This is a genomic window from Streptomyces sp. NPDC048441 (genome assembly GCF_043200235.1).
Classification (GTDB): domain Bacteria; phylum Actinomycetota; class Actinomycetes; order Streptomycetales; family Streptomycetaceae; genus Streptomyces.
This window is the reverse complement of sequence record NZ_JBICXM010000002.1, coordinates 293132-519656: the sequence shown is the minus strand read 5'-3', so window position 1 is coordinate 519656 and position 226525 is coordinate 293132. Positions and strand designations below refer to the sequence as shown.

The 226525-nt window shown below is 70.2% G+C and carries 205 protein-coding genes and 3 pseudogenes (2 of these 208 cut by a window edge); 114 read left to right on the top strand and 94 right to left on the bottom strand.

Annotated elements, in window-relative coordinates; genetic code table 11:
* The 5 genes in view from ACGFSB_RS06640 to ACGFSB_RS06620 are tightly spaced (at most 26 nt apart) and all read left to right on the top strand, a layout consistent with a single transcriptional unit that may run on beyond the window.
* A protein-coding gene (locus ACGFSB_RS06640; protein ID WP_393395039.1) for an acyl carrier protein crosses the window boundary here: on the top strand, positions 1-32 show its 3' portion. 271 nt of this gene lie to the left of the window's left edge; only the last 32 of its 303 coding nucleotides appear in the window; its start codon lies beyond the left edge, outside the window; the stop codon is at positions 30-32.
* A 4-nt stretch (positions 33-36) separates the two neighbouring features.
* Positions 37-480, top strand: coding sequence for an SRPBCC family protein (locus ACGFSB_RS06635; RefSeq protein ID WP_393395036.1), 444 nt, complete (start codon positions 37-39; stop codon positions 478-480).
* 7 nt (positions 481-487) lie between these two features.
* Positions 488-1489 (top strand): PfkB family carbohydrate kinase, encoded by a 1002-nt coding sequence (locus tag ACGFSB_RS06630; protein ID WP_393395033.1) that lies wholly within the window; start codon positions 488-490, stop codon positions 1487-1489.
* On the top strand, positions 1486-1989 hold the full coding sequence (locus ACGFSB_RS06625) for a methyltransferase family protein (RefSeq protein WP_393395030.1): 504 nt from the start codon (positions 1486-1488) through the stop codon (positions 1987-1989). The genes ACGFSB_RS06630 and ACGFSB_RS06625 overlap by 4 nt, the downstream gene beginning before the upstream one ends.
* 26 nt (positions 1990-2015) lie before the next feature.
* Positions 2016-2825 carry a cyclase family protein gene (locus ACGFSB_RS06620; RefSeq protein ID WP_393395027.1) on the top strand — a complete coding sequence of 270 codons (810 nt, stop codon included), beginning with the start codon at positions 2016-2018 and terminating at the stop codon, positions 2823-2825.
* A 50-nt stretch (positions 2826-2875) separates the two neighbouring features.
* Here ACGFSB_RS06620 and ACGFSB_RS06615 read toward each other — a convergent pair.
* Positions 2876-3013: pseudogene (locus tag ACGFSB_RS06615) on the bottom strand (NADP oxidoreductase); the annotation flags it as partial.
* A 16-nt stretch (positions 3014-3029) separates the two neighbouring features.
* On the opposite strand from ACGFSB_RS06615, the gene ACGFSB_RS06610 reads away from it, so the two are divergent.
* Together ACGFSB_RS06610 and ACGFSB_RS06605 are read left to right on the top strand one after the other, a co-directional pair.
* Positions 3030-3236, top strand: a complete 207-nt coding sequence (locus ACGFSB_RS06610; RefSeq protein ID WP_393395024.1) for a hypothetical protein — start codon at positions 3030-3032, stop codon at positions 3234-3236.
* An 86-nt stretch (positions 3237-3322) separates the two neighbouring features.
* The gene (locus tag ACGFSB_RS06605; RefSeq protein ID WP_393395021.1) at positions 3323-3856 is read left to right on the top strand and encodes a TetR/AcrR family transcriptional regulator; all 534 of its coding nucleotides are present in this window, start codon (positions 3323-3325) and stop codon (positions 3854-3856) included.
* Between the two features lie 36 nt (positions 3857-3892).
* Here the strand turns inward: ACGFSB_RS06605 and ACGFSB_RS06600 are convergent, their stop codons facing one another.
* Both ACGFSB_RS06600 and ACGFSB_RS06595 read right to left on the bottom strand, forming a co-directional pair.
* The gene (locus ACGFSB_RS06600) at positions 3893-5446 is read right to left on the bottom strand and encodes an MFS transporter (RefSeq protein ID WP_393395018.1); all 1554 of its coding nucleotides are present in this window, start codon (positions 5444-5446) and stop codon (positions 3893-3895) included.
* A 117-nt stretch (positions 5447-5563) separates the two neighbouring features.
* Positions 5564-6229 (bottom strand): response regulator, encoded by a 666-nt coding sequence (locus ACGFSB_RS06595; protein ID WP_393395015.1) that lies wholly within the window; start codon positions 6227-6229, stop codon positions 5564-5566.
* Positions 6230-6749: 520 nt separating this feature from the next.
* Between ACGFSB_RS06595 and ACGFSB_RS06590 the strand changes: the two genes are divergently transcribed.
* A complete protein-coding gene (locus tag ACGFSB_RS06590) occupies positions 6750-8633 on the top strand; it encodes an alpha-L-fucosidase (RefSeq protein WP_393395012.1) in 1884 nt (627 codons plus the stop codon).
* A 1-nt stretch (position 8634) separates the two neighbouring features.
* On the opposite strand, the gene ACGFSB_RS06585 is transcribed toward ACGFSB_RS06590, so the two are convergent.
* On the bottom strand, positions 8635-8883 hold the full coding sequence (locus ACGFSB_RS06585; RefSeq protein WP_393395009.1) for a DUF397 domain-containing protein: 249 nt from the start codon (positions 8881-8883) through the stop codon (positions 8635-8637).
* Positions 8880-9713, bottom strand: coding sequence for a Scr1 family TA system antitoxin-like transcriptional regulator (locus tag ACGFSB_RS06580; RefSeq protein ID WP_393395006.1), 834 nt, complete (start codon positions 9711-9713; stop codon positions 8880-8882). Before ACGFSB_RS06580 ends, ACGFSB_RS06585 begins: the two co-directional genes overlap by 4 nt.
* 155 nt (positions 9714-9868) lie before the next feature.
* Here ACGFSB_RS06580 and ACGFSB_RS06575 point away from each other — a divergent pair, with 155 nt between their 5' ends.
* The gene (locus ACGFSB_RS06575; protein ID WP_393395003.1) at positions 9869-10303 is read left to right on the top strand and encodes an ATP-binding protein; all 435 of its coding nucleotides are present in this window, start codon (positions 9869-9871) and stop codon (positions 10301-10303) included.
* Here ACGFSB_RS06575 and ACGFSB_RS06570 read toward each other — a convergent pair.
* Positions 10284-10808, bottom strand: coding sequence for a PadR family transcriptional regulator (locus tag ACGFSB_RS06570; RefSeq protein WP_393395000.1), 525 nt, complete (start codon positions 10806-10808; stop codon positions 10284-10286). The two genes, ACGFSB_RS06575 and ACGFSB_RS06570, sit on opposite strands and share 20 nt — an antisense overlap.
* 106 nt (positions 10809-10914) lie before the next feature.
* Between ACGFSB_RS06570 and ACGFSB_RS06565 the strand changes: the two genes are divergently transcribed.
* The gene (locus ACGFSB_RS06565; protein ID WP_393394997.1) at positions 10915-12300 is read left to right on the top strand and encodes an MATE family efflux transporter; all 1386 of its coding nucleotides are present in this window, start codon (positions 10915-10917) and stop codon (positions 12298-12300) included.
* On the opposite strand, the gene ACGFSB_RS06560 is transcribed toward ACGFSB_RS06565, so the two are convergent.
* A complete protein-coding gene (locus ACGFSB_RS06560; RefSeq protein WP_393394994.1) occupies positions 12275-13237 on the bottom strand; it encodes a hypothetical protein in 963 nt (320 codons plus the stop codon). The genes ACGFSB_RS06565 and ACGFSB_RS06560 overlap by 26 nt on opposite strands.
* A 112-nt stretch (positions 13238-13349) precedes the next feature.
* Positions 13350-14837, bottom strand: coding sequence for a DHA2 family efflux MFS transporter permease subunit (locus ACGFSB_RS06555; RefSeq protein WP_393394991.1), 1488 nt, complete (start codon positions 14835-14837; stop codon positions 13350-13352).
* A gap of 75 nt (positions 14838-14912) precedes the next feature.
* Between ACGFSB_RS06555 and ACGFSB_RS06550 the strand changes: the two genes are divergently transcribed.
* The gene (locus ACGFSB_RS06550) at positions 14913-15308 is read left to right on the top strand and encodes a winged helix-turn-helix transcriptional regulator (protein WP_393394988.1); all 396 of its coding nucleotides are present in this window, start codon (positions 14913-14915) and stop codon (positions 15306-15308) included.
* A 76-nt stretch (positions 15309-15384) separates the two neighbouring features.
* On the opposite strand, the gene ACGFSB_RS06545 is transcribed toward ACGFSB_RS06550, so the two are convergent.
* The 11 genes from ACGFSB_RS06545 to ACGFSB_RS06495 all read right to left on the bottom strand — a co-directional run bounded on the left by ACGFSB_RS06545 (position 15385) and on the right by ACGFSB_RS06495 (position 25198).
* Entirely contained in the window at positions 15385-16197 is an 813-nt protein-coding gene (locus ACGFSB_RS06545) for an SAM-dependent methyltransferase (RefSeq protein ID WP_393394985.1), read from the bottom strand.
* A gap of 105 nt (positions 16198-16302) precedes the next feature.
* The gene (locus tag ACGFSB_RS06540; RefSeq protein ID WP_393394982.1) at positions 16303-16725 is read right to left on the bottom strand and encodes an acyl-CoA thioesterase; all 423 of its coding nucleotides are present in this window, start codon (positions 16723-16725) and stop codon (positions 16303-16305) included.
* Positions 16726-16785: 60 nt separating this feature from the next.
* Entirely contained in the window at positions 16786-17451 is a 666-nt protein-coding gene (locus ACGFSB_RS06535; protein ID WP_393394979.1) for a hypothetical protein, read from the bottom strand.
* Between the two features lie 98 nt (positions 17452-17549).
* Positions 17550-18455 carry a TIGR03619 family F420-dependent LLM class oxidoreductase gene (locus tag ACGFSB_RS06530; protein WP_393394977.1) on the bottom strand — a complete coding sequence of 302 codons (906 nt, stop codon included), beginning with the start codon at positions 18453-18455 and terminating at the stop codon, positions 17550-17552.
* Positions 18456-18608: 153 nt separating this feature from the next.
* Positions 18609-19193, bottom strand: a complete 585-nt coding sequence (locus ACGFSB_RS06525; RefSeq protein WP_393394975.1) for a TerD family protein — start codon at positions 19191-19193, stop codon at positions 18609-18611.
* Between the two features lie 64 nt (positions 19194-19257).
* A complete protein-coding gene (locus ACGFSB_RS06520; protein WP_393394972.1) occupies positions 19258-19851 on the bottom strand; it encodes a histidine phosphatase family protein in 594 nt (197 codons plus the stop codon).
* A 77-nt stretch (positions 19852-19928) separates the two neighbouring features.
* Positions 19929-20705: a hypothetical protein gene (locus ACGFSB_RS06515; protein WP_393394970.1), complete on the bottom strand. Its 777-nt coding sequence runs from the start codon at positions 20703-20705 to the stop codon at positions 19929-19931.
* Positions 20705-22000 (bottom strand): VWA domain-containing protein, encoded by a 1296-nt coding sequence (locus tag ACGFSB_RS06510; RefSeq protein WP_393394967.1) that lies wholly within the window; start codon positions 21998-22000, stop codon positions 20705-20707. Before ACGFSB_RS06510 ends, ACGFSB_RS06515 begins: the two co-directional genes overlap by 1 nt.
* Positions 22001-22083: 83 nt before the next feature.
* Positions 22084-23310, bottom strand: coding sequence for an FAD-dependent monooxygenase (locus tag ACGFSB_RS06505; RefSeq protein WP_393395804.1), 1227 nt, complete (start codon positions 23308-23310; stop codon positions 22084-22086).
* Positions 23311-23345: 35 nt separating this feature from the next.
* Positions 23346-23963, bottom strand: coding sequence for a C39 family peptidase (locus ACGFSB_RS06500; RefSeq protein ID WP_393394964.1), 618 nt, complete (start codon positions 23961-23963; stop codon positions 23346-23348).
* Positions 23964-23983: 20 nt separating this feature from the next.
* Entirely contained in the window at positions 23984-25198 is a 1215-nt protein-coding gene (locus ACGFSB_RS06495; protein ID WP_393394961.1) for a pyridoxal phosphate-dependent aminotransferase, read from the bottom strand.
* Positions 25199-25282: 84 nt separating this feature from the next.
* Between ACGFSB_RS06495 and ACGFSB_RS06490 the strand changes: the two genes are divergently transcribed.
* Positions 25283-25963 (top strand): winged helix-turn-helix transcriptional regulator, encoded by a 681-nt coding sequence (locus ACGFSB_RS06490; protein WP_393394959.1) that lies wholly within the window; start codon positions 25283-25285, stop codon positions 25961-25963.
* A gap of 107 nt (positions 25964-26070) precedes the next feature.
* Positions 26071-26937 (top strand): GNAT family N-acetyltransferase, encoded by an 867-nt coding sequence (locus ACGFSB_RS06485; protein ID WP_393394956.1) that lies wholly within the window; start codon positions 26071-26073, stop codon positions 26935-26937.
* 31 nt (positions 26938-26968) lie between these two features.
* On the opposite strand, the gene ACGFSB_RS06480 is transcribed toward ACGFSB_RS06485, so the two are convergent.
* Positions 26969-27409: a hypothetical protein gene (locus ACGFSB_RS06480; RefSeq protein ID WP_393394953.1), complete on the bottom strand. Its 441-nt coding sequence runs from the start codon at positions 27407-27409 to the stop codon at positions 26969-26971.
* An 83-nt stretch (positions 27410-27492) separates the two neighbouring features.
* Here ACGFSB_RS06480 and ACGFSB_RS06475 point away from each other — a divergent pair, with 83 nt between their 5' ends.
* On the top strand, positions 27493-28401 hold the full coding sequence (locus ACGFSB_RS06475) for a HipA family kinase (protein ID WP_393394950.1): 909 nt from the start codon (positions 27493-27495) through the stop codon (positions 28399-28401).
* Positions 28402-28477: 76 nt separating this feature from the next.
* Here the strand turns inward: ACGFSB_RS06475 and aceB are convergent, their stop codons facing one another.
* Positions 28478-30097 (bottom strand): malate synthase A, encoded by a 1620-nt coding sequence (aceB, locus tag ACGFSB_RS06470; RefSeq protein ID WP_393394947.1) that lies wholly within the window; start codon positions 30095-30097, stop codon positions 28478-28480.
* A 226-nt stretch (positions 30098-30323) separates the two neighbouring features.
* A complete protein-coding gene (locus tag ACGFSB_RS06465; RefSeq protein ID WP_393394944.1) occupies positions 30324-30917 on the bottom strand; it encodes an NTP transferase domain-containing protein in 594 nt (197 codons plus the stop codon).
* Positions 30918-31130: 213 nt separating this feature from the next.
* On the opposite strand from ACGFSB_RS06465, the gene ACGFSB_RS06460 reads away from it, so the two are divergent.
* Positions 31131-31418, top strand: a complete 288-nt coding sequence (locus ACGFSB_RS06460) for a DUF5955 family protein (protein ID WP_393394941.1) — start codon at positions 31131-31133, stop codon at positions 31416-31418.
* 589 nt (positions 31419-32007) lie between these two features.
* Here ACGFSB_RS06460 and ACGFSB_RS06455 read toward each other — a convergent pair.
* Together ACGFSB_RS06455 and ACGFSB_RS06450 are read right to left on the bottom strand one after the other, a co-directional pair.
* Positions 32008-32688, bottom strand: coding sequence for an ABC transporter ATP-binding protein (locus ACGFSB_RS06455; protein ID WP_393394938.1), 681 nt, complete (start codon positions 32686-32688; stop codon positions 32008-32010).
* A complete protein-coding gene (locus ACGFSB_RS06450; protein WP_393394935.1) occupies positions 32685-33770 on the bottom strand; it encodes an ABC transporter permease in 1086 nt (361 codons plus the stop codon). Before ACGFSB_RS06450 ends, ACGFSB_RS06455 begins: the two co-directional genes overlap by 4 nt.
* A gap of 186 nt (positions 33771-33956) precedes the next feature.
* Here ACGFSB_RS06450 and ACGFSB_RS06445 point away from each other — a divergent pair, with 186 nt between their 5' ends.
* Complete coding sequence (locus ACGFSB_RS06445) at positions 33957-35159, top strand: sensor histidine kinase (RefSeq protein WP_393395801.1); 1203 nt, start codon at positions 33957-33959, stop codon at positions 35157-35159.
* Complete coding sequence (locus ACGFSB_RS06440; RefSeq protein WP_393394932.1) at positions 35156-35809, top strand: response regulator; 654 nt, start codon at positions 35156-35158, stop codon at positions 35807-35809. The genes ACGFSB_RS06445 and ACGFSB_RS06440 overlap by 4 nt, the downstream gene beginning before the upstream one ends.
* 59 nt (positions 35810-35868) lie before the next feature.
* Here the strand turns inward: ACGFSB_RS06440 and ACGFSB_RS06435 are convergent, their stop codons facing one another.
* Positions 35869-36684, bottom strand: coding sequence for an IclR family transcriptional regulator (locus ACGFSB_RS06435; protein ID WP_393394929.1), 816 nt, complete (start codon positions 36682-36684; stop codon positions 35869-35871).
* A gap of 361 nt (positions 36685-37045) precedes the next feature.
* Between ACGFSB_RS06435 and allB the strand changes: the two genes are divergently transcribed.
* Both allB and alc read left to right on the top strand, forming a co-directional pair.
* Complete coding sequence (allB, locus tag ACGFSB_RS06430) at positions 37046-38392, top strand: allantoinase AllB (RefSeq protein WP_393394926.1); 1347 nt, start codon at positions 37046-37048, stop codon at positions 38390-38392.
* Between the two features lie 5 nt (positions 38393-38397).
* Complete coding sequence (gene alc / locus ACGFSB_RS06425) at positions 38398-39516, top strand: allantoicase (protein ID WP_393394923.1); 1119 nt, start codon at positions 38398-38400, stop codon at positions 39514-39516.
* A gap of 113 nt (positions 39517-39629) precedes the next feature.
* Here alc and ACGFSB_RS06420 read toward each other — a convergent pair whose 3' ends face one another.
* Positions 39630-40370 (bottom strand): SDR family NAD(P)-dependent oxidoreductase, encoded by a 741-nt coding sequence (locus ACGFSB_RS06420; RefSeq protein ID WP_393394920.1) that lies wholly within the window; start codon positions 40368-40370, stop codon positions 39630-39632.
* A 196-nt stretch (positions 40371-40566) separates the two neighbouring features.
* Here ACGFSB_RS06420 and ACGFSB_RS06415 point away from each other — a divergent pair.
* The 3 genes and pseudogenes from ACGFSB_RS06415 to ACGFSB_RS06405 all read left to right on the top strand — a co-directional run.
* A pseudogene (locus ACGFSB_RS06415) lies at positions 40567-41053 on the top strand (EamA family transporter); the annotation flags it as partial.
* A gap of 51 nt (positions 41054-41104) precedes the next feature.
* On the top strand, positions 41105-41542 hold the full coding sequence (locus tag ACGFSB_RS06410; RefSeq protein WP_393394917.1) for a hypothetical protein: 438 nt from the start codon (positions 41105-41107) through the stop codon (positions 41540-41542).
* A 131-nt stretch (positions 41543-41673) separates the two neighbouring features.
* Positions 41674-42090, top strand: a complete 417-nt coding sequence (locus ACGFSB_RS06405; protein WP_393394914.1) for a ribonuclease domain-containing protein — start codon at positions 41674-41676, stop codon at positions 42088-42090.
* Positions 42091-42108: 18 nt separating this feature from the next.
* Here ACGFSB_RS06405 and ACGFSB_RS06400 read toward each other — a convergent pair whose 3' ends face one another.
* Positions 42109-42351 carry a hypothetical protein gene (locus ACGFSB_RS06400; RefSeq protein WP_393394911.1) on the bottom strand — a complete coding sequence of 81 codons (243 nt, stop codon included), beginning with the start codon at positions 42349-42351 and terminating at the stop codon, positions 42109-42111.
* A gap of 159 nt (positions 42352-42510) precedes the next feature.
* Here ACGFSB_RS06400 and ACGFSB_RS06395 point away from each other — a divergent pair, with 159 nt between their 5' ends.
* The 4 genes from ACGFSB_RS06395 to ACGFSB_RS06380 all read left to right on the top strand — a co-directional run bounded on the left by ACGFSB_RS06395 (position 42511) and on the right by ACGFSB_RS06380 (position 46734).
* Entirely contained in the window at positions 42511-43671 is a 1161-nt protein-coding gene (locus ACGFSB_RS06395; RefSeq protein ID WP_393394908.1) for a sensor histidine kinase, read from the top strand.
* 135 nt (positions 43672-43806) lie between these two features.
* Positions 43807-44886, top strand: coding sequence for a hypothetical protein (locus tag ACGFSB_RS06390; RefSeq protein ID WP_393394905.1), 1080 nt, complete (start codon positions 43807-43809; stop codon positions 44884-44886).
* On the top strand, positions 44883-46022 hold the full coding sequence (locus ACGFSB_RS06385; RefSeq protein WP_393394902.1) for a hypothetical protein: 1140 nt from the start codon (positions 44883-44885) through the stop codon (positions 46020-46022). Before ACGFSB_RS06390 ends, ACGFSB_RS06385 begins: the two co-directional genes overlap by 4 nt.
* A gap of 40 nt (positions 46023-46062) precedes the next feature.
* Positions 46063-46734: a response regulator gene (locus ACGFSB_RS06380; RefSeq protein ID WP_393394899.1), complete on the top strand. Its 672-nt coding sequence runs from the start codon at positions 46063-46065 to the stop codon at positions 46732-46734.
* Between the two features lie 55 nt (positions 46735-46789).
* On the opposite strand, the gene ACGFSB_RS06375 is transcribed toward ACGFSB_RS06380, so the two are convergent.
* Complete coding sequence (locus ACGFSB_RS06375) at positions 46790-47809, bottom strand: Gfo/Idh/MocA family oxidoreductase (protein WP_393394896.1); 1020 nt, start codon at positions 47807-47809, stop codon at positions 46790-46792.
* A gap of 240 nt (positions 47810-48049) precedes the next feature.
* Here ACGFSB_RS06375 and ACGFSB_RS06370 point away from each other — a divergent pair, with 240 nt between their 5' ends.
* From ACGFSB_RS06370 to ACGFSB_RS06330, 9 genes are all read left to right on the top strand, one after another.
* The gene (locus tag ACGFSB_RS06370) at positions 48050-48847 is read left to right on the top strand and encodes an SAM-dependent methyltransferase (RefSeq protein ID WP_393394894.1); all 798 of its coding nucleotides are present in this window, start codon (positions 48050-48052) and stop codon (positions 48845-48847) included.
* A 149-nt stretch (positions 48848-48996) separates the two neighbouring features.
* Positions 48997-49746, top strand: coding sequence for a GntR family transcriptional regulator (locus tag ACGFSB_RS06365; protein ID WP_393395798.1), 750 nt, complete (start codon positions 48997-48999; stop codon positions 49744-49746).
* A 143-nt stretch (positions 49747-49889) separates the two neighbouring features.
* Complete coding sequence (locus tag ACGFSB_RS06360) at positions 49890-50891, top strand: sugar ABC transporter substrate-binding protein (RefSeq protein WP_393394891.1); 1002 nt, start codon at positions 49890-49892, stop codon at positions 50889-50891.
* Positions 50892-50986: 95 nt separating this feature from the next.
* Entirely contained in the window at positions 50987-52000 is a 1014-nt protein-coding gene (locus ACGFSB_RS06355) for a sugar ABC transporter substrate-binding protein (protein ID WP_393394888.1), read from the top strand.
* On the top strand, positions 51997-53058 hold the full coding sequence (locus ACGFSB_RS06350) for an ABC transporter permease (protein WP_393394885.1): 1062 nt from the start codon (positions 51997-51999) through the stop codon (positions 53056-53058). Before ACGFSB_RS06355 ends, ACGFSB_RS06350 begins: the two co-directional genes overlap by 4 nt.
* Positions 53055-53888, top strand: a complete 834-nt coding sequence (locus ACGFSB_RS06345) for an ATP-binding cassette domain-containing protein (RefSeq protein WP_393394883.1) — start codon at positions 53055-53057, stop codon at positions 53886-53888. The genes ACGFSB_RS06350 and ACGFSB_RS06345 overlap by 4 nt, the downstream gene beginning before the upstream one ends.
* Positions 53889-54012: 124 nt before the next feature.
* Complete coding sequence (locus ACGFSB_RS06340; RefSeq protein WP_393394879.1) at positions 54013-55170, top strand: ROK family glucokinase; 1158 nt, start codon at positions 54013-54015, stop codon at positions 55168-55170.
* Between the two features lie 4 nt (positions 55171-55174).
* A complete protein-coding gene (locus ACGFSB_RS06335) occupies positions 55175-55768 on the top strand; it encodes a sugar kinase (protein ID WP_393394876.1) in 594 nt (197 codons plus the stop codon).
* A 44-nt stretch (positions 55769-55812) separates the two neighbouring features.
* Positions 55813-57090: a sulfite oxidase gene (locus ACGFSB_RS06330; protein WP_393394873.1), complete on the top strand. Its 1278-nt coding sequence runs from the start codon at positions 55813-55815 to the stop codon at positions 57088-57090.
* 8 nt (positions 57091-57098) lie between these two features.
* On the opposite strand, the gene ACGFSB_RS06325 is transcribed toward ACGFSB_RS06330, so the two are convergent.
* Entirely contained in the window at positions 57099-58076 is a 978-nt protein-coding gene (locus ACGFSB_RS06325; RefSeq protein ID WP_393394871.1) for an ornithine cyclodeaminase family protein, read from the bottom strand.
* A gap of 53 nt (positions 58077-58129) precedes the next feature.
* Positions 58130-58783, bottom strand: a complete 654-nt coding sequence (locus tag ACGFSB_RS06320) for a serine hydrolase (RefSeq protein ID WP_393395795.1) — start codon at positions 58781-58783, stop codon at positions 58130-58132.
* 197 nt (positions 58784-58980) lie between these two features.
* Between ACGFSB_RS06320 and ACGFSB_RS06315 the strand changes: the two genes are divergently transcribed.
* Entirely contained in the window at positions 58981-59904 is a 924-nt protein-coding gene (locus tag ACGFSB_RS06315) for an endo-beta-N-acetylglucosaminidase H (RefSeq protein WP_393395794.1), read from the top strand.
* A gap of 161 nt (positions 59905-60065) precedes the next feature.
* On the opposite strand, the gene ACGFSB_RS06310 is transcribed toward ACGFSB_RS06315, so the two are convergent.
* Entirely contained in the window at positions 60066-61286 is a 1221-nt protein-coding gene (locus ACGFSB_RS06310; RefSeq protein ID WP_393394869.1) for a metallophosphoesterase, read from the bottom strand.
* 295 nt (positions 61287-61581) lie between these two features.
* On the opposite strand from ACGFSB_RS06310, the gene ACGFSB_RS06305 reads away from it, so the two are divergent.
* Positions 61582-61791 (top strand): DUF6243 family protein, encoded by a 210-nt coding sequence (locus tag ACGFSB_RS06305; RefSeq protein ID WP_393394866.1) that lies wholly within the window; start codon positions 61582-61584, stop codon positions 61789-61791.
* Between the two features lie 476 nt (positions 61792-62267).
* On the opposite strand, the gene ACGFSB_RS06300 is transcribed toward ACGFSB_RS06305, so the two are convergent.
* The 3 genes from ACGFSB_RS06300 to ACGFSB_RS06290 form a co-directional block, all read right to left on the bottom strand.
* On the bottom strand, positions 62268-65300 hold the full coding sequence (locus ACGFSB_RS06300; protein ID WP_393394864.1) for a helix-turn-helix transcriptional regulator: 3033 nt from the start codon (positions 65298-65300) through the stop codon (positions 62268-62270).
* Between the two features lie 429 nt (positions 65301-65729).
* Positions 65730-66848: a fatty acid desaturase family protein gene (locus tag ACGFSB_RS06295; RefSeq protein WP_393394861.1), complete on the bottom strand. Its 1119-nt coding sequence runs from the start codon at positions 66846-66848 to the stop codon at positions 65730-65732.
* Between the two features lie 7 nt (positions 66849-66855).
* The gene (locus tag ACGFSB_RS06290) at positions 66856-67911 is read right to left on the bottom strand and encodes a ferredoxin reductase (RefSeq protein WP_393394858.1); all 1056 of its coding nucleotides are present in this window, start codon (positions 67909-67911) and stop codon (positions 66856-66858) included.
* 87 nt (positions 67912-67998) lie between these two features.
* Between ACGFSB_RS06290 and ACGFSB_RS06285 the strand changes: the two genes are divergently transcribed.
* The 5 genes from ACGFSB_RS06285 (at position 67999) to ACGFSB_RS06265 (ending at position 72572) form a co-directional block, all read left to right on the top strand.
* Positions 67999-69138, top strand: a complete 1140-nt coding sequence (locus ACGFSB_RS06285; RefSeq protein WP_393394855.1) for a PucR family transcriptional regulator — start codon at positions 67999-68001, stop codon at positions 69136-69138.
* 141 nt (positions 69139-69279) lie between these two features.
* The gene (locus tag ACGFSB_RS06280; protein WP_393394853.1) at positions 69280-69618 is read left to right on the top strand and encodes a thioredoxin family protein; all 339 of its coding nucleotides are present in this window, start codon (positions 69280-69282) and stop codon (positions 69616-69618) included.
* 145 nt (positions 69619-69763) lie between these two features.
* Positions 69764-71059, top strand: coding sequence for a 4-carboxymuconolactone decarboxylase (pcaC, locus tag ACGFSB_RS06275; protein ID WP_393394850.1), 1296 nt, complete (start codon positions 69764-69766; stop codon positions 71057-71059).
* Positions 71060-71099: 40 nt separating this feature from the next.
* Complete coding sequence (locus ACGFSB_RS06270; RefSeq protein WP_393395791.1) at positions 71100-71732, top strand: MBL fold metallo-hydrolase; 633 nt, start codon at positions 71100-71102, stop codon at positions 71730-71732.
* 60 nt (positions 71733-71792) lie between these two features.
* Entirely contained in the window at positions 71793-72572 is a 780-nt protein-coding gene (locus tag ACGFSB_RS06265) for an exodeoxyribonuclease III (RefSeq protein ID WP_393394848.1), read from the top strand.
* A 66-nt stretch (positions 72573-72638) separates the two neighbouring features.
* Here the strand turns inward: ACGFSB_RS06265 and ACGFSB_RS06260 are convergent, their stop codons facing one another.
* A complete protein-coding gene (locus ACGFSB_RS06260; protein ID WP_393394845.1) occupies positions 72639-74447 on the bottom strand; it encodes an SGNH/GDSL hydrolase family protein in 1809 nt (602 codons plus the stop codon).
* A 257-nt stretch (positions 74448-74704) separates the two neighbouring features.
* On the opposite strand from ACGFSB_RS06260, the gene ACGFSB_RS06255 reads away from it, so the two are divergent.
* From ACGFSB_RS06255 to ACGFSB_RS06235, 5 genes are all read left to right on the top strand, one after another.
* A complete protein-coding gene (locus ACGFSB_RS06255) occupies positions 74705-75145 on the top strand; it encodes a DUF6278 family protein (protein WP_393394842.1) in 441 nt (146 codons plus the stop codon).
* 120 nt (positions 75146-75265) lie between these two features.
* A complete protein-coding gene (locus ACGFSB_RS06250) occupies positions 75266-76009 on the top strand; it encodes an amino acid ABC transporter ATP-binding protein (protein ID WP_393394839.1) in 744 nt (247 codons plus the stop codon).
* Positions 76010-76029: 20 nt separating this feature from the next.
* On the top strand, positions 76030-76935 hold the full coding sequence (locus ACGFSB_RS06245; RefSeq protein WP_393395788.1) for a glutamate ABC transporter substrate-binding protein: 906 nt from the start codon (positions 76030-76032) through the stop codon (positions 76933-76935).
* Positions 76936-76944: 9 nt separating this feature from the next.
* On the top strand, positions 76945-77589 hold the full coding sequence (locus ACGFSB_RS06240) for an amino acid ABC transporter permease (protein WP_393394836.1): 645 nt from the start codon (positions 76945-76947) through the stop codon (positions 77587-77589).
* Entirely contained in the window at positions 77586-78455 is an 870-nt protein-coding gene (locus ACGFSB_RS06235; RefSeq protein WP_393394833.1) for an amino acid ABC transporter permease, read from the top strand. Before ACGFSB_RS06240 ends, ACGFSB_RS06235 begins: the two co-directional genes overlap by 4 nt.
* Before the next feature lie 38 nt (positions 78456-78493).
* Here the strand turns inward: ACGFSB_RS06235 and ACGFSB_RS06230 are convergent, their stop codons facing one another.
* The 3 genes from ACGFSB_RS06230 to ACGFSB_RS06220 all read right to left on the bottom strand — a co-directional run bounded on the left by ACGFSB_RS06230 (position 78494) and on the right by ACGFSB_RS06220 (position 82332).
* Positions 78494-80089 (bottom strand): alpha/beta fold hydrolase, encoded by a 1596-nt coding sequence (locus ACGFSB_RS06230; protein ID WP_393394830.1) that lies wholly within the window; start codon positions 80087-80089, stop codon positions 78494-78496.
* A gap of 139 nt (positions 80090-80228) precedes the next feature.
* Complete coding sequence (locus ACGFSB_RS06225; protein WP_393394827.1) at positions 80229-81428, bottom strand: Ig-like domain-containing protein; 1200 nt, start codon at positions 81426-81428, stop codon at positions 80229-80231.
* Between the two features lie 145 nt (positions 81429-81573).
* Entirely contained in the window at positions 81574-82332 is a 759-nt protein-coding gene (locus ACGFSB_RS06220) for a hypothetical protein (protein WP_393394824.1), read from the bottom strand.
* A gap of 104 nt (positions 82333-82436) precedes the next feature.
* Between ACGFSB_RS06220 and ggt the strand changes: the two genes are divergently transcribed.
* Positions 82437-84248 (top strand): gamma-glutamyltransferase, encoded by a 1812-nt coding sequence (gene ggt, locus ACGFSB_RS06215; protein ID WP_393394822.1) that lies wholly within the window; start codon positions 82437-82439, stop codon positions 84246-84248.
* A 39-nt stretch (positions 84249-84287) separates the two neighbouring features.
* On the opposite strand, the gene ACGFSB_RS06210 is transcribed toward ggt, so the two are convergent.
* Together ACGFSB_RS06210 and map are read right to left on the bottom strand one after the other, a co-directional pair.
* Positions 84288-86153 carry a hypothetical protein gene (locus tag ACGFSB_RS06210; RefSeq protein ID WP_393394819.1) on the bottom strand — a complete coding sequence of 622 codons (1866 nt, stop codon included), beginning with the start codon at positions 86151-86153 and terminating at the stop codon, positions 84288-84290.
* Between the two features lie 19 nt (positions 86154-86172).
* Entirely contained in the window at positions 86173-86940 is a 768-nt protein-coding gene (gene map, locus ACGFSB_RS06205) for a type I methionyl aminopeptidase (protein WP_393394816.1), read from the bottom strand.
* 51 nt (positions 86941-86991) lie between these two features.
* Between map and ACGFSB_RS06200 the strand changes: the two genes are divergently transcribed.
* Positions 86992-87261, top strand: coding sequence for a helix-turn-helix domain-containing protein (locus tag ACGFSB_RS06200; RefSeq protein ID WP_393394813.1), 270 nt, complete (start codon positions 86992-86994; stop codon positions 87259-87261).
* A 37-nt stretch (positions 87262-87298) separates the two neighbouring features.
* On the opposite strand, the gene ACGFSB_RS06195 is transcribed toward ACGFSB_RS06200, so the two are convergent.
* Together ACGFSB_RS06195 and ACGFSB_RS06190 are read right to left on the bottom strand one after the other, a co-directional pair.
* Entirely contained in the window at positions 87299-88150 is an 852-nt protein-coding gene (locus ACGFSB_RS06195; protein ID WP_393394810.1) for an NmrA family NAD(P)-binding protein, read from the bottom strand.
* Entirely contained in the window at positions 88147-88617 is a 471-nt protein-coding gene (locus ACGFSB_RS06190) for a nuclear transport factor 2 family protein (RefSeq protein WP_393394808.1), read from the bottom strand. The genes ACGFSB_RS06195 and ACGFSB_RS06190 overlap by 4 nt, the downstream gene beginning before the upstream one ends.
* A gap of 132 nt (positions 88618-88749) precedes the next feature.
* Between ACGFSB_RS06190 and ACGFSB_RS06185 the strand changes: the two genes are divergently transcribed.
* From ACGFSB_RS06185 to ACGFSB_RS06160, 6 genes are all read left to right on the top strand, one after another.
* Positions 88750-89346, top strand: coding sequence for a TetR/AcrR family transcriptional regulator (locus ACGFSB_RS06185; RefSeq protein WP_393395786.1), 597 nt, complete (start codon positions 88750-88752; stop codon positions 89344-89346).
* Between the two features lie 106 nt (positions 89347-89452).
* Positions 89453-90994: a hypothetical protein gene (locus tag ACGFSB_RS06180; protein WP_393394805.1), complete on the top strand. Its 1542-nt coding sequence runs from the start codon at positions 89453-89455 to the stop codon at positions 90992-90994.
* Positions 90995-91199: 205 nt separating this feature from the next.
* Positions 91200-92042, top strand: coding sequence for a nitrilase-related carbon-nitrogen hydrolase (locus ACGFSB_RS06175; RefSeq protein ID WP_393394803.1), 843 nt, complete (start codon positions 91200-91202; stop codon positions 92040-92042).
* A complete protein-coding gene (locus ACGFSB_RS06170) occupies positions 92039-93322 on the top strand; it encodes an aspartate aminotransferase family protein (RefSeq protein ID WP_393394801.1) in 1284 nt (427 codons plus the stop codon). Before ACGFSB_RS06175 ends, ACGFSB_RS06170 begins: the two co-directional genes overlap by 4 nt.
* Before the next feature lie 70 nt (positions 93323-93392).
* On the top strand, positions 93393-94787 hold the full coding sequence (hydA, locus tag ACGFSB_RS06165) for a dihydropyrimidinase (protein WP_393394799.1): 1395 nt from the start codon (positions 93393-93395) through the stop codon (positions 94785-94787).
* A gap of 15 nt (positions 94788-94802) precedes the next feature.
* Positions 94803-95822, top strand: a complete 1020-nt coding sequence (locus ACGFSB_RS06160) for a TIGR03842 family LLM class F420-dependent oxidoreductase (RefSeq protein ID WP_393394796.1) — start codon at positions 94803-94805, stop codon at positions 95820-95822.
* Here ACGFSB_RS06160 and ACGFSB_RS06155 read toward each other — a convergent pair.
* A complete protein-coding gene (locus tag ACGFSB_RS06155; protein ID WP_393394793.1) occupies positions 95800-98193 on the bottom strand; it encodes a UvrD-helicase domain-containing protein in 2394 nt (797 codons plus the stop codon). The genes ACGFSB_RS06160 and ACGFSB_RS06155 overlap by 23 nt on opposite strands.
* Before the next feature lie 216 nt (positions 98194-98409).
* On the bottom strand, positions 98410-99084 hold the full coding sequence (locus ACGFSB_RS06150) for an O-methyltransferase (protein WP_393394790.1): 675 nt from the start codon (positions 99082-99084) through the stop codon (positions 98410-98412).
* Between the two features lie 70 nt (positions 99085-99154).
* Between ACGFSB_RS06150 and ACGFSB_RS06145 the strand changes: the two genes are divergently transcribed.
* From ACGFSB_RS06145 to ACGFSB_RS06135, 3 genes are all read left to right on the top strand, one after another.
* Positions 99155-99829, top strand: a complete 675-nt coding sequence (locus ACGFSB_RS06145) for a TetR/AcrR family transcriptional regulator (RefSeq protein ID WP_393394787.1) — start codon at positions 99155-99157, stop codon at positions 99827-99829.
* Positions 99826-100197 carry a hypothetical protein gene (locus ACGFSB_RS06140; protein ID WP_393394784.1) on the top strand — a complete coding sequence of 124 codons (372 nt, stop codon included), beginning with the start codon at positions 99826-99828 and terminating at the stop codon, positions 100195-100197. Before ACGFSB_RS06145 ends, ACGFSB_RS06140 begins: the two co-directional genes overlap by 4 nt.
* A gap of 157 nt (positions 100198-100354) precedes the next feature.
* Positions 100355-101041, top strand: a complete 687-nt coding sequence (locus ACGFSB_RS06135) for a DUF4232 domain-containing protein (RefSeq protein WP_393394781.1) — start codon at positions 100355-100357, stop codon at positions 101039-101041.
* On the opposite strand, the gene ACGFSB_RS06130 is transcribed toward ACGFSB_RS06135, so the two are convergent.
* Positions 101007-102098 (bottom strand): biotin/lipoate A/B protein ligase family protein, encoded by a 1092-nt coding sequence (locus tag ACGFSB_RS06130; protein WP_393394778.1) that lies wholly within the window; start codon positions 102096-102098, stop codon positions 101007-101009. The genes ACGFSB_RS06135 and ACGFSB_RS06130 overlap by 35 nt on opposite strands.
* Positions 102099-102251: 153 nt before the next feature.
* On the opposite strand from ACGFSB_RS06130, the gene ACGFSB_RS06125 reads away from it, so the two are divergent.
* Together ACGFSB_RS06125 and ACGFSB_RS06120 are read left to right on the top strand one after the other, a co-directional pair.
* Positions 102252-103715 (top strand): basic amino acid/polyamine antiporter, encoded by a 1464-nt coding sequence (locus ACGFSB_RS06125; RefSeq protein ID WP_393395783.1) that lies wholly within the window; start codon positions 102252-102254, stop codon positions 103713-103715.
* A gap of 88 nt (positions 103716-103803) precedes the next feature.
* Positions 103804-105063 (top strand): arginine deiminase, encoded by a 1260-nt coding sequence (locus ACGFSB_RS06120; RefSeq protein ID WP_393394775.1) that lies wholly within the window; start codon positions 103804-103806, stop codon positions 105061-105063.
* Between the two features lie 19 nt (positions 105064-105082).
* Here ACGFSB_RS06120 and ACGFSB_RS06115 read toward each other — a convergent pair whose 3' ends face one another.
* From ACGFSB_RS06115 to ACGFSB_RS06105, 3 genes are all read right to left on the bottom strand, one after another.
* Positions 105083-105748: a hypothetical protein gene (locus tag ACGFSB_RS06115; RefSeq protein ID WP_393394772.1), complete on the bottom strand. Its 666-nt coding sequence runs from the start codon at positions 105746-105748 to the stop codon at positions 105083-105085.
* A 53-nt stretch (positions 105749-105801) separates the two neighbouring features.
* Positions 105802-106896, bottom strand: a complete 1095-nt coding sequence (locus ACGFSB_RS06110; RefSeq protein WP_393394769.1) for a chemotaxis protein — start codon at positions 106894-106896, stop codon at positions 105802-105804.
* 145 nt (positions 106897-107041) lie between these two features.
* Positions 107042-107800 (bottom strand): CPBP family intramembrane glutamic endopeptidase, encoded by a 759-nt coding sequence (locus ACGFSB_RS06105; RefSeq protein ID WP_393394766.1) that lies wholly within the window; start codon positions 107798-107800, stop codon positions 107042-107044.
* Between the two features lie 173 nt (positions 107801-107973).
* Between ACGFSB_RS06105 and ACGFSB_RS06100 the strand changes: the two genes are divergently transcribed.
* Positions 107974-109818 (top strand): alpha/beta hydrolase, encoded by a 1845-nt coding sequence (locus ACGFSB_RS06100; RefSeq protein ID WP_393394764.1) that lies wholly within the window; start codon positions 107974-107976, stop codon positions 109816-109818.
* A gap of 105 nt (positions 109819-109923) precedes the next feature.
* Positions 109924-110754 (top strand): inositol monophosphatase family protein, encoded by an 831-nt coding sequence (locus ACGFSB_RS06095; protein WP_393394761.1) that lies wholly within the window; start codon positions 109924-109926, stop codon positions 110752-110754.
* On the opposite strand, the gene ACGFSB_RS06090 is transcribed toward ACGFSB_RS06095, so the two are convergent.
* Positions 110690-111289: a hypothetical protein gene (locus ACGFSB_RS06090; RefSeq protein WP_393394758.1), complete on the bottom strand. Its 600-nt coding sequence runs from the start codon at positions 111287-111289 to the stop codon at positions 110690-110692. The genes ACGFSB_RS06095 and ACGFSB_RS06090 overlap by 65 nt on opposite strands.
* A gap of 89 nt (positions 111290-111378) precedes the next feature.
* Between ACGFSB_RS06090 and ACGFSB_RS06085 the strand changes: the two genes are divergently transcribed.
* The 3 genes from ACGFSB_RS06085 (at position 111379) to ACGFSB_RS06075 (ending at position 115736) form a co-directional block, all read left to right on the top strand.
* Positions 111379-112797 carry a phytoene desaturase family protein gene (locus ACGFSB_RS06085; protein WP_393394755.1) on the top strand — a complete coding sequence of 473 codons (1419 nt, stop codon included), beginning with the start codon at positions 111379-111381 and terminating at the stop codon, positions 112795-112797.
* Positions 112798-113729: 932 nt separating this feature from the next.
* Complete coding sequence (locus tag ACGFSB_RS06080; protein WP_393395780.1) at positions 113730-115202, top strand: AlkA N-terminal domain-containing protein; 1473 nt, start codon at positions 113730-113732, stop codon at positions 115200-115202.
* 33 nt (positions 115203-115235) lie between these two features.
* On the top strand, positions 115236-115736 hold the full coding sequence (locus ACGFSB_RS06075) for a methylated-DNA--[protein]-cysteine S-methyltransferase (protein ID WP_393394752.1): 501 nt from the start codon (positions 115236-115238) through the stop codon (positions 115734-115736).
* A 42-nt stretch (positions 115737-115778) separates the two neighbouring features.
* Here ACGFSB_RS06075 and ACGFSB_RS06070 read toward each other — a convergent pair whose 3' ends face one another.
* Positions 115779-116270, bottom strand: coding sequence for an NUDIX domain-containing protein (locus tag ACGFSB_RS06070; protein ID WP_393394749.1), 492 nt, complete (start codon positions 116268-116270; stop codon positions 115779-115781).
* Positions 116267-117334 (bottom strand): ADP-ribosylglycohydrolase family protein, encoded by a 1068-nt coding sequence (locus ACGFSB_RS06065; RefSeq protein ID WP_393394747.1) that lies wholly within the window; start codon positions 117332-117334, stop codon positions 116267-116269. Before ACGFSB_RS06065 ends, ACGFSB_RS06070 begins: the two co-directional genes overlap by 4 nt.
* Before the next feature lie 174 nt (positions 117335-117508).
* On the opposite strand from ACGFSB_RS06065, the gene ACGFSB_RS06060 reads away from it, so the two are divergent.
* From ACGFSB_RS06060 to ACGFSB_RS06035, 6 genes are all read left to right on the top strand, one after another.
* Positions 117509-118783, top strand: a complete 1275-nt coding sequence (locus tag ACGFSB_RS06060) for a glycerate kinase (RefSeq protein ID WP_393394744.1) — start codon at positions 117509-117511, stop codon at positions 118781-118783.
* A 276-nt stretch (positions 118784-119059) separates the two neighbouring features.
* Positions 119060-119872 carry an ABC transporter ATP-binding protein gene (locus tag ACGFSB_RS06055; protein ID WP_393394741.1) on the top strand — a complete coding sequence of 271 codons (813 nt, stop codon included), beginning with the start codon at positions 119060-119062 and terminating at the stop codon, positions 119870-119872.
* Positions 119873-119961: 89 nt separating this feature from the next.
* Positions 119962-120708, top strand: coding sequence for an ABC transporter ATP-binding protein (locus ACGFSB_RS06050; protein WP_393394738.1), 747 nt, complete (start codon positions 119962-119964; stop codon positions 120706-120708).
* The gene (locus ACGFSB_RS06045) at positions 120705-121595 is read left to right on the top strand and encodes a branched-chain amino acid ABC transporter permease (protein WP_393394735.1); all 891 of its coding nucleotides are present in this window, start codon (positions 120705-120707) and stop codon (positions 121593-121595) included. The genes ACGFSB_RS06050 and ACGFSB_RS06045 overlap by 4 nt, the downstream gene beginning before the upstream one ends.
* A gap of 67 nt (positions 121596-121662) precedes the next feature.
* A complete protein-coding gene (locus ACGFSB_RS06040) occupies positions 121663-122778 on the top strand; it encodes a branched-chain amino acid ABC transporter permease (RefSeq protein WP_393395777.1) in 1116 nt (371 codons plus the stop codon).
* Positions 122775-124040 carry an ABC transporter substrate-binding protein gene (locus ACGFSB_RS06035; RefSeq protein ID WP_393394732.1) on the top strand — a complete coding sequence of 422 codons (1266 nt, stop codon included), beginning with the start codon at positions 122775-122777 and terminating at the stop codon, positions 124038-124040. Before ACGFSB_RS06040 ends, ACGFSB_RS06035 begins: the two co-directional genes overlap by 4 nt.
* Positions 124041-124188: 148 nt before the next feature.
* On the opposite strand, the gene ACGFSB_RS06030 is transcribed toward ACGFSB_RS06035, so the two are convergent.
* A complete protein-coding gene (locus ACGFSB_RS06030) occupies positions 124189-125037 on the bottom strand; it encodes a PaaX family transcriptional regulator C-terminal domain-containing protein (protein ID WP_393394729.1) in 849 nt (282 codons plus the stop codon).
* 108 nt (positions 125038-125145) lie between these two features.
* On the opposite strand from ACGFSB_RS06030, the gene ACGFSB_RS06025 reads away from it, so the two are divergent.
* Complete coding sequence (locus ACGFSB_RS06025; protein WP_393394726.1) at positions 125146-126366, top strand: LLM class flavin-dependent oxidoreductase; 1221 nt, start codon at positions 125146-125148, stop codon at positions 126364-126366.
* The gene (locus ACGFSB_RS06020; protein WP_393394723.1) at positions 126363-127385 is read left to right on the top strand and encodes a zinc-binding dehydrogenase; all 1023 of its coding nucleotides are present in this window, start codon (positions 126363-126365) and stop codon (positions 127383-127385) included. Before ACGFSB_RS06025 ends, ACGFSB_RS06020 begins: the two co-directional genes overlap by 4 nt.
* 60 nt (positions 127386-127445) lie before the next feature.
* On the opposite strand, the gene pssA is transcribed toward ACGFSB_RS06020, so the two are convergent.
* The 9 genes from pssA to ACGFSB_RS05975 all read right to left on the bottom strand — a co-directional run bounded on the left by pssA (position 127446) and on the right by ACGFSB_RS05975 (position 138368).
* Positions 127446-128297: a CDP-diacylglycerol--serine O-phosphatidyltransferase gene (gene pssA, locus ACGFSB_RS06015; RefSeq protein ID WP_393394721.1), complete on the bottom strand. Its 852-nt coding sequence runs from the start codon at positions 128295-128297 to the stop codon at positions 127446-127448.
* Positions 128284-128940, bottom strand: coding sequence for a phosphatidylserine decarboxylase (locus ACGFSB_RS06010; RefSeq protein ID WP_393394718.1), 657 nt, complete (start codon positions 128938-128940; stop codon positions 128284-128286). Before ACGFSB_RS06010 ends, pssA begins: the two co-directional genes overlap by 14 nt.
* Before the next feature lie 171 nt (positions 128941-129111).
* Positions 129112-130317 carry an acyl-CoA dehydrogenase family protein gene (locus ACGFSB_RS06005; RefSeq protein ID WP_344528704.1) on the bottom strand — a complete coding sequence of 402 codons (1206 nt, stop codon included), beginning with the start codon at positions 130315-130317 and terminating at the stop codon, positions 129112-129114.
* Between the two features lie 2 nt (positions 130318-130319).
* A complete protein-coding gene (locus ACGFSB_RS06000) occupies positions 130320-130847 on the bottom strand; it encodes a MaoC family dehydratase (RefSeq protein WP_393394715.1) in 528 nt (175 codons plus the stop codon).
* Between the two features lies 1 nt (position 130848).
* Positions 130849-131814: an HpcH/HpaI aldolase/citrate lyase family protein gene (locus tag ACGFSB_RS05995; RefSeq protein WP_393394712.1), complete on the bottom strand. Its 966-nt coding sequence runs from the start codon at positions 131812-131814 to the stop codon at positions 130849-130851.
* Entirely contained in the window at positions 131811-133838 is a 2028-nt protein-coding gene (locus tag ACGFSB_RS05990) for a methylmalonyl-CoA mutase family protein (RefSeq protein WP_393394709.1), read from the bottom strand. Before ACGFSB_RS05990 ends, ACGFSB_RS05995 begins: the two co-directional genes overlap by 4 nt.
* 16 nt (positions 133839-133854) lie before the next feature.
* Positions 133855-135198 (bottom strand): crotonyl-CoA carboxylase/reductase, encoded by a 1344-nt coding sequence (gene ccrA / locus ACGFSB_RS05985; protein ID WP_393395774.1) that lies wholly within the window; start codon positions 135196-135198, stop codon positions 133855-133857.
* A 460-nt stretch (positions 135199-135658) separates the two neighbouring features.
* Positions 135659-136480, bottom strand: coding sequence for a TetR family transcriptional regulator (locus tag ACGFSB_RS05980; RefSeq protein ID WP_393395772.1), 822 nt, complete (start codon positions 136478-136480; stop codon positions 135659-135661).
* 106 nt (positions 136481-136586) lie between these two features.
* Positions 136587-138368 (bottom strand): 3-hydroxyacyl-CoA dehydrogenase family protein, encoded by a 1782-nt coding sequence (locus tag ACGFSB_RS05975; RefSeq protein WP_393394706.1) that lies wholly within the window; start codon positions 138366-138368, stop codon positions 136587-136589.
* A gap of 355 nt (positions 138369-138723) precedes the next feature.
* Between ACGFSB_RS05975 and ACGFSB_RS05970 the strand changes: the two genes are divergently transcribed.
* Positions 138724-139293, top strand: a complete 570-nt coding sequence (locus ACGFSB_RS05970; protein WP_393394703.1) for an adenylosuccinate lyase — start codon at positions 138724-138726, stop codon at positions 139291-139293.
* Between the two features lie 21 nt (positions 139294-139314).
* Here the strand turns inward: ACGFSB_RS05970 and ACGFSB_RS05965 are convergent, their stop codons facing one another.
* Positions 139315-139707: a RidA family protein gene (locus tag ACGFSB_RS05965; RefSeq protein ID WP_393394701.1), complete on the bottom strand. Its 393-nt coding sequence runs from the start codon at positions 139705-139707 to the stop codon at positions 139315-139317.
* A 20-nt stretch (positions 139708-139727) separates the two neighbouring features.
* The gene (locus ACGFSB_RS05960) at positions 139728-140771 is read right to left on the bottom strand and encodes an Rv2578c family radical SAM protein (protein WP_393394698.1); all 1044 of its coding nucleotides are present in this window, start codon (positions 140769-140771) and stop codon (positions 139728-139730) included.
* Between the two features lie 163 nt (positions 140772-140934).
* Between ACGFSB_RS05960 and ACGFSB_RS05955 the strand changes: the two genes are divergently transcribed.
* The 5 genes from ACGFSB_RS05955 (at position 140935) to ACGFSB_RS05935 (ending at position 148160) form a co-directional block, all read left to right on the top strand.
* Complete coding sequence (locus tag ACGFSB_RS05955; protein ID WP_393394695.1) at positions 140935-141378, top strand: SRPBCC family protein; 444 nt, start codon at positions 140935-140937, stop codon at positions 141376-141378.
* 260 nt (positions 141379-141638) lie between these two features.
* Complete coding sequence (locus ACGFSB_RS05950; RefSeq protein WP_393394692.1) at positions 141639-144053, top strand: MFS transporter; 2415 nt, start codon at positions 141639-141641, stop codon at positions 144051-144053.
* Positions 144054-144214: 161 nt separating this feature from the next.
* Positions 144215-146683 (top strand): SpoIIE family protein phosphatase, encoded by a 2469-nt coding sequence (locus ACGFSB_RS05945; protein WP_393394690.1) that lies wholly within the window; start codon positions 144215-144217, stop codon positions 146681-146683.
* Positions 146684-146852: 169 nt separating this feature from the next.
* Positions 146853-147572 carry a class I SAM-dependent methyltransferase gene (locus ACGFSB_RS05940; protein WP_393394687.1) on the top strand — a complete coding sequence of 240 codons (720 nt, stop codon included), beginning with the start codon at positions 146853-146855 and terminating at the stop codon, positions 147570-147572.
* A gap of 75 nt (positions 147573-147647) precedes the next feature.
* Positions 147648-148160, top strand: coding sequence for a hypothetical protein (locus ACGFSB_RS05935; protein WP_393394684.1), 513 nt, complete (start codon positions 147648-147650; stop codon positions 148158-148160).
* A 144-nt stretch (positions 148161-148304) separates the two neighbouring features.
* On the opposite strand, the gene ACGFSB_RS05930 is transcribed toward ACGFSB_RS05935, so the two are convergent.
* Complete coding sequence (locus tag ACGFSB_RS05930; RefSeq protein WP_393394681.1) at positions 148305-149777, bottom strand: MFS transporter; 1473 nt, start codon at positions 149775-149777, stop codon at positions 148305-148307.
* Between the two features lie 64 nt (positions 149778-149841).
* On the opposite strand from ACGFSB_RS05930, the gene ACGFSB_RS05925 reads away from it, so the two are divergent.
* The 11 genes and pseudogenes from ACGFSB_RS05925 to ACGFSB_RS05875 all read left to right on the top strand — a co-directional run bounded on the left by ACGFSB_RS05925 (position 149842) and on the right by ACGFSB_RS05875 (position 163395).
* The gene (locus ACGFSB_RS05925; protein WP_393394678.1) at positions 149842-150483 is read left to right on the top strand and encodes a TetR/AcrR family transcriptional regulator; all 642 of its coding nucleotides are present in this window, start codon (positions 149842-149844) and stop codon (positions 150481-150483) included.
* Positions 150484-150502: 19 nt separating this feature from the next.
* Positions 150503-151533, top strand: a pseudogene (locus ACGFSB_RS05920) (MFS transporter); the annotation flags it as partial.
* A gap of 373 nt (positions 151534-151906) precedes the next feature.
* Positions 151907-153121, top strand: coding sequence for a cation:proton antiporter (locus ACGFSB_RS05915; RefSeq protein ID WP_393394675.1), 1215 nt, complete (start codon positions 151907-151909; stop codon positions 153119-153121).
* Between the two features lie 181 nt (positions 153122-153302).
* On the top strand, positions 153303-154136 hold the full coding sequence (locus ACGFSB_RS05910; RefSeq protein ID WP_393394672.1) for a M55 family metallopeptidase: 834 nt from the start codon (positions 153303-153305) through the stop codon (positions 154134-154136).
* Positions 154129-155484 (top strand): M20/M25/M40 family metallo-hydrolase, encoded by a 1356-nt coding sequence (locus ACGFSB_RS05905; protein WP_393394669.1) that lies wholly within the window; start codon positions 154129-154131, stop codon positions 155482-155484. The genes ACGFSB_RS05910 and ACGFSB_RS05905 overlap by 8 nt, the downstream gene beginning before the upstream one ends.
* Before the next feature lie 40 nt (positions 155485-155524).
* Positions 155525-157540 (top strand): LpqB family beta-propeller domain-containing protein, encoded by a 2016-nt coding sequence (locus tag ACGFSB_RS05900; RefSeq protein WP_393394666.1) that lies wholly within the window; start codon positions 155525-155527, stop codon positions 157538-157540.
* An 8-nt stretch (positions 157541-157548) separates the two neighbouring features.
* Positions 157549-158472: an LD-carboxypeptidase gene (locus tag ACGFSB_RS05895; RefSeq protein ID WP_393395769.1), complete on the top strand. Its 924-nt coding sequence runs from the start codon at positions 157549-157551 to the stop codon at positions 158470-158472.
* A gap of 105 nt (positions 158473-158577) precedes the next feature.
* Positions 158578-160386 (top strand): CocE/NonD family hydrolase, encoded by a 1809-nt coding sequence (locus ACGFSB_RS05890; protein WP_393394663.1) that lies wholly within the window; start codon positions 158578-158580, stop codon positions 160384-160386.
* Between the two features lie 140 nt (positions 160387-160526).
* Positions 160527-160772: a DUF1049 domain-containing protein gene (locus ACGFSB_RS05885; RefSeq protein WP_393394660.1), complete on the top strand. Its 246-nt coding sequence runs from the start codon at positions 160527-160529 to the stop codon at positions 160770-160772.
* A gap of 16 nt (positions 160773-160788) precedes the next feature.
* Positions 160789-161406: a GNAT family N-acetyltransferase gene (locus ACGFSB_RS05880; protein WP_393394657.1), complete on the top strand. Its 618-nt coding sequence runs from the start codon at positions 160789-160791 to the stop codon at positions 161404-161406.
* A 9-nt stretch (positions 161407-161415) separates the two neighbouring features.
* Positions 161416-163395: a DUF5107 domain-containing protein gene (locus ACGFSB_RS05875; protein ID WP_393394654.1), complete on the top strand. Its 1980-nt coding sequence runs from the start codon at positions 161416-161418 to the stop codon at positions 163393-163395.
* Between the two features lie 49 nt (positions 163396-163444).
* Here ACGFSB_RS05875 and ACGFSB_RS05870 read toward each other — a convergent pair whose 3' ends face one another.
* From ACGFSB_RS05870 to ACGFSB_RS05840, 7 genes are all read right to left on the bottom strand, one after another.
* Positions 163445-164743: an amidohydrolase family protein gene (locus ACGFSB_RS05870; RefSeq protein WP_393394651.1), complete on the bottom strand. Its 1299-nt coding sequence runs from the start codon at positions 164741-164743 to the stop codon at positions 163445-163447.
* An 86-nt stretch (positions 164744-164829) separates the two neighbouring features.
* The gene (locus ACGFSB_RS05865; RefSeq protein WP_393394649.1) at positions 164830-166116 is read right to left on the bottom strand and encodes an amidohydrolase family protein; all 1287 of its coding nucleotides are present in this window, start codon (positions 166114-166116) and stop codon (positions 164830-164832) included.
* Positions 166117-166344: 228 nt separating this feature from the next.
* Complete coding sequence (locus ACGFSB_RS05860) at positions 166345-167043, bottom strand: GntR family transcriptional regulator (RefSeq protein ID WP_393394646.1); 699 nt, start codon at positions 167041-167043, stop codon at positions 166345-166347.
* 57 nt (positions 167044-167100) lie between these two features.
* Positions 167101-167454: a VOC family protein gene (locus tag ACGFSB_RS05855; RefSeq protein WP_393394643.1), complete on the bottom strand. Its 354-nt coding sequence runs from the start codon at positions 167452-167454 to the stop codon at positions 167101-167103.
* A gap of 92 nt (positions 167455-167546) precedes the next feature.
* Complete coding sequence (locus ACGFSB_RS05850) at positions 167547-168647, bottom strand: enolase C-terminal domain-like protein (protein ID WP_393394640.1); 1101 nt, start codon at positions 168645-168647, stop codon at positions 167547-167549.
* 137 nt (positions 168648-168784) lie between these two features.
* Positions 168785-169324, bottom strand: a complete 540-nt coding sequence (locus tag ACGFSB_RS05845) for a hypothetical protein (protein WP_393394637.1) — start codon at positions 169322-169324, stop codon at positions 168785-168787.
* Between the two features lie 152 nt (positions 169325-169476).
* Positions 169477-170286, bottom strand: coding sequence for a class I SAM-dependent methyltransferase (locus tag ACGFSB_RS05840; protein ID WP_393394634.1), 810 nt, complete (start codon positions 170284-170286; stop codon positions 169477-169479).
* 178 nt (positions 170287-170464) lie between these two features.
* Between ACGFSB_RS05840 and ACGFSB_RS05835 the strand changes: the two genes are divergently transcribed.
* The 5 genes from ACGFSB_RS05835 (at position 170465) to ACGFSB_RS05815 (ending at position 176769) form a co-directional block, all read left to right on the top strand.
* Positions 170465-172084 carry an ABC-F family ATP-binding cassette domain-containing protein gene (locus ACGFSB_RS05835; protein ID WP_393394631.1) on the top strand — a complete coding sequence of 540 codons (1620 nt, stop codon included), beginning with the start codon at positions 170465-170467 and terminating at the stop codon, positions 172082-172084.
* A gap of 32 nt (positions 172085-172116) precedes the next feature.
* Entirely contained in the window at positions 172117-172710 is a 594-nt protein-coding gene (locus ACGFSB_RS05830; protein WP_393394628.1) for a TIGR03086 family metal-binding protein, read from the top strand.
* A gap of 53 nt (positions 172711-172763) precedes the next feature.
* Entirely contained in the window at positions 172764-173756 is a 993-nt protein-coding gene (locus ACGFSB_RS05825; RefSeq protein WP_393394625.1) for an AraC family transcriptional regulator, read from the top strand.
* An 867-nt stretch (positions 173757-174623) separates the two neighbouring features.
* On the top strand, positions 174624-175421 hold the full coding sequence (locus tag ACGFSB_RS05820) for a SigB/SigF/SigG family RNA polymerase sigma factor (RefSeq protein ID WP_393394622.1): 798 nt from the start codon (positions 174624-174626) through the stop codon (positions 175419-175421).
* 112 nt (positions 175422-175533) lie between these two features.
* Complete coding sequence (locus tag ACGFSB_RS05815; RefSeq protein WP_393394619.1) at positions 175534-176769, top strand: aminotransferase class I/II-fold pyridoxal phosphate-dependent enzyme; 1236 nt, start codon at positions 175534-175536, stop codon at positions 176767-176769.
* 7 nt (positions 176770-176776) lie between these two features.
* Here ACGFSB_RS05815 and ACGFSB_RS05810 read toward each other — a convergent pair whose 3' ends face one another.
* Complete coding sequence (locus ACGFSB_RS05810) at positions 176777-177394, bottom strand: DedA family protein (RefSeq protein ID WP_393394617.1); 618 nt, start codon at positions 177392-177394, stop codon at positions 176777-176779.
* Complete coding sequence (locus tag ACGFSB_RS05805) at positions 177391-178179, bottom strand: MBL fold metallo-hydrolase (protein ID WP_393394615.1); 789 nt, start codon at positions 178177-178179, stop codon at positions 177391-177393. Before ACGFSB_RS05805 ends, ACGFSB_RS05810 begins: the two co-directional genes overlap by 4 nt.
* 99 nt (positions 178180-178278) lie before the next feature.
* Between ACGFSB_RS05805 and ACGFSB_RS05800 the strand changes: the two genes are divergently transcribed.
* The 3 genes from ACGFSB_RS05800 (at position 178279) to ACGFSB_RS05790 (ending at position 182408) form a co-directional block, all read left to right on the top strand.
* Positions 178279-178701, top strand: coding sequence for a hypothetical protein (locus tag ACGFSB_RS05800; protein WP_393394612.1), 423 nt, complete (start codon positions 178279-178281; stop codon positions 178699-178701).
* A gap of 78 nt (positions 178702-178779) precedes the next feature.
* Positions 178780-180924, top strand: a complete 2145-nt coding sequence (locus tag ACGFSB_RS05795) for an alkaline phosphatase family protein (protein ID WP_393394610.1) — start codon at positions 178780-178782, stop codon at positions 180922-180924.
* 83 nt (positions 180925-181007) lie between these two features.
* Complete coding sequence (locus ACGFSB_RS05790) at positions 181008-182408, top strand: amino acid permease (protein WP_393394608.1); 1401 nt, start codon at positions 181008-181010, stop codon at positions 182406-182408.
* A 25-nt stretch (positions 182409-182433) separates the two neighbouring features.
* Here the strand turns inward: ACGFSB_RS05790 and ACGFSB_RS05785 are convergent, their stop codons facing one another.
* The gene (locus tag ACGFSB_RS05785; protein ID WP_393394605.1) at positions 182434-184071 is read right to left on the bottom strand and encodes a DUF6345 domain-containing protein; all 1638 of its coding nucleotides are present in this window, start codon (positions 184069-184071) and stop codon (positions 182434-182436) included.
* Positions 184072-184472: 401 nt separating this feature from the next.
* Between ACGFSB_RS05785 and ACGFSB_RS05780 the strand changes: the two genes are divergently transcribed.
* Complete coding sequence (locus ACGFSB_RS05780; protein ID WP_393394602.1) at positions 184473-184898, top strand: OsmC family peroxiredoxin; 426 nt, start codon at positions 184473-184475, stop codon at positions 184896-184898.
* A gap of 170 nt (positions 184899-185068) precedes the next feature.
* A complete protein-coding gene (gene dnaK / locus ACGFSB_RS05775; RefSeq protein ID WP_393394600.1) occupies positions 185069-186934 on the top strand; it encodes a molecular chaperone DnaK in 1866 nt (621 codons plus the stop codon).
* On the opposite strand, the gene narI is transcribed toward dnaK, so the two are convergent.
* Genes narI through ACGFSB_RS05755 form a run of 4 tightly spaced genes read right to left on the bottom strand, consistent with a single transcriptional unit; the run spans position 186931 to position 193513 of the window.
* Positions 186931-187653 (bottom strand): respiratory nitrate reductase subunit gamma, encoded by a 723-nt coding sequence (gene narI, locus ACGFSB_RS05770; RefSeq protein WP_393394597.1) that lies wholly within the window; start codon positions 187651-187653, stop codon positions 186931-186933. The genes dnaK and narI overlap by 4 nt on opposite strands.
* Entirely contained in the window at positions 187653-188225 is a 573-nt protein-coding gene (gene narJ / locus ACGFSB_RS05765) for a nitrate reductase molybdenum cofactor assembly chaperone (protein WP_393394594.1), read from the bottom strand. The genes narI and narJ overlap by 1 nt, the downstream gene beginning before the upstream one ends.
* Complete coding sequence (gene narH, locus ACGFSB_RS05760; protein WP_393394591.1) at positions 188222-189817, bottom strand: nitrate reductase subunit beta; 1596 nt, start codon at positions 189815-189817, stop codon at positions 188222-188224. The genes narJ and narH overlap by 4 nt, the downstream gene beginning before the upstream one ends.
* Positions 189818-189820: 3 nt before the next feature.
* A complete protein-coding gene (locus ACGFSB_RS05755; protein ID WP_393394588.1) occupies positions 189821-193513 on the bottom strand; it encodes a nitrate reductase subunit alpha in 3693 nt (1230 codons plus the stop codon).
* 312 nt (positions 193514-193825) lie between these two features.
* On the opposite strand from ACGFSB_RS05755, the gene ACGFSB_RS05750 reads away from it, so the two are divergent.
* Positions 193826-194251 (top strand): hypothetical protein, encoded by a 426-nt coding sequence (locus tag ACGFSB_RS05750; protein ID WP_393394585.1) that lies wholly within the window; start codon positions 193826-193828, stop codon positions 194249-194251.
* Positions 194252-194260: 9 nt separating this feature from the next.
* On the opposite strand, the gene ACGFSB_RS05745 is transcribed toward ACGFSB_RS05750, so the two are convergent.
* Entirely contained in the window at positions 194261-195082 is an 822-nt protein-coding gene (locus tag ACGFSB_RS05745) for a helix-turn-helix domain-containing protein (RefSeq protein ID WP_393394582.1), read from the bottom strand.
* 137 nt (positions 195083-195219) lie between these two features.
* Here ACGFSB_RS05745 and ACGFSB_RS05740 point away from each other — a divergent pair, with 137 nt between their 5' ends.
* The 3 genes from ACGFSB_RS05740 to ACGFSB_RS05730 all read left to right on the top strand — a co-directional run bounded on the left by ACGFSB_RS05740 (position 195220) and on the right by ACGFSB_RS05730 (position 197309).
* On the top strand, positions 195220-195525 hold the full coding sequence (locus ACGFSB_RS05740; protein ID WP_393394579.1) for a 4a-hydroxytetrahydrobiopterin dehydratase: 306 nt from the start codon (positions 195220-195222) through the stop codon (positions 195523-195525).
* Between the two features lie 6 nt (positions 195526-195531).
* Positions 195532-196287 carry a class I SAM-dependent methyltransferase gene (locus tag ACGFSB_RS05735; protein ID WP_393394576.1) on the top strand — a complete coding sequence of 252 codons (756 nt, stop codon included), beginning with the start codon at positions 195532-195534 and terminating at the stop codon, positions 196285-196287.
* 116 nt (positions 196288-196403) lie between these two features.
* Positions 196404-197309, top strand: a complete 906-nt coding sequence (locus tag ACGFSB_RS05730; protein ID WP_393394575.1) for a class I SAM-dependent methyltransferase — start codon at positions 196404-196406, stop codon at positions 197307-197309.
* Between the two features lie 87 nt (positions 197310-197396).
* On the opposite strand, the gene ACGFSB_RS05725 is transcribed toward ACGFSB_RS05730, so the two are convergent.
* Positions 197397-198188, bottom strand: coding sequence for an aldo/keto reductase (locus ACGFSB_RS05725; protein ID WP_393395766.1), 792 nt, complete (start codon positions 198186-198188; stop codon positions 197397-197399).
* Between the two features lie 294 nt (positions 198189-198482).
* Between ACGFSB_RS05725 and pqqA the strand changes: the two genes are divergently transcribed.
* From pqqA to ACGFSB_RS05690, 7 genes are all read left to right on the top strand, one after another.
* Complete coding sequence (pqqA, locus tag ACGFSB_RS05720) at positions 198483-198608, top strand: pyrroloquinoline quinone precursor peptide PqqA (protein WP_393394572.1); 126 nt, start codon at positions 198483-198485, stop codon at positions 198606-198608.
* Positions 198609-198618: 10 nt separating this feature from the next.
* Entirely contained in the window at positions 198619-199557 is a 939-nt protein-coding gene (pqqB, locus tag ACGFSB_RS05715) for a pyrroloquinoline quinone biosynthesis protein PqqB (protein WP_393394569.1), read from the top strand.
* Positions 199554-200291 (top strand): pyrroloquinoline-quinone synthase PqqC, encoded by a 738-nt coding sequence (gene pqqC / locus ACGFSB_RS05710; protein ID WP_393394567.1) that lies wholly within the window; start codon positions 199554-199556, stop codon positions 200289-200291. The genes pqqB and pqqC overlap by 4 nt, the downstream gene beginning before the upstream one ends.
* Entirely contained in the window at positions 200284-200556 is a 273-nt protein-coding gene (gene pqqD / locus ACGFSB_RS05705) for a pyrroloquinoline quinone biosynthesis peptide chaperone PqqD (RefSeq protein WP_393394564.1), read from the top strand. Before pqqC ends, pqqD begins: the two co-directional genes overlap by 8 nt.
* Positions 200556-201650, top strand: coding sequence for a pyrroloquinoline quinone biosynthesis protein PqqE (gene pqqE, locus ACGFSB_RS05700; protein ID WP_393394562.1), 1095 nt, complete (start codon positions 200556-200558; stop codon positions 201648-201650). The genes pqqD and pqqE overlap by 1 nt, the downstream gene beginning before the upstream one ends.
* A gap of 106 nt (positions 201651-201756) precedes the next feature.
* On the top strand, positions 201757-202788 hold the full coding sequence (locus ACGFSB_RS05695) for a chitinase (RefSeq protein WP_393394559.1): 1032 nt from the start codon (positions 201757-201759) through the stop codon (positions 202786-202788).
* A gap of 3 nt (positions 202789-202791) precedes the next feature.
* Positions 202792-203904 (top strand): PQQ-dependent sugar dehydrogenase, encoded by a 1113-nt coding sequence (locus tag ACGFSB_RS05690; protein WP_393394557.1) that lies wholly within the window; start codon positions 202792-202794, stop codon positions 203902-203904.
* Here ACGFSB_RS05690 and ACGFSB_RS05685 read toward each other — a convergent pair.
* The 5 genes from ACGFSB_RS05685 to ACGFSB_RS05665 all read right to left on the bottom strand — a co-directional run bounded on the left by ACGFSB_RS05685 (position 203901) and on the right by ACGFSB_RS05665 (position 212382).
* The gene (locus ACGFSB_RS05685) at positions 203901-204692 is read right to left on the bottom strand and encodes an ABC transporter ATP-binding protein (protein WP_393394555.1); all 792 of its coding nucleotides are present in this window, start codon (positions 204690-204692) and stop codon (positions 203901-203903) included. The two genes, ACGFSB_RS05690 and ACGFSB_RS05685, sit on opposite strands and share 4 nt — an antisense overlap.
* Positions 204689-207403, bottom strand: a complete 2715-nt coding sequence (locus ACGFSB_RS05680) for an ATP-binding cassette domain-containing protein (protein WP_393394552.1) — start codon at positions 207401-207403, stop codon at positions 204689-204691. The genes ACGFSB_RS05685 and ACGFSB_RS05680 overlap by 4 nt, the downstream gene beginning before the upstream one ends.
* A 16-nt stretch (positions 207404-207419) precedes the next feature.
* Positions 207420-208682 (bottom strand): ABC transporter substrate-binding protein, encoded by a 1263-nt coding sequence (locus ACGFSB_RS05675; protein ID WP_393394549.1) that lies wholly within the window; start codon positions 208680-208682, stop codon positions 207420-207422.
* Between the two features lie 168 nt (positions 208683-208850).
* Positions 208851-210674 (bottom strand): AMP-dependent synthetase/ligase, encoded by a 1824-nt coding sequence (locus tag ACGFSB_RS05670; protein WP_393394546.1) that lies wholly within the window; start codon positions 210672-210674, stop codon positions 208851-208853.
* Positions 210675-210888: 214 nt separating this feature from the next.
* Positions 210889-212382 carry an MFS transporter gene (locus ACGFSB_RS05665; protein WP_393394544.1) on the bottom strand — a complete coding sequence of 498 codons (1494 nt, stop codon included), beginning with the start codon at positions 212380-212382 and terminating at the stop codon, positions 210889-210891.
* Positions 212383-212510: 128 nt separating this feature from the next.
* Here ACGFSB_RS05665 and ACGFSB_RS05660 point away from each other — a divergent pair, with 128 nt between their 5' ends.
* Entirely contained in the window at positions 212511-213506 is a 996-nt protein-coding gene (locus ACGFSB_RS05660) for an Lrp/AsnC family transcriptional regulator (RefSeq protein ID WP_393394541.1), read from the top strand.
* On the opposite strand, the gene ACGFSB_RS05655 is transcribed toward ACGFSB_RS05660, so the two are convergent.
* Positions 213494-214369 (bottom strand): LysR substrate-binding domain-containing protein, encoded by an 876-nt coding sequence (locus tag ACGFSB_RS05655; RefSeq protein ID WP_393394538.1) that lies wholly within the window; start codon positions 214367-214369, stop codon positions 213494-213496. The two genes, ACGFSB_RS05660 and ACGFSB_RS05655, sit on opposite strands and share 13 nt — an antisense overlap.
* 143 nt (positions 214370-214512) lie before the next feature.
* Between ACGFSB_RS05655 and ACGFSB_RS05650 the strand changes: the two genes are divergently transcribed.
* On the top strand, positions 214513-215535 hold the full coding sequence (locus ACGFSB_RS05650) for a bile acid:sodium symporter family protein (RefSeq protein WP_393395764.1): 1023 nt from the start codon (positions 214513-214515) through the stop codon (positions 215533-215535).
* On the opposite strand, the gene ACGFSB_RS05645 is transcribed toward ACGFSB_RS05650, so the two are convergent.
* From ACGFSB_RS05645 to ACGFSB_RS05635, 3 genes are all read right to left on the bottom strand, one after another.
* Positions 215471-216727: a DUF4185 domain-containing protein gene (locus tag ACGFSB_RS05645; RefSeq protein ID WP_393394536.1), complete on the bottom strand. Its 1257-nt coding sequence runs from the start codon at positions 216725-216727 to the stop codon at positions 215471-215473. The two genes, ACGFSB_RS05650 and ACGFSB_RS05645, sit on opposite strands and share 65 nt — an antisense overlap.
* 10 nt (positions 216728-216737) lie before the next feature.
* On the bottom strand, positions 216738-218675 hold the full coding sequence (locus ACGFSB_RS05640) for an exo-alpha-sialidase (protein ID WP_393394533.1): 1938 nt from the start codon (positions 218673-218675) through the stop codon (positions 216738-216740).
* A gap of 172 nt (positions 218676-218847) precedes the next feature.
* Positions 218848-219795, bottom strand: coding sequence for a zinc-binding alcohol dehydrogenase family protein (locus ACGFSB_RS05635; RefSeq protein WP_393394530.1), 948 nt, complete (start codon positions 219793-219795; stop codon positions 218848-218850).
* Between the two features lie 103 nt (positions 219796-219898).
* On the opposite strand from ACGFSB_RS05635, the gene ACGFSB_RS05630 reads away from it, so the two are divergent.
* Positions 219899-220342 (top strand): MarR family winged helix-turn-helix transcriptional regulator, encoded by a 444-nt coding sequence (locus ACGFSB_RS05630; protein WP_393394527.1) that lies wholly within the window; start codon positions 219899-219901, stop codon positions 220340-220342.
* A gap of 80 nt (positions 220343-220422) precedes the next feature.
* Here the strand turns inward: ACGFSB_RS05630 and fdhD are convergent, their stop codons facing one another.
* The 5 genes in view from fdhD to ACGFSB_RS05605 are tightly spaced (at most 39 nt apart) and all read right to left on the bottom strand, a layout consistent with a single transcriptional unit that may run on beyond the window.
* Complete coding sequence (gene fdhD, locus ACGFSB_RS05625; protein WP_393394524.1) at positions 220423-221286, bottom strand: formate dehydrogenase accessory sulfurtransferase FdhD; 864 nt, start codon at positions 221284-221286, stop codon at positions 220423-220425.
* 5 nt (positions 221287-221291) lie between these two features.
* On the bottom strand, positions 221292-222152 hold the full coding sequence (locus ACGFSB_RS05620) for a 2Fe-2S iron-sulfur cluster-binding protein (protein ID WP_393394521.1): 861 nt from the start codon (positions 222150-222152) through the stop codon (positions 221292-221294).
* Positions 222149-224176 carry an NADH-ubiquinone oxidoreductase-F iron-sulfur binding region domain-containing protein gene (locus ACGFSB_RS05615; protein ID WP_393394519.1) on the bottom strand — a complete coding sequence of 676 codons (2028 nt, stop codon included), beginning with the start codon at positions 224174-224176 and terminating at the stop codon, positions 222149-222151. The genes ACGFSB_RS05620 and ACGFSB_RS05615 overlap by 4 nt, the downstream gene beginning before the upstream one ends.
* Before the next feature lie 39 nt (positions 224177-224215).
* A complete protein-coding gene (locus ACGFSB_RS05610) occupies positions 224216-226141 on the bottom strand; it encodes a molybdopterin oxidoreductase family protein (RefSeq protein ID WP_393394516.1) in 1926 nt (641 codons plus the stop codon).
* A 10-nt stretch (positions 226142-226151) separates the two neighbouring features.
* Positions 226152-226525, bottom strand: the final stretch of a protein-coding gene (locus ACGFSB_RS05605) for a 2-dehydropantoate 2-reductase (RefSeq protein WP_393394514.1). 604 nt of this gene lie beyond the right edge of the window; 374 of the gene's 978 nt are visible here — the last part of the coding sequence; the start codon falls outside the window, past its right edge; the stop codon is at positions 226152-226154.

Here is a 226525-nt window from a genome sequence, read left to right as displayed (position 1 = left end):
TGTCCGCGGGCGCCGTCGCGGCGAGGGGCTGAGATCATGCCGAGGATCGAGAACAGCATCGTCATCGCCGCCGGCACCCAGCATGTCTTCGACATCACCAACGACATCGGCCGCTGGCCCGACATCTTCGACGAGTACAGCAAGGCGAAAGTGGTGTCGGAGGAGCGGGAAGGGCGCTGGACCGAGATCGTCTTCGAGCTGACCAACCCCGAGGGTTCCAGCTGGACTTCCTGGCGGCTCCTGGACCACCGTGAACTCACGGCGGTCGCCGAGCGGCGCGACCCGCTCTTCCCGTTCCGCTACATGCACCTCAAGTGGAGCTACCAGGAAGTGCCCGAGGGGACCCTGATGACCTGGGTCCAGGACTTCGAGGTCGACGACGGGTTCGATGTCCCGCTGCCCACGGTCGTGGAGCGTATGCAGCTGCACACCCGGCAGAACCAGGCGGGCATCAAGCGGAAGATCGAGTCCGGGATCTGAGTGTCCCGTGCCCATCGCCGTCACGGGGGTCATCGCGATGGACCACCTCATGGCCTTTCCCGGCCGCTTTCCCGAGCGGCCCGTGGCGGGCAGGCCGCACGTCGCTTCGCTGGCCTTCCTCGCCGAACGGATCACGACACGCCGGGGCGGTGCTGCCGCCGACATCGCCTTCGGCCTCGGCAGGATCGGCCTCGCCCCGGTCCTGGTGGGCGCGGTCGGCGGGGACTTCGCCGACTACCAGGTGTGGCTCAAGCAGCATGGCGTCGACATCGAATCCGTCCTCGTCGTACCGGGCGAGCGCACCGCGCAGTACGTGTGCACGACCGACGCGGAGCTGAACCGGATCACCTCGTACCACCCGGGCGCGTCGCGGGCCGCGTACACCATCTCGCTGCGGTCGGTGGCGGCCCGCACGGGCGGGCTCGACCTGGTGATGATCTCGGCGAACGACCCCGCCGCGATGCACCGGCACACCGAGGAGTGCCGCGCGCTGGGGGTGCCGTTCGCCGCCGACCCTGCCCGGCAGCTCGCCGGGATGGCCAGGAAGGACGTCAAGTGTCTGATCGGAGGGGCCAGTTGGCTCTTCACCGACGAATACGAGTCCACGATGATCAAAGAGTCGACCGGCTGGACCACCGCCCACGTCCTCGACCAGGTCAGGACGTGGGTGACCACGCTGGGAGCGGCCGGGGTCCGGATCGAGCGGGCCGGGCACGAGCCGTGCCTCGTGCCCGCGGTCGAATCAGTGACCGAATCGGTGGCCCAATCAGTGACCGGATCAGTTGGGGCCAGGCATGCGCTGCGGGCCGGGCTGCTCGCGGGCATCGCACGTGGTGCGCCTCCGGAGGGGGCAGCCCAACTGGGCTGCGCCCTGGCCTCGTTCGCCCTGGAGTCGGCTGGCCCGCAGGAGTATCCGATGGACGTACGCGCGCTGCTCACCCGGATCCGCGTCGCGTACGGCCACCGGGCGGCGGCCGCGGTCCGCCCCGTACTCGCGGACGCCTCATGACGCGCCGCGGGCTTGCGGGCGGCGGGCGTCTGCTGCGGCCGGGCCCGCTGCTCATCCCGCTGGTGACGGCGGGACTCGCACCGACGGCTCTCGGCCTGTGGCTGCCGGGCCCCGACGTGCCGGGTCCGGCCTGGTCACGGATGGTGCCCGGTGTCGTACTCGCCCTGCTCGGCGTCTGGATGACCGCGGATGCCGTGGACCGGGTCTATCTGCGCCAGCGCACCCCACTGGGGGACCGGCCGCCGGACCACCTGGTGCGCGCGGGCTGGTACCGGGTGATCAGGAACCCGATGGCGGCCGGGATGGCGCTCCTCCTCGCGGGCGAGTCGCTGCTGTGGTCCGCCCCCTCCGTGCTCGCGTTCGCGGCGATCGTCCTGGCCGTGTCGTACGCGACCGCGCGGCGGGTCGAGGAGCCGAGCCTCCTGAAGGCCTTCGGCGAGGAGTACGCCGCGTACCGGCGGGATGTGCCGCCGTGGATTCCGTACGCGGCCAACGACTGAGCCGCCAACGACAAGGAGCCGGATTCATGTACGTCGACCTGAGCATCCCCATCAGCCGCCGGTCACCCGGCGTGGAGTTCGAGCAGTGGCTGCACCGCGACGGGATCCGTCATCTGTCGCGCAGGATAAGGGCGTTGCCCGGCGACACCAGAAGGGACCGGTTCGTCAACCACGTGCGGTGGCTGACCGGGCGGCGGCGCCTGCGCGAGCGCGATCTGCCGGGCGGCTGCTTCCTGTCGAACGAGTTCTACCGGATGTCCGTGCACCAGGGCACGCACGTGGACGCGCCCTTCCACTACGGACCCGAGTGCGAGGGCAAGCCCGCGAAGAAGGTCATGGACCTGCCGCTGGAGTGGTTCAGCGGGCCCGGCATCGTGCTCGACGTACGCGACTGCGGGAGCCGCGTGACGGCCACCGGGGTCAAGGAGGCGCTGTTGGCGGCAGGACCGGCTGTGGTCGGGCCGGGGACGGTGGTGCTGTTCCGTACCGACTCGGATCTCCGCCTGGGCACACCCGCGTACTACACGGAGTCGACGGCGATCTGCCCCGAGGCCGTGGACCATCTCCTCGACCTCGGCGTGAAGGTCCTCGGTACGGACTGCTGGAGCTTCGACGGCCCCGCGCGGCCCATGGTGGAGAGCTTCTACGAGAACCGCGACCCTGGCACTCTCTGGCCCACGCATCTGTACGGCAGGAAACGGGAGTTCATCCAGATCGAGGGCCTCGCCCGGCTGCGCACGCTTCCGGCGGGACCGTTCACCTTCCAGGCGTTCCCGATCGCGCTCGCCGACGCGGGGGCGGCCTGGTGCAGGGCGGTGGCGCTCCCGAGCCGATGAACGCGAGCCGGTCAACCGTTGACTCAGATGACTCAGACAACTCGGATGACTCAGACGGGAAGTTCGGTGATGCCGAGGGCGAAGTCCAAGTTCCCCACCCCGTGGTGGGCGAGGCCCACCGTGACCACGCCCGCTCCTTCCAGCCAGTGCGCCATTCTCAGGCCGCCGACGTCCAGCGGGCGCAGCCCTCTCCGTCTGTCCGGCGTGTTCGACCGCACCGACCTCACGCCCCGCGAACGGCTCCTCGCCGCCTTCGACATCCCCCCACCACCCCTCTGTGCCCCTACATCGCCGCCGCCGTCGAACTTCACGACCCCCAGCAACCGGCATCCCCGGCCGTACTCGAACGAGAAGGGCCGGCCGGTCGGCGAGGACGCCATCCGCGCGGCACTGGCCACCGCAACGCGGTAACCGTCAAGGCGGCTCGACATATACTCCCGGAAATGGCTCAGGAAGATATTGCCCGACCCGCACCGGGTCGCCCCCGCAGTGCGGAAGTGTCGAGGGAAATCGTCGCGGCCGCGCTTCAACTGCTGCGCGAGCGGGGCCCCAAGGGGGTCACGGTGGAGGCGGTGGCTCAGTATTCGGGCTCGGCGAAGACCACCATCTACCGCCGTTACAAGAACCGCTATGAATTGCTGCGGGCCTCCCTCTCCTTCGTAGAGGACATGCCGGAGCCTTCGGCCGAGCTTCCGGTGCGGCAGCGCGTGGCTCAATTGCTCGGGCAATTCCGCATCGGCCTGGAAGAAGTGGTGGGCCTGCGTGCGCTCGCCGCTCTCCTGCACGGCGACGAGGACCCCGAATTCACCCGGGCCTTCCGGGAAGGTGTGCTGCGTCCGCGTCTTGACGTCCTGCTCAGGACGTTGCAGGCGGGCGTGGACGACGGCGAGCTGCGTGCGGACGTCGACTACGAGACGGTGGTCAGCATGATGGCCGGCTCGTACATGGCCCGCACCGCCCTCCAGGGCAGCGCGCCCGCCGACTGGGCGGCGACCGTGCTCGACACGATCTGGCCCGCGATCCGCGCCTGAGGGCGACGGGCCACTGCCACTGACCTCGGCTGTCCATCACCCCGCCACGACCGGCATCCGCTCGCCCTCCGGCCCCGCGGCGGCGAGGTCGCGGTCGCGGATGAGGGGAAGCACCAGGACCGCTCCGACGAAGGCCGCCACCGCCGCGACGGTCAGGATGGAGTTCAGTCCTTCGATGAAGGCGGCTTGTGCCGTCTCCGAGAACAACCCCCGCTGCTGTGACGGCAGTTCGGCCAGCGCACCGCCCACCTGCCCCGACGACACGGCGTGGGCCAGCTCGGTGGCCCGGTCCTGGAGTGGTGTACCGGTCAGCGCGTCCCGCACCCCGTCCCGTACCCGGTCGGCGAAGACCGCGCCCAGGGAGGCGACGCCGACGGCGATGCCGAGCGAGCGGAACGTATTGCTCAGGCCGGACGCGACTCCGGCCCGCGCGGGTTCGACCGCGCCCATCGCGGCCGCGACCACGTTCGGGTTGACGAGGCCGACGCCGAAGCCGGTCACCAACTGCCCGGCGAGCAGGGTGCTCCAGTCGTCCTTGACGTCGATGCCGCCCATCAGGAGCAGCCCCACGCCGATGCAGGCGAGCCCGCCGGAGATGAGCCAGCGGAGCGGGAGCACGGCGCCCGCGCGGGCCGCGAGGGCGGAGGAGATGAAGACGGAGAGCGTGAGGGGGAGCAGCCGAAGGCCCGCCTCCAGCGGTTCGAGGCCGAGGACCGTCTGGAGATACAGCGTCAGGTAGAGCAGCAGCGCGAACGCCGTCGAGCTCATCACCAGGACCCCCACCGCGGCGCCCGTGGTGGTGACCTTGCCGAAGACGCCGCCCGGGAGCATGGGGTCGCGCCGGGAGCGTTCGACCAGGACGAAGGCCGTCATGGCGACCGCGGACAGCACGAAGCCGCCCAGGACCTGTGTGCTGTCCCAGCCCTCCTCGTTGGAGCGGAGGAGGGCGAAGGAGAGCGAGCCCAGAGCGGTGCCGAGCGTGACGAAGCCCGGCCAGTCGATGCGTGCCGCGTACGGCGCCTTCGACTCGGTGACCCGCAGTGCGGTGGTGATCAGGGCGAGCACGCCGACCGGCAGGTTGACCAGGAAGATCCACCGCCAGCCCGCGGCCTCCACCAGGGAGCCTCCCGCGAGCGGCCCCACGGCGAGCGCGGCCCCGCTGACCGCTCCCCAGACACCGAGGGCGCGTTGCCGGTCCTTGGTCTCCGGGTACGCCGCGGCGAGCAGCGCGAGGGAGGTGGCGAGCAGCGCGGCACCGCCGACGCCCTGGAGTACGCGCGCCAGGATGAGCACCATCGGGTCCTGGGCCACTCCGCACAGCAGCGAGGCGAGCGTGAACACGGCCATGCCCCAGGAGAAGACCGCGCACCGGCCGAACCGGTCGGCGAGGGAGCCCGCGGTCAGGAGGGCCGACGAGAGGGCGACGGCGTACGCGGCGACCACCCACTGGAGATCGGTGAGCGTGGCGTCGAGGGCCGCCTCGATCTCGGCGAGCGCGATGTTCACGATGGTCACATCGAGCAGGATCATGAAGCTGGCGACGCATACGACGCCCAGTGTCCACCAGCGGTTCGATGCCGTCGATGCCATGACGCGCCTCCTCATCTCCTCGTGCGGGATGTCTCCTCGTACGTGATTCAATTTAAATACGCTACTAAGAGCGTATCGAAATTAGACCTGGAGCGACAAGGCGTACCCACGGCGATGTCATGGGTGGGTCGCGAAGCTTCCCTGGCCGCCCAGGGAGCGCTTCGCGTAGAGCGCGGTCTGTACGCGACCCGGCGTGCCGAGCTTGGCGTAGATGCGGCTGAGGTAGTTGCGCACGGTCTTGGGGCGGATGCCGAGATGAGTGGCGATGCAGTCGGTCTCCTGGTCGTCGGCCACCAGGGACAGGATCTGCCGCTCGCGCTCGGTGAGCATCGCGAGGGGGGAGTCGTCGCCGCGGTAACTGCCGGACATGAGCTGGAGGATCGGCCCCGCGGTGGCCGCTGAGAACGCGGCTCCGTCGCGGTGCACGGCCAGGAGCGTCGCGCGCAGTTCGTCCGCGTCGATGCTGCGGGAGAGATACGCGTTGGCTCCGGCCACGAATGCCTCCCGCATATAGACCGGCTGTTGGTTGGAGGAGAGGATGACGATCCGTACGTGGCCGGACTCCCGGCGAATGGCCCGGGTCGCGTCCACACCACCCGTGCCCGGTACGCCGGGCCCCATCACGACGATCTGCGGGCGGTGCCTGCGTAAGTGCTCCACTGCCGATGCGGCGTCGTGGGCTATGGACACCACGGAGAATTCCGTAAAGCCGTCGAGCAGCTTACGGAATCCTTCGAGCACCAGTTTTTCGCTGTCGACGAGCAGGATCTTTATCGCTGACACTGACATCCCCCTGGGTTCCGCATTCACGACTGTGAAAGATCAGAACATGGGGACATCAACCCTTGTGCGCCTTGCCCCCGTTGGCTGATTTTCATCGTCGACGAATTATCTGCCGGAATCGATGCTACACCAGCCGCCCAATCCCTCTTCCGGTAAATAGTCAATATTCAGGGCGGCTTCACTCGGTGCTTTTTCGGAGGCGTGTGTTCCTTTCGTGTGTGATCGGGATTTGCTTGTACTCCGTAAGGGAGCGGGCGACGGAGGCGGCACGGCGGGTCCGACAGGCTGCACCGCGGGTCCGACAGGCTGCACCGCGGGTCCGACAGGCTGCTCCGTGATCGCCAGTCGTCGCTAGTCGCCGCCGTTCATCACCGGTCGTCGCCGTTCGTCGCCAGTCATCGGATCGATGTCCCATGAACCAGCCAACATCCGCCCCATCAGACTCCGTTGGGCGCATTGACATCGGATGTATTCAACCCTACGTTCCCCTGCGACCCCTCAACCTCAGGGAGCCGTCTCCATGCGCACACAGTCCAGCCGCACTCGGCGAAGAGTCGCCGGGATCGCCCTGCTCCTGGCCTCGGCCCTCGGCGCGACCGCCGTCCCCGCCGCGGTCGCGGCGCCCACGGAACCGCCGGCCGCCGCGGCCACCGCGCCCGCAGCCCCCGCTGCCGAGCCCCCCGCCGCCACAGGGCCGGGAACCGACCACGCCACCGACGACCCCTTCACCGCCGACCGCACCAACTGGTTCCGCCAGGACCGCTTCGGCATGTTCATCCACTTCGGCGCGTACTCCAACCTGGAGGGCGAGTACAAGAAAGCCGACGGCTCCGTGTGCCGTGACGCCGAGTGGATCCAGCGCGAGTGCGACATCCCGAAGGCCGAGTACGAGAAGCAGGCCGCGACATTCAACCCGGCCGACTTCGACGCCAAGGCCGTAGTGAAGGCGGCCAAGGACGCCGGAATGCGCTACATCGTCATCACCTCGAAGCACCATGAGGGGTACGCGATGTGGCCCACGAAGGTCAACGACTGGAACCTGCGCGACCACTCCTCCTTCGACAAGAAGCGCGACATCCTCGCCGAGTTGAAGAAGGCCTCCGACGACGCGGGCATCAAGCTCGGCTTCTACTACTCGATCTGGGACTGGCACGACCCGGACTTCCCGGACCCGGCCACCTTCCCCAAGTACGAGAAGCGGATGCGCGCCCAGCTCAAGGAGCTGGTCGACAACTACGACCCGGCGCTCCTCTGGTTCGACGGCGAGTGGGACACCGACAAGCCCCACAACCCCTGGACGTCGAAGGACGGCGAGAAGCTGGAGGCCTACCTCCGCGACCTCGACCCGGACCTGATCATCAACAACCGCGTCGGCAAACGCCGCGTGGTCGACGGCGACTACGGCACCCCCGAGCAGGAGATCCCCGGCGCCCCGGTCGACGGCCAGCTCTGGGAATCCTGCATGACCCTCAACGGCCACTGGGGCTTCGCCCGTTACGACACCAACTGGAAGTCGTCCGGCACCCTGGTCCGCAACCTCCTCTCCACGACGTCCCGCAGTGGCAACTACCTCCTGAACGTGGGCCCGGACGCCCGCGGACGCATCCCACAGCCCTCCGTCGACCGCCTGAAGCAGATGGGCGACTGGCTGCGTACGTCGGGCCAGGGCAACGCGGTCTTCGGCGCCCGCTACGGCGGCCTCGTCGAGGAGCCGTCCTGGGGTTCGGTCAGCCGCAAGGGCGACAAGCTCTACGCGGCGGTCACCCAGTGGCCCGCGTCCGGCGCCGCCCTGCACCTGAAGGCGCGTACGGACTTCAAGGTCACATCGGCGCGGGTCCTCGGCAGCGACCAGAAGGTGACGGTCACCAAGTCCGGTGACGGGTTCGACCTGAAGCCGTCCGGCGCCGCGACCAACGACACCGCCACGGTCATCGAGCTGAAGGTCGATCCGGGCCCGACCGCCCGCCCCGGCAAGGGCAAGGGCCTGAAGCAGGAGATCTTCGACAACGCGGACCTGAGCGGCACCCCGAAGATCACCCGCACCGACCCCACCCTCAACCACGCCTGGAAGTACGAGGGTTCACCGGCGGCGAGCATCCCCTCCGACAAGTTCAGCATCCGCTGGACGGGCACGCTTGAGCCGCGCCGCTCGGAGACGTACACGCTGACGACCATCTCGGACGACATGGCGCGGGTGTGGATCGACGGCAAGCTCGTCATCGACTCGTGGACGCCCCACGAGGCGAAGATCGACAAGGCCCAGGTGAATCTGACGGCGGGCACGCGGCACGCCGTCAGGATCGACTACGCCGAGAACACGGGCGAGGCGCACATGAAACTCCTGTGGTCGAGCCCCGGCCAGGAGCAGCAGATCATCCCTGCCTCGCAGTTGTACGCGCGCTAGGTCAGCTCCGCGCCTGGGCGTAGGACACGAACTCCGCCCAGGCGCGGGGCTCCAGGGCGAGTTGGGGGCCTGCCGGGTTCTTTGAGTCGCGTACGTGGATGGTGGTGGGGCAGGGGGCGAATTCTAGGCAGTCACCGCTGTCGTCGCCGCTGTAGCTGGACTTGCGCCAGTCGTGGGCGACTTCTACGCAGTCTCCGCTGGAGTCGCCGCTGTAACTGCTCTTGAACCAGGCCAGTTCCGTCGTGCTCATAGCGCTCCTCGCAGTCGCTCCAGCAGGCCCACGGACTCTGCGGGGCGGAGGGCCTGCGACAGCAGTTTCGCATACCGGGTCTGGAGGGTGCTGATCACTTTCGGGTCGGTCACGAACTGGCCGTTCTCCTGGCCCTCGCAGTAGCCGAACCACCTGTTCTCCAGCGTCTCCAGGAGGCGGATCGGCCCGTTCATCCCTGCATGGACGCTCTGCGTCAGAGGCATGATCTGCAGATCGATATTCCGGGGCGCGGTGGCCTCCAGTACGTGATCGATGAGCTCGCGCGTGACCTCTGCCCCGCCGGTGCGCCGCAGGAAGATGTGCTCGTCGATGATGAAGCTGTACGCGGTGTTCGGCCGGTCCCGCAGCAGTACCTGGCGTTGCATGCGGGCGGCCACCTGGTTCTCCAGGGCCTCGTCCGACAGTAGCGGGACCCTGGCGTCGAACAGCGTCCGCGCGTAGGCCTCCGTCTGCAACAGACCTGGCATCAGCCGGGATTCGTACGTGTGCAGGCAGGTCGCCTCCTGCTCCAGCTTGGCCCACAGCCTGAACCACGAGGCGATGCCCGGCTGACGCGTCAGCTGGTTCGCGGTCATCCGCAGCGTGCCGAAGGCGTCGAGTGCCGCCTCGCACTGGTCGACGAACCGAGGCGGCGGATACCGCCTGCCCTGTTCGACCGAGGCGAGGAAGTGTACGGAGTAGCCGATCTCGGGCGCGAGTTCCTCCTGTGTTCTCCCGGCCCGTTTGCGGAAGCTCTTGAGGACCGCCCCGAAAGCCTTGAGCCCATCGGACGGTTCGGGCTCGCTGCTGCCCGACGTACTTGACGACATCACGGTCACCTCTGACGCTTGATTGCTGATCCCCGCCAACGCGCCCATGGTTACGGACAGCTACTCGTACCGTCCACCCTCCGCGCTCGTACAATTACGGACCGTACGAGTTGCGCGCCTGGTGTACGAGTTGCCGCACGACCACCGTTGACCCCATGCCGACCCAGACCCAACCCGCCACCCCCCTACGGGAATTCACCCAGCGCCTCAGTTCGACGCCCCGAGGCGCCCGTCTCGCACGCAGGCTGACCAGGTATCACCTGGACGGCTGGGGCATCCCGTACGACAGTGAGCTCTCCGACTCCGTCGAGGCCATCGTCGCCGAGCTCGCGGCGAACGCCGTGACCCACGGTCGCGTACCCGGCCGTGACTTCGAGCTCCGCCTGACGTGCCACGCGCACACGCTCCGTGTCGAGGTGTCCGACACGCTGGCCGAGCGCAGACCTCCGCAGGAACCCGAACGCCCGGCGCCCGAGGGGGAGTCGGGCCGGGGCCTCGTGATCGTGGCGGCACTTGCCAAGGAGTGGGGCGTGGTCGGGCGGGACATCGGGAAGACCGTGTGGGCCGACGTCACTGCTCCAGGGCGCTGATCGCCTCGGTCAGCCACTTCTTCTCTTCGGTGCTGGTGGCGCGGGCGATCCGCAGCATGCCCTGGCGGAAGAGATCGGGAGCTTCCTCCGCCGTCACCGGCTTGCCGTCTCGGTAGAAGAAGCTCGCCGGGGTGTTGAGGAAGGCCTGGCGGCGGCGGAGTACGGCGGCCTGTTCGGAGGGGGCGCGGAGGTGTCGCAGGAAGGCGAGCAGGGTGAAGAAGCGCTGGCCATCGGTGATGTCGGCGTCTTTGGGTTCCCGTAGCCGGGCGAGCAGGTCGTAGCGCCCGGTCTCGGTGAGGGAGAGGATGCGGCGCGGCGCGGCACTCTTGCCCGGCTCGGTGCGCTGCTCGACGAGGTCCGCCTTCACCAGGCGCGTGATCGCCGGATAGAGCGCGCCGTCACTCACCGGGCGGATGTGGCCGCTGAGGCCCTGGATACGGGACTTGAGTTCGTAGCCGTGGAGGGGCTCCTCGCGGAGGAACCCCAGAATCGACAGCTCCAGCATGTGCCGAACCCCCTTCGTCCGCGTGCTCTTGTCCACCCTGTGCCGGTGATGCTATCTCTTTCCGTTGTACCTCGAAACGAGGTACAACGGATGAGGGGGACCATCGATGGACCACCGGCGCAGACTGGTCTCGCTCGCGTACCCGGTCTACTTCGAACTGCTCGCGGGGGTCGCGGCCGGGATCATCAACATGGTCTGGGTGGCCCGGCTCGGCGGTGAAGCGGTCGCCGCGGTGGCCGTCGCGACGAACGTCGAGAACCTGCTGCTCGGCGTCATCCTCATGGCCGGGTCCGGCGCGACGGTCCTCGTCGCGCGGGCCAGAGGGGCGGGCGACCGGGCGGCGGCACGGGCCGCCGTGCGTGGCGGCTGGACGCTGTGGGCGCTGATCACTCCGGTCGTGGCCGTCGGCGGATACCTGTGCCGGGAGCCGCTGGCCCGACTGGTGCTCGGGGGAGGGGGCGGCGACGCACTCGCCCTCGCGACCGGCTACTTCGCGATCGCGCTGCCCGGGATGGCCGTGTACTTCGCCACGAACGTCGTCGACGGAATCCTCAAGGGCGCGGGCGACACCCGTACGCCGATGCGGCTCGCCCTGCTGGCCAACGGCCTGATCCTCGTACTCGATCCACTTCTCATCATCGGCCTCGGACTCGGCGTGCGCGGGGCGGCGATCGCCACGGTCCTCGGCCGGACGGCGTCTCTGATCTGCGGCTTCGTGGCGCTGTACCGCCAGGGGCGCGGGGAACCGCGCGACCAGCCATCTGTGGCCCGCACCCGACCGGCCACACGCCGCGCGAGGCGCCTGGCCGCCGACGCGCGCAGAACGGCGGCGACGGGCCTGCCGATGTCCGCCGACTTCGTACTCCGCATGACGGGTGCGCTCGCGCTGGTCGCGGTCGTCGCCAGGATCGGCGTCGAGGAGGTCGCCGCGTACGGAATCGCGACCAAGGCCATGTATCTGGCGACGATGGCCTTCTACTCCGTACGCCAGGCCGCCGCCATTCACACCGCCCACCTGCTGGGCTCCGGGCGCGATGAGCGGCGGGCCGTCGGGCGGCAGGCGCTGCTCGTCGCCGGGGCCCTGGGTCTGGTGGCCGCGCTGCTGCTGCTCGCCGCCGGTCCATGGATCATGCGGGGCTTCGGCGCCGGGGGTGAGGTGGCCGGTGCGGGGGCGCTCTATCTGCGGTGCCTGGGCCCGTACTTGATGCTGCTCGCCTGCTTCATCGCGCTGGGCGGGGTGTTCGAGGGCACCGGCGGGAGTCCGGTCCTCGCCCGCATCACGGCGTGCGGAGTGGCAGCCCAACTAGGTCTGGCCTACGCCCTGTTGGGCCTGGGGCTGCCGGGTATCTGCCTGGCCATGGCGGCGTCCATGGCCCTTCAGTGCGGGGCGGTGGTCCGCCTCTACCGGCGTATGGGGCGCGAGGCCCCGGTACTACGCCGGAAGCGGCGAACGGCCGGTGCGGGGATCAGCCACAGAGGGGGCTGGTGGTGACGGAGCCGCCCGCGTTCTCGTCGTCCGTGCCGAGGGCTGCGCTGGGGGAGCCGGGGACGCAGTGCACGGCCTCGATCTTGTGGCCCTTGAACTTCTTGAGAAGCTCGGGCGACTTGGCGAGCGAAAGCCGCACCTTGCCCGTGCCACTGACGGACAGCTTGCCCGCATCGCTCACGGCGGAGTCGAACGGCCCGTCGTCACCCGAGTCGGAGGCGGAACTGACCAGCACGCGCCCGGACTTGGTCACGTCGATGTCCGAGATGTGCCGGACATCGCCCGATGGGTACGGTGCGCGGAACGTGGTCTTCTCCACCTTCCCGAACTCCGCCTCGCCGTAGGAGTTGAACGAGAACGGAGCCGCGTGCACCGTCGCCGGACGCTTCTTGCCCGCGCCACGGTCCGCCCAGAGGGCCGCCAGCTTTCCGTTCTGCGAGGTCAGCGAGAAGCTCTCGTAGTCGTCGCCTTCACCGATCGCGGGCAGGGGAGAGATGTCGAGGACCTTGACCGCCTTCTCCGTCGCGTCCGCCTTCAGGTGGTAGGCGAGCCCACGGCTCGCCACGGCCACGTACTCGTCCGATGTGCCCGGCACGCGGTCGAGGGCCTCCAGGTCGATCGGCTCGGCGGCACCCTGCCAGGCGATCGGCGCCACCTCGGCGTCGGCGCCTGGGCGGTAGGTGACTTCGGCGAGGCGGTTCTCGCCGGGGCGCTTGTTGTCGCGTACGACGAGGGCGCTGAAGCGGTCGCCGCCGGAATGCGAGGTGACGGCGAGGCCGCTGATCCCGGACTTGATGTCGTCCCCGACCTGCTGCCACGCGGCCGCCGGTGCGGCCGGTGCCGCCGGGGCCGCCTTCGGCTGAGCCGTGGACAGGCCGGCGCTGAGCGCCACGGCAGCTCCCGTGCCGAGAGCGGCGATTGCGGTCAGGACGGTCTTACGCATGGTCAGGGGCCTCTCACTCGATGTGCGACGCGCGTAGATTCACGCTGGCCGGACCGTAGTGGCCCGGCCGCCGTGAGGCAAGTGATGTCCCTGAACTGGCCCAAGGGGTGTTTCACACCATCGTCGGCTCGCGCTGCTCCCCCTTGGCGGAGGCGGCAGCCGTCCCGCGCTCCGGCCGGAGCAGCGTCGCCGCCAGGGCGAAGCCCGCCGCCGCGATTCCCGTGGCCACCCAGAAGGCGAAGCGGTAGCCGTCGGCGGTGGCCGCCAGGGTCCGCTCGCCGTCCGCGAGCAGCCCCTCCGTACGGCTCGCCGCCAGCGTGGTCAGCAGGGAGAGGCCCAATGCGCCGCCCACCATCTGCGTGGTGTTGAAGAGACCGGAGGCCAGACCCGCGTCCTCCGGGCGGGCCCCGGACATCGCGAGCCCCGTCACCGCGGGCATCGCGGCGGCGAAACCGGCGCCGAGCAGCAGCATCGGGGGCAGCACATCGACGGCGTACGAACCCTCGGTGGGCAGGCGGCCGAGCAGGGCGAGCCCGGCCGTGATGAGGACGAGGCCCGCGAGCAGCGCGCGGTACGGGCCGAAGCGGCCGATCACCTTGGCGGACAGGCCCAGCATCAGGACGCCGATGGCGATGGGTGCGGGCAGGAACGCGAAGCCGGTCTTCAACTCGCCGTAGCCGAGCACGCGTTGGAAGTAGAGGGCGCCGATGTACTGGAAGCCGTACATCCCGGCGATCATCATGATCTGCACCGCGTTGGCGCCGGTCAGCGTGCGGGAGCGAAAGACGCGCAGTCGGAGGAGCGGCCGGGCCGTGCGGGCCTGGCGTACGGCGAAGGCGGCGTACAGGACGAGGGAGAGGGCGGCGAGGACGAGGGTGGCGGGCGCTCCGTGTCCGGCGGAGCTGACGATCGTGTAGACGGTGAGCATCAGCGCGCCGGTGACGAGCGCCGCACCCGGATAGTCCGCGCCCTCGGCGAGGCCCGTGCCGCGGTCGTTCGCCAGGATGCGCAGCGCGGCGACGAGCGCGGCGGCTCCGATCGGCAGATTGATCAGGAAGATCCAGTGCCAGCTGAGGGTCTCGGTGAGCGCGCCGCCGAGGAACGTGCCGAGCGCGCCGCCCGCCGCGCCGACCGCGCTGAACACCGCGATGGCCTTGGCCTGTTCGCGCGGCTCGGGGAAGAGGGCGACGAGCATACTGAGTACGACGGCCGATGTCATCGCCCCGCCGACCCCCTGCACGGCGCGTGCCGCGATCAGCAGCCCCTGGTCCGTGGCCACTCCGCACAGCACGGACGCCGCCGTGAACACGGCGAGGCCCCAGACGAACATCCGCTTGCGGCCGATGAGATCGCCGAGCCGCCCCGCGAGGAGGAGCAGACCGCCGAAGGCGATGAGGTAGGCGTTCACCACCCAGGCGAGGCCCGGCGCTGAGAAGCCGAGATCGCTCTGGATGGCGGGCATCGCGACGGTCACGATATTGCCGTCGATGATCGTCATCAGGAGGCCCGAGGACAGCACGGCGAGGGACGCCCAGCGGGAGCGTGGTGTAGTGGATGCGGCGGCTTGAGCCCTGGCCTCGGACACGATGAAAACCTCCATGAACTGCATAGGTGCACGACTTGTAACGGGACTCATCGTGGGTGACCATGGAGGTCCGGAGAAGGAGGCACTTCAATGTCCCAAGGGAACACCGGTGTTACGGCGCAGGTGGTGAACGCGCAGGCGTGCCCGGTCAGGGAAGTTCTTGACAGGGTGGTGGGAAAATGGAGCGTCCCGATCCTGGTCGCGGCGGCCCATGGCCCCATCCGCTTCACGGAACTGGAGCGCAGCATCGACGGAATCAGCCGCCGTATGCTGACGCTGACCCTGCGGAACCTGGAGCGCGACGGCCTGCTCACGCGCACCGTGCATCCGACGGTGCCGCCGAAGGTCGAGTACGAACTGACGCCGGTCGCCCAGGAGCTGCACGGCACGCTGCTTTCCCTGACCGGCTGGGCCGAGCGGCACCGGGTGGCTATCGCACAGTCGCGGGCGGACTATGACGAGCGGCGGGGGCTGGTCGACGCTTAGGGCCCTAGCGCCCTAGCCCTCGCGGCTCGGCATGGGGTGGCGCGGTGGCTGGGGAGCCAGGAGCTACGGCTACGGGCTACGGCTTGCGGGCCACCGCTCCGTACGCGTCGACCGGCGTCGTGTCTTCGGACTCCGGGCGCCAGCGGGTGACCTGGGAGACTCCCGGCTCGACCAGTTCGAGGCCGTCGAAGAAGCCGCCGATCTCCTCGACACTGCGTACGTGATAGGGGATCGCGCCGCTCTTGTTGTACTCGTTCGACGCCGTGACCATGGCCTCGCTGGTGGCGGTGCCGTCGCTGATCACCAAGTAGCTGCCGGACGGGAGGCCCGCCATGAGCTGGGCCACCAGACCGCGTGCCTGCTCGTACTCGCCCACATGGCCGAGGGTGTTGAGGATCATCAAGGCGACCGGCCGCGAGAAGTCGAGGGTCGCTGCGGCGGCCTCCAGGATGAGCTCGGGCTTGTAGAGATCCGCGTCGATGTACGCGGTCTCGCCCTCGGGCGTGCTGGTCAGCAGGGCTCGGGCGTGGGCGAGGACGAGCGGGTCGTTGTCGACGTACACGATCCGTGAGTCCGGGGCCACGCGCTGGGCCGCCTCATGTGTGTTGTCGGCGGTCGGCAGGCCCGTGCCGATGTCGAGGAACTGGCGGATGCCCTGCTCCGTCGCCAGGTGGCGGACGACGCGGCCCAGGAAGTGCCTGCTCAGGCGCGCCACGTCGACGAGGCCGGGGTGGATTCCCTTGATGTAGTCGCCGAGTTCACGGTCCTTCTCGTAGTTGTCCTTCCCGCCCACGAAGTAGTTCCAGAAGCGCGCGGAGTGCGGCGTGCTGGTGTCGATGCGCGCGCGTATGTCCGCGGCGGCTTCGGCTTGGGGGTCGTGCTCCGACACAAGGGCCTCCGGAAAGTAAGTGAACTGGCTCTGCTGGTACTTGAAGGAACGATCAACTGACAAAGTAGTTCCCGCAGGTTCCCGCAGCCCAGTTCCTGTAGCCGGTCAGAGGCCGATCACGCTCGGATCGTCGGCCAGCGCCCTGAAATATTCGCGCGGGTCCGCCACCATCTGCCGTTCGTCGAGGTCCAGGAGGCCACCGATGGAGTGCAGCTCGGCGGCCTGCGTGCCGTCCGTCTTGCGGATCGACTGCTCGATGCGGAACGTCTTGCGCTCGCCCCACACGAACTGACAGGTCACCTCCACCTCGTCACCCGCGCGCAACTCGCTGAAGTAGCGGATGGTGTTCTCCAGAGCGACCGGGCCCACGCCCTTGGCGAGGAGGTCGGCCTGCTCGATGCCTGCCGCGCGCAGGACCGACCAGCGCGCGTGCTCCGCGTACTGGAGGTAGACGGCCTGGTTGAGGTGGCCCTGCGAGTCCGTCTCGTACCCACGGACACTGATGCTCACGGAAAAAGGCTCTGCCACGACATTCCCTTCAACGGTTCTGCACGGTCACTTCCGCACGGTCATTTCGAGGTCAACATTTCAAGATCTCCGGGGCGACGCGAGGAGATAACGCACGCCGTTCGGCCGCACGCCGTTCGTCCGCTCGGCGTGCTCGCTGACCTGCCAGCCCGCGGCCTCCAGCGCGGCCGCGCACGCCCGCAGCCCGTCCGGCACCCCGTCGTGCACGGCGACGGCCTCCGGCTGAGCGGTCTCACTCACCCGGTATCCGGCGGGACCCGGCCCCGGCAGGCAGCCCGCCGCCTCCAGGGCCAGCGCGGCGGCCTGCACCAGATGCGTGCGCTCCCAGGCACAGGGCCGCTCCCGCGCCGCGTCCCGGTTGGTCATGCGGCGCATCTCCAGGAGGCCTTCCCAGGCGCTTCGTACGTCGCGGGCGCGGGCGGGGCCTTCGGCTCCGGGCGGCCGTATGGACTCGGTGCCGGTGCGGGCGGCGAAGAGGCCGGAGGGAGCGGGGGCGGCCGGGGGAGGGCTCGGGGCCTCGGCCGCATCGGGACCGCTCTCGGCGCCTTCCCGGAGGCGATGCCCGGTGGGCGTCAGGAAGTAGGCGTGCGGCGGCCGGGGGTGCCGGAAGGCGAGGCGGTGGCGCACGAGCCCCGCCAGTTGTGCCTCGCTCCCGGCAAGACGTCCCGTCGCCGGGTCAGCGGCCTCGATGATCCGCCGCTGAGCGGCCGTCGGAGGCTTCGTCATGAGCCCACCTCTTCCCCAGGTTCTTTCCACCTGGTTCCGATAGTGCCTCCTGCCACTGACAACGGCCGCCTGGCCTCAGCTGTCCGCAGTGTGCCGTCTCAGCGAACTGTTCCCGTGGAGAGGTCGATCACGTTCTCGGCGATGAGCTCGAGGACGCGCCGGTCGTCGTCCGCGGTGCCGCGCTCGTCGGGCGTGCCGGGGTAGGTGTCCAGGAGGATGTCCGTGGCGCCGAGTTCGGCGAGCGCCTCCAGGTCGGCGCGGAGCTGGTCGACGCTGCCGTGCCCGAGGGGACGCTCCGCCGTGTCCGGCTGCTCGACGAGCTTGAGCTGGAGCCGGGGCACGAGGTCAGGCGTGGGCCGCCCGGCGGCCTCCGCCTCCGCCGCGATCCGGGGCAGCGCCGCCCGCAGGAGGTCGAGCGTCGGCATGAACGGGTGCCAGCCCTCGCCGAGGCGGGCCGCGCGGCGCTGGGCGGCGGGGGAGTTGCCGCCGACCCAGACGGGCAGGTGGGTCGCGGGGGCGGGGGCGTTGCGGATGGCCTCGTAGGCGACGTACCGGCCCTGGAACGAGGTCGTCTCCTCGGACCAGGAGGCGCGGATCGCCGTCAGATACTCGTCCGTGATGGCGCCGCGCTCCTCGAACGGGACGCCGAGCGCCTCGTACTCGGCGCGGGACCAGCCGACACCGGCGCCGAGGATGAAGCCCTTGTCGTTGAGCTGGTCGATGTTGGCGGCCAGGCGGGCGGTCTGGAGCGGGTGGCGGTAGGGGATCACCGTGATCGTCGTGCCGAGCCGCAGTCCGGGTACGCGGCCCGCGAGGTGCGCGGCGAGCACGAACTGGTCGTAGAACGGGGCCGGATAGACCGCGTGCACATCAGGGGTGACCGTTATGTGGTCGGAAATCATCGCAAAGCCGAACCCGATGTCGCGGGCGTCGGTCGCCTGCCGGACGAGGGAGTCGGGGGTGGTGCCGGAGCCGAAGTTGAGGAGGTTCACGCCGTATCGCATGGCGGCAAGTCTTGATGATCTTAAGGGTGTGTGTCGAACCGGGGCCTGACACCGGCTGGCTTGACATCGACCGGCCTGACATCGACCGGCCTGACATCGACTGGCCTGACATCGACCGGGCCGGCCGGAGAACCCGACCGGCCCGGACTCCCGCTACTTGCTCATGGCGAAACGCATCAGGGCCTGCTCGTCGCCCTGCTTGATCTTCCCGGTCTCGTTGATGACCTGGAGCTTCCAGACCCCGCCCTCACGCACCGCCTTGGCCACCGCGCAGCCGTTGTCGTTGGTGAGGAGGCTCGGCCAGATGTCGGCGACCTGCTGGCTGCTGCCGCCCGTCGCGTCGTACACCTTGAAACTGATGTTGCGCGCGTTCTGGAAGGCACTGCGCTTCTTGTACGCGGCGGCCACGAACACGATGGCCGTGATGTTGGACGGCACGCGCTCGAACTCGACGGTCACCGTCTCGTCGTCGCCGTCACCCTTGCCGGTCTGGTTGTCCCCGCTGTGCACCAGCGAGCCGTTGCCCAGCGGGTCGAGCGAGTCGAGACCGGCAAGACGCACCGGGTCGGCCCCCGCCATCGCGATGGCGATCAGGTCGAGGTCGGTACCCGCCTTCTGGCGGAGCTTCCCGAGCACGCCACCGCTGCTGCCGACCGTGGGGTCCCAGGACACCCCTATGGACAGACGGGTCACTCCGCCCAGATCCGCCGGTCCGTCTTCCTTCTTGAGCGTGATCATTCGTGATCCTTCTCGGTGATGAGAGTCCTATGAGAGCGCTATATGAGACAGAGTGTGCCTGGTTTCATGGCCGAATGTTCCAAGCGGCCACTACCGGGCGCCCATGCTCGGTGCTCAGCCGGCATACCGTCCCCGTCGCCAACTGGAACAACGCGCCGCCGGTCACCGGCAGTCCCAGACGCCGGGCCGTCAGCACCCGCAGGAAGTGGGAGTGGGCGAAGAGGACAACGCTGCCCTCGTTGTTGGCGAGCGCGGCGTCCACCTTGGCCAGCATCCGGTCGGCCCGTTCCCCGACCTGTTCCGGCGTCTCGCCGGGGTGCTCGTCGGGGCCCGGCGCCACTCCGTCCGTGAACAGGAACCAGTCGGGGCGGGTGCGGTGGATCTCCACCGTCGTGACACCTTCGTACGCCCCGTAGTCCCACTCGCTCAGATCGGCGTCGACCACAGCGCCCCCGAACCCCGCGAGCTCCGCCGTCTCCCGCGCCCGCTCCCGAGGGCTGGTGAACGCCACCCCGATCCGGAACCTCCCGACCAACGGCGCAAGCCCCCGCGCCTGCTCCCTGCCGTTGTCCGTGAGAGGGATCTCCGTCCAGCTGGTGTGCTGGCCGGTCAGGGCCCACTGGGTCTCGCCGTGCCGGACGAGGAGGAGGTCACCCATGGTGCGGAACTTCCCGTTCTGTCGGTGGTGGCCGGACCGGAAGGCCCGGTCCGGCCACCACCGAGACTAGATCCCCACTAGATCCCCGCAGGTACGCGCGCCGGGCGGCCGGAGCCGCGCGTCAGGCGGTAGCCCCCGACGCCCGCGAGCGCGGCGAGCACCCCGCCGCCCGCTGTCCACAGCCAGCGGGACGACCACAAGCCGCCTGCCCAGCCGTCCTCCGGCTCGCTGGACACCGCCGCCGTCTTCGTGCCGATGCCAGGCACCAACGGCTTCGCCAGTGCGCCGTCGACCGCCTGCGCACCGCCCGCGTCGTTCGACGTGACCTTCGTCGCGGCCCGCATCGGCAGACCCAGGTCGTCGGCGTCGAGGCCGGTGACCGTCAGGCGTGCGTAGTACGTGCCGGGCAACGGGTCGTTGGACCACGGCTCGGACCAGCCGCGCACCGTGCGCAGCGTGCAGGAGAGCTCGACCGTGGCGGCGTCCTGCGCCGCCGTCTTCGTCTGTGCGCCGAACCGGCACGCCTGGTGGCGCCGCAGCCCGTCGTACACGTCGATCTGCCAGGTGGAATCCCCGTGCCGAGTGGCGCTCTCGGGCAGCTTCACCGTGGCGTGCACGGTGGGGCGCTGCCCGGTGTCGGCCGGGAACGACCAGTACAGGTAGTCGCCGGTGGACGCCTCCGCCGTGGCCTCCTGGTCCTGCTGGATCGCGGTCGCCGTGCGGAAGGAGGTTCCTGCCTCCGTCGGCTCACCGTCGGAGCTTTCGGCGAAAGCCGCTCCCGCCGTTCCGGCGAGGGCCAGCAGAGCAGCTCCCGCCAGTACACCGGCTCGGCTCAACACACGTTTCGTACGCATCAGTTGGTCCTCCAGACCGCGAAGCGCCAGCGTGAGACCCAGCCCCAGACCAGACCGGCGACGAAGCCGGTGAGGATCAGTACGCCGAGCAGCCACCAGCCGTTGCCCAGGCCGAAGGACGCCACGTCCGACGCCTCGTCCGGCGCGTCCACCAGGTCGACGGCCAGCTCGACCGGCAGACCCGGAGTCGTCTTCACGGAGGCGGGCGCCGAGAAGGAGTTGCTGACCCGCAGACACACGGTCTCGGCGGCGGGCTCGCTCCCGTCCTCCTCCTCGTCCTCCTCCGGCTTCGGGTAGCGAAGTCCGGTCGAGATGACGTCCGTACGTCCGTCGCCCGCCTCCGCGCCCCGCACGATCTCGCGCCCGTGCGCGGTGGAGGCCTGGAGGAGCACTCCGTAGTCCTGATTCACCGCGCGGTCGGCGCCGACGCTGACGGAAGTACGCAGCTCCTGGCCGGGCTTGACGTCGACGCGGTACCAGCGGTGCTCGCCGAACTTCTCCCGGTCGGTGTAGACGCCGGCCTTCAGCTGCGGGGCGTCGGAGCACTGGGCGGCACCTTCGGCCGCGACCGGAGTGGCGACGGGGTCCGCCGCGCGGTCCACCAACTGCTTGACGCGGCCGGAGAGTTCATCGGTGTGGCGTACAGATGTGTACGTTCCGCCGGTGGCCTCCGCGATGCAGCTCAGCTGGTCGCGGGTCTTGGCGTCAGGCACCAGGCCGAGCGTGTCGACCGTGAGGTGGATGCCCTCGGCGGCGATCTTGCGGGCCACCTCGCAGGGGTCGAGCGGCTGACAGGTGTCCTCGCCGTCGGAGATGAGGACGATACGGCGGCTGCGCTCGGTGTTGTCGTCCTTGAGGTCGTCGGCGGCCTTCAGGAGCGTCGGGCCGATCGGCGTCCAGCCGGTGGGCGCGAGCGTGGCCACCGCGGACTTCGCGTCGGTGCGCTTCGCGCGGTCGAGCTCCGCGACCGGGTAGAGGAGCTCGGTGTCCTTGCAGCCTGTCTTGCGGTCGTCGCCGTGATAGTTGGCGCCCAACGTGCGTATGCCGAGCTGGACTTCGTCCGGCGTGGCGTCGAGCACCTCGTTGAACGCCTGCTTCGCCGCCGCCATCCGGGACTTGCCGTCGATGTCGCGGGCCCGCATCGATCCGGACACGTCGAGCACCAGCTCGACCTTGGGCGATGGCTGTGCCGGGGCTTCGTCGTCGGCGGAGGCGGTGCCTGCCGTGCCGAGCCCGGCGGTCAAGGCGGCGAGCAGGGTGAAGGCCCCGGCCGCCAGCCGTTTTCTTGTGATCATCGCCGGATCTTATTGATCTTCGCGTGCATACCCAAACCGGCAGATGGGTATCTGCCTTCGCCGCCGCGTCTCGCCGCCCCGCCTCACCGCTTCAGTTCACGCCCCCCGAACGCCCCGCCCCCGTCCGCCTGCTTCCACCACGTCTCGAGCGCCGTCTGGTCCATGGACCGCCACGGCGGTGTCTCCTCCACCAGGGCGCGGCCGAGGCGACGGCCCAGGTCGACCATCACGCCACCGGCGACCGTGCGGTCCGTGTCGTACGTGTCGAGCGCGTCGGGCCAGGTCGTCGCCGTGGCAAAGGCGGACTCGAGGACCGTCGCGTCCTGTAGCGCCTTGACCGCGCCCGCCCCGGTGTGCGGCCGGGCCACGGTGGCCGCGTCGCCCATGAGCAGCAGGCGGCCTGCTGTGTAGCGGGGGGCCGTGAAGTCGTACATCGGCTGGAGGAAGAGCTCATCCGGTGTCGTCGAGGCGACCAGGTCACCCCAGTAGGGCGGCAGCAACTCCGCGCAGACGTAAGCGAGATGACCGGAGAGGGCCTCCGTGAGGCCGCCCGGCGGCAGACTGGTGGGGGCGGTGATCCCCAGGTCGAGGCCGAGCCCGAGGTCCAGATCCGGCGGCGGTGCCGTGTAGAGGACCCAGTTGACCCGGTGGCCGCCGACCCCGTCGGGGATGCGGTAGATGATGACATGGCCGCCGGGGAAGACGACGTACGCGCAGTCCTCGTCGGCCCACAGCTCCGGGTCGGCGAGCCGGTCGGCGGGGAACGCGCCACGCCACGCGAGGTAACCGGCGTACGCGGGACGCACGGTGGCGAACGCCGCCGTACGGACCACGGAGCGGTAGCCGTCGGCGCCGATCACGAGGTCGACGCGCTCGGTGCCTTCGGCGGTGTCCAGCTCGGCGTCCTCGCGGCCAGGACGCACCTCCTCGACCGCCACGCCCGACCGGAAGACCACGGAATCGGGCACGCGGCCGCGCAACTCACGCCACAGAGGCCCCCAGTTGTACGTACGGAAGGGGAACGGCATCGCCCCGATCTCGTACCCGAGGGGCCCCGCGGCGGCCCCGTCGCGCACATACCAGCGGCGCCGCACCAGCTGCACCCACGGCATGTCTGCGTCCATGTATCCGGCGGAATCCAGCTCCACGTAACGGGAGTTGTGCACCGCGAGCCCGACGCCGCGGTCCGCGAGGTGCCCCGCGGCCCGTTCGTACACCGTGATCTCATCGGCGCCACCGCGGTGTGCGGCGAGTGCGGCGGCGCATCCGGCGATGCTTCCACCCACGACGGCGACCTTGCCTCCACGCATCATCGCGCCATCCTGGCAGGAAGGATGACCCTCTGTCAGTGCAGGGAGACCCCGCGTCCGGCGAAGAACGGCTCGAAGTCCGAAAGTGCCATGTCCGCCATCCGTGTCCCGGCGTCGATCCCGGAGGGGTTGTGCAGATGCAGCCCTCCGTCCGCCGAACGCCCGGTGACCAGCACCAGGTGGCCGCCCCGGCCGGGTGACGGCAGATGCGGGCGGCGGATCTCGAAGTGGACCGAGACCATCACCGAGCGGCCCTCGTCGAGCAGGCCGAGGATCTCCTCGACCGTGAGGTGCCGGTGCACCGTGGCGTTGACGCCATGCACGTCGCGTACGTACTCGGCGAACGGGGCGTAGATCAGCCCACGGATCGTGCCCGCCGCGCCGTCTGCGGACTCCGTGTACGCGCCGTACTTCAGCGCGCCGTCCCGCAGCTCGAAGAGCGAGGGCGCGGACGGGCCGAGCGCCATCTTCAGGCACGCCAGGCCGCACAGATGGCTGCACCAGCGCGCGTAGTCGTCGAGTGTGGTGGCACCCGACTCCGCCCAGGCCGGGTCGGCCGCGCAGTCGAGCTCGCCGTACACGATCCGCTCGACCAGGCCGGGCGAGGCGAACTGGGTGAGGGAAGGGACCTGGCAGGCGGAGCAGAGAGACACGCGACCCCCGTCGTGTTGCGTCATGACTGGCGGTATCCGCTGAGGAAGCGGCCGATGCGGCTGATCGCCGCGTCGAGATCGTCAGCGTAAGGGAGGGTCAGGATGCGGAAGTGGTCAGGGCGCGGCCAGTTGAAGCCCGTGCCCTGGACGACCTGGATCTTCTCCTGGAGGAGCAGGTCGAGGACGAACTTCTCGTCGTCGTGGATGGGATGGACCTTGGGGTCGAGGCGAGCGAAGGCGTACAGCGCGCCCTTCGGCTTCACGCACGAGACGCCGGGGATCTCGTTCAGCTTCCGCCACGCCATGTCGCGCTGCTCGTGCAGCCTGCCGCCCGGAGCGGTGAGCTCATGGATGGACTGCCGGCCGCCGAGCGCGGCCTGGATGGCGTACTGGGCGGGGGCGTTCGGGCACAGGCGCATGGAGGCGAGCATGGTCAGCCCCTCCAGGTAGCTCTTGGCGTGCTGCTGCGGGCCGGTGACGACCAGCCAGCCGGACCGGAAACCCGCCACCCGATAGGTCTTCGAGAGGCCGCAGAAGGTGAGGACGACGAGATCCGGGGCGAGGGCGGCGACGCTGTGGTGCACGGCGTCGTCGTACAGGATCTGGTCGTAGATCTCGTCGGCGAAGACCATCAGGCCGTGACGGCGGGCGAGGTCGAGGATGCCTTCGAGGACCTCCTTCGGATACACGGCGCCGGTCGGGTTGTTCGGGTTGATGATCACGACGGCCTTCGTGCGGTCGGTGATCTTCGACGCCATGTCGTCCAGGTCCGGGTACCAGTCCGCGGATTCGTCGCACACGTAGTGGACGGCCTTGCCTCCGGAGAGGGTCGTCACGGCCGTCCAGAGGGGGAAGTCCGGGGCGGGGATGAGGACTTCGTCGCCGTCCTCCAGGAGGGCCTGGACGGCCATGGTGACCAGCTCGGAGACACCGTTGCCGAGAAAGACGTCGTCTACGGAGACGTCGTCCAGGCCGAGCGCCTGGTAGCGCTGGGCGACGGCGCGCCGGGCCGAGAGGATGCCGCGCGAGTCCGTGTAGCCGTGCGCCTGGGGGAGCATCCGGATCATGTCCTGGACGATCTCCTCGGGCGCCTCGAAGCCGAAGAGCGCGGGGTTGCCGGTGTTGAGGCGCAGGACGCTGTGGCCCGCCTCCTCCAGGGCGTTGGCGTGCTCGATCACCGGCCCCCGGATCTCGTAACAGACCTCGCTGAGCTTGCTGGACTGCCGGAACTCCATGCGCTGTGCCTCCCGTGACGTGAGTTACTTGGTTTTACCAAGCTGGAGCTTGGAAAGTCCAACAACTTGCATAGACTGAGTCACATGCCACCTGCATCTGGACCAGCACCTGCACCTGCACCCAGGCCTCGCCGAAGCTATGACCAGTACTGCGCTGCCGCCCGTGCCCTCGACACCGTGGGTGACCGCTGGACTCTGCTGATCGTCCGGGAACTCCTGATCGGCCCGCGCCGCTACACCGACCTGCACGCCGATCTGCCGGGCGTCAGCACGGACGTCCTGGCCTCCCGGCTCAAGGACATGGAGCGCGAAGGCCTGACGACGCGCCGCCGCCTTCCCCCGCCGTCGGCCGCGTACGTCTACGAACTGACGGACCGGGGCCGCGAGTTGCTCCCCGTCCTGCAGGCCCTCGCCACCTGGGGCGCGCCCGCACTCCAGGAGCGCGGGCCCACGGACGCGGTCCGCGCGCACTGGTTCGCGCTGCCGCTGTCGCGTGTTCTGGCGGGGCTCGGGGTGGAAGGGGTGGTGCAGGTCCGCTTGGCGGAGGGGGAGTTCCACGTACGTGTGGGGGGTGATGCCGGGGTTGACGACGTGTCGTACGGCGACGGACCCGCGCCCGCGGAACCGGACGCCCGCCTCGTCATGGACGCGGAAACGTGCGTGGCGGTGAGCGGGGGCGTCCTGACGGTCACCGAAGGGGTGAAGGCGGGCCGGATCGAGGTGTCCGGCGAGGGAGTCCTCGCGAAGGCGCTGCGGGCGTCCTGACCGGGCTGAATCCGATCGTGGTCCGGCCGATCCTCGGCATACGGTTGCCGGTGTGCTGCGTGAAAACCAGGTGCGGCCGGTCGCCCCGTTGATGTGAGATGCGGGGCATGACGATCGTACTGAACGAGCCCGGTGTCGACGGTCTTACCGGGGCCGTGGATGCCCTCCGCGGATGGCAGGACGACCGCACGCCGCTGCAACTCCATCCGGGAGACCTCGGCTGGGCCTGGGCGCTGGGCGCGGAGAGGCTGGCCGCTGCCGTCCGCACCTGGAGCGTGGACGGACGGATCATCGCCGTCGGATACCTGGACGACCCTGATGTGCTGCGCCTGACGACCGCGCCGGACCTGCGACAGGACGGTGATCTGGCGCGCCGGCTGCTGGCGGACCTCAATGATCCGGAGCGCGGGGTCCTGCCGTCCGGGAAGGTCGGCCTCGAAATCCCCGACGGCGCCCTGCTCCGCGAGGTCCTCTTGGCGGCGGGCTGGAATCTGGACGAGCCATGGACGCCGCTGTGCCACGACCTCTCCGAGCCGGTGAAGGACTCCGGCCTGCGGATCGAGATAGCCGGTCCGGAGACGGCGGGGGTGCGGACCGCGGTGCACCGCTCGGCGTTCGGCAGCCCGAGTTTCACCGAGGAGATCTGGCACGTCCTCGCGGCCGGGCCGGTCTACGCCGACGCCCGCTGCCTGATCGGCTACGACGACCAGGACAACGCGGTGGCCGCGGCGACGGTCTGGTCGGCCGGGCCCGGCAAGCCCGGCCTGCTGGAGCCGGTGGGCGTGCACGCCGACCATCGCGGTCGCGGCCACGGGACGGCGATCAGCGTCGCCGCCGCGGCAGCGCTGCGCGAGATGGGTGCATCAAGCGCGCTCGTCTCCACCCCGAGTTCGAACGCCGCCGCCGTCGCCACCTACAGGGCGGCTGGATATGAGCCGTCGTCCGAACGGCTGGACGTCAGCAGGGCCGCCTGAAAATGATCAGACGGGGACGCGCTCCAGGCGGTCAGCGGCGGCCGGTGGACAGGATGACGAGGAACTGGCCGCCGCCCGGCTCGATGTCGGCGGTCACCGGCAGCCCCGGTACGAGTCGGGAGAACCGGTCCACCAGCCAGTCCGCCGCCTCCTGGGCGTCCCGCCTGGTCGGACAACGGCCCACCATCTCGCGGCCCCCCTTGCGCTCCAGCCTCCCGGCAACGGTGATCAGTGGCGCGGGTTCGACCACGTACAGGCGGTCCGGCCATGCGATGACTACCTTGACCGCGCCCTTGCGGGTGTTGCATCCGCGGTGCGCGAGCCGCTCGGCGACCTTGGCCTTCCGGTCGGCGGTCCGGCTGTCGACGCTGGGCCCTCGCAGGTCGTTCACCGACTCGTCGGGGTCGACCGCTTCGTCGCACACCCAGCACCGCCAGCCGTCGCGCTCGGCCACATCATCAAGGAGACTCATCCGAGCAAACTAGCCTGCCCGGCCGCTACCCAGCGCACCAGGGTTGTGGATCGCATGGTTGAAGAGATGAGTGGACTGGGGAAATGCTGACTGAAGTCACCGCGACCCGTTATATCGAGCCCTTGCGGACCGGGGGCTCCGTGCCCGGCGTCGTCGAGGCCGACGACCTGGGCACGTACGTCGTCAAGTTCACCGGGTCGGCCCAGGGCCGCAAGGCGCTGGTCGCCGAGATCATCGTGGGTGAACTGGCCCGCCGCCTCGGCCTGCGCTTCCCCGAGCTCGTTCTGGTCCACTTCGACCCGGCGGTCGCGGCGGACGAGCCGCACCAGGAGGTGCGGGACCTCCTCGACGCCAGCGCCGGGCTCAACCTGGGCATGGACCTCCTGCCGGGCGCCGTGGACTTCACTCCCGAGGCGCTGGACGTGGATCCGCTGGAGGCGGGCAAGGTGGTGTGGCTCGACGCCCTCACCGCGAATGTCGATCGCACGGTGCACAGCTCGAACTTGATGGTCTGGCCCACGTTCTTCGGCATCCATGAGCCTCGACTCTGGCTGATCGACCATGGTGCGGCGCTGGTCTTCCATCACCGCTGGGGCGTGACGCCGCCTGACAAGGTGTACGACTTCCGGCATCACGCCCTGGGCGTGTACGGGCCGGACACTCGGGCCGCCGATGCCGAGTTGGCGCCGCTCGTCACCGAGGTCATGCTCCGCGAGATCGTCGCGCTGGTGCCTGACGCGTGGCTGGCCGATGAGCCGGGGTTCTCGTCACCTGACGAGGTGCGGGAGGCGTACGTCGGCTTCTTGTCGGCCCGTGCGGGGGCCTCCGCGGCCTGGCTGCCGGTGGACTTTCCCAGTCGGGGGGATCTCGCGGCTGCCGACGCCAGGCGCGCTGCAGCCACTGAGAAGGGGCGGCCTGCCTGGCTGAAGCGGGTGCCTGATCTGCATGGGAAGCCCGCGGCCGAGCAGGATTGGTCGCGGCACATCGGCTAGTTGGTGCGGGGCGCCCATGACCAAGCCCCCGGCGCTGTGCGGTGCCGAGGGCTCAGTCATGAACTACGTACGAAAGTCAGCGCAGCTGCTCGTATGCGGGCAGCGTCAGGAAGTCCGCGTAGTCCGCGTCCAGGGAGACCTGGAGGAGGAGGTCGTGGGCCTGCTGCCACTTGCCGGCCGCGAAGGCCTCCTCGCCGATCTCGGCGCGGATGGCGGCCAGTTCGGCCGCGGCGACCTCGCGGGCCAGGTCGGCGGTCGCGGTCTTGTCGTTCTCGAAGACGACGCCCGCGTTGATCCACTGCCAGATCTGCGAGCGCGAGATCTCGGCGGTGGCCGCGTCCTCCATGAGGTTGAAGATGGCGACGGCGCCGAGGCCGCGCAGCCAGGCCTCGATGTAACGGATGCCGACCTGGACGGCGTTGACCAGGCCGTCGTACGTGGGCTTCGCGTCGAGGGAGTCGATGGCGATCAGGTCGCCGGGGGCGACGCTCACGTCCTCGCGCAGGCGGTCCTTCTGGTTGGGCTTCTCGCCGAGCACCGCGTCGAACGACTTCATCGCGATCGGCACCAGGTCCGGGTGTGCGACCCACGAACCGTCGAAGCCGTCGCCCGCCTCGCGGTCCTTGTCGTTCTTGACCTTCTCGAACGCGACCTTGTTCACCTCGGCGTCCTTGCGGGACGGGATGAACGCGGCCATGCCGCCGATCGCGTGCGCGCCGCGCTTGTGGCAGGTGCGGACGAGGAGTTCGGTGTATGCCCGCATGAAGGGGGCCGTCATCGTCACCAGGTTGCGGTCCGGCAGGACGAACTTCGAGCCGCCGTCACGGAAGTTCTTGACGATGGAGAAGAGGTAGTCCCAGCGGCCCGCGTTCAGGCCCGAAGCGTGGTCGCGGAGCTCGTAGAGGATCTCCTCCATCTCGTACGCGGCCGTGATCGTCTCGATGAGGACCGTGGCGCGGACGGTGCCCTGCGGGACGCCGACGTAGTCCTGCGCGAAGACGAAGATGTCGTTCCAGAGGCGGGCCTCCAGATACGACTCCGTCTTCGGGAGGTAGAAGTACGGGCCCTTGCCGAGCTCGATGAGGCGCTTGGCGTTGTGGAAGAAGTACAGGCCGAAGTCGACGAGCGCGCCGGGCACCGGGCGGCCCTCGAACTGCAGGTGACGCTCGTCCAGGTGCCAGCCGCGCGGGCGCATGACGACGGTGGCGAGCTCGTCGGCGTCCTTGAGGGCGTACGACTTGCCGGTGCGGTCGTCCGTGAAGTCGACGCGGCGCTCGTAGGCGTCGGTGAGGTTGAGCTGACCCAGGATCACGTTCTCCCAGGTGGGCGCCGAAGCGTCCTCGAAGTCCGCGAGCCAGACCTTGGCGCCCGAGTTCAGGGCGTTGATGGTCATCTTGCGGTCGGTCGGCCCGGTGATCTCGACGCGCCGGTCGTTCAGCGCGGCCGGGGCCGGTGCCACCTTCCAGGAGTCGTCCGCGCGGATCGCCGCGGTCTCCGGGAGGAAGTCGAGCGTGGAGGTGCTTGCGATCTCGGCGCGGCGCTCGGAGCGGCGGGTGAGGAGCTCGTCACGGCGGGGCGTGAAGAGCCTGTGCAGCTCGGCCACAAAGGCGAGGGCCGCGTCCGTGAGGACCTCCTCCTGCCGCGGCAGAGGCTCCGCGTCGACGATGGCCAGCGGGGACTGCGCTGGTGCGGACATGAGCTGTCACTTCCTTCAGCGAGCTTCACAGGTGGCGCCTTGGCGACCGCCGGGCATTCGCGGTGACACTCAGTGCCACCGCGGCCGAGATACGGCCGTGGGCCCCACTTGAGGGAACGGGTGCTTCTGAACAGTGGATACTAGTTTCCTCATAGTGGAAGTTCAATCGTCTGTTGATGTCGAGATTCTCTTCATCGACAGAACGTGTCGCTGAGTGCCACGCTGATTACTCAAGGTGGATCAGGTCGGCGGGTGTGTCGATGTCGTACGCGCGAGCCACGTCCCCGCACTCGACGAGAGTGATCTCACTCGCGTGTTCCTTCAGGTAGGCGCGCGCCCCCCGGTCACCGACCGCACTCGCCGCGATGCCCGCCCAGTGATCGGCGCCGAAGAGCACTGGGTGGCCGCGTTCCCCTTCGTACGAGGCGGCGGCGAGGGTGGCGGGCGAGCGGTGGGCGGCGTACACGCGGGCGACCGCAGTGGGGCCGATGCCGGGCTGATCCACGAGCGAGACGAGGGCGGCGCTCGCGTCGGAGCCGCTCAGTGAGCGCAGCCCCGCCCGCAGCGACGAACCCATCCCCTCCTCCCACTCCGGGTTGTCGATCAGTACGCAGCCGGGGAGCGAGGCCTTCTCGCGTACGACATCGGCGTCGGCGCCGAGCACCACGTGCACCCGCGTACAGCCGCCCTCGCGCAGGACGCGGACCGCGTGTTCCACGAGGGGCCGCCCCTGGTGGTCGAGGAGCGCCTTCGGTCTGCCGCCGAGGCGCCGCCCGCCGCCCGCCGCGAGAAGGAGCCCGGCGATCATCGGATTCGTCATGACTCCTGCATACCGCAACTGAGGCGGTGACTTCCGGCCAGAAAGTGGCGCGTCCTGCTTCCCGTGGCGTTTACTGGCCCGCGTCCCCCTGGTGTCTGACCAACGCCGCGCGGGGTCCGCGAGATCTGCAAGAACTGCAAGATGTGTACGAGAACATGCGCACGGCGTCGTGCGTGGGGGAGAGCTGTGTTGCGGAGTGTGGGGCAGAGGCTAGTGGCCGGCAGCGATGAGGATCCGCGTGTCGCGGAGTTGCGTACCGCGGTGTCGCGGCTGCGCCGTGAACTCGCGGCGCATCCGGCCGAGTTCCCCGACCGGGGAATCGCCGAGGACGAGCTGGCGGCGCTGGCCGCCATGGCGGTGAGCGGCGCGCCGGAGGTACCGCGGCTGCGACGGTCGCTACTGCTTGTGGCGTCGGCGATCGGCTCCGTCAGCGCCCTGGCCACGGGGCTTTCGGCGGTACGGGTCGCGGTGGAGCTTTTCGGGGAGCCGGGGGTCAGGTAGGTAAGTCGCCTCCGTTGTGGGCAGCGGGGCACCGATCAGCCAGGGGTCAGGCAACCCAGTTCCGAGGCCCTCCGGCAGCGGCGGAGTGCCCAAGGCCCCCGCCCAGCGCAGCGGCCAGCCGCCGCACCGCCTCCTCGCCGGAGGCGACCGGCAGCGTATAAGGAATACGCAACCGATGTTCATGCGTACCCGGATCCGCACCGAAGCGCGCCCCACCCTCGATCCGCACCCCGTGCGCAAGCACCGCACGGGCAAGGGCCGAGGCGATCGGCTGACCCAGATCCACCCAGAGGGAAAGCCCACCCGGCGGCAACGCCCAGCGCCACTCAGGGAGATGGCGGGCGAGGGTACGTGTCCGCGCGTGTGGGCTGTCCGGTGATGTGGGTGCCGGGGCCTGCTGTGCCGAGGGGGGTGGGGCGGGCGTTGCGGAGGATGCGGGCGGAGGATTTCTCCCCAACCCCGCCCCTTCCCGAAAACCGGCTGGCGCCGGGGCCTTGAATGCCGTTGATCGTTGGTCGCTGCGGGCCGGTGGGGGCTGGTCGCGCCCGTGCGGCGGAGCCGCATGTGTCTCAGCCCCGCGACGCCGGGGTCAGGGGGCCGCAACCCCCGCCCTCCCGTCCACCATCTCCACCACCCGGTCCGCGACGCCGAGCCGGGACCGATCATGCGTGACCAGCACCGTCGCCGTCCCCCACTCCCTCGTGAGCCGCCCCAGCAGCTCAAGCACCGCACCGCCCCGCTCGTGATCCAGCGCGCTGGTCGGCTCGTCCACCAGCAGTACCGCAGGTTCGTTCATCAACGCCCTTGCGATACCGACCCGTTGGCGCTGTCCGCCCGACAGCTGATGCGGGCGCCGGTGCGCGAGCCCCGTGAGGCCGACGGTGTCCAGCAACTTCCCTGCCCGCTCCCGTGCTTCGCCCGAACGCCCGCGGCCGTCCAGGCGTGCCATCAGTTCCACCTGCTCGAGCGCCGTCAGGGACGGCAGCAGGTTCGGCTGCTGGAAGACGATCCCCATCCGCCGGCGCCGAAGCTCCGCCCGCTCGGCGGCGGACAGCGCCCCCGTCTCCGTACCGCCTACGACGACCCGGCCCCGATCCGGCGTCACCAGCGTCGCCGCCACCGCCAGCAGGCTGGACTTGCCGGAGCCGGAAGGACCGACGACCGCCGTCAGCGTCCCGGCGGGGACGTCGAGCCCGACGTCGTCGAGTGCCGTGAGGCGTCCGTCGCCGTCCTCGTACGTCAGCGTGATGTCTTCGAGGAACAGGCTCATCGGGCACTCCCCAGCGCGGTCAGTGGATCGACGGCGGTGATCCGCCGGACGGACAGGCCCGCGCCCAGTGCCCCGAGGGCGATGAGCACGGCGGCGGGCCACAGGACGGTCGGTGGATCGAGGACGAAGGGGACGTCGCCGCCGCTGATCACGGCACCGGCCACCACGGCGATCCCCGTCCCCACGGCCGTCCCGGCGGCGAGCATCAGCACTGCCTGGCCGAGAGCATCCCTGAGGAGGTACGGGGTGGAAGCGCCCAGCGCCTTCAGCACCGCGATGTCACCGGCTCGCTGGATCGTCCACACCGTGAAGAACGCCCCTATGACGAGCGCGGAGATGACGAAGAGGAAGCCGCGCATGAGTTGCAGGGAGCCGTTCTCCGCCTGGTAGGAGCCGATGGCTGTGAGCGCGCCGTCCAGGGACTTCGTCTCGGTGCCCGCCGCCTTGTCCCCGGCCGCGAGATCGACCCCGCCGCCGGTCCGCAGCGCGATGACAGTGGCCTGGTCGTCCTTCGACGTACCCCGGTGGCCGAGCCCCTGCCAGTCGTCGAGCGCGGTCCATACGACGGGCGTATGGCTGTACGAGGCGTCCGACGCGACCCGCGCCACGCGCTCCTCGACTCCGCTTCCCCCGAGCCGCACCGTGTCCCCGGGACCGACGCCGAGCTCCTTCGCGGCCTTCTCGGAGAGCACGACCCGGCCCGGTGCGATGCCCTCCGGCGCGATCCCGGATTCCGGTTCCACCCCGAAGGCGGAGACGGCGGCCGCGCGATGGCCCGCGGTGGCGTTGAGGGTGCTGATCCCGATGGGCTCGGCGGACCGTACTCCGGGTCGTGCCGCCCAGGTCTCCCAGGCCCGCTGTTCCAGCTGGGAGGTGGTGAAGGACGCGGACTGGCCGGGCGGCGGGGCGGCGAAGGCCAGCTGGTCTGCCGGGAGGCCGGTGATGGCGGAGGTGTTCTCCTTGGCGAGCCCGGCGGTGAGCCCGGAAAGCAGCCCCACGAGCAGAGTGATGAGTACGACGACGGCTCCCATCAGGGCGAACCGCCCCTTGGCGAACCGTAGGTCTCTCCATGCGACGAACATGCCCCCACCCTGCGTCGGCGCACGTCCCCACGGCATCGCGCCACAGCACGCTTCACCCGAATCGAAGGAGGGAGCTCGCGATCAACCTTTCGGTTGAGGGGACACGGGGCGGTTCCGCATACGCTGGAAGGTCCCATGAACATCACCGCAACCGAGCCCTCGCCTCCACTCCCGTCCGAGGTTCCGATGCTCTCCGCCGGGTCCGACTCCGACTCCCGGACCACCCCCGTGGCCCTCGTCCTGCGCCTGTGTCTGCACGCGCTGCTCGCCGGGCTGCTCGCCCTCGCCGTGGTGCGGGCCGTGGCCGATGGCGGGCCGCGCGGCGGTGCTGTCGTGGCGGTCGCGGTCGCCATGGGCGGTGTCTACGCGGCCGGTGTCCTCAGCCCGGCTGTCGCCCGCTCGCAGCGCGCCGCCGCCGTGTGGCTCGCGGCGCTCGGCGTGTGCTGGGTGGCGTTGCTCGTCCTGTCGCCGGACGGGCTGTGGACGGCGTTCCCCCTGTACTTCCTGCAACTGCATCTCCTTCCGGTGCGCTGGGCCGTGCCCGCCGTGGTGCTCACCGCCGCTGCCGCCATCGCGGGCTTTCTGCTGCACGGCTCGCCCGTATCGCCCGGCAGCTTCATCGGGCCGCTGCTCGGCGCGGCCGTGGCGGTCGCCACCGTTCTCGGGTACGAGGCGCTGTACCGGGAGAGCGAGCGGCGCCGCGAGCTCATCGGCGAGCTCATGGCCACGCGGGCCGAGCTCGCCGCCGCCGAGCGGACCGCCGGGACCCTCGCCGAGCGCGAGCGCCTCGCCCGCGAGATCCACGACACGCTCGCGCAAGGGCTCTCCTCCATCCAGCTCCTGCTGCGCGCCGCGCAACGCTCCCTGCCTGTCGGCTCGCCCGCCGCGCCGCACATCGAGCAGGCCCGTGCCGCCGCGCAGGACAACCTCGCGGAGGCACGGCGCTTCGTGCGGGCCCTGAGCCCGCCCGATCTGGAGCGCGGGTCGCTGGCGGCGGCGCTCGAGCGGCTCTCGGCGTCGGCCGGGTCCGGAGTGCAGGTTCAGTTCACCGTCAGCGGTACGCCCACCGAGCTGCCCACCCCGTACGAAGTGGCCCTGCTCCGCACCGCCCAGTCCGCCCTGGCGAACACCGTCCAGCACGCGGGCGCCGGACGCGCCGAGATCACGCTCAGCTTCATGGACACCTCGGTGTCCCTGGACGTGGTCGACGACGGGCGTGGCTTCGATCCGGCGTCCGCGCCGCACGAGGGCGGAGACGGCGGATTCGGGCTGCCCGCCATGCGGGCGCGGGCCCGCTCGCTCGGCGGGACGCTCAGCGTGGAGTCGATGCCGGGGCACGGCACGGCCGTCGCGGTGACGCTGCCGCTTCCGACGAGAGCCGCGCTGTGAGCGCCCCGGCACCGGCGCCCATCCGGCTGCTCCTCGCCGACGATCATCCCGTCGTACGCGCCGGGCTGCGTGCCGTGCTCGACACCGAGCCGGACTTCTCCGTCGTGGCGGAGGCGGCTACGGCCGAGGCGGCGGTCTCGCTCGCCGCGACCGGCGAGTTCGATGTCGTCCTGATGGACCTTCAGTTCGGGGCGGGGATGCACGGGGCGCAGGCCACGGCCGCGATCGCCGCGGTGGCGGGGGCGCCGCGTGTCCTTGTCCTGACGACGTACGACACGGACGCCGACATCCTCGCCGCGGTCGAGGCGGGAGCCGCGGGCTATCTGCTGAAGGACGCGCCGCCGGAGGAGCTGGCAGCGGCGGTACGGACCGCTGCCGCGGGGCAGTCCGCGCTCGCTCCCGCCATCGCGCATCGGCTGATGGACCGGATGCGGACGCCCGGGGAGGCGTTGACCGGGCGGGAGCTGGAGGTGCTGCGGCTGGTGCGGGAAGGTCTTTCCAACCTGGAGATCAGCAAGCGGCTGTTCCTGAGCCAGGCGACGGTGAAGTCTCACCTGGTGCACATTTACGCGAAGCTGGGGGTTGATTCGCGTACAGGCGCGGTGGCCGTGGCGACGCGACGGGGGCTCATCAGGGGTGGCGCGGGCTAGGACCCTTCTGACAGATCTCAGCGGAGGGGCTCCCCGCCCCTCCGCTCAGCGCAATGGCCCTACGCCTGGGGCCCCGAACTGGCCAGCGCGGCAGACAGCTCCACCGCCACCTCCTGCAGCACCGGCACGATCTTCTCCACCGCCGCCTCCGTCACCCGGCCCGCCGGTCCTGAGATCGAAATGGCCGCGGCGGTAGGAGAGTTGGGGACCGAGACCGCGAGGCACCGCACCCCGATCTCCTGTTCGTTGTCGTCGACCGCGTAGCCCGCCCTGCGCACTTCCTCCAGCGCGTCGAGGAAGCCCTCCGCCGTGGTGATCGTCTTTTCCGTGGCGGCGGGCATCCCGGTGCGTCCGAGCAGGGCCCGGACCTCCTCGGGAGCGGTGTGGGCGAGCAGGGCCTTACCGACTCCTGTGGAGTGAGGGAGGACCCGGCGGCCCACTTCCGTGAACATCCGCATGGAGTGCTTGGAGGGCACCTGGGCGACGTAGACGATCTCGTCCCCGTCGAGCAGCGCCATGTTCGCCGTCTCGCCGGTCTCCTCGACCAGGCGGGCGAGGTAGGGGCGCGCCCAGGTGCCGAGCAGGCGCGATGCCGATTCGCCGAGGCGGATCAGGCGCGGGCCGAGGGAGTAGCGGCGGTTGGGCTGCTGGCGTACATAGCCGCAGGCGACCAACGTACGCATCAGGCGATGGATCGTGGGCAGCGGAAGGCCGCTGCTCGCGGAGAGCTCGCTGAGGCCGACCTCACCCCCGGCGTCCGCCATCCGTTCGAGGAGGTCGAAGGCGCGCTCGAGGGACTGGACACCACCGCTGGCAGCGGGCGGCTTGGGGGCGGCGACTTCGGTGGAGGCGTCGCTGGCGCTTGACGTCGGCACGGCGCAGTCCTTTCGGGGCTGACGGGCAAGGCAGCAGCCTATCGGGCGGTTCCCGCACGGTCTTTTGACCGTACTGGTGTCTTCGCCGGTCAGGGGGCCTTTGTCCGCTTCTCCGCGGTCACGCCCGGTGATCGCTTGACGGTCCGGTTGTGCGTAGCTACGTTCTGGCCTGCGGAATTCTAATTCCACTTTGTGGAAACGTCCAGGGTGCTCCAGGTGGCCTCTTGACGACTAGGGATCGGCCGTGAAGACTCTTTCAACAGAACGTTGAATTCCGTTTAGCGGAACCGAAAGGTCTGTGTAGCGGAAGAGAACGGACGACGGACAGGGCGAAGAACCGCGATGAGAGGGCGTTGAGGACGTGGCCGTTGAAGTGGACGTCGAACTGGTGCTGCGCTCCACGCGCGTCATCACCCCGGAGGGAACCCGCCCCGCGTCGGTCGCGGTTTCCGGCGGGAAGATCGTGGCTGTGCTGGCGTACGAAGCCGTGGTCCCGGCGGGAGCCAGGCTCGAGGACTTCGGTGACGACGTCCTGCTGCCTGGGATCGTCGATACGCACGTTCATGTGAACGACCCGGGCCGCACGGAGTGGGAGGGCTTCTGGACCGCCACCCGCGCCGCGGCCGCCGGTGGCATCACCACCCTCATCGACATGCCGCTCAACTCCCTGCCGCCGACCACGACGGTCGCCAATCTGCGTACGAAGCAGGACGTCGCCCGCACCAAGGCGCACATCGACGTCGGCTTCTGGGGCGGTGCCCTGCCCGACAACGTCGGCGACCTCAAGCCCCTCCACGACGCCGGTGTCTACGGCTTCAAGTGCTTCCTCTCGCCGTCGGGCGTGGACGAGTTCCCGCACCTGGACCAGGACCGCCTCGCCACCTCCATGGCGGAGATCGCCGGGTTTGGCGGACTGCTCATCGTGCACGCCGAGGACCCGCACGAGCTGGACGCGGCCCCGCACAAGAGCGGCCCCAAATACGCGGACTACCTGGACACCCGCCCGCGTGTCTCCGAGGACGTCGCTATCGAGGGGCTCATCTCGCTCGCCAAGCGGCTCGGCGCCCGTGTCCACGTACTGCACCTGTCGTCGTCGGACGCGCTGCCCCTGATCGCCGCCGCCAAACGCGAGGGCGTCAAGCTCACCGTCGAGACCTGCCCGCACTACCTCACGCTCACCGCGGAGGAAGTCCCGGACGGCGCGAGCGAGTTCAAGTGCTGCCCGCCCATCCGCGAGGCCGCCAACCAGGACCTGCTCTGGGACGCGCTCGCCGAGGGCACCATCGACTGCATCGTGACGGACCACTCGCCGTCCACCGCGGACCTCAAGACCGACGACTTCGCGACCGCGTGGGGCGGCATCTCCGGACTCCAGCTCAGCCTCCCCGCGATCTGGACCGAGGCCCGCAAGCGCGGCCACAGCCTCGACGACGTGGTGCGCTGGATGTCGACGCGCACCTCCGAACTGGCCGGACTCGACCAGAAGGGCGCCATCGAGGCCGGCCGCGACGCCGACTTCGCGGTCCTCGCGCCCGACGAGACCTTCACCGTGGACCCCGCGGAGCTCCAGCACAGGAACCGAGTCACGGCGTACGCGGGCAAGACCCTCAGCGGCGTCGTGAAGTCCACCTGGCTGCGCGGCGAACGCATTCTGCACGGCGGCGAGTTCAGCGAACCCGCAGGCCGACTTCTGGAAAGGAAGAACTGATCACTGTGACGACGGCGATACCGACCTTCACCGGCGACGCGAGCCCCTACGGCGGCGGCGACCCCTTCGCGGACTACCGCACCGCGGACTTCCCCTTCACGCAGTACGCCAACCTTGCCGACCGGCAGCTCGGCGCCGGTGTGATCGCCGCCAACGACGAGTTCTTCGCGATGCGCGAGAACCTGCTCCTGGCGCACGCCGCCGTGTTCGACCCGGAGCACTTCGGGCACAAGGGCAAGGTCATGGACGGCTGGGAGACCCGCCGCCGCCGCGGAGTCTCCGCCGAGCACCCGTGGCCCACCGCCGACGACCACGACTGGGCGCTCGTACGCCTCGGCGCCCCCGGCGTCGTACGCGGCATCGTCATCGACACCGCCCACTTCCGCGGCAACTACCCGCAGGCCGTGTCGGTCGAGGGCGCCAACGTCGAGGGTTCGCCCACCCCCGACGAGCTCCTCGCGGACGACGTGAAGTGGACGACTCTCGTACCCCGCACGGCAGTCGGCGGCCACGCGGCCAACGGCTTCGCCGTCGACGTCGAGCAGCGCTTCACGCACCTGCGCGTCAACCAGCACCCGGACGGCGGCATCGCGCGCCTTCGCGTGTACGGAGAGGTCGTCGCCGACCCCAAGTGGCTCGCCGCGCTCGGCACGTTCGACGTGCTCGCGCTGGAGAACGGCGGCCAGGTCGAGGACGCGTCCGACCGCTTCTACTCCCCGGCCACCAACACCATCCAGCCGGGCCGCTCCCGCAAGATGGACGACGGCTGGGAGACGCGCCGCCGCCGCGACACCGGCAACGACTGGATCCGCTACCAGCTGGTGGCCCAGTCCGAGATCCGCGCCGTCGAGATCGACACGGCGTACCTCAAGGGCAACTCGGCGGGCTGGGCGGCGCTTTCGGTCCGTGACGGGGAGAGCGGCGAGTGGGTCGAGGCACTGCCCCGCACCCGCCTGCAGCCCGACACCAACCACCGCTTCGTCCTGGACGCCCCGGTCGTCGGCACGCACGTGCGGATCGACATCTTCCCGGACGGTGGCATCTCCAGGCTGCACCTCTTCGGCTCGCTGACGGAGGCGGGGGCGGGTCGCCTGACGGCGCGGTACCAGGAGCTCGGCGGCTGATTCGGGCGGCGCCGTCCATCACCGGCTTCGCCGAGTTCGTCCTCAAGCGCCGGACGGGCTGAAAGATTCAGCCCGTCCGGCGCTTGTGAAGAGCGGGGAACGGGATGGAGCCTCTACGCCCCATACCCCCCATCCGCCACCAACTCCGCCCCCGTGATGAACGCCGCATCGTCCCCGGCAAGGTAGGCGACCAGCGAAGCCACCTCATCCGCCGAGCCGAAGCGAGCAAGCGCCGTAGCCGCCCGCTGCGGCTCGGCGAACGGCCCGTCGGCCGGGTTCATGTCCGTGTCGATCGCCCCGGGATGCACCACGTTCACCGTGATCCCGCGCCCCGCGAGCTCCCGCGCCAGGGGCTTGCTCATCCCCGCGAGCGCCGCCTTGCTCATCGCGTACAGCGTCCCGCCGGGACCGCCCGCGAACTTCGCGAGGCCCGACCCGGTGGAGATGATCCGGCCCCCGTCGGCCAGCCTCCCGGCCGCCGCCTGCGAGGCCAGGAAGACCGAACGTACGTTGATGTCGAGCACCCGGTCGACATCGGAGAGCGCCAGATCCCCGATGGGACCGAGGACGCCGATGCCCGCGTTGTTCACCAGGATGTCCAGGCGGCCCAGATCGTCCGCCGCACGCTCCACCGCGCCCGCGGCGTCCCCGGGGTTCGCCGCGTCGGCCTTGATGGCGAACCCGCGCTGCCCTGCGGCCTCTATCTTGGCGACGACGTCGAGAGCGGCGGCCTCCCCGTTGACGTACGTGATCGCCACATCGGCACCCTGCTGTGCGAGCCGCAGCGCGATCGCCGCGCCGATACCGCGGCTGCCGCCGGTGACCAGGGCCGTCTTGCCGGTCAGAGAAGACATGTTCCGAACCTCACTTGCGTAGTTATGTTCCGTGCTGCGCAATAAGTGCTTGCGGGTTCAATAAAAGCGGTCCGCACACGCCGGGGCTGGCGGGAAATGGACGCGGAGATCCGGCAGGGAGGCCGCAGGGGATGCGATGACTTCCGGGCGGGCGCACGGTCTGAGTAGGTGAGAGAACCGACAAGACCCAGGACCCGTTCTCGGCGTGGTCCTGCTGACCCAGGGCGGCGGCTTCACGCGGCCCTCGCTGGGGGACGGCCTCATCCTCCTGGCGGCGCTCGCGCGCACGGTGCATGTCCTCGCGATGTCGCGGATCAAGGCCGTCGACGGCGCGGACGCGCTCTCGCTCACCACGGTCCAACTGGGCGGCGCGGTGGCCGTGTTCGCGGTGCTCGCCGCCTCGGGCGCGGGGGACGCCCTGGTCCGTCGCGGCGGACTTCGGGGCGCGCGAGTGGGCGGGGCTGCTCTTCCTCTCCGTGTTCTGCACGCTCTTCGCCTTCTTCGTACAGATGTGGGCGGTGCGCAGGACGTCCCCTTCGCGGGTGAGCCTCCTTCTCGGTACGGAGCCGTTGTGGGCGGCGGCGGTGGGGATCGCCCTTGGCGGTGAACGGCTTGGTGTGGTGGGTCTGGTGGGGGGTGTGCTGGTTCTGGTGGGGACCGGCTGGGGGCGCGGGGCGCGGTGATACGTTCCGTGGTCGCCGCGTGGCCGCGTGGCCGGTCAAGGAGGCATGTCCATGGGGGACTTCGAGCAGAAATTCGGCAGGAACGCCGAGATACACCGCAATTGGGGCGGTGTGCTGCTCTTCGCGGCGGGCGTCATCTGGGTCGTGCTCGCGTGGCAGCTGATGGCGCCGTTCAGCGACGGGGACGACGAGTACAGCGACAGCCGCAAGTGCCAGTCGCTGCTCTTCTACGAGGGGTCCGCCCCGACCTGGCAGGACGCCACGTGGGACGACTGCCGCGCGCAGCGCAGGTGGCCCGAAATGCTGGCCTGGCTCGGGCTTTCGGTGCCGCTCTCGATCGGGGGCACGGTGCTCTACACGAGCGGTGCCACGAGTCTGCGGATGCGTGAGTACATGGCCGAGCACCGCATCGCGGCCAAGAAGGACGCTGCCGCCAAGGATGCCGCCGAGAAGGATGCCGCCGAGAGGGATGCCGCCGAGAAGGACTGATGGCACGGAAGAGCACCGGCGCCACCGAGCTGGACTCACGGCGTACCACCGGTGGCGCTCGGTTAACTCCCGGAAAATTCACCGCACTTGACGTTGACACGACAACCTCTACGCGCGTCACACTGGTTCCCATGCGAATCCCCCCACGAATCGTCAGCGTCACCGCCCTCGCCGCCGCCCTGCTCATCGGCGGCCCCGTAGCCGCCTCCGCGAGCGCGGTTCCGGCCCACGCCCCCGCCTCGACGGCGTACTCCATCACCGCCGTCGGCGACATCTGCTACTCCGCGCTGCCCGCCCAGGCGCACGACACCCTGGATCTGATCGAGGCGGGCGGCCCCTACCCGTATCCGCAGGACAACACCGTCTTCTCGAACAGGGAAGGCATCCTGCCGTCGCAGAGCTCCGGCTACTACCACGAGTACACCGTGGTCACGCCCGGCTCACCCGACCGCGGTGCGCGCCGCATCGTGACCGGTGAGAAGAACGAGGAGGACTACTACACGGCCGACCACTACGAGTCCTTCGACCTGGTCGACCGCGGCTGCTGAGCCCGCCGTGGCACGGCACTAGCGGGTCTTCCGGTGGGTCTCCCGGCGGGTCTTCCCGCCGGGCTTCCGGCTCTCCGCGACGGCGAACAGCGCGAGCGCGAGGACGATCAGCGTGACGCCCGTGTAGATCTCGTAGCCGTCGAGGAACCCGATCCGCCGCACGATGCCCCAGCCGCGCAGCCGGCCGGTCAGTTCGTGCGTCAGGGCGGCCACGCCCTGGATCAGGAGAAGGACGCCGAAGACCTCAAGTACCCGCTTCATACCGAAGAGCCTCGCTCCGTGAACTCCCCATGCACATCGGCCACGGGGTGAGGCTTCTTCCTCCTGGCCCCCGCCGAAAGTCTTCACCTCCGCGACTTTGGTAGACGATCACGTCCGAGCGGCGTGCGACGCCCCTGACAGTGCGTAGATTTGTCGACCATGAGTGGCAAAAGCAGGCCCCGGCGGACCCTGCGCGACTGGCTGGTCGACTTCGCCTGCTTCCTGGTGGCCGTCGCCGTCGGGATGGTGGCCGCCGAGACGGTCGGCGACAACCCGCACATCTCGCGCGGCTTCGCCGAATTCGACCAGGTGCTCGGGGCGCTCGCCTGCGCCGCCGTCTGGCTGCGCAGGCGCTGGCCGGTCGGCCTCGCCATCGCCATGGTGCCGGTCAGCGTGGTCTCGGACACCGCGGGCGGCGCCGCGGCCGTGGCCCTGTTCACCCTCGCGGTGCACCGCCCCTTCCGGTATGTCGGCTGGATCGGCGGGGTCTCGATCGGCGTGCTGCCGTTCGTCTACTGGCTGCGACCCGACCCCGATGTGCCGCTTCTGGTCGCCGTTCTCTTCGGCACCCTGCTCAGTGCCGGCGTCATCGGCTGGGGCATGTTCGTGCGCTCGCGGCGCCAGCTCCTGGTGAGCCTGCGCGACCGTGCCGTCCGCGCCGAGAAGGAGGCCGCGTTCCGTGCCGAACAGGCCCAGCGCCTGGCCCGTGAGTCCATCGCCCGCGAGATGCACGACGTCCTCGCCCACCGCCTCACCCTGCTCAGCGTGCACGCGGGCGCCCTGGAGTTCCGCCCGGACGCGCCCCGCGAGGAGATCGCCCGCGCGGCCGGTGTGATCAGGGAGAGCTCGCACGAAGCGCTTCAAGACCTGCGCGAGGTGATCGGTGTCCTGCGCGGCGGCGGTGAGGGCGAGGCCTCAGGACGCCCGCAGCCGACCCTCGCCGCCCTGGAGACCCTGGTCGCCGAGTCCCGCGAGGCGGGTATGAAGGTCGAGCTCGAACACCACGTCACGGACCCCGACACCGTGCCCGCCGCCGTCGGACGTACGGCCTACCGCATCGCCCAGGAGGGCCTCACCAACGCCCGCAAGCACGCCCCGGGCGCCGAGGTGACCGTCGCCGTGTCGGGCGCCCCGGGTGAGGGCCTCTCCCTCGTCGTACGCAACCCGGCGCCACCCGGTGATGTGCCGCTCGTGCCGGGCTCCGGACAGGGCCTGATCGGCCTCACCGAGCGTGCTTCGCTCGCGGGCGGGCGGCTGCGGCACGGCTCTTCGCGGGGCGGCGGCTTCGAGGTGAGCGCCTGGCTGCCGTGGGCTCCTTGACCGGGAGTTACGATCAGCGGCCACATAGGGCGAGGCGGAGAAGAGGCAGCAGCGGTGACGGGGGAGAGCGGGGCGGGGAGATTCGGCCGCGTACGCGCATATGGACGCGCGCTCATACGCACACGGCGCAGGGCTGTGGCCGCGGGTGCCGTGGTGGTCGTCCTGGCGGCGGGGCTCGGAGCCTGGGCGTTCCAGGGGCCGTTGGCAGCCAAGGACCGCTACTGCTGGGGCGGTTGGGAACAGGACAGCGGGCCCGGCATCCTGGGCGACGAGGCCTACTCGGGCGATGACGCACACAGTCGTACGTCCAAGGAGGTGTCGCCGACACCGGGGAAGCCCACGGGCTCGTGCACCCTGGCCGTGCACTCGAGCCTCGTCTTCTCCGACGGCGACAAGAGCGTCCAGGACACCACGGTCACGGTGAAGTACGGCAGGGCGCCGAAGGACGCGGAGACCCGTCTGTCGTGGCTCAACGGATATCTCGGCGACGGCGCGATGCCGCTGCCCGACGGGCTGCCCGGCGCCGTGGCCGGTGCTCGCGGCCTGCTGGTGCTGCCGAAGCGGTGCGACACCCGCGACGGCCGCCCGTCCACGGTCACCCTCGACGCGCGGGAGCGGTCGGAGCCCGCGGACGTGCTGCCGCAGAAGACCGATCTCGGCGGCTCGCGCGCGGTGACCGAGCTTCTGGTGACGGCCGCCAACAAGGGGATGGAGAAGGCGGGTTGTGCCCCGGCGGAGCCGCTGAGCGTCACCGCGCCCGTACTCACGCTGCCGGAGAAGAACGAGTCCTTCTACTCCGATCCCGCGTGCCGCATCAAGGGCCTCGACCTCGACCTGGACGAGGCGAGGGAGCGGGAGGCCAGCTACCAGGTCGGCGCCGTCACCAAGGACCTGCAGTCCTGCTCGGTCCGCATCGGCCGCACCGACGTGGAGTTCCTCGACGCCCTGATGGTCGCGCACCCCCGGATCGACGCGCTCCTCAAGGACGCGATGGGCGACAGGGCGCCCGCGCGGGGCTGGCGGGGCAAGGGGGTCCTCGCGTCCGACCATCAGGTCGTACGGGCCCGGTGCGCGGGACGTCCGACGACGTTCCTGATGCTGGGCGCACCGGCGTATCAAGCCCGGGGCCACTTCGCCGCGTTCACCGACGCGGTGACGCAGCGACTGGGGTGCGATGTTGTCGCGCCCGCCGGAACCGGGGGAGAGCGCGGATGAGTGAGACGACGGACGAGATGACGACGGCTGCTGCGACTCCGGAGGTGCCCCGCCCCTGGTGGCACTGGCGGCGGCTCACGCGCGGGCGGCTGCGGCCGGCCGTGGCCGCCGCTGTGGCCGGGGCGCTGCTCGGCGGGGCCGGGGTGGCCTGGCAGGCGGAGGCGGGGCCCTTCGAGGCGGGGTCGGCATGTTGGGGCGCGTTGAGCCAGGACGACGTGGCGGATCTGTTCGACGGCAAACGGGACATCGAGGCGTCGGACGTGCCCGTCACCTCGGACCACTTCTCCTCCGAAGGCCCGTCAGGCGTGTGCCGTCTGAAGTCGCCGCGCGGCCGGCGGGTCACGGCCCAGGTCCATCAGCTGGATACCCGGTTCGGCGGCTCGGGCGACAAGTGGGCCGACGAGTACCTGTCCGCGCGGATGACCTCGCTGGGCGGCGGCCTCCTGGGCATGGCGTCGGACACGCGCGCGTGGCTGGCGGTTCCGGAGGGCTGCGTCGGCAGGGCGCCGGAGCACGACGGCCCGCTGGTGATCGACGTGGAGACGGGCTGGACCACCTACGAGGACGAGGTCGACACCGGCGAACGCGCCCGGCTCACCACTGCCGTGGTCAGACTCGTCAACGGATACCTGGCCGAGCAGGGGTGCGAGGGCAGGGTGCGGGACCCCGCGGACCGGCTGCCCGCGCCCGCCCGCTTCAAGGACGAGAAGCCCGACGCGATCTGCGGTATCGAAGGGCTGCACATGCGGGACGGGCGGGAAGCCGACAAGTACGACCGGCCGCTGGTGACGGTGGGCGCAGGCCCCGTACGGACCTGCGACCGCGATGTGCTCTTCGGCCACCCGAGTCTGCGGCTCATGACGGTCGAGGACCCGCGCCTCGCCGCGCTCTACGGAGGCCTCAAGTTCGACGGCGGCCCCGAGGTCAAGGCGTCGGGCGGCGCGCAGGGCGTGGGCTTCCTGCGGGACGACTTCGGCCTCTTCCAGGCCGAGTGCCAGACCGGCGACATCACCTTCCTCATCCGGGCCGACGACACGGATCACGCCGCCGACATCCGCACGCTCCTGCCCCGCTATGTGGCCGCGGAGGCGGACCGCGTCGGCTGCGGCCCCCTTCACCTCAAGCTGCCCGCGTGACAACGATCCCCGGCTCCCCCACCTGGTTACGGTAGGTCCCATGAACCTCATCAAGCTGCTGCTTGTCGACGACGACCCGTTGGTGCGCGCGGGCCTGTCGTTCATGCTCGGCGGCGCGGACGACATCGAGATCGTGGGTGAGGCGAGCGACGGCGCCCAGGTCGCGGGACGCGTCGCCGAACTGCGCCCTGACGTCGTCCTGATGGACATCCGGATGCCCACGATGGACGGCCTCGCGGCGACGGAGGCCCTCCGCAAGCGCCCGGACGCCCCCGAGGTCATCGTCCTCACCACGTTCCACGCCGACGAACAGGTCCTGCGGGCCCTGCGGGCGGGGGCGGCAGGTTTCGTCCTCAAGGACACCCCGCCCGCCGAGATCGTCGCGGCGGTACGGGCGGTGGCGGCGGGCGAGCCGGTGCTCTCCCCTTCGGTGACGCAGCAGCTGATCACGCAGGTGACCGAGGTGGGTCCTCAACAGGGCCGCAGGGAACGGGCGTTGGAGCGCCTCGCGCCGCTGGGGGAGCGGGAACGAGAGGTGGCCGTAGCGGTGGGCCGAGGCGCGTCGAACGCGGACATCGCGGCGGAGCTGTACCTGAGCGTGGCCACGGTGAAGGCACATGTATCCCGGGTCCTGACGAAGCTGGACCTCAACAACCGGGTGCAGATCGCGCTGTTGGCGCATGACGCGGGGTTGCTGGACGGGGTGGAGTAGCCCCGAGCGGCCCCCGGGGCGAGCGATCAGCCCCCGGCCGGGAGGCCACCGAAGCTCAGCCCCCGGCGATCTCCGCCAGCCGTACCGCCCGCCCCTCCCGTCGTGAGAGTTCGCACGCCTCCGCGATCCGCAGCGCCTCCAGCGCCTCGCGCCCGTCGCAGGGGTTCGGCCGTTCGCCTCGTACGACATCCACGAACGCCGCGAGCTCCGCCTCGTACGCGGGAGCGAACCGCTCCAGGAAGCCGGGCCACGGCTTCTCCGGCGGGGGTGGGCCCGAGGGCTCTACGGAGGACAGGGGCGTGCGGTCGTCGAAACCGGCCACGATCTGGTCGTCCTCTCCGGCCAGTTCCATCCGTACGTCGTAGCCCGCGCCGTTGCACCGAGTCGCCGTCGCCGTGGCGAGCGTGCCGTCGTCGAGGGTGAGGACCGCCGCGGCGGTGTCGATGTCGTCCGCCTCGCGGAACATCGCGGGCCCGGCGTCCGAACCGGTCGCGTACACCTGCGTCACCTCGCGGCCCGTCACCCACCGCAGCATGTCGAAGTCGTGGACCAGACAGTCGCGGTAGAGCCCGCCGGAGAGCGGGAGATACGCGGCAGGCGGCGGCGCCGGGTCGGAAGTGATCGCCCGGACCGTGTGCAGCCGCCCGAGCCGCCCCGACCGCACGGCATCGCGCGCAGCCGCGTACCCCGCGTCGAAGCGCCGCTGGAACCCCAGCTGAAGCACCGTGCCCGCGGCCTCGACCTCCCGGAGTGCGGCGAGCGTGCCGGGCAGGTCGAGAGCGATGGGCTTCTCGCAGAAGACCGGAAGCCCCGCCCGCGCCGCCTTGCCGATCAGCTCGGCGTGCGCGGAGGTCGCCGCCGTGATTACCACCGCGTCCACGGCGCCCGACCGGCCGCCCCCCGTGAAGATGTCGTCCACCGAGGGCGCCGACGCCGCGCCGATCCGTGCCGCGAGCCCCGCGGCACGCCCGGCGTCCGCGTCGGCGACGACCAGCGAATCCACCTCGGGATGCCGCTGAAGAGCCGCAGAGTGAAATGTGCCGATACGGCCCGTTCCGATCAGTCCGATGCGCATGGCCCCACCCTCACCACGACCCGCGGTCCTGTCAATCCTTTGTCCGGACAACAGAACCTCCGAGATGGGCGTAACCCGCTTCCTGGATCTCGTTGAGCTCGGACGCGAGCTGCCGTCTTCACTGATGTCAGCGACATGATCGCGACTCCGAACTACCGTGTACCACTGTGTAGTTCGGCCGAAGCGGTGGATCGTTCCGCTGGTTGTCACGCACCCTGATCTGTTGAGAGAGGCACCGTCATGAGCAGCGAACCAGCGGACATCCACAAGATAGATACGTCCCTGCCGCACAGCGCACGCGTCTGGAACTACTGGCTGGGCGGCAAGGACCATTACGCAGCCGACCAACAGGCCGGTGACGCCTACAAGGAGAAGTTCCCCCTGATCGTCCCGATGGCCCGGGAGTCTCGCGATGTGCTGCGTCGCTCGGTGAGCTGGATGGCGGCGGAAGGTGTCAAACAGTTCCTCGACGTGGGTGCCGGGCTGCCCACGGCGAACAACACTCACGAGATCGCGCAACGCGTCGCGCCGGACAGCCGGGTGGTCTACGTAGATCACGACCCGATCGTCCTGATGCACGTCGACACGCTCCTCAGGAGTACACCTGAAGGCGCCACGGACTATGTGCTCGCGGACATGCGCGACACCGAGGCGATCCTTCAAGGTGCCGCGAAGACGTTGGACATGTCCCAGCCCATCGGTCTTGTGATCAATGATGTGCTGGGGCACATCTCCCCGTGGGAAGACGTGCTGACGTTGGTGCGTGGTCTGGTATCGGGGCTTCCTTCGGGCAGCTTCGCCTCGCTGACCCACTCCGATGCCGACGACGAACTGCACCGCAGTGTGCAGGACGAGTACAACAACTCCGGCGCGATCCCCTACATCCTGCGCAGCCCGGAGCAGACGATCTCCCTTTTCGACGGCCTCGATCTCGTCGATCCCGGTTTCGTTCCCTGGCCGAGGTGGAAGCCGGACGCGGCCATGCCGGGCTCGCTGACCATTCGGGCCGGATGGGTCGGCGTGGCACAGGTGCCGTGACGTCACCCATGGCCCCCTCGGAACCCATGGCCCCCTCGGAGATCACTCCGAGGGGGCCCTTTTGTCCGGACAACAGAACTTCAGAACTTCCCGTCATCATTCCCTGCGACTAGGCTCGCCACGTGCCCAAACCAGCCGCCACATCAGCCGTGGACCCGACCGTCTCCCTCCAGCTCGGCGTCGACCGCAGCAGCCCGGTCCCGCTGTACTTCCAGCTGTCCCAGCAGCTGGAGGCGGCGATCGAGCGTGGCGCCCTGACGCCGGGCACTCTGCTCGGCAACGAGATCGAGCTGGCGGGACGCATCGGCCTCTCCCGGCCGACCGTCCGCCAGGCCATCCAGTCGCTGGTCGACAAGGGGCTGCTCGTACGCCGCAGGGGCGTCGGCACCCAGGTCGTGCACAGCCAGGTCAAGCGCCCCCTCGAGCTCAGCAGCCTCTACGACGACCTGGAGGCGGCCGGCCAGCGCCCCGAGACCCGCGTCCTGCTCAACACCGTCGAGCCCGCCTCCGCCGAGGTGGCCGCCGCGCTCGGCGTCGCGGAGGGCGACGAGGTGCACCTGGTCGAGCGGCTCCGCCTGGCTCACGGCGAGCCCATGGCCTGCCTCCGCAACCACATCCCCGCCGGGCTGCTCAACCTCGACACCACACACCTCGAAGCCACCGGCCTCTACCGCCTGATGCGCGCCGCGGGCATCACTCTGCACAGCGCGCGCCAGTCCGTGGGCGCCCGCGCCGCCACCGCCGACGAGGGCGAGCGGCTCGGCGAGCCCGTGGGGGCCCCGCTGCTCACGATGCAGCGCACGACTTTCGACGACACGGGCCGCGCGGTCGAGTTCGGCTCGCACATCTACCGGGCCTCGCGCTACTCCTTCGAGTTCCAGCTCCTCGTACGGCCGTAGCCCGCCGTGCCCGTACGGCCGTAGATACCAACTCATCAACGTTCGTAAGAATGTTCTGACAAAGTCATTGACGCCGCCGCACGCCCCCGGCTAGAACTCCCCCAGCCGCACTGAGGCGGCCGGGAGAAGGGGCGGTCCCACTCATGCGCAAAGACCGTAGGGCAGCGGGCATCACGGCCTGTGTGGCGGCCATCGTGCTCGTCGCCGGCTGCAGCAGCTCCGGCGGCAAGGACGACGAGGACAAGTCGGGCGACGGCGGGGGAGGCGGCAAGGGCGTGAACACGCCCCGCCTCAAGATCGCGATGGTCACGCACTCCGGCGAGGGCGACACCTTCTGGGACATCGTCCAGAGCGGCGCCAAGCAGGCGGCCCGCAAGGACAACGTCGATTTCCTCTACTCCAACGACAAAGAGGCCAAGGGGCAGGCCGAGCTGGTCCAGTCGGCGATCGACAAGAAGGTCGACGGCATCGTAGTGACCCTGGCCAAGCCGGAGGCGATGAAGGCGGTGCTCGGCAAGGCCGAGGCCGCCGGGATACCGGTCGTCACGATCAACTCCGGCGGCGAGTTCTCCGCCGACTTCGGCGCGCTGAGCCACATCGGGCAGGACGAGTCCGTGGCGGGCGAGGCCGTCGGCGACGAGCTCGGCAAACGCGGCAAGAAGAAGGTGCTCTGCGTCATCCACGAACAGGGCAATGTCTCGCTCGAACAGCGCTGCGCTGGCGTGAAGAAGGCCTTCAAGGGCTCGGTCGAGAACCTCAACGTCGAGGGTACCGACGCTCCCAGCGCCCAGTCCTCCATCAGCGCCAAGCTGCAGGCGACCAAGGACATCGACGCGGTGGTCACCCTCGGCGCGCCCATCGCGGCCGTTTCGGTGAAGGCCAAGGAGGATGCCGCCAGCAAGGCCGAGGTCGACACCTTCGACCTGAACGCCGAGGTCGTCAAGCGCCTCAAGGCCAAGGAGGTCGGCTTCGCCGTCGACCAGCAGCCCTACCTCCAGGGCTATCTCGCCATCGACGAGCTGTGGCTCTACAAGACCAACGCGAACGTCCTCGGCGGCGGCAAGCCCGTCCTCACCGGACCCGCCATCGTCACCGAGAAGGACGTACCGAAGCTGGAGAAGTACACCGCCCGCGGTACCCGATGAACACATGCGTGATCCGCGTGGTCGATACTTGGGCGGCTGGGGCCGGGGATCCGGACCGGCCTCACCGAGGAACAGAGCTAGAAGGGCACGGCGTCGTGGCAAGGGTTCAGACAGGGGTACGTGCGGTGGGCGCCGTGCTGGTCGCGGTGCTCGGGGTATCCCTCGCGGGGTGCAGCAGCACCGGCGGCAAGCGCGCCGAGGACGCACGCAAGGCGGCAACGGCACAGGGCAAGGCCGCGGTGAACACGCCGAACTGGACGTTCGGGATGGTGACCCACTCGGGTGACGGCGACACGTTCTGGGACATCGTCCAGGAAGGCGCCAAGCAGGCCGCCGCCAAGGACAACATCAATTTCCTGTACGCGCATGACGACGAGGCCCAGCAGCAAGCCCAGCTCGTGGACTCGTACATCGACAAGAAGGTCGACGGCATCATCGTCACCCTCGCCAAGCCCGACGCGATGAAGGGCGCTCTGGCCCGCGCCAAGAAGGCCGGCATTCCGGTGATCACCGTGAACTCCGGCTCCGCGGAGTCCAAGCAGTTCGGCGCGCTCACCCACATCGGCCAGGACGAGACGATCGCGGGCGAGGCAGTGGGCGACGAGCTCAACAAGCGCGGCAAGAAGAAGGCGCTCTGCATCCTGCACGAGCAGGGCAACGTCGGCCACGAGCAGCGCTGCGACGGCGCCAAGAAGACCTTCGACGGCAAGATGCAGAACCTGTACGTGACCGGCACGGACATGCCCGACGTGGAGTCCTCCATCGAGGCCAAGCTCCAGTCGGACAAGGACATCGACTCGGTCGTCACGCTCGGTGCGCCCTTCGCGGACACCGCGGTGAAGGCCGCGGACAGCGCGGGCAGCAAGGCCGAGGTCGACACCTTCGACCTGAACGAGAAGGTGGCGGCGGGCCTGAAGTCCGGCACGCTCGGCTTCGCCGTCGACCAGCAGCCCTACCTCCAGGGCTACGAGGCCGTGGACCTGCTCTGGCTCTACAAGTACAACGACGATGTGCTCGGCGGCGGCAAGCCGGTCCTCACCGGGCCGCAGATCGTCACCAAGGGCCAGGCCGCCAAGCTGGAGGAATACGCGAAGCGAGGGACGCGATGACAGCGACCGCACCCGCACCAGCGCCTTCGCCGGACACCAAGACCGACGAGCGCCTCCTGAAGGCCTCGCCGCTGAAGAAGCTGATGGGCCGCCCCGAGCTTGGCTCCGTCGTCGGCGCCCTCGCCGTCTTCCTCTTCTTCGCGGTCGTCGCGGACAGCTTCCTGCAGGCCACCAGCCTCGCCACGGTGCTCTACGCGGCGTCGACGCTCGGCATCATGGCGGTGCCGGTTGCGCTCCTGATGATCGGCGGCGAGTTCGACCTGTCGGCGGGCGTCATGGTGACGACCTCCGCGCTGATCTCGTCGATGTTCAGCTACCAGATGACGGCGAACGTCTGGGTCGGCGTGCTCGTCTCGCTCGTCGCGACCCTCGCGGTCGGCGTCTTCAACGGCGTGATGCTGACGCGCACCGACCCGCCGAGCTTCATCATCACGCTCGGTACGTTCCTGATGCTGACCGGCATGAACCTCGGCTTCACCAAGCTGATCAGCGGCACGGTCTCCACGAAGTCGATCTCCGACATGGAGGGCTTCGCCTCCGCCAAGGACGTCTTCGCCTCGACGATCACCATCGGCGGCGTCGACTTCAAGATCACGATCCTCTGGTGGCTCGGCCTGATCGTGGTCGCCACCTGGATCCTGCTCCGCACCCGCGTCGGCAACTGGATCTTCGCGGTCGGCGGCGGCGAGGACGCGGCCCGCGCGGTCGGCGTCCCGGTCGCCGCGACCAAGATCGGCCTCTATATGGGCGTCGCCTTCGGCGCCTGGATCTCGGGCCAGCACCTGCTGTTCTCGTACGACGTCGTCCAGTCCGGCGGGGGCGTCGGCAACGAACTGATCTACATCATCGCGGCCGTCATCGGCGGCTGTCTGATCACCGGCGGATACGGCTCCGCGGTCGGCGCGGCCGTGGGTGCGTTCATCTTCGGCATGGTCAGCAAGGGCATCGTGTTCGCCGAGTGGAACCCGGACTGGTTCAAGTTCTTCCTCGGAGTGATGCTGCTCCTGGCGACCCTGCTCAACCACTGGGTCCGCAAGCGCGCGGAGGCGACGAAGTGACCACCGACACGAACGACGTCACCGACGCGGTACCGGACCCGGAGCCGGGCCGCACCCCGCTCGTCGAGCTCGACGACGTCAGTAAGTACTACGGCAACATCCGCGCCCTCGAAGGCGTGTCCCTGGAGGTCCACACGGGCGAGATCTCCTGCGTCCTCGGCGACAACGGCGCGGGCAAATCAACGCTCATCAAGATCATCGCTGGCCTGCACCGGCACGACGCGGGCAGCTTCCGCATCGACGGCGAGGACGCCGAGCTCTCCTCACCCCGCGAGGCCCTGGACCGCGGCATCGCCACGGTCTACCAGGACCTGGCCGTCGTCCCTCTCATGCCGGTCTGGCGGAACTTCTTCCTCGGCTCCGAGCCGACGAAGGGCGTGGGCCCCTTCAAGCGCCTGGACGTCGACCTGATGCGCGCGACGACCCGCGCGGAGCTGCTCCGCATGGGCATCGACCTGCGCGACGTCGACCAGCCGATCGGCACCCTGTCGGGCGGTGAGCGCCAGTGCGTGGCGATCGCCCGCGCCGTCTACTTCGGCGCGAAGGTCCTCGTCCTCGACGAGCCGACAGCGGCGCTGGGCGTCAAGCAGTCAGGCGTGGTCCTGAAGTACGTGGCGGCGGCGCGGGACGCGGGCCTGGGAGTGGTCTTGATCACCCACAACCCCCACCACGCATACCTGGTGGGCAACCGCTTCGTCCTCCTCAAACGCGGCACGATGTTCGGCAGCTATGCCCGTGACGAGGTCACCCTGGACGAGCTGACCCGCCAGATGGCGGGCGGCTCCGAGCTGGACGACCTGCGTCACGAGCTGGAGGACAGGGCCCCGTAAGGGGCGCGGGGAACTGCGCGACAAGCCCCGTCGGGCCCGCAGACGAACACGAACCGGCGGGAGCGAGACCGACCACCGGCCCACCGTTCAGCCGCAGGGCCACCGCAATGGCAGAATCCAGGCAATGAGCACCTACCGCGACCTCGCGCACCGCGGCTCCGCCCGAGCCACCGTCCTGCGGACCGTAGGCACGCGTGAGCGCCGATCCCATCTGACGGCGCCCCGCGTCCCCACGGTCGGCATCGACATCGGCGGTACGAAGGTGATGGCGGGCGTGGTCGACGCCGACGGCAACATCCTGGAGACGCTCCGGGCCGAGACGCCGGACAAGTCCAAGAGTCCCAAGGTCGTCGAGGACACCATCGTCGAGCTGGTCCTCGACCTCTCCGACCGGCACGACGTGCACGCGGTCGGCATCGGCGCGGCAGGCTGGGTCGACGCGGACCGCAACCGCGTCCTGTTCGCCCCGCACCTGTCCTGGCGCAACGAACCCCTCCGCGACCGCATCTCGGGCCGCCTCGCGGTCCCCGTGCTCGTCGACAACGACGCGAACACCGCAGCCTGGGCGGAGTGGCGCTTCGGCGCGGCCCGCGGCGAGGACCACCTGGTCATGATCACGCTCGGTACGGGCATCGGCGGCGCGATCCTGGAGGACGGCCAGGTCAAGCGCGGCAAGTTCGGGGTGGCCGGGGAGTTCGGCCATATGCAGGTGGTCCCCGGCGGCCACCGCTGCCCCTGCGGCAACCGCGGCTGCTGGGAGCAGTACAGCTCGGGCAACGCGCTGGTCAGAGAGGCCCGCGAGCTGGCCGCCGCCGACTCACCGGTGGCGTACGGCATCATCGAGCGCGTCAAGGGCAGCATCCCCGACATCACGGGCCCCCTGATCACCGAGCTGGCCCGCGAGGGCGACGCGATGTGCATCGAGCTGCTCCAGGACATCGGCCAGTGGCTCGGCGTCGGCATCGCGAACCTGGCCGCCGCTCTCGACCCGTCCTGCTTCGTGATCGGCGGCGGCGTATCGGCCGCCGACGACCTCCTGATCGGCCCGGCCCGCGACGCCTTCCGCCGCCATCTGACCGGCCGCGGCTACCGCCCCGAGGCCCGCATCGCCCGCGCCCAGCTTGGCCCCGAGGCGGGCATGGTGGGCGCGGCCGACCTGGCCCGCCTGGTGGCCCGCCGCTTCCGCCGGGCGAACCGCCGCCGGGTGGAGCGCTACGAACGCTATGAGCGCTTCGCGGAAGCGCGCCGCTCCAACAACCGCACCTCTCAGGGAACTCAGTAAGCAGATGACCGTGCCCCGCCAACCCTCGTCCCCGGATTCCCAGGATTCCCCGGACGGGAGCCGCGGCCCCGCCGAGGGCCACCGCCATATGATCCGCCGCCGCTGGCTGACGGCGACGATCATCGTCCTGCTCATCGGCGTACCGGCCGGCTATCTGGTGATCTCCGCGAACCAGAGCCGCAACAGCGGCCGCGACAAGGAGGACAAGTACTCCGCGACCGGCCTCACGGCGGGCTGGCCCTCCAAGGTGCAGCGCCGCCTGTACGACGTGCCGATTCAGCCGTACTCCAGGGAAGTCGCCTACTACGAGACGAACAACTGGCGCACCAGCCGCCTGTACGCCCAGTTCCTGACGAGCAACAAGGGCCTGGACAAGTTCCTCAAGCAGATCGGCACGAGCACCCCGGAACTGAAGAAGAACGACATCACCATCAGCAAGCGCGACCGCAAGGTGGTCGGCTGGGAGTTCACCGACCCGGGCCCCTGGCTCGGCCTCACCCACGTGAAGAAGGACCCGGCCCCGACCCTTGACGTGGTGGTGAACCGCGCGAATCCGGAGCATCCGATGGTGTATGTAGTGTCGACGACAACACCGTAACTGGCGTGTTTCATCAGCGAGTTGCGTGAGGGTCAGCTCGTACGATGACGCCCATGATCTCCAAAGAGACGTCCGAAGAGGCGTACGAGGGACGCAGACGGGCCCAGTGGCTGGCCGCCGGGGGCCCGGCGCGCAGGGACCTGCTGCGACTGCTGGCGGCGACCGGGGCGGCAGGCGCGGCATCGGCGCTGGGAGCGCGCCCGGCGGCGGCAGCGAGCTCCACCCCAAGGAGTTCCGGAATCATCAAGCCCCTCCCCCCAGCCCGCTTCACGATCCGCGGAACGAACGCGGAGACGAAGTTCGAGGCGCTCGCGGAGACGGGCTACTACACCCCGGTATCGCACTTCTTCGTACGCAACCACACGGCGACGCCGCGCGTGGACGCGAAGACATGGACCCTGAAAGTCTGGGGCGACGGCCTGAAGGGTGGCCCGAGGGAGCCCAGGGAGTTCACCCTCGCCGACCTCAAACGCCTCCCGTCGACGACGACTTCGGCGCTCATCGAGTGCGCGGGCAACGCCCGAAGCTTCTTCACGACCCAACAGGGCCAGCCGGCTTCAGGCACGGCCTGGACCCAGGGAGCGGTGGGCAACGCCCGCTGGCGCGGCGTACGCCTCTCCGAAGTCCTGCGCCTGGCAGGCGTATCGCGCCACGCGGTGGACGTGATGCCGAGGGGTCTCGACGCGGACTACATCACGGACGACGGCACGAACCTGGGCAAGGTCCGCCGCCCGCTCCCGCTCTCCAAGGCGATGGAAGACGTCATCCTGGCGTATGAGATGAACGGCGCCCCACTCCCTCCGGACCACGGCTACCCGGTGCGCCTGGTGGCCCCGTCCTGGGTGGGAATCGCGTCGATCAAATGGGTAGGCGACATCGAAGTCTCGTCAACACCCCTCCACTCGCCCTGGAACACGCAGTTCTACCGCCTGTTCGGCGAGGCGTACCCCCCGGAGGGCAGCACCCCTCTCACCCGCCAAACCCTGAAGTCCGCTTTCGAACTCCCCTGGAACGCAAGCCTCCCGGCGAACCGAACCCACCACCTCACAGGTCGCGCCTGGTCGGCGAAGGCCCCCGTGGCCCGAGTCGACATCAGCACGGACGGCGGCGAGACCTGGCACCAGGCCCACCTCAAGGACAGCCCCCGCCAGTCGAGTTGGACCCGCTGGACCACCCCATGGCACCCCAGCACCCCCGGCACGACGACACTCCTGTCCCGCACCACGGACACCTCCGGCCACACCCAGCCGGAGGCGACGGTGCACAACACTCAGGGGTACTTGTTCGACGCGGTGGTGCGGCATGTGGTGCGGGTGGTGTGAGCCTGGGCCTATGCGGAAGCCGCGTGGGCAAGTGACCATCGCTCGTACGCAGCTGCCGCCACCCCCAAGTCCTCCCAGGCCATCCCCGCGGACTTGAACAACCGAGGCCGGTCCTCGGCCACTTCCACCTCGCCCCGCACCAACTCGCCCAGCGTCCGCAGCCGCCCCACATCAAAGGCCCCCGCGGCCACCGCCAGCGCGATGTCCCCGCACTCCCGCAGCGCCACCCCGTGGGACTCGGCCACCACCAGGCCGCGCTCCAGAAGCCCTCCGTCCACCTCACGCGCATCCGGCTCGTGCGAGCCCACCGCCGCGACGGTGGCGTGAGCCGGGAGCAGTGTGCTGTCGAACAGGGGCTTGCGAGCCGTCGTGCAGCAGCAGACCACGTCGGCCGACGCCACGTCCGCCGGGGTAGCGGGCGCCGCCGACAAGCCTGCCTCGCGGCACCGGTCGACGAAGGCCGCCACCCGCTCCGGGGTGCGCGCCACCACATCCACGTGTTCCAGCGTCGGGCGCACCGCGCGCACGGCCTCCACGTGGCCCCAGGCCTGGGGGCCGGTGCCGAAGACCAGGAGGCGGCGGGTTTCCGGTACCGCGAGGTGTCGGATCGCTGCCCCCGATACCGCGGGCGTACGTAGTGACGTCAGCGCGATGCCGTCAAGCAGGGCCAGGGGCTTGTGTGTTGTTCCGTCCAGGAGGAGATACAGGCCCTGGACGCGGGGGAGGTCGCGGGCTGCGTTTCCCGGGGTGACCGTGGCGATCTTCACTCCGGTGTACGACGTCGTGGACGACGGCATCAGGAGAAGCTGGCCGCCGGGGACGTCGACGACTCCCCGGGGAGGTTCCGCCTCCGGGTCGAGGCCTGTCTTGAGGGTCGTTTCCACTGCCTCGATCGCCGTGGACATCGGGATGAGCCCGGCCATCGTCTCGGCGTCGATGTAGGGCGGTTGCTCGTTCGTGGGGGTCGTGGCGTTCGTGGCGTTCATGGGTGGTTTCCTCCCGTGCTGAGCGCGCGTCAGGCGACGCTCGTGATCACCCCCTATAGAACACGTCCACCGCCAGGGCAGTACTCCGCCTCGATGACCGCCTGGCTGTTGCCCGCCCAGTCGCCGTTGAAGTTGAAGGCGAGCGAGTGCTTGCCGTCCGGTGTGGTCACCGCTTGGGACGCCGATCCCTGGATATTGCCGCCGTGACCCCAGAGCGAAGAGCCGCAGGGCAGGTCGAACTTCATCAGGCCGAGACCGTACCCGGTGATCAGGCCCGCCCCGCTGACCGGGACGGTGGTCTTCATCTCCTTGAGTTGCCGCGCGGGCAGCAGCTTGCCGCCGAGCAGGGCCGAGTAGAAGCGGTTCAGGTCACCGGAGTCGGAGATGGTCGCGCCTCCGCGTCGATGTACCGGCCGCCGTCGGCGACCACGCTCAGCACCCCGATGTGCGGCTGTGCGAGGAACTCTTCGCGCTCCCGCTGGCTCAACTTCCGCGGCCGGTGTGCGTCTTCGCTCACTTCGTCCCCCTCGGTGTCGGCTTCCACGTCGACGTTCACGCGCTCGGAACGAGCACCCGAGCACCCGAGCACCCGAGCACCCCAGCGTCCGAGCACCCGCACGTCTCCAACGGGCCTGCCCGCCAGGACTATTCCCTGTGTCAGGGGCGTCCGGGGCGTCACCCGCGTCGTGGCTTCGCCTCCTCGACATCCCCCTGCCCCTGCCGCCGCCGACGGAGGTCATCACTGGCTCCGCGACGCCGTCCGCCGGACTCTGATGCGTGGGAGATGTGAAGAGTTCGGGCGCAACTCCCGGGATCAGGTCGCGGGAGCGGAAAACTCGGAGGGCTCACTCGGCGCCTTCGAACAGGTCGGGCGCCGCCCTATGTGATGGGAGACCGATCAATGATGTTCACTCCGGTACGGAGCAGAGTGCGGATGGCCGCGCTCGCGCTCTCGGCCGTCGCGGCACTCGCCTTCGGCGCGACGACCGCCACGACCGGCGCGACAGCGGCCCCCGCACCCGCGAAGAAACAGGGGCCGACCTCGGTGGCGTACGTCGAGGTGAACAACAACAACATGCGGAACGTCGGCAAGTACACGCTCGCCAACGGCGGCGGCAACGTCTTCGACGTGGCCGTGATCTTCGCGGCGAACATCAACTACGACACGGGCACGAAGACGGCGCAGCTGCACTTCAACGAGAACGTGCAGCGGGTCCTCGACAACGCCGCCACGGAGATACGGCCGTTGCAGCAGAAGGGCATCAAGGTCGTCCTCTCGGTGCTCGGCAACCACCAGGGCGCGGGCTTCGCCAACTTCCCGTCACAGCAAGCGGCTTCGGGGTTCGCGAAGCAGCTGTCGGACACCGTGACCAAGTACGGCCTCGACGGCATCGACTTCGATGACGAGTACGCCGAGTACGGCAACAACGGCACCGGCCAGCCCAACGCCAGCTCGTTCGTGCACCTGGTGACGGCGCTGCGCGCGAACATGCCGGGCAAGATCATCAGCCTTTACAACATCGGTCCGGCCGCGTCCCGTCTCTCCTACGGCGGCGTCGACGTCTCGTCCAAGTTCGACTACGCCTGGAACCCGTACTACGGCACCTGGCAGGTCCCCGGCATCGCACTGCCCAAGTCGAAGCTGTCGCCGGCGGCCGTCGAGATCGGCGGGACCTCGCAGAGCACGGCTGCCGACCTCGCCCGCCGCACCGTCAAGGAGGGGTACGGCGTCTATCTGACGTACAACCTCGACGGCACCGACCGCAGCGCCGATGTCTCCGCGTTCACCAAGGAGTTGTACGGCAGTGACGCCGTCTACACGCCGTAGGGCGACCGCGAGCCCCAGTACGCGGTGCTCCCTCGGGGCCAACCGCATCCCGTAGGGCGCGATCCGTGAGTGCCGCGCCTTCGACAACGATGTCGGGGGCGCGGCGCGGGTCCATCGAGTACCCGGACACCATCAGTCGGGAACCGCCTCTCCGTCCAGTGCTACGGCGAGGGGGGCCGATGCGGGGAGCGGAGTACGAGCAGGGTGATCTCGCTCGGGGCGAAGACGCGGAACGGCGGGCCCCAGAAGCCGGTGCCGCGGCTGGTGTAGAGGAGGGTGCGGGTGCCATGGCGGCTGAGGCCGGCGAGGGCGGGCTGGTCGATGCGGACCAGGTGGTGGAAGGGCCAGATCTGGCCGCCGTGGGTGTGCCCGGAGAGTTGGAGGTCGACGCCTTCGGCTGCCGCCCGGTCGACGAACTTGGGCTGGTGGGCCAGGAGCAGGACGGGGTGGTCGGGGTCGGCGCCGTGCAGGGCTCCGGCGAGGTGGGCGCGGTGGCCGGTCAGGCCGGAGGACTCGGCGGTGACGTCATCCACGCCGGCGACCACGAGGGTGTCGCCACCGCGTTCGAGCAGCAGATGGCGGTTGCGCAGCGGCTCCCAGCCCAGCTCGTCCATCAGGTCGACCCAGCCCTGGGCCTCGCTGTAGTACTCGTGGTTGCCGGTGACGTAGACCCGGGCCCGCGTGGCCTGCACGGTGCCGAGTGGGGCGGCCTGGGCGCGGCGGCGTTCGGCCGTGCCGTCCGCGATGTCTCCGGTGTGGCAGACCAGGTCGGCCTTCAGGGTGTTCACCGTCTCGCAGACCCGCGCCGACCAGCGGGCGCGGTCGAGCGGGCCGTAGTGGGTGTCGGTGATGAGGACGACGCGCGTGCCGTCCAACCCGGCCCCCAGGCGCGGAAGTTGTACGTCGAGGCGGCGTACCCGTGGTACCCGGCGGGCCTCCGCGTACCCCCAGGCAAGCAGTACGGCGGCTGCGCCGAGGGCCGCCAAGGTGGCGATCCGGGCCCGGTCCTGGCCGTCGCCGACGCCGGTCACGGTCAGGGCGAGCCGCAGCAGGACGCCGAGCAGAACGGACCAGGTGAACAGGACCCAGATGGTGCCCAGCAGCGTGTCCCCGACGATCGCCGCCCAGTCCTGCTGCCGTCGGCCGTGGCCGCGCACCATCGCGAGCGGCATAGCGACCAGACCGAGGACGAACAGGGCGGTGCCGCCCAGCGCCACAGGAAGCGGCCAGTGCTGGCCGACGTGCAGCAGCAGCCAGCAGGGCACGGTCCACAGCAGGACGGGGGCGATCAGAGGGAGGTAGCGCATCAGGCGGTGCAGGCGGCTCTGCTGAGTCTCGTGCGCCGCACTGTCGGTGGATCGGGTTTCGCTGGTGTCGGTCACGCTTCCCCTCCTCGGGCAACCAGGCTGCCGTCGCGCGCACTGTATCCGGTCGTCTTCGGGCCGATGGGAAGGAAACAGCCGGCCCCGGGCACTCGCCGAAGGCCTGGCCGACGCCGGTTCGCGGAAAAATTGGTGTGCGGGATCGACGGGACCGGGTAACGTCTTGGGCATGTTCTTCCAGACGCTGATTTACGAGTGAGAGCGTGATGGGCCCCTGCTGACGTCCTTCGACGTCGCCGCGCCCGTCCCCCACCGATGAATCCGTAGATCACTTCACATCATTTCGGGAGAACCCGTGAGCAAGAACATCAATAACCCCGTGGGCATGGGCGGCGGCCAGCGCAAGAAGCTGTCCCGCGCCGAACGGCAGAACAACGGTCCGCACCGCAACCTCGACCGCCAGGGTGCCGCCGACCAGAAGGCGGAGCTGGTGCGGAAGATGCGCGAGAAGACAGGCGCGGCCAAGGACGCCGGGCAGACGAGCGACGACACCGCACAGAGCTGACGCACTGCCGCCGCGGGGCGGCACCGCACGAGGCAGGGCCCGGACCGCGACGCGCGATCCGGGCCCTGCTGCCGTACCGGGCGCGGTCGGTGCCGCTCAGCTCTCGGCCCCCCGCCACCGCGGGCTGTAACGGCAGTGTCAGCACGAGCACAGCCGTACCCCCCTCACCCACGGCCGAAAACGCGAGGCGAGTGATCGGGGCCGCGTTCGGGTCAGGCCCGGTTGAGCGGTGGCCGATGCTGGGTGTGGCAGCCCGGTGCGGGGCAGGTGTCCCGGAGCAGCCATCACCGCTCTGGGCCACCGGCCCCCGGCGTTTTCCTCATGGCGCCGAGCAGACCGGAGAGCCGGCGCCGGTCTGCCGCGCTCAGTCCGGCGAGCCGCTCCTGCTCCTGGGCCGACCGTACGGTCTCCTGGGCCGACCGTACGGTGAAGATCCGCTCGGCCAGTACTGAGGCGGCGTTCTCGCAGGTGAAACGCTACGGCGCAGTCACTCCTGTGCTCGGGTGAGGGTTCGTGTGCGGCGGGTTGTGAGGGTGCGCAGCGCTGCTCTCCGGCTCGATCAGGCCCTCGCGGTAGGCGATGCCGACGGCCTCGGTGCGGCTCGCGGCACCCAGCTTGGCGAGGATGTTGGAGACGTGGACGCTTGCCGTCTTGCCGCTGATGTACAACTCTTCGCCGATCTGGCGGTTGGTGCGCCCCCGGCCGAGCAGCCGCAGCACCTCGCTCTCCCGGGCGGTCAGGTCGGCGATCCGCTCCCCGGCGGCCGGTGCGTCGGCGAGACGGCCGCGTCGTACCAGGGCGTCGAGCGCCTCCCGCAGCGGTACGGCGCCGAGCCGCACGGCTGTGTCCCGGGCCGCATACGCCTGCTCGGCCGCCTCTTCACGGCGTCCTGCGGTGAGCAGGGCCTCCGCGAGCCGCCGTCGGCACCGGGCGAGTTCGTACGGTTCGCCGTAGCTGAACGCGGTCACGGCCCGCTCCCAGGTGGCGACGTCCGGGCCGGTGGCGGCGCGTACTCCCTCGGCTTCGGCGCGGGCCAGCCAGGCCAGGCCCTCTGGTCCCTGCTCAGTGCCGTCCTGGCCGCGGGCCGCCGTGGTCCGGGCCAGCTCCACGAGTTCGGCCGCGGTGTCAGTCCAGCGACCTGTGCCCGGCGCGTCGCCGGCCAGGCGGGACTCCTCCGCCGCGTCCGCGACGGCCGACAGGGTGAGCGCAGCCAGACGGACCACGGCATCGGGCTTGTCGGAGCCCAAGCCCTCCGTGAGTGCGTCGACTGCGGCGTCCATCTGCCGTACGCAGTCCTCGGCGTCACCCCGCAGCGCCGCGGCGTCGGTGAGCACGATGCTCGCGACGAGCGAGGCCATCCAGTCCGGGGGGCCGTCGAGCAGTGCGCGGGAGCCACCGACCGCCACGTCGAACTCGCCGCGCGCCAGGGTGACGTACAACGCGGGTGCGGTCGCGAACCCGGACGTGGCCGAGAGGAGGGTGACGTCGTCGGCGGCCGTCTCCGTGCACTCGTCCCAGCGACCCAGCGTGTAGAGCAGCAGGGATTGCAGATAGCGCAACTCCACGGCGTACGGCGAGGAAAGGAGGCCGGCCCGGCGGGCGCGGTCGAGTCCGTCGCCGGTCCAGCTCAGGCACGGGTCCATTTCGCCGCACTCGTAGCAACCGATCGCCAGGTTGTACAGCGCCCGCATCTCCACCTGGAGGTTCCCGGCGGTGCGGGCCAGCTCACGGGCTTCGAGGAGCCGCTCCCGACCTTGCGGAGTACGCCGGTTGTGCACCTCGAGACCGACCAGCGAAATCACCAGATCGGCCTGGGCGTCAGCCAGTCGGAGCCGCTCGGCGATGTCCAGGGCCTGCCGGGCGACGCGTTCGGCGTCCTCGTCACGGCCCACGTAACGGGCCGCCATGACGTGGGTCGCGGCCGCCCACACCCAGGTGCGCGAGGGCGGCTCGGCCGGGATGAGACCGAGCGCCTCGCTGCTGTACGCGAACGCGGCCTCCAGATTGTCGATCCGCATCAGGTTGCCCGCGAGGGTGTAGCGCACGCGGGCGGCGAGTTCGGAGTCGGCCTCCGAGCCGGCCCGCGCGAGCGCGGAGCGGGTGAGCTGGACCGCGCGATGGGGATCCCCGGCGTGTGCGGCGGCGGCCGAGGCACGCAGGGTGAGAGTGACCGGGTCGCCGTGCTCGGGGTGCGCGGACGCGTCCACCACGGCCCACAGTTCGAGCGCGGTCTCCAGGTGGCGCAGCTCTTCGGCGGGTGCGCGGAGGCCCTGGGCGTGGTCGGCGGCTTCGAGGGAGGCCGCCAGCGCGTCGGCCAGGTCGTGGCTCGCGCGTGAGTGATGGGCCCGCTCCGCCGCGCTGTTCGCCGGACGCTCCTCGCCGGCGAGGAGCGCAGCGAACACCCCGTGCAGCCTGACCCGTTCGCCGGGCAGCAGATCCGCGTACACGGCCTCGCGGGTGAGGGCGTGCCGGAAGGAGTACGTCGCGTCGTCGTCGGTCACAAGGAGTTGGTGGCCGACAGCCTCGCGCAGCGCCGACTCCAGCTCCTCCTGCGACAGCCGCACGGCGCCGCGCAGCAGGTCGTGTCCGACCCGGCGCCCCGCCACAGCAGCCGTGCGCAGGACCTGCTGGGCAGTCTCGGTCAACTGCTCGATCCGGATGAGCAGGACGTCGGCCAGGCCGCTGGGCATGGCGGCCGAGTCCGCGCCCTCGTCGTCCTCGGGCAGCGCGGCGAGCAACTCCTCGGCGTAGAAGGCGTTTCCCTCGGCGCGGTCGACGATGCGTCGGACCGCACTGTCGGAGACAGGGCCTGTGCGTTGCGCGTACACGAGCCGGGCCACGTCCGCGTCAGCCAGCGGGTGCAGTTCGAGCCGGTCGACGGAGGGCAGCCTGACCAGCTCGGCGAGCAGAGGCCGCAGCGGGTGACGGCGGTGCAGGTCGTCCGCGCGGTACGAGGCGAAGACTGCGAGCCGGTGGGGCGGGCCGCCGGGCGCGGGCCGCTGCAGGACACCCCGGCTGAGCAGAAAGCGGAGCAGGTCACGAGAAGACTGGTCAGCCCAGTGAAGGTCCTCGATGACCAGGAGAAGCGGGGTCAGGGCCGTCAGGTCGGCGAGGAGGCCGGCGACCCCCTCAAAAAGCTGGAGGCGGCTGCCGGCGTCGGGCACGGGGCCTGCCCCCGCTGCCGTGCCGATCAGGCGCTCCACCGCGGGATACGCGGAGAAGGCCGGGGCGAGCCGTTCGTCGGCGGCGGCCGCACCGAGGATCTCCGTGAACGGGAGGTACGGCAGGCCGACGTCCCCGAGGTCCACGCAGTGGCCGGTAAGGACGGTCATGCCGGTGGTGACGGCGTGCGCCGCGGCCACGGTCAGCGTGCGGGTCTTGCCGACGCCGGCGTCCCCGGCCACGAGGACGGCGCGCGGGTCGCCGGCCGCGGCCCGCTCCAGCACGCCGGTGAGCCGGGTGAGTTCGGTTGCCCGGCCGACGAACGGTGTATCGCTTGGATGGACCACAGGCCCATCCAAGCACGCCCCGCCGGTACCGCTGGCGGGTCTCCGCTCCCCGGAATGCGAGGACGCGGTTCGTGTACCGCTGGGGCACCGTGGGGAGCGGGCATTCCCGAGAGGTGGGCGGACGGGCCCGACGGTTCGACCCCGAAGGCCGGTTCACCGAAGGCTCGGTCTCGCCGCAGCCAGGGCAAGTGATCCGGCACCCGGTGCCGGATCACTTGCCCTGCCTCTTTCGCTGACGTGCGGAGAACAGCAGAGCACCCATCGGATCGACATGCCGTCAGCCCAGCCGGACACCGGCCTGCCCGGATCCCGTGTCGTACGGTCTGATGTCGCGGCCGCCCGCCGCCCGCCGTCCGCCGTCCGCAACGGATCTCACCGAACCCGGCGCTGCCGCCGGTACGGCCGAAAGATCTGAACCGATACCGGGAATCAGGCCGCGACGAGCTCCAGCTCGCGGTCCGGCGTCTTGACCTTGGGCTTCTTGTTCGGCAGTGAGAGCCGGAAGACCTTGTGCCACGCGGAGTACACCTGCTTGGGCAGCGGCCCGGTGACGTACTCCAGCTCGTACTTCTCGAACAGCGCGCGCACCTTCACCGCGACCTCGGCGTACCGGTTGCTCGGCAGGTCCGGGAACAGGTGGTGCTCGATCTGGTGCGACAGGTTGCCGGTCATGAAGTGCATGGCCTTGCTGCCGCTGATGTTCGCCGAGCCCATCATCTGGCGCAGGTACCACTGGCCGCGCGTCTCGCCCTTGATCGACCGGCGTTCGAAGACCTGCACGCCCTCGGGGAAGTGCCCGCACATGATCACCGAGTGGGTCCAGATGTTGCGGACCAGGTTCGCGGTGAACGTGGCGCCGAGCGTGGGGAGGAACGACGGGCCCGAAAGGAGTGGGTGGATCACGTAGTCCTTGAGAACCTGCTTGCGGATCTTGCGGCCCACGGCCTTGGCCCGCGCGCGGAACTCCGGGCTGTTGCGGCGGCGCTTGTTCAGGTTCTTGCCGAGCTCCAGGTCGTACGCCGCGATGCCGTACTCGAAGAAGCAGGCGTTGAGGAAGTTCCACAGCGGCTGGCCGAGGTGGAACGGGTGCCACTTCTGGTCCTCGTCGACGCGCATGATGCCGTAGCCGAGGTCGTTGTCCTTGCCGATCACGTTGGTGTACGTGTGGTGCAGCTCGTTGTGCGAGTGCTTCCACTGCTCGGACGGCGAGACGTGATCCCACTCCCAGGTGGTGGAGTGGATCTTCGGGTCCCGCATCCAGTCCCACTGGCCGTGCAGGATGTTGTGGCCGATCTCCATGTTGTCCATGATCTTCGCCACGGACAGACCGGCGGTGCCGATCAGCCACGCGGGCGGGAAGATCGAGAACAGCAGCACGCCCCTGCTGACCAGCTCGAGCTTGCGCTGCGCCGAGATGACCTTACGGATGTAGGCGGCGTCCTTCTCGCCGCGGCCGGCGATCACCTCGTCGCGGATCGCGTCCAGCTCGCGGCCGAGCTCCTCGATCTGCTCCGCGGTCAGGTGGGCGGTGGGGTCGATGGCGGTCAAGGTGCTCCTACCGTTCGATGTCGCAGGGGCCCGCCGCGGCGGACACGCAGGTCTGGATGAGGACGCCAGGATCGGCCTCGGTGATCTCGCCGGTGCGCAGGTCGCGGACGGCGCCCGCCTTGAGCGGCGTGACGCAGCCGAAGCAGATGCCCATGCGGCACCCGGAGGGCATGAGCACGCCGGCCTCCTCACCGATGTCCAGCAACGGCGTGGCGCCGTCCGCGTCGACGGTCTTGCCGGTGGTGCTGAACGTGACTTCGCCGCCGTCGCCGGCGACGACGATGCTGGGGCGGAAGCGTTCGGTGTGCAGACGCTCTTGGACGCCGTGCTCGGTCCAGTGCTCTTCGGCGGCGTCGAGCAGGCCCGCGGGCCCGCAAGCCCAGGTCTCGCGCTCGGCCCAGTCGGGCACGAGTTCGTCGAGACGGGCGATGTCGAGGATGCCGTCCGTGTCGGTGTGCACCTCGGTGAGGCGCAGCTTCTTGTCCGCGACCAGGCCGTGCAGTTCGTTGCGGAAGATCACGTCCTGCGGCCGTGGCGCGCAGTGGACCATGACGACGTCGTGGAACTCGCTGTCGCGCAGCATGCCCATCACGGGCGTGATGCCGCTGCCGGCCGTCAGGTAGAGCACCTTGGCGGGCTTGGCCTGCGGCAGCACGAAGTCACCGGTCGGCTGGTCGAGCTGGATCAGCGTGCCCGGTTTCGCCCTGCGGACCAGGTGGTTGCTGACCTTGCCGTCCGGGATCGCCTTCACGGTGATCGTGACGCGGCCGTCCTGGCGGTTCGTCGGCGAGGTGATGGAGTAGGCACGCCACAGGCGCACCCCGTCGACGTCGACCCCGATCCGCACGTACTGACCGGCCGTGTGGCCGCGCCAGCCCTGTCCCGGCCTGATCACGACAGTCGCGGCGTCACCCGTCTCGGGGTGCACGGCCTCGACGCGCCCACGCAGGTCAGCGCCCGCACGCAGCGGGCTGACCAGGTCGAGGTAGTCCGACGGCAGCAGCGGCGTCGTGACCATCTCCAGCAGTTTCCACGCCCTGCTGCGGAGGGCTGTACTCGTCATGACTTCAGCTTGCTGCGCCTCAAGGCGTAAAGTCCTGACCGCAGGACGTAAATCTGGTCGACTGAATTGTTCGCAGGGAACAAAAACGTGAGCCATGCAATCCAGAGGGCCAGCGAACTGGCCTTGGACAAGACGACGGTCACCGCGCTTCGGGCCACACTGAAGACCACCGCCGACGAGGTCGTCCAGGCGATCATCGACGAGGTCCCTCCCTACGCCAACGCGCTTTCGGGCCGCATGGGCGGCACCATCCGCCGAGCCGTCCGCACCGCCCTGGGGCACTACCTGGACCTCGCGAGCGGGAACGCCACAGGCGGCGACGCCGGTGACGCGGCCTACGAGCTCGGCCGCGGCGAGGTGCGCGACGGCCGTTCGATGGACGCCCTGCTCGGCGCCTACCGCGTCGGCGCCCGGGTGGCCTGGCGATGCCTGGCAGCGGGTGCCGTACCCGCGGGTCTGCCCGCTGCCGAGGTCGCCAAGTTCGCCGAGCTGACCTTCGCCTACATCGACGAGCTCTCCGCCGCGAGCGCCGCGGGCCACGCCGACGAACTGGCCGCCCGGGGCCGGGCCCACGAGCTCCACCTGGAACACCTGGCCCGCGACCTCCTCGCCGGCGCGAGCCCGGACGTGCTGCTGGCCTCTGTTCAACGGGCCGGGTGGCAGCCTCCCGTTTCGCTGACCGCGGTCCTGCTGCCCGCAGCCCAGGCCCGGCCTGCCTACCGCGTGCTCGACCCGAGCACCCTCGTCCTCGACGATCTTCCGGACGCCACCGGTGTGCTGCTCGTCCCCGATGCCGACCGATCACGTCTCTTGCGGCAGCTGACCGACCGCACCGCCGTGGTCGGCCCGGCCCGGCCATGGACTCGTGCGTCCGCCTCGTACGCACGAGCCGTACGCGCGCGCTCCCTCTCCTCCGACATCCGCGACACCGAGGACCACCTGCCCGAGCTGGTGCTGAGCGCCGACATGGACGCGTTCGCAGACCTGCGTGCCCGAGCCCTCGCACCGTTGCGGACCTTGCCTGCCGCGACCGCGCGGCGACTGGAAGAGACGCTGCGGGCGTGGCTGCTGCACCACGGCAGACGGAACGAAGTGGCGGCGGCGTTGTTCGTCCATCCACAGACGGTCCGGTACCGGATGTCGCAGCTGCGGGAGCTCTTTCCGGATCTCGCATCGCCGAACCGGGTCCTTGAACTGACGCTGGCGGTCGGTCTTCGGGTCAGCTGACGCGTACTTCGACCGTCCACGACGGCGGCCCGGGAAAGAGCGGTATGAGCCAGCTGCGGCTGGGGGCTGATGTGACGGCCTGGCACACCGCGCGAGGGATGATGGGGATGGAATGACGGAACGTTGAGGTCAGGAGCTTCCATGACGAAGCGGGTTCACCGACCCCGTGAGGACGCGGAGTTCAATTTCATCCTCGGGATGAGCGGAGTTCCGGTCCTCGCGTACTTCACCGGGACATGGCCCAAGGCGATCGAACCCTGCCGGGTGATGGACCTCGTCATGGGTGGCATCGCCGACGACTACGCGGGCCGCCTGACGGCCGTCCGCGCCGACATCACGCGTTGTCCGGCCGCAACCGAGCGATACGGGATCACCGGAGCCCCGTCCTACGTCCTGCTGAAGACAGGAGAGGCGGTGGCGCACGGCACAGGGCCCATGACCACCGCCGAGGTACGGAAGTCCCTGGACGGCCACCTCTGAGCGGCCGCTGCGGCTGGTCGAAGCGCTCTTCTTGAGTTGGTGGGACCTTGGGCTACGCGGCCCGGGAGGTCTTCCACCTGGTCATACAGTTACAGCCAGGACCCCGCTCATAGGGGCTGTCGTGACAGATGAGAGGGTCAGGCGAGTGAGTGAGACACCGAAGAGCACCCTCCAATACCGCTTTGACGGGCCAGAAGACGCCCCGGTGCTGATCCTCGGGCCCTCGCTCGGTACCACATGGCACATGTGGGACCGGCAGGTGCCCGAGCTGGTCAAGCAGTGGCGCGTGTTCCGCTTCGACATGCCCGGACACGGGGGCGCCCCGGCGCACCCCTGCGGCTCCGTCGGTGAGATCGCGCAGCGGCTCCTTGCCACGCTCGACTCGGTCGGCGTGCAGCGCTTCGGGTACGCGGGCTGCGCGTTCGGCGGTGCGATCGGCGCCGAGCTCGCCCTGCGGCATCCGCAGCGCGTGGCCTCGCTCGCGCTGATATCGGCCTCGCCGCGTTTCGGCAGTGCCGACGAGTTCCGCCAGCGTGGGGTCATCGTGCGGAGCAATGGGCTCGACCCCATCGCGCGTACGTCCCCCGAGCGCTGGTTCACGCCCGGCTTCGCCGCCGCACAGCCCGCGATCACCGACTGGGCCGTACAGATGGTGCGGACCACGGATCCCGGCTGCTACATCGCCGCCTGCGAGGCGCTCGCCGCCTTCGACGTGCGCGCCGAGCTGGGGCGGATCGGGGTTCCGACGCTTGTCCTTGTGGGGTCGGAGGATCAGGTCACCGGGCAGGGCGAGGCTCGTACGCTCGTCGCCGGGATACCGGACGCCCGCCTCGCCGTCGTGCCGGGGGCCTCCCACCTCGCCCCCGTCGAGCAGCCCGCCGCCGTCACCGACCTTCTCGTACGTCACTTCTCCACCGCCTGGCTCGCGAACGACGCCACCGGTACGCACGCGGCGATCAGCGCGACGCCCCTCAAGCCGGTGCTCGCCCCGCCGCCGCCCGTCGCCCCCATCGCTGAGATCGGGCCCATGGAGCAGCCCGAAGCCGTGGGCGGGGGCCGCCCCGACCCGTTCGAAGCGGGCATCAAGGTCCGCCGTGAGGTGCTCGGCGACGCGCACGTCGACCACGCGCTCGCCGCCGCCGACGACTTCTCCGGCGACTTCCAGGAGCTCATCACGCGCTACGCCTGGGGCGAGGTCTGGAACAGACCTGGCCTCGACCGGCGCTCCCGCAGCTGCGTCACGCTCACCGCGCTCGTCGCCGGCGGGCACCTCGACGAACTGGCCTTCCACACCCGCGCAGCCCTGCGCAACGGGCTCACCGCGCAGGAGATCAAGGAAGTGCTGCTCCAGGCCGCCGTCTACTGCGGCATCCCGGCGGCGAACTCCGCGTTCAAGGTCGCCCAGGCAGTGATCCGTGAGGAAACCACGCCCCAGGAGTGAGGCGTAGCAGGATGGGGGCATGACGACTGCCGCCAAGCACATCAAGCTCACGAAGAAGACGCACGCCTGTGTCCGCCTGGAGCGGGACGGCCGGAGTCTCGTCATCGACCCCGGCACGTTCAGCGAGGAGGACGCGGCGATCGGCGCCGACGCGATCCTCGTCACGCACGAGCACATCGACCACTTCAACGAAGACCGGCTGCGCGCCGGTATGGAGGCCAGCCCCGCCGCCGAGATCTGGACCCTGCGATCCGTCGCGGAGAAGATCTCGGCGGCCTTCCCGGGGCGTGTGCACACCGTCGGGCACGGCGACACCTTCACGGCCGCCGGGTTCGACGTGCAGGTGCACGGCGAGCTGCACGCCGTGATCCACCCGGACATCCCGCGGATCACCAACGTCGGTTTCCTGGTGGACGGTTCGGTCTTCCACCCGGGCGACGCGCTGACCGTCCCGGAGCAGCCCGTGGACACGCTGATGCTGCCGGTGATGGCACCCTGGAGCAAGATCTCCGAGGTCATCGACTACGTACGTGAGGTCAAGCCGCAGCGCGCCTACGACATCCACGACGCGCTGCTCACGGATCTTGCCCGGCCGATCTACGACATGCAGATCGGCTCCCTGGGCGGCGCCGAGCACGTGCGGCTCGCGCCGGGGGAGTCCGCCCAGCTGTGACTCGCCCAGCTGTGACTCGCCGAGCTGAGACTGTCAGTGGCGGCCGGTAGGTTGTGAGACATGCGCATTGCCACCTGGAACGTGAACTCGATCACCGCTCGGCTCCCGAGGCTGCTCGCCTGGCTGGAGAGCAGCGGTACGGATGTGTTGTGCATCCAGGAGACCAAGACCACCGCCGAGCAGTTCCCCGCCGACGAGCTGCGCGAGCTCGGCTACGAGTCGGCGGTGAACGCGACGGGGCGGTGGAACGGAGTCGCGCTGGTCTCCCGCGTCGGCCTCGAGGACGTGACGGTCGGGCTGCCCGGAGGGCCCGATTACGACGGCGTCCAGGAGCCGCGCGCGATCTCGGCGACCTGCGGCTCGGCGCGGGTCTGGTCGGTGTACGTGCCCAATGGCCGCGAGGTGGACCACGCGCACTTCGCGTACAAGCTGGAGTGGTTCGAGGCGCTGAAGGCGGCGGTCGCCGCCGACGCGGCGGGCGCGCGGCCGTTCGCGGTCCTCGGGGACTTCAATGTGGCCCCGACCGACGAGGACGTGTGGGACCCCGCCCTGTTCGAAGGCGCCACGCACGTGACCCCCGCCGAGCGTGCGGCCCTCGCCGCGCTGCGTGATGCGGGACTCTCGGACGTCGTGCCGCGGCCTTTGAAGTACGACCACCCCTTCACGTACTGGGACTATCGGCAGCTCGGCTTCCCCAAGAACAGGGGGATGCGCATCGACCTGGTGTACGGGAACGAGGCGTTCGCGAAGGCCGTGACGGACTCGTACGTGGACCGTGAGGAGCGCAAGGGCAAGGGCGCGTCGGACCATGCGCCGGTCGTGGTGGACCTGGACCTCTAGACAGGCCGGAGCAGGGCAGGGGCACGGCAGGGGCCAGGTCTTCCGGCCCCTGCCGCCACCTCGCCGCTACTTCGGAACCAGCGCCCGCAGATCCACCGAATCCGCGATCGCCGCAAGCCCCGCGTCCCCCGGATGCAGATGGTCCCCGCTGTCGTACGCGGCGAGGATCCGCGCCGGCTGTGCCGGATCCCGGAGTACCGCGTCGAAGTCGAGGACGCCGTCGAGGTCGTCGCTGCCGCGCAGATAGGCGTTGACCTTCACCCGCTCCGCGTCCGCCGCCGCCGTGCACAGCGACTCGCCCTGGCAGGGCGCGATCGTCGCCGCAAGGACCCGCAGCCCTCGCGCATGGGCCCGCTCGATGATCTCCCGCAACCCGGCAGTGACTTGATCCGCGGACGCACCCCACCGCACATCGTTGACGCCTTCGAAGACCACGACCGTACGGGCCGATGTCTGGGCGAACACATCACGGTCGAGACGGTTCAGCGCACTCACACCGCCCGTGTCCGTCGAGACGCCGTCACCGGGATAGCGGTCGGCGATCACGCGGTTCGCCGAGATGCCCTGGTTCAGGATGCCGAAGCGCGGGACCTCGTCCTGCTGGAGCAGCCGCGTCGCAAGGACGTTGGGCCAGCGGTGGTTCGCGTCCTGCGTCGACTTCACCCCGTCCGTGATGGAGTCGCCGAGCAGCACCACGGAGCCGGGCCCGCCGCCGACGTCGACTCCGGTGAGCAGCGGCCACGTCGTGAGGGTCGATGTGTACGCCGCCGGTGAGCCGTCCGCCGCGTGGTCGCCGGGGCCGCTCACGTACGAGCGCTGAATGGCCTGGCTGTGGACGGGCGCGGTGGTCACCGTCTCCGGGAGGTGGAAGCTCACCAGGAGGTTGGTGTCCGCGGGTACGTCGAAGTCGAGCGGATCGCTGAACGCCTGGGCGCCCGCCGGGATTTCAGTGCCCCCCGAGCCCCGGAAGGACAGCCGCTCCGGCACACCCCGTGCCCCCGCCCCGGCCTCCTGCACCGCCACCGTGGCACTCCCGATCCGCACCGGCGTCGAGGCGAAGGTGTTGTCGAGCCGGATCCGCACCCGCGGCCCGCCCGTGCTCGTGTGGACGACCAGGCGCACGGTCCTGTCGGCCCACGGACCCACCGCCGTGTACCCGGCAGTCGACGCCGACCAGCTGCCGGTCCACCCCTTCGCGGGCTGCCGCACGGAGAGCGCGAAGACGTGCAGATCCGGGGCGCCGGGGTCCTTCGGCAGGGTCACCGAAGCGACCTCGCGCCCGCGCGCCACCGGTACGGTCACGGCGTACAGCCGTGCCTTCTCGGCGAGTTGGCCGCCGGGGGTGTTCACATGCGGCAGCGCGACCGCCTTCGTGGCGAGCGGGCCCGCGCGCCAGTCCGGTGCCGTCAGGCGGTACGTTCCCCGCGATCCGTCCCGGTAGCGCACGGTGCCCGCGCCGCTCGCCTCGCCGCCCGTGCCCGCGACCAGGAAGGCCAGGGCGTCCCCGCGCCCGTGCACCCGTACGGACTGCCCGTCGGCGCGGACGTTGTCGGCCTGGCCCGCGGCCGTCCGGGGCCAGGCGAGGCGCGCTCCGTCTACGGCGAGCGAGCGGCCCGGGGTCCAGCCCGCCGCCGTCAGGTCCCGCGCCGAGAGCGAGCCGCCCGAACCGTCGAAGTCCGCGTCGCCGGGCCGCGTGTCGTCACTGACCGCGCGGTTGTCGAAGAGCCGCTCCAGGGGGAGCGGCTCGGGTCTGTGCGGGGCGGCCTGCGCCGCCGCGACGGGTACGACGGTGGCGAGTAGCGCGAGTACGGCGGACCCTCCCCAGATACGTGAGATGCGTGAGATACGCGAGGTACGCGAGCTGCGTAGGCGCACACCAGACCCCTCCCCTTCGGCTGAAGCTGTGGCTGAAGCTGACGTGACGACAGGTGCGCCATGAAGCTAAGGAGGCCGGGGAGAAGCGTCAATGAGGTGCGCGTGAACATGACCCGAACTTGCCGCGCCTGTCGGCCAACGGGCCCGCCTCGCCCCGCCCCGGAGCCGGAGCGCTGTTCGTGTGACGCGATTCACCTGATTCCGTGATGAACTGACGCGACAGGAAATGCACAGGATCCCCCACGGAGAGGCCCCTCATGAACATCCCATTCTTGGACAAGTGGCGCAGGCGCCATGCCGCTGATCCGGGACCGGGTCTCGCGGCAGCGTTCGAGAACGACCCCCAGGGTGTGGCCGAACTCCTCTCCGAATGTGAACTCCTGCGCTCTCAGGCGGCCTCCGCCGGGCTCGAACTCGACGACTCCCCGGCCTCGTTGACCGCGCTCGACCAGCTCCTGCCCCGCTGGCGCGACGATCCGGAGCTGCTTCCGTGGCTCGGCAACGACGCGGGCCTGTACCTCGGTTCGGTCATCGTCCGTACGGTGCCGGGCACCACCTGGCATGTCTGGCCCGGCGGCAGCCCCGTCGTGCAGCTCGCGTCGGGGCGTGAGATCCAGGTGGTGGAGGCGGGGCTCGACTGGGCCGTGCAGGGCGCCCCCGAGCTGTCCCAGGTCTACGCGGAGGCGTCGGAGACGTAGGCGCGGGATGACGTAACTGCAAATACGGTTAATGCCCATAAGTGCGTGTCGTCCAGTAAGTCCCGTTTTCGCGTGGATAGTTTGCGCGGACCGACACCGCCAAGAGTGGGCAGGGCAGGGATGGCCGTCGATCCGCTGATCGAGCTGCGAGATGTGAACAAGTACTACGGGGAGCTGCATGTCCTCCAGGACATCAACCTCACCGTCGGCAAGGGGGAGGTGGTCGTGGTCATCGGCCCGTCAGGGTCGGGGAAATCAACGCTCTGCAGGACGATCAACCGGCTGGAGACCATCCAGTCGGGAGCCATCGCACTGGACGGGCAGCCGCTGCCGGCAGAGGGCAAGGCACTCGCCACGCTCCGCGCCGACGTCGGCATGGTGTTCCAGTCCTTCAACCTCTTCGCGCACAAGACAGTGCTGCAGAACGTCGCGCTCGCGCCGGTCAAGGTACGGGGCCGCAAGAAGGACGAGGCCGCGCGGCGCGCCCGCGAACTCCTGGAGCGGGTAGGCCTCTCGACGCAGGCCGCGAAGTACCCGGCACAACTCTCGGGCGGTCAGCAGCAGCGCGTGGCCATCGCACGGGCCCTTGCCATGGACCCCAAGGTGATGCTCTTCGACGAGCCCACTTCGGCACTCGACCCCGAGATGATCAACGAAGTGCTCGAGGTCATGCAGCAGCTGGCCCGTGACGGCATGACCATGGTCGTCGTCACTCATGAGATGGGCTTCGCCCGTTCGGCCGCCAACCGCGTCGTCTTCATGTCCGACGGCCGCATCGTCGAGGACCGGGCCCCCGAGGACTTCTTCAACAATCCGGAGAGCGACCGCGCCAAGGACTTCCTCTCCAAGATCCTCAAGCACTGACGAACGGGGGGACAGTCATGATGCGTACGACACGTCTGCTCGCGGCGCTCGTCATCGCCGCCTGCGCCGCCACCGCGTGCGGCAAGGAGGGCAGCCCCCCGGTGAAGGGGCCGCAGCCCGACGAACTGCCCAAGTACCAGGTGGCGAAGGGCTTCGCGCTACCGGGCTCGGGCACCTGGAAGAAGGCCAAGAGGCGCGGTCATCTCGTCGTCGGGGCCAAGGAGGACCAGCCGTTCCTCGGCGAGAAGAACCCCGCGACCGGGACGTACTCGGGATTCGACATCGAGATCGCCAAGATGGTCTCGGCCTCGCTGGGCTTCGACCCGAAGAGCGTCACCTTCAAGACGATCGCGTCGGCGAACCGCGAGACCGCCTTGCAGAACGGGCAGATCGACTACTACGTAGGCACCTATACCATCAACGACCTCCGTAAGAAGCTCGTCGGCTTCGCCGGGCCCTACTACATGGCGGGTCAGGGCCTGCTCGTGCGCTCCGACGAGGACGACATCAAAGGCCCGCAGGACCTGGACGGCAAGCGCGTCTGCTCGGCGGCTGGCTCGACCCCGTACCAGCGCATCCAGAAGGACTACCCGAAGGCGACGCTCATCGCGTACGACACGTACTCGGTCTGCGTCGACAACCTGCTGACCTATCAGGTCGACGCCGTCACCACCGACGACGCGATCCTCATCGGGTACGCGGCCAAGGTGCCCGACGAACTCAAGGTGGTCGGCAAGCCCTTCTCCGAGGAGCCCTACGGCATCGGCGTCCCCAAGGGCGACACCACCCTGCGCTTCGCCGTCGACGACGCGCTCGCCGCGCGGGAGAAGAACGGCGACTGGAAGAAGGCCTACGACGCCACGCTCGGCCTCTCCGGAGTCCCGGCGCCGAAGCCGCCCGCCATCGACCGCTATCCGGCGAGCTGAGGAGGCGTCGTGGACGTACTGACAGAGAACTTCTCCACCTTCGGCAAGGGCTTCGTCGGCACCGTCGAACTCACCGTGTACGCCTCGATCCTGGCCCTCGTGCTCGGCTTCCTGATGGCGTCGTTCAGGGTGGCGCCGGTCGGTTCCTTCCGGGCGTTCGGCACCGCCTGGGTGACGGTCCTGCGCAACACCCCGCTCACGCTGCTCTTCTTCGCGGTGCTGCTCGGCCTGCCGCGCTTCGGACTCGTCCTGCCCTTCAAGGTGTTCGCCGTCCTCGCGCTGGGCTGCTACACCTCCGCGTTCATCTGTGAGGCACTGCGTTCGGGCATCAACACCGTCCCCAAGGGCCAGGGCGAGGCGGCCCGCAGCCTGGGGATGACCTTCGGGCAGACCCTGTCCATGGTCGTGCTCCCGCAGGCCTTCCGGTCCGTCATCCCGCCGGTCGGCTCCACCCTCATCGCACTCGCCAAGAACTCGGCGATCGCGGGCGCGTTCAGCGTCACCGAACTCCTCGGCACGTACAAGACGCTCAGCGAGCTCGGCTACAACATCATCTGGACGTTCGTCTGGATCGCCGTCGGCTACCTGATCATCACCCTCGCCATCAGCGCCGTCTTCAATGTCCTCGAGAAGCGCTGGGGAGTCGCCCGATGAAAGCCCTCTCCCACGAATCCACCGCCCTCTACGACGTACCGGGCCCGAAGACCGAGCGCAGACACAAGTTCTACGGGCTGCTCTCCACGCTGGTCCTCCTCGCCCTGGTCGGGTGGCTGCTCTATCTGCTCTTCGACACCGACCAGTTCACGGAGACGAAGTGGATGCCCTTCGAGTACACGGGCATCCAGGAACTTCTACTGAAGGGCCTCGGTAACACCCTCAAGGCCTTCGCGATCTCCGCCGTGCTCGCGCTCGCGCTCGGTGGTCTGCTCGCTGTGGGGCGGCTCTCCGATCACCGTCCGGTGCGCTGGGTGGCCACGCTTCTCGTGGAGTTCTTCCGCGCGATGCCGGTCCTGGTGATGATCTTCTTCGTCTTCGTGGCGCTGAAGGTCCAGCCGCTGCCCGCCCTGGTGACCGGACTCACGCTCTACAACGGCTCGGTGCTCGCCGAGGTCTTCCGTTCGGGAGTCAACTCAGTGGAACGCGGACAGCGGGAGGCGGCGTACGCGCTCGGGATGCGCAAGACACAGGTCATGGGCCACGTCCTCGTTCCACAGGCCGTGCGCGCCATGTTGCCCGCCATCATCAGCCAGTTGGTGGTGGCACTCAAGGACACCTCGCTCGGCTATCTGATCACCTATGAGGAGTTCCTCCACGCCGGAAAGCTGATCGCGTCGAACCTCGACTACGATCTACCTTTCATCCCCGTGGTTCTGGTGATCTCGCCGATCTACATCGGGATGTGCATGCTGCTCTCGTGGTTCGCCCAATGGGTGTCCAGACGACAGCGGCGCAATCCCAAGACCGAGGCCGCGGAAGTGGCACCGGCCGAACCAGGGACGCTGCTGCCGGGTCCGCAGTAGCTAAAGGGGCCAGAGCCCGACCCGGCAGCAGCCGGTGATCACTTCTCGCGCAGCGGGACCGACACGTACGACGGGTCGGACGCGGGCGAGGAGAAGGTCAGCTGTGCGCCGGACGGGTTGTGCTCGATGTAGAGCGGGTCGACCGTGTCGACCACCAGGGCGAGCTTGTGTCCTGCCGGTACGTCGTAGGCCGTGGAGAACAACTCCAGGTCCACGCCGAACGGTTGGCCGGGAGTCTTGCCGTGGAAGGTGTACGGCGCGTTACTGACCAGCTTGCCGAGGCCGAGCGGGCCCACGTCGTAGAGGTACGCGACGAGGGTGCCGCTCTCCTTGGTGCTGGTGAGCGTGGTGTGCAGCTTCGCCGTCCCGCGCACCCGCTGGGGGCTCTCGTACTTCTCGGACTGCCAGACGCCCGCGTAACGCCGTGGAAGCAGCGGCATCGAGGCCATCGGCGGGATCTTGAGGAACTGGTCCAGAGCGTTGGAGAGCATCACGATGCCGCCGTTGGCGCCCGAGTCGACGTTCGTACGGATCGTGGTGGAGCCCGCCAGGTCGATCTTCTTCTTCGTGGCGCCGACCGACTTCCAGTCGGGGTAGCCCTCGTAGCCGCCTGTGGAGCGTGACTTGAGCTGGACGGGCTGCTCGGTGTCGACGCCGTTCTTCTCGCCCTTGAGGTAGCGGTCGAACCAGCGCTGGGTCGAGGTCCAGGTGTCGTTGGGCAGGCCGAGCAGTCCTGTCGCCTCGGCCGTGGCGTGGTCACCGGGGCGGAACTCGAGACGCTTCGGGCCCGTCAACTGCTCGTAGAACTTGGCGTATTGGTTGGGCGGGAAGATGGTGTCGCCCCAGGCGTTGCCCATCATGACGGCCGCGCCGTTCTTGTTGATCTGGTCGATGTAGGTCGCGGGGGAGCGCTTCTTGCCCCACGCGATCATCTCGTCCTCCTTGTCCAGGTTGGACCCGATGAAGTCCTTCAGGGTCTGCTGGAGTTCGGGGCTCGGCCGCCCGGTGAGGGCACCGGCGCCGCCGAGGAGTCCGGCGGCCTGGAGGTGCTGGGTGCGGCCGCTGTAGATCGAGTCGATGAGGTCGCCCCAGCCGCTCAGCGCGGCCACGGCCTTGATCCGCTTGTCGTGCCCGGCGGCGAGCAGGCTGATGCCCGCGCCGTACGAGACGCCGCCCATGCCGATCTTCGCGGGGTCGGCCGGGGTGTTCTCCAGGGTCCAGTCGATGACCTTGGAGGCGTCCGCGATGTCCTCGGGGCCGCCGGTCTCGATCTCGCCGCCGGACTGCCAGAAGCCGCGCGAGTTGTAACTGACCACGACATAGCCGGAGTTGGCGAGCTTCTGGGCCTGCGCCACGTACTCGATCTGCGGCATGGCCCAGCTGGTGGGCAGCACGATCGTGGGGTACTTGGCGCCCGCCTTCGCGCCCTTCGGGGTGAAGACGTTGGCCTTGAGGATCGTGCCGCCGTCGCCGGGGATGTCGACGAAGCGTACGTCCGTGGAGCCCGCCGCCTGTGGTGCGGCCGCCGGAGCCGCTTGGGCGGCCGGGGCGAGGCCGAAGGCGGCGCCGGCGACGAGAGTCGCCGACACGGCGCCCACGGTGGTCGTACGCAGAGCCTTGCGCGGTTGTCCCACGGGTCACTCCTTACTCGTGCAAGCAAAGTGACCCGACGGTAACCTCGGGGCTTTACCGAGGGTAACCCGTCGGTAAGTTACGCACCGGTAACGATTGTTCAGTTATCTACTTTCAGTGCGGCCGCAGCTCGGCACACCCTCAGTTCAGCGCGCTCTTCGTCTGCCAGTCGGCCCAGGAGATGTTCCACTCGCCGTATCCGTTGCCCGGAGCCGGGACGCCCTTCGAGCCGCTGCCGGAGACCTCGAAGGGGTCGCCGATCTGGGCCTGGCCGTACAGCCAGGAGGCGTCGCCGTCGCTCATGCCGATGCAGCCCGAGCTGTGGTTGGTGTTGCCGAAGTACGAGGCGTTCCAGGGGGCCGCGTGGGCGTACATGCCCGACCAGGTCAGGCGCATCGAGTTGTCGACCATCTTGTCGTAGGCGTCACCCAGGCCGACCGTCTCGGAGCGCATGTTGATCGTGCCCTCCTTGGCCATCAGAACGGACGTGCCGCCCCAGGACGCCTTGTCGCCGCCGGGGGTGCCCGCCGACATCGGGACGGTCTTGACGCTCCTCCCGTCGCGTACGAGCGTCGCCTGCTTGCTGTCCAGGTCGACCTTGACCTTCTGGCTCTTGCCGACCTCGAAGCCGGTCGAGTAGTCGCGCGTGAACCAGCCGCCGTCCGTGCCCGAGTCGATGCCGTTGAGCTGGGCGTCGAGCTTCACCTTCGTGCCGGACTTCCAGTACTCCTTGGGGCGCCAGTCGACGCGGTCCTTGCCGTCGTAGTTCTCGATCCAGCCCCAGGATCCGGGGGTGTCGTTCGACGTCGTCACCTTCAGGTGCTTCTCGACCTCGGCCTTGTTCTGCACCGGGTGGTCGAAGACGACCGACAGGGGCTGCGCGACGCCGACCGTGGTGTCCTTGCCGGGCGTCAGGCTGAGCTTGTTCACCTGCTCGGGGGCGGCCGTCCTGAAGGACTTCCGCGCGCTGCCGCCGCCGTCCGTGGTCGCCTCGACCTTGTACGAGGTGCCGGGCGCGGCCTTGCGGTCGGAGGTCCAGGTGGTGCCGTTCGCGGCGACCTTGCCGGTGAGCTTCGCGCCCTTCGCGTCGGCGACCGTGACCCGCTTCAGCTTGCCTTCGGCGAGTGTCACCTTGACCGGGGAGCCCGCCTTGGCCTGCTTGCCTTGCAGGTTGACGGATATCTCCGGCTTGTCGGCAGCCGTGTCGGCGGACGCGGGCGTACTGCCCGAACAGGCGGTCAGCGCGGCGGCCAGTGCCGCGAGACCGGCGGTCGTGACCGCGGCCCCGGTGTGGCGGGAGCGTGTGGGGCGTCGGCGACTCGACGAGCTCAGGAGCCTCAAGGGAACGTACCTCCGTGCGAATGTGGAACTGCACGGGGAGAGGGTCAAAGGTCCCGATGGGTTGCCTGTTGCCCCGAATTGCCGAATAGGTCACAGAGGCGCGATATGGGCCGTGTGCGGACGTCGACGCCTGGTGATCGCCTGGCTACTTGGCGCGATGGGATGAGCGCGGTGGCGTGACCGCGGGGGCCGGGGCCTGGGCGGCGCGTGTGACGTCCCCGACGAGCTCGACGACGTCGGGACCGTACGCCTGGGAGTTGACGATCTTCAGGAGCAGGACGAACGTGTTGGCGCCGTGCTTGCGGGCGAGGCGCTCGTGGTGCCGGGCGAGATAGCGGGTCGCCGCCTGGTTGGTGATCGCGCGCTGGCCGCAGAAGAGGAAGACGGGTCTCGCCTCCTGGCCCTGCCCCGCGGTGAGCCGCGCCAGGATCACGTACTCCGTGACCCCGCCCTCCAAGCGGTACCGCTCGCTGCCGATCTGGAAGGCGCCGCGGTCCGGGCCCGGCTCCGGATCGGTGTTGACGCGGATGCCGGGCAGCAGGGAGTGCATGTGGGCGGCCATGCGGCGGTTGACCGTGGGGGAGCCCACGCAGAACTCGGTGCGTTCGCCGAAGCTCTGCTGAGCGGCGTCGTGCGGGACGAGCTGGGCGTGTGCCCCGCAGTCCTTGATCAGCGCGGCGATTTCGAGCAGGGCGAACACGTCGTGCCGTACGACGGTGAGCTCGGGGCTGCCCGCCTCGCGGTTCACCACGAGCAGCGACTCGGAGTTGTCCGGCAGCCCGAAGAAGGCTTGCTTGCGGCGGAGCTTGCGCCGCCAGAGGTGGGTACGGGTGAGCCAGCCCAGCACGGCCCCGAGGCCGGCCGCGATCAGGCCGAGGACGATATAGCGCACGTCTTCAGTCATGGGGGCGCATGTTAGCTGGCTCTAGGACCCGTGTTCGAGGCGGTCCTATCGCGACGGAGGCGCCGAAGTTACGCTGCGCAGACGGTTGTTGACTGGAGGTACGAATGCGTCGTGCTGTCGTACGGAATCTGACGCTATTGGCGGTCGGAGGGGTGTTGGTGTCGGTCGGTGCCGCCGTGCCCCCTTCGTCTCCGCGCTCAGCTGAACCGGCCGCCGGAGCCACGGGGAAGCAGCCGGTGGCCGTCGGCTACGGCGGTGCTGTGGCCAGCGTCGACGCGGATGCGTCCGCCGCCGGGATCGAGGTCCTGAAGAAGGGCGGCAACGCGGTGGACGCGGCGGTCGCCACGGCGGCGGCGCTCGGCGTCACCGAGCCCTATTCGGCGGGTGTCGGGGGCGGCGGGTACTTCGTCCACTACGACGCGAAGACCCACAAGGTGAGCACGATCGACGGCCGCGAGACCGCCCCGCGCACCGCCGACTCCGGGCTCTTCCTGGAGAACGGCAAACCACTCCCCTTCGAGGACGCCGTCACCAGCGGCCTCGGCGTGGGCACGCCGGGCACTCCCGCGACCTGGCAGTCCGCGCTCGACCGGTGGGGCAGCAAGCGGCTCGGCCCGCTCCTGAAGCCCGCCGAGCGGCTCGCGCGCGACGGGTTCACGGTGGACGGGACCTTCCGCTCGCAGACCGAGGCGAACCAGAAGCGGTTCGCCGACTTCCCGGACACGGCGAAGCTGTTCCTGCCCGGTGGCGCGCTGCCCGTGGTCGGCTCGACGTTCAAGAACCCCGATCTCGCGCGCACGTACGAGGAGCTGGGGAGCGAGGGCGTCGGAGCGATGTACCGGGGCGGCATCGGCGAGGACGTCGTACGGACCGTGAACAAGCCGCCCGTGGACCCGGCGTCAGGTCGAGTGGCCCGGCGCGGAGACCTGTCCGCGAAGGACCTGAAGGCCTACGAGGCGAAGCACCAGGCGCCGACCCGCACCTCGTACCGCGGTCTCGATGTCTACTCCATGGCGCCCTCGTCCTCCGGCGGCACGACCGTCGGTGAGGCGCTCAACATCCTTGAGCGGACCGATCTCTCGAAGGCGTCGAAGACGAAGTACCTGCACCGGTTCATCGAGGCGAGCCGCGTCGCGTTCGCCGACCGCGGGCGGTGGGTGGGGGACCCCGCCTTCGAGGACGTACCGGCGAAGGAACTGCTCTCGCAGCGGTTCGCCGACTCGCGGGAGTGCCTGATCCGCGACGACGCGGTCCTCAAGAGCCCGCTCGCACCGGGGAACCCGCGGGACCCGGCGTCCTGCGAGTCCGGTGACAAGGCCGCCCCGACCACGTACGAAGGGGAGAACACGACGCACCTCACGGCCGCCGACAAGTGGGGCGACGTCGTCTCCTACACCCTGACCATCGAGTCGACGGGCGGCAGCGGGATCACCGTCCCCGGGCGTGGATTCCTGCTCAACAACGAACTGACCGACTTCTCCTTCGCCCCGGCCGACCCGGCCGTGCACGACCCGAACCTGCCGGGTCCCGGCAAGCGGCCCCGGTCCTCGATCGCGCCGACGATCGTCCTCGAGAAGGGGAAGCCGGTGGTCGCGCTCGGGTCGCCGGGCGGGGCGACGATCATTACGACCGTGCTCCAGACCCTCACCGGGTTCGTCGACCGGGGGCTGCCGCTCGTCGACGCGATCGCCGCGCCGCGTGCGAGTCAGCGGAACGCCGCGCAGACCGAGTTGGAGCCGGAGCTGTGGGGGAGTCCGGTGCGGGCCGACCTGGAGGCGATCGGGCACTCCTTCAAGCAGAACCCGGAGATCGGGGCGGCGACAGGCGTGCAGCGGCTCCCGAACGGGAAGTGGCTGGCCGCGGCGGAGAAGGTGCGCAGGGGCGGCGGGTCCGCGATGGTGGTGCGGCCCGAGTAGAGGGTGCGCCGGGCGGGCCGCACGGCCCGCCCGGTGGACTCAGCCGGCCGCGCAGTTCTGCTCCAACTCGTTCGCTGCCCAGCGGATCGCGCCTTCGGGGTCGTTGTGCAGGTGGCGCAGCTTGGGCAACGTCTCCCGAACCGCCGCGAGTTGCGCGTCGCCCCTGCCGCCGCGGGCCTCGCGGACGTCCGCCAGGTCCGCGATGAGGAGGAGCAGTGTGCTGCGGGCCCGGTTGTCCGGGTCCGTCATGAGGTCGGCCAGGAACGGGACGGCCGGGACCGCGGCGGTCGACGCCGCCTCCTTGGAGACGAGGAGACGGTAGAGGTCGTGGACCGCGTCCATGGCCGTCTTCTTGTCGTCCGACGCCACTTTGCCGATCAGCTCGGGGACTGCGTGCCCGGGGCCGCGCGCGGTCCAGAGCGAGCCCCAGTCGACGTCCTCCAGACGCAGTTGGAGGTCGCGGTGCGGCCACAGCCTGGCCAGGTCGAGGCGGAGGGCTGCCGTGGATTCGGCGTCGGTGACGGACAAGGTGCCGTCGGTGTCGAGGCCGAGGAACTTGATGCCGGTGCCGAGGTGGAGGTTGGCCACCGCGTCCGTCGCCAGGTCCCGGACGCGGACCAGGCCGTCCGCCCAGGCCACCGCGAGGGCGGGCCCGGTCGGCAGGACCGCGGCGGCGAGCGAGCTGACCGGGGTGCTCCTGCGGTCGAGGGGGGAGCGCAGCGGCTTGCGGCGGGTCGACCAGTAGCGGATCACGCCGTGGGCGTCGCCGCTGAGGACCACGCGCGTGCCGGTCCCGAACTCCAGGCAGGCCACCGAGGTGACCGGGGCACGGTGCAGGGTGAGCGTGATGGTCTCCGGGTCCTCGTCGTCCGTCTCGCGGACGTGCACGCACCCTTCCGTGTCACCCGCGACGAGCAGCGTCGGGCCATGGAGCGAGGCCACCGCCCGGAGTGTGCCCGGGGTTTCGACGAGCGCGGCCGCCGCTCCGGCGACGACGGGCGGCTGCGGGAACTCGCGGGTCAGGACCGTCCACCGGCCGCGCGGGTCGGCTTCTCCGGCGGAGAGCGAGGCCGGTCCCAACTCCAGGAGCGGTACGGGGACTTCGGACGGCGGCCGGATGTCCTTGTCCGTCCACTCGAGGCCGAGCGTCCTGGCGACGTCGAGCAGCGCAGCGCGGGTGCGCGCGTTGATGACGATCTTGAAGTCGGCTCCCGGCCCGCGACCGTGGCGTACGACGGCGTCCGGAGCGCCGTACGAGAGCGCGTCGGTGCCGTCCTCCTGCCAGGGCAGCAGGCCCAGTTCGGGGTACGAAGCCTCCAGGCGCCGCACGATCCCGGGGTCGGCGTCGACGGTGTCGCGGCCGAACCGCAGGGTCCAGCCGTAGTGCGCGGGCATTCGCTCGAAGGCCAGCTGCATCAGGAACTCGGAGAGCGAGCGGCTCTGCACCACCCAGCGGCCGTCGACGCTCACCACGACCCTGGGGTCGGGGAGTTCGGCCTCGGCGGCGAGATAGCCCCACTCGTGGGCGTAGTGGTACTCGGACATGAACACGCACACGCGGTGGTCGCCGCCGGGCTCGGTGAGAACGCTGTCCGCGTCCACGTCGAGCTCGGAGATGGCCGGCGGCCACTGCGTATGGACCCAGTACAGGCGCGGGTTGAAGGCGAAGGAGTTGAGCGGCGAGTCCCACCACTCGTTGAGCGCCTGGGGGACCGGCAGGTCCCAGTCGACGCCGTGCTCCCCGTTCTCGCCGCCCCAGCGGGAGTGGCCGGGCTCGCCGCCCGGGTCCACGTACCCCCACTCCCGCTGTACCTCGTCGAGCAACGACCAGCGGGAGCGCCCCTGTTGACGCTCAAGCCGGTCCGCGAACTGTCCGTAATCGATTATCTCGTGTGTCACCGTCACCGATGCATCGTACGGATGATCACAGGGTCGTGAGGATGCGAGGCCCCTCGTCCGTGATCGCCACTGTGTGCTCCGCGTGAGCCGCGCGGCTGCCGTCGTTCGTGCGCAGCGTCCAGCCGTCAGGGGCCGGGTGGTAGTGGTCGATTCCGCCGGCGATCACCATGGGCTCGATGGCCAGGGCCATGCCGTGCTTCAGGGGCATACCGCGGCCCGCGCGGCCTTCGTTCGGGACGCCCGGGTCCTCGTGCATACGGCGGCCGATGCCGTGGCCGCCGAAGTCTTCCGGAATGCCGTAACCCGCGTCCCTGCACACCACGCCGATCGCGTGCGCGATGTCGCCGATGCGGTTCCCCACGACGGCCGCGGCGATGCCCGCCGCCAGGGCGCGCTCGGCGGTCTCGATGAGGCGTACGTCGTCGGGGCGGGCGGTCCCGACGGTGAAGCTGATCGCCGAGTCGCCCACCCAGCCGTTCAGTTCGGCGCCGAAGTCCGCGGACAGCAGATCGCCGTCCTGTAGGCGATAGCTGTTCGGGACGCCGTGCACGATCGCGTCGTTCACGGACGCGCAGAGAACGGCGGGGAACGGCGTGGGGGCGAAGGAGGGGCGGTAGCCGAGGAAGGGCGATGTGGCGCCCGCGTCCCGCAGCACGGCGTGCGCCACCTCGTCGAGCTCGAGCAGCGAGACACCCACGCCCGCCGCGTCCCGCACCGCAGTGAGGGCCTGGGCGACGATCCGGCCCGCCTCACGCATCGCATCGATAGATTTGTCCGTCTTGATTTCCACCATGCCAATTACTATACCGGTATGAGAATGGGATCCGGCACTAGGATGGGGTGCATGGTACGAACTCCACTGACCCCCGAAGAGCGCGAACGCGGCGAGCGGCTCGGCCGACTGCTGCGTACGGCGCGTGGCGAGCGGAGCATGGTGGAGGTGGCCGCGAATGCCGGGCTCTCCGCCGAGACGCTCCGCAAGATCGAGACGGGGCGGGCTCCGACGCCCGCGTTCTTCACTGTGTCGGCGCTTGCGGTGACGCTCGACCTCTCGCTGGACGAGGTGGCTCAGGCGTGCGCGCTCGTGCCGTTGGCGCCGCTCGCGCCGGTGTGAGCGGCCGTCGCTGTCGCTGTCCCGGTGGCTGTCACCGTCACTGGGCCTGAGTCCACTCGGCCGCGTTCTCGGCGGCGAAGTCCGCGAAGCGGCGGGCCGCTCGGCCGGTGATCCGCTCGACGGCGGGGTCCACGCGGTCCTCGGACCCGTGGGCGATCGCGTCGTCCATGCCCGCGAGCATGTGGGCGAATTCCTCGGGTATCCCCGTGGCGGCGAGCCGCTCGCTGAAGCGCTCCACCGGGATGGAGTGATGGCGGATCTCGCGCCCCGTGACCTTGGAGACCGCCTCCGCGATGTCGGCGTAGCCGAGCGCTTCCGGTCCTGTGATCACGTGTGCCGTGTTGTGCGGTTGTTCGTCCGTCAGCGCGTGTACGGCGACGGCCGCGATGTCGGCCGCGTCGACGAACGCCACTCGTCCCTGCCCGGTGGCCGTCACGATCTCGTCCGTGGCGCGGATGCTCTCGACGTGGAGATGCCCCGGCGTGACGAAGTTCTGCATGAACCAGGAGGGGCGCAACACCGCCCATTCCGGGGCCAGTCGGCGCAGCGCCCGGTGGACTTCCCCGACGCCGAGGTCGCCCTCGGTAATGGCGGACGAGCTCAGCAGCACGAAGCGGCGCACACCCGCCTCCAGGGCGCGCTCCAGGAACGGCACCATCAGCCGGCCGGGGTCGGAGTCTCCGACGGGCGGCACCAGGTAGACGGCGCCGACGCCGGTGAGGGCGGGGCCGTGGGTAGCCGGGTCGGCCCAGTCGAAGCGGATCTGGTGGGTGCCGGGCCTGGGGTCGCGGCTTGCGACGCGTACGGACAGGCCCTGGTCGGCCAGTGCGGTCGCTGTGCGGCGGCCGGTGGTGCCGGTGCCGCCGGTGATCAGGAATCGCATGGTCATCGGGCCTCTCCGGAGCGGGCGGCGCCGACGGGGATCTCGCCGTCGAAGGCGTCGGCCACCAATGCGCCGTTCCAGTAGTCGCGGAAGCGGGTGAACTGTCCGTCGTGGACGGTGACGACCTGGATGTACGGCATGTCGAAGGCGCGTCCCGTGGCGACCGCCCGGCCGGTGCCGCGCAGCTCCACGACGATGGTCGCGGGGTCCTCGGTGCGGTGGACGGTCAGGTCCTCGAAGCTCCGCAGGTCGATGTGGTCGGGGTAGTCGGACATGTAGCCGCTGATGGCGTCGCGGCCTTCGAGTCGATGCGGGGCTCCGGGGAGCGCGAAGGGGAATTCGAAGACTCCGTCCGGCGCCCAGAGGGCGACCCAGCCGTCGATGTCCTTGGCGAGGAGGAGGTCGAGGGAGCGGGTGAAGACTTCGGCGGGTGAGGCGTGCGGCACGGGAGGTTCCGTGGGGTGCGGCGTCATGGTGGCGACGTTAACCTGACCCCGGGTCCGTTTACAAGTACCGGACTCGGGGTCGACTTATGCTGGGGTCGGTCCACGCGCCGTCCCGCTCGCCCCACCCGCACCCGCACCCGCACCCTCACTCGAGGAGGAATCATCGCCGCCCGCAAGGAACGAGCCGACTCCGTCCGTAACAGGGCCGCACTGCTTGCCGCCGCCGCCCGTCTGTTCAAGGACGCCGACGACCCCGAGAGCGTCAAGATGGCCGACATCGCCCAGGCGGCCGGGGCCGGAAAGGGCACGGTCTTCCGGCACTTCTCCGACCGCATCGGCCTGATCAGGGCGTTGGTCGTCGAGGAGACGCGGCAGCTCTGCGAGCAAGTCATCGACGGGCCGGCGCCGTTGGGCCCCGGAGCTCCCGCTGCCGAGCGGCTGCCCGTGCTCATGGCCGCGCTCCTCGACCTCAAGCTGAACCAGCGCGCCCTGATGCTCGCCCTGGAGCGTGCGGGGGCCGGGAGTCCCTACTCCAACCCCACCTACGACCTGTGGCACTCCGAAGTCGCCGGGATGCTGTCCGGAGTACACGGGTGCGAGGGTGCCGACTACCTCGCGCATGCCCTCCTCGCCGCCGTCCGCAGCGACCTGGTCGAGCATCTGACCAGCCAGGGCGCGACTCCCGCGCAGCTGCACGCGGGGCTGCGGCGGCTGTGCTCCTCCGTGCTCGCTCACGGTGCCGACGGCCGGGTGTGAGGCGCCGCGGGGCGGCCGGAAAACTGCGTGTAGTCGTCCCGTAACACGACTGGTGTTATCTTCCGGACCGGAACACTCCCGGCTCCATGGGGCGGTGCTGGCTCGGATGGCAGTAGGACAACTCCCTGATCAGGTACGGGAGTTCGCGAGGTACCTGAGAGACCTGCTGGCGCGGCTCGATCCGGGCGCCGGGTGGTGCGGTGTGTTCTGGTCCCGTGACCCCGAGGGGATGCAGGCCTGCCTGGACGGCGTGGAAGTGCCCCCGTGGGACGTGGTGGAGGCGGTCCTGCACGATCTGGCGGCGGGGTACGGGGTGCGGGCCGCCGAGGAGGAGACGGAGCGGGCGCGGAGGCTGCACGGTGCCTCGCTCGCCGCGTACGACGCACGGCCCGGTGGCCGCGGGCTGCTCGGCGAGCGCCTCGACATGATGCTCACCGAGCAGCGGTTCGCCGTGGAACGGCAGGCGGAACTGGGGCGTTCGCTCGCGGAGGCGGTCACGCAGGACGAGGTGGAGCGGCTCAACCGGGACCTGGCCTGGGTGCGGGACGACCATGAGCGGGCGACCGCCCGGTGCGCGGAGCTCCGGGAACGCATCGACCAACTGGACAGGGCGGCGCGCCCGCAGTGGGTCGACTTCGGGGGGCCCGTGTCGGACGACTTCGAGGGGGTGGTCGAGGAGGACGTCGACTTCGGCTCTCCTTGGGGGGATGAATCCGGCTCCGGCTCTCCCTGGCGGGATGGCAGCGGGGGTGACTTCGGTGCCGAGCCCTCATCCCCCGAAAGCGCGCCCCCGGAGCACGACGCCCGGCCCGTCGACGAAGCCGCCCCGACCGATGACCGGCCCCGAGTCCCCGAACAAGGCCGCAAGCCGCGCGACACCCCACGCCGCAAGGGCCGCCCCCGAGGCGCCCGGTTCGCTGGGTTCGGGGGGTCGGGCGGGTCCGGCGATGAGGAGGCCGACGCCGACGCCGCCGCTGTCGCCATGCCCGAGACGGCCGCGCAGTCGCCCGCCGCGAAGGCGCCACGCGGCGCGCGGTTCGCGCACGCCGCCGACGAGACGGGCGGCGCGGACGAAGCGGCGGGCCATGACGGTGGCCCTGACGCCGTAGGGCCGGACCGTGACGCCGAGCAGGTGACCGCCGAGGCCGTCGCCGCCCTCGTACGGCTCCGCGCCCAGGGCCGTAGCGGCGAGGCCCACGGAGTGCTCGTCGAGGCGGCGGGCTGGCCGGCGGCGCGCCTCCCGGTGTTCGGCGGTGAGCTGCACCGTGCGGGGCTCGGTGCCGACTGGTCGACGCTGCTCTGGGAGGCCGCTTCGCTGCCGCCCGACCGCCTTGTCGCCCTTGCCGACGCACTCGCGGGCGCGGGCCGCGCCGACGACTGCCGGAAGCTGCTGCGGCAGGGCGTCGTACGGCCCGCCCCGGAGATCGCCGAGGCGGTCCTCGCGCTGATCGACGCGGGCCGCGAGCGCGAGGCCCGTGCGCTGCTCGACGCCTATCTCCGTGTCCGTACCCCCGAGGACGCGGCAGGCTGCGCACACACCGATCCGTACCGCCTCATCCCGCTGCTTCTCCGGGCGGCCCAGGGGGTGTCGGACGAGTGCCACTGGGATCTCGTGCACGCCCTGCGCGTCGCCGGATTCAGTGCGTGATCCAGAGCCTGACGCGCTCGTTTCGTGTGCGCTTTCTCGATCGCCCCTCGTCCGCTTCTCGCCCGCTTGGGTGCGAAACATGATCGACTCCGCCGGTTAACGACGATGGTCTTGCTCAGCCCGTCGGGGAGGCTTACGTTTTCCCCTCTACGCATCAAGTCTACGGGCGTAGAAGCTCTCTGACGTCCCGTCGAAGGAGCAGTTCATGGCCAACGTCGTACGCGCCGCACTGGTCCAGGCGACCTGGACAGGCGACACCGAATCCATGATCGCCAAGCACGAGGAGCACGCCCGCGAGGCGGCCCGCCAGGGTGCGAAGATCATCGGTTTCCAGGAGGTGTTCAACGCCCCCTATTTCTGCCAGGTGCAGGAGGCCGAGCACTACCGGTGGGCCGAATCCGTACCCGAAGGACCCACCGTCACGCGGATGCGGGAGCTCGCCCGCGAGACCGGCATGGTCATCGTCGTCCCGGTCTTCGAGGTCGAGCAGTCCGGGTTCTACTACAACACCGCGGCCGTGATCGACGCCGACGGCTCGTATCTCGGTAAGTACCGCAAGCACCACATCCCCCAGGTCAAGGGCTTCTGGGAGAAGTATTACTTCAAGCCGGGGAACGCGGGCTGGCCCGTCTTCGACACGGCGGTCGGCAAGGTCGGCGTCTACATCTGCTACGACCGCCACTTCCCCGAGGGCTGGCGGCAGTTGGGCCTGAACGGCGCCCAGATCGTCTACAACCCCTCCGCCACGTCCCGCGGCCTCTCCGCCTACCTCTGGCAGCTGGAACAGCCCGCGGCGGCCGTCGCCAACGAATACTTCATCGCCGCGATCAACCGCGTCGGCGTCGAGGAGTACGGCGACAACGACTTCTACGGAACGTCGTACTTCGTCGACCCGCGCGGGCAGTTCGTCGGCGAGACGGCGAGCGACAAGGCCGAGGAACTCGTCGTCAGGGACCTGGACTTGGGGCTCATCGAGGAAGTACGCCAGCAGTGGGCGTTCTACCGGGACCGCCGCCCCGACGCGTACGAAGGACTGGTACAGCCGTGAAGGACCTCCACACCCGCCACAAGGCCGTCCTGCCCGAGTGGCTCGCGCTCTACTACGCCGACCCGCTGGAGATCACCCACGGGGATGGCCGCCACGTCTGGGACGCGGACGGCAAGCAGTACCTCGACTTCTTCGGCGGCATCCTCACCACCATGACCGCCCACGCACTGCCCGAGGTCACCAAGGCGGTCAGTGAACAGGCCGGGCGGATCATCCACTCGTCCACGCTCTACCTCAACCGGCCGATGATCGACCTCGCCGAGCGGATCGCGGGCCTCTCCGGCATCCCCGACGCCCGCGTCTTCTTCACCACGTCGGGGACCGAGGCCAACGACACGGCCCTGCTCCTGGCCACCGCGCACCGCCGCTCGAACCAGATCCTGGCGATGCGCAACAGCTACCACGGCCGCTCCTTCACAGCCGTCGGCATCACCGGCAACAACGCCTGGTCGCCCACCAGCCTCTCACCGCTCCAGACGCTGTACGTCCATGGCGGCGTGCGCAGCCGAGGGCCGTACGCCGAGTTGAGCGACGCCGAGTTCATCGCGGCCTGCGTCGCCGACCTCAAGGACATGCTCGGGCAGACGCGCGGGGGAGTGGCAGCGCTGATCGCCGAGCCCGTCCAGGGGGTCGGCGGCTTCACTTCGCCGCCCGACGGCCTGTACGCGGCCTTCCGCGAGGTCCTTGCGGAGCACGGCGTCCTGTGGATCTCGGACGAGGTGCAGACCGGCTGGGGGCGCACCGGCGACAATTTCTGGGGCTGGCAGGCACATGCCGCGAGCGGCCCGCCGGACATCCTCACCTTCGCCAAGGGCATCGGCAACGGCATGTCCATCGGCGGTGTCGTCGCGAGCGCCGAGGTCATGAACTCCCTCGACTCCAACTCCATTTCGACGTTCGGCGGCTCACCGGTCACCATGGCGGCAGGCCTCGCCAACCTCACGTATCTCCTGGAACACGACCTCCAGGGCAACGCGCGGCGCGTCGGCGGTCTGCTCATCGAGCGGGTGCGCGCCATCTGCGCCCAACTGCCCGTCGTACGCGAAGTGCGCGGCAGGGGCCTGATGATCGGCGTCGAGCTCGTCGACCCCGAGACGGGCGAGGCCAATCCGCGGGCGGCCGGTGCCGTGCTCGAAGCGGCCCGCGAAGGTGGCCTCCTCATCGGCAAGGGCGGCGGCCACGACACGAGTGTCCTGCGCATCGCGCCCCCGCTCTCGCTGACCGTCGCGGAGGCGGAAGAGGGCGCATCGATCCTCGAACGGGCCTTGCGGAGCGTCTAGTTCACCTGCCTCTGATCAATTCAGGTTCCCGCGCGCACGAACGTACGAGCATGAAAGGGAGCGTCCCATCATGAGTACCCGCACCCTGATCCGCGGCGGTCTCGTCATCACCGCCGCCGAAGAGATTCACGCCGATGTACTGATCGAGGACGGCCGGATCGCGGCCCTGGCGTCCACAGGGACCCAGGAGTGGACCGCGGACCGTGTCATCGACGCGGCCGACAAGTACGTGATTCCGGGCGGAGTCGACGCGCATACGCACATGGAGCTGCCGTTCGGCGGCACCTTCGCCTCCGACTCCTTCGAGACCGGCACCCGCGCCGCCGCCTGGGGCGGCACGACCACCGTCGTCGACTTCGCTGTGCAGAGCCAGGGGCAGTCCCTGCGCGCGGGCCTGGACGCCTGGTACGCGAAGGCGGACGGGAAGTGCGCGATCGACTACGCCTTCCACATGATCATGTCCGACGTGAACGAGCGATCGCTGAAGGAGATGGACCTCCTGGTGGAGGAGGGCATCACCAGCTTCAAGCTCTTCATGGCGTATCCGGGCGTCTTCTACAGCGACGACGGCCAGATCCTGCGCGCCATGCAGCGCTCGTCGGCGAACGGCGGGCTGATCATGATGCACGCCGAGAACGGCATCGCGATCGATGTCCTGGTGGAGCAGGCTCTCGCGCGCGGCGAGACGGATCCGCGCCATCACGGCGAGGTGCGCAAGGTGCTCCTGGAGGCGGAGGCCACCCACCGCGCGATCCAGCTGGCACGGGTCGCGGGGGCTCCGCTCTACGTCGTGCACGTGTCAGCGGAGGAGGCTCTCGCCGAGCTGGCCACCGCGCGGGACAAGGGACTTCCGGTGTTCGGGGAGACCTGCCCGCAGTATCTCTTCCTCTCCACGGACAACCTCGCCGAGCCCGGCTTCGAAGGCTCCAAGTACGTCTGCTCGACGCCTCTGCGGCCACGCGAGCACCAGGCCGCGCTCTGGCGGGGGCTGCGTACGAACGACCTCCAGGTGGTGTCGACCGACCATTGCCCGTTCTGTTTCGTGGGCCAGAAAGAGCTGGGCCGCGGCGATTTCTCCAAGATCCCGAACGGTCTGCCGGGTGTCGAGAACCGCATGGATCTCCTCCATCAGGCCGTCGTCGACGGGCACATCAGCCGCCGTCGCTGGATCGAGATCGCCTGCGCGAGCCCGGCGCGGATGTTCGGCCTGTACGGCAAGAAGGGCACGATCGCGCCGGGCGCGGACGCGGACGTGGTCATCTACGACCCGGCGGCCGAGCAGGTCATGTCGGCGGACACGCATCACATGAACGTGGACTACTCCGCGTACGAGGGCAAGCACGTCACCGGTCAGGTGGAGACGGTCCTTTCCCGGGGTGAAGTGGTCATCGACCAGCGGAAGTTCACCGGACGCGCAGGACACGGCTCGTACGTCCCGCGCGGTATCACGCAGTACCTCGGCTAGGAGAGGCGACGCACCATGGACTTCGGACTCGTCCTGCAGACCGACCCGCCGGCCGCGCAGGTCATCAGCCTCATGAAGCGCGCCGAGCGCAACGGATTCCGCTACGGCTGGACCTTCGACTCGGCCGTGCTGTGGCAGGAGCCCTTCGTCATCTACAGCCAGATCCTGGCGAACACGGAGCGCCTGATCGTCGGCCCGATGGTCACCAACCCGGGCACACGCACGTGGGAGGTGACGGCGTCCACGTTCGCGACCCTGAATGACATGTACGGCAACCGTACGGTGTGCGGGATCGGGCGCGGCGACAGTGCGATGCGGGTGGCGGGCCGCCCGCCGAACACCCTCGCGCGGATCAGCGCCGCGATGAAGGTCATCCGGGCGCTGGCCTCGGGCCAGGAGGCGGACCTGGGCGGCACCACGGTCCGCTTCCCGTGGATCAAGCCGGATGCCCAACTCCCGGTGTGGATGGCTGCGTACGGCCCCAAGGCGTTGAAGATGGCGGGCGAGGAGGCCGACGGCTTCATCCTCCAGCTGGCCGACCCGTACCTGACGGCGTCGATGGTGAGGGCGGTCCGCGACGCGGCAGCGGCGGCGGGCCGCGACCCGGCCTCGGTGACGATCTGCGTGGCGGCCCCCGCCTACCTCACTGAGGACGACTCACCGGCCGCCCTGGCCCACGCCCGTGAACAGTGCCGCTGGTTCGGCGGCATGGTCGGCAACCACGTGGCCGACCTCGTGTCCAAGTACGGCGAACACTCGGATCTGGTCCCCGAGGCCCTGACCGAGTACATCAAGGCACGCGAGGGCTACGACTACTCCCACCACGGCCGCACCGACAACCCCGACACGGCCTTCGTCCCCGACGACATCGTGGACCGCTTCTGCATCATCGGGACGGCGGAGCAACACATCGCGAAACTGCGTGAGTTGAAGGACCTGGGCGTCGATCAGTTCGCGGTCTACGACATGCACGACGCGCGGGAGGAGGTCATCGACGGGTATGGGGCGACGGTCATCCCTGCCCTGCGGGACTGACTGTCTGGAGGTGCTGGCGGAAGGCGGCACGGAGGTCGGGCAGGGTGAGTGTGGAGCCGAGCAGCTTGAGGAAGTCGGTGGCGCGCCAGGTGATGAGGCCGCCCTGGCGGGACAGGTAGAGGCCGACCTGGTTGATACCGAGGGCGTCGTCGTAGTCGAGCAGGAGGTAACCGGCGAGCTGGTGGATCTCGTCGCGGCCCAGTTTGCGGGGGTTCTTGGCGGCCTTGCAGTCGAGGAGCAGGCCGTCGAGGACGAAGTCGGCGTCGGCGCCGCCGATGTCGGCACTGCCGGTGAAGACCGGTCCGCAGATTTTGACGGCGGTGGGAAGGGCGCGGAAGGGGGCCAGCGGTTCCGCGGAGAGGTGTAGCTGGAGCTTGATGTCGTCGAGGACGTAGGCGGGCACCGCGGCGGTGAGGTCGGCGAGTCGAGTGTCGGGGGTGGCGTCGGCGAACATGCTGTAGCGGCGGATTTCGCCGGTGCGCATGATGTCCTCGAAGAATCCGGCGACGAAGCACAGCCGGATGATCTCGTCCTCGGGCAGGAAGCCGGGGGTGGCGATATGGGTGTCGATGGTCTTGAGGAGTTCGCGGCCTGCTTCGTGGAGGGCGGAGCGGGCCCCGCTCGGTTCGCCGCGCAGGGGGACGTCGGTGCCGAGGGTGAGGACGCCGTGGGTGACGGCGAGGCCGAGGTCGCTGCCGAAGGAGAGTCGCAGACGGTGGTCGATGGCGTGGCCGAGCGCGGACCAATTGGGGTAGCGGACATCGACGGGCTGGACGGGGTGGGGGAGTGAGGTGATCCGGCTGACGTAGTCGCGTACGACGTTCTGGCTGAGCGGGAGGTGCTCGGACATGAATTGGGAGATCGGTGAAGAGTCGTACCGCAACTGGCCGGTCAGGCTGAGGTTGATCATCTCGCGCGGGGTGGGGACGAGATCGGCTCGGGCGGCGGCGTGTTCGTACTCATCGACCCAGGCGACGCCATCGAGGTCGAGGGACTGGCGGGCCCGGCTGACGGCGACGTAGACGAGGCGGGCCTCGGCGGTGCTGAGTGGGTTCTGTACGCCGTCGTCGTTCACGGAGGGGGCGTTGAAACCCCCGGCGATGCGTACGCTCGCCCATTCCCGGCCTTTGGCCTTGTGCGCGGTGGAGACCATGACCTGGGCGTGGTCCTCGTCGGAGAGCCGGTTGACCGCCTGCTCGATCTTGTCCGGCCCGTGGGCGTCGATGAGCTGGACGATCGCCCGCAGGTCCTGGCCGGCGGTGTCGTGCTCGACGTAGTCCTGCACCTCGCCCCAGTCGGAGAACAGGAACAGCTCGCGATGGCTGGTGCGCCGTCCCGTCTGCAGCTCGCGTGCGGCCTTCGCGATCCCGAGGAGCGCGTTGCCGCCGCCGGCGAGTGCGACCGGAACGCCTGCTTCGAGGAAGGCGAGGACCTCCTGCATCGCGTCGCCGTTGCCCCGGCACAGCACCGCGTCCGGTTGGGACAGCTTCTCCACCCGGCCGGCGTCGGGGCTGCAGCCGGTCAGTTGCATCTCGGAGTCGGCGTGATGGAGCCACCGGTTGGCGACGTGCGCGATCTTCGGGCCGAAGCGGAAGGACCGGGTCAGGTGGAGCTGCTCGGCGGGGAAGCCCGTCATCACGTCGCGGGCACTGCGCCATCCGTAGATCTGCTGGGCGGGGTCGCCGACGCAGATGCGCTGGGCGTTCTGCGCGAGGAACACCTCTTCCAGGACCGGGTTGGTGTCCTGGGCCTCGTCCAGGAGGACGAAGTCGGCTGCGAGGACGGGGCGGCCGAGAGCCCACAGTTTCATGTAGTGGTCGTGCTCGAAGCGGAGCTTGCCCGTGGGTGAACAGACATCGTCCCAGGCCTGCTGGGCGTAGCGAAGGAGATGGCGGGCGACGTACTCCTGCCCCGCGGAGTCGAGACCGTTGATCCACTCGGCGTGGCGGGCCATGACCTGCTGGTCGGTGGAGTAGCAGAACTTGCGGACCATCCCGGCCACCAGGCGGGCCTGGTGGTTGACGGTGATGCGCTGGGAGCCGATTTCCAGGTTCCGGGTGATACCGAGGAGCCGGGCGGTTTCCCGAGCGGGGATGCGTGCCGAGGCGTTCAACCGGGCCTGGTAGTCACGTCCGACCGCGCGGAACGCCAGCGAGTGTGCCGTCCGGCACTCCACGTTCCGTCCGAACTTCCGCGCGGCCTCGTCAGCGATGGATTTGTTGAACGCCACGTACAGGCCCCGCTTCGGAGTGGCGGCTCCCATCAGGGTCAGGGTGGAGGTTTTGCCCGTCCCCGCCCCCGCGACCAAGGCGAGATCCCTGCCGGCGACGAAGACGTCACGGGCGGCCTGCTGCTCTGCTGTCGGCTCCATGGCCATGGCCCCTCCTCGGGAAGCACGGCGTCCCCAGCCGCGGCAGGAAGCGTTCCGCATGTGGTGACTGATCGTCAAAGGCAATGAAAGTTGGGGGGCGAGTGTGCTAGGGCCTGTGATGTCGTGATTATTCGGCGGTCTTGGGCAGGTCGTCCGCCAGGTTCCGCCTCCACGAAGAAGGCGATACCCCACAACTGATCACGACGTCACGCAGGTCTAGAGACGGCAGCTGATCTCCATTCCGTCCTCCACGGGGAACGTGACGCTCTGGTAGCCGTTCCGGGGGTCGCGGACGTAGCCGAGGTAGGGCGCGAGGTCCTCCAGGTCGACGTCGTCGGCGACGACGAGGGTGCCGGGCGCGAGGCGTGGTTCGAGGAGTCGCAGGACGGGCAGGCACAGGTCCTTCCAGCCGTCGAGGAGGACGAAGTCCGCGGAGCCGGCGACTGCGGCGAGGGTCTCGCGGGCATCTCCTTCGAGGACGGTGATCAGGTCGTCAAGACCCGTCTCGGTGAACGTCCGGCGGGCGGCGGTGGCCTTGGCGGTGCTCAGTTCCGTGCTGATCACCCGCCCCGTCCCGTTGTCGCGCACCGCGGCGGCGAGATGGAGCGTGGAGATGCCGAAGGACGTGCCGAACTCGACGACGGTGGCGGGGCGGGTGGCCCGAATCAGGTTGTAGAGGAGGCGGCCGCCCTGGGCGGAAATGGGCATGTACACCTCCGCGTTGGCGTCGGCCTGCTCCTGCGGGCCGAGGGGCGCGGCCCCCTGGGGCCGCTCCGCCCGGACCCGCCTGCTGGTCGTCTCGTCCTGCTCGGCATGACGGAACATCCGGTCGAGGGCGGAGGCGACGCGGGGGTCTTCGAGGGTGTTGGTGGGGGTGCTGGTGGATGTCATGAACCTAGGCTAGACGCACCGTTGCGTAGTGTCTAGCGATTCTGGCCTACTCTGGCCCCAGGAGGCAGACATGGAACGAGGAAGTACGGCCGCCGCGGCGGCCGGGCCGGAACCGGCGGCGCGCCATCACGGCAACAGGCACGGCCGCAGCGAACAGGCCCGGCAGGCAGTGCTGGAGGCGGCCGACGACCTCTTGGTCGAGAAGGGCTTCACCGGCGTCACCATCGAGGGCATCGCCGCTCGGGCGGGCGTCGCCAAGCAGACCGTCTACCGCTGGTGGAAGACCAAGACGGACGTCCTCCTGGACGCCTTTCTCCAGGACGCGGCCGAAGCCCTGACCTCGCCGGACCACGGCGACCTGGCCCCGGACCTGCGCGCCCACCTGCGCCAACTGGCCCTGTTCCTCACCCGGTCCGACGCGGGCGCCGTCTTCAAGGCCCTCATCGGGCACGCCCAGCACGATCCCGCGTTCGCCGCCGCCCTGCGGTCCGGGTACCTCGACGAACAGCGCCGACGCGACCGACTCCCGCTGGAACGCGCGGTGGAACGCGGCCAGCTCGCTGCCGGACTCGACATGGCGGCGGAGATCGACCAACTCGTGGGACCGGTCTACCACCGCGCCCTGGTGACCGCGGAACCCGTCGACCAGGCCTTCACCGACCGCCTTGTCGAGGCGTTCCTGTGCCGCGCGGGTGTAGCGGATGTAGCGGACGTGTCCGACGCAGGGGAGATGGGGAGCAGATGACTCTGAAGGCAGGCCAGCGGGTGGTGCTGGCAGCGGACACCCGGCTGACCGATTCGGCGGAGGTGTCGGGGGTGGTCGTCGGGTTCCTGTCCCTGGCGGCGGGCACCGGCGGGACCGTCGAGCAGGTGGTCGGCCACCAGGACGAGAGCGACGACGTGCGCGAGTACGAGCGGCTCAAGTCACTGCTCGACGCCTTCGGGCGCGAGATGCCCACGGAGAGCAGGATGCAGCTCGAAGAGAAGGTCGGCTCTCTGGAACCCGCGTGGACCGCCTTCCAGGAACGGGCGCCTCGCGTGAGCGTGCGGGTCCGCTTCGACAACGGGTTCATCCTCGACGGGGCCCACGAGGACGTCTTCGTCCCTGCCTGAAGGTACGACTGCCCGCCCGGTCTCCACGCTGCACAGGGGTTCACCGCCACCGGGAAACGGAGAAGCGGGCCGTCGCCATAAGGGGCAACTCACGCCATGGCATGATCTCCGCGTGACCGTCATACCGTTCAGAACCGTCATACCGTCCAGAAGTGTCATGCCGTTCAGACGCGTCGCCGTCCTCTCGGCCGTGGTCCTGCTCGCCACCGGATGCGGGCTTTCGGAGGAGCTGGAGCGAGAGCGGGATCCCGGGCGTACGGCCCCTGTTGAGGATCCTGAGACTCCTGAGACTCCTGAGGCTGCTGAGAGCGGTCGGGGCGGTGCTGGTTCGGTCGGTGCGACCGCGCCATCGCCCTCCGCCTGCCCCGCCTCAGGCGTCCTCATCCGGTCGGGCATGGTCGAGGCCGCCATGGGGCTTCGCGCGATGAGGGTCACCCTGACCAACTGCGGCGAGCGCGCCTACCGCCTGAACGGGTATCCGAAGCTCCGGGTCCTCGATGAGCATCGCGCACCCCTCGACGTACAGATCCTCGAAGGGCCGCAGCCCGTCACTCAGCTGGACGACCCCGGCCCGCATCCCGTCGCGCTGAAGCCCGGCGAGGCCGCTCATACGTCGCTCGTCTGGCGCAACACCGTCACCGACACGACGACGACCGCCGTCAGCGGCACCTATCTGGAGGTCACCCCGGCTCGGGGCGCCCGCCCGGGGACCGTGACCCCGGAGGGCCGGATCGACCTCGGCAACACCGGCCGCATCGGCACCACCGCCTGGCAGAAGACCCCGGCGGACGACGCGAGCGCGGCCCGGCCTACGGCACCCGTGCCGTCCACTCCGGTGCGCTGAACTTCGTCCGGGCGAGCTCCCGCGCCCTGGCCATCTCCTCGTCCGTGGCCTTGCCCGCCGTCAGGCCGTAGCGCGTGCGGAAGGAGTCGAGCATCCGCTCCATGACGGCCTCGCGGGGCAGGCCCGTCTGGCGGCGCAGCGGGTCCACCCGCTTCTTCGCGCTCCTCGTACCCTTGTCCGAGAGCTTCTCGCGCCCGATGCGGAGCACATCGACCATCTTCTCCGCGTCGATGTCGTACGACATGGTCACGTGGTGCAGCACGGCCCCGTGCCCGCCCGCGACCCGCTTCTGGGCGGCGCCCGCGACCTTCCCGGCATCGGTGGCGATGTCGTTCAGCGGCTGGTACCAGGCCTTGATGCCCATGTCGCCGAGGGCGCCGAGCACCCAGTCGTCCAGATAGGCGTAGCTGTCGGCGAAGGACAGGCCCCGCACGAGGGAGTCCGGGACCGAGAGTGAGTACGTGATGGCGTTGCCCGGCTCGCAGAACATGGCGCCGCCGCCGCTGATCCGGCGCACCACCTGGACGCCGTGCCGCTCGGCGCCCTCCTGGTCCACTTCGTTGCGCAGCGACTGGAAGCTGCCGATGACGACCGCCGGGGACGCCCACTCCCACACGCGCAGGGTCGGCGGGCGGCGCCCAGCGGCGACCTCCTCGGTGAGCACCTCGTCCAGGGCCATGAGCAGGGCAGGGGACTGCGGGGCCTCGTGGATCAGCTGCCAGTCGTAGTCGGTCCAGTCCGTGGCGTGCGCGAGGGCCCGGCGCACCGCGACGCCCACGCCCTCCGAGGTGAGCCCGTACATCACCGTGCCCTCGGGGAGTGCCGCGTCGATGCGGGCGGCGAGACCGGCCGCGTCGGTGTCGGCGGGGGCGCCCTCCAGGGCGTGGCTCAGGGCGTCGAACGCCTCGTCAGGTTCGAGGAAGAAGTCCCCTGCCACCCGGACGCGCCGCAGCACTGTGTCCGTGGCGTCCCCGGCAGCCCCGACGTCCTCGGCGGCCTCGACGTCCAGGTCCACGACGACGAGCTTGCCGCCCGGGACCTTGTACTCACCGTGCACTGTGCTTCCTCCGGGCCTGGCCGCGCCGCCTCACGAACACCGGGCGGCCTGAATTTTCATATCAGGACAACTCGTCCCACTAGGGATAGATTCCCGCACAGGGTGGTCCGTCGACCCTCGACGCGAGCCCTGATGGGAGCTGACGAGGAATCCATGGCCCATGCCGAGACGACCGACCAAGCCGCCACAGGCCCCTCACCGGCAGCCAAACTGACCCTCACGACACTGACGATGATGGTCGTCGGCTCCATGGTCGGCGCGGGCGTGTTCTCGCTGCCCCGCCGGTTCGCCGAGGAGACGGGTGTCGCGGGTGCGCTGATCGCCTGGGCGATCGCCGGTACGGGCATGTTGATGCTCGCCTTCGTCTTCCAGGCCCTCGCCGTGCGCAGGCCGGACCTGGACGCCGGTGTCTACGCCTACGCGAAGGCCGGGTTCGGCGAATACCTCGGCTTCTTCTCCGCCTTCGGGTACTGGGCGAGCGCGTGCGTCGGCAACGTCACCTACTGGGTGCTCATCATGTCGACCGTCGGCGCCATCTGGCCGAGCCTCGGCGACGGCGACACCCTCATCGCCGTCGTCCTCTCCTCGTGCGGCCTGTGGGCGTTCTTCCTGCTGATCCGCCGCGGGGTCAAGGAAGCCGCGGCGATCAACAGGATCGTGACCGTCGCCAAGATCGTGCCCATTCTCGTCTTCGTGATCCTGGCGCTCTTCTTCTTCGAACCGTCCGTGTTCGCGGACAACTTCGGCGGCGCGGACTACGCGGGATCACTGTTCAACCAGGTGCGCGGCACCATGCTGGCCACCGTCTTCGTCTTCCTCGGGGTCGAGGGCGCGAGCGTCTATTCGCGGCACGCCAAGCGCCGTGAGGACGTCGGCCGGGCCACGATCCTCGGCTTCCTCAGCGTCTTCGCCGTCTTCGCCTCCGTCACCATCGTCTCGTACGGCATCATGCCGATGGCCGAGATCGCCGAGCTGCGCCAGCCCTCCATGGCGGGAGTCCTCGAGGAGGCCGTCGGCACCTGGGGCAAGGTCTTCGTCAGCGTCGGACTCATCGTCTCCGTCCTCGGCGCCTATCTCGCCTGGACCCTGATGGCGGCCGAGGTGCTCTTCGTCGCCGCGAAGGACGACGACATGCCCCGCTTCCTGGGGCGGGCCACCTCCGCGGACGTGCCGGTCCCCGCGCTTCTGATGACCACGGCGCTGAGCCAGGTCGTCCTCGTCGTCACGATGTTCTCCGACGACGCGTTCAACTTCGCGCTCGACCTGACCAGCGCGCTGAGCCTCATCCCGTTCCTGCTCGCGGCCGGTTTCGCCGTCAAGATCGCCCTGGGGTACGGCCGTCAGGACGTGCCCGTCGCCGGGCGGAGCACCCGCAAGGAACTGGTGATCGCGGTGATCGCCACGCTGTACATGGCGTTCCTGCTGTACGCCGCCGGGCTCAAGTTCGTCCTGGTCTCCTTCATCCTCTACGCCCCCGCGACGCTCCTGTTCATCAAGGCCAGGCGGGAACAGAACCGGCGTCTGTTCTCTCCCCGCGAGGCCGTCATCTGCGCCGTCTCGATCGCGGGTGCTGTCGTGGGCGTGATCGCCCTGGCGGTGGGCTGGATCCACCTCTGAGCAGCGCCCGACCCTCAGTTCCCCCAGTTGCCACCGACTCCCAGTTGCCACCGACCTCTAGTTGCCACCGACCGAAAGGCGCAACGCGATGATCACCGACACACCTGCCGAGTCGGCCTTCGGCGTCCACTCCGAGGTGGGAAGGCTGCGCAAGGTCCTGGTCTGCGCGCCCGGTCTCGCGCACCGCAGGCTGACCCCCACCAACGCCGACGACCTGCTTTTCGACGACGTCATGTGGGTGGAGAACGCCCAGCGCGACCACGCGGACTTCGTCATCAAGCTGCAGCAGCGCGGGGTCGAGGTCGTCGAGCTGCACGACCTGCTCGCCCAGACCATGGCGATCCCCGAGGCGAAGACCTGGCTCCTCGAAAGGAAGATCACCGCGAACGAGGTCGGGCTCGGGCTCATCGACGGCACCCGCGCCTTCCTGGAGACGCTCGAACCGCGACAGCTCGCCGAATACCTCATCGGCGGTCTTGCCACCGCGGATCTGCCGGACGAGTTCCGCACCGGCTACGTCGCGCTCGTCCGTGAATCCACCGGCGTACGCGAATACTTGATGCCGCCGCTGCCCAACACGCTCTACACCCGCGACACGACGTGCTGGCTGTACGGAGGCGTCACGCTCAACCCCCTCTACTGGCCCGCCCGGCACGACGAGACGCTCCTGATGAAGGCCGTCTACCAGTTCCACCCCGACTTCACCGGCGCCACGGTGTGGTGGGGCGATCCCGAACTCGACTGGGGCCAGGCGACGTTCGAGGGCGGCGACATCATGCCGGTCGGCAACGGCGTCGTACTGATGGGGATGAGCGAGCGCACCTCGCGGCAGGCCATCACGCAGGTGGCATCCGCGCTGTTCAAGAACGGCGCGGCCGAGCGGGTCATCGTCGCCGGTATGCCCAAGCTGCGGGCCGCTATGCACCTCGACACCGTCTTCACCTTCGCCGACCGCGACATCGTCACGCTCTACCCGAAGATCATGGACGCCGTGCACTCCTTCACGCTGCGCCCCGGTGACGAGGCGGGCGCCGTCGACATCACCGATGAGGGCTCGCGTGCGTTCGTCGATGTCGTCGCCAAGTCACTCGAACTGCCCGAGCTGCGCGTGATCGAGACCGGCGGGGACGTCTACGCCTCCGAGCGGCAGCAGTGGGACAGCGGCAACAACGCCGTCGCCCTGGAGCCCGGTGTGGTCTTCACCTACGACCGCAACACCCAGACCAACACGCTGCTGCGCAAGGCGGGCGTCGAGGTCATCACCATCGTCGGCGCCGAACTCGGCCGCGGTCGCGGCGGCGGGCACTGCATGACGTGCCCGCTCATCCGCGACGCCGTGGACTTCTGAGCCGTTCCCTGAGGGCGGCTCAGTAGCGCTGGGCCTTGACCAGCCTCGCGGAGAGCTTCGGCTCCGGGGGCTCGTGGCTGATGGCGTAGCGCTGGGCCCGCTTGCCGGGTTCGAGGTCCTCCGTACCGACGTAGCGGGTCTCCACGGTCTTGCCGGAGGAGTCGCGGAAGTCGACCTGCACGGCGTAAGAGGCCTTCTTGTCGGTGCTGTTGGTGAAGGTCACCACGGAGGCGAGCACGCCGCCGGTATCGGAGCGCGGCTTGCCCGTCATGGAGACGTCGGACATCGCGTTGCCCTGCCCGGCGACGTCCTTCAACGCGCCCTTGGCGGCCTGGTTGGCCCGCTCCGTATCCGCGGAGACCGACGCCTCGAACTCGTCCGCGCGCTGGGACGCGGAGGCCTCGGCCTTCGAAGCCGATGCGTGGGCGGACTCGGCGGCCTCCGACGCCCGCGACTTCAGCGGCGACGCGGTCTTCTCCGAGAACGACGACGAATCGGGGGCGGTCGGCCGCTTGCTGACCGTCCGGCTGCTCTCACTGGAAGCGCCGTCGCTGTCGGTGCTGCACGAGACAAGAGCGGCGGCGCTCGTGAGGGTGGCGGCCAGCGCGAGGGCGGCGGACACCGCTGTCCTGGGGCGCCGCCGCGTCCTGCGGGGCGGCATGGGGTTCAGCGGCCTGGGGTTCATTCGGGTGCGGTCCTTTCACTGCTGACTGGTGGTTGTCCGTGCCGGGGCCGACGTCAGTACCGCAGGGCGCAGGCGATCCGGCCCCGGTCGGTGAGCGTTCCTTCGGGTACGAAGTGGACCTGTGCGCCGGTGTCCAGGGCCCGCTCGACGATGTCGTCCACGATGTCGTCCACCGCGTCGAGATCGTCGGCATCGGTCGGCACCAGATGGCCGCCGTCGTCGCGCACGGTCGCCCGGTAGGTGTCCTCCACGGCGAGGAGACGGACCCGGTCGGTCGTCACGTTCTGCCAGACCTCGTCGAGGCCCGCGGCGTACTGGCGCCGGCCCTGCGCCGCGTCCAACTCATGGAGTGCGGAGTCGAGTTCGGTCTTGTCCTGAGCGGCGAGGAAGGGGCGTACCGCCTGCCACACCGCCTCCGCCGGGCCGTGCGCGAGACCGCCGTGCGGCATCCGCGCGGCCTCCTTGATGACCGTGCCGGCGCCGTCGAGGAGGGACAGCGCCGCGGCCTCCCCTGCCACGAACAGGGGGCGCGGATGGGAGTGGATCACACTGGCCGTGGCCAGGTCCGCCTCGCGCAGGAACTTGCGGGTCTGCTCGTCGCGGAAGGTGCTCGGCAGATCGCCGATCCGCTCCTGGCGCTCGGCGTCCGGGTCCGCCAGGCTCCGGGTCAGCGGGAATCCGTTCGCCTTGTGCTCGGTGACCCGCTCCGCTGTGCCGCTCCACAGCGAGACGCGGTCGGCCGAGACGGCGAGGACCCAGTACGGACGCTCGGCGGCCTGGGCCGCGACGACGTTGCGCGTCAGGAAGGTGTCCGAGAGCACCACGCGCGACGGCACCGTCCTGGCGAGCGACCAGACCTGGTGCTCCCCGGGGGCGGCGAAGACGGCGAGCCCGTCCTCGGCGTGCACCAGGTCGATCCCGGCCACCGCCCGGTCGAGCTGCGCGGCCACGTCGATCCGCTGCTCCCTGGCCACCGCGGGGTCGGCCTGGAGCCGGTCCTTGGCCTCCGCGACGAGATTGCGCAGGCGCACGGGATCCTGGGCGTTGTCCGGCTCTCTGCGGTGCGTCGGCAGCAGGACCGTGACGGCGGGGTAGGGGCGCGGCTGACGCAGCCCGGCAAGTGCGGCCGGGGTGAGGGAGGGGTGCATGGGGTGACCCTTTCGGGGCGGGGCGGCGGATGAGGGGCCTCAGAGGAGGGCACTCGAGGGGCATTGCGCCATGAAATGCACCTTATGCCGGTTCTGTAGTGGTGGCATTTCCCCGGGCGGCTTACCTCGGTCGCCGGCGGGAGCCTCACCTCAGCAGGAAGCCGAAGACGTACCCGAGAGCGTTCGTGGCCCAGTGCAGGCCCATGGGGGCGAGCAGACTTCCGCTGCGGCGGCGCAGTTCGCAGAAGAGACAGCCCGAAAGGGCGGTGAAGAGAACGGCCCCGGCATCGACGACGATCACGCCGAGGACGGAGTGCCCGAAGGTGCCGCCGAGTGCGGGCTTGGCGTCGGCGAGGCCAAGGGACGGCAGGATGTGCCAGAGCCCGAAGAGGCCGGACGAGAAGAGGGTCGCGGTGAGCGGCCCCCGGGAGCGCAGGACAAGCCCGAACAGGACGCCGCGGAAGGCCACCTCCTCCAGCAGTACCGTGCCGAAAGGGACGGTGACCAGTACCCGCAGGGCGACCTCGCCGCCGCTCAGACCGCTCTGCCGCTGATCCTCGAAAAGACCGCGGGTGACCGGCAGTGCGGCCGCGATCGCGTATCCCGCGGCGACGATGCCGACCAGGGCGAGCGCCCACGCCAGGCCCCGCCCGAGGGTTCCGCGCGCGAGGCCCACGTCGGCCCAGCGCCCGCCGGACCAGTACACGATCGCGAGCAGCACCGCCGTGGCGAGGAGGGAGAGGGGGAGGTTCCAGTCCTGTGCCCACCGGTTGTTCGCGAGGTTGCTGAGCACGAGGACGGCGACGGCCGCGGTGACGGCGATGGCTGTGGCGACCGGACGCCGCAGGCGTCGCAGGCGCCGCGGAGGCCGCGATGGCCGCGAGGAGAGGCGTCGGACATGCACGAGTTCAGGGTGCGGTCGCCTCGTGCACGCGGCGACCGGAAGGGTTGCGGTCTTGTCCAGCGCGCGCCCCTTCCAGCGCGCGCCTCTTCCGGCGCGGGCTGTTCCAGCGCGGATCGACGCAGAGCACCAGACCGCTTACGTGTGGTTTGCGAGGTATGGGTGGCTGGGTGAGCATGAGGTGGCAGTGCCCCGCGCGCCCCCGTCCGGCGATATCCGTCACCGGACGGCCGCGCCGGATCGCGGAGCTGAGGCGGTTGGCGAAGAGCATTCCCCGGCGAGCGGACGCCTGGCACGGGCTCGTGCGGCGCGTCGCCGCGATCGTCAGGAAGCCGTACGCGGAACGCCCCGACCGCAGCTACCTCGTCAGACGGTGGCCGGACCTCACGGCAGCCTGCTTCGGCACCGTGTTCTTCTGGCTGTCCCTCACTCCCTCCCTGGTGCCGCGCCCCTGGCTGCTGCAAGGCGTCGTCGGGGGGATCACGGCGGCCATCGGCTACGGAGTCGGCTCGGTCCTGAGCACCCTGTGGCGCGCCCTTTTCCGGTGGCGGCCGAGCGAGCGGACACGGGCCCACCTCTGGCAGGCGTACTGGGTCCTCGGTCTCGTCCTCAGCGTCTGGCTGATCACCCTGAGCGCCCACTCGCAGCGCCGCCTGCGCGAACTCCAGGGGCTCGAGCCGTCGCTCACCTGGCACACGCCGGTCATCATGCTGGTCGCCGCCCTGCTCTGGGCTCTGTTCCTGTTCGTGGCCCGTGGCATCCGCCTGGGGTCGCGCACGTTGATCAACGCCCTGCACCGGTTCGTACCGCTGCCCGTCGCCATCGGCCTAGGCCTCGCGCTGAGCGCGCTGATCGTCACGATCGGGCTGCGCGACGTCGTCTTCCAGCGCGGCGTCATCGACCTCGCCGACCGCATCGCGTACGCGACGAACGGCGGCACAAGGGAAGGCATCCACCAGCCGACCTCCCCGCTGGTCTCCGGCGGCCCCGGCTCTCGCATCCACTGGCAGGACCTCGGATTCCAGGGCCGCAACTTCGCGGGTTCCACACCGACCGGGCAGGAGATCACCGCGTACACGGGCAGGCCCGCGAAGGACCCCGTCCGCGTCTACGTCAGTGCGTCGGCGCCTGAGGTCTTCAGCAGCGCCGACCCGTTCGCGGCCAAGGCCCGTCTCGCCGTCGACGAGCTGGAGCGGACCGGTGCCTTCGACCGTGATGTGCTCGCCATCGCGGGGACCACCGGAACCGGCTGGGTCAACGCCGACATCGTCGAGCCGCTCGAGTACATGCACGACGGCAACACCGCCGTCGTCGCCGTCCAGTACTCCTACCTCCCCAGCTGGGTCTCCTTCCTGGTCGACAAAGAGCGCGCCGCACAGGCCACCCGGCAGCTCGTCCAAGCGGTTCTCGCCAAGTGGTCCGCCCTGCCTGAGAACGACCGGCCCAAGCTCGTCGTGACCGGGGAGAGCCTCGGCGGATTCGCGATCGAGTCGTCGTTCGACGGCGTGGACGACCTCCTGTCCCGCACGGACGGAGCGCTGATCGTCGGCACCCCCAACTTCGCCCCGATGTCCCAGGAGATCCGCGATCACCGGGACGCCGGAAGCCCCGTGTGGCGGCCGCTGTACGACGGCGGCAGGAACGTGCGGTTCGCGCAGTTCCCCGAGCGGGACCTGAAGCGGCCGAAGGCGACCTGGGGCCATCCTCGGGCCGTCTATCTGCAGAACGCGTCCGACCCGGTCGTCTGGTGGTCCACCGACCTGTTCCTGCACCGCCCGCAGTGGCTCGACGAGCCGCTCGGCCCGGACATCACCCCGGCCATCGGGTGGTTCCCGATCATCACCTTCTGGCAGACCTCGGTCGACATGGCGGTGTCGTACGGCGTCGAGGCGCCGCACGGCCACCGGTACGGGACGGGCCCGGTGGACGGGTGGGCGGCGATCGTCCCCCGGGAGGGCTGGACGGCAGGGGACACCGAGCGGCTGCGGCAGCACATCGAGGAGCGGGAAGCGCCCTACTGAGGCGGGTACCGCACCCCGGACGGGGCTACGTGGGATTCATCTCGAATCCATCCCGCGGACAGCGGACCCGTACGCGTTGTCAGCGCGGCGTGCTCTCATGGATGCATGATCGATGTGATCGAAGACTTTCTTGTACAGGGCGTTTCCGACGTCGAAGAGGCGCTCCGCAAGGCCGCCGCGGCCGAGGTCATGCCGCGGTTCCGGCAGCTCGCCGAGGGCGATGTCGTCCAGAAGAGCGGCCCGCACGACCTCGTGACGGTGGCCGACCGCCTCGCCGAGGAGCACCTGACGGCAGTGCTCACCACGCTGCTGCCCGGCTCGGTCGTGGTCGGGGAGGAAGCGGTGCACGCGGATCCGTCGACGTACGAGGCGATAGGCACCGATGTGCCGGTGTGGATCGTCGACCCGGTCGACGGCACCCGGCAGTTCGTGCACGGTGACCCGGGATTCTGCATGTTGATCGCGCTGGCGTGGCGCGGCGATGTGCTCGCTTCCTGGACGTACGCCCCGGCGCTCGACGAGATGGCCGTCGCGGTGCGCGGCAAGGGCGCCTGGCTGGACGGGGAGCGGCTGGTGGCCGGTACGCCGGGCGAGGTGCTCGAGGTGGCGACCTCGCACCCGGACTTCACCACGGCGGAGCAGAAGCGCGCGTTGCTCGGCCTGCGCGTGGAGGGCGTCGCACCGCGGTCCTGCGGTTCGGCGGGCCTCGAGTATCTGGCCATCGCCAGGGGGGAGTTGGACGCGGTCGCCTTTTCCTGGGAGCTCGCCTGGGACCACGCGGCGGGGTTGCTGCTCGTCGCCGAGGCAGGGGGCACCAACAAGACCGTCGCCGGGGAGCCCTTCCGTATCGAGGGCGGGAACGCGCTGCCGTTCACCGCGGCCCGGGACGCCGCCACGGTCGACCGGGTGGTGGAGTTGCTGTCGGCCGCAGTCTGATCTGCGGGGCACTGCGTGACGGCTCGAGGCTGAAGCGCACGGTGGCGACCTCGAAATCGGCGACGGTGCCGACGTCCGGCCAGTCGTCGGGGTCGAGCGGGAGCTGCCCCAGGTCCACGAAGCCGATGATCGGCAGCCCCAGGTCGACGAAGAGCCCGGTCCTTCCCGGGCCCCACGGCAGTTCGCTGACCGTGCCGGTCAGGCGGGTTCCTCGGGGGAGCGGTCCGCCCGCTTCCGCCGCCGTGGTGTTCCGGCTGTGGCGGGCGCGCTGCCACGTGGCCTCGAAATCGGCCTCCGAGACCGGCTCCGCGCCGTGGACGGGCCCGTCCAGAAGCACCCCGTACCGCACCTCGTAGAGCTGCGCGCCCAGGGGCTCGAACTGGTCGAGAGCCCAGCCGAGTTCGGATCGCGAGGCGGCCACAGAAGCGAGGCCGTCCGTCCCCTCGAACCCAGCCTGACGTACGGCGATCAGGTCGTCCCCCGTCTCGAACCACTGATCAGAGCCCACATCAGCACGGCGGAACCAATACGTCACCCGTCAGAGGCTACCCGCGCCCACGGCGCTGTGGGTGGCCCGGCCTATCCTGGGGCGCAGAGGCCATCGGCTGACAAAGGAGTCCGAAGGTGCCGTCGATGCTTGATGCCGTCATCGTGGGGGCGGGACCGAACGGTCTGACCGCTGCCGTCGAGCTGGCCCGCCGTGGCTTCTCGGTGGCCGTGTTCGAGGCCAAGGACACCGTCGGCGGCGGGGCGCGGACGGAGGAGCTGACGCTTCCCGGTTTCCGGCACGACCCCTGTTCCGCCGCGCATCCGCTGGGCATCAACTCGCCCGTGTTCAGGACCATGCCGCTCGATCGGTACGGGCTCGAGTGGCTCCAGCCGCGGCTGCCCATGGCGCACCCATTCCCGGACGGAAGCGCCGCCGTGCTTTCGCGTTCCGTCGCCGAGACGGCCGCGTCCTTCGGCCCGCGCGACGCGGGCGCGTACCGAAGACTCATCGAACCCTTCCTCCCCAACTGGGACACGATCCTGCGCGACTTCATGTCGCTGCCGTCGACCGCCCTGCCGCGCGGTCCCCTGGCCCTCGCGCGCTTCGGCCTCTCGGCACTCCCGCCCTCCACCTGGCTGATGCGGCGCTTCCGCGACGACCGGGCCCGCGCGCTGTTCGCCGGGCTCGTCGCCCATGTCATCGCGCCGCTCGGCGGGATCGCCACCAGCGGTGTCGGCATGGTCTTCGCGCTGGCCGCGCACGCGCGTGGCTGGCCGGTGGCCAGTGGCGGCTCGCAGTCGATCTCCGACGCGCTCACCGCGTATCTGAAGGACCTCGGCGGCGCGGTCCACACGGACTACGAGGTCAAGCGGCTCGACGATCTGCCGCCGGCGCGGGCGTACATCTTCGACACGTCGCCCACCGCGCTCGCGCGGATCGCGGGGCTCGGCCGCAGCTACGAGCGCTATCGCTACGGCGCGGGCGTCTTCAAGATCGATTACGCCCTCGACGGGCCCGTCCCGTGGACGGCGAAGGAGGCTCAATCCGCGGGGACCGTGCAGATCGGGGGCAGCAGCGCGGAGATCGGCGCCGCGCTTCGTGCCGCGTCGCGCGAGAACCGGGCGCCTGACCCGCCGTTCCTGATCACCGTGCAGCCGAGTGTCGTCGACCCGTCCCGCGCGCCTGCGGGCAAGCATGTCTTCTGGACGTACGGCCATGTCCCGAACGGCTGGGACGGCGACTTCACCGAAGCGATCGAGCGCCAGCTGGAGCGGTTCGCCCCCGGCTTCCGCGACCGCGTCCTGGCCCGTGCGACCGCGGGCCCGGCCGCGATGGCCGCCCGGAACGCCAATTACGTCGGCGGTGACATCGCCTGCGGCGCGGCGAGCGGCCTCCAACTGCTGCTCCGCCCCAAGCCGTCCCTTTTCCCGTACGGCACGGCGCACCCGGCGGTCTTCATCTGCTCCTCCGCGACGCCGCCGGGCCCCGGCGTACATGGCATGTCGGGCCACAACGCCGCGAAGGCGGTGTGGCGCCGCCTCCGCACGCCGTGAGGGCCGCACCGCAGGCCGAGCGTTGCCCTGCGGCGTTGCCTGCACCGAACACGCTTTCCCGCCCACCCGCCCGATTGCCCGGCAGCGACTGAGGTGGGGGCGTACGGCGGCGGTGTGGGGCGGTGAGCTCGTCCGCAGGGGGCGACGCGCCTCAGTCGAGGGGCCCGGCCCGCGTGTACCCGCGGTCGGCGGTGCGGTGAGCTCGCTTGCAGGGGAGCGAACACGCCCCGGCCGTGGAGGCACGCGCCTCAGTCGAGGGGCCCGGCCTGCGTGCGCCCGCGGTCGTTGGGGTGGTGAGCTCGCCCGCGGGGGGCGACGCGCCTCAGTCGAGGGGCCCGGCCTGCGTGCGCCCGCGGTCGTTGGGGTGGTGAGCTCGTCCGCAGGGGGCGACGCGCCTCAGTCGAGGGGCCCGGCCCGCGTGCGCCCGCGGTCGTTGGGGCGGTGAGCTCGCCCGCGGGGGGCGACGCGCCTCAGCTGAGGGGCCCGGCCTGCGTGCGCCCGCGGTCGGTGGGGCGGTGAACTCGTCCGCTGGGGGCGACGCGCCTCAGTCGAGGGGCCCGGCCCGCGTGTACCCGCGGTCGGCGGGGTGGTGAGCTCGCCCGTAGGGGTGATCGCGCCCTCTGCCGTGGGAGCTCGGACCCCACGCACCTGCTGTCGGCAGCGGACCCGCGGGGTCGTGTCGGTATTTCCGCCCGGAGCACGGTTCGCGGCACTCCGGGGCCGAAGTACCCATGGGGCCACTGGACGATAGCGAGGACGGACATACCGGCGCGGCCCCGCTGCCCAGACGAACCGAAGCCGCTACACAAGCCCCCACCCCACCGCGACAGGCGCCGCAGGCATAGGCATCCGCCTCGCCAACCTCCATGTCGGATTTTCGCCAGCCACCCGCACCCACCATGAACGATCCTTGAGCCATGCCCACCCTCGCGATGCACACCGACGCCGGGCGCTGCGTACGAGCCGTGCAGTCGAAGGACGCCCGCTTCGACGGCTGGTTCTACACCGCGGTTCTCACCACCCGCATCTACTGCCGCCCCAGCTGCCCCGTAGTCCCCCCGAAGCCCGAGAACATGAGCTTCTACCCGAGCGCTGCGGCCTGCCAGCAGGAAGGGTTCCGGGCCTGCAAGCGATGCCGCCCGGACAGCAGCCCAGGCTCCCCCGAGTGGAACCAGCGCGCCGACCTCGTAGCCCGCGCGATGCGCCTCATCGCGGACGGTGTCGTGGACCGCGACGGAGTCCCCGGCCTCGCCACCCGCCTCGGCTACAGCACCCGCCAGGTCGAACGCCAACTCCTCGCGGAACTCGGCGCAGGCCCCCTCGCCCTGGCAAGGGCCCAGCGCGCCCAGACCGCCCGCCTGCTCATCGAGACGACCACCCTGCCCATGGCGGAGATCGCCTTTGCCGCCGGGTTCGCCTCGATCCGCACCTTCAACGACACCGTCCGCGAAGTCTTCGCCCTGGCCCCCGGCGAACTACGCGACCGCGCTCCGAAGACCGCACGGAAGCCGGCCGCCCCCGGCGCCCTCTCCCTCCGCCTCCCTTTCCGCGCCCCGCTCAACCCCGACAACCTCTTCGGCCACCTCATCGCCACCGCCGTACCCGGCGTCGAGGAGTGGCGCGACGGCGCGTACCGCCGCACGCTCCGCCTCCCCTACGGCCACGGAGTCGTCGCCCTCAGCCCCGCCCCCGACCACGTCGCCTGCCGTCTCAGCCTCACCGACATGCGCGACCTCACGATCGCCATCAGCCGCTGCCGCCGGATGCTCGACCTGGACGCGGATCCGGTCGCGGTGGACGCCCAGCTGAGCGCCGACCCGCTGCTCGCACCCCTGGTGGCCAAGGCCCCGGGCCGCCGCGTGCCGCGCACCGTCGACGAGGCGGAGTTCGCCGTACGCGCGGTGCTCGGCCAGCAGGTCTCCACAGCCGCCGCCCGCACCCACGCAGCCCGCCTCGTCACGGCGCACGGCGAGCCGGTCGACGACCCCGAGGGCGGCCTCACCCACCTCTTCCCGGCCCCGGAAGCCCTGGCCGCGCTCGACCCGGAGGCGCTGGCCCTGCCGCGCAGCCGCCGCACCACCCTGACCACGCTCGTACGCCACCTCGCCGACGGATCACTCCGGCTCGGCGTGGAGAACGGCTGGGAGGAGGCTCGCGCCCAGCTCACCGCACTGCCCGGCTTCGGCCCCTGGACGGTCGAGGTCATCGCGATGCGGGCACTGGGCGACCCCGACGCCTTCCTTCCCACGGACCTGGGGATCAGGCGTGCGGCGCAGGAGCTCGGCGTGCCGCACACCCCGGCGGCGCTGACGCAGCGAGCCGCGGCCTGGCGTCCCTGGCGGGCGTACGCGGTCCAGTACCTCTGGGCGACCGACGCGCACCCCATCAACAACATCCCGGCGTAGGCCGCCGACAAGCGAAAGAGAAGGACCAAACCCATGCACCGCCAACACACCCTCATCGACAGCCCTTACGGCCCCCTCACCCTCGTAGCCACCGAAGGCACCCTCAGCGGCCTCTACATGACAGAGCAGCGCCACCGCCCACCCGAGGAGACCTTCGGCGACCGCGATGAGGGGCCGTTCGGCGAGACGATCAGCCAGCTGGAGGCGTACTTCGCGGGCGAGTTGACGGAGTTTGACCTGCCGATGCGCCTCGACGGCACTCCGTTCCAGCGCACCGTCTGGCAGCAGCTCCAGCTGATCCCGTACGGCGAGACCCGTACGTACGGCCAACTCGCGGACGCCCTGGGCAAACCCAACGCCTCGCGCGCCGTCGGCCTGGCCAACGGCAAGAACCCGATCGGGGTCATCGTGCCGTGCCACCGGGTGATCGGCGCGGGCGGCTCACTGACCGGCTACGGCGGCGGACTCGACCGCAAGCAGCGCCTGCTGGCCTTCGAGGGCGCGACACCGGCGACCGAGGACGCACTCTTCTGACGGCCCTGCCTTCTGAGGGCCAGGTCAGGCGGCACGCAGAGTTCAGCCGACCCGCACCCCGTTCTCCAGCTCCACGGCCCCCGTCCCCGCGTCAAGTGTCTCGAGCCCGGCCCGCACCCGCAGCCCCAGCTCGCCGGGCAGAAACTCCGGAAGGTCCTCGCGGGCCACGAGCCGCCAGGAGAGCAGTTCCTCGTCCTGGAGCTTGATCGACTTCAACTGGTCGTCGCCGAGCACTCCGCCGTCGTACAGATAAGCGACCAACGGTGGCCGCGCCGCACCTTGCACCCAGTCCACCGCGAGCAGTGCCCCCAGCCCGACGTCCAGGCCGATCTCCTCGGCGGTCTCGCGGCGTGCGCCCTGCCGCGGTGTCTCTCCCTCGTCCGACTCGACGGTGCCGCCGGGCAGCGCCCACCCCTCGCGGTAGTTGGGCTCGACGAGCAGTACGCGCCCCTCGGAGTCGCGGAAGAGCGCGGCGGCCCCGGCGATGATGCGGGGGAGGCCCGCGATGTACGTGGCGTAGTCCTGGATGGTCATCTGGAAAGGGTAGACAACTCCACCGTCCGTGCCGCCAGCTCGGTGATCCGCACGCCGTCGAAGCCGAACACCGCGCTGCGCACCCGGTCTTCGAGAGGATCCCGCCACTGCGCGGGGATCATCTTGGCCCCGCACAGCACCCCCGCGACGGACCCCGCGGTCGCGCCGTTCGAGTCGGTGTCGAGGCCGCCGCGGACCGTCAGGGAGAGGGTGCGGGTGAAGTCGCCGTCGCCGTAGAGGAGCCCGGCGGTCAGAACGGCGGAGTTCGGCACCGTATGGATCCAGCCGAGTCCGGCGGACTCCTCCTCGGCCTGGGCCAGCGTCGCCTCCCAGCTGAGCCCGGCCTCGTGGAGGGCGACGACTCGGCGGACCGTACGTGCGAGGCGGCTGCTCGACGGGATCACGCCGAACGCCGCCTCGAGCACCGCGCGCGGCGTGTCCGCGTTGAACGCGGCCGCGACGAGCGCCGCCGCCCACATCGCCCCGTAGACGCCGTTGCCGGTGTGCGAGAGCACCGCGTCGCGGCGGGCGAGCGCGGCGGCGCGACGCGGGGCGCCGGGGTTCGTCCAGCCGAAGATGTCGGCGCGGATGAGGGCGCCGATCCACTCCTGGTGGGGGTTCTCGTACGTCGCGGTGAGCGGCGGCTTGAGACCGTTCGCGAGATTCCGGTACGCGGCGCGCTCGGCGGTGTACGTCTGCCCGTAAGGAAGGCGAAGCAGCCACAGCTCGCCGACCTGCTCGGTGCTGAACGCGAAGCCGTGGGTCTCCAGGAGGTGCAGCCCGAGGATCGCGTAGTCCACGTCGTCGTCACGGCAGCTGCCGTGCACCCCGCCGCGTACGCACTGCTGCCACTCGGGCCGCAGCTGGAACTCCTCGACCCAGGAGGGGGGTTCGGGCAGAAAGTCGGTGAGCGGCAGCGCGTCCGCCTGCCGCAGGTAGCGCTCGATGCGCTCACGTGTCCAGTAGTCGCCCCGCTCGATGGGTTTACCGAGCATGTTGCCGGCGATCCGCCCGATCCAGCCGCCGAGAACGCGGTCGTCGAGTTCCGTATGCACTGCGGTCATGCTTCCGGTGTACCGAATTCGAGGGGCGTCCGCGCGGTAGACGCGATTCCTCGACCCGGATCACGGCGTGGATCTTGAGGGCTGATCGATCATTTCCCCGCCGCGCGTGCACCACTATGAGGTGATTACGAGGTGTTTAGTGGGTCGGCACACCACCCCCGCGTGAGGTCCGCCATGGGCACGCGGCCCCTCCTGAGGTTATGGTCGCAGCGGCGCGACTGCCTTGACGCGAGCAAGGCCCGGAAAGCAAGGGGAACCAAGGTGGCGGACGCTTCTGAGACGGCGGGGAGTGTGCGGCAGGTACAGAATGTGCCGCATGTCCAGCATGTACTCATCGCCGCGGACAAGTTCAAGGGCTCACTCACGGCCGTGCAGGTCGCGGAGCGGGTGACGGCCGGGCTCCGCCGCGTCGCCCCGCAGGTCGAGGTCGAGGCCCTGCCGGTGGCGGACGGGGGCGACGGCACGGTCGCCGCGGCCGTCGCGGCCGGTTTCGAACGCCGCGAGGCAAGGGTGACGGGGCCGCTCGGTGACGAGGTCACCGCGGCGTACGCGCTGCGGGACGGCACCGCGGTGGTGGAGATGGCGGAGGCCTCCGGCCTCCAGTTGCTGCCCGAAGGTGTCTTCGCGCCGCTCACCTCCACGACGTACGGCTCAGGGGAACTGCTGCGTGCCGCGCTCGACGCGGGCGCGCGGACGATCGTCTTCGGCGTCGGCGGCAGCGCGACGACGGACGGCGGGGCCGGAATGCTGGCCGCGCTCGGCGCGGTGTTCCTGGACGCGGAAGGTGCGCCGGTGGCGCCCGGGGGCGGTCCGCTCGCCTCGCTGGCGACGGCGGACCTGTCCGGGCTCGACGCGCGGTTCGCCTCGGTGGATCTGGTCCTGGCCAGCGATGTGGACAATCCGCTGACCGGCCCGAAGGGCGCCCCCGCGGTGTACGGGCCGCAGAAGGGTGCGACCCCGGAGGACGTCGCCGAGCTGGACGCGGCGCTGGCGCACTTCGCGCGGGTGCTCTCCGATTCGGTGGGCTCCTCCGCCGTCGAGTACGCCGAGTCCCCGGGAGCCGGCGCGGCCGGTGGTATCGGCTACGGCGCTCTCGTCGGTCTCGGCGCGAGTTTCCGGCCCGGGATCGAGGTCATGCTGGACGTCCTGGGCTTCGCTCCGGCGCTGGCGCGTGCGTCGCTCGTGATCACGGGGGAGGGCTCCCTGGACGAGCAGACCCTCCACGGGAAGGCTCCCGCCGGGGTCGCGGCGGCGGCCCGTGCGGCGGGCGTCGAGGTCGTCGCGGTCTGCGGCCGCCTGGCGCTGCCGGCCGAGGCGCTCGGCCGGGCGGGGATCCGGCGTGCGTACGCCCTCACGGACGTGGAGCCGGATGTGGCGCGGTGCATTGCTGAGGCGGGGCCGATTCTGGAGACGGTGGCGGAGGGTATCGCCAGGGACTTCCTGGGCTAGGCCCTTCGCTCGGAGCGCGGTGCTAGAGGCGTGGTGAGGGACCTGCGGGCCGGTGGGGGCTGGTCGCGCAGTTCCCCGCGCCCCTTAGGGGCCCGGTGGGGGCTTGCCGCGCGGTTCTTCCCCGTGCCCCTCCCCGAGGTGTTGTGCCCGTGCACAACCGACCGGTGATCCCACTGGTCCCTCGCAGCGATTCGGCCACCGCCCGTGGACGGGTGCGCGCGGCAGGTGCTGGGGTGAGCGCCACGCGCAGGGCAGGCGGAGGGCAGGGGGTTCCAGGTGGGTGGTTCCGGACTGGTCGTACAGGACGCTTCAGTCGGGTACGGGCCGGTACGCGCACTGCGTCAGGTGTCGCTCGAAGTGCCGGACGGCTCCGTCGTCGCCGTGCTCGGCGGCAACGGCGCGGGCAAGTCGACGCTCCTGCGCGCGATTTCACGCACCCTCTCCTTCCACCGGGGGGCGCTCACCACGGGCTCCATCCACTTCGGCGGGCGGCGCATCGACGGTCTTCACGCGGACCGGGTCGTCTCCGCCGGAGTCTCCCAAGTGCCGGAAGGCAGACGGGTGTTCGCGCGGATGAGTGTCGCGGACAACCTCCGGGCGGGCGCGCTGGGTTCCGCGAGGAGCCGGGCCACGAAGGCCGCCGCCCTTGACCGCGTCCACGAACTCTTCCCCGTGCTGGCCGAGCGCGCGGGCCAGCGTGCCGGGCTCCTCTCGGGCGGCGAGCAGCAGATGCTGGCGGTGGCGAGGGCGCTGATGGCCTCGCCGAAGCTGCTGCTCCTGGACGAACCGTCTCTGGGGCTCGCCCCGTTGATGGCGGCACGCATCGCCGACACCATCCAGGAGATCAACGCCCAGGGCACATCGGTGCTCCTCGTCGAGCAGAACGCGGCGCTCGCGCTGCGCCTCGCCTCGCGGGCGTACGTCCTGGACGTGGGCGAAGTGGCCCTTGCGGGACCGGCCGACGAACTCGCCGCTTCCGACGAGGTACGCCGCCGCTACCTCGGCGTGGTCGACGAAGCAGCCGCGGAAGACGCCACGCGCGGCGCCACAGCACTGCCGGTCCTTCGGCGATGGGCGGGCCGACGATGACGGACGATCGCATCGCACCTTCCGATCCATCCGATCCATCCGATCCATCCGCGCCAGGGGAAGACGTACCGCCCCTGGATGTAAGGGAGTTGACCGTCCGCTTCGCGGGCCTCACCGCGCTCGACGCCGTCAGCTTCACCGTCGCGCCCGGCACCGTACATGCCGTCATCGGCCCCAACGGCGCCGGGAAGTCCACCTGCTTCAACGTCCTGTCTGGCGTGTACCGCGCCACCAGCGGCAGTGTCCGCTTCGGGGAGCACGAGCTCACGGCGATGCCTCCGCACCGCATCGCAGGTCTCGGTGTCGCGCGGATCTTCCAGAATCTCGCCCTGCCGCCACGCGCCACCGTCGCGGACAGCCTGATGCTCGGCCGCCATCGCCTGACCCGTACGGGATTCCTCGCCGCCGGACTCCGGCTCCCGTCGGCGGCGCGCGAGGAGAGGTCGCATCGCGAACGGGTGCGGGAGATCGCGGCGTTCGTAGGCATCGAGCAGCAACTCGACGCGCCCGCAGGCTCCTTGCCGTACGGGCAGCAGAAACTCGCCGAGCTGGCCCGCGCCCTGTGCATGGAGCCCCGGCTGCTCCTGCTCGACGAGCCCGTCGCGGGCATGACCGCGGAAGAGCGGCGCCGCACGGCGGCCGTCATCGCGGGTGTCCGCGACAGTCTCGGCATCTCGATCGTCCTGGTGGAACACGACATGGGGGTGGTGATGCGGCTCGCGGACGCGGTGACCGTGCTGGACTTCGGCCGTCGCATAGCGGACGGCGCCCCGGCGGACGTACAGAACGACCCGGCGGTCGTGCGGGCGTACCTGGGAGAAGGGGCCACCTCATGAACACCTTCGTCGAGCTTCTCCTCAACGGCCTTTCGATGGGCTCCGTCTACGCCCTGATCGCGCTCGGCTTCGTCGTCATCTTCCGGGCCACCGAAGTCGTGAACTTCGCGCACGCCTCGCTGCTCCTGGCCGGCGGATACATCACCGCGTCGCTCCACGACGACATCGGCTTCTGGCCCGCGCTGCTCGTCGGCATCGCGGGCGCCGCCGTCGTCGGGGCCGCCATCGAGTTCCTGGTCATGCGGCGCTACCGGGGCTCCGACCACAGTGTTCTCGCCATCGTCACCATCGGCGTCGACATCCTGCTCACCACCGAACTCACCCGCCGCCTCGGCACCGATGTGCTCGCCCTCGGCGATCCCTGGGGCGACTCCGTGCTCACCGTCGGGCCGATCTCCCTCGCGCACACCCGGATCGCCGCTTTCGTGGCCGCCGCGCTCCTCATCACCGTCTTCCTGCTCGCCTTCCGCTACACCTCCTGGGGTGTCGCGATGCGCGCCGCCGCGGAGAGCCCGGAGACCGCCGCCCTGATGGGCGTGCGCCTGGGGCGGGTCTCGCTCGGCGCGTGGGCGGTGGCGGGAGGACTCGCCGCCGTGGCCGCGCTCTTCCTCACCGTCTTCCCCACCCCGGGGCTAGAACGGGCCACCTCCCTCGCCGCGTTGAAGGCGTTCCCCGCCGCGATACTCGGCGGCCTCGACTCCACCACGGGCGCGCTCGTCGGTGGCCTCGTGGTGGGGGTGACGGAGTCCCTCGCCACCGGGTACCAGAGTGAACTCACCTTCCTGGGAAGGGGGTTGGGTGATCTCGCGCCCTATCTCGTGATGACCGTCATCCTCCTCGTCAGGCCCGCAGGACTCTTCGGCACGAAGGAGCTCGCCCGTGTCTGAAGTCCTCGCCCGCGGAAAGGAATCGCGCTCCCGAGGAAGGGAACCGCGCTCCCAGGGCCGTACGTCCCTGACCCGCCCCCGGACCTACGTCTGGATCGCGGGGGCGGTCCTCCTGCTCGCCCTGCCCTTCTATCTCGACCGGTTCTGGCTACAGGCGGGCCTCTTCGCCATGGCCGCCGCGATCGGCGCGATCGGCATCAACCTCCTCACCGGCGCGACCGGCCAACTCTCCATGGGACACGCCTTCTTCCTCGCGATCGGCGCGTACGGCTACTGCGTCTTCGCGGGAGAGAGCGGCGGCGTGAGCGGTGGCGAGGGCGGCCTGACCGGGCTCGGCCTCCCCACGTGGCTCGCAGCCGCACTCGCCGTCGGCGTCGCGGGCATCGCGGGCGGGCTCTTCAGCCCCATCGCGGGACGCCTGCGCGGCGCGTACCTCGGCATCGCGACGCTCGCCCTCATCTTCATCGGGCAGCATGTGCTCTTCAACGCCCACGATCTGACGGGCGGCTCCAACGGACGCGACGTACCGCCCCTGAGCATCTTCGGCCTCACCTTCGACGACAGCGAACTCGTCGTCGCCGCCGTGCCGTTCGGGGCGTCGGAGAAGCTCTGGTACGCGGGGCTCGTCCTCCTCCTGGGCTGCGGACTCTTCGCCCGCGGCGTGCTGCGCGGGCGGCCGGGGCGCGCCATGAACGCCATCCGCGACCACCGCATCGCCGCGGGCGTCATCGGCGTCCCCGTGGCCCGCTACCGAGCAGGCGTCTTCGTCCTGTCGTCGATGTACGCGGGCCTCGCCGGAGTCCTGCTCGCCCTCGTCTTCCAGCGGACCGTGCCGGACTACTTCGGCATGACGCTGTCCCTCGAATACCTCGCCATGATCGTCATCGGCGGCCTCGGCTCGGTGGCGGGCGCGGTGGCCGGTGCCGCCGTCGTGTCCCTCCTGCCGCAGCTCCTGACCCGGTACAGCGACGCGCTGCCCCTGGTCTCGGCCCCCGGAACCGGCGGGATCGCACCCGGCGAGGCATCCCGGTACCTGTACGGCGCGGCCGTCGTGGCCGTGGTGCTTTTCCTGCCCGGCGGCCTGGCCGGCATCGCCGCCCGGCGCTCCAGGCCGACGTCAGGACCAACTCCAGGGGAATCAGGGGAACCAGGGCAATCAGGGGAATCAGGGGAGGAACGATGAGTTCACGTACGTTGACGAGGGCCACCGCGGCGGCCACGGCGCTCGCCGCGCTGCTCGCGGTGGCGGGTTGCAGCTCCAAGGCGGAGGGAGACAAGGGAGACAAGAAGGGAGCGGGCGGGGTCAAGACCGGCATCGGCGTCTCGGGCGACACGATCAACCTCGGCGTGCTCACCGACATGACCGGCGTCTACGCGACCCTGGGCAAGAGCGTCACGCAGGCACAGCAGCTCTACGTCGAGCAGACCAACGCCGACGGCGGCATCTGCGGCCGCAAGCTGAAGCTGACCGTCCGCGACCACGGCTACGACCCCCAGAAGGCGGTCGCCGCGTACACCGAACTGGAGCCGGACGTCCTCGGCTTCACACAGTTCATCGGCTCGCCGTTCGTCGCCGCGGTCAAGCAGCGCGTCGAGAGCAACAAGGGCCTGGTCCTGCCGCAGGCCTGGTCGGCGAACCTGCTCGGCAGCCCGTACGTCCGGGTCGTCGGCTCGACGTACGACCTGGAGACGATCAACGCGATCGACTTCCTGATGAAGGAGAAAGGCCTCAAGAAGGGCGACAAGCTCGGCCATGTCTACTTCGAGGGCGACTACGGCGAGAACGCGCTGAAGGGCTCGCAGTACATGGCGAAGAAGTCGGGTCTCACCGTCGTCGAGCAGAAGATCAAGGCGACCGACAACGACATGACGGCGCAGGTCGCGGCCCTGAAGAAGGCGGGCGTGAAGGGCGTCGTGATCAGCGCGGGGCCTCGGCAGGCGGCCTCCCTCGTGGGTGTCGCGGCGGCGGGCAAGTTCGACGTGCCGATCATCGGCAACAACTCGGCGTTCGCGCCTCAACTCCTCGGCACCCAGGCGGGCCCGGCCCTCGCGAAGAACTACTACGTGGCATCGCCGACCCTCCCGATCGGCGCTGACACCCCCGCCGCGAAGAAGCTGGTCGCCGACTACAAGGCGGCTTATCCCAAGGACTCCCTCGACAACGGCGTGACGGCAGGGTGGACCGCGACGTCCATCTTCGGCGAGGCCCTGAAAAAGGCATGCAAGAGCAAGGACCTGACCCGTGACGGCGTCGACAAGGCGCTCCTGACGATCAACGCCTACGACACGGGCTTCGGCGTCACCCAGGACTTCAGCGACCCCAAGGCCCCGTCCTCCAGGGAGAGCGTGATCCTGCGCCCCGACAAGGGCGTGACGGGCGGCATGAAGGTGGTCCGGCAGCCGGGCGCGTCGAAGGCGACCGAGGGATACACGCCGGGAGCGTGAGTCCGGAAGGCTGAGTCCTGAGGGCTGAGGGCTGAGGGCTGACGACAGTCGACTGCGGACTGGTCCGCCGCGCCCTCCCGGCCCTCCCGCAGGGGCGGGCGCGGCGGACCGTCAGCCGACGAGCACCGCCCCGCGCGGATCCGCCGCCTCACCCCCGCGGATCCGCCGCAAGCCGCTCCCAGCGCCGGTCCGCGGGCCCCCGCAGCGCGCGCCACGTGTCCACGAACAGTTCCGTCGCCGTGAATCCGGGCCAGTCCGGCGGCAGCAGAGCACCCGGCAGCCGGGGGTCCCGCTCGAACGTGCCTCGCCAGGCGTGGACGAGGCGGGTGCGCAGCACGAACGCCTCCCCGGCGGACAGGGGCGAGGCGGTGGCGGATCCCCCGAAGCGGGTGAGGAAGTCCTCGTGCGCGGCCCGCACCTCACCCAAGTCCCAGGCACGTCCGACCAGTTCGCTCTGCTCGGCCGCCGAATCCACGCGGCAGCGCAGCCAGCTCGCGTACCGGTCGAGCCCCTGCTCCCGCAGCAGGTCCCGCAGGGCCGCCACGCCTCCCGTGTCCGCCGCGATCCACACCCCCTGCCCCAGCGAGCCGAACCCCTCGAACGCCAACTGCTCCTCCACCAGCGCCCGGTCACGCCACGCCCCCGCCGGAGCCCTCAGCAGCAGCTGCCGCCACTCCCCGTGCCACGGCGTCTCGTCGACCGCCCGCTCGAGACGGTGCGTCCACGCCGTGAGCAGGGCGACAAGGCGCGGTTCGAGGACGAGCCGCGTCCACCGGCCCGCCGTCTCCGTACGCAGCCAGCCCTCCTGGACGAGGCGCGTCACCGCACGCCGGGTCGCCGCCTCGCCGACCCCGCAGTCGCCGAGCGCCCCGATGACGGCCCGCGACCAGACCCGCTCGTCCCCGGCGTAGCGGACGTACTCACCGAGCACGGTGAGCAGCAGCGTCCGCGCGCTGGGGGAGCCGTCCGCCCGGCGGCGGGTTCGTGGGGCCTCCAATGTCCTTTCCCCTCCCTGCTGTTGACCTCTTCAGCGTCCAGTTGTAGGACGTAAGAATGCTGTAGCCAGACTTTATGTCCAACGTCCGTCCCTGCGAAAGGCGTACGCGTGGCGCACCCTCAAGGCCCTCAAGGCCCCCAGGGCCCCCAAGGCCCTCAAGATCTCAGCAGCACCGGCCCCACCCGCTTCGGCACCTTCCTCGCCCCTTACCACGGCATCGACGGCAACCCCACCCTCCAGATCCGCCGCGACCTCGACCTCGTCCGCCACCTCGACACCCTCGGCTTCGACGAGGCATGGATCGGCGAACACCACTCCGCCGGCTACGAGACGATCGCATCGCCGGAGGTCTTCATCGCCGCCGCGGCCGAGCACACACGCCGGATCAGGCTCGGTACGGGCGTGAACTCCCTCCCGTACCACCACCCCCTCGTCCTCGCGGACCGCATACTCCAGCTCGACCACCAGACGATGGGGCGCGTGATGCTCGGCGCGGGTCCCGGCCAGCTCGCGTCGGACGCGTTCATGATGGGCATCGACCCGATGCGCCAGCGCGCCATGATGGCCGACGCGCTCGACGCCGTCGTGCGCCTCCTGCGCGGCGAGAGGGTCACCGCGCGCTCGGGCTTCTTCGAACTCATCGACGCACAGCTCCAGTTGCGTCCCTTCCGGCCGGAGGGTGTGGAGCTCGCCGTCGCCTCCACGGTCTCGCCGTCCGGCTCGGTCCAGGCGGGCCGGCACGGCATCGGGCTGCTCTCCCTCGCCGCCGCCGACCCACAGGGCCTGGCCGCGCTCAACAGCAACTGGGCCGCGTACGAGAAGTCCTGCGCCGAGCACGGTCACACCGCGGAGCGGCGTACCTGGCGGCTCGTCGTGCCGATGCACCTCGCGGAGAGCACCGCACAGGCGCGTGCGGAGGCCGAGTACGGGGTGCCGCATCTGGTCCGCTACATCGAAGGGCTTTCGGGCGCGACGATGCCGTGGGGGCGTACGGCATCGGACGCCGTCACGCAGTGGACGGGCGAGGGATTCCCGGTCTTCGGCGTCGCGACCATCGGCACCCCGGCCGACGCGATCGCCCGCATCGAGGCACTGGCACAGGCGTCGGGCGGCTTCGGCACCCTGCTGCTCCTCGATCTTCCCACCGGCACCCCCGAGGCCAAGCGGCGCAGCTATGAGCTCTTCGCCGAGTACGTGGTCCCGCACTTCACCGGGGCGAATCGCGGGCGCGTGGCGTCCATGGAGTGGGCGCATGCCAACAGTGAGCGCTTCGTCGGCGCGATGCGCGGTGCGGTCGAGGCGGCCATGGCCCAAGGGGGACCGCGATGAGGGCGGTGGTCCTGCGGGGCGGGCGCTTCGTCGAGGCGGAGGTCCCGGCGCCTCCGGAGCCCGGCCCCGGGCAGGTGCTCGCCGAGACCCTCGCCACCGGAATCTGCGGCTCCGACCTCTCGGCCGCCCGGCACACCGAGGACTTCCTGGCCGCGTCGCGCGACTCGGGCACGGAGGCCTTCCTCTTCGACCCGGACAGGGATCTGGTCATGGGCCACGAGCTGTGTGCGCGGGTGCTGAGCCCGGGGGAGTGGGAGGGGAAGGTGGTCGTGGGCCTCCCGTGGGCCCTGGACACCGCGGGGACGCTGCGCACGATCGGCTACTCCAGCACGTTCCCCGGTGGCTTCGGGGAACGCATGACGCTCCAGGCGGCGGCGCTCGTGGCGGTGCCCGACCATGTCCCGCCGACCGTCGCCGCCCTCACCGAGCCGCTCGCGGTCGGCTTCGGCAATGTGGCTCGCGCGGCGCCCGCCGCGGGCACGGGTGCGGTGGTCCTGGGCGCGGGGCCCATCGGCCTGGGCGCGGTGGCGGCGCTGGTGGAGCGGGGCGTCGCCCCCGTCGTCGTATCGGAGCCGTCGCCCCGGCGGAGGGGGCTCGCGGCGCGGTTCGGCGCGCACGTGGTGGTGGACCCCGGGGTGCGCGACCCCTTCGACGCCTGGCGCGAGGCGTCGTCCGCGGGGCAGGGGCTCACGGTCCTGGAGTGCTCGGGCCGTCCCGGCATGTTGAACTCGGTCCTGCATCGCGCCCCGCGCTCGACCACGGTGCTGCTGATCGGTGCGTGCATGACGGAGGACGTGTTCCGCCCCGTGGTCGGCATCTACAAGGACATCACGGTGACCATGTGCATGGCGTACCCGCCGGAGGAGTTCGCGCGTACGTTGCGCAGGATCGCCGAGGGGGCGGTGGACGCGGCTGCGTTGATCACCGGGGAGGTCGGCTTCGGTGAGATCGACGTGGCGTTCGCGATGCTGGCTGAACCGGACGAGCACGTGAAGGTCCTTGTGAGGCCGGGGCTTTAAGAAACCAAAAGGGGCCCGAACCAATTGGTTCGGGCCCCTGGAGGCAATGTGAGAGGAGGCTTACGGCAGCTGTGCTGCCCTGGCCTCACGCCGGTTGCCCCGGAAGTTGTTCACGCGGCGAGCCGTCGCGAAGAGCGGGATCACCGCGCCGAGCACCAGCTGCAGCGCGCAGCCGGTCTGCAGCAGCAGCTGCCCGCCGGGCGCCTCGAAGGCCCAGGCCGCGAGCAGCCCCATCGCCGCGACGATCCAGCCGAGCATCGCCACCGCGAGCGGGCCCCGCGGCTTGGGGTACTCGACCCGGCTGACCATGAGCCATGCCGTACCGATGATCGCGAGCAGCGTCGCCACGAAGGGCAGCTCGAGCAGCACGATCGAGACGACCGTCAGCGCCCCGAAGGGCGATGGCATCCCCTGGAAGGTGCCGTCCTTCACGGTCACGCACGAGAACCGCGCAAGCCGCAGCACCACCGCCAACAGCACCACGATGCCGCCGACCGCGGCGACCCGCTGATGCGCGTCGTCCGCGACCATGCCGTAGACCAGGACGAAGTACGCGGGGGCCAGACCGAAGCTGATCAGGTCCGAGAGGTTGTCGAGCTCGGCGCCCATCGGCGAGGAGCGCAGCTTGCGCGCCACGAGCCCGTCGAAGAGGTCGAAGACGGCCGCGCAGAGCATCAGGATCACGGCGGTCGCGGCGGAGTGCCGCGCCATGCCGCTTTCGTTGCTGCCCTGAAGGTGCGGGATGAGGATGCCCGTGGTGGTGAAGTACACCGCCATGAACCCGCACGTGGCGTTACCGAGCGTGAGGGTGTCCGCTATCGAGAGGCGGAGTGACAGCGGCATCTCCTCGTCCGCGTCCTCCTCGGCCTCGGGCACCCAGCCTGCCTGTGTCTCAGGATCAACCACGGTCAATTCGAGTCACCCCAGCCACGGTCTTCTGACCGACCTCGACGTCCACTTCGACACCCTCGGGGAGGTAGATGTCGACACGGGACCCGAAGCGGATCAGGCCGATCCGTTCGCCCTGCTCCACCTTCGTGCCCTGCGGCACGTAAGGAACGATGCGCCGCGCGACCGCGCCCGCGATCTGGATCATCTCGATGTCGCCGAGCTCGGTGTCGAAGTGCCAGACAACGCGTTCGTTGTTCTCGCTCTCCTTGTTGAACGCCGGGACGAACCCACCGGGGATGTGCTCCACGGACGTCACCGTGCCCGCGAGGGGCGCGCGGTTGACGTGGACGTTCAGCGGGCTCATGAAGATCGCGACGCGCGTGCGTCCGTCCTTCCACGGCATGATGCTCTGCACCACACCGTCGGCCGGCGAGATGACCCGGCCCTGGGCGATGTCGCGCTCGGGGTCGCGGAAGAACCACAGCATGCCCGCCGCCAGGGCGGTGGCTGGCACGGCGACAATCGCGGCGCCCTTGGAGCGGCGCGCGCGGACGAGGCTGAGCGCCGCGGTGGCGACAGTCGGCAGGAGCCACGGCGATGCTCCGCGCGCAAGGCGTACGCCAGCGAGGCTGTCGCGTGGTGCAGAGGTTTGGCTGTGGGGCATGGATGACCTTCGTAGCGGATGAATGCCGCGCGGTTAACGGGGGACGGCGGCTTTTTCCGGATGGTATCGGTTGCGAGCCACAACTGGGCAAGCCAGGAAGTCGAGTCGACGGCCGAAGAGTGTTGACAGGGTGTGATCTTCTTCTCGAAGAAAACACCCCAAATCGGGCATCTAACCCTGGAGTCGATACTCTTCGAGCAGTCGGCGTCCAATGATCATTTTCTGGATCTCGGCGGTACCTTCGCCGATCAGCAGCATCGGAGCCTCACGGTACAGGCGCTCGATCTCGTACTCCTTCGAGAAGCCATAACCGCCATGAATCCGGAACGCGTCCTCTACGACTTCTTTGCAGTACTCGGACGCGAGGTACTTCGCCATCCCTGCTTCGAGGTCGTTTCGTTCCCCGGAGTCCTTTTTGCGTGCTGCATTCACCATCATCGCATGGGCGGCCTCGACCTTGGTAGCCATCTCCGCCAGCTTGAACTGAATCGCCTGGTGCTGAGCGATCGCCTTGCCAAAAGTGTGACGTTGCTGGGCATACGAGACACCGAGCTCAAATGCACGCTGCGCGACCCCGCAGCCACGCGCCGCGACATTCACGCGGCCGACTTCGACGCCGTCCATCATTTGGTAAAAACCGCGTCCGGTGGTCCCGCCGAGCACGCGATTGGCCGGAATTCGCAGCCCGTCCATGATGAGTTCGGTCGTGTCGACGCCCTTGTAACCCATCTTGTCGATCTTGCCGGGGATGGTGAGTCCGGGCCGGACCTCTCCGAAGCCGGGCTCCTTCTCGACGAGGAAGGTCGTCATCGACTTGTGGGGCGCGGTGCCCTCGGGGTGTCCTTCGTCACTTCGGCACAGAACGGCCACCAGCGTGGACGTACCGCCGTTGGTCAGCCACATCTTCTGACCGTTCAGGACGTACTCGTCGCCGTCCTTGACGCCCTTGGACGTGATCGCCGACACGTCGGAGCCGAGCGCGGGCTCCGACATGGAGAACGCGCCGCGCACCTCGCCGGCCGCCATGCGCGGCAGGAAGGTGTCCTTCTGCTCCTGCGTCCCGTGCTGCTTGAGCATGTAGGCGACGATGAAGTGGGTGTTGATGATGCCGGATACCGACATCCAGCCACGCGCTATCTCCTCGACACACAGGGCGTAGGTGAGCAGCGACTCGCCCAGACCGCCGTACTCCTCCGGGATCATGAGCCCGAAGAGGCCCAACTCCTTGAGGCCGTCGACGATCTGCTGCGGGTACTCGTCACGGTGCTCGAGCTCCGTGGCGACCGGAATGATCTCCTTGTCGACGAAGTCCCGGACGGTGGACAGGATCTCCCGCTGGATGTCGGTGAGGCCTGCGGTCTGCGCGAGTCGGCTCATGGCTACTTCTCCTGCGTCTTCTTGGGAATGTCGAGGAGCTCCGGGCGGCCGGGCTGCTCGCCGCCGCGCTCCTTGATGTACGTCTCGGTGGGGACCATCACCTTGCGGCGGAACACGCAGACCAGCGTGGAGTCCTGCTTGTAGCCCTTGGTCTCCACGTAGACGATCCCGCGGTCCGACTTGGACTTCGACGGCGTCTTGTCCAGGACCGTGGTCTCGCCGTAGATCGTGTCGCCGTGGAAGGTCGGCGCGACGTGCTTGAGCGACTCGACCTCCAGGTTGGCGATCGCCTTGCCCGAGACGTCCGGCACGGACATGCCCAGAAGCAGCGAGTAGATGTAATTGCCCACGACGACGTTCTTACCGAAGTCGGTCGTCTTCTCCGCATAGTTGCTGTCCATGTGGAGGGGGTGGTGGTTCATCGTCAGGAGACAGAAGAGGTGGTCGTCGTACTCCGTGACCGTCTTTCCGGGCCAGTGCTTGTAGACGTCCCCGACGGTGAACTCTTCGTAGGTGCGGCCGAACTGCATCTCAAGCCTCCGGGATCTCAAACTTGGAGGTACGGTTCATGCCCGCGGCGCGCCCCTTGCCCGAGATGACGAGCGCCATCTTGCGGCTGGCCTCGTCGATCATCTCGTCGCCGAGCATCGCGGAGCCCTTCTTGCCGCCCGCCTCGGAGGTGCAGTAGTCGTACGCGTCGAGGATCAGCTCGGCGTGGTCGAAGTCCTCCTGGGAGGGCGAGAAGACCTCGTTGGCGGCGTCGACCTGGCCGGGGTGCAGGACCCACTTGCCGTCGAAGCCGAGCGCGGCGGCGCGGTTCGCGACCTCGCGGTAGCCGTCGACGTTCTTGATCTGGAGGTAGGGGCCGTCGATCGCCTGGAGGTTGTTGGCGCGCGCTGCCATCAGGATCTTCATCAGGATGAAGTGGTAGGCGTCGGCCGGGTAGCCGGGCGGCTGCTCGCCGACGACCAGGGACTTCATGTTGATCGATGCCATGAAGTCGGCCGGGCCGAAGATGATCGTCTCGACGCGCGGGGACGCCTGCGCGATCGCGTTGACGTTGTTCAGGCCCTGCGCGTTCTCGATCTGCGCCTCGATGCCGATCTTGCCGACCTCGAAGCCCATCGTCTTCTCGATCTGCGTGAGCAGGAAGTCGAGCGCGACGACCTGGTCGGCGCTCTGCACCTTCGGCAGCATGATGCAGTCGAGGTTCTGGCCCGCGCCCTCGACGACCGTGACGACGTCGCGGTACGTCCACTCGGTCGTCCAGTCGTTGACGCGCACGACCCGCGTCTTGCCCGTCCAGTCGCCCTCGTTGAGGAACTTGACGATCGTGTGCCTGGCCTCCGGCTTGGCCAGCGGCGCGCAGGCGTCCTCCAGGTCGAGGAAGACCTGGTCGGCGGGGAGGCCCTGGGCCTTCTCCAGGAAGCGCGGGTTCGAACCTGGGACCGCGAGACACGAGCGTCGCGGGCGGAGACGATTGATGGGCGCGGTCATGCGGGGACCTCCAGAGGGTCGAGCTTGTTCGCTTTCCGGATCTCGTCGACGATACGGCCGATGATCTCGGTGATGCCGAAGTCCTTGGGGGTGAACACGGCGGCCACACCCGCCGCCTTCAGGTCCTCGGCGTCGCTGTTGGGAATGATGCCGCCCGCGATCACGGGGATGTCGGGTGCGCCCGCCTCGCGCAGGCGCACGAGCACGTCGGGCACGAGCTGCGCGTGCGAGCCGGAGAGGATCGACAGACCCACGGCGTGTACGTCCTCGGCGAGCGCGGCGGCGACGATCTCCTCGGGCGTGAGCCTGATGCCCTGGTAGACCACCTCGAAACCGGCGTCACGCGCGCGCACCGCGATCTGCTCGGCCCCGTTGGAGTGCCCGTCGAGGCCCGGCTTGCCGACCAGGAAGCGCAGCTTGCCGGTGCCGAGGTCGGCGGCGGTCTTGGCGACCTTGTCGCGGACGAGGGCGAGCGGCGTGCCCGCCTCCGCGGTAACGGTCACGGGTGCGCTTGAGACGCCCGTGGGCGCCCGGAACTCCCCGAAGACCTCCCGCAGGGCGCCGGACCACTCCCCGGTCGTCACACCGGCGCGTGCGCACTCCAGGGTGGCCTCCATGAGGTTGCCCGAGCCCGCGGCGACCTCCTTCAGCTTCTCCAGGGCCTTGCAGGGGCGCGGGTGGTTGAACGGCGGCTGGTAGCGGGTGTCGCGCCAGTGCTTCAGCGCGTTCACGACGCGGTTCTCGACCGCGGGGTCGACCGTCATGATCGCGGTGTCGAGGTCGGCGGTGAGCGGGTTCGGCTCCGTCGACGCGTAGGCGTTGACGCCGACGATCTTCTCCTCGCCCGACTCGATGCGCGCCCTGCGCTCGGCATGGGAGGAGACCAGCTGGGACTTCAGGTAGCCGGACTCGACGGCGGCCATCGCGCCGCCCATCTGCTCGATACGGTCGATCTCGGCGAGCGACTCCTCGACGAGGGACTCGACCTTGGCCTCGATGACGTGCGAGCCCTCGAAGATGTCCTCGTACTCGAGGAGATCGCTCTCCAGGGCGAGCACCTGCTGGATGCGCAGCGACCACTGCTGGTCCCACGGCCGGGGCAGGCCCAACGCCTCGTTCCAGGCGGGCAGCTGCACGGCACGCGCGCGTGCGTCCTTGGAGAGCGTGACGGCCAGCATCTCCAGGACGATGCGCTGGACGTTGTTCTCGGGCTGCGCCTCGGTCAGGCCGAGGGAATTGACCTGCACGCCGTAGCGGAAACGGCGCTGCTTGGGGTTGGTGATGCCGTACCGCTCGCGCGTGATGCGGTCCCATATGCGCCCGAAGGCGCGCATCTTGCACATCTCCTCGACGAAGCGGACGCCCGCGTTCACGAAGAAGGAGATACGGGCGACCACGTCACCGAACTTCTCTTCCGGCACCTGGCCGGAATCGCGTACGGCGTCGAGGACGGCGACCGCGGTGGACATCGCGTACGCGATCTCCTGCACCGGAGTGGCCCCGGCCTCCTGCAAGTGGTAACTGCAGATGTTGATGGGGTTCCACTTGGGGATGTGCGCCACCGTGTACGTGATCATGTCGGTGGTGAGACGGAGGGAGGGCACCGGCGGGAAGACGTGCGTCCCGCGCGAGAGGTACTCCTTGACGATGTCGTTCTGCGTCGTCCCCTGGAGCTGCGTGATGTCCACGCCCTGCTCCTCCGCCACCACCTGATAGAGCGCCAGGAGCCACATGGCCGTGGCATTGATCGTCATCGAGGTGTTCATCTGGTCCAGGGGGATGTCCTGGAACAGGCGCCGCATGTCGCCGACGTGCGAGACGGGGACCCCGACCCGGCCGACCTCGCCGCGGGCGAGGATGTGGTCAGGGTCGTAGCCGGTCTGCGTGGGCAGGTCGAACGCGACCGAGAGGCCTGTCTGACCCTTGGCGAGGTTGCGCCGGTACAGCTCGTTGGACGCCTCGGCCGTGCTGTGACCGGCGTAGGTCCGCATGAGCCACGGCCGGTCCTTCTGACGCTCTGTCATGTACGAACCCCAGCCCTCAGATGTTCCGGAAGCGGTTGATCGCGTCGACGTGCTGGGCACGCATCTCCGGGTCGCGCACGCCCAGGCCCTCCTGGGGCGCGAGGGCGAGGACGCCGACCTTGCCCTGGTGGAGGTTGCGATGCACGTCGTAGGCGGCCTGGCCGGTCTCTTCGAGGGAGTAGACGCGGGAGAGGGTGGGGTGGATCTTGCCCTTGGCGACGAGGCGGTTGGCCTCCCAGGACTCGCGGTAGTTGGCGAAGTGCGAGCCCACGATCTTCTTCAGGGACATCCACAGGTAGCGGTTGTCGTACTCGTGGGTGTATCCCGAGGTCGAGGCGCAGGTGACGATGGTGCCGCCCTTGCGCGTGACGTACACCGAGGCGCCGAAGGTCTCGCGGCCCGGGTGCTCGAAGACGATGTCCACGTCCTCGCCGCCGGTCAGCTCGCGGATGCGCTTGCCGAAGCGCTTCCACTCCTTGGGGTCCTGGGTGTGCTCGTCCTTCCAGAACTTGTAGCCCTCCGCGTTGCGGTCGATGATCGCTTCGGCGCCCATCGCGCGGCAGATGTCCGCCTTCTGCTCGCTGGAGACGACACAGATGGGGTTGGCGCCGCCGGCCAGGGCGAACTGCGTCGCGTACGAGCCGAGCCCGCCGCTCGCGCCCCAGATCAGGACGTTGTCGCCCTGCTTCATCCCGGCGCCGTTGCGTGACACCAGCTGGCGGTAGGCGGTGGAGTTCACCAGGCCGGGGGCCGCCGCCTCTTCCCAGCTCAGGTGGTCGGGCTTCGGCATGAGCTGGTTGGACTTGACCAGGGCGATCTCGGCGAGGCCGCCGAAGTTCGTCTCGAAGCCCCAGATGCGCTGCTCGGGGTCGAGCATCGTGTCGTTGTGGCCGTCCGAGGACTCCAGCTCGACGCTCAGACAGTGCGCGACGACCTCGTCGCCCGGGTTCCAGGCGTTCACGCCGGGTCCGGTGCGCAGGACGACGCCCGCGAGGTCGGAGCCGATGACGTGGTACGGCAGGTCGTGGCGCTTGGTGAGCTCGCTCAGGCGGCCGTAGCGCTCGAGGAAGCTGAAGGTGGACACCGGCTCGAAGATCGAGGTCCACACGGAGTTGTAGTTGACCGAGGAGGCCATCACGGCCACCAGCGCCTCGCCCGGACCGAGTTCGGGCACCGGCACGTCGTCCAGGTGCAGCGACTTGCGGGGGTCCTTGTCGCGGGTCTCGAGCCCGGCGAACATCTCCGCCTCGTCCTTGTGCACGGTGATCGCGCGGTACGAGTCGGGCAGGGGGAGAGCGGCGAAGTCGGCGGACGTGGTGTCCGGCGACTGGATCGCGTCCAGGATTTCCTTCACGGTGATGCCTCCGGCGAAGTGCGGGCCCCTTCTGAGGGGAGCACGCTCTTGAGGGTTACGTCGGGTGCTGCTGGTGCAGGTGGTGGAGGGTGTGCCGTCGGTTCGGCGGAGGGTGTAGCTCGGCAGCGCTGGGTGTGGCGCGGGAGGTTGCCTGTGACGCAGGCGTCCGGGCGCACGAGCCGTGGCTTGTGGGGACAGCCGGCGTACGGAAGTTCTCTGCACGCCGGCCGCCCGGACAACATCAACGTATGACACCGCGTGCCAGTGAGCAAGACACTGAGTGCCATCAATTTTTGATGGATGATCGATCAGTGCAGGTCAGAGGGTGTGACGGTACGCCAGAGGGGGCGCTACTCGTGAGTAGCGCCCCCTCAAAAGCCCAGGACAAAAAGGTGGAGAACGGGATCTATGACTCCGTCTATGACTCCGTCTATGACTCCGTCTATGACTCCGTCTATGACTCCGTCTATGACTCCCGCAGCGCCTTCTCGATCGTCCGCATGATCTCGTCCAGCGGTGCGTCCGTCCGGGCCACCGTGACCAGGACATCGCCCCCGGTGCTCACCGATGCCGCCGGAGCGGTGGTCGTGTCACGCCCTGCCCCGATGCCTGAACCGAACGTCCTGCGGACGATGGCGAAGGCATGGTCCAGCTGGGTCTCCACGTCGCCCTGACCGCCCGCACGGAGCCAGCGCCGCAGGACGTGGTTGTGGGCCGTCACCACCGCCGACGCGGCGACCTCCGCGAGCAGCGGGTCGTCGTTGCCGTCGTGGTGCGCCTGCTCGTCGAAGTGGCCGAGCAGGTAACGCGTGAAGAGCCGCTCATAGCGGGCCACCGAGGCGATCTCCCGCTCGCGCAGCGTGGGAACCTCGCGCGTCAGGCGGTACCGCTCGACGGACACCGCGGGCGATGCCGCGTACATCTTCATGACTTCCTTGATGCCACGGCACACCGTGTCCAGCGGGTGCTCGTGCGGCGGCGCCGCGTTCAGGACCGCCTCCGCCCGGATCAGCGTGTCGTCGTGGTCCGGGAAGATCGCCTCTTCCTTGGAGCGGAAGTGCCGGAAGAAGGTCCGCCGTGCGACCCCGGCCCGCGCCGCGATCTCGTCGACCGTCGTCGCCTCGTACCCCTTGGAAGCGAAGAGCTCCATCGCCGCGGCGGCCAGCTCCCGGCGCATCTTGAGCCGTTGGGCGGCGGCGCGGCTGCCCGCCGCGCTCTCCGGAGCGTCGGGCGTAGCGGGCGTACGTGTGGACTTGGCGGCCTTGGGCATGACCCGAACGTACTGCATATGCGCAGCCGATTGCTCCTGCGGGACAGGGCCGCCCGACGGTTCGAGCAGCCCGCCCCAGTCCGTGTGCGCATCGTCGCCCGGTGCGCCCGCGTCCGTGCCCGGCTTAGCGTCGGGCATATTCGCGGAAGCCGCGGCCGGTCTTGCGGCCGAGGCAGCCCGCGGCCACCAGGTGTTCGAGCAGGGGAGCGGGGGCGAGGCCCGGGTCGCGGAACTCGCGGTGCAGGACCTTCTCGATGGCGAGCGAGACGTCCAGGCCGACGACGTCCAGGAGCTCGAAGGGGCCCATGGGGTAGCCGCCGCCGAGCTTCATCGCGGCGTCGATGTCGTCGAGCGTCGCGTAGTGCTCCTGGACCATCTTGATCGCGTTGTTGAGGTACGGGAACAGGAGCGCGTTCACGATGAAGCCCGCGCGGTCGCCGCAGTCCACCGGGTGCTTCTTGATCGTCGTGCAGACCTGGCGGACCGTCGCATGCACGTCGTCGTCCGTGAGGACCGTGCGGACCACCTCGACGAGCTTCATCGCCGGGGCCGGGTTGAAGAAGTGCATACCGATCACGTCACCGGGACGCGAGGTGGCACGGGCGCAGGCCACGACCGGCAGCGACGAGGTGGTGGTCGCCAGGATCGCGCCCGGCTTGCAGACCTTGTCGAACGTCGCGAACAGCTGCTGCTTGATCTCCAGGTCCTCGGCGACCGCCTCGAGCGCCAGATCGACGTCGGCGAACGCCTCGTACGTACCGGCCGGAGTGATCCGGTCAAGCGTCTTGGCCGCGGTCTCCGCCGTCATCCGCCCCTTGTCGACAGAGCGCGAAAGCGACTTGCCGATACGGGACTTGGCCTTCTGAGCCTTCTCCTCGCTGCGCGCGGCGAGCACCACGTCGTACCCGGCCTTGGCGAAGACCTCTGCGATGCCGGACGCCATGGTCCCCGACCCGGCGACGCCGACCGAGCGGACGGTGCGCCCGCCTGCCTGCCGTGCGCCCTCCAGCGGGGTCAGCGCGTCGCGCACCACCTCCGCGCTGCCCGGCTGCTCGTACGAGTAGAAGCCGCGCCCCGACTTGCGTCCTGTCAGGCCCGCCTCGCTGAGCTGCTTGAGGATCGGCGCGGGGGCGTGCAGGCGGTCGTGCGACTCGGAGTACATCGCGTCGAGGACGGTGCGGGCGGTGTCGACGCCGATCAGGTCGAGCAGGGCGAGGGGCCCCATCGGGAGGCCGCAGCCCAGCTTCATCGCGGCGTCGATGTCCTCGCGGGACGCGTACTTCGCCTCGTACATGGCCGCGGCCTGGTTGAGGTAGCCGAAGAGCAGGCCGTCGGCGACGAATCCGGGCCGGTCGCCGACCGCGACGGGCTCCTTGCCGAGCGCGTACGCCAGGTCGGTGACGGAGGCGACGGCCGCGGGCGCGGTCAGCACGGACGACACCACCTCGACCAGCTTCATCGCCGGGGCCGGGTTGAAGAAGTGCAGGCCGAGCACCCGCTCGGGGCGCTGCGACTCGGCAGCGAGACGGGTCACGGACAGGGCGTTCGTGCCGGTCGCGATGATCGTCTCGGGACGCACGACGCCGTCGAGCTCGCGGATGATCTGCTGCTTGATCTCGTACGACTCCGGGGCGACCTCGATCACCAGGTCGGCGTCGGCCGCTGCCTGGAGGTCGGTGAAGGTGCGGACGCGGGCGAGGGTGCCCTGCCGCTCGTCCTCTGTGAGGTGCTCACGGAGCACCTCACGGGCGGTCGACGCCTCGATGGCGGCGACGGCCTGCCGGACCGCGGCCTCGCTGATGTCGATGCCGATGACCTCGCGTCCCGCGCGGGCCAGGACCTCGGCGATGCCGGTGCCCATCGTGCCGAGACCGATCACGGCGACAGTGTTCAGGGGAGTGTCCATGCGTGGACTCCAGGAAGAGAGTGACGACTGAGGGGTGCACGCAGGCGCGTCGATGGAGGCGCGGTGTACAGCGTCGTACGGGAGATGAGGCGAGCTGCGTGTCGTGACCGGGCGGCTGAGCGCACACGCCCGTGAAGAGTCGACCGGCTCTGTCCCGGAGCCACGTCGCACTGGATGGAGCTGAGGTACGTGAAGTACCGAACCGACAAGCACTCACAACGGCTGCGTCACCAGGCCGCCATGAGTTGGGGAACTGCTACGAGGAGTGTGCCCCGCTCACATGAGACTAACCGGCGAGTAACGAGCGCGCCAGTCCCCAGGGTTTGTGATCTACAACGCGGATAGGCTCCCCGTCATGGACGTGGAGTTGCGGACGGTGACGGAACGCTTACGCCGTGAGGCGGGAGTCTCACAGACCTACGAGAGGCTGGTCACGACCGGCGACCGGGAAGAACTCGCGGAAGTGCTCGCGGCGGCGGGCCAGCCGCTGTGGGCACGGGAGTTGGCCGCGGTCCGGCTCGGTGCCGCCGGGGACAACCGCGCCTTCGAGTCCCTGGTGCTTCTCCTCAACCACCGGGACCCCTCGCGCTGCGCGGCAGCCGCGTACGCCCTGGCCCGGCTCGGCGATCCGCGTACGGCGCGGGCGGCCGCGGCCCTGGCCACCAACGAACTGCGCGTCGCCTACGCGCTGCACCCGGTGCGGCTGCTCACCGAACTGCGCGCCCCCGAGTCGGCGCCCGCCCTGATCACCACGCTGGGGCGCAGGCTCGCCCCGCACGATCCCTTCGGGAAGATCGCACTCGCGTGCGTGGAGGGCCTCGGGGCGCTGGGCGACCCGCGGGCCAGGCCCGTCCTGACGCGGGCCTGCGGCTATCCGCGGCTCGCGGCGGCGGCGTCCGCGGCCCTTGCCCGGCTGCCGGAATAGCGCGTCGCCGGCAACGGTGGCTCACAGTACGGCGTACGCCTCTATCTCCATCAGGAACTGCGGCGAGACGAGACCGGCGACCTGTACGGCGGAGGATGCCGGGAGCCGTGCCGGGTCCATGTGGGCGTCCCGAGCGGCCCGGATCGCGGGCATGTGCGCCATGTCCGTGACGTAGTACGTCAGCTTCACCACGTCGTCGAAGCCGCCGCCCGCGGCCAGCAGGCAGCGCCGCAGATTGTCGAAGACCTGCCGCGCCTGAGCGGCCGGATCGTCCTCGCCGACCAGCTTTCCGTCCTGGTCCAGGGCGAGTTGCCCGGAGATCGCGACGAAGCGGCCCGTGCCCATGACGACGTGGGTGTACGCCGTGGCGGGGAAGACGCCTGCGGGGGCGTTGATGTGGGTCAGTCGGCTCATCCGTCCATCCTGGACCATGCTCAGAGCAGGGTGAGCTGCGTGCCGCCGGGTGAGGCGGGTGCGGCTTCCGTCTCCTGAGGTACGCGGACGCGGCGGGCGGCGCCCGCACGTGCGGGGCCGATGCCGAACTCCTCGGCCAGCTCGTGCACTTGCCGGGTGATCCGGCGCTGGTACCACTTCGGGGCATAGGCGCCTTCCGCGTACAGCCGCTCGTAGCGCCGCACGAGGTAGGGATGGTGCTGCTTCAGCCATTCCATGAACCACTCGCGCGCTCCGGGCCGCAGATGCAGCACGAGCGGCGTGACGGAGGTGGCTCCCGATGCGGCGATGGCCCGTACGGTCGCCCGCAGTTGTTCGGGCCTGTCCCCGAGGAACGGGATCACCGGTGCCATGAGGACCCCGCACTCGATGCCATGCTCGGTCAGCGTCCTGACGACGTCGAGCCGCCGCTCCGGGGCGGGCGTGCCCGGCTCGACGGTGCGCCACAGTTCCTGGTCGACGAAGCCGACGGACACGGAGACCCCGACGTCGGTGACGGCGGCGGCCTGCCGCAGCAGATCGAGATCGCGCAGGATCAGCGTGCCCTTCGTAAGGATGGAGAACGGGTTCGCGTGATCGCGCAGGGCGGCGATGATCCCGGGCATCAGGCCGTACCGCCCCTCGGCGCGCTGATAGCAGTCCACGTTCGTGCCCATGGCTATGTGGTCGCCGTGCCAGCGGTGCGAGGCGAGCTGGCGGCGCAGCAGATCGGGCGCGTTGACCTTGACCACGATCTGGCTGTCGAAGCCGAGCCCCGTGTCGAGGTCCAGATAGCTGTGCGTCTTGCGGGCGAAACAGTAGACGCACGCGTGCGTGCATCCCCGGTAGGGATTCACCGTCCATTCGAAGGGCATCCGGGAGGCTCCCGGTACGCGGTTCACGATCGTTCTGGCCCGGATCTCGTGGAAGGTGATCCCACGGAACTCGGGTGTGTCGAAGGTCCGGGTGGTGACCGCGTCCGCGCCGAACAGCGCGGCATCCGTGGCACCCCGTGACGGCCCGTCGGCGAGGTTCTCCCAGCGCATGACGCCTCCTCGGTAGCACTGACCACAGAATAGAACACATGTTCCCTTGATCGTGCGACCCGGTATGTGGCGTTGCTCGGCGACCCCGATTTGGGGGGCTGGTACGCAGGGTGGTTGGCTTTCGGCGAACCCCCCCGATTCACCGAATGCTGGAGGAAGTGCCATGGCGCAGGTCGAGGCGACCACGGAGCGGATCATCGCGGCGCGGCCGGAGGACGTCTTCGACGCGCTTGCCGACTACGAAGGCACGCGCCCGAAGATCCTGTCGGAGCACTTCAGTGAGTTCGAGGTGCGCGAGGGCGGGGACGGCGAGGGAACGCTCGTCCACTGGAAGCTCCAGGCGACCAGCAAGCGGATCCGCGACTGCCTGCTCGAGGTGAGCGAGCCGACCGATGGCCAGCTCGTCGAGAAGGACCGCAACTCCACCATGGTCACCACCTGGACCGTGACCCCCGCCGGGGAGGGCAAGGCGCGCGTGGTCGTCTCCAGCGCGTGGAACGGCGCTAGCGGGATCGGCGGCTTCTTCGAGCGGACCTTCGCTCCCAAGGGGCTCGGGCGGATCTACGACGAGGTGCTCGGCAAGCTCGCCGGCGAGGTCGAGAAGTAATCCGGCGAGGGCGGGAAGCGGTCCGGAGAGGGCGGGAAGTAATCTCGCGCCACCGCTCCGGTCAACTCCTGTAGCCCATCAGGGTTGTTCTCACGCTCACCGTTTCGAGTGGTTTTCCGTTCGGGCCAGTTGTACGCCGTAGGGCTCCCACCGGCGCTTACGTCTGCCGGGCCCCACGTAGGTGCGACTCGTCGCGCTTGCTCGCAGTTGTCGCGTAATGCGAGAAATGTGCGGCGCAGGCGCGACGAGGGGAGCAGGACGTGGGCGGGACGACGACGCTGGTGAAGGGCGCCGAGCGGGGGGAGTTGGAGGCGGCACCGCCGTCTCCGGACACCGAGGAGGCCCCACCGCCTCGGGAGTACGTCTCCGCGGTGGAAGGGCTCAGCCCCGCACGCGTCCGGATGGTCTTCGTCGGGCTCATGCTCGCCCTGCTGCTCGCCGCGCTCGAGCAGATGATCGTCGCCACCGCGCTTCCGAAGATCGTCGGTGAACTGCACGGTCTGGACAGGATGTCCTGGGCGATCACCGCCTATCTGCTCACCTCCACGGTCGGGCTGCCCATCTACGGCAAGCTCGGCGACCTCTTCGGGCGCAAGGGCGTCTTCCAGTTCGCGATTCTCATCTTCATCATCGGCTCGGCGCTCGCCGGCTGGTCGCGGACCATGGACCAGCTCATCGCCTTCCGCGCCATTCAGGGCATCGGTGCGGGCGGCCTCATGATCGGCGTGCAGGCGATCATCGCGGACATCGTGCCGCCCCGGGAGCGCGGCCGCTACATGGGCCTGATCGGCGCCGCGTTCGGCCTCGCCTCGGTCGCGGGGCCGCTGCTCGGCGGGTTCTTCACCGACCATGTGACCTGGCGCTGGTGCTTCTACTTCAATGTGCCGTTCGGCCTGGTCACCCTCGCCGTCGTCAGCTTCGTACTGAAGCTGCCCAAGCCCATCGCGAAGCCCCGACTCGACATCATCGGGGCCCTGTTGCTCGCCTCGGCCTCCACCTGCCTTGTGCTCCTGACCAGTTGGGGCGGCACCGAGTACGAGTGGGGCTCGCGCGTCATCCTGGGTCTTGCGGCCGGGTCCTTCGCCTCGGTCGTGCTCTTCGTCGTCGCCGAGCACTTCGCAGCAGAACCGATCATTCCGCTGCGCCTGTTCCGTGATTCGGTCTTCAACATCACCGCTCTAGTAGGCATGGTCGTCGGAATCGCCCTCTTCGGAGCGGCCAGCTATCTGCCGACCTTCCTGCAGATGGTCGACGGCGCGAGCGCCACCGAGTCCGGACTGCTCATGCTGCCGATGATGGGCGGCGTCGTCGGCGCCTCGATCCTCTCCGGGCAGCTCATCAGCCACACGGGCCGCTACAAGATCTATCCGGTCATCGGCGGCGTCCTGTCCACCATCGGCATGTGGCTGCTCTCGCGGCTCGAAGTCGATACGCCGCGGCTGCACTACAGCATCTGGATGGCCGTGCTCGGCACAGGTGTCGGTCTCATCATGCCGGTGCTCATCCTCGCCGTGCAGAACGCGGTACGCCCCGCCGACCTCGGCACGGCCACCAGCGCCAACACCTACTTCCGGCAGATCGGCGGCAGCGTCGGGGCCGCGATCTTCGGCACCCTCTTCGCCGACCGGCTCGCGGACTCGCTCGCCGACCGCATCCCGGCCGGGGCAGGTATTCCCGACTCCGAGGCCATCACCCCGCAGTTGGTGCACGCGATGCCCGCCGCGCTGCGCGAGGGCTACATCCAGGCGTACGCCGACGCGATGCCGCGGATCTTCCTCTATCTGGTGCCGGTGCTCGCCCTCGGCATGTTGATCACGTTCTTCCTCAAGGAGACACCCCTGTTGTCCAGCCCCACGTCCCAGGACGCCCCCACGGCCGAGCCCACGCCCATCCCGCAGGCCCGCATCCCGCACGCCGCCGGTGTGCCCGTCTGCGGCACCGTCCAGCACCCGGACGGCACCGTGGTGCCCCGCGCCGCCCTGACCCTCATCGACGTCGGGGGACGGCAGATCGGCCGCGGCGCGAGCGGCGACGACGGGCGTTACGCGCTCTCCACGCCGGGTTCGGGCTCGTTCGTCCTGATCGCCGCCGCGGGAGGCCATCAGCCGCAGGCGGTCACTGTCACCGTCGGGGAGCGCCCCGTGGAGCTCGACGTGGTGCTCGGGGGCGCCGGGCGGCTGGCGGGATGCGTGGTCACCGCCGACGGAACTCCGGTCAGGGACGCCGCGGTGACCCTGACCGACGTACGCGGCGAGGTCGTCGCCACCGCCCGCAGCGGACGCGAAGGCGGCTATGTCATCACGGAGCTGGTGGCGGGCGAGTACACCCTCGCCGCCAGCGCCCCCGCCTTCCGCCCCGCGGCCCTGCCCGTCACCGTGCAGGCATCGCGCGAGACCCGCCAGGACGTGGAGCTCGCGGGCGGTGCCGTCCTGCGCGGGACCGTGCGGGCCAGCGGCGGGCGGCCCGTGGAGGACGCGCGCGTGACGCTGCTCGACGCGGCGGGCAATGTCGTGGACACCCTCACGACCAGGGAGGACGGCACCTTCCGGTTCATCGACCTGTCGTCCGGCGAGTACACGGTCATCGCCGCGGGCTACCCGCCGGTGGCGACCGTGCTCCAGGTCGCGGGCGGGGGGCGTACGGAGCGGGATCTCCAGCTGGGGCACGAGGACTAGGACCGGACCAGGCGGCGTCCTCGGGGGTGGAGGAGAAATACCCGCCGGAGGCGCCCCCGTGCGCCCCAATTCCCCGATTGGGCCGCACGGCAACCTGTGCCGGTCGTACGGTGGTTGGGGCGGCGCAGGTCTTCGTGTTGCCGCCGGAAGGAGCGTTGGCCATGGATCGAGGCACCACGGGCGGGCCAGTGCCGCAGAGTGCCGTGGCCGGCCGGATCCCGCTCGCCGTGGTCGTCATCGACGGCGCGGGTCTCGTCTCGCACTGGAGCACCGGCGCGCGGAAGCTGTTCGGGTACTCCAGGGAGGACGCCGTCGGAAGCCCGGCGGGCGACCTGCTCCCGGTGTCCGGCGCGATCCCCGAGGACCCTGACTTCGGGGTGTACGACGGCCTGGGCCCCGACCTGGAGACCTCCCTCGACGGACGCATCCCCTACCGGTCCGCCGGGCGGGCACGGCTCGCCGGGCCCGGCCGGGACGGCAGCCGCGTGGACGTCCTGTGGTGGGCGTATCCGCTCATCGGACCCGGACCGGAGCGGCTGCTCGTGCTCGCGGCGGATGCCGAGCGGCTCGTCGACGAGGATGACCACGAGCCTGGCCAAGACGGCCGCGAGTCGGACCAGGACAGCCGCGAGCCGGGCCAAGTGGAGCGCATAGCGCCCGGATTCGCCCTGCACACGGACTTCCCCGGAGCGGACGAGCTCGCCCGCCGGCTGCCCGAGATCCTGCCCAGCATGAGCGTGGGCGAGAGCTCCCGCATCGTGGCGCAGATCCTCGAACTCGGCTATCCCGTCCTGGAGTTCAGCAAGCACGACCGGGTGCCCGTCACCCCGGACTGGGGCGTGGCCCGGCGCGCCGAACGCAAGGCGCGCAGGCTGCGCACCGAGCGGGCCGCCGCCGAGGGCATCGCGCCGGAGCCCGGCGCCGCCGACGAGAGCGAGGACCTCGAGTACGCGGCGGTGCGCGAGCACCTGGAGTTCCTGAACGAGGTCAGCGGGCGCATCGGCTCCTCCCTCGACCTCTCGCAGACGATCCTCGAGGTCAGCCGGGCCGTGGTGCCGCGGTTCACGGACGTCGCGGGCACCTACCTGCGCGAACAGGTCGTCGCGGGCGAGGGCTTCCCCGAAGGACCGCCGGACGAGACCACGATGTGGCACCGGGTCGCCCTGGAGCACACGGACGAGCCGGGCCGCTGGGACGACGTCGTCCCCGTCGGCGAGTCCATGCCGTTCCCGTCGCACACGCCGTTCTTCCAGTGCATGACCTCCGGAGATCCGGTCCTCGTACCGCGCATCACCGAGGAGATGGGCAACGCGATCGCCTCGCAGTTCGAGAAGCGCGACATCCGCCCGCTCATCAACCACCGCTCCATGCTCGTCGTACCGCTCAAGGCCCGCAATGTGGTGCTCGGGTTCATGATCCTGCTGCGCCACCGGGAGCGGCCCGTCTTCAACGACATGGACCGCGTCACCGGCGCCGAACTGGCCGCCCGTGCGGGCCTCGTGCTCGACAACGCCCGCATGTACACGTACCAGGAGAGCGTCGCCGACACCCTCCAGGACAGTATGCTGCCGCACATCGAGCCCCGCATGACCGGCTGCGACATCGCGACCCGCTATCTGCCGGGCATGCTCCTCGGGCGGGTCGGCGGCGACTGGTTCGACTCCGTGAAGCTGCCCGGATCACGCACGGCACTCGTCGTCGGCGACGTGATGGGGCACGGCCTCAACTCGGCCGCGATGATGGGCCAGTTGCGTACGGCAGTGCAGACCATGGCCGCCCTCGACCTGCCGCCCGAGCAACTCCTGCGCAATTTGGACGACTTGGCGCAGCGGCTCGGCGAGCACTATCTCGCGACGTGCTTGTACGCGGTCTACGACCCCATCGCGGGCGAGCTGCGCCTCGGCAACGCGGGTCACATCCCGCCCGTCCTGGTCCGCGCCGACGACGGCCGCAGCGAACTCCTCGAACTGCCCACGGGAGCGCCCATCGGCGTCGGAGGCGTGCCCTTCGAGGCGGTGACCGTGCGCGTGGCACCCGGCGACCGGCTCCTGATGTGCACCGACGGCCTCGTCGAGGTGCGCGGCGAGGACATCGGCGTCGGCCTCGCCACGCTCACCGAGACCGCGGCACACCCGGCGGCCTCCATGGACGACGCCTGCGACACCATCATCCGGGCGCTCAACACCCGCGGCGGACGCAAGGACGATGTGGCACTCCTGATGGCCCGTCTGAACGGCGTCGCGGACGAGGACGTCGCGAGCTGGCGGCTCGCGCTCGACCCGAGCGAGGTGAGCAGGGCGCGCGAGCTGGTGCGCGGCCAACTGCGCGTCTGGTCAAGCGATTCCGCCTTGTCCGAGACCGCCGAACTCCTGGTCAGCGAGCTCGTCACCAACGCCGTACGGCACTCGAACGGCCGACGCGTCGAACTCCGCCTGGTCCGCTCCGGGGCCACCCTGATGTGCGAGGTCGAGGACGACGACCACACGCTCCCCACGCTGCTGAGCGCGGGCCCCGGCGACGAGTTCGGGCGCGGCCTCCGGGTCGTCAGCGTGCTCGCCAAGGAGTGGGGGACCAGCCGTACGAACTCCGGCAAGACCGTGTGGTTCGAGCTGTCACCGCCGCGTAGGTGAAGGCCCCGGGTGCGCGCTGGGGCGCGAGCTCGGTGGGGCGCGTGCTCGGTGGGAACGTATCGAATACGCGGTGAATGCTTGCCCCGATGACTTGTCCGCGCACCCTGGGCGCGATAGACCGATCTTGCCGTCGGCTTCGGCGGTCGTCGTCGCACCCTGGGGAGCGGGCATGAGCGTCACGAGTCGGTACAAGGAGGCGTGGGAGGGGTTCTGGCGGGACGCCCCCGGCGAACCGGGGTCCGTCTTCTGGGACGCCGAACCCGCGCTCACCGTAGGCATCCATCTCGCCCTCTTCGAACCGCACATGACGGCCGCGGGACTGCCGGTCGTGGACCTGGGCTGCGGCAACGGCACCCAGACCCGCTTCCTCGCCGACCGCTTCCGGCGCGTCATCGGCGCCGACCTGTCCGGCGCAGCCCTCGCCCACGCACGGCACGCCGACCCGGCGGAACAGGTCGACTTCCGGCAGGTCGACGCCGTCGAGAAGCCCGAGGCCGAGCAGCTGCACGCGGAACTCGGCGATGTGAACGTCTATGTGCGCGGGGTGCTCCACCAGTGCGAGCCCGACGACCGCCAGCCGCTGGTCGACGGGATCGCGACGCTGCTCGGCGAGCGCGGCAGAGCGTTCGTCGTCGAGCTCGCCGAGGCCGCGGGCCCGGTGCTTCGCGGCCTCGCAGGGAGCCCCGAAGGCCCACCGCCGAAGCTGGCGCCGGTGTTCGCACACGGCCTCGCACCGGGTGAGGTCGCGGATGCCGCGGTGCCTGAGTACCTCCGTGCGGCGGGTCTCACGGTCTTCGCGAGCGGCGAACTCCCGCTGATCACCACCGAGTTCACGCCCGACGGCACTCGGATCGAGCTGCCGTCGAAGTGGGTGGTGGTGGGGCGGTGAGGTGAGGCGAGGCCGGCGGGAACCTGGGGAGGGGGCGAGTTTGTCGTCAGTCGATCCCCTCTTTAGGTTGACCCGATGGGTTTCTTCGACAAACTGACCGGCACCAGGCACCCCGCCAGTGGTGTCACGCCGCGTCCGGCCGGGGAAGTCCGGGCGGCTCTGCTCGGGCTCAACGGGCCGGACGTCCCGTACGTCGTGCGCAACGCCACCCCTGCCGAGGGCGCCGGCCTGGTGGCGGAGTGGCGGATCCTCGAGCCTGCCTGGCGCACCTTCTTCGTCCGGACCCAGCTGGACCGGACCCTCAAGACCCGGATGCGTCTGATGCCCGGCAGCCACGAGGTGCGCACGGTCGACGAGCAGTGGGAGGTCAAGTGGGTCGGGGACATGCCCAGGCTCGCCCGGTCGCGCGAGTACTCCTGCGGGCAGGTGACGCAGAAGAGCTGGAGTTGGACGTACGAGCGCGGGGCCGACGGCGGAATGCAGCGGACGGAGACGTTCCGATTCGACCCGGCGGAGATGAAGGATCCCCTGCGGGGCGCAGTTCTCGGCGCGGGGTGGGTGTGGCGGGGAGTGGTGTTCAAGCTGTGAGGGTCGTGGGACGCGGCGCCCGGTGAAGGGGTGAAGGGCCCCGCGCTCGGGAGGTTCTGACGGAGCGTCGACCTCTGGCATGACGCAGGTGATAACTCAGGAGATGCCTCGGGAGGTGCCTCGGGAGGTGCCTCAGGAGGTGCCTCAGGACACCTTCGGCCTGATCCGTCGCGCCGCCACGACCCCCGTGGCCGCCAACGCGCCCGTCAGTGCGAACGTCGCCGTCAAGGCGCCGGACGTGGACGCCCCGTGCACGTCGGCCAGGGAGACCGCGGCACCGCCGAGTCCGCTGAGTACCGCGACGGCCAGGGTCTGTGCGAGCTGCATCGCGCCGCTCGCCTCGCCCTGCCGGTCGGCCGGTGCCTGCTCCATGGCGTCCGTGGTCGCGGCGTTGAAGGCCACGCCCATGCCCGCGCCACCGATCGCCCACCCGGCGACCGCGGTCAGCGCGGGCAGCGTGTCGACGAGGATGCCGAGTGCCATCACCGCGATCCCCGCGAGGAGCACCGCGAAGCCCGCCGCGATCGGCACGGCACGGGAGCGGCCCGCCCAGCGCACATCCGCCCTGCCCTGCCATGCCGCCCCGAGCACCCACGTGATCGCGCCCGCCGAGAGCCCGATCCCGGCCTCTGTGGCGCTGAGGTCGCGCAGCCGGACGAGGCCGAGGGGCAGGAACGCCTCGCTGCCGAAGTACGCTCCGCAGAGCAGGAACCGCAGCACCACGCCGGTCGGCACTCCGGGCCGCGCGGTGAGGGTGCCGGGAGGTGTCACCGAGCGCAGCGCGTAGATCCCCGCGGCGGCGCCGAGCAGTGCCAGGGGGATCAGCAACGCCGGTTCGTGCAGCTGGAGTCCGGCGAGGAGCACGCCGGTGCCCGCGGCGAGCAGAACGCTGCGTGCCACCGGAGTGGCCCACCACCGGCCGTCGTTGAGCCGGGGCGCCCCTGCGCCGCCCAGGTGGCGCAGGCGCGGCAGGACCAGTGCGGCGGCTGCCGCGATCAGTGGCAGGAGGAGTACGAACACGCCGCGCCAGGAGATCTGATCGGCGATCACGGCGGCGACGGTCGGCCCGACGAGGGAGGGGATGGTCCAGGCGCCCGAGACGAGCGCGAACATCCGTGCCCTCAACTCCTGTGGATAGGCAAGGGAGATGACCATGTACGCGAGTGCCATGACGGCGCCGACACCGAGCCCCTGGAGGAATCGTCCGGCCAGGAAGGCGGGCCAGTTCGGCGCGGACCCGGCCACCACGCAGCCGACGGCGAAGACGGTGAGGCCGATGGCCAACGGCCGTGCGGGGCCGCGGAGATCTGCGGCCCGGCCCGCGGCGACCGTACCGATCAGATTGGCCAGCATCAGCGCGGACAGGCCCCAGCCGTAGGCGCCGAGGCCGCCGAGTTTCCCGGCGATCTCCGGCAGGACGGTGGCCACGCCCATCGACTCGAAGGCCACCAGGCCGACCGAGAGGACGATGCCCCAGGTCAGCGCCGCGTAGGGCGCGCGAAGCACGCTGTCGCCGCCGGTGTCGTGAACGGGCTGGGGCAGGGGCAGGGGCTGGGGCTTGGGCACAGGCTCCGGCGCGGTGCGTGCCTGCTCCGTAGGTGACTCCTGCTCAGGCAAGGTCGGCTCCTTTACATTTCGATCCGGATCGGAACGAAATTACATGCTACCTATACTGCCTCCCATGGCAACCCTCGATTCCGTCGGCCGCACCGAACGTCCCGCGGGACGCCCTCGCGACACCCGGCTCGACGGCGCCATCCTGACCGCGACGGTCCAACTCCTGGAGGAGTCCGGCTACGCGCACCTGACGATGGAGGCGGTCGCGCGGCGCGCGGACACCACCAAACCGGCCATCCGCCGTCGCTGGCCCTCCCGGCAGCGCCTCGTCGTCGCGGCCCTCGCCGAGACCATGGGCACCGCGCCCACCCCGGACACCGGCTGCACGCACTGCGATCTGATCGAGGGCATCGAGACCATCAGCCGTGCCTTCGGCGGCACATTGGGCCGCCGCACCCTGCCCGCCCTGGTGGCCGACCTCGCCGACGACCCGGAGCTCGACCGCACCTTCGCCGAGACGATCTTCCACCCCCGCAGGGCCACCACCGAGGCGGCCCTGCGCCGCGGCATCGACCGGGGTGACATCCGCCCCGACGCGGACATCGGCCTGCTCCTTGATGTGCTCGCCTCCACCACCTACCACCGGGTGCTCTTCGGCCACGCTCCCGTGACCGACTCCCTCGCCCACGACGTCGTCATGATGGTGATGGGCGGCGCCGCGACGCCACGCTGGCGCGGGCACTATCAGCGGCGCCACTCCGGCTGACCTCGCGGCCGACCATGACGCGCTGCTGTTCTACTCCGGTACCGCCGCGGGCGGCTTCTCGATCGGCCTGGTCGTCGGCGGCCTGTTGACCGAGCTCGGATGGCGCTGGGTCTTCTTCGTGCCCGTGGTGCTCTCCGCCCTGATCCTGGTCGCCGCGCTCGCCTTCGTGCCCAGGTCCCCACGCCCCGACCGCACCGGGCAGAGCGTCGACCTGGTGGGTGCTCTGACGGTCACCGCCGCCATCGTGCTGCTCGTCCTCGGCGTGGAACGCGCCTCGCACGCGAGCGTCGCGGCGACCGTCGGCACCCTCGCCGCGGGGCTGGCCCTCCTCGCCGTCTTCGTCGCCGTCGAGCGCCGCGCCGCGTCCCCGCTCGTCCGGCTCGGGACCTTCCGCAGCGGGGCGCTGGTCCGTGCCAACCTCTCGGGTCTCTTCTTCGCGGGCGGCTTCTTCGGATTCCAGTTCCTGGTCGTCCTCTACCTCCAGGAGCTGCGGGACTGGTCCACGCTCCAGACCAGCTTCGCGATGATCGTCATCGGGGTCGACGCGGTGCTCTCGCCCACCGTCACGCCCAGACTGGTCGAGCGCTTCGGCAACGCCCGGGTGATCTTCGGCGGCCTGCTGCTCGCGGCTCTCTCGTACGCCCTGTTCCTGCCGGTCGGCGGCGACTGGTCGTACCTGGCGATGTTCCCGAGCCTGCTCGTCCTCGGCCTCGGCTTCGCCCTCACCTACGGCCCGCTCACCATCGTCGCCACCGAGGGCGTCAAGGAGGAGGAGCAGGGCCTGGCAGGCGGACTGCTCTACACGGCCTTCCAGTTCGGCGCCGCGCTCGGCCTCTCCACGGTCACCGCCGTCAACGTCTGGGCCACCACGTCGAGTTCACCCTCCGCGCTCCTCGACGGATACCGCGCGGCCCTGTGGGTCCCGCTCGCGGGGCCCTGCTCGCCGCACTGATCAGCGCCTTCGGGCTGCGCTCACGGCCGGGCACGGTGGCGGCGTCCGGCGACCCCGGTCACGGCACGTTGCCCGCAGGGGATCTGATGAGGCCCTAGCTGTACGCGCACCGCGGGTCAGGGGCCGGCCGGGGGAGAGGCGTGCGCGGTGCCGCCGCAGGACGTGGCGGGCCTGGTGCGGGGCCTGTGGACCTCCGGCATCGGAGCTCCGCCCCCCCCAGACAGCGATACGGCACCCCACCCCCGTAGATCGCCCGCTCGGTCCGCCCCCACATGCGGGACGCCGCCACCACCCCGAGGCTCGAACCATGCGCATCCGTACACGCACCCCTTCACGACTCGCTGCCACCCTGCTCCCTGCCGCCACGTGCGGCGCCCCCGGCGCCAAGGCCGCGGCCGCCTCCGACAAGGACTGACCGGCCGTGCATGACGGAACGTCACGGACCGGCGTACAGGGGGAGTGGACAGCGGCATGACACATCCGGGAACGCTCATCCTGATCACGGCCGTCGCCGTGCTCGCTCCCCTCCTCGCCCACGGCGCGCGCCGCTGGGTGCGCATCCCCCTGGTCATCTTCGAGATCCTGCTCGGGATTCTGATCGGCCCCGATGTGCTGGGCCTCGCGCAGCACGACAAGGTCATCGACACGCTCTCCGAGCTCGGCCTGTCCATGCTCATCTTCCTCGCCGGGTACGAGATCGAGTTCGCGGCCATCCGCGGCGACACCCTGCGCCGCTCGGTCCGGTCCTGGGTGCTCTCCCTCGCCCTGGGCCTCGGCGTCGCACTGGCGCTGACCGGCATGGACCTCTCCAAGAGCGTGGTCATCGGCACCGCGCTCACCAGCACCGCCCTCGGCACCGTCCTGCCGATCCTGCGCGACAGCGGCGATCTGGGGGGCCGCTTCGGCACCGTGATGATGGCCTTCGGCGCGGTCGGCGAGTTCGGGCCCATCATCGCCATGGCGGTGCTGCTCGGCGGGCGCGATCCTGGCGTGTCCACCGCCGTGCTCGCCGCCTTCGCGGTCATCACGGCGGCGGCGATCTACTGGGCGCTGCGCCCCCACCCGCCGTGGTTCGCCCAGCTCATCCGTACGACGCTGCACACCAGCGGCCAGTTCGCCGTCCGCTTCGTGATGCTGCTCCTTGTCGCGATGCTCGGCCTGTCCGCGGCGTTCGGCCTCGACGTACTGCTCGGAGCCTTCGCCGCGGGTCTGCTGACCCGGCTCGTGTTCCAAGGGGCCGCCCCCGACAGCGCCGAGGACGTCCTCGCCAAGGTGGAAGCGATGGGCTTCGGGTTCCTCGTCCCGCTGTTCTTCATCGTCACCGGCATCAACTTCGACCTCGCTTCGCTGCTCGACGGCGGCCGGGCCCTGCTGCTGCTCCCGGTCTTCCTGCTCCTGTTCCTCGTCGTACGCGGGCTCCCGGTCCACGCCCTGGCACCGCGCGACCTGAACTCCTCCGACCGCAGAGCCTTGACCCTGTACTCCTCGACCTGCCTGCCGCTCGTCGTCGCCATCACCACGATCGGCCTGGACGACGGGACCCTGGTGAAGGGAGAGGCGGCGGCCCTGGTGGGAGCCGCCATGGTCTCCGTCCTCGTCTTCCCGCTGCTCGCCCTGCGGGTGCGGGCCAAGGAGGGCGAAGCCACCATCCCGGACGGACCCGGTTCGGAGTCGGAGGCCTGGTGACGGGTGCTTCCCGCTGCCTTCCGGGGGGTGACGGAGCACCGTCCCCCCTCGTTCGTGGCCGCTTTCCGCCTCGACGCGTAACGTGACGCAGCATGAAGATCCGGGTCACGGCCGCGTGGTGTCGCAAACTGCTGTCAGTGACCGGACAGCACGCCGCTGACCTGCGAGGGGACGGACCGTCATGAAAATCCTGATCAGCGCCGACATGGAAGGTGCCACGGGCGTCACCTGGCCGGCCGATGTACTGCCGGGCACTCCGCAGTGGGAGCGGTGCCGCTCGATGTTCACCTCGGACGTGAACGCCGCCGTGCTCGGCTTCTTCGACGGGGGCGCCGACGACGTACTCATCAACGAGGCGCACTGGACCATGCGCAATCTGCTCCTCGAGGAGATCGACGAGCGGGCCGAGATGCTCACCGGGCGGCACAAGTCCCTCTCCATGGTGGAGGGCGTGCAGCACGACGACGTGGACGGCATCGCGTTCATCGGCTATCACGCGGGCGCCGGTATGGAGGGTGTGCTCGCGCACACCTACCTCGCCAACTCGATCACCGGGGTGTGGGTCAACGGCGACCGGGCGAGCGAGGGGCTGCTCAACTCTCATGTCGTCGCCGAGTACGGCGTTCCTGTCGTCCTCGTCACGGGTGACGACCTGGCCTGCGAGGACGCTCTCGGCTACGCCCCCGGCGCGCTGAAGGTCGCCGTCAAGGACCATGTGTCGCGGTACGCGGCTGTCTGCCGCACCCCGCGGCGCACCGCGTCCGACATCCGGGCCGCGGCGAAGGAGGCGGCGCAGCTCGCCGTGCGCCACGAGCCGGTCCAGGGCGGCCCGTTCACCGTGGAGCTCGAATTCGACGCCGAGCACTTGTCCATGGCGTCCACCGTCGTGCCGGGCGTGCGACGCACCGGCGAGCGGAAAGTCGCGTACACCAGCGCGACCATGTACGAGGGTATTCGCACGTTCAAGGCGGTCACGACGATCGCCTCTGCCGCTGTGGAGGAGCAGTATGGCTGAGCTTGAGCCGACGCATCAGATGACCGGCGGCCAGGTCGACGCGCAAGCGCTCGACGAGGTCGTCCGGTTCACCTCCGAGCTCATCCGCATCGACACCACCAACCGCGGTGACGGCGACTGCCGGGAGCGGCCCGCCGCCGAGTACGCCGCCGAGCGCCTCGCGGCTGCCGGGCTCGAACCACGACTCCTGGAGCGCACGCCGGGGCGTACGAACGTCGTCGCGCGGATCGAGGGCACGGACCCCTCGGCCGACGCGCTGCTCGTGCACGGGCACCTGGACGTGGTGCCCGCCGCAGCGGCCGACTGGAGCGTGGACCCGTTCTCGGGGGAGATCCGTGACGGTGTCGTATGGGGCCGTGGCGCCATCGACATGAAGAACATGGACGCGATGATCCTCTCCGTGGTGCGCGGCTGGGCGCGCGCGGGCGTGCGGCCACGGCGGGACATCGTGATCGCGTTCACCGCCGACGAGGAGGCGAGCGCCGAGGACGGCTCCGGTTTCCTCGCCGACCAGCACGCAGCTCTCTTCGAGGGGTGTACGGAGGGCATCAGCGAGTCCGGCGCCTTCACTTTCCACGACGGGCGCGGCAATCAGCTGTACGCCATCGCCGCGGGGGAGCGCGGCACCGGCTGGCTCAAGCTGACCGCGCGCGGCAAGGCGGGGCACGGCTCGAAGGTGAACCACGCCAACGCCGTGACCAGGCTGGCCGACGCGATCACCCGCATCGGCGACCACCGGTGGCCGGTGCGGCTCACGCCGACGGTCCGGGCCGCGCTGACCGAGTTGGCCGCGCTGTACGGGGAGCAGACGGACCTGGACGCTCCCGGATTCGACGTGGACGCGCTCCTGGAGAAGCTCGGCCCGGCCGCCGACCTCGTCGCACCGACCGTACGCAACAGCGCCAACCCGACCATGCTGCAGGCCGGATACAAGGTGAATGTGATTCCGGGGGACGCCGTCGCGTACGTCGACGGCCGCTTTCTGCCCGGTGGCGAGGAAGAGTTCGCCGCCACCCTTGACCAGCTCACCGGAGTGGACGTCGACTGGGAGTTCCACCATCGTGAGGTGGCCCTACAGGCGCCGGTCCACTCGTCGACGTACGCGAAGATGCGAGCCGCGGTCGAGGAGTTCGCGCCCGAGGGGCATGTCGTGCCGTACTGCATGTCGGGCGGCACGGACGCCAAGCAGTTCTCGCGGCTCGGCATCACCGGCTACGGCTTCTCGCCGCTGAAGACACCGGAGGGGTTCGACTACCAAGCCCTGTTCCACGGAGTCGACGAGCGCGTGCCGGTCGACGCACTCCACTTCGGCGTCCGCGTCCTCGACCGCTATCTGCGGACGGCCTAGGGAACACAAGGGACACAGGGGAATACGGGACCAAGTGAAAATGGGGGAAGAGAAGGACATGATGGAGACCCAGGCGTACGGATCATGGCCGTCACCCATCGACGCGGCGCTCGCCGCCGCCCACGACGGCTCTCCGGCCGGCGTGGGTTTCGTGGGAGCCGAGGCATGGTGGACCGAGCCGAGGCCCGCGGAGGGCGGCAGGCGCGCTTTGGTGCGGCGGCGCACGGACGGCGTGGAGGAGTCCGTGCTCCCCGAGCCGTGGAACGTGCGCAGCAGGGTCCTCGAGTACGGCGGCCGGGCGTGGGCCGGGGCCGATGCTCCCGGCGGGCCGCTCATCGTGTTCGTCAACTTCTCCGACCAGCGCCTGTACGCGTACGAGCCCGGTACCTCCGGAGCCGTCCCGCGCCCGCTGACCCCGCTCTCCGGCATCGGCGGCGGTCTGCGCTACGTCGACCCGTGCGTGCACCTCGACCGGGGCGAAGTCTGGTGCGTCCTTGAGGAGTTCACCGGTCAGGCGCCGACCGACGTACGGCGGGTGGCGGTCGCCGTCCCGCTCGACGGCTCGGCGGCAGCGGACCGCGCGGCGGTGCGTGAACTCTCCGACGACCGGCACCGGTTCATCACCGGGCCCCGCCTCTCGCCGGACGGCGCCCGCGCCGCGTGGATCGCCTGGGACCACCCCCGGATGCCCTGGGACGGCACGGAGCTCCTGGTCGCCGACGTCCGCGCCGACGGCACGTTCAGCGCGCCCCGGGTGTTCGCGGGTGGCCCGGAGGAATCCATTCCGCAGGTGGAGTGGGACGCCGACGGGCGGCTGATGTACGTGAGTGACCGGAGCGGATGGTGGAACCTCTACCGGGGCGACCCGGCGCCGGGCGGTGAAGGCGGCGTGGGGGCATCGCTCTGTCCGCGAGAGGAGGAGTTCGCCGGGCCCTTGTGGCAGATCGGTTCCGGCTGGTTCGCACCCCTGGACAGCGGCCTGGTCGCCGTCGTGCACGGCAAGGGCGCCACCGCGCTCGGCGTGCTCGACCCGGAGACCGGCGAAGTCGTCGACACGGCAGGACCCTGGACGGAGTGGTCGGCGACCATCGCGGTGAACGGCACCCGCGCCGTCGGCGTCGCCGCGAGCCCCCGCAGCGCGTACGAGGTCGTGGAGCTGGACACGAGCACCGGCCACGCCCGAGTGATCGGCGCCGCGCACGACGACCCGGTGGACACCGCGTACTACCCCGAGCCGCGCATCCGCACCTTCAGCGGCCCGGCGGGCCACGAGATCCACGCACACGTCTACCCCCCGCACCACCCCACCTGCGCCGCGCCCGACGACGAACTCCCGCCCTACGTGGTGTGGGTGCACGGCGGCCCGACCGGCCGCTCCCCGCTCGTACTCGACCTGGAGATCGCCTACTTCACCTCGCGCGGCATCGGCGTCGCGGAGGTCAACTACGGCGGCTCGACCGGCTACGGACGCGCCTACCGCAACCGCCTTCGCGAGCAGTGGGGCGTCGTCGACGTCGACGACTGCGCGGCCGTCGCCCTCGCCCTGGCCGACGAGGGCACCGCCGACCGCGGCCGCCTCGCCATCCGCGGCGGCAGCGCGGGCGGCTGGACCACGGCCTCCTCGCTGACCACGACGGACGTGTACGCCTGCGGCACGATCATCTATCCCGTCCTCGACCTCACGGAGTGGGGCGCGGGCGGCACCCACGACTTCGAGTCGCGGTACCTGGAATCGATGATCGGGGAGTTCGACAAGGTGCCGACGCGGTACGTGGAGCGCTCCCCGGCGGAGCACGCCGACCGCGTCACCGTGCCCTTCCTGCTGCTCCAGGGGCTCGACGACGTGATCTGTCCGCCCGAACAGGCCGAGCGGTTCGTCGCCGAACTGGAAGGGAAGGGCGTGCCGTACGCGTACATCGCCTTCGAGGGCGAGGGGCACGGATTCCGCCGCGCGGACACGCTGATCCGGGCACTGGAGTCCGAACTCTCCCTGTACGCACAGGTGTTCCGGCTGAAACTGTCCGGCGGCGTCCCCACCCTGGAGCTCGCCAAGTGAGGTCCGAAGTGAAGCCGCTGACGCGCCCCGCGCGGCTGACCCCGGGCGCGCGCGTCGCCGTCGTCGCCCCGAGCGGCCCTGTGCCGCGGGAGCGTCTGGAGATCGGGCTCGACATCCTGCGGGGCTGGGACCTCGATCCGGTCGTGGCGCCCCATGTCCTGGACGAACACCGGGAGTTCGACTACCTGGCGGGCGCGGACGCGGACCGGGCGCGGGACCTGGAACAGGCGTGGTGCGACCCCTCCGTGTCCGCGGTGCTCTGCGCGCGCGGCGGGTACGGCGCCCCTAGGATGGCGGACCACCTCGACTGGGAAGCGATGCGCGCGGCCGGGCCCAAGGCGTTCGTCGGCTTCAGCGACATCACCACGCTGCACGAGGCGTTCGCCCAGCGGATGGGCATCGCGACCTTGCACGGACCGATGGTCGCCGCCCTCGACTTCGCCAAGAACGCGCGAGCCCAAGAGCACTTGCGGGCCACGCTGTTCGAGCCGGAGAGCGTCCAGGTGATCGCATCCGGCGGGAACGCGCTGGTGCCTGGCCGGGCCCGTGGCGTCACGCTCGGCGGGTGCCTCTGCCTGCTCGCCGCCGACATCGGCGCTCCGGCGGCCCGTACGTCGGCGCGGGGCGGACTGCTCTTCCTGGAGGACACCGGCGAGGAGACCTACCGCCTCGACCGCTATCTCACCCAACTCCTGCGCGCGGGTTGGCTGGACGGCGTGAGCGGGGTCGTGCTCGGCTCGTGGGTGGACTGCGATCCGTACGACAGGGTGCGGGCGCTCGTCCTCGACCGGCTCGGCGGGCTCGGGGTGCCGATCGTCGAGGAGTTCGGGTTCGGGCACTGCGAGGGGGCGTTGACGGTGCCGTTCGGGGTGGCGGGTGAACTGGACGCGGAGGCTGGGACGTTGACGCTGGATGTGCCTGCGCTGGTGTGAAGCCCGGGGAGAAACTCCCGTCCTGAGCGTTGACCCACGCATGACACGTGTCACAACATGGCTACCGGCCGGTTACTTACCGGCCGGTAGTCGGTCGTCCTCAGTGTGGAGGTCCTCGTGTCCCGTCGTCCCGCACTCTCCAGATCCCGCGCACCGCTCGCCCTGGCCATCGGCGCCGCACTGGCCGCGCCGCTCGCTGTCGCGGCCCCCGCCCCAGCGAGCGCGACCGGCCAATTCACGGTCACCCCGCTGAAGTTCACCGTCAAAGCGGGTGGCAGGACCTGCACAGTGGACGCCGACCTCTACCGCCCCGCCGGAGTGGACGCCGCGCACCCCGCGCCCGCCGTCCTCACCACCAACGGCTTCGGCGGCAGCAAGTCGGACGGCTCGACGGCGGCCACCGGTAAGGCCTTCGCCGAACGCGGCTATGTCGGGCTCGTCTACTCCGGGCTCGGCTTCGGCAAGTCCGGCTGTCTGATCTCCCTCGACGACCCGAAGGCCGACGGGAAAGCGGCCTCCGGGCTGATCGACTTCCTCGCCGGGAAGCGCGCGGCTGACGACGGCACGACGATCGACTACGTCACCAAGGATGCGAAGGCCGATCCGCGCGTCGGCATGATCGGCGGTTCGTACGGCGGGGCCATCCAGCTGGCGACGGCCGCCGTCGACCACCGGGTCGACGCCCTCGTACCGATGATCACCTGGAACGACCTGAGCTACTCGCTCGACCCGAACAACGCGTCCGACCGCGGCGTGCCGGGCGCCGCCAAGTGGCAGTGGATGAACGGCTTCTACCTCATCGGCGAGGGCCAGCCGCTGCTCGAGCCGAGCCTCGACCCGTCCCGCATCAACTCCCTGAGCTGCCTGCACTTCGCCACCCAGGCCTGCGAGACGATCCGCACCCTCAACTCGGGCAGCTACCCCGCCGACAGGACCGCCGCCCTCCAGCAGTACGCACGCAGCGTCTCCCCGGTCTCGTATCTGCCGCAGGTCAAGGCGCCGACCCTGCTCGTCCAGGGCCAGGCCGACAGTCTCTTCAACCTCAACGAGGCGCAGGCGACGTACAAGACGCTCAAGGCGCACGGCACGACGACGAAGATGATCTGGCAGTCCTGGGGGCACAGCGGCGGTCTCACCGATCCGGCGTCCGGCGAACTCAACCTCTCCGCGGGCAACTTGGAGACGAGCTACGTCGGCAAGCGCGTCCTGTCGTGGTTCGACCGCTACCTCCAGCAGAAGAAGGGTGTCGACACCGGGCCCGCCTTCGCCTACCAGCAGGACTGGGTCCCCAGTGACAGCGGGCCGAACGGCTCCTACGCCACCGCGTCGAAGGTGCCCGCCCTGAACCAGAAGCTGTACCTGTCCGGTGACGGCAAGCTCGTCGACAACCGGAAGAAGGTCGTGCGCGGCAGCCGCGAGTACCGCAACTGGCTCATTCCCACCAGCCACTCCGAGAGCTCCCTCGCCGGGATGATCGGCCTGCCCGACCCGGCCCCGCACGACACCAGGGGCACCTATCTCGACTGGACGAGCGAGCCGCTGACCGGCGCCGTGGATGTGGTCGGCTCCGCGAAGGCCACGCTCAAGGTGGTCTCGCCGAGGACCGAGCGGGTGCAGAACTCCGGCGACGCGGCAGACAAACTGGTCCTCTTCGCCAAGCTGTACGACATCGCGCCCGACGGCAAGAAGACGCTGGTCCACCGGCTGGTGGCGCCGGTCCGCGTGCCGGACGTGACCAAGCCGTTCACCGTCTCGCTGCCGGGGATCGTGCACCGGTACGAAGCGGGGCACAAGCTGCGGTTCGTGGTCGCGGCCAGCGACGACGCGTACGTCGGGAACAGGGGTGTGAAGCCGGTGACGGTCACCAGCGCGCCCGATGACACGGGGGAGCTCCAGCTGCCCGTCGTCCGCTGAGCCTCCGGGACCCTCCCGGGGCTCACCCGTACGGCCCACACCCCCACTCCGGAGGGGCGTCCACCGCGCGCAAACCCGGCCTGCTGCCCATGCTGGTAGCCGGGGGAGGCCGGTCGAAGCTCCGACGGAAGGGTCCACCTATGAGTCCCAGCACCTCCTCGGGCGGCTCCAAGGGCAGCTCGGGCGGCGGTGGCGTCCTGACGCCGACCAGGATCGCCGTCGCCGCGGTCGCCGCCCTCACCTTGGTCTTCATCTTCGAGAACACCCGCCACACCAAGATCAGACTGCTGATCCCCGAAGTGACCATGCCCCTGTGGGTGGCGCTGCTCTGCACAGGCCTGATCGGAGCGCTGTGCGGGGCGTACTTCATCCGGCGGCGCAAATAGCGGCTAACGTGGCCCGATGTCCGAAAGCGCCGGCAGCACCGGCAGTGCCGCCCTTCTGGCCCAGGGGCCGCGCGTAGGCATACGTCCCTTCACCTACGCCGACGGACCCGAGTTCACCGCACGGGCGCGTGAGAGCCGGGAGCTGCACAGCCCCTGGCTCTTCCCGCCCGCCACGGACGAGGCGTACGCCGCGTACGCGGGCGCGCTCATCGAGGGCCGGGGCAAGGCGGGGTTCCTGGTGTGCGACAGGCCGGCGGACGGCGCCATCGCCGGGTTCATCAACATCAACAACATGGTCGCGGGCGCCTTCCGCTGCGGGGCACTGGGATATGGCGCGTTCGCGCACGCGGCGGGGCGCGGCCTGATGGGGGAGGGGCTCGGCCTCGTCGTGCGGTACGCCTTCGAGGCGCTCGAGCTGCACCGCCTGGAGATCAACGTCCAGCCGGGCAACACCGCCTCGATCGCGCTCGCCCGGCGCTGCGGCTTCCGGCTCGAGGGCTTCTCGCCGGACTTCCTCTTCATCGACGGGGCGTGGCGCGATCACCAGCGCTGGGCGCTGACCGCCACTGATCAGGTGCGCGACGCTCCTTTGCGTAATCCTGACTGGGATAGCCCCTGGTCGGGACGGCGATGAACGTGTTCCATGGTGATCGTGACGACCACCGTGCGACGTGACGTACTGACGCTGCCCGCCGCCCCGTTGGGCCCCGAGAACCCGCTGCCGCCGCTGCGACCACTCCATGAAGTGCACACACTGGACGAGCGCGGCAGAGAGGGACTGCCGCGCGACATGGCACGGCAGCTCGGGTACGAGCCGCTGCGCGGCATCCTGCCGACGCGGGTGCTCGACGGGTACGGGCGTCGGCGTACGGAGACGGCGATCGACACGCTGGTCATCGAGAACGACCGGCTTCGCGCCACCGTCCTGCCGGGATTCGGCGGCCGTGTCCACTCCCTCTTCCACAAGCCGACGGGACGCGAACTCCTCTACCGCAACCCGGTGTTGCAGCCCGCCGCTTTCGCGCTCAACGGCGCCTGGTTCTCCGGCGGCATCGAGTGGAACATCGGCGCCACCGGCCATACGACACTGTCCTGCGCGCCGCTGCACGCCGCGCGGGTGACGGCGCCCGACGGCGGCGAGATGCTGCGGCTCTGGGAGTGGGAGCGGCTGCGGGACGTGCCGTTCCAGGTAGACCTGTGGCTGCCCGAAGGGTCCGACTTCCTGCACGTCGGCGTGCGGATCCGCAATCCGCACGAGAAGGCGGTGCCGGTCTACTGGTGGTCCAACATCGCGGTGCCGCAGGAGCGCCGGGTCATCGCCCCGGCCGAGGAGGCCTGGCACTTCGGGTACGCGGGCGGCCTGCGCCGCGTTCCGGTGCCGGAGTCCGACGGGGTGGACCGGACGTATCCGCCGCGCAGTGAGTACGCCGCCGACTACTTCTACGACGTACCGGATCAGGCGCGGCGCTGGATCGCCGCGCTCGACGACGACGGGCACGGCCTCGTCCAGACGTCGACCGATCTGCTGCGGGGCCGCAAGCTCTTCGTGTGGGGGTCCGGCACGGGCGGGCAGCGCTGGCAGGAGTGGCTGACGGAGCCGGGGACGGGCGGGTACGCGGAGATCCAGGCGGGCTTGGCCCGTACGCAGCTGGAGCATGTACGGCTGGACGCCGAGAGCGAGTTCGCGTGGCTCGAGTCGTACGGACCGCTGTCGGCCGACCCCGGCCAGGTGCACGGCGGCGACTGGGGAGCCGCGCGCGACGAGGCTCGGGCGCGGCTGTCGGACGCGCTGCCCCGGAGTGCGGTGGATGCGGCCTACGAGGCGTGGCGGCGGTGCGCCGACACCGAGCCGGGTGAGGTGCTGGCCACCGGGTCGGGCTGGGGCGCGCTCGAAGTCCTGCGCGCGGACTACAAGTTGCCGGGCACGCCTTTCGGTGAGAGCACGCTCGGCCCCGAACAGGCGCCGTGGCTCGAGCTCTTGCACTCCGGCGCCGTGCCGGAGCCGCGCAGGGTGGCACCGCCTGGACCGACCCTGGTGTCCCCGCACTGGCGGGACATGCTGGAGACGGCGCCCGCGCGGCCGGTCGCCGAGTACCACCTGGGCGTCGCGCAGTGGCACGCGGGCGACCGTGCGCAGGCGGTGCGGAGTTGGGAGCGTGGCCTTGAACTCGCCCCGTCCCGCTGGCCGTTGCTCCGCTGTCTCGCGGTCGACGACCAGGAATCGGGCCACATCGAGCGCGCCGCCGACCGGTACGCGGAAGCCTTCGACGACCTGTGCCAGGAGCGGCGCGACGACGGCGCCCGGTGGACGGCCGCGAGTGCCGCGCTCGGCAGGGAGGCGATCGGCGTCCTCCTCGCGGCCGGGCGGCAGGCGGTGGCACGCGGGGTGTGGGACCGCCTGCATCCGTCCACGCGCGCGGAGGGCCGCTTCCGCCTCGTCGAGGTCCAACTGCTCCTGGCGGAGGGCGAGACGGCCGGGGCGCGGGCGATATTCGACGAGGGCTTCGAAGCGGCCGACCTGCGCGAGGGTGCCGAGGTGCTCGGCGAGCTGTGGCGCACGGTGACGGACGAGGAAGTGCCCGCTCGGTACGACTACCGGATGCGGGCTGTTTCTCAGGAGTGAAGGTCCCCGGGAGGGGGCGGGAGTCAGCCGCCCCCTCAGGCGCCGTCGGCTACGCCAGCTCGCCGTTCCTTGCGACGACGTGACCGCCGTGGACCACCATGTCCCGCTGCGGCATGTCCACCAGGACCTGCGGCAGGCACTCCCCGCGTACGAGGATGAAGTCGGCGGGGGCGCCGGGCTTCAGGTTCGCGTGGTCGAGGCCAAGCACGTCGGCGCCGCCGTGCGCGCCCACGTTGTAGCAGTCGGCGAGTTCGTCGTCGAGGCGGACGTCCGTCACCCAGCCGAGGATGTGCGTACGGTGCAACATGTCCGCGTTGCCGAACGGGCTCCACGCGTCGCGCACCCCGTCCGAGCCGAGCCCGACCCGTACCCCGTGCTCGCGCAGCTTCGCGATCGGCAGGACGAGGGATTCGTTCGGGGCGACCGTCGTCAGGGAGATGTCCTGCTCACCCAAGTCGGCCGCCATCTTGCCCAGTTCGGTGTCGGACAGGTTCGGCAGGCAGAAGACGTGGCTCACCGTGACCTTGCCGCGCAGGGAGAGCGCGCGTGTGCGGTCGATGATGGCTCGCAGGACCTCGGTGCCCTTCTCGTCGCGGTCGTGCAGGTGGATGTCCACGCCGACCCCGTGGCGGTCCGCGAGCCCGAAGACCAGATCCAGCTGTTCGTCCATCGCGTGGTCGAAGCTGATCGGATCGATGCCGCCGACCAGATCGATGGAGCCGGAACGGGCGGCTTCCTCCAGGAGCTCCGCCGTGCCGGGGGTCCGGATCACGCCGTGCTGCGGAAAGGCCACGATCTGCACGTCGAGAGCGTGCCGCAGCCGCTCGCGGGCCGCGTTCACACCCTCGACACCGGCCAGGTCGTACGCGGGCGCCACGTCCACATGGGCGCGCATCGCGCGGGTGCCACGGGTCACGGCGTGCGACATCAGGCCATACGCGCGCTCGCCGACGGGCCGTGACTGGCTCTTGAAGATCTCCACGTCCTGGGCGCAGTAGTCGGCGATGCCGCTCGCCGGCTTCCGCGACACCCAGTCACCGCCCCACGTCGTCTTGTCCGGGTGGATGTGGGCGTCCACGAGCGACGGCAGGGCCACGCGCCCACCGCAGTCGATGACTTCGGCCCCCTGGGGCGCCCGGCCTTCCGTGATCCGGCCGTCGACCACCGTGAGGTCCACGGGGGTCTTCGCGCCGAAGGGGCGGACGTTGCGGAACACCACGGCCTTGGGGCGGCGGCGGTCCTCGCCGTGGGACGCGGCGGCGGCCGGAGTGGCGGCCGGCAGGGCCGCTCCGGTGCCCGCGAGAGCGGCGGCGGCGCCGAGTACGCCGCGACGGGAGAGAGGCGTCATGGAGGTCTCCTTCGGGGATGTGGTGCGCAGGTGGCTGCCTGGAAGGGAGGGGTACTCGATGGGGTTCAGAGGGCGATAGACGGGGTTCAGAGCGCGATACCCGAACGCACCACGCGCACGGGCTTCTTGAGGACCGTTACGTCGGACAGCGGGTCGCCGTCCACGAGGAGCACGTCACCGGCGAAGCCGCGCGCGAGGCGGCCCGCCGTGCGGTCGAGGCCGAGCAGCTTCGCGGCGCCGGTGGTGGCCGTGCGGATCGCGTCGAGCGCGGAGAGCCCCGCCGCGTGCATCAGCTCCACCTCGCGGCCGATGGGCTTGATCTTGCCGCCGGACGAGTCCGTGCCCGCCGCGAGCGGCACGCCGAGCTCGTGCGCGGCGAGCACGGCCCGCTTCAGGACCGGCAGGTACTGAAGGCCGCGCTCCTTGAGCACGGGGTCCGAGGACTCGGCGAGCCCGGCGATCGCGGTGAGGGTCGGCGTGAAGTACGTCCCCCTGCGCCGCATCTCGTGCAGCGTGCGCTCGCCGACGAACGCGCCGTGCTCCAGCGAGCGGACGCCCGCCATGACGGCGTCGTCGCAGCCCTTCTCGCTGTAGCTGTGGCAGAGCACGCCCTTGCCGCCGCGCCGGGCCGCCGCGACCACGGCGGACAGCTGCTCGCGGTCGTACACCTGGGCCAGCGGGTCCTGCTCCGGCAGCCCCGCGCGCTCGTTGACCCTGGTCTTGATGACGTCGGCGCCACGGGCGATGTTGACCTCGACGACGCGGCGCAGCGCCTCGGGCGAGCGCACGCCGTCACTCAGCCTGGCCAGCGGGGTCAGCTCCGGGTCGGCGAGGATCGTGTCGCCGAGGTCGGGCGTGACGAAGATTCCGGCGGCGCGAAGGCGGGGCGCCTGCTTCGGGGCCTGGCGGGCCAACTCCCGTACGGCGATGTCCTGGTAGAAGTTGGTCGAGCCGCTGCGGGCGCTGGTCGCGCCGAGCAGCACCGCGTCGCGCGCCTCGGCCGCGGTGTTGAGGTGGATGTGCGCCTCGACGAGCCCCGGCAGGATCCAGCGCCCGTGCGCGTCCAGCACCTCGGCCCCTTCGGGCACCCGGGTCCGCCCCCGCGCGCCCGCCGCTCGTACGACACCGTCCACGATGACGACCACCGCGTCCTCGGTCACCTCGCCGGTCGCGGGGTCGAGGAGGGTGCCGCCCTCGATGACCAGATCGCCGCCGGTCGGCCGCTCTTCGCGTGCGGCTTCGCGTCCGGCGGCGTTCGCCTGCGGAGCGGAGGCGGCCAGCGCGGCCGTGGTCCCGGCGAGCGCGGCCGCGCCGGCGAGGACGCCACGCCGGGTGAGCCGGGAGGAGGGCGGAGGGGTGTTCTCGACGCACATGGGGCTGCTCCAGGACGAGTTACGGAGGGGTCGCGTCCGGAGTTTGTATACCAAGCTGGGGTGGGCCGCAAGGAGGGGTGGTGAAATGTGCAGGTTTCTTCGAGGTGATGCGCAGAGCGAGGGTGGGCCGGGTGGCTATTGGTATACAGAACCGGCCCGAGGTGTGAGAGTCCCGCTCTCAGGCCCCGCTCTCAGGCCCCGCCCTCAGGCCCCGCTCAGGCCCCGCTCTCAGGCCCCGCTCTCCTCGAAGAGCGACCGCAGCGCCACGACCTGGCTGTCCCGCACATGCAGCAGCGTGCTCGCCCCCGCCGTCTCCTCGTCGCCCGCAGCGATCCGGTGATAGATCAGGTCGTGCTGGGCCCGCATGTGGTCCGGCTCGGCGCGCATACCGAACAGGAGCTGGAGCTGCCAGCTCAGCTGCTCCATCGTGCGGGCGAGGAGAGGATTGCCGGAGAGGGTCACGATGCCCTCGTGGAACGCCGTGTGCGCGGCGACCTCCCGCGGCCCGTCGTCCGCGTCCGACGCCTGCTCGGCCTGGCCGAGGGTGGCCCGCAGCGCGGCGAGGCCCGGCGGCTCGTCCGGCGCGCTCGCCGCCACCCGGCGTGCCGCGAGCCGGGACGCCTGGACGGCGAGGGGTTCCCACACCTCGTACAAGTGCCGCACATCGGCCCGCTCGAGGCGGCGCACCCGCACCCCGCTGTGCGGCAGGAGTTCGAGCAGCCCCTCGGCGACCAGCGCGCGCAACGCCTCCCGGACGGGGACCCGCGACATGCGCAGTTCCTCGGCGACCTCACGCTCGACCAGGCGCGCGCCCAGCGGATAGCGGCGGTCCACGATGCGCTGCCGGACGGCCTCGCGCGCCTGGGCGCTGAGCGACACCCGCTCCGTACCGCCCGCCGTACCGCCGCTCGCCGTACTGCCCGCCACGTGCACCGTCCTCCGTTCGGCTGGTCCGCCTGCCGTGGAGGATACGGGGCAAGCGGGTCAGGCCGGGGCGCGCCGGTCCGCGTACTCGAAGACCGTGCCGTCGGGGTGCACCGCGATCAGGTTGCGGCCCACCGGAGTCGGGACGGGGCCCGCGATGACACGGGCGCCGGACGCGATCAGGACGGTGTACGCCTCTTCGACGTCCGGCACCGCGATCGTCGCCGAGACCTTCCGGAGGATCTCGAGCTCCCGCTCGGGCCCGCTCATGAGCAGGAAGCAGCCGACCGCCGCGACCGACACGCCCTCCCGCTCGAAACGCTGGGCGGGCCCGCCCGCGAGGCGTTCGTAGAAGGCGACCGAGGACTCCAGGTCCTCGACGCAGATACGCAGCGTGGTTCCCAGGATCTCCATGCGGGCGAGCCTAGTTGGCCCGGCCCGCACGCGTGATCGTTTCCGGGGACTTCTGGAACTTCCGGAACTTCCGGGACTTCCACGCGCCGTGCTCACGCGACCCGGTATTCCTCCACGTCCTCCGTGCGCCGCAGCTCGAGGCCGTGGCCGATGCCGCCGTCAGGGCGGACGGTGCCGCCCGTCGGGTCCAGGGCCCCGTCGAAGAACATCGACTCGATCCGCACATGGTCGTGGAACCACTCGATGTGCCGCAGATTCGGTACGCAGGCGGCGACCGCGGCATGTGCGTGCGGGGCGCCGTGGGCCGACACCTCGAGCCCGTAGGCCTGCGCGAGAGCCGCGGCACGCAGCCACTCGGTCAGGCCGCCGCAGCGCGTCGCGTCGACCTGGAGGCAGTCCACGGCAGGGATCATCCGGGCGAAGTACGGGAGCTCGTAGCCGTACGCGCCCGCCGTCACGTCGCACACGAGCGCGTCCCGCACCAGCGCGAGACCCTGGAGGTCGGCCGCTCGGACCGGCTCCTGGAACCAGCCCACACCGTGCTCGGCGAGCACCTGGCCCACCCGGATCGCCTGCTTGCGCGCATAGCCGCCGCTCGCGTCCACGTACAGCTCGGCCCGGGTGCCGATGACGTCACGCGCGGCGCGCACCCGCTGCACGTCGCGGGAGGCCGCCCGCCCCCAGTCCTCGCCGATCCTGATCTTGACGCGGGGTATGTGCTGGCCGTGCACCCAGCCGTTCAGCTGGGCCTCGAGATGGGTGTCGTGGTACGTCGTGAAGCCGCCGCTGCCGTAGACGGGGACGTCGTCGCGGGCCGCGCCGAGGAGACGTACGAGCGGAATCTCCAGAAGGCGCGCCTTAAGGTCCCACAGGGCGATGTCGATCGCCGAGACGGCGCAGGCGGCTGCGCCGGAGCGGCCGGTGTCGCGGATCGCCCGCGTCATCGCTCCGTGCGCCGCGGGGATGTCGAGAGCGTCCAGGCCGGTGACGGCGGGGACGAGCTGCTCGGCCATCAGCTGCACGGTGGACGCGGGGGCGTAGGTCCAGCCCGTACCCGTCGAGCCGCCCGCCGTGACCTCGGCGATCACGATGGTGGTGCTCTCCCACGCGAGGGTGCCGTCCGCCTCGGGGGCATCCGCGGGCACCAAGTAGGCGGACATGACAGGTCGTTCGATGGACAGTGCGTCTTTCATCGGGGCCGTCCTGATCGCATACCGGGGTGGGGACGGGGACCGCGGCGCGGGGCGGGAATTCGGGTCGCGCCCCGCACCTGCGGCGGCGCCTCGGTACGGGTATCCAGAAGCCGGGTGGGCAAACGGGGCCGCTCCGGTCAGTGCTTCGCGGACCGACGGTTCTCCGCGGACCGGGCCCTGAACCAGGCGTTGGCCGTGGGCCGGAACATCAGGACCGTCGCGCCGAGCACCGCGCTCAGATGCAGGACGCGGCTCGCGCCGAACAGGACGTCCAGCACCCCCGGGTCCCGGAAGACGTCCGCCGGTGAGTGCCCGTCGGCCAGCCACTCGACGGGCCCGATCACCAGGGACAGCGTGCCGAACACGCCGAGCCCCACGGCGAGCGTCAGGCGCGCCCAGTTCCTGCCCCGACGAAGCTGTACGGCGATCAGGACGGCCGCCGAGAACACGGCCATCCGCAGCAGCAGTCCACCCGCGATCTCCCCGGCGGTCGTGTCACCGTCCGCGATCAGCCGGCCGACCGCGAGCACCGACTCGGCCACGCCCGCCGCGACCGCGGTGATCCAGAGCGCGAAGGCGGCTTCGACGGGCGGTGGAGTGACGGGCTCGCCGCCGGTCGGCCTGGAGGAGCCGGTCGCCCGGGAGTGTCCGGGACGTCTCCGCGTTTCGTACGGCATGGCGTGCCTCGCTCACTGTGGTCCCCGTGGTCCCCGTGGTCCGCCCTGGACCGTCTCCCTGAATCCTCCCGGCGGACGCGGCGCGGGGCACGCCCGCCGGCCCCCTTCTTCAGGTGTCGTCAACCCCCCTGCGCGCCATGCAAGGAACCCCCTCACTTCCGGCAGAGAATCTCCCCGTGCAGCACGGTGAACCAGCCGTCCTCCTGCTTGCCCCAGTCCCGCCACGCGTCGGCGAAGGACCGCAGCTCCCCGGCATCCGCGTGCCCGCCGTCGACGGCGCGTCCGGCGTACGACGAGGCGACCGTGCGGTCCGCCCAGAGCCCGCTCCACCAGTCGCGCTCCTCCGCGGAGCTGTAGCACCAGGTGCCCGCGCTCGCGGTGATGTCGTCGAAACCGGCCTCCAGGGCCCAGGACTTGAGGCGGCGCCCCGCGTCCGGCTCGCCGCCGTTGGCGCGGGCCACCCGCTGATACAGGTCCAGCCAGTCGTCCATGGCGGGGGAGTTCGGGTACCAGGTCATCGCCGAGTAGTCCGCGTCACGGGCGGCGACGATGCCGCCCGGCGCACAGACCCGCCGCATCTCACTCAGAGCGCGCACCGGGTCGCCGACGTGCTGGAGCACCTGATGGGCGTGGACGACGCAGAAATAGTCGTCCGGGTAGTCCAGGTCGTGTACGTCGGCGACGGCGAACTCCACGTTCTCCAGGCCCCGTTCGGCCGCGGTCGCCCGCGCCTGGTCCAGGATGCCGGGCGCGTGGTCGACGCCCGTGACGTGGCCGTCGGGGACGAGTGCTGCCAGGTCGGCGGTGATGGTGCCGGGGCCGCATCCGATGTCCAGGACCTTCATGTGCGGCTTCAGCGAACCGACGAGGTACGCGGCCGAGTTGGCGGCGGTCCGCCAGGTGTGGGAGCGCAGGACGGACTCATGGTGTCCGTGCGTGTAGACGGCGGTCTCCTCCGGCATGACGGGAACTCCTTCACGTTCGCTACCGCTCGCTGCGGTAAAGGGAACGCTACGCCGCCATGTCGAATAATGAGACCCACGTATCAGTATGTGGTCACGGTGCCTTCGCCGCACGCGCTGCGGGAGTTCGATCGAAACGCATTTGCCGCGACCACCGCCCCCCACGGACAATCCCCGCATGGGACATCTAGAAGCCGCGCACATCGAGTACTACCTGCCGGACGGCCGAGCCCTGCTCGGTGATGTCTCCTTCCGTGTCGGCGAAGGCGCCATCGTCGCCCTCGTCGGAGCCAACGGCTCGGGCAAGACGACCCTCCTGCGCCTCATCTCGGGCGAACTCCAGCCGCACGGCGGCACCGTCACCGTCAGCGGCGGCCTCGGCGTCATGCCGCAGTTCGTGGGGTCCGTGCGTGACGAGACGACCGTGCGCGACCTGCTCGTCTCCGTGTCCCCGCCCCGCATCCGCGAGACCGCGAAGGCCGTGGACGTCGCCGAGCACCTGATCATGACCGTCGACGACGAGGCCGCCCAGCTCCAGTACGCTCAGGCGCTCTCCGACTGGGCCGAGGCGCACGGCTACGAGGCCGAGACGCTCTGGGACATGTGCACCACCGCCGCGCTCGGCATCCCGTACGACAAGGCGCAGTTCCGCGAGGTCCGCACCCTCTCCGGCGGCGAGCAGAAGCGCCTCGTGCTCGAAGCCCTGCTGCGCGGTGGCGACGAGGTGCTGCTCCTCGACGAGCCGGACAACTATCTCGACGTACCCGGAAAGCGCTGGCTCGAGGAGCGGCTGCGGGAGACGCGCAAGACCGTTCTCTTCGTGTCGCACGACCGCGAGCTCCTCGCCCGCGCCGCCGAGAAGATCGTCAGCGTCGAGCCGGGGCCCGCGGGCGCCGACGCGTGGGTGCACGGCGGCGGCTTCTCCACCTTCCACGACGCGCGGCGCGAGCGGTTCGCGCGCTTCGAGGAGCTGCGCAGGCGCTGGGACGAGAAGCACGCCCAGCTGAAGAAGCTCGTGCTGAGCCTGCGGCAGGCCGCCTCGATCAGCCATGAGCTCGCCTCGCGGTACGCCGCCGCGCAGACCAGGCTCAAGAAGTTCGAGGAGGCGGGCCCGCCGCCCGAGCCGCCCCGCGAGCAGGACATCACCATGCGGCTGCACGGCGGGCGGACCGGCATCCGCGCCATCACCTGCAAGGGGCTCGAGCTGACCGGCCTGATGAAGCCCTTCGACATCGAGGTCTTCTACGGCGAGCGCGTCGCCGTCCTCGGCTCGAACGGCTCAGGCAAGTCGCACTTCCTGCGTCTCCTCGCCGGCGGCGACGTCACGCACACCGGCGACTGGAAGCTCGGGGCGCGCGTCGTGGCGGGCCACTTCGCGCAGACCCACGCCCACCCCGAGCTCTTCGGCCGCACGCTCCTCGACATCCTGTGGCGCGAGCACGCCCAGGCCAAGGGCCCCGCCATGTCGCGCCTTCGCCGCTACGAGCTCACCGGGCAGGCCGAGCAGCGCTTCGAGCGGCTCTCGGGGGGCCAGCAGGCACGCTTCCAGATCTTGCTCCTGGAGTTGGAGGGTTCCACCGCGCTGCTGCTCGACGAGCCCACCGACAACCTCGACCTGGAGTCGGCCGAGGCGCTCCAGGAGGGCCTTGAGGCATATGAGGGAACGGTGCTCGCCGTGACGCACGACCGCTGGTTCGCCCGCTCCTTCGACCGCTATCTGGTCTTCGGCAGCGACGGCCTCGTACGTGAGACGCCGGAGCCCGTGTGGGACGAACGGCGGGTGGAGCGCAAGCGGTAGCGCCTGCCGGGCCCAGGAGGACAATGGCGGGTATGGCAGACACGACTGGCAAGGCAGGACACCCGCTCCTCGCCCGGCACTCCGCCGCGCTCGAACTGTTCACCGACCGGGTGCACGCGGTCCGTGCCGATCAGTGGGACGCGCGCACGCCGTGCACCGACTGGTCGGTGAGCGACCTCGTCAACCACCTCACCGCCGAGCAGCTCTGGGTGCCCTCGCTCGTCCGCGACGGCGCCACCATCGCCTCCGTCGGCGACGCCTTCGACGGCGACATGCTCGGCCCCGACCCGGTCGCCTCCTGGGACACGGCCGCCGCAGCGTCCCGCGGGGCGTTCCAGGAGCCGGGCGCCCTCGACCGCACGGTCCACCTTTCCTTCGGCGACACTTCCGCGGTGTTCTACTGCGGGCAGATGATCAGCGACCTCGTCGTGCACGCCTGGGACCTGTCCCGGGCGATCGGCGCGGACGAAAAGCTTCCGGATGACCTGGTCGCCTTCTCCGTACGGGAAATCACGCCGTACGCTGCGGACTTGGCGAAGAGTGGCCTCTTCGCCCCCGCGGTGGAACCACCCGATGGTGCCGATGTGCAGACGAAGCTGCTGAGTCTGCTGGGGCGCCGGGTGTAGCCGCGGGGGAGCACGAGTGATGCGGTGACGCAGGGGGATCGGGTGAATCGCGGGTGACGGCTGAGCCGGTGAGGGCGTCGTTCAGGACCGGGGACGTGGACGAGGCGCGGCAGATGATCTGCGACACGTTCTACAGCAACTACATGGACGTCATCGACGGGCCGCGCACCTTCCGGGCCGAGTTCGACGTCGGCCGGCTCGGCGCGCTCACCGTCGGGGAGCTGAGCTGCGGTGCCGATGTGCGGATGCGGCTCGGTGAACTGGGCGCGTACCACGTGAACATCCTGCTCGGTGGGCACATGAGCTACCGGCAGGGCGGCGGCCCCGGCACGGTCGCGACCGCGGAGCGCGCCGGGGTGTTCCAGCCCGTCGGCGACACGGTGGTGGACCGATGGACGGGCGACTGCCGCGTCCTCGCGGTGAAGGTGGACCGCGAGGCGCTGGAGTGGCGCCTCGAGCAGCTGATCGGGCGTCCCGTCCGCGCCCCGCTGACGCTCGCGCCCGAACTCGACATCACGCGTGGTCCCGGCCGCGGGTGGGCCCGGCTCGTGACGACGGTCGTCGAGGAGCTGTGCGACGCGCCGGACGCCGCGCCGCCCGGCGCGTCGCTGTACACGTCTCCGCTGGTCGCCGCGCCCTTGCAGGAGGCTGTCCTGAACGGGTTGCTGCTCGCCGCCGAGCATCCCTTCCGTGACGAACTCACCGCTCCGGTGCGGAAGTTGCGTCCGAAGCCCGTGAAGCGCGCGATGGACGTGGTCCAGGAGCGGCCCGAGTATCCGTTCACCCCCGCCGGTCTTGCCGACGAGGCGCAGGTCGGGGTGCGCTGGCTCCAGGAGGCGTTCCGCCGCTATGTGGGCATGTCGCCCATGGCGTACGTACGGGACGTACGGCTGACCAGGGTGCGCGACGAACTGCGGGCGGCGGACCCCGGCGCGTTGAGCGTGAGCGAGGTGGCGCACCGGTGGGGCTTCAGTCACCTGGGGAGGTTCGCCGAGCAGTACCGGGCCCGGTTCGGGGAGTTGCCGTCCCGCACACTCCGGGGCTGAGCTTGCGTTATCCGGACAGTGGCCGCGCTCAGCGGATCGTGACCGCGGAGTAGCTGATTTATCGTTTCACCCGTCGTCGTTCGGGCCGGTCGGCGCCCACGGGTCCATCAACCCGCCCCGAGGGCGCGGCCGTGACGGACCATCGACGACGCTCCGGTCCGGCTTTCACCGCCGGGCCGGGTCGGCGCCGCGGGTCCGGCCGCTCCCCCCGCACCACCCGTGCGACCGGACCCGCCCCTTCCGAACCGGTCCGGGACCCCGCCCGGCCGGAAGCCGGTCCGGTCGCACGGGTGGCCTGTGTGCTCACCGTGAGGGGATCGGCGCCGTCGGCGACGGCCCGCAGTGCGATGTCCCGGTCGGTGAGTACGCCGACCACCCGGCCGTCCGTGGCCACCAGGACATGGCGCCATGGCTCGGGCCCTTCCTCCGGGAGTTCGTCGTCCCGGCGCTGTACCTATGTGCGGCCGGTCCATGCGGGTTTGCCCGGTGGAAGGTGGGAGACCCGGCCTGGCACAGCCCTCACGGGCGCTCTCGGAGAGAAGGAATCATGGCGGTTCTCGCTGTGTTCATCCCCGTCGCGATGCTGGGCGTCGTCCTGGCACTCGGCCGGTACGAGGAGTGGTTGCTGCCGTCGGTCAAGGATGCCGCCGACGCCGGCTCTGACGCCGGCTCTGACGACGCGGAATCGGGAGCCCCGGTGTTTGCCCCCCGGCCCTCGGGGCAAGCGAAGTGGAACAGTGCTTCGGACCGGAGGCACGTCCGTGGGAGTGGAAGGCGCTCGCCCCGGGTGTGCCCTGTCGCTCAGACACGTGCGCTCCCACGGTGACTCTTGAACCCAAGGCACCGACAAGGGAGTTGCGACGCACCATGCGAACCGACGCGCGACAGACGAAGCGCCACCCGCACGACGACGCCCCCGACACCGCAGCCGCCTTCCGCAGGCTCACCGAGATGCCGCACGGTCCCGAACGCGACGCGCTGCGCCAGGAGTTGGTCAAGGCCTGGCTGCCGATGGCCGAGCGGCTCGCGGGCCGGTTCCGCGACCGTGGCGAAGCCCTCGACGACCTGCGGCAGGTCGCGGCCCTCGGCCTGGTCAAGGCCGTCGACCGGTACGACCCCGAGCACGGCAGCGCCTTCGAGAGCTACGCGGTGCCGACCGTCACCGGTGAGATCAAGCGGCACTTCCGTGACCACATGTGGACCCTCCATGTGCCGCGCCGCGTACAGGAGTTGCGCAACCGGGTGCGATTCGCCCGCCAGGACCTCGTCCAGACCGTTCACGGCCGGGTGCCGACCCTCGCCGAGATCGCCGAGAAGGCCCAGCTGTCCGAGGGGGACACCGCCGCCGGACTGGAGGCGCTCGACAGCTTCACCGCGCTCTCCCTGGACGCCGAACTCCCGGGCAGCGAGGACGGATACTCGCTGCGGGAGGCGCTCGGCGGGCCCGACCCCGCGCTCGACATCGTCATCGACCGGGAGGCCGTCAAGCCGCGCATCGCGGCGCTGCCCGAGCGGGAGCGCGACATCCTCTACATGCGGTTCTTCGGCGACATGACGCAGAGCCGCATCGCCGAGGAGCTCGGCATCTCGCAGATGCACGTCTCCCGCCTGATCAGCCGCTGCTGCGACCGCCTGCGTGACCAGGTCATGCAGGACGCGGCCTAGGACCCAGGCCCCAGGACCCAGGGCCTGGCGGCCGGCGGCGGCCTGTGCGAGGACGTCACCCGGGCGGAGCCCACCGCGCGCGGACGGCGGCCCGGCGCGTTTCGATTGGTTCATGCGGACGGAATCCGAAGGCCGTGGGACTGTCCGGTACGGGCCGCCCCTGCCGGAGCCGGGCCTTCCGGTCCTGCCCGAGCTGTCCGCCGTGCTCGCGGGCGCCGCGGGCCGCGCCCATGCCGAACCGCCCGGTGGCGGCCCAGCCCTCCTGGAGGCCGCGGGCGGCTACTGGGCCCGGCGCGGCCTCGCAGTGGAGCGTGACCAGGTCGTCGCGGCGCCCGGGGCCCCGCCCCTGCTCCTCGCGCTCACCGCGGCCCTCGGCGGCGGTGACGTCCTGCTGCCGCGCCCCTGTCCCGCCTGGTGGGCGCCGCAGGCTCGGCTGCTCGGCCGGTCGGTGTATCACGTGCCGACGCCCGCCGAATGCGGCGGCGTCCCCGATCCTTACGCCCTCCTGGAGACCGTCCGCCGTATCCGTGCCGAGGGCGGCACCCCGCGGCTCCTCGTGCTCTCCGTCGCCGACGACCCGACCGCCACCGTGCCGCCGCCGGAAGTGCTGCACGAGGCGGTGGAGGCGGCCGCGGACGAGGGGCTGCACATCGTCAGCGACGAGACCTGGCGCGACACCCTGCACCGGCCGCACGACACCGTGCTCATCGGCCCCGCCGAGATGGACCCCGACCGCGTGACGGTCCTGACCGACCTCTCCGGGGCGTTCCTGCCGCCGGGCTGGCCCGCCGCGGTCGCCCGTTTCCCGGCCGGTGCGCGGGGCGCCGCGCTGCGGGCCCGCACCCTGGACGCCCTCACCGCACTCGGCGCGCTCCTCTCGCCGCCGGTCGCGGCGGCGGCAGCGTACGCGCTGGGGGAGCCGGAGGAGATCACCGACCGGCTGACCCGCGCGACCGGCCTGCACGCGCGCGTGGCCGCCGCCGCGCACCGCGCCGTGCTCGCGGCGGGCGCGCTCGCCCGGCCCCCGCAGGCGGGACGGCACCTCTACGTAGACCTCGACCCACTCCGCCCCGCCCTCGCCGCCCGCGGGGTCGGTGACTCTCAGGACCTGGAGGACTTCCTCGGCGAACGCCTCGCCATGCCCGCCCCCGGCGGCCACCGCTTCGGCGACGAGCTCGGGGTGCTGCGGGTACGTCTGGCCACGGGGCCGCTGCTCGGCTCGACCCGGCAGGAGCGGCTCGCGGCTCTCACCGCACCGGACGCGCTGGTGCTGCCGCATGTGGAACGGGCGTTGAGCACGCTCGGATCGGCCTTCGACGACCTCCGCACGGCAGCTGACAGGCTCTAGGCCAGCCCTAGGCCACCACGCGCCGAACCTTCCGCCACACCGTCGGCGCCACGCTGATAAGGACCGTAAGACCGACCGCCAGCGCCACGCCCTCCCACGGTTCCTTGAAGAGGGAGCCGCCGAGAATGCCGATCAGTTGGTACGTCACCGCCCAGGCGAGGCACGCCGGCACGTCCCCGCGTGCGAACTGTCGCAGCGGCATCTTCGCCATCAGACACGCCAGCATCACCGGAATCCGCCCGGCGGGCACCAGCCGGGAAAGCACGAGGACCAGTACGCCGTGGTACTCGAGCTTCTCCTGCGCCTGCGTCAGACGGTCCTCGGGTGCGCGGTCGCGGATCGCCGCGAGCCAGCGCGAGCCGTTCTTCGAACGCATACCGCGCTGACCGAGCCAGTACAGCCCCAGGTCCCCGATGAACGCGGCGAGCGCCGAGACGCCGAACACCACGAGCAGCGCGAACGGCGCCTCCTGGTGGACGGCCACCACCGCGGCGGAGCTGACGAGGGCACCCGTCGGCACGACCGGCACCAGCGCGCCGAGCACGATGAGCAGGAACAGCGACGGATAGCCGACCGCCTGCTGCGTCGACTCCGGCGGCGCCTGCGCCGCCGCGGCGAGGATCACTGTGGTTCCCCCTTGGCGACCTCGGGCCGCACCCGCTCGCCGTGCTCCAGGCGGTGCACCGCCACCTCGGGCGCGAGCCGTGCCGCCTGGCGCACGAACTCCTCGCCCGGCGTGTGGAATTCATGCGGCCGTACGGCGTCCATGCCGATCGGCCAGTACGTCCCGTAGTGCACCGGTACAGCGCTGCGCGGCGCGATCCTGGCGAGGGCGACCGCCGCGCGCGTCGCATCGAGATGACCATGGCCGAGATACGGCCCCCAGCCGCCGACGGGCAGCAACGCCACATCGACGTCACCGACCTCGTCGGCCATCGAGTCGAAGAGCCCGGTGTCCCCGGCGAAGTACGTCCGGGCCTCGCCCCGCACCACGAACCCGAGCGCGGGTGCGCGATGCGGTCCGACGGGCAGCCGCCGCCCGTCGTGCCGAGCCGTCACCGCGCGTACGACGAGGTCGCCGACCCGCACCTCGTCCCCGGGCACGACGTCGATGAGATGCAGGTGGGCGAGCCTGCGCCCGAGCCCCGGCACCTGCCGGCGTGCGCCGCGCGGGAGCAGGACGCGGGTGTCGGGGGCCAGCCTCGCCAGGGAGGGCAGATGCAGATGGTCGGCGTGCAGATGGGAGACGAGCACGGCGTCCGCGACGGCCGCTTCGGACGCCGGGAGCACCCCCCTGCGCCGGCGCAGATGGGCGAGGCGGGGGGCGAAAAGCGGGTCGGTGAGCACCCGCAGGCCCGAATCCTCGATCGTGCAGGTGGCATGACCCCACCAGGTGATCTCCACCGGCACTCCGGTTCCTCCTCCACGCGACTGTTTACGAGCCTACGGCCAGGAGTAGGGTCTTCGGCTGACGCCAGTGGTGAGAACGCCGGAGGTGAGGGGGCCGCGATGGGAGAGACCGCGAGCGTGACAGTGGTGCGGGTCGCGGCGATCGCCAGCCTGACACCGCTCGAGGAGCTGGACGACGACCCCTTCCTGGTGGACTCCCGCAGTCAGCACGCGATGTGCGCGCGGTGGGCCGCCGCCCGGGGGTACGTGATCACCCGTGAACTCGTGGTCCACGGGCTGCCCTGCGACCACGCCGTGCTCTGGGCGGACGTCGAGGAGGGCCTCGTGGACCTCTTCGTCGTACCGAGCCGCCGGGTCCTCGACCGTGCGCTGAGCTCGGCGGACGAGTTCACCGCGGAGTGCGGGCGCCGTGGCGTACGGATCGAGACCGCGGGCCTCGCGGAACCGTCGTACGACTCGGTGATGAAGGCCCATGTCCACCGGCGCCTGTCGATGCCGACGGCGGGGTACGACGGCCGCTGACCTGTCCCCGCCCACTCGCCCGTTCACCCTGTGACACGCTGGTGTCCTGATCTGTCATGAAACGTGAGGCGGCACAGCGTGGGGCGAGGGCGTTGGCGGGCGGTCGGCAGTGCTCTGTGGCGCTCCGTCGCCGTGTGGCTCGTCAGTACGCTCACCATGCTCGCGCTCGCCGGGATTCTGCCCGACTTCCAGTTGCAGTCCGACGACGGCGACAGCGCCACCCGCATCGCCGTCACCGCCGCACTCGGCGCCGGTGCCTTCGGCCTTCTCTCCTCGCTGGTGTGGCCCGTGCTCGTACGGGCGCTGCTGCTCGTGCCCGCGCTCGTGCTCGGTCTGCTCGCCTTCTTCCTCAACGGATCGCTGCTGCTCCTCGCGCTGCGGCTCATCCCCGACGGACGCGGTGAGGCCAATGCCGAGACCGCGGTCGTCGTCGCCGCGGTGATGTCCGCCGTCGCCTCCGCCACCGGAGGCGCCCTCGCCGTCCGTGACGACGACGCCTACCGCCGCCGCCTCTACCGCCTCGCCGACCGAAGACGCCGCCGCGGAGAAGCGCGGACCGGTCCCGCAGCGCCCGGCACCGTCTTCATCCAGCTCGACGGCGTCGGACACGACGTCCTGCGTGCTGCCGCGGAGAAGGGGCTCATGCCGACCATCGGCGGCTGGCTCGGCCAGGAGGGGGAGCCGAGCCACCGCCTCACGCCCTGGCGCACGGACTGGTCGAGTCAGACCGGCGCGAGCCAGCTCGGCATCCTGCACGGCTCGAACCACGACATCCCCGCCTTCCGCTGGTACGAGAAGGACACCGGCGAGGTCATGGTCTCCAACCGGCCCGCGTCCGCCGTCGAACTACAGCGCCGCGCCATCGAGCGCACCGGCGACGGCGGCCTCCTCACCGTCGACGGCGCGAGCCGCGGCAACCTCTTCAGCGGCGGCGCCGACCAGCTCGCCCTCGTGCTCTCCATGGCCGCCCGAAGGGGCAGGGAGAACCGGTCGCGCGCCGGGTACTTCGCCTACTTCTCCGATCCGGCCAACGCCGTCCGCACCGCCCTCTCCTTCATCGCCGAAGTCGGCCGAGAGATCGGCGAGTCGACCAGGGCCCGGATCAAGAAGCGGCGCCCGCGCATCAGCCGTGGCGGTCTGTACCCCTTCATCCGCGCCTTCGCGACCGTCGTCGAGCGCGATGTCGTCGTCGCCGCGGTCATCGGGGACATGCTCGCCGGGCGGACCGCGGTCTACGCCGACCTCGTCGCTTACGACGAAGTGGCGCACCACTCGGGGCCGTCCGGCAGCGACGTGGAGAAGGTCCTCCAGCGCCTCGACCGGTCCCTCGCGCTGATCGCCAAGGTCGCCGAACACGCACCACGCGCCTACCGCATCGTGGTCCTCTCCGACCACGGCCAGAGCCCCGGCGAGACCTTCCACGCCCGCTACGGCCTCACCATCGGCGACCTCGTCCGGGCCGGCTGCGGCCTGCCCGTGCCGCGCAAGGCTCAGCGCACGCACAGCGGCGCCGAGGCCCGCTCGACGGTGCGCGCCGCGCTGCGCCGCCCCGTGGAGGAGGGCGCGGGCCAACACCGCCCCGCCCGCCGCGCCGAGCCCATCGTGCTCGCATCCGGTAACCTCGGCCTCGTTTCGTTCCCCGACGTCCCGCACCGCATGACCCGCGAGGAGATCGACCTCCGCCACCCGGCGCTGCTCCCCACCCTCGCCAATCACCCCGGCATCGGCTTCCTCCTCGTACGGAGTGAAGAGCACGGCCCTGTCGTCCTCGGCGCGCGCGGGGCCGAGATCCACCTCGACGAGGAGCCCCACGACCTCGGGCCGCTCGCCGACTTCGGCCCTGGCGCCGCCGACGCCGTGCGCCGCACCGACGGCTTCCCGCATGTCGCCGACATCATGGTCAACTCCTGGTACGACCCCCAGGACGGCGAAGTCCTCGCCTTCGAGGAGCAGATCGGCTCGCACGGCGGACTCGGCGGCGCCCAGGCCCGCCCCTTCCTCCTGTCGCCGCTCACGCTCCCGGCGCCTGTGCCTGACGGGCATGAACTCGTCGGCGCCGAGCGGGTCCACGACGTACTGCGCGAATGGCTCGGCGCATCCCAGGGACCGGAGATTCCGCTGGTGGGAGGGGGTGCCACCGCCGTGGACGATTCCCCGCCCAGCGGCCGGGACGGCACAGCATTTACGGCCGGTGACCCTGCCGTGCAGGACAAAACACGCTGATTTTGCGCCCTTCCCGTCGTGTCCGACCATGGGCTCCGCCCGGCGATCCCGGGCACCCGGCACGATGAGAGGCGCACCACCCCATGCACGACACCGGAACCGTGACCCAGCCGGCTCCGGCCCCCGACCAGGAAGAACAGCACACGGCAAGGCCCGATGAGCAGAGCAGCAGGCACGCTCGCCGCTTCGGCCTTCCCATCGCCACCTGCCTCGTCATGGGCAACATCATCGGCGGCGGCATCTTCCTGCTCCCGGCCTCCGTCGCTCCCTTCGGGACCATCAGCCTCGTCGCGTTCGGCGTCCTGACCGCGGGCGCGATCGCCCTCGCGCTCGTCTTCGGGCGCCTCGCCCAGCGCGATCCGCGCACCGGCGGACCGTACGTCTACGCACGCGAGGCGTTCGGCGACTTCGCCGGGTTCCTCTCAGCCTGGTCCTACTGGGCGACCACCTGGGTGTCGAACGCCGCGCTCGCCGTCGCCGCCGTCGGCTATCTGGACGTCCTGATACCGGTCAACGACCACAAGTGGACCGCCTGCCTGGCCGCCCTCGTCCTGCAACTCCTGCCCGCACTCGCGAACCTCGCGGGCACCCGCTACATCGGAGCGGTCCAACTCATCGCCACCGTACTGAAGTTCCTGCCGCTGCTCCTGGTCGCGATCGGCGGTCTCTTCTTCTTCGACAGCGCCAACCTCGGCCCCTTCCAGGCGACCGGCGAAAGCCCCGTCGGCGCGGTCTCCGCGTCCGCCGCGATCCTGCTCTTCTCCTACCTGGGAATCGAGTCGGCCGCCGTCAGCGCCGGTGAAGTACGCGACCCGCGCCGCAACGTCGGGCGCGCCACCATCCTGGGCACCCTCGGCGCCGCCCTCGTCTACCTGCTCGGCACCCTCGCCGTCTTCGGCACCGTCGCCCACGACAAGCTCGTCGGCTCCACCGCGCCGTTCTCCGACGCCGTCAACGCCATGTTCGGCGGCTCCTGGGGCGGTACGGCGGTGGCGCTCGCCGCGCTCGTCTCGATGGTCGGCGCGCTCAACGGCTGGACCCTGCTGAGCGCCCAGACTCCGTACGCGGCCGCCAAGGACGGGCTCTTCCCGAGCGCCTTCGGTAAGAAGCGGCGCGGTGTGCCGACGGTGGGCGTCCTGGTCACCGTCGTCCTCGCCTCGCTCCTGACCGTCTACAACTACACGGCCGGTTCGAGCGGCGTCTTCGAGTCCCTCGTCCTGATCACCACGTTCACCGCGACCGTGCCCTACCTCCTGGCCACCGCCGCGCAGATCTACTTCCTCGTCTCCGGGCAGGGCGAGCGCGTCAACCGGGCACGCCTGGTGCGGGACGGCGTCCTCGCGGGCATCGCGTTCGGGTTCTCCATGTGGCTCGTCGCCGGGTCCGGATACGCGGCCGTCTACCAGGGCGTCCTGTTCCTCTTCGTGGGTGTCCTCGCCTACGCGTGGATGGCGGCCCGCAAGAAGCGGACCGCCACCCACTGACTTCCTTCTCCCCGCTGACCGCCTCCTACCTGGCGAGCGGTGCGACCACCCAGCGGCGGGTGGTGAACATGCCGTCGGGCGGGCCGATCTCGATCAGCTTGCGGGCGGCCGGGTAGGCCTCGTTGCCCTCGATCTCATAGCCGACGTCGAACGTGCCGGGCACGTCCCTGACCTGGGGTGCCGAAGGTGCCTTGGCACCCTTGGCGCCCTGGCCCGACTCGTCGGCCGTGACGGCGGCGAGCTCGGCGAGCAGCTTCTGCTGTGCCGCGGCGAGCGCCTTGCGCGGGTCGCGCTCGAGCGGCGCGGACGCCGCGGCCTTGCCACCGCTGAGCGGCGGCGGCGTGATGTCGGTGCTCGGCTCGCGCGTCGTGCCGGTGCTCTCACGGGTGGAGATCTGCGCGTGGACGACGGTCGCGTCGTTGTCCAGGGCCACGCGGATCACACCGCGGTCGGGCGTGATGACCGGTACGCCGTCGAAGACCTGCCGGAAGGTCACATGGGTCTCCAGCGACACCGGCTGACCGAGCTCGGAGCCGTCCTTCGCCCCGGAGTTCTGCATCAGGTCGTGCACGCTGTCGACGATCAGCTCGGCGCCGTCCGCGTGCTGCTCGGCGAACGCACGCGCCGCGTCGACGGCCTGCTCCGTGGGCAGCTGCCGCAGGTTGCGCGGGTTGGCCTCGGCGAGCTTGATCCACCGTACGGCGTGTGGCGCGGTGGAGATGACCCGGTCACCGGAGGTCGCGCTGAGCACGCCCTGCCGCTCGACCTGCACCTCTTGGAGCGCCGCCGACGGGAAGCTGGCGATCCGGCCCAGCTTGGTGAGCTCTTCGCCCGGGTCGCGCGGTGCGAGCTGGACGATCTGCGGGCTGCTCGGCGCCTGTGTCAGCGGCTCCCTGAGGGAGGCGCGGGCGTTGTACCAGCGCCAGGCGTACCAGTTGTCCGGCACGTGCTCGCGGTAGAGGGTGCGCTCGCCGTTCAGGCGGGCGGTGGCGTCGGCCTGGGTGGTGCCGACTGCGCAGACCGAGGGCGCCTGGCCGTGGTAGATGTCCCAACTCGCGTTCAGCCACGCGTCGGTGAACGTCTGGCCGGCCCGCCACTTCTCCCAGAACTTCTTGCCGTAGTCCGGGCTGTCGATGCTGGTCGTCTCGAACCCGAAGATCATGCGGAAGCCGATGTTGGGACCGGCCCAGGTGCGGATCGGCGAGTGCCCGCCGAGCACGCGCAGTGAGTTGCAGGTGGACCAGAAGATGTAGTTCGCCTTCTCGTTGCCCAGCGCCATCCGGTTCGATACCGCGTCGCTGCGGCCGTCCCAGACCGCGCCGAGTGGCGCGAAGAAGACGCCGTTGCCGTCCATGCCACCGTGACCCGAGTGGTAGACGGCGACCACCGCGTCCATGCCGTAGCGGTCCTGCCAGTTGTCGTACGCCTCCTCGTACGCCCACACCTGCGCCCCGCCGTCCGCGAACCAGAAGTTGCGGTCGTAGAACTGCTGGAGGTACGCCAGCCACCCGGTGGCGTCTTCGTGGGTGTGGAAGAGAGTGTTCTGGTTGACGAACTTCTGGATGCTGAAGGCGCCCCACCAGCCGAACGTCGAGTCGCGATCACCGGCGGCTCCCGGCTTCTCCCCTTCCAGCGGAGACGGGCCGTGTTCCGTGTAGTTCATGCGCATAGCCAAACCCCCTGAGTGGTCTCCTCGTCCCGTGGGCGAGGGGGCCTCAAGGTGTCACCGCGTGACTGCCTTGCAAAGTTCCCATTCCGGCCATAGCGACTGCGCACCGGGACTTCCACCGCGCCTCAGGCGTCCCGTTGGAGGGGGGCGTGCGAGGTGGTACGCAGTGGGGCCGGGAGGCCGCTGACGCACCGGAGCATGGTGTGTGTCAGCCCCGTCGGGGTGACCCGCCCGCTGCTCGGTCCTGCGGCGGTGCGGCCCGTTTTCGTCTGAGGGGAGCGCCTGGCGCCCACCGCCGTGGGCCGGTCTTCCGCGTGCGCCGAGTCAGGGTGTGATCGGATGGGTGCACGGACGTTCCGAACGCATCACGGAACCGCATTGAAGGGATCTACATCGTGGCTACCACGCGCTCCGCGCACACGGTCTGGGAAGGCAACCTGCTGGAGGGCTCCGGCACGGTCACCTTCGACTCCTCCGGGATCGGGGAGCAGGCCGTGTCCTGGCCGTCCCGCGCCGAGCAGGCCAACGGCAAGACCAGCCCGGAAGAGCTGATCGCCGCCGCGCACTCCAGCTGCTTCTCCATGGCCTTCTCCGCGGGCCTTGCCAAGGCGGGCACCCCGCCGACCCGCCTGGTCACGTCCGCCGACGTGACGTTCCAGCCGGGCACCGGCATCACCGGCGTCCACCTCACCGTCGAGGGCACGGTCCCCGGCATCGAGGAGGCCGCGTTCATCGCCGCCGCCGAGGACGCCAAGGCGAACTGCCCGGTCAGCCAGGCGCTGACGGGCACGACCATCACGCTGACGGCGAAGCTCGCCTGACGCAGGCTTTCCGACCAGTTCCGGACTGTGCCGCCGCCCCTTCAGGGGCGGCGGCACAGTCATGGGCGGCATGGGTACGGACATAGGCGGCATTGACAACAGGCTGCTCAAGTTTTGTGATGGAGGGCGGAGGAGCCGGGTAACGGGCCCGCGGTGGAAGGGGACTGGACATGGCACGTGCAGTCGGGATCGACCTCGGAACGACGAACTCGGTGGTGGCCGTCCTGGAGGGCGGTGATCCCACGGTCGTCGCCAACGCGGAGGGAGCCCGCACCACACCCTCGGTCGTCGCCTTCGCCAAGAACGGCGACGTCCTCGTCGGAGAGGTCGCCAAGCGGCAGGCGGTCACGAACGTGGAGCGCACCGCACGCTCCGTCAAACGTCATGTGGGCGACGGCAGTTGGCGCTTCCCGGAGGGCGGCTCCGTCGCCGGTACGCGGTACACCGCGCAGGAACTCTCCGCCCGTGTCCTGCAGAAGCTCAAGCGCGACGCCGAGTCCTATCTGGGCGAGGATGTCACGGAGGCGGTCGTCACCGTCCCCGCGTACTTCGACGACACACAGCGCCAGGCCACCAAGGAGGCCGGTGAGATCGCGGGCCTGAAGGTGCTCCGCATCATCAACGAACCGACGGCGGCGGCCCTCGCGTACGGCCTCGACAAGGGCGACGACCAGACCGTCCTCGTCTTCGACCTCGGCGGCGGCACGTTCGACGTATCGCTCCTGGAGATGGGCGACGGCGTCATCGAGGTGAAGGCCACCAACGGCGACACGCAGCTGGGCGGCGACGACTGGGATCAGCGCATCGTCGAGTACCTCGTGCGGCAGTTCAAGAACGCGCACGGAGTGGACCTCGCCAAGGACAAGATGGCGCTCCAACGCCTTCGGGAGGGCGCGGAGAAGGCGAAGATCGAGCTCTCGTCGTCGAGCGAGACAGACATCAATCTGCCGTACGTGACGGCGTCGGCGGACGGTCCTCTGCATCTGGCCGAGAAGCTGACCCGCGCTCAGTTCCAGCAGCTGACAGCCGACTTGCTCGAGCGCTGCCGGGGCCCCTTCCACCAGGCGGTGAAGGACGCGGGCGTGGAGCTCTCGGCTGTCGACCACGTGATCCTGGTGGGCGGTTCGACGCGGATGCCCGCGGTGACGGAACTGGTCAAGGAACTCACCGGGAGCGAGCCGCACAAGGGGGTCAACCCGGACGAGGTGGTGGCCCTCGGTGCGGCGCTCCAGGCGGGTGTGATCAGGGGCGACGTGAAGGACGTACTGCTCCTCGACGTGACGCCGCTGTCCCTCGGGATCGAGACCAAGGGCGGCATCATGACCAAGCTCATCGAACGCAACACGACCATTCCCACCCGGCGTTCGGAAACCTTCTCGACCGCCGAGGACAACCAGCCGTCGGTCGGCATCCAGGTCTTCCAGGGCGAGCGGGAGATCGCCGCGTACAACAAGAAGCTGGGCGTCTTCGACCTGACGGGCCTGCCCCCGGCACCGCGCGGCGTCCCCAAGATCGAGGTCACCTTCGACATCGACGCCAACGGAATCATGCACGTCTCCGCGAAGGACGAGGCGACGGGCCGCGAGCAGCGCATGACGGTGACGGGCGGTTCGGCGCTCCCCAAGGACGACATCAACCGCATGGTGCGGGAGGCGGAGGAGCACGCGGAGGAGGACCGTAAGCGGCGCGACGCCGCGGAGACCCGCAACCAGGCGGAACAGCTCGTCTACCAGACGGAGCGGTTCGTCAGGGACAACGAGGAGCGGATTCCTTCGGAGACCAGGGCGGAGGTGGAGGCGGCTGCCACGGAGTTGAAAGGGATCCTGAAGGACAAGGCTGATGACACGGCCGCTTTGCGCGTGGGCGCGGAGAAGCTGGCTGCTGTCAGCCAGAAGATGGGCCAGGCCATGTATGCGTCCGCGGAGCAGGCCGCGCCGACGGAGCAGGCCTCTGCCGAGCAGGCCTCTGCCGAGGACGGTGTGGTGGACGCGGAGATCGTGGACGAGGAGAAGCCGGGGAAGGGTGCGGGGGACTAGGACCCCGTCTTCTCCCACCCCCGCCGGTCCCCCCGCGCCCCCACCCTCCGCGGATCCCGACTCCGGTACACCACATACGGCCGGAACAGGTACTGGAGGGGCGCGCTGAACATGTGGATCAGGCGGGTGAACGGCACAAGGGCGATCAGCGCCATGCCGACCACCGCGTGGATCTGGTAGAGGACCGGAACCCCGGACATCCGGTCGATGTCAGGCTGGAGGGTGAAGAGGCTGCGCGCCCAAGGGGCGATCGATTCCCGGTAGTTGTAGCCGTCGCCCGACGCGTGGGTCAGCTTCGCCGTCATGCCGATCGTGATCGAGGTCAGCAGCACCGCGTACATCAGCTTGTCGTTGTTGGTCGTCGCGCGGAACACGGGCGTATTGGTGCGCCGCCGGTAGAGCAGCAGCAGGATGCCGATCACGAGCATGATCCCGGCCGCCGTGCCCCCGTACAGCGAGAGCAGGTGGTAGGTGTGCTCCTTGATGGCCGCCTTCTGGGTCCACGACTCCGGGATGAACAGGCCCACCAGGTGCCCGACCAGGACGAACAGAATTCCGTAGTGGAACATCGGTGACGCGATGTTGAGGAGCTTCGACTCGTACACCTGCGAGGAACGCGTCGTCCAGCCGAACTTGTCGTAGCGGTAGCGGTAGACGATGCCCGCCACGAGCAGCACGAAGGCCACGTACGGGATGACGCCCCACAGCAGCGTCCTCATCAGTGCTCCCCGATCATTGCGAAGGGTTCAAGGCCGACGTCCTCCCGCGGAGGCCCCGACCGGGCCAGTGCCTGTGCCTCGGCCCGGTCCTTGGGTGAGGGCCCCGGCAGCGTCGCGCACACCGCTTCGAGTACGGGCGCGTACGGCGTACCGAAGTCGGTGAGCGCGAGCCGCAGCAGCTCCAGGCCCGGCCGGTGCTCCTCCAGGAGGACAGGACCCGCGTGGGCCGAGAACTCCAGGACCGCGGGCAGGAAGTCCGGCAGCTCCTCGCCGGTGAACTCCATGCCGTGCTCCCGGTAGACCTCCTTGAAGCGGACGAGGGTCATCCCGCGCCGCCGGGTGTCGCCGTCGCGCCACCAGCTCAGGTAGAGGCTGTGGCGGTTCTTGAAGTCGAAGACCTGGACGTAGTGTGCTGCGAGGTCGGACGGGCCGGTCGCAGCCGCGTGCGTCAGGAAGCTTTCCAACTGGGGTGCGGCAGCTGTCAGTTGGGGGAGCAGTGCACGGAACTCCTCGTCCGGATAGGACAGGCAGTGCGCGGCTGCCTGGTAGAGCACGGCGTGTTGGTCCTTCACAGCTCGTCCTCCTTGTCGGCGGTCTGCCGGTCCCGCAGTGCGTGGAAGTTCTCGATGGTCACCAGAGGAAGCTGCTTGCGGCCCGAGTCCTGGCCGAACGGCCCGTCCCCGCCCATCCCCGGACCGTCCTCGAAGTCGAGGCTGCACGAGTCGGGAAGCGCCGATTCCTCCAGGCGTTGCGCGTCACCGACCGCCGCGGTCGGGATGACGTAGCGGTCCTCGTACTTGGCGATGGCGAGGAGCCGGTACATCTCCTCGATCTCCTGCCCCGACATGCCCACGGCATCGGCGACCGAACTGTCCGGTTGGTCACCGAGGTTGATCGCCCGCATATGTGCCCGCATCGCCGCCAGCTTCTCGAGCGAGGCCCGCACAGGGCCCACATCACCCGCCGTGAAGATCTCCGCCAGGTATTCGAGCGGGATGCGCAGCGTGTCGATCGCGCCGAACAGGTTGTCCAGGTCCTCGCCGTCGTGCCCGGTCTCGCTCAGCGCGTCCACGACCGGGGAAAGCGGCGGGATGTACCAGACCATCGGCATCGTCCGGTACTCCGGATGCAGCGGGAGCGCCACCTTGTACTTGCTGATCAGCGCGTGCACGGGGGAGCGGCGTGCCGCCTCCACCCAGTCGTGGCCGATCCCGGCAGCCTCGGCCGCGCGCCGCACCTCGGGGTCCTCGGGGTCGAGGAACACCCTCAACTGGGCCTCGTACAAGGCCTTGTCGTCCTTCTGCGACGCCGCCTCCGTCACCTTGTCGGCGTCGTACAGGATCACACCGAGGTAGCGGAGCCGCCCCACGCACGTCTCCGAGCAGACGGTCGGCAGCCCCACCTCAAGGCGCGGATAGCACATCGTGCACTTCTCGGCCTTGCCGGTGCGGTGGTTGAAGTACACCTTCTTGTACGGGCACCCCGTCACGCACTTGCGCCAGCCACGGCAGCTGTCCTGGTCGACGAGGACGATGCCGTCCTCCTCGCGCTTGTACATCGCCCCGGAGGGGCAGGCCGCCACGCACGACGGGTTCAGGCAGTGCTCGCAGATGCGCGGCAGATAGAACATGAAGGTCTGCTCGAAGGCGAACTTCACCTTCTCCGCGGCCTTCTCGCGGGTCTTGGCGACCATCGGGTCGAGGTCGCCGTACTCCGTCGCGCCGCCCAGGTTGTCGTCCCAGTTCGACGACCACTCGATCTTCATGGGCTTGCCGCTGATCAGCGAGCGCGGTTCGGCGACCGGGTAGTCGTCGCCGAGCGGGGCGTCGGTGAGGTTCTTGTACTCGTACGTCCAGGGCTCGTAGTAGTCCTTGATCTCCGGAAGCTTGGGGTTGGAGAAGATCTCCAGGAGCGACTTGATGCGGCCGCCGTTCTTGAGCTTCAGGGCGCCCCGCTTGTTCAGCTCCCAGCCCCCGCGCCACTTCTCCTGGTCCTCGTAGCGGCGCGGATAGCCCTGGCCCGGACGGGTCTCGACGTTGTTGAACCAGACGTACTCCATGCCGTCGCGGTTGGTCCACGCCTGCTTGCAGGTGACGGAGCAGGTGTGGCATCCGATGCACTTGTCGAGGTTCATGACCATCGCGATCTGTGCCATGACGCGCATGAGTCAGTACTCCACCTTCTGTGAGCGGCGGCGGATGACCGTCACCTCGTCGCGCTGGTTGCCCGTCGGGCCGAGGTAGTTGAACGCCCAGGACAACTGGGCGTAGCCGCCGATGAGATGGGACGGCTTGAGGATGAGGCGGGTCAGGGAGTTGTGGATCCCGCCGCGCTTGCCGGTGGTCTCCGTCTTGGGGACGTTCACCGTGCGCTCCTGCGCGTGGTGCATATAGACCGTGCCGGCCGGCATCCGGTGCGAGACGACCGCTCGTGCGACCACCACACCGTTGCGGTTGACCGCCTCGATCCAGTCGTTGTCCTTCACGCCGATCGCGTCCGCGTCCTGCGGCGCCATCCAGATGCACTGGCCGCCCCGGGAGAGCGACAGCATGAAGAGGTTGTCCTGGTACTCGGAGTGGATGGACCACTTGTTGTGCGGGGTGAGATAGCGGACCGTCACCTCCTTCTCGCCGTCCGCGCCGAGCTGTGGCTCTCCGAAGAGGCGGTTCATGTCCAGCGGTGGCCGGTAGACGGGCATCGCCTCGCCCAGCTCGTGGATCCAGTCGTGGTCGAGGAAGAAGTGCTGGCGCCCGGTGAGCGTGTGCCAGGGCTTCAGATGCTCGGTGTTGAGCGTGAACGCCGTGTAGCGGCGCCCGCCGGCCTCGCTGCCCGACCATTCGGGCGAGGTGATCACGGGGACGGGGGCCGCCTGTGTGTCGGCGTACGTGACGCGCTTGCCCTCGTGCTCGGCGGCCAGGTGCGCCATCTCCTGGCCCGTACGCTCCTCCAGGGTGTGGAAGCCCTGGGTGGCGAGGCGGCCGTTCGTCGTGCCGGACAGGGCGAGGATGGTGTTCGCCGCCTTGATGGCCGTGTCCAGGGCGGGTCGCCCGTCGGCGGGGCCGCCGCGTACGACGCCGTTGCGCTCGCGCAGCTCGTCGACCTCCTGGCCGGGCCGGAGCGCGATGCCCTTCGCGGGCAGGCCGAGCTTCTCCACCAGAGGGCCGAGCGCCGCGAACTTCGCACCGATCGCCGTGTAGTCCCGCTCGACCACCGTCAGGCCCGGCATGGTCTTGCCGGGAATCGCCTCGCACTCGCCCTTGCGCCAGTCCAGGACGACGCCGCCGGGCTGCGCGGTCTCGCCCGGAGTGTCGTGCTGGAGCGCGGTGGCGACGACGTCCTTGCGTACGCCGAGATGGTCCACGGACAGCTCGCTCAGCCGGTCCGCGATGGCCTTGAACGCGTCGAAGTCGGTGCGGGCCTGCCAGGGCGGGTCGACGGCGGGGGTGAAGGAGTGGACGTAGGGGTGCATGTCCGTGGAGGAGAGGTCGTGCTTCTCGTACCAGGTGGCTGCCGGCAGGACCACGTCCGAGAGCAGCGTCGATGAGGTCTGCCGGAAGTCCAGCGAGACGAGCAGATCGAGCTTGCCCTCGGGGGCCTCGTCCCGCCACTTCACCGTCGAAGGACGCTCATCGGGCGAGGCCTCCTCCGCCCGCAGCGAGGAGTGCGTGCCGAGCAGATGCTTGGTGAAGTACTCGGCACCCTTCGCCGACGAACCGAGCAGATTGGCCCGCCACAGCGTCAGGACGCGCGGCCAGTTCTCCGGGGCGTCCGGGTCCTCGCAGGCGAAGTTGAGCGTGCCCGCCTTGAGCTCGTCGACGACATTGGCGACCGGGTCACCTGACGAACCCGAAGTCTCCCCCAATTCAAGGGAGTTGCGGTCGAAGGTCGGGTAGGAAGGCATCCAGCCGGTGCGCGCCGAGAGCGCCAGACAGTCGGCGCCCGTCATCCCGGCGAACCGGCCCTCGCCGAGCGGCGATGCCAGCACGTCCGCCGCGAACTTGTCGTAGCGCCACTGGTCGGTGTTCAGGAACCAGTACGCGGCGCCGATCATCTGCCGCGGCGGCCTGCTCCAGTCGTTGGCGCTGGCCAGCGTCGCCCAGCCGGTCACCGGACGGCACTTCTCCTGCCCGACGTAGTGCGCCCAGCCGCCGCCGTTGCGCCCCTGGCAGCCGGTCAGCTGGAGCAGAGCCAGGAAAGCACGGTAGATCGTCTCGGAGTGGAACCAGTGGTTGGTCCCCGCCCCCATGAGGACCATGCAGCGACCGCGCGATTTCTCAGCCGTCTTCGCGAACTCCCGGGCGATCTTCACCGCCTTCGCGGCCGGGACCGAGGTGTGCGCCTCCTGCCAGGCCGGGGTGCCGGGCGCGTCGGCATCCTCGTACGAAGAAGGCCAGTCGCCAGGAAGCCCCTCGCGCCCGACGCCGTACTGCGCGAGGAGAAGGTCGAAGACCGTCGTGACGAGCGGCCCGTCCTGCCCGCCAAGACGCGTGGCGGGCACCCCGCGGCGGACGATCTCGCCGCGGCCCTGCCCGTGCGTGCCGCCCTCGGTGTCGAAGCGCGGGAGCAGCACTTCGACGCCCGTCGAGATGTCGGAGTCGTGCAGGGTGAGCTGCGGCTTGATGGTGCCGAGCTCCAGATTCCACTTGCCCTTGCCGGATTCGGTCCAGCGGAAGCCGAGCGAGCCGTTCGGGACGGCGGGCTGCCCGGTGTTCTCGTCAAGGACGGCCGTCTTCCAGTCGCCGCCCTCACCGCTCTGGCCGAGGTCGGTGGCGCGCAGGAACTTCGACGGGACGAACGCGCCGTCGCGCTCGGTCAGTGTCACCAGGAAGGGAAGATCGGTGAACTTGCGTACGTAGTCGGTGAAGAAGTCCGTCTGCCGGTCGACGAAGAATTCCTTGAGGATGACGTGGCCCATCGCGATGGCGAGGGCGCCGTCCGTGCCGGGGTGCGGGTGCAGCCACTCGTCGGCGAACTTGGCGTTGTCGGCGTAGTCGGGCGCGACGACGACGACCTTCTGGCCGCGATAGCGGGCTTCGGCCATCCAGTGGGCGTCGGGGGTCCGCGTCACGGGGACGTTCGAGCCCCACATCATCAGATACGCGGCGTCCCACCAGTCACCCGACTCCGGCACGTCGGTCTGGTCGCCGAACACCTGTGGCGAAGCCACCGGCAGGTCCGCGTACCAGTCGTAGAAGGAGAGCATGGGCGCGCCGATCAACGACATGAAGCGGGCGCCCGCCGCGTGCGACACCATCGACATCGCGGGGATGGGGGAGAAGCCCGCGACCCGGTCGGGGCCGTGCGTCTTGATCGTGTGGACGTGCGCGGCGGCGATGATCTCGACGGCCTCGTCCCAGCTCGCCCGCACCAACCCGCCCTTGCCGCGCGCCTGTTGGTAGGTCCTGCGCCGCTCCGGGTCCCCCTGGATGTCGGCCCAGGCGAGCACCGGGTCCCTCAGCCGGGACTTCGCCTCCCGATACATCTCCAGGAGTACGCCGCGCAGGTACGGGTAGCGCACGCGGGTCGGCGAGTACGTGTACCAGGAGAACGCGGCTCCACGCGGGCAGCCCCGCGGCTCGTACTCGGGGCGGTCGGGGCCGACGGACGGGTAGTCGGTCTGCTGGGTCTCCCACGTGATGATGCCGTCCTTGACGTACACCTTCCAGCGGCAGGAGCCCGTGCAGTTCACGCCGTGCGTCGAGTTCACGACCTTGTCGTGGCTCCACCGGTCCCGGTAGAAGGTGTCCGCGTCCCGGCCGCCGACGAGTCCGATGCTGTGCAGGTCGGGGGCGGCGGTGCCGCGCCGGAAGAACTTGCCGGCCCGCAGCAGGGCGGCGCCGGGCTCGGTCGTCTCTGTCACCGTTGAGCTCCCTAAGTCTGCCTTTCAACGAACCTAGGCGCGGGGCGACGGGGACACACGGCGGCTACGGCCGTACGGGTTGTGGGGACGCTCGGCGGTCCGGGGCGCCGCCCTTACCGCTGACTGACCCTTACTGCTGGCCGTCCTTACCCCGGAGGTAATCGACCGTCACCCACGGGCCCGGCAGGGTGGTCGTACCGGATCCGGTCCGGCGCACTCCGGCCCGGATCCGGCCCTCACTTTTTCCCCTACTCCATCCCCCACTCCATCCCCCACTCCATCCCCTGCTTCGTCCGCTGCTTGGAGGCCCTTATGTCTGTGTACTCGCCGAACCCGCTCACCGCGCTGGCCCGTACGGGCGACCCGAGGACGATGCTGCGGCGCTTCCTCGCCCTGGACGCGGTCGTGACCACCGGAAACGGCCTCGCGTACGCCGCCGTGTCGGGCCCCCTGGGGCGCTTCCTCGGCGTCGACGCGGGGCTTCTGCTCACCCTCGGCGTGTGCCTCACGCTGTACGGCGCGGGCGTCGGCTACCTGGCGTCCCGCAAGAGCCCGCCGACGCTGCTCGTCCAGGGAGTGATCGAGGTGAACGCGGTCTGGGCGGTGCTCAGCGTCGTAGCCCTGGTCGCCTGGCTGTCGCCCGGCACGGCGGGCGCGGTGTGGATCCCGCTCCAGGCCGTGATCGTCGCCGGCTTCGCGGCGGTGCAGTACGCGGCGCTGCGGGCACTGAGGGCCTAGTAGGCGCCGTCAGGACACCGACGACTGGAGGTACTTGACCGTCGCCGGGTCGGCCGGGAGCAGCGTCTCGATGGCCAGCTCGGCGACCGTCACGTCCATCGGGGTGTTGAAGGTCGAGATCGACGAGGTGAAGGAGAGCAGGTGCCCGTCGTGCTCGATGCGCAGCGGCAGCGCGAAATAGGGCATACCGCCCGGCTCCCCTCCGGCGTCGAACGTGTCGGCACCGGGATCCGCCACCGGATACGCCGCCACCTCCTCGTACACCGCACGCAGCGCGGCGGACCGCTGTAGCGCGATCTGCCGGTCCATCTGGTCCAGCAGATGCCCCCGCCACTCGCGCAGATTGCGGATCTTCGGGGCGAGGCCCTCCGGGTGGAGCGTGAGCCGCATGGCGTTCAGCGGCGGCTGCAGGAGGTGCTCGGGGATGCCGTCGATGATCATCGCGATGCCGCGGTTCGCCGCGATCACGTTGTACGTCGCGTCGACGATCAGGGCGGGGTAGGGCTCATAGCCCCGCAGGAGCTGCTCGAGGCCCTCGCGCAGGGCGCCCATCGAAGGGTCGTCCAGGGGCGTCTCCCGGAAGCGTGGCGCGTAGCCGGCGGCCACGAGCAGCGCGTTGCGGTCCCGCATGGGTACGTCGAGGTGATCGGCGAGGCGCAGCACGATCTCCTCGCTCGGGCGCGACCTGCCGGTCTCGATGAAGCTGATGTGCCGCGCCGACGAATCGGCGCGCAGGGCCAGCTCCAGCTGGCTGACCTTGCGCCGCTCGCGCCAGCCGCGCAGGAGCGGGCCGACGCCGGTGGTTTCCTTGGTGGACGCGGCAGTTGTCATACGGAGACAGTAATCGAGGGTGCGTGACGCGCGGGGCCGTTCGGCGGGTGGCCGGTGGCCTGATCAGGGCCTTGCGGGCGACGCTGTGGCAGGCTGAGGGATATACGTACGTCGTACACATGGGATGGAGCGCGGCCATGTCAGTCGAACCGCTGTCGCAGAAGGACGTCGAGGAACGGCTCGCGGAGTTGCCGGGATGGTCGCTCGACGGTGACCGGATCACCCGTTCCTTCCAGCTCGGCTCGCACTTCGCGGCGGCCGCGATGGTCGTCCACATCGCGCAGATCCAGGAAGAGCTCGGCCATCACTCCGACCTGACGCTCGGCTACAACACCGTCTCCCTGTCCGTGCACACGCACAGCGCGGGCGGCGCCCTCACCGCGCTCGACTTCCAACTGGCCGCCAAGGTCGAGGAGTCGGCGGTCGGGCACGGAGCGGTCTGAGCGTCGATGCTGGACTACGGCAAGGAAGCCGATCGCTATGACGCGTCACGCGGCGGCGAGCCCCGCGCCGACGCCGCTGCCGCCGGGGTCCTCGGCCTGCTGCCGCAGCACACCCGCACCCTCCTGGACGTCGCGTGCGGCACGGGCCTGGTCACGCGGCGCCTTTCCGGATCGGGCCTGCGGGTGACCGGCGTCGACGCCGCGTACAACATGGCGCGCATGGCGGCGGGACGCATCCCGGACTCCGTAGTCCTGGGCGACAGCCGCCAACTCCCTTTCCCCTCCGCCTCGTTCGACGCGGTGTGTGCGGTGTGGCTGCTGCATCTGCTGTCCGGTGCGGAGGACGCGGCCGCGGTCGTCGCGGAGTGCGCGCGGGTCCTTCGACCCGGCGGCGTCTTCGTCACGACGGTCGACAAGGCCGCCGCGCACGACGTGGGCAGCGACGTCGACGCCGTACTCGCTCCGCGCCCGGTGCGCCCCGCGGCCGACCGGGCCCAGGCGGTCGAGGCGTACGCGGCCGTGCACGGTCTGACCTCGGCGGGCCGGGCCCGGTTCCGCGGCCACGGGCAGGGCCGCACGCCCCGCTCCACGGTCGACGACCTCCACCGGGGATGGTTCACGCAGGTCACGCCGGATGGACCGCTGGCCATACAGCTGGCGGCGGGGCTCGCGGCACTGCCCGACCAGGAAGTACCGCGCCCCGACCCGCAGTTCACGCTCCGTTCGTTCCGGAAGCCGTCGCCCGCCGGGCCGAAACCCTGATTTGCCGAAACCGCAAGTCGACTGGTCAAGGCGCGGGCCGACGAGCAGGCTGGGAACCGCTCCCGGGTCCCGTTCGGCGGCCCACCCCAAGCGCACCGAAGGCGGCGGCAGACACGATGGCTCACGACCACAAGCGCGACCACGACCACGACCACGAACACAGCCACGGCCACGGCCACCACCACGAGGACATCGACTGGGCCACCATGGGCCCGATGCTGGAGCGGAACGCGCGTATCGCCGCCCCGCAGAACCGCGAGATCGCCGAGTGGCTGCGTGACTGGCAGCCGGAGCCGGCCCTGATCGGAGACGTGGGCAGCGGCTCCGGTTCCATCGCCTTCCTCCTCGCGGAGATCTTCCCCAAGGCCGAGGTGATCGCGGTGGACCCGGCGGAGCCGCTCCTGGAGCGCGCGCGGGAGCGGGCGGGCAGGGAGGGCCTGACGGGCCGGGTCAGCACGCTTCAGGCGGAACTCCCCGAGGGAATCGGCGAGTTGCCACTCGCGGACCTCCTCTGGATCGGCCGCGCCCTGCACCACGTGGGCGACCAGCAGGCGGCCCTTGCCGCCCTCGCGGACCGCCTCGCACCGGGCGGCGCGATCGCACTCCTGGAGGGCGGCCTGAACCCCCGCAGCCTGCCCCGCGACATCGGCTTCGGCCGCCCGGGTCTCCAGACCCGCTTCGACCTGGCGGACGAGAAGTGGTTCACGCAGATGCGCGGGGACCTGCCGGGCGCGAAGGCGGTCACGGAGGACTGGCCCGCGCTGCTCACGGAAGCGGGCCTGCGCCACGCGGGCACCCGCTCGTTCCTCCTGGACCTGCCCGCCCCCCTGCCCGACGACGCCCGCGCCCACCTCGTCACGGAGCTCTCCCGCCGCCGCGAGATGCACGCGGAAACCCTCGAAGCCGAAGACCTGGCCACGGTCGACCGCCTCCTGGACGCCAACGACGAGCAGAGCCTGCACCACCGCCCCGACGTGTTCCTGCTGTCGGCGCAGACGGTGCATGTGGGCGTCAAGGAGTAGACGGGCAGTGGCCGGGACGGGCGTACACACTGAGGGCGCCGCACCCGGCATCGGCCGGGCAAGTGGCGCCCTCAGTAGAGAGACGACTCAGGTCACGTCGAACGTGGCCGGGTCGGCGCCGAGCCGCCGGTCCTCGTTCAGTGCGCTGATCGCCGCCATGTCCTCGGGGTCGAGTTCGAAGCCGAACACGTCGATGTTCTCCTTGATCCGCGACGGCGTCACGGACTTCGGGATCACCACGTTGCCCAGCTGGACGTGCCAGCGCAGGACGACCTGCGCCGCCGTGCGCCCGTGCTTCTGGGCGATCGCGACGATCGCCGGGACCTCCAGGAGGCCCTTGCCCTGGCCGAGCGGGGACCAAGCCTCCGTGGCGATGCCCTGTTCCGCGTGGAACTCGCGGGCGACTCGCTGCTGGAGGTGCGGGTGAAGCTCGATCTGGTTGACCGCCGGGATGACCGACGTCTCGGCGAGCAGCTGCTCCAGGTGCGCGGGCAGGAAGTTCGAGACGCCGATGGACTTCGCGCGGCCGTCGGCATGAATCTTCTCGAGAGCCCTGTACGAGTCCGTGGCGAGGCCCTTGGAAGGCAGCGGCCAGTGGATCAGGTACAGGTCCACATGGTCGAGCCCCAGCTTTTCCAGGGACGCGTCGAAGGCGCGGAGCGTGGAGTCGTAGCCCTGGTCGGCGTTCCAGAGCTTCGTCGTGACGAAGAGATCCTTGCGCGCGATGCCGGAAGCGGCGAGCGCCTTGCCGGTGCCCTCTTCGTTTCCGTAGACGGCTGCGGTGTCGACGCTGCGGTACCCGGCCTCCAGCGCCGTCGCGACCGCCGACTCGGCCTCGTCGTCCGGGACCTGCCAGACGCCGAAACCGAGCTGCGGCATCTCGACGCCATTGTTCAGGATGATCGGGGGGACCTTGCTCACGAGCTCTCGATCCTTAAGTCGTCGGGTAGTACTCCCATGGTCAACGATCAGGTGCCGTACTGCATTCCTTGACCACTCCCGGGTGAAGTCCAGTCGTTTTTGGTCCGCACCATTGACCGCGTTCCGTCATACCGCGACTCTATTGCACGTCGCTGAACGCAGAACACTCATGTGAACGACTGCCCCTTTCCCTCTCCTGCTCCTCACCCATTCTCCTGAACCCCCACTCTTCAGGAAGGCAGCCACACGCCCATGAATGATGACCAGAACCCCACCACGCCGGAAGTGGCGGAAGCCGTCACCGCATGGCAGACCCCCGAGTACGAGATCGTGGAGACCGCGCTCGAAGTGACCGCGTACCGCCGCGCCGACCGGTAACCCCGCCGCCATGCTGCTGCAGGTGCTCGGCACCGCGGCGGGCGGCGGGCTGCCCCAGTGGAACTGCGCGTGCCCCGGGTGCACCGGGGCACGCGCCCACCCGGAGCGCCGCCGCCGGCACGCCTCGCTCGCCGTCCGGGCGGGGGAGGGGCGGTGGTACGTCGTCAACGCCACCCCGGACATCGGCGAGCAGATCGAGGGGGCGTCGGAGCTCCACCCCGGGCCCGGAGCCCGGCAGACTCCCGTCGTGGGCGTCGTCCTGACCGACGCCGAACTCGACCACACCCTTGGCGTCGCCCGGCTCCGCGAGGCGCACGACGGCGTAGACGTGCTTGCGACCGCGCCCGTTCTCGACGCCGTACGCGACGGGCTGCGGCTCGACGCCGTCCTCGGTCCGTACACGCGACTGCGGTGGCGCGAGCTGGGCGGTGGTGGCGGGGAACCGCTGGGCGGTGGCGGCGGAGTGCCGCTCGACGGGGAGTCCGGCGACGCATCCGGTATCACCGTCAGCGCCGTCCCTCTGTCGGCCAAAAAGCCCAGGTATGCCTCCAACACCTCTGATCTCAGGGACAGTTGGTCCATCGCTCTTCGTCTGCACGATCCCGGTACACGCCGCACCCTCCTCTACGCACCCGCCCTCGCCCGCTGGTCCGACGCCTTCGACGAAGCCGTGCGCGACGCCGACTGCGTCTTTGTCGACGGCACCTTCTGGGACGACGCCGAACCTCTTCGCTCCGGCTTCTCCACCCGTACCGCCACCGCCATGGGCCATCTGCCCATCGCAGGGCCCGGCGGCACCGCGCACCGGCTCGCGCGACTGCCGGGGCGCTGCCTCTACACCCACCTCAACAACACCAACCCGCTCGGGAACCCTCATGCCGAACAGCACAAGCTCCTCGCGGAGTGGGGAATCGAAGTCGCGGCGGAAGGGATGGTGATCGAGCTGTGACGGACCCCGGATCGAGGCCTCAAGCGGCCCCCCGAACGGCCCCCTGGTCACGCGACGAGCTCACCGAGCGGCTGCGCGCCGTCTCCGCCGAGCGCTACCACGACCGGCACCCCTTCAACGTACGGATGCACGAAGGCACCCTCACCCGCGACGAGTTGCGCCGCTGGATCGTGAACCGGTTCCACTACCAGCGCCACATTCCCGTCAAGGACGCGCTGATCGTCGCCAAGTTCGACGACCCTTCGCTGCGCCGCGGCTGGGTGCGCAGGATCCAGGACCACGACGGCGATAAGGACGGGGACGGCGGCATCGAGCGGTGGCTGCGCCTCGGTGAGGCCGCCGGGATCGGGCGCGACGAGCTGCTCGACGCCTCGCGGGTGCTGCCCGGCGTGCGGCTCGCGGTCGACGGATACGTCAACTTCTGCCGCCTGCGGCCCGTGCTGGACGCCGTCGCCGCCTCGCTCACCGAACTGTCGGCGCCGCAGCTCATGCGGACCAGGATCGCCGCGTTCGAGCTGCACTATCCGTGGATCGACGCGGAGGGCCTCGCGTACTTCCGTACCCGTGTGGAGCAGGGTGACCGCGACGGGCAGGAGGCGCTCGGACTCGTCCTGGAGTCGGCGCGCACGCGGGAGGAGCAGGAGCGGGCCGTCGCGGCGCTCGGCTTCAAGTGCGATGTGCTGTGGACGCTGCTCGACGCGATCGACCGGGGTCGGGGTGCGGCTGATGAGTGAGATCGTACGTCTCGACTGGCGGCCCGCGTTGGCGCGCTCGGTGCTGCTGCGGCACGACCGGGTGCGTGGTGTCGAGCTGCTTGTGCTGCCTGAACGGGTGGTCGTGCTGCGTGGATCCGCCGGGAGCGTCGTGGAGTTGTGCGACGGAGAGCGCGAAGTCGCCGCGATTGTGGGGGAGTTGGAGCGAAGGCACCCTGGCGCTCCAGTGGCCGATGAGGTGCCTCGGTTCCTCGCTGGGCTGCAGGCGGAGGGGTGGCTTCGGTGATGGAGTCCCCTCGACCCGTAGAACCGCCGTGGGCGCTGCTCGCCGAACTGACGCACGGCTGTCCGCTGCGGTGCGCCTACTGCTCCAACCCCACGGAACTGGTCGCACGGGACGGAGAGTTGACCGCCGGGCAGTGGGGTGACGTCATGCGTCAGGCCGCGGACATCGGTGTCGTACAGACGCACCTGTCCGGCGGTGAGCCGCTCCTGCGCCGGGACCTCACCGAGATCGTCACGGCCGCCGACTCCGCCGGAATTCATACGCAGCTCGTGACCAGCGGTGTCGGCCTGCACGAGAAACGGCTCACGGACCTGGTCGGCGCGGGCCTGCGCAGCGTCCAGCTGTCCGTGCAGCACGCCGATCCGGCCAAGGCCGAACTCATCGCCGGGGCACGGGCGTTCACCGCGAAGGAGCGGGCCGCGAAGCTCGTGCGGGCGGCGGATCTGCCGCTCGGGCTCAACGCCGTACTGCACCGCGCCAATCTCGACGCGCTCGACGGGATCGTGGAGTTGGGCCTGGCCTGGGGCGCCGACCGCATCGAGCTCGCCAACACACAGTTCTACGGCTGGGCGCTGCGCAACCGGGACGCACTCCTCCCGGACCGCAGGCAGGTCGCGCGGGCGCGTGAGCGTGTCGAGCGGTGGCGGGAGCGGCTCGCGGGGCGCATGGAGCTGGTGTGGGTGGCGCCCGATTACGTCGATGGAGTGGCGAAGCCCTGCATGGGCGGCTGGGGTGCCATCTCGCTGACCGTCGCACCGGACGGCACGGTGCTTCCGTGCCCGGCCGCCGGTGAACTCCTCGGGCGTGCCGCCCCGAACATCATGGATCATCAACTCGACTGGATCTGGCGGGAGTCGGCCGCCTTCAACCGCTACCGGGGTGAGAGCTGGATGCGCGAGCCCTGCCGCAGTTGTGAGCTGCGAAGCGTGGACTTCGGCGGCTGCCGCTGCCAGGCGTACGCCCTGACCGGCGACGCCACGCGCACGGATCCAGCCTGTCATCGCTCTCCGGACCACGGGGCGGTCCGCGCCCTCGTCCATGGTGCGGGCGGCGGTTCTCCCGCCCTCGCCTACCGCGCGTATCCCAAGACGTAATTCCCCGAGACGTAACTCCTCACACCGCAACGGAACTTCACGGCCCATCCGCACCCTCAGATCGTTAGGAACCCTTCCTAACAACGCAAAGGAGAGCACACCCCCCATGTCCCACACTCCCCGCCGTCGAACGGCCACCGCACTGGCCGCTGCCGGAGTCCTCGCGACCACGGCGTCCCTCACCCTGGCCGCACAGTCATCGGCCGTTCAGTCATCGACCGTGCCCCCGGAGGCGCGGGTCAAGGCGTCCGGCACCATCCACGCCGCCCCCTACGAGTACCTGGGCTGGGGCAACCCGCAGAAGCCCACCGATGTGATGGCCGCGACCGGCGTCAAGTGGTTCACGCTCGCTTTCATCCTGTCCGACGGCGGCTGCAACCCCGCCTGGGACGGCAGCCGTCCGCTGAAGGGCGGCTCCGACGAGACCGCCATCAAGTCCATACGCGGCGCGGGCGGCGACATAGTCGTCTCGGTCGGCGGCTGGAGCGGCGCCAAGCTCGGCGAGAAGTGCGGCAGCGCCTCAGCGCTCGCCGGGGCGTACCAAAAGGTCATCGACGCCTACAAGTTGAAGGCGTTCGACATCGACATCGAGGACACCGAGTTCAGCAACGCGACCGTGCGCCAGCGCGTCGTCGACGCACTGAAGATCGTGAAGCAGAAGAACCCGGGGATCGTCACCTACGTGACCATGGGGACGACGCCGAGCGGCCCCGACGCCACCGGCAAGGACCTCATCAAGCGCGGTGCGGCGGCCGGTCTCGACAACGACGCCTGGGTGATCATGCCCTTCGACTTCGGCAGCCACAGCGGTTCCATGGGCGATGCCTCGGTCAGTGCCATGGAAGGCCTGAAGAGCGCGGTCAAGAGTGCCTACGGCTACAGCGACGCCGACGCCTACAAGCGCATCGGCGTCTCCTCGATGAACGGCAAGACCGACGTGGCGGGCGAGACCGTCACCACGGGCGACTTCAAGAAGATCCTCGCCTACGCCAAGCAGCACCACATCGCGCGGTTCTCCTTCTGGGCCGTCAACCGCGACCGTGCCTGCGGGTCCGGCGGAAACGCGGGCGACTCGTGCGGTGGCGTGTCGCAAGCGCCGTACGACTTCACCAAAATCGTCGCGCAGTACGGAGGCTGAGCCATGGACAGTGGAAAGAAGAGAGCGGCCGTACTCGCGGCCGCCGCCCTGGTGGTCGGCCTCACGCAGTACGTCACGTCGGCGTCGGCCGTCCCGGACAAGGCGGGGGCGGCAGCGGGCGAACCCAAGGACATCACGACGATATCCACCGGCTGGACGATCCCCTGGGGCACATCCTGGACGCCGGACGGCAAGTCCACCGTCGTCACCGAGCGCGATGACTTCCGCGTCTGGCTCGTCTCCGGGGACGGCAAGGACAAGACACAGATAGGGACGGTTCCGGAATCCCAGACGACCGGCGGCGAGGGCGGTCTGATGGGAGTGGCCGTCGACCCGGACTGGGCCACGAACCACCATGTGTACGTCATGCACACCTCGTCCGAGGGCAATCGCATCGCGCGCATGACGTACGACGGGACGAAGCTGACCGATTACAAGGCCCTGCTCAAGGGGATCAAGAAGAACAAATTCCACAACGGCGGCCGACTGGCCTTCGGTCCCGACGGCTACCTCTACGCCACCACGGGCGACTCCCAGGACGGCGCCCTCGCGCAGGACAAGAACTCCCTCAACGGCAAGATCCTGCGCCTGACCAAGGACGGCGAGGCCGCCCCCGGCAACCCCTTCGGCAACTACGCCTACAGCATGGGCCACCGCAACCCGCAAGGGATCGCCTTCGACCCCCAAGGGCGCCTGTGGGAGGCAGAGTTGGGCCAGAGCAAGAAGGACGAACTGAACCTCATCAAGCCCGGTAAGAACTACGGCTGGCCCACCTGCGAAGGCGACTGTGACGTCTCCGGCATGACCAACCCCAAGAAGACCTGGGGAGTCGCCGAGGCCTCACCGAGCGGCGTCGCCATCGTCGACGGCGCGGTCTACATGGCGGCGCTGAAGGGCGAGCGGCTCTGGCGCATACCGATCAACGCCGACAACGAAAACGTCGGGACGGCGAAGGCGTTCTACGTCGGTGAGTACGGGCGGCTGCGCGCGGTCACGGCGGTGCCGGGCGCGGGGGCGGCCGATGCCGATCAGCTCTGGCTCTCCACCACCAATGCCGACAACAACGGTGGAAAGCCCGACGGTTCGGACCAGATCTTCCGGGTGACCATCGGCTAGGCGGCGGTGGTCCCGAGGTACGCGTCCCGCACCTTCGGGTCGGCGCGTACCTCGGCCGCCGGGCCCTCGGCGAGTACGGTGCCGAGGTCGAGGACGACCACGCGGGCGCAGAGCCCCATCACGAAGGCGACGTTGTGCTCGACGAGCAGCACGGCGCAGCCCTCCTCGTCCGCGAGATGCCGGATGACGGCCGACAGCTGGCCTCGCTCGTCGGCCGTCATCCCGGAGGCGGGTTCGTCCAGGAGCAGCACCCTGGGCGGATCCGCCACCGCGCGCGCCAGCTCCACCATGCGGGCCTGACCGACGGGCAGGGCGCTCGCGTAGGCGTCGGTGAGGGCGTCGAGCCCGCATTCCCGCAGGATGGCCGAGGCGCGTAGGCGCCTCTCCTTCTCGCGCGTACGCCGAGTGGGCGCCGCCACCAGATCGGCGGCGAACCCGCCACCACCGCCCCGCCACTCCTGCGCGACGAGCAGATTGTCGGCCACGGTCAGCTGCCCGAAGAGCTGCTGGCGCTGGAAGGTGCGACGCATTCCGTGGCGGGCGCGCCAGACGGGGGAGCGGCGGGTGACGTCGACGCCGCCGAGCAGGACGCGTCCCTGGTCGGGGCGGCGGATGCCGGATACGACGTCGAACAGGGTGGTCTTTCCCGCCCCGTTGGGGCCGATGAGGCCGCAGACTTCCCCTTCCCGGAGGCTCAGGTCCACTTGGGTGAGGGCGTGTATGCCGCCGAACCGGACGCCGATTCCGGAGGCTTCGAGTATCGGGTCATCCATCCGGTCATCACTCATGGCTGCCCCACTCCTTCGGCGTGCCCCTGCGCGGCTATCCCGAGATAGGCCTCGGTCAGCTGGTCCGCCCGCACCTCGGAGCGAGGGCCGCACCAGGAGACGCGGCCCTGTGCGAGATAGGCGACGGTGTCGGCGATGCCGAGGATCTCGGCGGCCTTCTCCTCCACCAGGAGCAACCCCGTTCCCGCGTCGCGGAGTTCGGCGAGCAGCTGGAACACCTCGTCGACCACGCGGGGTGCGAGACCGAGGGACGGCTCGTCGGCGACCAGCACCTTCGGCGGGCGCTGGAGGAGGGGCGCGAGGGCGAGCAGCTGCTGCTCACCTCCGGAGAGGGACCCCGCGGTGACCTTTCGCCGGGCGGCGAGGCCGGGGAAGCGGCGGTAGACGGCGTCGCGGGCGGCCTCGTCGCGGAGGTGCAGGGCGAGGTTCTCCTCGATCGTGAGGGAGGGGAAGATGCCGCGGCCTTCGGGGGCGAGGAGGACTCCCGAGCGGGAGCGGTGGACGGGGCCGGTTCGCGTGGCGTCCTCCCCGGCGACGTAGATCTGCCCCTGGGCGGGGGCGATCAGCCCTGCCGCGGCTCGGCATGTCGTCGACTTGCCTGCCCCGTTGGGGCCGAGGAGGGCGACGATCTCACCGGGGTGAACGGTGAGGGTCACGCCGTGCAGGACGGGGGTTCCGTCGTATCCGGCGTGGAGGTTGTGCAGGGCGAGGGCCTGAGGGGCTGAGGAACCTGGCCTGTCCGGCGTTCGAGGACGAACTCGGCGGAGCCGGTGATCTCCGGTGCGCACCGGAGGCGGAGCCGATCCCACCCGCCGCCGATGCAACCGCACCGAAACCGCCGCACAATACCCATCCGGATCATTGGCCAACGCCAACCCCGCCAACCCGAACAAAATCACCGGCAGCTGCACGGACTCCGTCACGTAGTCGGCCACGACATGCGGTACAACCGCGTACACAAGCCCCGCCACCACCGCGAACTGCGGCCTCCGCACCCCCGCGGCCACCACCACCGCCAGCCACACGAGGCCCGTCATCGCGGTGAAGTCCGTGGCCGTGATCCGCGTGTTGAACGACGCGTACATCACGCCCCCGAACCCCGCGAGCCCCGCCGACAACGTGAACACGAGCAGCTTCGTCCGCACCACCGAGACACCGGAAGCCATCGCCGCCGCCGGCGCGGACCGCACGGCCAGCATCGCCCGCCCCGTCGCCGAACCCCGCAGCGCGCTCAACGCGGCCACGGTCACCGCCACAAGGACGACCATCGCCACGCCCATCGCCCGGTCGTCGCTCAGATCGACAGGGCCGAAGACGGCGCGCGGAATCTCCCAGCCCGTGTCGCCGTTCCTCAACCACCCCATCTGGAAGAGGACTTGATCGGCCAGGAAGGCCAGAGCGAGCGTGGCGAGGGCCAGCGACCTGCCGCCGAGACGCAGCGCGGGCAGCGCGACCAACGCGCCGAGCAGCGCCGCCCCGCACGTCCCCACAAGCGCCGCCGCGATGAAAGGCCACCCATGGCTCATCAGGAGCCCCGCCACAAGCGCCGCGCCCGTCACGAACGTCGCCTGCGCGAGGGACACCATCGCACCGAGCCCCGTCACCACGGTGAACGAGATGAAGACCAGCGAGATGGCGAGCCCCTGCGCCAGGATGCCGCTCCAGAACGGCGAGGTGACCGTGTAGAAGGACAACGCGAGCAGCACGCCTCCCATTGCCCAGGGCCCCCACCTGCGCCCCCATGACCGCCCCGCCAGATAGTCGATCGGCGGCGCGTCCACCGCCGCCGTGCCTGCCGTCCGCTGCCGCCGGGTAAGGAGGAGCAGCCCGGCGAAGAGGATCAGGAACGGGACCGCCGTACGGAACCCGGTGATCCTTTCCGCGAAATCCGCGTACCCGGCGACCAGGTTCTGGAGCACCCCAAGCCCGAGCCCGCCCGCGAAGGCCAGCGGGATGGACATGAAGCGCCCGAGTACCGCCGCCGTGGCCGACACGAACAGGAAGAGCGTGAAGTCGTGAGATGAAAGGCCCAGCAAGGGAGTTGCGAGCACGCCTGCCAAGCCCGCGAGGCCCGACGACAGCATCCACGCCACCGACGACAGCCGGTCGGCGCTCATCCCGCGCAGCTCCACGAGCGAGCGGTTGTCCACCGCCGCCCGCAGCCGCAGTCCCAGCGGTGTGTGCCGCATCAGGACCCACAGGCCGATCGCGACGAGGGCCGTGGCGACCCAGGTGATCAGCTGGTCGGAGTCGATGCCGACGCCGTCCGTCAGCTGCCAGGACTTGGCGGGGCTCGGCCCGACGCCCGGCAGGCCGAACTGGTTCTCGGCCGGTTTGACGGAAGCCCCCGCGTCCTCCAGGAGCTCAACCACCCACAGACCGAGCGCGGGCAGCGCGACGAGCAGACCGATCGTCGCCACGATCTGCGCGGTCTCGCCCACCCGCGCCAGCTTGCGGAACATCAGCCGGTCCAGGCCCCAGCCGAGCGCGGGTGCCACCACACAGACAAGGAGGAGTGCCGTCGGGACGGCGGGCCAGCCGAAGCCGGAGTGGAGTTCGTAGAAGGTGAGCGCGCAGAGGTAGGCGGTCGCGCCGTGTGCGAAATTGAAGAGGCCGGAGGCGGAGTAGGACAGGACGAGGCCCGTCGCGAGCAGCGCGTACAGCGCGCCGGAGACGAGACCGCTCAGCACGAATCCCAGCAGGTCCGACATGGGTGGCGTGCCTCCCCTACTTGAAGGGGATGGGTTCGTAGCACTTGAAGGGCGACGACACCGCATACCTGCCGCCCTTGAGCTGGACGAGCGCGCCGCAGCCGAACGACTCCTTCTGCCCCTTGGGCAGGCTGCGATCGCCGACCATGGTGTCCGTGTCGGAGTAGCCGTTCGCCGCCTTCTGGAACGAGTCGACGTCAAGGTTCTTGCCCGCCTTCTCGGCGATGGCGAGGAAGAGGTCGGCCGACATATAGCCGGTCATCATGTGCATGTTGAGCGGGACGTCCTTGCCCGCCGTCTTCCTGATGTCCGCCTTGAACTGTTTCATCGCCGCGCTGTTCTGCTCGAACGGCTGGAAGGTCAGCAGGACGTGCACGCCGTCGAGTGCCTTCTTTGTCGCGCTCTTGGCGAGCAGACCGGGGTCGTAGTCCGTCGGGTCGGTGAGCACGCCCTTGAAGCCGGAGCGCTTGACGGCGGTGAACAGACCGATGTTGTACGGGGTCTGCATCACGGAGACGACCGCGTCGGGCGCCTTGCCGCCGTCCGAGCGCAGGATCTCCTTCGTGTACGCCGACCAGTCGCTCGGCACGGAGGTCGCGGGCACGGTCGACTTGGCGTACGTCACCTTGTAACCGGCGGCGGCGAAGCTCTGCTTGTAGGTGCGGATGGCGAAGGTGCCCGCGTCGTTGTCGTTGGCGAGGATCGCCACCGACTTGCCCTTCGAGCCTTCCGTCACCTTCTTCAGGCCCTCGGGCCAGCTCTGCGTGATGGTGCCGCCCGGCATCGGCACCATGCAGCCGCCGAAGCCGTACATATAACTCGGGCCGCAGAACGGCGGGATGGTGCCCCAGCCGAACGTCGGCACCTTCTGCTTCTGGAGGAAGTCGGCGCCGGAGAAGGTCACCGAGCTCATCGGGGCGATCGCGAACACCTTGTCCTGCTGGACGAGTTTGCGCGCCGCCGCGAGATTCTTGCCGGGGTCCTGCCCGTCGTCCTCCGCGCCCAGATAGTCGATCTTCCGTCCGTGTACGCCGCCTTCGGCGTTCGCGCGGTCGAAGCGGGCCTCGGCGCCGAGGTCGGTGTCCTTCTTGCTGTAGCCGCTCGCGGTCGTCATGGAGACGATGCCGCCGACCTTGACGGCGTCGGCGCTCACTCCGCGTACGGAGCCACCGCCCTGGTCGCTACCGCCCGAACCACTGCTGTTGGAAGCCGAGTTGCAGGCTGTGGCGAGCAGCAGTGCGGCCACGGTGGCGGTGATGGTGCGGACAGATCGCGACACGGGCGAGCCCCCTCCGACGAAGTGGGCCTGATTCTGTGCGCGACCTGATGAACCGTCAATAACCGAAGCACCACGAATTGACGAACCATCAGATGGGGCATCGATGCGGGGTAATGAGTGGGTGGGCGGGAGAGATCGCCGCGAAGCGGCGTCTTGACGGCCCCCGGTTCAAGCCCGGTAAAGAGCCTCGACCTCAGCCGAGTAAACGGTCTCAATAGCCTTGCGCTTGAGCTTCAGCGAGGGCGTGAGCAACCCATGCTCCTCCGAGAACTGATGAGCCAGTATCCGGAACGTACGGATCGACTCGGCCTGCGAGACAAGAGTGTTGGCGGCCACCACGGCCCGCCGCACCTCCGTCTCCAGATCCGGATCGCGCACCAGGTCCGTCGGAGACATCGGCGGCTTGCGGCGCATGTTCAGCCAGTGCTCGACGGCCTCGCCGTCCAGCGTGACGAGCGCGGCGATGTAGGGCCTGTCGTTGCCCACGACGATGCACTGGGCGACCAGCGGGTGATCGCGCACCCGCTCCTCCAGCTGACCCGGCGAGACGCTCTTGCCGCCGGAGGTCACTATGATCTCCTTCTTGCGCCCGGTGATCGTGAGGTAGCCGTCCTCGTCGAGCGCGCCCAGGTCACCGGTGGCGAGCCAGCCTTCGTGCAGGGTCGCGTCGGTGGCCTTGGGGTCGTTGAGGTAACCCTGGAAGACGTTCTGGCCGTGCAGCCAGATCTCGCCGTCGTCCGCGATGTGCACGGTGGTGCCGGGGATGGGCTGGCCGACCGTGCCGAAGCGGGTGCGCTCGGGCGGGTTGGCGGTCGCGGCGGCCGTCGACTCCGTCAGGCCGTAGCCCTCGTAGATCTCGACGCCCGCGCCCGCGAAGAACAGACCGAGCCGCCGGTCCATCCCGGAACCGCCGGACATCGCGTGCCGGACCCGGCCGCCCATGGCGTCGCGCACCTTGGCGTACACGAGCTTCTCGAAGAGCGAGTGCTGCATACGCAGGCCCGCCGAGGGGCCGGGACCCGTGCCGAAGGCCTTGGCCTCCATCGCGTCCGCGTACCGCACGGCGCACTCCACGGCCTTTTCGAACGGACCCGTCTTGCCGTCCTTCTCGGCCTTGCGCCGTGCCGCGTTGAAGACCTTCTCGAAGATGTACGGAACGGCCAGGATGAAGGAGGGGCGGAAGGCGGCCAGGTCCGGGATGAGCGCCGCCGCGTTCAGACTCGGCTGGTGCCCCAGCTTGACCCGGCCACGGACCGCGGCGACCTGGACCATCCGCCCGAAGACATGGGCGAGCGGCAGGAAGAGCAGCGTCGTCGCCTCGTCACCGCGCCGGGAGTGGAAGACCGGCTCCCAGCGCTTGATGACCGTGTCGGCCTCGTACATGAAGTTCGCGTGGGAGATCAGACAGCCCTTGGGGCGCCCTGTGGTGCCCGAGGTGTAGATGATCGTGGCGATCGAGTCGGGGGTGACCGCGCGGCGGTGACGGTTGACCACCTCGTCGTCGATGTCCAGGCCCGAACGGTTCAGCTCGCTCAGGGCATCGGCGTCCAGCTGCCACAGCCTGCGCAGCTGCGGCAGCCGGTCGATCACCGAACCGATCGTCATCGCGTGGTCCTCGTGCTCGACCATGGCGGCCGACACCTGCGCGTCGTGCAGCATCCAGAAGACCTGCTCGGCCGACGAGGTGGGATAGACGGGCACCACCTGGGCGCCGACCGTCCAGAGCGCGTAGTCGAAGAGGGTCCACTCGTAGCGGGTGCGGCACATGATGGCGACGCGGTCGCCGAAGCGCACGCCCTGGGCGAGCAGCCCCTTGGCGAGCGTCATCACCTCGTCGCGGAACTCGGCCGATGTGACGTCGCACCACACGCCGTCGGTCTTGCGGCCGAGGGCGATATGGAGCGGATCCTCAAGGGCGTAGTCGAATACGACGTCGGCAAGGCCGCCCACCAGCGGCGCCGACGCCGTCGGAGGATTTGTGAACTCGCGCAATGATGCTCCTTGTGGCGCTCCGCACAGCGCCGGTGACGGTACCCCACCGCAGTGCGCTGTGGGAGAGGGGTGACTGCCCCCTCGGTACGTACCATCCACGCTGGTCAGCCGTTTAAATCCGGCCACAAGGGGAGAGGCGGGACAGATTACTTACGGTTGAGTAAGTTTCGGTGGCGTATTCGCCACCAATCTCCACCGAATCTGTACGCAGCGGTTACGGCTGTGACTGCCTTTCGGGGACACGTGGAGACACTGCCGGAATCATTGCTTCCGGCGCCTTGCGTGCGGGCCTGACCAGGGCGAGAACCGCCACTCCGGCCACCAGACCCAGCACGCCGGCGACGACCGCCGCCGCGTTCAGGCCGGAGGCGAACGCCGCCCGAACCGTGTGCTCGGAGAGCGTCCCACGCACCGCCGCCGCACCGCCGCCCGCGACCGTGTGAGCCGCGTCATGGCCGAGCGTGTCCTGCATACGTGAGGTCAGCACCGTGCCGAAGACGGCGACCCCGAGCGCGTATCCGAGCTGACGGAACGTATTGACCGCGCCGCCCGCCATCCCCGCGTTCGCCGGCGGCACCGCGGCGAGCGCCGCGCCCGCCAGGCCCGGCGACACCAGACCCGTGCCGATGCCCGCGAGGCTGAGCCCGAAGACCAGCGAGCCCCAGGACGACCCGGCGTCGAGCACCGCGAGCGCCACTCCGCCGGCGCCGATCAGGAGCAGACCCACACCGATCGTCAGGCGAGCGGGCACCCCGTGCAGCAGCCGACCGCCCACCGCGGCCACGATGAACGACGTCGCGGCAAGCGGCAGCATCACGAGGCTGCCGTGCACCGGGCTCATGCCGAGCAGGGTCTGCAGCCAGATCGAGAGGTAGGGCATCAGGCCGAAGGCGGCGGCATTGAAGCCGATCGCGCCGAGCAGTACGCCCGTGAAGGCGGGCATACGCAGGAGCTTGAGGTCGAGCAGCGGCTGGGCGACACGGCGTTCGACGGCCACGAAGCCGACGAGCGCGAGCACCGCCACCGCGAACGTCACCGTGCTGGCCGCCGATGCCCAGCCCTCCGCACCGGCCCGCACCACCCCGTATGTCAGCGCGCCAGCGAACAGGGCGAACGTCGCCGTGCCCGCCCAGTCGATCCGCCGCCCGCTCTGCCCCTTCGACTCGGGCACCATGCGCAGGGTCAGCCATATCGACGCCATGCTCACCGGAAGGTTCACGAAGAAGATCCACCGCCAGCCGGGCCCCTCGGTGAGCAGCCCGCCGACGATCGGCCCGAGCGCCGCCGCGGCCCCGCTGACCGCACCCCAGATGCCGAGCGCGGCCGACCGGTCCCGCCCCTGGTAGGCGGCGCCGAGCAGCGGCAGCGTCGTCGCGAACATGGCGGCGGCGCCGAGACCTTGCAGGGCGCGGGCCGCCACCAGGACCTCCGCGTTCGAAGCGAGCCCGCAGCCGAGCGACGCGAGCGCGAAGAGCCCGGTGCCCAGCACATTGAGCCGCCGCCGTCCGAGCACGTCCGCCGCGGCCCCGACTCCGAGCAGCAGCGCGGCGAGCGCCAGCGCGTAGCCGTCGATCACCCATTGCAGATCGCTCAGCGAGGCGTTCAGCGCCCGCGCCATGTCGGGCAGCGCCACGATCACGATCGTCACGTCCAGCAGCAGCATGAACGTCCCCAGGCATACCGCTGTGAGCGGCCCCCATGTACGCATCTTCAACTCTCTTCTCGTGCGACTTGTACGACACGTCTGTGTGCCTCGTACGATGGGTGGCGCCCGGACGATCCAGGTCACCAGTCACGTAAATTCGAAGGAATTCGACACCGATAGGCAGTGGAGCAATGGAATCCCCCACCTCGGCCGTGCAGGACCCGCTCGACGTCAAACTCCTCCAAGCCCTGGAGATCGACGGTCGCGCGCCCTTCAGCAAGATCGCGGCCGTCCTCGGCGTCTCCGACCAGACCGTCGCCCGCCGCTACCGCAAGCTGGTCTCCAGTGGCGGCCTGCGGGTCGTCGCCGTCCGGGACCACGAGCGGCTCGGCCAGGACCAGTGGATGCTGCGCCTTCGCTGCGCCCCCGACGGCGCCGAGGCGATCGCGGCCGCGCTGGCCCGCCGCACCGACACCTCATGGATCGCCCTCACGTCCGGCGGCACCGAAGTCATCTGCTGCACCCGGCCCCGCAACCGCACCGATCAGGACGAGTTGCTGCTCGGCAAGCTGCCGCGCACCCCGCACATCGTCGACATCCGCGCACAGCAGTTGCTGCACCGCTTCTTCGGCGGTCCGGACGGCTGGCTGATCAAACACGGGCCGCTCAGTGAGGAGCAGATCGCCGAGCTGCGCCCCGCGCCGCCCGCGCCCACCGTCCGCGCCGGGGGGCCTGTGCGGATCGAGCCGGAGGACGAAGCGCTCGTCGCCGTACTCGAACGCGACGGCCGCGCGACCTACCCGGAGCTCCAACAGGCCACCGGGCGCTCGGAGTCCGCCGTCAAGCGCCGGCTCGCCGGGCTGTTCGCCTCCGGCGTGATCTACATCGACATCGAGTACGCCGACACCCTCATCGGCGGCCATGTGGGGGCGATGCTGTGGATCACCACTGCTCCCTGGGCCCTGGAGGCGGTGGGCACGGCCCTCGCGTCCCACGTGGAGATCGCCCACGCAACGGCGGTGGCAGGCCCCTCCAACATCATGGCGACCGCCGTGGCCCGCGACATCCCCGCGCTCTACACCTACCTGAGCGGGAAGCTCGGCCGTCTGGACGGTGTCCAGCACGTCGAGACGGCGCCCTACATGCGCCGCGTCAAACAGCTCACGTACCGGCCCTATCCGCGCTGACGCGGCCGGTGCAGCCGGTCGCCGCCCGCCAGCACCGCCGCCGCGAGCGCGTCCGCCGCCCCCTGCGCGGACGCCCGCCGCTCCCCGTGCAGGAGTACGAAGTCGACCGCGCCCAGCTCGGGGAGCCCCGCCCGCTCCGGGACGCGTACGAGACCCGGCGGGATCAGGCCGTCCGAGTGCGCCATCACGCCGAGCCCCGCGCGGGCGGCGGCGACCAGGCCGTTCAGGCTGCCGCTCGTGCAGGCGATCCGCCAGGCGCGGCCCCGCCGTTCCAGGGCCTCCAGGGCGAGGGCGCGGGAGATTCCGGGCGGCGGGAAGACGATGAGCGGCACCGGACGCTCCGGGTCGAGCCGCAGTCGCTCGGCGCCGATCCAGACGAGCTTGTCGTGCCAGACCAGCTCGCCGCGCGGGTCCTCAGGGCGCCGCTTGGCCAGGACCAGATCGAGCTTGCCCGCGTCCAACCGCTCGTGCAGTGTGCCGGACAGCTCGACCGTCAGCTCCAGATCGACATCCGGGTGGTCGTGCCGGAACGACTCCAGGATGTCGGTGAGCCGGGTCAGGACGAAGTCCTCCGACGCCCCGAACCGCAGCCGCCCGCCAAGACGCGTCCCGGTGAAGAACGCCGACGCCTGCTCGTGCACCTCCAGGATCCGCCGCGCGAAGCCGAGCATCGCCTCGCCGTCCTCGGTCAGCTCCACGGAGTGCGTGTCGCGCGCGAAGAGCAGGCGCCCGGTGGCGTCCTCCAGGCGGCGCACGTGCTGGCTCACCGTGGACTGGCGCAGACCCAGGCGGCGGGCGGCCTGCGTGAAGCTCAAGGTCTGAGCCACGGCGAGGAACGTACGGAGCTGCGCGGGGTCGTACATGGTCACGAGCTTATCGCGTAACGTGATGACAGTCAGAGCGGTATGCGGGATTCCCGATCGCGGTGATCAGGAGGATCATCAAGAGGGCACGATATGAACCAAACCGATGGAGCGAAGTGAAACGCCCGAGCTGGCCCACCTGGATGCCGATCGACCCCTACATCCTGGCGTTGCTCGGGACGGTAGGGATCGCCGCGCTCCTTCCCGCGCGCGGCACCGGCGCCGACATCGCGGGCGGGGCATCCACCGCGGCCGTATCGCTGCTCTTCTTCCTCTACGGAGCGCGGCTCTCCACCCGCGAGGCCCTTGACGGGCTCAAGCACTGGCGGCTCCACGTCACCGTCCTCGCCTGTACGTTCATCGCCTTCCCACTGCTCGGGCTCGCGGCCAAGGGGCTCGTTCCGTACGTCCTGACGCCCGCCCTCTTCAGCGGGTTCCTCTTCCTGACGCTCGTGCCGTCCACGATCCAGTCGTCGATCGCGTTCACCTCCATGGCGCGCGGCAACGTACCCGCGGCGATCTGCGCGGGCTCCTTCTCCTCGCTCGCCGGCATCGTCATCACCCCGCTGCTCGCGGCGGCGCTGCTCGGCAACAGCGGGGGCGGGTTCTCCGCCGACTCGGTGATGAAGATCGTGCTGCAACTCCTTGTGCCGTTCCTGGCCGGGCAGTTCCTGCGCAAGTGGGTCGGCGGCTTCATCGCACGGAACAAGAAGGTCCTCGGCTTCGTCGACCGCGGCTCGATCCTGCTCGTCGTCTACACCGCGTTCAGCGAGGGCATGGTGCAGGGCATCTGGCACCAGGTGACGCCGCTGCGGCTCCTCGCGCTGCTCGGCGTCGAGGCGGTGCTCCTCGCGGCGATGCTCTCCCTCAGCTGGTACGGGTCCAAGCGGCTCGGCTTCGCGCGCGGTGACCGGATCGCCATCCAGTTCGCCGGGTCGAAGAAGTCCCTCGCGGCCGGACTGCCCATGGCGAGCGTCCTGTTCGGCGCTCAGGCCTCGCTCGCCGTGCTTCCCCTGATGCTCTTCCACCAGATGCAGCTGATGGTCTGCGCGGTGATCGCCAAGCGGCGCTCGCGGGACATCGAGGACGCTGAGGATTTCGTCACTGAGCCGTCGCGAGCCGAAGAGACACGAACCGTGGCCGGTACAGCGACACGTTCCGGCTGACGTTCGCCTGTGCGCTCGCGGGCGCGGCGTCCAGCCAGTTGACGTCGTAACTGAGCAGGATCCGCCCGTTCCTGCTGAGCGCCGGGTGGGCCTGCGGGTTGTACGCGGCGGTGTCCTGCCGGGCCGCCGCATCCTTCGGGAGTGGCGGCGCGAAGGACTTCGCAGGGCCGTGCCAGGGGCCGGTGGGCGAGCACGCCCAGTACGAGGTCACGTCGGTCAGGCCCTCGGTGCCCGCCGCCATCGTGAACAGGACGTACGTCCCCTTCACGCGCACCACCGTGAACGCGCTGCCCACGCCCTTGCGTTCACCGTCGCCGAGGACGGACCGCGGCTTCCCGGACGCCGTCCAGTCCCCGCCGTCCCAGTACCGCCACGCACCGGGCTCGGCAAGCCTGCCCTTCGGGACGCGCGCGACATAGGCGTGTGATGCGGGGCGCGCCGCCGCCTTGCCGTCGTTGCCGCCGAAGACGTACGTCCAGTCGCCGTCGTCGACCGCCGTCGTGCCGTAGAGGACGCGCTTGTCCGGGTCCCGCACCGCCTGCTGGTCGGAGACCTTGGCGATGCCCTCGACACGCAGATCGGGGAGCGAGAGCGTGGCGACCTCGGTGGCTGTCGGCACGCCGTAGATCCACGGGCCCGTACCGGTGGCGCGGGTCCACAGCAGGACGCGTACGACGTCGTCGGACGAGCCGGGGGAGCGCGGCTCCACCTTCGCGGCGACCGGCCAGCGCCACTGCTGCGGCGCCGGGTCGGGGAAGAGCGGGGCGGGCAGGGTGCGCTCCAGGGTGCCCGAACGCGACATCACCACACCGGAGTTGCGGACCATGGGCGCGGTCGTGTCGCGCCAGGGGTGCGGCTGGCCCGCCGGGTTGGGCGGCGCGTGCACCTGGCCGAGGAAGGTGTCGGAGAACAGCCAGAGCAGCCGCCCGTCAGGAAGCCGCACCGAATGCGTGCCGTCCCCGCCGGTCCAGTCGTCCGCCCGCGCCGTGTCGTCGCCGTAGCGGGCGAAAGCCGCGGTGACCTTGTCGTCGGCGGCCCAGGACGAGACGGTGCGCGCCTCGCATGAGTCACCGCCCTCCCGGTCGTCCGGGAGGGCGATGAGCAGTACGGCCGCGCAGGCCAGGGCGAGCAGCAGGACGAGCCAGGTCCTGCGCGCGCCCCGGCCTCCGGGTTGACCTTGGTCTGCGGGCACGTGCGGGACGTTAGTTGCTCGCGCGGATGTGGTCCATGGGGAGCCATGCGACGGTGTCCCGCGTCACAGGGGCCTTGGAGCCGCCGTCCTGTCCGAGCTCGGTGAGCTCGGCATCGCTCAACGCCCGGTCATAGACCCGCACTTCATCGATTGCTCCGGTGAAGTGGGCGCGGCTGTCGACCCGTTGGCCTACGTGGAAGCCGTAGCCCGAGTTGCGCGTGACCGAGCCCGGTACATCGGCGGTACTGATCCGCGTACCGTCGATGGCCAGCGTCAGCTGCCCTCCCCCAAGCTCTCGGCTGCGCTCGAGCGGGGAGGTGCCCCCTTCCCGACGCAGCGCGATGTGATGCCACTGGCCGTCGTTGTAGGCGCCCGTGGTGCGCAGGGACGCGGACTTCGGGGGAGTGGCGCCGTCACGCGTGGTGATCAGGCCGGTGATCCGGTTGCTCGCGGGCTCTCCGCGCAGCCACACCTGCGGCTGGTTGGTGCCGATGCCGCCCATCCAGAGCAGGGGCTGTTCACCACTGGTCGCGGAGTAGCGAAACCATAGCGAGGCAGTGAAGTCCTTTGCTCCAAGCGGGAGTTGACTGCGAAAGGGCAGGCGCACGGCGTCGTTCGAGCCGTCGAAGGAGAGCGCGTTGCCGAACCGGCCATCGGTGGTGGACGCCCCGCCGAGCACGGCCGCCGCCCTGGCGTTCGGCGCACGGTCGGCGGTCGTCGGGTCCGGGCCGCGGCGCGGCTGGAGCCAGTCCTCGGTGAAGCGCGCGAAGCGGATCTCGTCGCGCGCGTCGACCGCACCGCCCTCGTACATCAGGCCCACGTGCTCGCCGTCGGCCCGCACCATGTCCGAGTAGCCGGACCAGTCCGTGGTCACCGTCGTGCCGCGGTCCACGCTGTCCCAGGTGCGGCCCCCGTCGTACGAGGAGCGGATCTGCATCGTGCGGCGCCGGTCGGGGTCTCCGGGGCAGGCGAGCAGTATGCGCTTGCCGAACTGGAGCGTAGAGCCCTGTACTTGGGGCGTATAAAGATCAGGGATGGCCTTGAACGGCGCGACGAAGCTGTCGCCCCCGTCACGGCTGACCGTGTGGGTGCGATGCCCGAGATCGGTGCCGTCCTGCTCGCGCCCGCTGACGTAGAGGGCCCCGTCCGGGCGCTCCGTGATGGTCATCTCCGACGGCTTCTGCCGGAAGGTGCCGTTGTCCGCTATCGGATACGAGTCCGTGGCGCCGATCTTCCAGTGGTCGCCGCCGTCGTCACTGACGATCAGTGCGGCGTGGTTCGCGGTGACCCGACTGCCGTTCCACGTCTCGGTGTTGGCCGTGAAGACGAGTCGTCCGGCGTGCCGTCCCCGGGTCAGCTGGAGGCCGTGCACGGGCCCGGTCGCGTACCAGGAGTTCCAGTCCGCGGGCAGGATCTGGTCGCTCAGGTCGCGCGGCGCGGACCAGCTGCGGCCGTCGTCGTCGCTGTACTGGAGGTGCGGGGTGCGGTCGCAGGGGACGGCGCAGTTCCCGCCGTCCGTGCGGCCCGTGTTGTACGTCTCCGCGAGGAGGATGCGGCCGGTCCTGCGGTCCACGACCGGGGCGGGGTTGCCGTGGGTGTCACCCGCGCCCTCGTTGACGACCTGGAGCGGACTCCAGGTGCGGCCTCCGTCCTGTGACCGTTTGACGACGATGTCTATGTCGCCCGCGTCGCTGCAGTCGTTGACCCGTCCCTCGGCGAAAGCGAGGAGCGTGCCCTTCGCCGTCTTCACCACGGCGGGGATGCGATAGCAGGCGTAACCGGGATCTTGTGAGGCCTTGAAGATGACCTGCTGCTCGAACCCCGCCGCGCGGGCGTCGGGCGCCGCCTGTGCCGAGGGCCCGGGGAGCAGCGCCCCGAAGGCGACGACGGTCAGCGCGGCAGCGGCGGTGCGGAGGGATCTGAGGCGTACACGCAGAGCTGATGGCATGGTGCGATCCACCCTTCACGGTGACTGGACATCCTGACATCCCACGTCCAACGTTCGCGCCACAGACGCTACTTGGGGCGCTCGGCACCCCACAAGGAGCGTGCGTGGGACGAATCGGCGCTGCCTGGTCAGGGAGCCGGATGCGCGGTGGCACGGGGCCTGGGGGCAGACGTCAGGGGACCAGGACGACCTTCCCGAGGTTGCTCCGCGCCTCTATCGCCTCATGCGCCTTCGCCGCGTCCTCGAGCGCGAACTCCGCGTGCACGGCGGGCCGCAGGGCGCCCTCCGCGAAGAGCCGCCACAGCTCGCGCCGCCACGCCTCGTACACCTCGGGCTTCCCGCGTGCGATGAGCGCCATCTGGAAGCCGATGACCGATTTGGCGCCCACGAGCAGGTCGTACGCCTCGACGGTGCCGCCGCCCGAGCTGTACGCGACGAGCCGCCCGTGCGGCGCGAGCGCCCGCACCGCGGGCGTGAGGAGCTCGCCGCCGACCGCGTCGAGGACGTAGTCGACGGGTTCGCCCCACTTCTCTTCGTCGTACGTGATGACTTCGTCGGCGCCGAGCGAGCGTACGAAGTCGGCCTTGCCGGAACGGGCCCCGCCGGCGCCACCGCCTGCCGAGACAGCTCCCACGACCCGCGACGCTCCTCTCAGCTTGGCCAGCTGCACGGCGAGCTGGCCGACCCCGCTGGCCGCCGCCGTGACCAGGGCGGTTTCGCCCGCCTCGGGACGCGCGGCGTCGAGCGCTCCGTACGCGACGAGCCCGCTGCGGACGAGGGCGACCGCGTCGACGGCACTGGCCGCGTCGGGGACGGGCGAGGCCATCGCGGTGTGCAGTAGCGCGAAGTCGGCGTAACCGTGCCCGAAGCAGAGGCCCGTGACGCGGTCGCCCGTCGCGTAACCGCTCACGCCGTCGCCGGTGGAGACCACCTCTCCGGCGATCTCGCCGCCGAGCGGGATCGGTTCGCGGGGCTCGCGGACCTTGCGCACGACGGGGAGCGTGACACCGGCCGCGGCGACACGGACGAGGAGCTCGCCGGGTCCTGGCGCGGGAACGGCCACGTCCTCGGTGAAGAGGACCTCGGGGCCGCCACTGTGTGCGTACCGAACGCGGCGCATGGGCATCTCCAGACAGAGTGGATCACTGGGGGGATCGTTGGGACTCCCAACGTTACTCACACTTTCATTGGGATGTCCAACGATTCTTCGGTAGGCTCGCCCCATGCCTACGACCCCGCCCGCACCCAGTGGCATCCGCACTCTCCCCAGCTGGCTCCTCGGCCGCGCGGCGGCCCGCGGCCGTGGCCTCGTCGCCGAAGCCCTCGCGGGCGAGGACATGAAGATGTGGCACCACGTGGTGCTGTCCGCCGTGGCGGATCAGGGGCCCGTCGCGCAGGCCACGCTCGGGCGGAGCGTCTCGCTCGACCCCAAGGACATGGTCGGCATCATCAACGACCTCCAGGACGCGGGGCTCGTCATCCGTGCGCCTGACCCCGGTGACCGCCGCAAGAACGCGATCACGATCACGGAGGACGGCGAGCGCACCCTCGACCGCTGCGCCGAGGTGGCATGGCGGGCCAACAACGAACTCCTCGAGCCTCTTTCGGCCGCCGAGCGCAAGCAGTTCCTGACACTGCTCACCCGGATATCGGGCACCGCGCCCTAGGGTGCGGCAGGGACCCCGCCGGCGCAGGGGGCGCTCCCCGCCGGTCGGGGTCCCGCCGCCGTGCAGCGGGGGGACCCCGGTCAGCCCTGGGAGGCCGCGGCCCGCACGGCGATCCGGTGCTCGCCCGCGTACACGTTCATGGAGGCGCCGCGCAGGAAGCCGACCAGGGTCAGGCCGGTCTCGGCGGCGAGATCGACGGCGAGCGACGACGGCGCGGAGACGGCGGCGAGCACCGGAATGCCCGCCATCACCGCCTTCTGCGCCAGCTCGAAGGAGGCCCGCCCCGACACGAGAAGCACGGCGCGCGACAGCGGCAGGCGGCTGTCCTGGAGGGCACGCCCGACGAGCTTGTCGACCGCGTTGTGCCGGCCCACGTCCTCCCGTACGTCGAGGAGCTCGCCGTCCTCGGAGAACAGTGCGGCCGCGTGCAGGCCCCCGGTCCGGTCGAAGACCCGCTGCGCCGCGCGCAGCCGGTCGGGGAGGCCCGCGAGCAGCTCGGTCCCGAGCCGGACCGGGGGAGCGTCGCCGCCGTCCGTGTCGTCGATCGCCCAGCGGGCCGTCGTACGGACAGCGTCCAGGCTCGCCTTGCCGCACAGGCCGCAGGACGAGGTGGTGTAGACGTTGCGCTCGAGGGTGATGTCGGGCAGGACGAGCCCCGGAGCGGTCTTCACGTCGACCACGTTGTACGTGTTCACGCCGTCCGCCGTAGCCCCGGCGCAGTAGACGATGGACTGGAGCTCGTCCGCCGAACCGAGCACCCCCTCGCTCACCAGGAAGCCCGCGGCGAGCGCGAAGTCGTCACCCGGCGTGCGCATGGTGATGGCCAGGGGTTTCCCGTTGAGCCGGATCTCCAGCGGCTCCTCCGCGACCAGGGTGTCGGGCCGCTCGGTGACGGCTCCGTCCCTGATGCGGATGACGCGGCGGCGCTCCGTGACTCGTCCCATGTCGATCAGTCCCGGTTCTGTACGTGCTGGTAGCCGAAGCGGCCCTTGATGCAGAGGTTGCCGTGGGTCACCGGATTGTCGTGCGGTGAGGTGACCTTCACGATGTCATTGTCCTGCACGTGCAGCGTCAGATTGCAGCCGACTCCGCAGTACGCGCACACGGTGGTCGTCTCGGTCTGCCGCTCCTCGTCCCAGGTCCCCGCGGCCCGCATGTCGAACTCGGACTTGAAGCTGAGCGCGCCGGTCGGGCAGACCTCGATGCAGTTCCCGCAGTACACACACGCGGAGTCGGTCAGCGGCCCGTCGTGCTCGACGGCGATCCGGGCGTCGAAGCCGCGGCCCGTCACGGAGATGGCGAAGGTGTTCTGCCACTGGTCGCCGCAGGCGTCGACGCACTTGTAGCAGAGGATGCACTTGTCGTAGTCGCGGACGTAGAGGTCATTGTCGACCTTGGGCTCTTCATTGAGCCGGGCGGCGTCAGGACCGAACCGGTCGGGCTTGGCGTCGTACTCCTTGAGCCAGCCCGCGACCTTCGGGGTGGTCGACATGTCGACCGAAGAGGCGAGCAGTTCGAGCACCACCTTTCGACTGTGCCGGGTGCGCTCCGTGTCGGTGCGGACCGTCATGCCGGGCTCGGCGCGGCGCGAGCAGGCCGGGGCGAGGGTCCTGGCGCCCTCGACCTCGACGACACACACCCGGCAGGCGTTCTTCGGGGTGAGGGTGTCGCCCTCGCAGAGGGTCGGTACGTCCTTGCCCGCGGCCCGGCAGGCGTCGAGGATGGTCGCCCCTTCGGGCACTCTGGCGTCCTGCCCGTCGAGCGTGAACTCGACGAGACGGCGCGGGATTCCCAGCGGTACGGCGGTCACTTGTACGCCCCCAGGCGGTCGATGGCGGATTCCACGGCGTTCCAGGCGGTCTGGCCGAGCCCGCAGATGGAGGCGTCCCGCATGGTCCGCCCCACCTCGCGCAGGAGGGCGATGTCGCCGGCCGCGTCGGCCCCGGTCCGCTCGACGATGCGGTGCAGCGCCTCCTCCTGACGGACGGTGCCGACCCGGCAGGGCACGCACTGACCGCAGGACTCGTCGCGGAAGAACTCGGCGATGCGGAGCAGGACGCGGGGGAGCGGAACGGTGTCGTCCAGGGCGAGCACGACCCCGGAGCCGAGGGTGGTGCCCGCGTCCCTCGTCCCCTCGAAGGTGAGCGGAATATCGAGCTCATCGGGCCGTACGAAGCCTCCGGCCGCGCCGCCCAGGAGGACCGCGCGGAGGTTGTCCGGCATCCCGGCGATGCTGAGGAGCTCGCCGAGGGTGGCGCCGAAGGGGAGCTCGTAGATGCCGGGGCGTTCGACGCTTCCGGAGACGCAGAAGAGCTTGGGTCCGGTGGACTTGTCGGTCCCGATGGCGGCGTATGCCTCCGCGCCCATCGTCAGGATGGGGAGCACATTGACGAGGGTCTCGACATTGTTCTCGGCGGTGGGTTTGCCGAACAGGCCCTTCTCCACGGGGAAGGGCGGCTTGGAGCGCGGCTCTCCTCTGAACCCCTCGATGGAGTTGAAGAGGGCGGTCTCCTCACCACAGATGTACGCTCCCGCACCGCGCCGTATCTCGATGTCGAAGGCGTACCCCTGGCCGAGGATGTCGTCCCCGAGCAGTCCACGCGCGCGTGCCTGCGTGATGGCGTGCTCGAGCCTTCGCAGCGCGCGCGGGTACTCACCCCGGAGATAGAGGTAGCCGAGGTGGGCGCCGGTCGCGTACCCCGCGATGGTCATCGACTCGATGAGCGAGTACGGGTCGCCCTCCATGATCACCCGGTCCTTGAAGGTGCCGGGCTCGGATTCGTCGGCGTTGCAGACGAGGTAGTGGGGCTGATCGGGCTGCGACGCGGTGGCCTGCCACTTCCGCCCCGTGGGGAAGGCGGCGCCTCCTCGGCCGAGGAGGCCGGAGTCCGTGACTTCGCGGATGACGGCGGCGGGGCCGATGTCGAAGGCGGTGCGGAGGGCTGTGTAGCCGCCGTGCGCGCGGTAGTCGTCCAGGGACGACGGGTCCACGGTGCCGATCCTGCTCAGGAGCAGGAGGTCTTCTTGGCCTTCCTGGCCTGCTTGGGGGACGGCGAGGGCCGCGGGGGGCTCTTCGGGGGCCGCCTCCGGGGCGGTAGCGGCGAGGACGATCGACTCGGGGGTGGCGGGGGCGGTGACGGCGGTGAGGTAGGGGGCTTCTTCTTCCCCGACCCCGCCCCTTCCCGAACTGGGGCTCCGCCCCAGACCCCGCTCCTCAAACGCCGGAGGGGCTGCACTTTCAGCCCGTCCGGCGTTTGAGGACGAACTCGGCGAAGCCGGTGATCGACGGTCACCAGTGGCCAGCGCAGCTGGAATTTCGGGAAGGGGCGGGATCGGGGAAAGAACCGCCGGAGGCCCTGCCCGCACCACCAACGCAGCAGGCGCCCGCTCGCAGAGACCGAGGCAGGGGCTCCGCTCGACGGAGACGCCGGAAGCTGCGCCAAGGCGTGACTCCACGGCCTCGCAGAGCTCCGAGCCACCCCCACACGCCAGATCCGTACACACCCGCACCACCGTCGCGGGACGCGGCCGCACGGAGAGCATGGAGTAGAACGTGGCCACCCCGTACCCCTCAGCGGGCGGGACGGTGAGCCGCCGGCAGAGGTAGTCAAGGCCCCCCTCACTCACCCACCCCACGCGGTCATTGAGCGCGTGCAACCCCGGCAACAGCTCATCACGCCGCTCCCGCGCCGCCCGGCCACCCCGCGCCCACCGCAGGTCCGCGTCGCTGCGGTCGTCGGCACCTTCCCACGTGGACTCGGGCGGCCCGAGCACCGCGTCGACGGCCTCCCGCTCCTCGTCCGTCGGCTTGCTGTCACCGAAGTGCAGATCCATACGCCACCTCACCTCACTTCACTTCACTGGTGAATCACTTCACTGGCGAACTGGCGCGGCCAGCTTGTCGATTCGTATCGCCGACGCCTTGAACTCCGCCGTGCCCGCGATCGGGCAATTGGCCTCGATCGTGAGCTGGTTGGTGTCGACCTCGTCGGGAAAATGCATGGTCATGAAGGCGAGACCGGGCCGGAGGCCGGTATCCACCCAGACGGGCGCCGTCACCGCGCCGCGCCGCGAGGACACCCGGACCTCCTCGCCGACCACGACCCCGTACCGCTCCGCGTCCTCCGGGCACAGCTCGACGTACTCGCCGCGCCGCAGCGGCGAGGCGAAACTTCCGCTCTGCACCCCGGTGTTGTAGGAGTCGAGCCGCCGCCCCGTCGTCAGCCGGATCGGGTACGCGTCGTCCGTGAGGTCGACCGGCGGGTCGTGCGCGACGAGCCCGAAGGGTGCGAGCATCCCGCGCCGCGCCGGATCCGCGTCCCACAACCGGCCATGCAGGTACGTCGGTTCGACCCGGTCCTCCGACGGGCACGGCCACTGAATGCCCTGTAGGGACGCGAGCCGGTCGTACGTCATGCCCCAGTGGTCCGGCGACACGGAACGCAGTTCGTCCCAGACGGCCTGCGCGTCCGCGTACTTCCAGTCGTGGCCGAGCCGTTCGGCGAGGTCGCAGAGGATGTCGATGTCCTCGCGCGCCTCGCCAGGAGGCCGCACGGCCTTGCGCACCCGCTGCACCCGCCGCTCGCTGTTGGTCGTCGTGCCGTCGGTCTCCGCCCAGGCGGCGGTCGCCGGAAGGACGACATCCGCCAACTCGGCCGTCTTCGTAAGGAAGATGTCCTGTACGACGAGGAAATCCAGGGCCCGCATCCGGCGCACGGCCTGCTCGCTGTCCGCCTCGGACTGCGCGGGGTTCTCGCCGATGCAGTAGACGGCCTTGAGCGCGCCCTCCTCCATCGCCTCGAACATCTCCGTCAGATTCAGCCCGTAGCGCGGCTGGATGACCGTGTCCCAGGCCGTCTCGAACTTCAACCGGGAGTCAGGGTCGAGAATGTCCTGGAAGCCGGGCAGGCGGTTCGGGATCGCGCCCATGTCGCCGCCGCCCTGCACGTTGTTCTGCCCGCGCAGGGGTTGCAGGCCCGAGCCGTACCGCCCCACGTGCCCGGTCAGGAGCGAGAGGTTGATCAGCGCGCGCACGTTGTCCGTGCCGTTGTGGTGCTCGGTGATGCCGAGCGTCCAGCACAGCTGCGCCCGCTCGGCCCGCGCGTACGCGTGCGCCAACTCCTTGATGGCTGCGGCCGGTACGCCCGTCACCTTCTCGGCGAGCGAGAGCGTCCACGGCTCGACCAGTTCGGCGTACTCCGCGAAGCCGGACGTGGCCCGCTCGATGAACGCCCGGTTGGCCAGGCCCGCGTGGATGATCTCGCGGCCGATCGCATGCGCCATCGGGATGTCCGTGCCGACGTTCAGGCCGAGCCAGCTCTCCGCCCACTCGGCGGTCTTCGTACGGCGCGGGTCGACCGCGTACATGCGGGCGCCGTTTCTGATCCCCTTGAGGACGTGCTGGAAGAAGATCGGGTGTGCGAAGCGGGCGTTGGAGCCCCACATCACGATCAGGTCGGTGTGTTCGGCCTCTTCATAAGAAGAGGTGCCGCCACCTGACCCGAAGGCGGCGGAGAGACCCGCGACGCTCGGCGCGTGGCAGGTGCGGTTGCAGGAGTCGACGTTGTTCGTGCCCATCACCACGCGGGCGAACTTCTGTGCCACGTAGTTCATTTCGTTGGTGGCGCGGGCGCAGGAGAACATCCCGAACGCGCCGCGGGCCGCCTGCAGTCCTTCCGCCGTGCGGGCCAGCGCTTCGTCCCAGGTGGCCCGGCGGAACGGCTCGTCGCGCGAGTCGCGTACGAGGGGGTGGGTGAGCCGGGTGTACGTCTTGGGCACCCGGTCCCGTTTCTTGCTCATGTCGCGCTCCTCATGCCGCGCTCCTCATGCGGTCGGCCAGCAGATCCGAGATGGCGTGGACGGTACGGAGCGTCGGCACCGGAACCCCGGTGATCTCCGCGAGTTCCACGACGGCCGCGAGCAGCACGTCGAGTTCCAGCGGTTTGCCGCGCTCCAGGTCCTGGAGTGTGGAGGTGCGGTGGTCGCCCACGCGCTCGGCTCCCGCGAGGCGCCGCTCGACGGAGATGTCGGGGCGGCAGCCCAGGGCGGACGCGACGGCGAGCGTCTCGTTCATCATGATCTCGATGACGCGCCGCGTGCCGCCGTGCAGGCACATCTCGCGCATCGTGGCGCGGGAGAGCGCGCTGATCGGGTTGAAGGAGATGTTGCCGAGCAGCTTGATCC

What these genes read in the sequence shown, in the direction of transcription:
- ACGFSB_RS06635 (WP_393395036.1), top strand. Translation starts at nt 37, where the DNA reads ATGCCGAGGATCGAGAACAGCATCGTCATCGCCGCCGGCACCCAGCAT.
- ACGFSB_RS06625 (WP_393395030.1), top strand. Translation starts at nt 1,486, where the DNA reads ATGACGCGCCGCGGGCTTGCGGGCGGCGGGCGTCTGCTGCGGCCGGGC.
- ACGFSB_RS06620 (WP_393395027.1), top strand. Translation starts at nt 2,016, where the DNA reads ATGTACGTCGACCTGAGCATCCCCATCAGCCGCCGGTCACCCGGCGTG.
- ACGFSB_RS06600 (WP_393395018.1), bottom strand. Translation starts at nt 5,446, where the DNA reads ATGGCATCGACGGCATCGAACCGCTGGTGGACACTGGGCGTCGTATGC.
- ACGFSB_RS06590 (WP_393395012.1), top strand. Translation starts at nt 6,750, where the DNA reads ATGCGCACACAGTCCAGCCGCACTCGGCGAAGAGTCGCCGGGATCGCC.
- ACGFSB_RS06585 (WP_393395009.1), bottom strand. Translation starts at nt 8,883, where the DNA reads ATGAGCACGACGGAACTGGCCTGGTTCAAGAGCAGTTACAGCGGCGAC.
- ACGFSB_RS06580 (WP_393395006.1), bottom strand. Translation starts at nt 9,713, where the DNA reads ATGTCGTCAAGTACGTCGGGCAGCAGCGAGCCCGAACCGTCCGATGGG.
- ACGFSB_RS06575 (WP_393395003.1), top strand. Translation starts at nt 9,869, where the DNA reads ATGCCGACCCAGACCCAACCCGCCACCCCCCTACGGGAATTCACCCAG.
- ACGFSB_RS06570 (WP_393395000.1), bottom strand. Translation starts at nt 10,808, where the DNA reads ATGCTGGAGCTGTCGATTCTGGGGTTCCTCCGCGAGGAGCCCCTCCAC.
- ACGFSB_RS06565 (WP_393394997.1), top strand. Translation starts at nt 10,915, where the DNA reads ATGGACCACCGGCGCAGACTGGTCTCGCTCGCGTACCCGGTCTACTTC.
- ACGFSB_RS06560 (WP_393394994.1), bottom strand. Translation starts at nt 13,237, where the DNA reads ATGCGTAAGACCGTCCTGACCGCAATCGCCGCTCTCGGCACGGGAGCT.
- ACGFSB_RS06555 (WP_393394991.1), bottom strand. Translation starts at nt 14,837, where the DNA reads ATGGAGGTTTTCATCGTGTCCGAGGCCAGGGCTCAAGCCGCCGCATCC.
- ACGFSB_RS06550 (WP_393394988.1), top strand. Translation starts at nt 14,913, where the DNA reads ATGTCCCAAGGGAACACCGGTGTTACGGCGCAGGTGGTGAACGCGCAG.
- ACGFSB_RS06535 (WP_393394979.1), bottom strand. Translation starts at nt 17,451, where the DNA reads ATGACGAAGCCTCCGACGGCCGCTCAGCGGCGGATCATCGAGGCCGCT.
- ACGFSB_RS06530 (WP_393394977.1), bottom strand. Translation starts at nt 18,455, where the DNA reads ATGCGATACGGCGTGAACCTCCTCAACTTCGGCTCCGGCACCACCCCC.
- ACGFSB_RS06525 (WP_393394975.1), bottom strand. Translation starts at nt 19,193, where the DNA reads ATGATCACGCTCAAGAAGGAAGACGGACCGGCGGATCTGGGCGGAGTG.
- ACGFSB_RS06520 (WP_393394972.1), bottom strand. Translation starts at nt 19,851, where the DNA reads ATGGGTGACCTCCTCCTCGTCCGGCACGGCGAGACCCAGTGGGCCCTG.
- ACGFSB_RS06515 (WP_393394970.1), bottom strand. Translation starts at nt 20,705, where the DNA reads ATGCGTACGAAACGTGTGTTGAGCCGAGCCGGTGTACTGGCGGGAGCT.
- ACGFSB_RS06510 (WP_393394967.1), bottom strand. Translation starts at nt 22,000, where the DNA reads ATGATCACAAGAAAACGGCTGGCGGCCGGGGCCTTCACCCTGCTCGCC.
- ACGFSB_RS06505 (WP_393395804.1), bottom strand. Translation starts at nt 23,310, where the DNA reads ATGCGTGGAGGCAAGGTCGCCGTCGTGGGTGGAAGCATCGCCGGATGC.
- ACGFSB_RS06495 (WP_393394961.1), bottom strand. Translation starts at nt 25,198, where the DNA reads ATGGAGTTCCGGCAGTCCAGCAAGCTCAGCGAGGTCTGTTACGAGATC.
- ACGFSB_RS06490 (WP_393394959.1), top strand. Translation starts at nt 25,283, where the DNA reads ATGCCACCTGCATCTGGACCAGCACCTGCACCTGCACCCAGGCCTCGC.
- ACGFSB_RS06485 (WP_393394956.1), top strand. Translation starts at nt 26,071, where the DNA reads ATGACGATCGTACTGAACGAGCCCGGTGTCGACGGTCTTACCGGGGCC.
- ACGFSB_RS06480 (WP_393394953.1), bottom strand. Translation starts at nt 27,409, where the DNA reads ATGAGTCTCCTTGATGATGTGGCCGAGCGCGACGGCTGGCGGTGCTGG.
- ACGFSB_RS06475 (WP_393394950.1), top strand. Translation starts at nt 27,493, where the DNA reads ATGCTGACTGAAGTCACCGCGACCCGTTATATCGAGCCCTTGCGGACC.
- aceB (WP_393394947.1), bottom strand. Translation starts at nt 30,097, where the DNA reads ATGTCCGCACCAGCGCAGTCCCCGCTGGCCATCGTCGACGCGGAGCCT.
- ACGFSB_RS06465 (WP_393394944.1), bottom strand. Translation starts at nt 30,917, where the DNA reads ATGACGAATCCGATGATCGCCGGGCTCCTTCTCGCGGCGGGCGGCGGG.
- ACGFSB_RS06455 (WP_393394938.1), bottom strand. Translation starts at nt 32,688, where the DNA reads ATGAGCCTGTTCCTCGAAGACATCACGCTGACGTACGAGGACGGCGAC.
- ACGFSB_RS06450 (WP_393394935.1), bottom strand. Translation starts at nt 33,770, where the DNA reads ATGTTCGTCGCATGGAGAGACCTACGGTTCGCCAAGGGGCGGTTCGCC.
- ACGFSB_RS06445 (WP_393395801.1), top strand. Translation starts at nt 33,957, where the DNA reads ATGCTCTCCGCCGGGTCCGACTCCGACTCCCGGACCACCCCCGTGGCC.
- ACGFSB_RS06420 (WP_393394920.1), bottom strand. Translation starts at nt 40,370, where the DNA reads ATGTCTTCTCTGACCGGCAAGACGGCCCTGGTCACCGGCGGCAGCCGC.
- ACGFSB_RS06410 (WP_393394917.1), top strand. Translation starts at nt 41,105, where the DNA reads ATGGGGGACTTCGAGCAGAAATTCGGCAGGAACGCCGAGATACACCGC.
- ACGFSB_RS06405 (WP_393394914.1), top strand. Translation starts at nt 41,674, where the DNA reads ATGCGAATCCCCCCACGAATCGTCAGCGTCACCGCCCTCGCCGCCGCC.
- ACGFSB_RS06400 (WP_393394911.1), bottom strand. Translation starts at nt 42,351, where the DNA reads ATGAAGCGGGTACTTGAGGTCTTCGGCGTCCTTCTCCTGATCCAGGGC.
- ACGFSB_RS06395 (WP_393394908.1), top strand. Translation starts at nt 42,511, where the DNA reads ATGAGTGGCAAAAGCAGGCCCCGGCGGACCCTGCGCGACTGGCTGGTC.
- ACGFSB_RS06385 (WP_393394902.1), top strand. Translation starts at nt 44,883, where the DNA reads ATGAGTGAGACGACGGACGAGATGACGACGGCTGCTGCGACTCCGGAG.
- ACGFSB_RS06380 (WP_393394899.1), top strand. Translation starts at nt 46,063, where the DNA reads ATGAACCTCATCAAGCTGCTGCTTGTCGACGACGACCCGTTGGTGCGC.
- ACGFSB_RS06375 (WP_393394896.1), bottom strand. Translation starts at nt 47,809, where the DNA reads ATGCGCATCGGACTGATCGGAACGGGCCGTATCGGCACATTTCACTCT.
- ACGFSB_RS06370 (WP_393394894.1), top strand. Translation starts at nt 48,050, where the DNA reads ATGAGCAGCGAACCAGCGGACATCCACAAGATAGATACGTCCCTGCCG.
- ACGFSB_RS06360 (WP_393394891.1), top strand. Translation starts at nt 49,890, where the DNA reads ATGCGCAAAGACCGTAGGGCAGCGGGCATCACGGCCTGTGTGGCGGCC.
- ACGFSB_RS06350 (WP_393394885.1), top strand. Translation starts at nt 51,997, where the DNA reads ATGACAGCGACCGCACCCGCACCAGCGCCTTCGCCGGACACCAAGACC.
- ACGFSB_RS06340 (WP_393394879.1), top strand. Translation starts at nt 54,013, where the DNA reads ATGAGCACCTACCGCGACCTCGCGCACCGCGGCTCCGCCCGAGCCACC.
- ACGFSB_RS06335 (WP_393394876.1), top strand. Translation starts at nt 55,175, where the DNA reads ATGACCGTGCCCCGCCAACCCTCGTCCCCGGATTCCCAGGATTCCCCG.
- ACGFSB_RS06330 (WP_393394873.1), top strand. Translation starts at nt 55,813, where the DNA reads ATGACGCCCATGATCTCCAAAGAGACGTCCGAAGAGGCGTACGAGGGA.
- ACGFSB_RS06325 (WP_393394871.1), bottom strand. Translation starts at nt 58,076, where the DNA reads ATGAACGCCACGAACGCCACGACCCCCACGAACGAGCAACCGCCCTAC.
- ACGFSB_RS06320 (WP_393395795.1), bottom strand. Translation starts at nt 58,783, where the DNA reads ATGTCGAGGAGGCGAAGCCACGACGCGGGTGACGCCCCGGACGCCCCT.
- ACGFSB_RS06315 (WP_393395794.1), top strand. Translation starts at nt 58,981, where the DNA reads ATGTTCACTCCGGTACGGAGCAGAGTGCGGATGGCCGCGCTCGCGCTC.
- ACGFSB_RS06290 (WP_393394858.1), bottom strand. Translation starts at nt 67,911, where the DNA reads ATGACGAGTACAGCCCTCCGCAGCAGGGCGTGGAAACTGCTGGAGATG.
- ACGFSB_RS06280 (WP_393394853.1), top strand. Translation starts at nt 69,280, where the DNA reads ATGACGAAGCGGGTTCACCGACCCCGTGAGGACGCGGAGTTCAATTTC.
- ACGFSB_RS06265 (WP_393394848.1), top strand. Translation starts at nt 71,793, where the DNA reads ATGCGCATTGCCACCTGGAACGTGAACTCGATCACCGCTCGGCTCCCG.
- ACGFSB_RS06255 (WP_393394842.1), top strand. Translation starts at nt 74,705, where the DNA reads ATGAACATCCCATTCTTGGACAAGTGGCGCAGGCGCCATGCCGCTGAT.
- ACGFSB_RS06250 (WP_393394839.1), top strand. Translation starts at nt 75,266, where the DNA reads ATGGCCGTCGATCCGCTGATCGAGCTGCGAGATGTGAACAAGTACTAC.
- ACGFSB_RS06245 (WP_393395788.1), top strand. Translation starts at nt 76,030, where the DNA reads ATGCGTACGACACGTCTGCTCGCGGCGCTCGTCATCGCCGCCTGCGCC.
- ACGFSB_RS06235 (WP_393394833.1), top strand. Translation starts at nt 77,586, where the DNA reads ATGAAAGCCCTCTCCCACGAATCCACCGCCCTCTACGACGTACCGGGC.
- ACGFSB_RS06220 (WP_393394824.1), bottom strand. Translation starts at nt 82,332, where the DNA reads ATGACTGAAGACGTGCGCTATATCGTCCTCGGCCTGATCGCGGCCGGC.
- ggt (WP_393394822.1), top strand. Translation starts at nt 82,437, where the DNA reads ATGCGTCGTGCTGTCGTACGGAATCTGACGCTATTGGCGGTCGGAGGG.
- map (WP_393394816.1), bottom strand. Translation starts at nt 86,940, where the DNA reads ATGGTGGAAATCAAGACGGACAAATCTATCGATGCGATGCGTGAGGCG.
- ACGFSB_RS06200 (WP_393394813.1), top strand. Translation starts at nt 86,992, where the DNA reads ATGGTACGAACTCCACTGACCCCCGAAGAGCGCGAACGCGGCGAGCGG.
- ACGFSB_RS06195 (WP_393394810.1), bottom strand. Translation starts at nt 88,150, where the DNA reads ATGACCATGCGATTCCTGATCACCGGCGGCACCGGCACCACCGGCCGC.
- ACGFSB_RS06190 (WP_393394808.1), bottom strand. Translation starts at nt 88,617, where the DNA reads ATGACGCCGCACCCCACGGAACCTCCCGTGCCGCACGCCTCACCCGCC.
- ACGFSB_RS06180 (WP_393394805.1), top strand. Translation starts at nt 89,453, where the DNA reads ATGGCAGTAGGACAACTCCCTGATCAGGTACGGGAGTTCGCGAGGTAC.
- ACGFSB_RS06175 (WP_393394803.1), top strand. Translation starts at nt 91,200, where the DNA reads ATGGCCAACGTCGTACGCGCCGCACTGGTCCAGGCGACCTGGACAGGC.
- hydA (WP_393394799.1), top strand. Translation starts at nt 93,393, where the DNA reads ATGAGTACCCGCACCCTGATCCGCGGCGGTCTCGTCATCACCGCCGCC.
- ACGFSB_RS06160 (WP_393394796.1), top strand. Translation starts at nt 94,803, where the DNA reads ATGGACTTCGGACTCGTCCTGCAGACCGACCCGCCGGCCGCGCAGGTC.
- ACGFSB_RS06155 (WP_393394793.1), bottom strand. Translation starts at nt 98,193, where the DNA reads ATGGAGCCGACAGCAGAGCAGCAGGCCGCCCGTGACGTCTTCGTCGCC.
- ACGFSB_RS06150 (WP_393394790.1), bottom strand. Translation starts at nt 99,084, where the DNA reads ATGACATCCACCAGCACCCCCACCAACACCCTCGAAGACCCCCGCGTC.
- ACGFSB_RS06145 (WP_393394787.1), top strand. Translation starts at nt 99,155, where the DNA reads ATGGAACGAGGAAGTACGGCCGCCGCGGCGGCCGGGCCGGAACCGGCG.
- ACGFSB_RS06140 (WP_393394784.1), top strand. Translation starts at nt 99,826, where the DNA reads ATGACTCTGAAGGCAGGCCAGCGGGTGGTGCTGGCAGCGGACACCCGG.
- ACGFSB_RS06135 (WP_393394781.1), top strand. Translation starts at nt 100,355, where the DNA reads ATGCCGTTCAGACGCGTCGCCGTCCTCTCGGCCGTGGTCCTGCTCGCC.
- ACGFSB_RS06125 (WP_393395783.1), top strand. Translation starts at nt 102,252, where the DNA reads ATGGCCCATGCCGAGACGACCGACCAAGCCGCCACAGGCCCCTCACCG.
- ACGFSB_RS06120 (WP_393394775.1), top strand. Translation starts at nt 103,804, where the DNA reads ATGATCACCGACACACCTGCCGAGTCGGCCTTCGGCGTCCACTCCGAG.
- ACGFSB_RS06115 (WP_393394772.1), bottom strand. Translation starts at nt 105,748, where the DNA reads ATGAACCCCAGGCCGCTGAACCCCATGCCGCCCCGCAGGACGCGGCGG.
- ACGFSB_RS06110 (WP_393394769.1), bottom strand. Translation starts at nt 106,896, where the DNA reads ATGCACCCCTCCCTCACCCCGGCCGCACTTGCCGGGCTGCGTCAGCCG.
- ACGFSB_RS06100 (WP_393394764.1), top strand. Translation starts at nt 107,974, where the DNA reads ATGAGGTGGCAGTGCCCCGCGCGCCCCCGTCCGGCGATATCCGTCACC.
- ACGFSB_RS06095 (WP_393394761.1), top strand. Translation starts at nt 109,924, where the DNA reads ATGATCGATGTGATCGAAGACTTTCTTGTACAGGGCGTTTCCGACGTC.
- ACGFSB_RS06080 (WP_393395780.1), top strand. Translation starts at nt 113,730, where the DNA reads ATGCACACCGACGCCGGGCGCTGCGTACGAGCCGTGCAGTCGAAGGAC.
- ACGFSB_RS06075 (WP_393394752.1), top strand. Translation starts at nt 115,236, where the DNA reads ATGCACCGCCAACACACCCTCATCGACAGCCCTTACGGCCCCCTCACC.
- ACGFSB_RS06070 (WP_393394749.1), bottom strand. Translation starts at nt 116,270, where the DNA reads ATGACCATCCAGGACTACGCCACGTACATCGCGGGCCTCCCCCGCATC.
- ACGFSB_RS06065 (WP_393394747.1), bottom strand. Translation starts at nt 117,334, where the DNA reads ATGACCGCAGTGCATACGGAACTCGACGACCGCGTTCTCGGCGGCTGG.
- ACGFSB_RS06060 (WP_393394744.1), top strand. Translation starts at nt 117,509, where the DNA reads ATGGGCACGCGGCCCCTCCTGAGGTTATGGTCGCAGCGGCGCGACTGC.
- ACGFSB_RS06045 (WP_393394735.1), top strand. Translation starts at nt 120,705, where the DNA reads ATGAACACCTTCGTCGAGCTTCTCCTCAACGGCCTTTCGATGGGCTCC.
- ACGFSB_RS06035 (WP_393394732.1), top strand. Translation starts at nt 122,775, where the DNA reads ATGAGTTCACGTACGTTGACGAGGGCCACCGCGGCGGCCACGGCGCTC.
- ACGFSB_RS06020 (WP_393394723.1), top strand. Translation starts at nt 126,363, where the DNA reads ATGAGGGCGGTGGTCCTGCGGGGCGGGCGCTTCGTCGAGGCGGAGGTC.
- ACGFSB_RS06010 (WP_393394718.1), bottom strand. Translation starts at nt 128,940, where the DNA reads ATGCCCCACAGCCAAACCTCTGCACCACGCGACAGCCTCGCTGGCGTA.
- ACGFSB_RS06005 (WP_344528704.1), bottom strand. Translation starts at nt 130,317, where the DNA reads ATGAGCCGACTCGCGCAGACCGCAGGCCTCACCGACATCCAGCGGGAG.
- ACGFSB_RS06000 (WP_393394715.1), bottom strand. Translation starts at nt 130,847, where the DNA reads ATGCAGTTCGGCCGCACCTACGAAGAGTTCACCGTCGGGGACGTCTAC.
- ACGFSB_RS05995 (WP_393394712.1), bottom strand. Translation starts at nt 131,814, where the DNA reads ATGACCGCGCCCATCAATCGTCTCCGCCCGCGACGCTCGTGTCTCGCG.
- ACGFSB_RS05990 (WP_393394709.1), bottom strand. Translation starts at nt 133,838, where the DNA reads ATGACAGAGCGTCAGAAGGACCGGCCGTGGCTCATGCGGACCTACGCC.
- ACGFSB_RS05980 (WP_393395772.1), bottom strand. Translation starts at nt 136,480, where the DNA reads ATGCAGTACGTTCGGGTCATGCCCAAGGCCGCCAAGTCCACACGTACG.
- ACGFSB_RS05975 (WP_393394706.1), bottom strand. Translation starts at nt 138,368, where the DNA reads ATGGACACTCCCCTGAACACTGTCGCCGTGATCGGTCTCGGCACGATG.
- ACGFSB_RS05970 (WP_393394703.1), top strand. Translation starts at nt 138,724, where the DNA reads ATGGACGTGGAGTTGCGGACGGTGACGGAACGCTTACGCCGTGAGGCG.
- ACGFSB_RS05965 (WP_393394701.1), bottom strand. Translation starts at nt 139,707, where the DNA reads ATGAGCCGACTGACCCACATCAACGCCCCCGCAGGCGTCTTCCCCGCC.
- ACGFSB_RS05960 (WP_393394698.1), bottom strand. Translation starts at nt 140,771, where the DNA reads ATGCGCTGGGAGAACCTCGCCGACGGGCCGTCACGGGGTGCCACGGAT.
- ACGFSB_RS05955 (WP_393394695.1), top strand. Translation starts at nt 140,935, where the DNA reads ATGGCGCAGGTCGAGGCGACCACGGAGCGGATCATCGCGGCGCGGCCG.
- ACGFSB_RS05945 (WP_393394690.1), top strand. Translation starts at nt 144,215, where the DNA reads ATGGATCGAGGCACCACGGGCGGGCCAGTGCCGCAGAGTGCCGTGGCC.
- ACGFSB_RS05940 (WP_393394687.1), top strand. Translation starts at nt 146,853, where the DNA reads ATGAGCGTCACGAGTCGGTACAAGGAGGCGTGGGAGGGGTTCTGGCGG.
- ACGFSB_RS05935 (WP_393394684.1), top strand. Translation starts at nt 147,648, where the DNA reads ATGGGTTTCTTCGACAAACTGACCGGCACCAGGCACCCCGCCAGTGGT.
- ACGFSB_RS05925 (WP_393394678.1), top strand. Translation starts at nt 149,842, where the DNA reads ATGGCAACCCTCGATTCCGTCGGCCGCACCGAACGTCCCGCGGGACGC.
- ACGFSB_RS05915 (WP_393394675.1), top strand. Translation starts at nt 151,907, where the DNA reads ATGACACATCCGGGAACGCTCATCCTGATCACGGCCGTCGCCGTGCTC.
- ACGFSB_RS05910 (WP_393394672.1), top strand. Translation starts at nt 153,303, where the DNA reads ATGAAAATCCTGATCAGCGCCGACATGGAAGGTGCCACGGGCGTCACC.
- ACGFSB_RS05905 (WP_393394669.1), top strand. Translation starts at nt 154,129, where the DNA reads ATGGCTGAGCTTGAGCCGACGCATCAGATGACCGGCGGCCAGGTCGAC.
- ACGFSB_RS05900 (WP_393394666.1), top strand. Translation starts at nt 155,525, where the DNA reads ATGGGGGAAGAGAAGGACATGATGGAGACCCAGGCGTACGGATCATGG.
- ACGFSB_RS05885 (WP_393394660.1), top strand. Translation starts at nt 160,527, where the DNA reads ATGAGTCCCAGCACCTCCTCGGGCGGCTCCAAGGGCAGCTCGGGCGGC.
- ACGFSB_RS05880 (WP_393394657.1), top strand. Translation starts at nt 160,789, where the DNA reads ATGTCCGAAAGCGCCGGCAGCACCGGCAGTGCCGCCCTTCTGGCCCAG.
- ACGFSB_RS05875 (WP_393394654.1), top strand. Translation starts at nt 161,416, where the DNA reads ATGGTGATCGTGACGACCACCGTGCGACGTGACGTACTGACGCTGCCC.
- ACGFSB_RS05870 (WP_393394651.1), bottom strand. Translation starts at nt 164,743, where the DNA reads ATGACGCCTCTCTCCCGTCGCGGCGTACTCGGCGCCGCCGCCGCTCTC.
- ACGFSB_RS05865 (WP_393394649.1), bottom strand. Translation starts at nt 166,116, where the DNA reads ATGTGCGTCGAGAACACCCCTCCGCCCTCCTCCCGGCTCACCCGGCGT.
- ACGFSB_RS05855 (WP_393394643.1), bottom strand. Translation starts at nt 167,454, where the DNA reads ATGGAGATCCTGGGAACCACGCTGCGTATCTGCGTCGAGGACCTGGAG.
- ACGFSB_RS05850 (WP_393394640.1), bottom strand. Translation starts at nt 168,647, where the DNA reads ATGAAAGACGCACTGTCCATCGAACGACCTGTCATGTCCGCCTACTTG.
- ACGFSB_RS05845 (WP_393394637.1), bottom strand. Translation starts at nt 169,324, where the DNA reads ATGCCGTACGAAACGCGGAGACGTCCCGGACACTCCCGGGCGACCGGC.
- ACGFSB_RS05840 (WP_393394634.1), bottom strand. Translation starts at nt 170,286, where the DNA reads ATGCCGGAGGAGACCGCCGTCTACACGCACGGACACCATGAGTCCGTC.
- ACGFSB_RS05835 (WP_393394631.1), top strand. Translation starts at nt 170,465, where the DNA reads ATGGGACATCTAGAAGCCGCGCACATCGAGTACTACCTGCCGGACGGC.
- ACGFSB_RS05830 (WP_393394628.1), top strand. Translation starts at nt 172,117, where the DNA reads ATGGCAGACACGACTGGCAAGGCAGGACACCCGCTCCTCGCCCGGCAC.
- ACGFSB_RS05820 (WP_393394622.1), top strand. Translation starts at nt 174,624, where the DNA reads ATGCGAACCGACGCGCGACAGACGAAGCGCCACCCGCACGACGACGCC.
- ACGFSB_RS05815 (WP_393394619.1), top strand. Translation starts at nt 175,534, where the DNA reads ATGCGGACGGAATCCGAAGGCCGTGGGACTGTCCGGTACGGGCCGCCC.
- ACGFSB_RS05800 (WP_393394612.1), top strand. Translation starts at nt 178,279, where the DNA reads ATGGGAGAGACCGCGAGCGTGACAGTGGTGCGGGTCGCGGCGATCGCC.
- ACGFSB_RS05790 (WP_393394608.1), top strand. Translation starts at nt 181,008, where the DNA reads ATGCACGACACCGGAACCGTGACCCAGCCGGCTCCGGCCCCCGACCAG.
- ACGFSB_RS05785 (WP_393394605.1), bottom strand. Translation starts at nt 184,071, where the DNA reads ATGAACTACACGGAACACGGCCCGTCTCCGCTGGAAGGGGAGAAGCCG.
- dnaK (WP_393394600.1), top strand. Translation starts at nt 185,069, where the DNA reads ATGGCACGTGCAGTCGGGATCGACCTCGGAACGACGAACTCGGTGGTG.
- narI (WP_393394597.1), bottom strand. Translation starts at nt 187,653, where the DNA reads ATGAGGACGCTGCTGTGGGGCGTCATCCCGTACGTGGCCTTCGTGCTG.
- narH (WP_393394591.1), bottom strand. Translation starts at nt 189,817, where the DNA reads ATGCGCGTCATGGCACAGATCGCGATGGTCATGAACCTCGACAAGTGC.
- ACGFSB_RS05750 (WP_393394585.1), top strand. Translation starts at nt 193,826, where the DNA reads ATGTCTGTGTACTCGCCGAACCCGCTCACCGCGCTGGCCCGTACGGGC.
- ACGFSB_RS05745 (WP_393394582.1), bottom strand. Translation starts at nt 195,082, where the DNA reads ATGACAACTGCCGCGTCCACCAAGGAAACCACCGGCGTCGGCCCGCTC.
- ACGFSB_RS05740 (WP_393394579.1), top strand. Translation starts at nt 195,220, where the DNA reads ATGTCAGTCGAACCGCTGTCGCAGAAGGACGTCGAGGAACGGCTCGCG.
- ACGFSB_RS05735 (WP_393394576.1), top strand. Translation starts at nt 195,532, where the DNA reads ATGCTGGACTACGGCAAGGAAGCCGATCGCTATGACGCGTCACGCGGC.
- ACGFSB_RS05730 (WP_393394575.1), top strand. Translation starts at nt 196,404, where the DNA reads ATGGCTCACGACCACAAGCGCGACCACGACCACGACCACGAACACAGC.
- ACGFSB_RS05725 (WP_393395766.1), bottom strand. Translation starts at nt 198,188, where the DNA reads ATGCCGCAGCTCGGTTTCGGCGTCTGGCAGGTCCCGGACGACGAGGCC.
- pqqA (WP_393394572.1), top strand. Translation starts at nt 198,483, where the DNA reads ATGAATGATGACCAGAACCCCACCACGCCGGAAGTGGCGGAAGCCGTC.
- pqqB (WP_393394569.1), top strand. Translation starts at nt 198,619, where the DNA reads ATGCTGCTGCAGGTGCTCGGCACCGCGGCGGGCGGCGGGCTGCCCCAG.
- pqqD (WP_393394564.1), top strand. Translation starts at nt 200,284, where the DNA reads ATGAGTGAGATCGTACGTCTCGACTGGCGGCCCGCGTTGGCGCGCTCG.
- pqqE (WP_393394562.1), top strand. Translation starts at nt 200,556, where the DNA reads ATGGAGTCCCCTCGACCCGTAGAACCGCCGTGGGCGCTGCTCGCCGAA.
- ACGFSB_RS05695 (WP_393394559.1), top strand. Translation starts at nt 201,757, where the DNA reads ATGTCCCACACTCCCCGCCGTCGAACGGCCACCGCACTGGCCGCTGCC.
- ACGFSB_RS05690 (WP_393394557.1), top strand. Translation starts at nt 202,792, where the DNA reads ATGGACAGTGGAAAGAAGAGAGCGGCCGTACTCGCGGCCGCCGCCCTG.
- ACGFSB_RS05685 (WP_393394555.1), bottom strand. Translation starts at nt 204,692, where the DNA reads ATGAGTGATGACCGGATGGATGACCCGATACTCGAAGCCTCCGGAATC.
- ACGFSB_RS05680 (WP_393394552.1), bottom strand. Translation starts at nt 207,403, where the DNA reads ATGTCGGACCTGCTGGGATTCGTGCTGAGCGGTCTCGTCTCCGGCGCG.
- ACGFSB_RS05665 (WP_393394544.1), bottom strand. Translation starts at nt 212,382, where the DNA reads ATGCGTACATGGGGGCCGCTCACAGCGGTATGCCTGGGGACGTTCATG.
- ACGFSB_RS05660 (WP_393394541.1), top strand. Translation starts at nt 212,511, where the DNA reads ATGGAATCCCCCACCTCGGCCGTGCAGGACCCGCTCGACGTCAAACTC.
- ACGFSB_RS05655 (WP_393394538.1), bottom strand. Translation starts at nt 214,369, where the DNA reads ATGTACGACCCCGCGCAGCTCCGTACGTTCCTCGCCGTGGCTCAGACC.
- ACGFSB_RS05650 (WP_393395764.1), top strand. Translation starts at nt 214,513, where the DNA reads ATGCCGATCGACCCCTACATCCTGGCGTTGCTCGGGACGGTAGGGATC.
- ACGFSB_RS05640 (WP_393394533.1), bottom strand. Translation starts at nt 218,675, where the DNA reads ATGCCATCAGCTCTGCGTGTACGCCTCAGATCCCTCCGCACCGCCGCT.
- ACGFSB_RS05635 (WP_393394530.1), bottom strand. Translation starts at nt 219,795, where the DNA reads ATGCGCCGCGTTCGGTACGCACACAGTGGCGGCCCCGAGGTCCTCTTC.
- ACGFSB_RS05630 (WP_393394527.1), top strand. Translation starts at nt 219,899, where the DNA reads ATGCCTACGACCCCGCCCGCACCCAGTGGCATCCGCACTCTCCCCAGC.
- fdhD (WP_393394524.1), bottom strand. Translation starts at nt 221,286, where the DNA reads ATGGGACGAGTCACGGAGCGCCGCCGCGTCATCCGCATCAGGGACGGA.
- ACGFSB_RS05615 (WP_393394519.1), bottom strand. Translation starts at nt 224,176, where the DNA reads ATGGATCTGCACTTCGGTGACAGCAAGCCGACGGACGAGGAGCGGGAG.
- ACGFSB_RS05610 (WP_393394516.1), bottom strand. Translation starts at nt 226,141, where the DNA reads ATGAGCAAGAAACGGGACCGGGTGCCCAAGACGTACACCCGGCTCACC.